This window comes from Enhydrobacter sp. (assembly GCF_030246845.1).
In the GTDB taxonomy this organism is placed as follows: Bacteria; Pseudomonadota; Alphaproteobacteria; order Reyranellales; family Reyranellaceae; genus Reyranella.
The window spans coordinates 4408293-4630031 of the sequence record NZ_CP126889.1; the positions used below are offsets into that span (position 1 = coordinate 4408293).

General features: G+C 66.6%; 227 protein-coding genes, 2 tRNA genes and 2 pseudogenes (2 of these 231 running past the window's edge). 146 read left to right on the forward strand and 85 right to left on the reverse strand.

What is annotated here, in order from left to right; genetic code table 11:
- On the reverse strand, positions 1 to 154 hold the 5' end (the start) of the coding sequence (locus tag OJF58_RS21975; protein ID WP_300779906.1) for a helix-turn-helix domain-containing protein. 1022 nt of this gene lie to the left of the window's left edge; 154 of the gene's 1176 nt are visible here — the first part of the coding sequence; the start codon lies at positions 152 to 154; its stop codon lies beyond the left edge, outside the window.
- Positions 155 to 284: 130 nt separating this feature from the next.
- Between OJF58_RS21975 and OJF58_RS21980 the strand changes: the two genes are divergently transcribed.
- Entirely contained in the window at positions 285 to 1118 is an 834-nt protein-coding gene (locus OJF58_RS21980; protein WP_300779907.1) for a class I SAM-dependent methyltransferase, read from the forward strand.
- 12 nt (positions 1119 to 1130) lie between these two features.
- On the opposite strand, the gene OJF58_RS21985 is transcribed toward OJF58_RS21980, so the two are convergent.
- The 3 genes from OJF58_RS21985 to OJF58_RS21995 are packed head-to-tail and all read right to left on the reverse strand — an operon-like array spanning position 1131 to position 2870.
- Positions 1131 to 1604, reverse strand: a complete 474-nt coding sequence (locus OJF58_RS21985) for an SRPBCC family protein (RefSeq protein WP_300779908.1) — start codon at positions 1602 to 1604, stop codon at positions 1131 to 1133.
- Entirely contained in the window at positions 1601 to 1939 is a 339-nt protein-coding gene (locus OJF58_RS21990; protein WP_300779910.1) for a metalloregulator ArsR/SmtB family transcription factor, read from the reverse strand. The genes OJF58_RS21985 and OJF58_RS21990 overlap by 4 nt, the downstream gene beginning before the upstream one ends.
- A 31-nt stretch (positions 1940 to 1970) precedes the next feature.
- The gene (locus OJF58_RS21995) at positions 1971 to 2870 is read right to left on the reverse strand and encodes an alpha/beta hydrolase (RefSeq protein ID WP_300779911.1); all 900 of its coding nucleotides are present in this window, start codon (positions 2868 to 2870) and stop codon (positions 1971 to 1973) included.
- Positions 2871 to 2902: 32 nt separating this feature from the next.
- On the opposite strand from OJF58_RS21995, the gene OJF58_RS22000 reads away from it, so the two are divergent.
- Both OJF58_RS22000 and OJF58_RS22005 read left to right on the forward strand, forming a co-directional pair.
- Positions 2903 to 3754, forward strand: a complete 852-nt coding sequence (locus OJF58_RS22000) for an enoyl-CoA hydratase (protein ID WP_300779912.1) — start codon at positions 2903 to 2905, stop codon at positions 3752 to 3754.
- A gap of 164 nt (positions 3755 to 3918) precedes the next feature.
- Entirely contained in the window at positions 3919 to 5256 is a 1338-nt protein-coding gene (locus OJF58_RS22005; RefSeq protein WP_300779914.1) for a Rieske 2Fe-2S domain-containing protein, read from the forward strand.
- Positions 5257 to 5285: 29 nt separating this feature from the next.
- Here OJF58_RS22005 and OJF58_RS22010 read toward each other — a convergent pair whose 3' ends face one another.
- Positions 5286 to 6956: a thiamine pyrophosphate-dependent enzyme gene (locus OJF58_RS22010; protein ID WP_300779915.1), complete on the reverse strand. Its 1671-nt coding sequence runs from the start codon at positions 6954 to 6956 to the stop codon at positions 5286 to 5288.
- A gap of 174 nt (positions 6957 to 7130) precedes the next feature.
- On the opposite strand from OJF58_RS22010, the gene OJF58_RS22015 reads away from it, so the two are divergent.
- Positions 7131 to 8291, forward strand: a complete 1161-nt coding sequence (locus tag OJF58_RS22015; protein WP_300779916.1) for a phytanoyl-CoA dioxygenase family protein — start codon at positions 7131 to 7133, stop codon at positions 8289 to 8291.
- Between the two features lie 75 nt (positions 8292 to 8366).
- Here the strand turns inward: OJF58_RS22015 and OJF58_RS22020 are convergent, their stop codons facing one another.
- Positions 8367 to 8915, reverse strand: coding sequence for a YbhB/YbcL family Raf kinase inhibitor-like protein (locus OJF58_RS22020; protein WP_300785358.1), 549 nt, complete (start codon positions 8913 to 8915; stop codon positions 8367 to 8369).
- A gap of 204 nt (positions 8916 to 9119) precedes the next feature.
- Here OJF58_RS22020 and OJF58_RS22025 point away from each other — a divergent pair, with 204 nt between their 5' ends.
- From OJF58_RS22025 to OJF58_RS22045, 5 genes are all read left to right on the forward strand, one after another.
- Complete coding sequence (locus OJF58_RS22025) at positions 9120 to 10148, forward strand: ABC transporter permease (protein WP_300779918.1); 1029 nt, start codon at positions 9120 to 9122, stop codon at positions 10146 to 10148.
- A gap of 46 nt (positions 10149 to 10194) precedes the next feature.
- Positions 10195 to 11268 carry a sugar ABC transporter substrate-binding protein gene (locus OJF58_RS22030; protein WP_300779919.1) on the forward strand — a complete coding sequence of 358 codons (1074 nt, stop codon included), beginning with the start codon at positions 10195 to 10197 and terminating at the stop codon, positions 11266 to 11268.
- 131 nt (positions 11269 to 11399) lie between these two features.
- On the forward strand, positions 11400 to 13547 hold the full coding sequence (locus tag OJF58_RS22035; RefSeq protein WP_300779920.1) for an SMP-30/gluconolactonase/LRE family protein: 2148 nt from the start codon (positions 11400 to 11402) through the stop codon (positions 13545 to 13547).
- A 3-nt stretch (positions 13548 to 13550) separates the two neighbouring features.
- The gene (locus OJF58_RS22040; protein WP_300779921.1) at positions 13551 to 14669 is read left to right on the forward strand and encodes a hypothetical protein; all 1119 of its coding nucleotides are present in this window, start codon (positions 13551 to 13553) and stop codon (positions 14667 to 14669) included.
- Positions 14670 to 14689: 20 nt separating this feature from the next.
- The gene (locus tag OJF58_RS22045) at positions 14690 to 16225 is read left to right on the forward strand and encodes a sugar ABC transporter ATP-binding protein (protein ID WP_300785359.1); all 1536 of its coding nucleotides are present in this window, start codon (positions 14690 to 14692) and stop codon (positions 16223 to 16225) included.
- Between the two features lie 70 nt (positions 16226 to 16295).
- On the opposite strand, the gene OJF58_RS22050 is transcribed toward OJF58_RS22045, so the two are convergent.
- Both OJF58_RS22050 and OJF58_RS22055 read right to left on the reverse strand, forming a co-directional pair.
- A complete protein-coding gene (locus OJF58_RS22050; RefSeq protein WP_300785361.1) occupies positions 16296 to 17588 on the reverse strand; it encodes an adenylosuccinate synthase in 1293 nt (430 codons plus the stop codon).
- 147 nt (positions 17589 to 17735) lie between these two features.
- The gene (locus OJF58_RS22055) at positions 17736 to 18113 is read right to left on the reverse strand and encodes a hypothetical protein (RefSeq protein ID WP_300779922.1); all 378 of its coding nucleotides are present in this window, start codon (positions 18111 to 18113) and stop codon (positions 17736 to 17738) included.
- Between the two features lie 126 nt (positions 18114 to 18239).
- Here OJF58_RS22055 and OJF58_RS22060 point away from each other — a divergent pair, with 126 nt between their 5' ends.
- Both OJF58_RS22060 and gdhA read left to right on the forward strand, forming a co-directional pair.
- Positions 18240 to 19001 (forward strand): phytanoyl-CoA dioxygenase family protein, encoded by a 762-nt coding sequence (locus OJF58_RS22060; RefSeq protein WP_300779923.1) that lies wholly within the window; start codon positions 18240 to 18242, stop codon positions 18999 to 19001.
- Positions 19002 to 19125: 124 nt separating this feature from the next.
- Entirely contained in the window at positions 19126 to 20469 is a 1344-nt protein-coding gene (gdhA, locus tag OJF58_RS22065; protein ID WP_300779924.1) for an NADP-specific glutamate dehydrogenase, read from the forward strand.
- Positions 20470 to 20611: 142 nt separating this feature from the next.
- Here the strand turns inward: gdhA and OJF58_RS22070 are convergent, their stop codons facing one another.
- From OJF58_RS22070 to OJF58_RS22085, 4 genes are all read right to left on the reverse strand, one after another.
- Positions 20612 to 22405, reverse strand: a complete 1794-nt coding sequence (locus tag OJF58_RS22070) for a hypothetical protein (RefSeq protein ID WP_300779925.1) — start codon at positions 22403 to 22405, stop codon at positions 20612 to 20614.
- 155 nt (positions 22406 to 22560) lie between these two features.
- Positions 22561 to 23640 carry an IS630 family transposase gene (locus tag OJF58_RS22075; protein ID WP_300779365.1) on the reverse strand — a complete coding sequence of 360 codons (1080 nt, stop codon included), beginning with the start codon at positions 23638 to 23640 and terminating at the stop codon, positions 22561 to 22563.
- A 68-nt stretch (positions 23641 to 23708) separates the two neighbouring features.
- Positions 23709 to 24497 carry an alpha/beta hydrolase gene (locus OJF58_RS22080; protein ID WP_300779926.1) on the reverse strand — a complete coding sequence of 263 codons (789 nt, stop codon included), beginning with the start codon at positions 24495 to 24497 and terminating at the stop codon, positions 23709 to 23711.
- 72 nt (positions 24498 to 24569) lie between these two features.
- Positions 24570 to 25736 (reverse strand): ATP phosphoribosyltransferase regulatory subunit, encoded by a 1167-nt coding sequence (locus OJF58_RS22085; RefSeq protein ID WP_300779929.1) that lies wholly within the window; start codon positions 25734 to 25736, stop codon positions 24570 to 24572.
- Between the two features lie 107 nt (positions 25737 to 25843).
- Between OJF58_RS22085 and OJF58_RS22090 the strand changes: the two genes are divergently transcribed.
- The 4 genes from OJF58_RS22090 to OJF58_RS22105 are packed head-to-tail and all read left to right on the forward strand — an operon-like array spanning position 25844 to position 30781.
- Entirely contained in the window at positions 25844 to 27436 is a 1593-nt protein-coding gene (locus OJF58_RS22090; RefSeq protein ID WP_300779930.1) for a glycosyltransferase family 39 protein, read from the forward strand.
- Positions 27433 to 28392 carry a glycosyltransferase family 2 protein gene (locus OJF58_RS22095; protein ID WP_300779931.1) on the forward strand — a complete coding sequence of 320 codons (960 nt, stop codon included), beginning with the start codon at positions 27433 to 27435 and terminating at the stop codon, positions 28390 to 28392. Before OJF58_RS22090 ends, OJF58_RS22095 begins: the two co-directional genes overlap by 4 nt.
- Complete coding sequence (locus OJF58_RS22100) at positions 28389 to 29102, forward strand: class I SAM-dependent methyltransferase (protein WP_300779932.1); 714 nt, start codon at positions 28389 to 28391, stop codon at positions 29100 to 29102. The genes OJF58_RS22095 and OJF58_RS22100 overlap by 4 nt, the downstream gene beginning before the upstream one ends.
- On the forward strand, positions 29102 to 30781 hold the full coding sequence (locus OJF58_RS22105) for a hypothetical protein (protein ID WP_300779933.1): 1680 nt from the start codon (positions 29102 to 29104) through the stop codon (positions 30779 to 30781). Before OJF58_RS22100 ends, OJF58_RS22105 begins: the two co-directional genes overlap by 1 nt.
- Here OJF58_RS22105 and OJF58_RS22110 read toward each other — a convergent pair.
- On the reverse strand, positions 30778 to 31857 hold the full coding sequence (locus OJF58_RS22110) for an IS630 family transposase (RefSeq protein WP_300779365.1): 1080 nt from the start codon (positions 31855 to 31857) through the stop codon (positions 30778 to 30780). The two genes, OJF58_RS22105 and OJF58_RS22110, sit on opposite strands and share 4 nt — an antisense overlap.
- Positions 31858 to 31925: 68 nt before the next feature.
- On the reverse strand, positions 31926 to 32105 hold the full coding sequence (locus tag OJF58_RS22115) for a hypothetical protein (RefSeq protein ID WP_300779934.1): 180 nt from the start codon (positions 32103 to 32105) through the stop codon (positions 31926 to 31928).
- 194 nt (positions 32106 to 32299) lie between these two features.
- On the opposite strand from OJF58_RS22115, the gene OJF58_RS22120 reads away from it, so the two are divergent.
- From OJF58_RS22120 to OJF58_RS22135, 4 genes are all read left to right on the forward strand, one after another.
- Entirely contained in the window at positions 32300 to 33466 is a 1167-nt protein-coding gene (locus OJF58_RS22120; RefSeq protein ID WP_300779936.1) for a phosphoserine transaminase, read from the forward strand.
- Between the two features lie 87 nt (positions 33467 to 33553).
- A complete protein-coding gene (gene serA / locus OJF58_RS22125; RefSeq protein ID WP_300779938.1) occupies positions 33554 to 35137 on the forward strand; it encodes a phosphoglycerate dehydrogenase in 1584 nt (527 codons plus the stop codon).
- 105 nt (positions 35138 to 35242) lie between these two features.
- A complete protein-coding gene (locus OJF58_RS22130) occupies positions 35243 to 35485 on the forward strand; it encodes a hypothetical protein (RefSeq protein ID WP_300779940.1) in 243 nt (80 codons plus the stop codon).
- Positions 35486 to 35536: 51 nt separating this feature from the next.
- Positions 35537 to 35800, forward strand: coding sequence for a hypothetical protein (locus OJF58_RS22135; RefSeq protein ID WP_300779941.1), 264 nt, complete (start codon positions 35537 to 35539; stop codon positions 35798 to 35800).
- A 21-nt stretch (positions 35801 to 35821) separates the two neighbouring features.
- Here the strand turns inward: OJF58_RS22135 and OJF58_RS22140 are convergent, their stop codons facing one another.
- Both OJF58_RS22140 and tcuA read right to left on the reverse strand, forming a co-directional pair.
- The gene (locus OJF58_RS22140) at positions 35822 to 36799 is read right to left on the reverse strand and encodes a tripartite tricarboxylate transporter substrate binding protein (protein WP_300779942.1); all 978 of its coding nucleotides are present in this window, start codon (positions 36797 to 36799) and stop codon (positions 35822 to 35824) included.
- A 22-nt stretch (positions 36800 to 36821) separates the two neighbouring features.
- On the reverse strand, positions 36822 to 38312 hold the full coding sequence (gene tcuA / locus OJF58_RS22145; protein WP_300779943.1) for an FAD-dependent tricarballylate dehydrogenase TcuA: 1491 nt from the start codon (positions 38310 to 38312) through the stop codon (positions 36822 to 36824).
- 61 nt (positions 38313 to 38373) lie between these two features.
- Between tcuA and OJF58_RS22150 the strand changes: the two genes are divergently transcribed.
- The 4 genes from OJF58_RS22150 to OJF58_RS22165 all read left to right on the forward strand — a co-directional run bounded on the left by OJF58_RS22150 (position 38374) and on the right by OJF58_RS22165 (position 44022).
- The gene (locus tag OJF58_RS22150; protein ID WP_300779944.1) at positions 38374 to 39012 is read left to right on the forward strand and encodes a hypothetical protein; all 639 of its coding nucleotides are present in this window, start codon (positions 38374 to 38376) and stop codon (positions 39010 to 39012) included.
- A gap of 58 nt (positions 39013 to 39070) precedes the next feature.
- A complete protein-coding gene (locus OJF58_RS22155) occupies positions 39071 to 40255 on the forward strand; it encodes a CaiB/BaiF CoA-transferase family protein (protein ID WP_300779945.1) in 1185 nt (394 codons plus the stop codon).
- Positions 40256 to 40489: 234 nt separating this feature from the next.
- Positions 40490 to 41560, forward strand: a complete 1071-nt coding sequence (gene recA / locus OJF58_RS22160; RefSeq protein WP_300779946.1) for a recombinase RecA — start codon at positions 40490 to 40492, stop codon at positions 41558 to 41560.
- Positions 41561 to 41844: 284 nt separating this feature from the next.
- A complete protein-coding gene (locus tag OJF58_RS22165; protein ID WP_300779947.1) occupies positions 41845 to 44022 on the forward strand; it encodes a PQQ-dependent dehydrogenase, methanol/ethanol family in 2178 nt (725 codons plus the stop codon).
- 6 nt (positions 44023 to 44028) lie between these two features.
- On the opposite strand, the gene OJF58_RS22170 is transcribed toward OJF58_RS22165, so the two are convergent.
- Entirely contained in the window at positions 44029 to 44757 is a 729-nt protein-coding gene (locus tag OJF58_RS22170; RefSeq protein WP_300779949.1) for a YkgJ family cysteine cluster protein, read from the reverse strand.
- 60 nt (positions 44758 to 44817) lie between these two features.
- On the opposite strand from OJF58_RS22170, the gene alaS reads away from it, so the two are divergent.
- Both alaS and OJF58_RS22180 read left to right on the forward strand, forming a co-directional pair.
- Positions 44818 to 47475, forward strand: coding sequence for an alanine--tRNA ligase (gene alaS / locus OJF58_RS22175; protein WP_300779950.1), 2658 nt, complete (start codon positions 44818 to 44820; stop codon positions 47473 to 47475).
- Positions 47472 to 47816, forward strand: coding sequence for a hypothetical protein (locus OJF58_RS22180; RefSeq protein ID WP_300779952.1), 345 nt, complete (start codon positions 47472 to 47474; stop codon positions 47814 to 47816). The genes alaS and OJF58_RS22180 overlap by 4 nt, the downstream gene beginning before the upstream one ends.
- A gap of 41 nt (positions 47817 to 47857) precedes the next feature.
- Here the strand turns inward: OJF58_RS22180 and OJF58_RS22185 are convergent, their stop codons facing one another.
- On the reverse strand, positions 47858 to 48037 hold the full coding sequence (locus OJF58_RS22185) for a hypothetical protein (RefSeq protein ID WP_300779953.1): 180 nt from the start codon (positions 48035 to 48037) through the stop codon (positions 47858 to 47860).
- A gap of 154 nt (positions 48038 to 48191) precedes the next feature.
- Here OJF58_RS22185 and OJF58_RS22190 point away from each other — a divergent pair, with 154 nt between their 5' ends.
- Positions 48192 to 48629 (forward strand): hypothetical protein, encoded by a 438-nt coding sequence (locus tag OJF58_RS22190; protein WP_300779955.1) that lies wholly within the window; start codon positions 48192 to 48194, stop codon positions 48627 to 48629.
- Positions 48630 to 48633: 4 nt separating this feature from the next.
- Here the strand turns inward: OJF58_RS22190 and OJF58_RS22195 are convergent, their stop codons facing one another.
- The gene (locus OJF58_RS22195) at positions 48634 to 48993 is read right to left on the reverse strand and encodes a hypothetical protein (protein ID WP_300779956.1); all 360 of its coding nucleotides are present in this window, start codon (positions 48991 to 48993) and stop codon (positions 48634 to 48636) included.
- Between the two features lie 41 nt (positions 48994 to 49034).
- On the reverse strand, positions 49035 to 52529 hold the full coding sequence (locus tag OJF58_RS22200) for an indolepyruvate ferredoxin oxidoreductase family protein (RefSeq protein WP_300779958.1): 3495 nt from the start codon (positions 52527 to 52529) through the stop codon (positions 49035 to 49037).
- Between the two features lie 222 nt (positions 52530 to 52751).
- Here OJF58_RS22200 and OJF58_RS22205 point away from each other — a divergent pair, with 222 nt between their 5' ends.
- The 11 genes from OJF58_RS22205 (at position 52752) to OJF58_RS22255 (ending at position 63521) form a co-directional block, all read left to right on the forward strand.
- Positions 52752 to 53720 (forward strand): NAD-dependent epimerase/dehydratase family protein, encoded by a 969-nt coding sequence (locus OJF58_RS22205; protein ID WP_300779959.1) that lies wholly within the window; start codon positions 52752 to 52754, stop codon positions 53718 to 53720.
- 89 nt (positions 53721 to 53809) lie between these two features.
- Positions 53810 to 54577 (forward strand): ABC transporter ATP-binding protein, encoded by a 768-nt coding sequence (locus OJF58_RS22210; protein WP_300779960.1) that lies wholly within the window; start codon positions 53810 to 53812, stop codon positions 54575 to 54577.
- Positions 54574 to 55326 carry an ABC transporter ATP-binding protein gene (locus OJF58_RS22215; protein ID WP_300779961.1) on the forward strand — a complete coding sequence of 251 codons (753 nt, stop codon included), beginning with the start codon at positions 54574 to 54576 and terminating at the stop codon, positions 55324 to 55326. Before OJF58_RS22210 ends, OJF58_RS22215 begins: the two co-directional genes overlap by 4 nt.
- The gene (locus OJF58_RS22220) at positions 55323 to 56519 is read left to right on the forward strand and encodes an ABC transporter substrate-binding protein (protein ID WP_300779962.1); all 1197 of its coding nucleotides are present in this window, start codon (positions 55323 to 55325) and stop codon (positions 56517 to 56519) included. Before OJF58_RS22215 ends, OJF58_RS22220 begins: the two co-directional genes overlap by 4 nt.
- An 86-nt stretch (positions 56520 to 56605) precedes the next feature.
- Positions 56606 to 57466, forward strand: a complete 861-nt coding sequence (locus OJF58_RS22225) for a branched-chain amino acid ABC transporter permease (protein WP_300779963.1) — start codon at positions 56606 to 56608, stop codon at positions 57464 to 57466.
- A gap of 2 nt (positions 57467 to 57468) precedes the next feature.
- Complete coding sequence (locus OJF58_RS22230; protein WP_300779964.1) at positions 57469 to 58386, forward strand: branched-chain amino acid ABC transporter permease; 918 nt, start codon at positions 57469 to 57471, stop codon at positions 58384 to 58386.
- Entirely contained in the window at positions 58383 to 58871 is a 489-nt protein-coding gene (locus OJF58_RS22235; RefSeq protein ID WP_300779965.1) for a GAF domain-containing protein, read from the forward strand. The genes OJF58_RS22230 and OJF58_RS22235 overlap by 4 nt, the downstream gene beginning before the upstream one ends.
- Positions 58868 to 59401 (forward strand): AAA family ATPase, encoded by a 534-nt coding sequence (locus tag OJF58_RS22240; RefSeq protein WP_300779968.1) that lies wholly within the window; start codon positions 58868 to 58870, stop codon positions 59399 to 59401. The genes OJF58_RS22235 and OJF58_RS22240 overlap by 4 nt, the downstream gene beginning before the upstream one ends.
- A 54-nt stretch (positions 59402 to 59455) precedes the next feature.
- Positions 59456 to 61225: a M3 family oligoendopeptidase gene (locus OJF58_RS22245; protein WP_300779969.1), complete on the forward strand. Its 1770-nt coding sequence runs from the start codon at positions 59456 to 59458 to the stop codon at positions 61223 to 61225.
- Between the two features lie 2 nt (positions 61226 to 61227).
- A complete protein-coding gene (locus OJF58_RS22250; RefSeq protein WP_300779971.1) occupies positions 61228 to 62562 on the forward strand; it encodes an AarF/ABC1/UbiB kinase family protein in 1335 nt (444 codons plus the stop codon).
- Positions 62559 to 63521 carry an NAD(P)-dependent oxidoreductase gene (locus tag OJF58_RS22255; protein WP_300779972.1) on the forward strand — a complete coding sequence of 321 codons (963 nt, stop codon included), beginning with the start codon at positions 62559 to 62561 and terminating at the stop codon, positions 63519 to 63521. The genes OJF58_RS22250 and OJF58_RS22255 overlap by 4 nt, the downstream gene beginning before the upstream one ends.
- Here OJF58_RS22255 and OJF58_RS22260 read toward each other — a convergent pair.
- Positions 63496 to 65121 (reverse strand): thiamine pyrophosphate-dependent enzyme, encoded by a 1626-nt coding sequence (locus OJF58_RS22260; protein WP_300779974.1) that lies wholly within the window; start codon positions 65119 to 65121, stop codon positions 63496 to 63498. The two genes, OJF58_RS22255 and OJF58_RS22260, sit on opposite strands and share 26 nt — an antisense overlap.
- On the opposite strand from OJF58_RS22260, the gene OJF58_RS22265 reads away from it, so the two are divergent.
- Positions 65115 to 65882 (forward strand): ElyC/SanA/YdcF family protein, encoded by a 768-nt coding sequence (locus OJF58_RS22265; protein WP_300779975.1) that lies wholly within the window; start codon positions 65115 to 65117, stop codon positions 65880 to 65882. The two genes, OJF58_RS22260 and OJF58_RS22265, sit on opposite strands and share 7 nt — an antisense overlap.
- On the opposite strand, the gene OJF58_RS22270 is transcribed toward OJF58_RS22265, so the two are convergent.
- Complete coding sequence (locus OJF58_RS22270) at positions 65857 to 66852, reverse strand: 2-hydroxyacid dehydrogenase (protein ID WP_300779977.1); 996 nt, start codon at positions 66850 to 66852, stop codon at positions 65857 to 65859. The genes OJF58_RS22265 and OJF58_RS22270 overlap by 26 nt on opposite strands.
- Positions 66853 to 67000: 148 nt before the next feature.
- On the opposite strand from OJF58_RS22270, the gene OJF58_RS22275 reads away from it, so the two are divergent.
- The 3 genes from OJF58_RS22275 to OJF58_RS22285 are packed head-to-tail and all read left to right on the forward strand — an operon-like array spanning position 67001 to position 70022.
- Positions 67001 to 68161, forward strand: coding sequence for a Re/Si-specific NAD(P)(+) transhydrogenase subunit alpha (locus OJF58_RS22275; RefSeq protein WP_300779978.1), 1161 nt, complete (start codon positions 67001 to 67003; stop codon positions 68159 to 68161).
- 8 nt (positions 68162 to 68169) lie between these two features.
- The gene (locus OJF58_RS22280) at positions 68170 to 68598 is read left to right on the forward strand and encodes an NAD(P) transhydrogenase subunit alpha (RefSeq protein WP_300779980.1); all 429 of its coding nucleotides are present in this window, start codon (positions 68170 to 68172) and stop codon (positions 68596 to 68598) included.
- Positions 68599 to 68615: 17 nt separating this feature from the next.
- Positions 68616 to 70022 (forward strand): NAD(P)(+) transhydrogenase (Re/Si-specific) subunit beta, encoded by a 1407-nt coding sequence (locus tag OJF58_RS22285; RefSeq protein ID WP_300785362.1) that lies wholly within the window; start codon positions 68616 to 68618, stop codon positions 70020 to 70022.
- Positions 70023 to 70079: 57 nt separating this feature from the next.
- Here OJF58_RS22285 and OJF58_RS22290 read toward each other — a convergent pair whose 3' ends face one another.
- A complete protein-coding gene (locus tag OJF58_RS22290; RefSeq protein WP_300779981.1) occupies positions 70080 to 70529 on the reverse strand; it encodes a hypothetical protein in 450 nt (149 codons plus the stop codon).
- A 186-nt stretch (positions 70530 to 70715) separates the two neighbouring features.
- Between OJF58_RS22290 and OJF58_RS22295 the strand changes: the two genes are divergently transcribed.
- Positions 70716 to 71864: an amidohydrolase family protein gene (locus OJF58_RS22295; protein ID WP_300779983.1), complete on the forward strand. Its 1149-nt coding sequence runs from the start codon at positions 70716 to 70718 to the stop codon at positions 71862 to 71864.
- 66 nt (positions 71865 to 71930) lie between these two features.
- Here the strand turns inward: OJF58_RS22295 and rpsU are convergent, their stop codons facing one another.
- The gene (rpsU, locus tag OJF58_RS22300) at positions 71931 to 72134 is read right to left on the reverse strand and encodes a 30S ribosomal protein S21 (RefSeq protein ID WP_020696578.1); all 204 of its coding nucleotides are present in this window, start codon (positions 72132 to 72134) and stop codon (positions 71931 to 71933) included.
- 126 nt (positions 72135 to 72260) lie between these two features.
- Between rpsU and OJF58_RS22305 the strand changes: the two genes are divergently transcribed.
- Positions 72261 to 72908, forward strand: a complete 648-nt coding sequence (locus tag OJF58_RS22305; protein WP_300779985.1) for a COQ9 family protein — start codon at positions 72261 to 72263, stop codon at positions 72906 to 72908.
- A gap of 3 nt (positions 72909 to 72911) precedes the next feature.
- Here OJF58_RS22305 and OJF58_RS22310 read toward each other — a convergent pair whose 3' ends face one another.
- From OJF58_RS22310 to OJF58_RS22320, 3 genes are read right to left on the reverse strand one after another with little or no spacing between them, the layout of a single operon-like run.
- Complete coding sequence (locus OJF58_RS22310) at positions 72912 to 73982, reverse strand: 5-(carboxyamino)imidazole ribonucleotide synthase (RefSeq protein ID WP_300779986.1); 1071 nt, start codon at positions 73980 to 73982, stop codon at positions 72912 to 72914.
- 49 nt (positions 73983 to 74031) lie between these two features.
- Positions 74032 to 74553 carry a 5-(carboxyamino)imidazole ribonucleotide mutase gene (purE, locus tag OJF58_RS22315; protein WP_300779987.1) on the reverse strand — a complete coding sequence of 174 codons (522 nt, stop codon included), beginning with the start codon at positions 74551 to 74553 and terminating at the stop codon, positions 74032 to 74034.
- Positions 74554 to 74572: 19 nt separating this feature from the next.
- Positions 74573 to 74797, reverse strand: coding sequence for a DUF465 domain-containing protein (locus OJF58_RS22320; protein ID WP_300779989.1), 225 nt, complete (start codon positions 74795 to 74797; stop codon positions 74573 to 74575).
- Positions 74798 to 74887: 90 nt separating this feature from the next.
- On the opposite strand from OJF58_RS22320, the gene OJF58_RS22325 reads away from it, so the two are divergent.
- Positions 74888 to 75472, forward strand: a complete 585-nt coding sequence (locus tag OJF58_RS22325) for a TIGR02444 family protein (protein ID WP_300779991.1) — start codon at positions 74888 to 74890, stop codon at positions 75470 to 75472.
- Here OJF58_RS22325 and OJF58_RS22330 read toward each other — a convergent pair.
- On the reverse strand, positions 75469 to 76035 hold the full coding sequence (locus OJF58_RS22330) for a UbiX family flavin prenyltransferase (RefSeq protein WP_300779993.1): 567 nt from the start codon (positions 76033 to 76035) through the stop codon (positions 75469 to 75471). The two genes, OJF58_RS22325 and OJF58_RS22330, sit on opposite strands and share 4 nt — an antisense overlap.
- A 113-nt stretch (positions 76036 to 76148) precedes the next feature.
- Between OJF58_RS22330 and OJF58_RS22335 the strand changes: the two genes are divergently transcribed.
- A complete protein-coding gene (locus OJF58_RS22335; RefSeq protein ID WP_300779995.1) occupies positions 76149 to 76325 on the forward strand; it encodes a YdcH family protein in 177 nt (58 codons plus the stop codon).
- Positions 76326 to 76365: 40 nt separating this feature from the next.
- On the opposite strand, the gene OJF58_RS22340 is transcribed toward OJF58_RS22335, so the two are convergent.
- From OJF58_RS22340 to OJF58_RS22360, 5 genes are all read right to left on the reverse strand, one after another.
- On the reverse strand, positions 76366 to 77661 hold the full coding sequence (locus OJF58_RS22340; protein ID WP_300779997.1) for a hypothetical protein: 1296 nt from the start codon (positions 77659 to 77661) through the stop codon (positions 76366 to 76368).
- 53 nt (positions 77662 to 77714) lie between these two features.
- Positions 77715 to 79571 carry an acyl-CoA synthetase gene (locus OJF58_RS22345; RefSeq protein WP_300780000.1) on the reverse strand — a complete coding sequence of 619 codons (1857 nt, stop codon included), beginning with the start codon at positions 79569 to 79571 and terminating at the stop codon, positions 77715 to 77717.
- 82 nt (positions 79572 to 79653) lie between these two features.
- A complete protein-coding gene (locus OJF58_RS22350) occupies positions 79654 to 79800 on the reverse strand; it encodes a hypothetical protein (protein ID WP_300780002.1) in 147 nt (48 codons plus the stop codon).
- The gene (locus tag OJF58_RS22355; protein WP_300780004.1) at positions 79797 to 80099 is read right to left on the reverse strand and encodes a metalloregulator ArsR/SmtB family transcription factor; all 303 of its coding nucleotides are present in this window, start codon (positions 80097 to 80099) and stop codon (positions 79797 to 79799) included. The genes OJF58_RS22350 and OJF58_RS22355 overlap by 4 nt, the downstream gene beginning before the upstream one ends.
- Before the next feature lie 26 nt (positions 80100 to 80125).
- Positions 80126 to 80590, reverse strand: a complete 465-nt coding sequence (locus tag OJF58_RS22360) for a VOC family protein (RefSeq protein ID WP_300785364.1) — start codon at positions 80588 to 80590, stop codon at positions 80126 to 80128.
- Between the two features lie 166 nt (positions 80591 to 80756).
- On the opposite strand from OJF58_RS22360, the gene OJF58_RS22365 reads away from it, so the two are divergent.
- From OJF58_RS22365 to OJF58_RS22380, 4 genes and pseudogenes are all read left to right on the forward strand, one after another.
- Positions 80757 to 82664, forward strand: a complete 1908-nt coding sequence (locus tag OJF58_RS22365; protein WP_300780007.1) for a propionyl-CoA synthetase — start codon at positions 80757 to 80759, stop codon at positions 82662 to 82664.
- Between the two features lie 97 nt (positions 82665 to 82761).
- Complete coding sequence (locus OJF58_RS22370) at positions 82762 to 84276, forward strand: 3-hydroxyacyl-CoA dehydrogenase (RefSeq protein WP_300780009.1); 1515 nt, start codon at positions 82762 to 82764, stop codon at positions 84274 to 84276.
- A gap of 479 nt (positions 84277 to 84755) precedes the next feature.
- Positions 84756 to 85053 (forward strand): annotated as a pseudogene (locus OJF58_RS22375) (type II toxin-antitoxin system RelE/ParE family toxin).
- A complete protein-coding gene (locus OJF58_RS22380; RefSeq protein WP_300780010.1) occupies positions 85054 to 85362 on the forward strand; it encodes an addiction module antidote protein in 309 nt (102 codons plus the stop codon).
- Positions 85363 to 85372: 10 nt separating this feature from the next.
- Here the strand turns inward: OJF58_RS22380 and OJF58_RS22385 are convergent, their stop codons facing one another.
- Positions 85373 to 86560 carry an adenylate/guanylate cyclase domain-containing protein gene (locus OJF58_RS22385; protein WP_300780011.1) on the reverse strand — a complete coding sequence of 396 codons (1188 nt, stop codon included), beginning with the start codon at positions 86558 to 86560 and terminating at the stop codon, positions 85373 to 85375.
- Positions 86561 to 86674: 114 nt separating this feature from the next.
- On the opposite strand from OJF58_RS22385, the gene OJF58_RS22390 reads away from it, so the two are divergent.
- The 5 genes from OJF58_RS22390 (at position 86675) to OJF58_RS22410 (ending at position 93020) form a co-directional block, all read left to right on the forward strand.
- Positions 86675 to 87814 carry an acyl-CoA dehydrogenase family protein gene (locus OJF58_RS22390; RefSeq protein WP_300780012.1) on the forward strand — a complete coding sequence of 380 codons (1140 nt, stop codon included), beginning with the start codon at positions 86675 to 86677 and terminating at the stop codon, positions 87812 to 87814.
- Positions 87815 to 87937: 123 nt separating this feature from the next.
- On the forward strand, positions 87938 to 89149 hold the full coding sequence (locus OJF58_RS22395) for an acetyl-CoA C-acetyltransferase (protein WP_300780013.1): 1212 nt from the start codon (positions 87938 to 87940) through the stop codon (positions 89147 to 89149).
- A gap of 103 nt (positions 89150 to 89252) precedes the next feature.
- Positions 89253 to 91499: a 3-hydroxyacyl-CoA dehydrogenase NAD-binding domain-containing protein gene (locus tag OJF58_RS22400; RefSeq protein WP_300780015.1), complete on the forward strand. Its 2247-nt coding sequence runs from the start codon at positions 89253 to 89255 to the stop codon at positions 91497 to 91499.
- A gap of 90 nt (positions 91500 to 91589) precedes the next feature.
- Positions 91590 to 92387 carry a fumarylacetoacetate hydrolase family protein gene (locus tag OJF58_RS22405; protein ID WP_300780016.1) on the forward strand — a complete coding sequence of 266 codons (798 nt, stop codon included), beginning with the start codon at positions 91590 to 91592 and terminating at the stop codon, positions 92385 to 92387.
- Between the two features lie 84 nt (positions 92388 to 92471).
- Positions 92472 to 93020, forward strand: coding sequence for a 2'-5' RNA ligase family protein (locus tag OJF58_RS22410; protein WP_300780018.1), 549 nt, complete (start codon positions 92472 to 92474; stop codon positions 93018 to 93020).
- A 1-nt stretch (position 93021) separates the two neighbouring features.
- On the opposite strand, the gene OJF58_RS22415 is transcribed toward OJF58_RS22410, so the two are convergent.
- Positions 93022 to 94491 carry an amidohydrolase family protein gene (locus OJF58_RS22415; RefSeq protein WP_300780019.1) on the reverse strand — a complete coding sequence of 490 codons (1470 nt, stop codon included), beginning with the start codon at positions 94489 to 94491 and terminating at the stop codon, positions 93022 to 93024.
- Between the two features lie 41 nt (positions 94492 to 94532).
- Between OJF58_RS22415 and OJF58_RS22420 the strand changes: the two genes are divergently transcribed.
- The 4 genes from OJF58_RS22420 to OJF58_RS22435 all read left to right on the forward strand — a co-directional run bounded on the left by OJF58_RS22420 (position 94533) and on the right by OJF58_RS22435 (position 98625).
- A complete protein-coding gene (locus OJF58_RS22420) occupies positions 94533 to 95489 on the forward strand; it encodes a dihydrodipicolinate synthase family protein (protein ID WP_300780020.1) in 957 nt (318 codons plus the stop codon).
- Between the two features lie 7 nt (positions 95490 to 95496).
- Positions 95497 to 96966, forward strand: coding sequence for a dihydropyrimidinase (hydA, locus tag OJF58_RS22425; RefSeq protein ID WP_300780022.1), 1470 nt, complete (start codon positions 95497 to 95499; stop codon positions 96964 to 96966).
- A gap of 71 nt (positions 96967 to 97037) precedes the next feature.
- Positions 97038 to 97988, forward strand: a complete 951-nt coding sequence (locus tag OJF58_RS22430) for an N-carbamoyl-D-amino-acid hydrolase (protein WP_300780023.1) — start codon at positions 97038 to 97040, stop codon at positions 97986 to 97988.
- Positions 97989 to 97998: 10 nt separating this feature from the next.
- On the forward strand, positions 97999 to 98625 hold the full coding sequence (locus tag OJF58_RS22435) for a flavin reductase family protein (RefSeq protein ID WP_300780025.1): 627 nt from the start codon (positions 97999 to 98001) through the stop codon (positions 98623 to 98625).
- A gap of 188 nt (positions 98626 to 98813) precedes the next feature.
- Here OJF58_RS22435 and OJF58_RS22440 read toward each other — a convergent pair whose 3' ends face one another.
- Entirely contained in the window at positions 98814 to 99482 is a 669-nt protein-coding gene (locus tag OJF58_RS22440) for an aspartate/glutamate racemase family protein (protein WP_300780028.1), read from the reverse strand.
- Positions 99483 to 99564: 82 nt separating this feature from the next.
- Here OJF58_RS22440 and OJF58_RS22445 point away from each other — a divergent pair, with 82 nt between their 5' ends.
- From OJF58_RS22445 to OJF58_RS22475, 7 genes are all read left to right on the forward strand, one after another.
- A complete protein-coding gene (locus tag OJF58_RS22445; protein ID WP_300780029.1) occupies positions 99565 to 100422 on the forward strand; it encodes a transporter substrate-binding domain-containing protein in 858 nt (285 codons plus the stop codon).
- 242 nt (positions 100423 to 100664) lie between these two features.
- Positions 100665 to 101399 (forward strand): amino acid ABC transporter ATP-binding protein, encoded by a 735-nt coding sequence (locus OJF58_RS22450; RefSeq protein ID WP_300780030.1) that lies wholly within the window; start codon positions 100665 to 100667, stop codon positions 101397 to 101399.
- A 48-nt stretch (positions 101400 to 101447) separates the two neighbouring features.
- Complete coding sequence (locus OJF58_RS22455; protein WP_300780031.1) at positions 101448 to 102128, forward strand: amino acid ABC transporter permease; 681 nt, start codon at positions 101448 to 101450, stop codon at positions 102126 to 102128.
- Entirely contained in the window at positions 102116 to 102790 is a 675-nt protein-coding gene (locus tag OJF58_RS22460) for an amino acid ABC transporter permease (protein ID WP_300780032.1), read from the forward strand. Before OJF58_RS22455 ends, OJF58_RS22460 begins: the two co-directional genes overlap by 13 nt.
- A gap of 142 nt (positions 102791 to 102932) precedes the next feature.
- Positions 102933 to 103349, forward strand: a complete 417-nt coding sequence (locus tag OJF58_RS22465) for a response regulator (RefSeq protein WP_300780033.1) — start codon at positions 102933 to 102935, stop codon at positions 103347 to 103349.
- Between the two features lie 204 nt (positions 103350 to 103553).
- Positions 103554 to 103766, forward strand: a complete 213-nt coding sequence (locus OJF58_RS22470; RefSeq protein WP_300780034.1) for a cold-shock protein — start codon at positions 103554 to 103556, stop codon at positions 103764 to 103766.
- Positions 103767 to 104089: 323 nt separating this feature from the next.
- Positions 104090 to 105640 (forward strand): AMP-binding protein, encoded by a 1551-nt coding sequence (locus OJF58_RS22475; RefSeq protein WP_300785366.1) that lies wholly within the window; start codon positions 104090 to 104092, stop codon positions 105638 to 105640.
- A 100-nt stretch (positions 105641 to 105740) separates the two neighbouring features.
- Here OJF58_RS22475 and OJF58_RS22480 read toward each other — a convergent pair whose 3' ends face one another.
- Positions 105741 to 107348, reverse strand: a complete 1608-nt coding sequence (locus OJF58_RS22480) for a phosphoenolpyruvate carboxykinase (protein ID WP_300780036.1) — start codon at positions 107346 to 107348, stop codon at positions 105741 to 105743.
- A gap of 316 nt (positions 107349 to 107664) precedes the next feature.
- On the opposite strand from OJF58_RS22480, the gene OJF58_RS22485 reads away from it, so the two are divergent.
- Both OJF58_RS22485 and OJF58_RS22490 read left to right on the forward strand, forming a co-directional pair.
- Positions 107665 to 108114, forward strand: coding sequence for a cupin domain-containing protein (locus OJF58_RS22485; RefSeq protein ID WP_300780038.1), 450 nt, complete (start codon positions 107665 to 107667; stop codon positions 108112 to 108114).
- Between the two features lie 179 nt (positions 108115 to 108293).
- On the forward strand, positions 108294 to 109388 hold the full coding sequence (locus OJF58_RS22490; RefSeq protein ID WP_300780040.1) for an LLM class flavin-dependent oxidoreductase: 1095 nt from the start codon (positions 108294 to 108296) through the stop codon (positions 109386 to 109388).
- A gap of 206 nt (positions 109389 to 109594) precedes the next feature.
- Here the strand turns inward: OJF58_RS22490 and OJF58_RS22495 are convergent, their stop codons facing one another.
- Entirely contained in the window at positions 109595 to 110641 is a 1047-nt protein-coding gene (locus OJF58_RS22495) for an IS630 family transposase (protein ID WP_300780041.1), read from the reverse strand.
- A 93-nt stretch (positions 110642 to 110734) separates the two neighbouring features.
- Between OJF58_RS22495 and OJF58_RS22500 the strand changes: the two genes are divergently transcribed.
- A complete protein-coding gene (locus OJF58_RS22500; protein ID WP_300780042.1) occupies positions 110735 to 111160 on the forward strand; it encodes a YeeE/YedE family protein in 426 nt (141 codons plus the stop codon).
- A 3-nt stretch (positions 111161 to 111163) separates the two neighbouring features.
- Entirely contained in the window at positions 111164 to 111631 is a 468-nt protein-coding gene (locus OJF58_RS22505) for a YeeE/YedE family protein (protein ID WP_300780043.1), read from the forward strand.
- 10 nt (positions 111632 to 111641) lie between these two features.
- Here OJF58_RS22505 and OJF58_RS22510 read toward each other — a convergent pair whose 3' ends face one another.
- Complete coding sequence (locus tag OJF58_RS22510) at positions 111642 to 111968, reverse strand: antibiotic biosynthesis monooxygenase family protein (protein WP_300780044.1); 327 nt, start codon at positions 111966 to 111968, stop codon at positions 111642 to 111644.
- A gap of 200 nt (positions 111969 to 112168) precedes the next feature.
- On the opposite strand from OJF58_RS22510, the gene OJF58_RS22515 reads away from it, so the two are divergent.
- From OJF58_RS22515 to OJF58_RS22535, 4 genes are all read left to right on the forward strand, one after another.
- On the forward strand, positions 112169 to 116575 hold the full coding sequence (locus tag OJF58_RS22515; protein ID WP_366526794.1) for a GAF domain-containing protein: 4407 nt from the start codon (positions 112169 to 112171) through the stop codon (positions 116573 to 116575).
- Positions 116572 to 116961, forward strand: coding sequence for a response regulator (locus OJF58_RS22525; protein ID WP_300780046.1), 390 nt, complete (start codon positions 116572 to 116574; stop codon positions 116959 to 116961). Before OJF58_RS22515 ends, OJF58_RS22525 begins: the two co-directional genes overlap by 4 nt.
- Before the next feature lie 11 nt (positions 116962 to 116972).
- On the forward strand, positions 116973 to 118106 hold the full coding sequence (locus OJF58_RS22530; RefSeq protein ID WP_300780047.1) for an adenylate/guanylate cyclase domain-containing protein: 1134 nt from the start codon (positions 116973 to 116975) through the stop codon (positions 118104 to 118106).
- Between the two features lie 243 nt (positions 118107 to 118349).
- Positions 118350 to 119471, forward strand: coding sequence for an alpha/beta hydrolase (locus tag OJF58_RS22535; protein ID WP_300780048.1), 1122 nt, complete (start codon positions 118350 to 118352; stop codon positions 119469 to 119471).
- Positions 119472 to 119479: 8 nt separating this feature from the next.
- Here OJF58_RS22535 and OJF58_RS22540 read toward each other — a convergent pair whose 3' ends face one another.
- The 3 genes from OJF58_RS22540 to OJF58_RS22550 are packed head-to-tail and all read right to left on the reverse strand — an operon-like array spanning position 119480 to position 122542.
- On the reverse strand, positions 119480 to 120349 hold the full coding sequence (locus tag OJF58_RS22540; protein ID WP_300780049.1) for an HlyD family secretion protein: 870 nt from the start codon (positions 120347 to 120349) through the stop codon (positions 119480 to 119482).
- Positions 120346 to 120552: a DUF1656 domain-containing protein gene (locus OJF58_RS22545; protein WP_300780050.1), complete on the reverse strand. Its 207-nt coding sequence runs from the start codon at positions 120550 to 120552 to the stop codon at positions 120346 to 120348. The genes OJF58_RS22540 and OJF58_RS22545 overlap by 4 nt, the downstream gene beginning before the upstream one ends.
- Positions 120539 to 122542, reverse strand: coding sequence for an FUSC family protein (locus OJF58_RS22550; RefSeq protein ID WP_300780051.1), 2004 nt, complete (start codon positions 122540 to 122542; stop codon positions 120539 to 120541). The genes OJF58_RS22545 and OJF58_RS22550 overlap by 14 nt, the downstream gene beginning before the upstream one ends.
- A 104-nt stretch (positions 122543 to 122646) precedes the next feature.
- Here OJF58_RS22550 and OJF58_RS22555 point away from each other — a divergent pair, with 104 nt between their 5' ends.
- Positions 122647 to 123114, forward strand: a complete 468-nt coding sequence (locus OJF58_RS22555; protein ID WP_300780053.1) for a hypothetical protein — start codon at positions 122647 to 122649, stop codon at positions 123112 to 123114.
- Between the two features lie 6 nt (positions 123115 to 123120).
- On the opposite strand, the gene OJF58_RS22560 is transcribed toward OJF58_RS22555, so the two are convergent.
- The gene (locus OJF58_RS22560) at positions 123121 to 124137 is read right to left on the reverse strand and encodes an MBL fold metallo-hydrolase (RefSeq protein ID WP_300780054.1); all 1017 of its coding nucleotides are present in this window, start codon (positions 124135 to 124137) and stop codon (positions 123121 to 123123) included.
- Between the two features lie 122 nt (positions 124138 to 124259).
- On the opposite strand from OJF58_RS22560, the gene OJF58_RS22565 reads away from it, so the two are divergent.
- Complete coding sequence (locus tag OJF58_RS22565; protein ID WP_300780056.1) at positions 124260 to 125198, forward strand: hypothetical protein; 939 nt, start codon at positions 124260 to 124262, stop codon at positions 125196 to 125198.
- Between the two features lie 12 nt (positions 125199 to 125210).
- On the opposite strand, the gene OJF58_RS22570 is transcribed toward OJF58_RS22565, so the two are convergent.
- Positions 125211 to 125777 (reverse strand): NnrU family protein, encoded by a 567-nt coding sequence (locus OJF58_RS22570; protein ID WP_300780058.1) that lies wholly within the window; start codon positions 125775 to 125777, stop codon positions 125211 to 125213.
- Positions 125778 to 125880: 103 nt separating this feature from the next.
- Here OJF58_RS22570 and OJF58_RS22575 point away from each other — a divergent pair, with 103 nt between their 5' ends.
- On the forward strand, positions 125881 to 126450 hold the full coding sequence (locus OJF58_RS22575) for a hypothetical protein (protein ID WP_300780059.1): 570 nt from the start codon (positions 125881 to 125883) through the stop codon (positions 126448 to 126450).
- A 2-nt stretch (positions 126451 to 126452) separates the two neighbouring features.
- Here the strand turns inward: OJF58_RS22575 and OJF58_RS22580 are convergent, their stop codons facing one another.
- Entirely contained in the window at positions 126453 to 127088 is a 636-nt protein-coding gene (locus tag OJF58_RS22580) for an isochorismatase family protein (RefSeq protein ID WP_300780060.1), read from the reverse strand.
- A gap of 4 nt (positions 127089 to 127092) precedes the next feature.
- The gene (gene bamE / locus OJF58_RS22585) at positions 127093 to 127380 is read right to left on the reverse strand and encodes an outer membrane protein assembly factor BamE (protein ID WP_300780061.1); all 288 of its coding nucleotides are present in this window, start codon (positions 127378 to 127380) and stop codon (positions 127093 to 127095) included.
- A gap of 12 nt (positions 127381 to 127392) precedes the next feature.
- Here bamE and OJF58_RS22590 point away from each other — a divergent pair, with 12 nt between their 5' ends.
- From OJF58_RS22590 to OJF58_RS22600, 3 genes are read left to right on the forward strand one after another with little or no spacing between them, the layout of a single operon-like run.
- On the forward strand, positions 127393 to 128718 hold the full coding sequence (locus OJF58_RS22590; protein ID WP_300780062.1) for a pyridoxal phosphate-dependent aminotransferase: 1326 nt from the start codon (positions 127393 to 127395) through the stop codon (positions 128716 to 128718).
- 33 nt (positions 128719 to 128751) lie between these two features.
- The gene (locus OJF58_RS22595; protein WP_300780063.1) at positions 128752 to 129525 is read left to right on the forward strand and encodes an ABC transporter ATP-binding protein; all 774 of its coding nucleotides are present in this window, start codon (positions 128752 to 128754) and stop codon (positions 129523 to 129525) included.
- Complete coding sequence (locus tag OJF58_RS22600) at positions 129522 to 130319, forward strand: ABC transporter permease (protein WP_300780064.1); 798 nt, start codon at positions 129522 to 129524, stop codon at positions 130317 to 130319. Before OJF58_RS22595 ends, OJF58_RS22600 begins: the two co-directional genes overlap by 4 nt.
- Positions 130320 to 130321: 2 nt before the next feature.
- On the opposite strand, the gene mepA is transcribed toward OJF58_RS22600, so the two are convergent.
- Positions 130322 to 131173 carry a penicillin-insensitive murein endopeptidase gene (gene mepA, locus OJF58_RS22605; protein WP_300785368.1) on the reverse strand — a complete coding sequence of 284 codons (852 nt, stop codon included), beginning with the start codon at positions 131171 to 131173 and terminating at the stop codon, positions 130322 to 130324.
- Between the two features lie 36 nt (positions 131174 to 131209).
- Between mepA and OJF58_RS22610 the strand changes: the two genes are divergently transcribed.
- The 4 genes from OJF58_RS22610 to OJF58_RS22625 all read left to right on the forward strand — a co-directional run bounded on the left by OJF58_RS22610 (position 131210) and on the right by OJF58_RS22625 (position 133974).
- Positions 131210 to 131749: an enoyl-CoA hydratase/isomerase family protein gene (locus tag OJF58_RS22610; RefSeq protein WP_300780066.1), complete on the forward strand. Its 540-nt coding sequence runs from the start codon at positions 131210 to 131212 to the stop codon at positions 131747 to 131749.
- Entirely contained in the window at positions 131724 to 132011 is a 288-nt protein-coding gene (locus OJF58_RS22615) for a hypothetical protein (RefSeq protein WP_300780067.1), read from the forward strand. Before OJF58_RS22610 ends, OJF58_RS22615 begins: the two co-directional genes overlap by 26 nt.
- Before the next feature lie 5 nt (positions 132012 to 132016).
- Complete coding sequence (locus OJF58_RS22620) at positions 132017 to 132862, forward strand: TauD/TfdA family dioxygenase (protein ID WP_300780069.1); 846 nt, start codon at positions 132017 to 132019, stop codon at positions 132860 to 132862.
- A gap of 80 nt (positions 132863 to 132942) precedes the next feature.
- Entirely contained in the window at positions 132943 to 133974 is a 1032-nt protein-coding gene (locus OJF58_RS22625) for a hypothetical protein (RefSeq protein WP_300780071.1), read from the forward strand.
- A gap of 45 nt (positions 133975 to 134019) precedes the next feature.
- Here the strand turns inward: OJF58_RS22625 and OJF58_RS22630 are convergent, their stop codons facing one another.
- From OJF58_RS22630 to OJF58_RS22640, 3 genes are read right to left on the reverse strand one after another with little or no spacing between them, the layout of a single operon-like run.
- On the reverse strand, positions 134020 to 136482 hold the full coding sequence (locus tag OJF58_RS22630) for a penicillin acylase family protein (protein WP_300780072.1): 2463 nt from the start codon (positions 136480 to 136482) through the stop codon (positions 134020 to 134022).
- A gap of 2 nt (positions 136483 to 136484) precedes the next feature.
- Positions 136485 to 137642, reverse strand: coding sequence for a CaiB/BaiF CoA-transferase family protein (locus tag OJF58_RS22635; RefSeq protein WP_300780074.1), 1158 nt, complete (start codon positions 137640 to 137642; stop codon positions 136485 to 136487).
- A gap of 9 nt (positions 137643 to 137651) precedes the next feature.
- Positions 137652 to 138527 (reverse strand): DMT family transporter, encoded by an 876-nt coding sequence (locus OJF58_RS22640; protein ID WP_300780075.1) that lies wholly within the window; start codon positions 138525 to 138527, stop codon positions 137652 to 137654.
- Between the two features lie 27 nt (positions 138528 to 138554).
- On the opposite strand from OJF58_RS22640, the gene OJF58_RS22645 reads away from it, so the two are divergent.
- Positions 138555 to 139562 carry an alpha/beta fold hydrolase gene (locus tag OJF58_RS22645; RefSeq protein ID WP_300780076.1) on the forward strand — a complete coding sequence of 336 codons (1008 nt, stop codon included), beginning with the start codon at positions 138555 to 138557 and terminating at the stop codon, positions 139560 to 139562.
- An 80-nt stretch (positions 139563 to 139642) separates the two neighbouring features.
- Positions 139643 to 140527 (forward strand): alpha/beta fold hydrolase, encoded by an 885-nt coding sequence (locus tag OJF58_RS22650; protein WP_300785370.1) that lies wholly within the window; start codon positions 139643 to 139645, stop codon positions 140525 to 140527.
- Here OJF58_RS22650 and OJF58_RS22655 read toward each other — a convergent pair.
- Positions 140502 to 141422 carry a LysR family transcriptional regulator gene (locus tag OJF58_RS22655; RefSeq protein ID WP_300780077.1) on the reverse strand — a complete coding sequence of 307 codons (921 nt, stop codon included), beginning with the start codon at positions 141420 to 141422 and terminating at the stop codon, positions 140502 to 140504. The genes OJF58_RS22650 and OJF58_RS22655 overlap by 26 nt on opposite strands.
- Positions 141423 to 141523: 101 nt before the next feature.
- On the opposite strand from OJF58_RS22655, the gene OJF58_RS22660 reads away from it, so the two are divergent.
- Positions 141524 to 142357, forward strand: a complete 834-nt coding sequence (locus OJF58_RS22660) for an isocitrate lyase/phosphoenolpyruvate mutase family protein (RefSeq protein ID WP_300780078.1) — start codon at positions 141524 to 141526, stop codon at positions 142355 to 142357.
- Positions 142358 to 142371: 14 nt separating this feature from the next.
- Here OJF58_RS22660 and OJF58_RS22665 read toward each other — a convergent pair whose 3' ends face one another.
- From OJF58_RS22665 to OJF58_RS22675, 3 genes are read right to left on the reverse strand one after another with little or no spacing between them, the layout of a single operon-like run.
- Positions 142372 to 142860, reverse strand: coding sequence for an NUDIX domain-containing protein (locus OJF58_RS22665; RefSeq protein WP_300780079.1), 489 nt, complete (start codon positions 142858 to 142860; stop codon positions 142372 to 142374).
- 10 nt (positions 142861 to 142870) lie between these two features.
- Entirely contained in the window at positions 142871 to 143881 is a 1011-nt protein-coding gene (gene hemB, locus OJF58_RS22670; RefSeq protein ID WP_300780081.1) for a porphobilinogen synthase, read from the reverse strand.
- Positions 143882 to 143900: 19 nt separating this feature from the next.
- Positions 143901 to 144338 (reverse strand): hypothetical protein, encoded by a 438-nt coding sequence (locus tag OJF58_RS22675; RefSeq protein ID WP_300780082.1) that lies wholly within the window; start codon positions 144336 to 144338, stop codon positions 143901 to 143903.
- 66 nt (positions 144339 to 144404) lie between these two features.
- On the opposite strand from OJF58_RS22675, the gene OJF58_RS22680 reads away from it, so the two are divergent.
- From OJF58_RS22680 to OJF58_RS22715, 8 genes are read left to right on the forward strand one after another with little or no spacing between them, the layout of a single operon-like run.
- Positions 144405 to 145544, forward strand: coding sequence for an acyl-CoA dehydrogenase family protein (locus OJF58_RS22680; protein ID WP_300780083.1), 1140 nt, complete (start codon positions 144405 to 144407; stop codon positions 145542 to 145544).
- 8 nt (positions 145545 to 145552) lie between these two features.
- Positions 145553 to 146620, forward strand: coding sequence for an enoyl-CoA hydratase/isomerase family protein (locus OJF58_RS22685; protein WP_300780084.1), 1068 nt, complete (start codon positions 145553 to 145555; stop codon positions 146618 to 146620).
- 18 nt (positions 146621 to 146638) lie between these two features.
- Complete coding sequence (mmsB, locus tag OJF58_RS22690; RefSeq protein WP_300780086.1) at positions 146639 to 147520, forward strand: 3-hydroxyisobutyrate dehydrogenase; 882 nt, start codon at positions 146639 to 146641, stop codon at positions 147518 to 147520.
- Positions 147521 to 147527: 7 nt separating this feature from the next.
- Positions 147528 to 148223 carry a glutathione S-transferase N-terminal domain-containing protein gene (locus OJF58_RS22695; RefSeq protein WP_300780087.1) on the forward strand — a complete coding sequence of 232 codons (696 nt, stop codon included), beginning with the start codon at positions 147528 to 147530 and terminating at the stop codon, positions 148221 to 148223.
- On the forward strand, positions 148220 to 148711 hold the full coding sequence (locus OJF58_RS22700) for a MaoC family dehydratase (RefSeq protein WP_300780089.1): 492 nt from the start codon (positions 148220 to 148222) through the stop codon (positions 148709 to 148711). Before OJF58_RS22695 ends, OJF58_RS22700 begins: the two co-directional genes overlap by 4 nt.
- 12 nt (positions 148712 to 148723) lie before the next feature.
- On the forward strand, positions 148724 to 149008 hold the full coding sequence (locus tag OJF58_RS22705) for a putative quinol monooxygenase (protein WP_300780092.1): 285 nt from the start codon (positions 148724 to 148726) through the stop codon (positions 149006 to 149008).
- A gap of 22 nt (positions 149009 to 149030) precedes the next feature.
- Positions 149031 to 150098, forward strand: a complete 1068-nt coding sequence (gene corA, locus OJF58_RS22710; RefSeq protein ID WP_300780094.1) for a magnesium/cobalt transporter CorA — start codon at positions 149031 to 149033, stop codon at positions 150096 to 150098.
- Positions 150089 to 151090 carry a glutathione S-transferase family protein gene (locus OJF58_RS22715; protein WP_300780096.1) on the forward strand — a complete coding sequence of 334 codons (1002 nt, stop codon included), beginning with the start codon at positions 150089 to 150091 and terminating at the stop codon, positions 151088 to 151090. Before corA ends, OJF58_RS22715 begins: the two co-directional genes overlap by 10 nt.
- On the opposite strand, the gene OJF58_RS22720 is transcribed toward OJF58_RS22715, so the two are convergent.
- The 5 genes from OJF58_RS22720 to OJF58_RS22740 all read right to left on the reverse strand — a co-directional run bounded on the left by OJF58_RS22720 (position 151082) and on the right by OJF58_RS22740 (position 155742).
- Positions 151082 to 151828, reverse strand: coding sequence for a sulfite exporter TauE/SafE family protein (locus OJF58_RS22720; RefSeq protein ID WP_300780098.1), 747 nt, complete (start codon positions 151826 to 151828; stop codon positions 151082 to 151084). The two genes, OJF58_RS22715 and OJF58_RS22720, sit on opposite strands and share 9 nt — an antisense overlap.
- 4 nt (positions 151829 to 151832) lie before the next feature.
- Positions 151833 to 153047, reverse strand: coding sequence for an acyl-CoA dehydrogenase (locus OJF58_RS22725; RefSeq protein ID WP_300785372.1), 1215 nt, complete (start codon positions 153045 to 153047; stop codon positions 151833 to 151835).
- Positions 153048 to 153133: 86 nt separating this feature from the next.
- Positions 153134 to 153934, reverse strand: coding sequence for an ABC transporter ATP-binding protein (locus tag OJF58_RS22730; RefSeq protein ID WP_300780100.1), 801 nt, complete (start codon positions 153932 to 153934; stop codon positions 153134 to 153136).
- Between the two features lie 19 nt (positions 153935 to 153953).
- Positions 153954 to 154940, reverse strand: a complete 987-nt coding sequence (locus OJF58_RS22735) for an ABC transporter substrate-binding protein (RefSeq protein ID WP_300780101.1) — start codon at positions 154938 to 154940, stop codon at positions 153954 to 153956.
- Positions 154941 to 154974: 34 nt separating this feature from the next.
- On the reverse strand, positions 154975 to 155742 hold the full coding sequence (locus OJF58_RS22740) for an ABC transporter permease (protein ID WP_300780104.1): 768 nt from the start codon (positions 155740 to 155742) through the stop codon (positions 154975 to 154977).
- Between the two features lie 108 nt (positions 155743 to 155850).
- Here OJF58_RS22740 and OJF58_RS22745 point away from each other — a divergent pair, with 108 nt between their 5' ends.
- From OJF58_RS22745 to OJF58_RS22780, 8 genes are read left to right on the forward strand one after another with little or no spacing between them, the layout of a single operon-like run.
- Positions 155851 to 156660, forward strand: a complete 810-nt coding sequence (locus OJF58_RS22745) for a sugar phosphate isomerase/epimerase family protein (protein ID WP_300780106.1) — start codon at positions 155851 to 155853, stop codon at positions 156658 to 156660.
- A gap of 4 nt (positions 156661 to 156664) precedes the next feature.
- The gene (locus tag OJF58_RS22750) at positions 156665 to 158074 is read left to right on the forward strand and encodes a mandelate racemase (protein WP_300780107.1); all 1410 of its coding nucleotides are present in this window, start codon (positions 156665 to 156667) and stop codon (positions 158072 to 158074) included.
- Positions 158071 to 159111: an NAD-dependent epimerase/dehydratase family protein gene (locus tag OJF58_RS22755; protein WP_300780110.1), complete on the forward strand. Its 1041-nt coding sequence runs from the start codon at positions 158071 to 158073 to the stop codon at positions 159109 to 159111. Before OJF58_RS22750 ends, OJF58_RS22755 begins: the two co-directional genes overlap by 4 nt.
- Entirely contained in the window at positions 159098 to 159964 is an 867-nt protein-coding gene (locus OJF58_RS22760; RefSeq protein WP_300780112.1) for a GNAT family N-acetyltransferase, read from the forward strand. Before OJF58_RS22755 ends, OJF58_RS22760 begins: the two co-directional genes overlap by 14 nt.
- A 9-nt stretch (positions 159965 to 159973) precedes the next feature.
- Positions 159974 to 161047, forward strand: coding sequence for a dihydrodipicolinate synthase family protein (locus OJF58_RS22765; protein ID WP_300780114.1), 1074 nt, complete (start codon positions 159974 to 159976; stop codon positions 161045 to 161047).
- Between the two features lie 2 nt (positions 161048 to 161049).
- Positions 161050 to 162462 (forward strand): amidase, encoded by a 1413-nt coding sequence (locus OJF58_RS22770; protein ID WP_300780116.1) that lies wholly within the window; start codon positions 161050 to 161052, stop codon positions 162460 to 162462.
- 16 nt (positions 162463 to 162478) lie between these two features.
- Positions 162479 to 163318 carry an amidohydrolase family protein gene (locus OJF58_RS22775; RefSeq protein WP_300780118.1) on the forward strand — a complete coding sequence of 280 codons (840 nt, stop codon included), beginning with the start codon at positions 162479 to 162481 and terminating at the stop codon, positions 163316 to 163318.
- A gap of 49 nt (positions 163319 to 163367) precedes the next feature.
- Positions 163368 to 163748, forward strand: a complete 381-nt coding sequence (locus tag OJF58_RS22780) for a rhodanese-like domain-containing protein (protein ID WP_300780120.1) — start codon at positions 163368 to 163370, stop codon at positions 163746 to 163748.
- A gap of 77 nt (positions 163749 to 163825) precedes the next feature.
- Here the strand turns inward: OJF58_RS22780 and OJF58_RS22785 are convergent, their stop codons facing one another.
- The 6 genes from OJF58_RS22785 to OJF58_RS22810 all read right to left on the reverse strand — a co-directional run bounded on the left by OJF58_RS22785 (position 163826) and on the right by OJF58_RS22810 (position 168031).
- On the reverse strand, positions 163826 to 164797 hold the full coding sequence (locus OJF58_RS22785) for a hypothetical protein (protein ID WP_300780121.1): 972 nt from the start codon (positions 164795 to 164797) through the stop codon (positions 163826 to 163828).
- Entirely contained in the window at positions 164794 to 165831 is a 1038-nt protein-coding gene (locus tag OJF58_RS22790; protein WP_300780122.1) for a hypothetical protein, read from the reverse strand. Before OJF58_RS22790 ends, OJF58_RS22785 begins: the two co-directional genes overlap by 4 nt.
- The gene (locus tag OJF58_RS22795) at positions 165828 to 165998 is read right to left on the reverse strand and encodes a hypothetical protein (RefSeq protein ID WP_300780123.1); all 171 of its coding nucleotides are present in this window, start codon (positions 165996 to 165998) and stop codon (positions 165828 to 165830) included. The genes OJF58_RS22790 and OJF58_RS22795 overlap by 4 nt, the downstream gene beginning before the upstream one ends.
- 66 nt (positions 165999 to 166064) lie before the next feature.
- Positions 166065 to 166346 carry a hypothetical protein gene (locus OJF58_RS22800; RefSeq protein ID WP_300780124.1) on the reverse strand — a complete coding sequence of 94 codons (282 nt, stop codon included), beginning with the start codon at positions 166344 to 166346 and terminating at the stop codon, positions 166065 to 166067.
- Positions 166347 to 166358: 12 nt separating this feature from the next.
- On the reverse strand, positions 166359 to 167234 hold the full coding sequence (locus OJF58_RS22805; protein WP_300780126.1) for an NAD(P)/FAD-dependent oxidoreductase: 876 nt from the start codon (positions 167232 to 167234) through the stop codon (positions 166359 to 166361).
- A 20-nt stretch (positions 167235 to 167254) separates the two neighbouring features.
- A complete protein-coding gene (locus tag OJF58_RS22810) occupies positions 167255 to 168031 on the reverse strand; it encodes an enoyl-CoA hydratase/isomerase family protein (protein ID WP_300780127.1) in 777 nt (258 codons plus the stop codon).
- Positions 168032 to 168118: 87 nt separating this feature from the next.
- Here OJF58_RS22810 and OJF58_RS22815 point away from each other — a divergent pair, with 87 nt between their 5' ends.
- The 17 genes from OJF58_RS22815 (at position 168119) to OJF58_RS22895 (ending at position 184276) form a co-directional block, all read left to right on the forward strand.
- Complete coding sequence (locus OJF58_RS22815; RefSeq protein ID WP_300780129.1) at positions 168119 to 169033, forward strand: branched-chain amino acid ABC transporter permease LivH; 915 nt, start codon at positions 168119 to 168121, stop codon at positions 169031 to 169033.
- Positions 169033 to 170457 (forward strand): high-affinity branched-chain amino acid ABC transporter permease LivM, encoded by a 1425-nt coding sequence (gene livM, locus OJF58_RS22820; RefSeq protein ID WP_300780130.1) that lies wholly within the window; start codon positions 169033 to 169035, stop codon positions 170455 to 170457. Before OJF58_RS22815 ends, livM begins: the two co-directional genes overlap by 1 nt.
- On the forward strand, positions 170454 to 171272 hold the full coding sequence (locus tag OJF58_RS22825; protein WP_300780131.1) for an ABC transporter ATP-binding protein: 819 nt from the start codon (positions 170454 to 170456) through the stop codon (positions 171270 to 171272). The genes livM and OJF58_RS22825 overlap by 4 nt, the downstream gene beginning before the upstream one ends.
- Positions 171265 to 171993, forward strand: a complete 729-nt coding sequence (locus tag OJF58_RS22830; protein ID WP_300780132.1) for an ABC transporter ATP-binding protein — start codon at positions 171265 to 171267, stop codon at positions 171991 to 171993. Before OJF58_RS22825 ends, OJF58_RS22830 begins: the two co-directional genes overlap by 8 nt.
- Positions 171990 to 172352 (forward strand): DUF6867 family protein, encoded by a 363-nt coding sequence (locus tag OJF58_RS22835; RefSeq protein WP_300780133.1) that lies wholly within the window; start codon positions 171990 to 171992, stop codon positions 172350 to 172352. The genes OJF58_RS22830 and OJF58_RS22835 overlap by 4 nt, the downstream gene beginning before the upstream one ends.
- A gap of 50 nt (positions 172353 to 172402) precedes the next feature.
- The gene (locus tag OJF58_RS22840; RefSeq protein ID WP_300780134.1) at positions 172403 to 173515 is read left to right on the forward strand and encodes a branched-chain amino acid ABC transporter substrate-binding protein; all 1113 of its coding nucleotides are present in this window, start codon (positions 172403 to 172405) and stop codon (positions 173513 to 173515) included.
- Positions 173516 to 173678: 163 nt separating this feature from the next.
- The gene (gene rpiB, locus OJF58_RS22845) at positions 173679 to 174128 is read left to right on the forward strand and encodes a ribose 5-phosphate isomerase B (protein ID WP_300780136.1); all 450 of its coding nucleotides are present in this window, start codon (positions 173679 to 173681) and stop codon (positions 174126 to 174128) included.
- On the forward strand, positions 174125 to 175432 hold the full coding sequence (gene glyA, locus OJF58_RS22850; protein WP_300780137.1) for a serine hydroxymethyltransferase: 1308 nt from the start codon (positions 174125 to 174127) through the stop codon (positions 175430 to 175432). The genes rpiB and glyA overlap by 4 nt, the downstream gene beginning before the upstream one ends.
- A gap of 30 nt (positions 175433 to 175462) precedes the next feature.
- Complete coding sequence (gene nrdR / locus OJF58_RS22855) at positions 175463 to 175927, forward strand: transcriptional regulator NrdR (protein ID WP_300780138.1); 465 nt, start codon at positions 175463 to 175465, stop codon at positions 175925 to 175927.
- A 3-nt stretch (positions 175928 to 175930) separates the two neighbouring features.
- Positions 175931 to 177010: a bifunctional diaminohydroxyphosphoribosylaminopyrimidine deaminase/5-amino-6-(5-phosphoribosylamino)uracil reductase RibD gene (ribD, locus tag OJF58_RS22860; protein WP_300780140.1), complete on the forward strand. Its 1080-nt coding sequence runs from the start codon at positions 175931 to 175933 to the stop codon at positions 177008 to 177010.
- Between the two features lie 10 nt (positions 177011 to 177020).
- On the forward strand, positions 177021 to 177623 hold the full coding sequence (locus OJF58_RS22865; protein WP_300780142.1) for a riboflavin synthase: 603 nt from the start codon (positions 177021 to 177023) through the stop codon (positions 177621 to 177623).
- A complete protein-coding gene (ribB, locus tag OJF58_RS22870) occupies positions 177620 to 178771 on the forward strand; it encodes a 3,4-dihydroxy-2-butanone-4-phosphate synthase (protein ID WP_300780143.1) in 1152 nt (383 codons plus the stop codon). The genes OJF58_RS22865 and ribB overlap by 4 nt, the downstream gene beginning before the upstream one ends.
- Before the next feature lie 3 nt (positions 178772 to 178774).
- The gene (ribH, locus tag OJF58_RS22875; RefSeq protein WP_300780145.1) at positions 178775 to 179251 is read left to right on the forward strand and encodes a 6,7-dimethyl-8-ribityllumazine synthase; all 477 of its coding nucleotides are present in this window, start codon (positions 178775 to 178777) and stop codon (positions 179249 to 179251) included.
- The gene (nusB, locus tag OJF58_RS22880; protein WP_300780146.1) at positions 179248 to 179727 is read left to right on the forward strand and encodes a transcription antitermination factor NusB; all 480 of its coding nucleotides are present in this window, start codon (positions 179248 to 179250) and stop codon (positions 179725 to 179727) included. Before ribH ends, nusB begins: the two co-directional genes overlap by 4 nt.
- A gap of 1 nt (position 179728) precedes the next feature.
- Positions 179729 to 180694 carry a thiamine-phosphate kinase gene (gene thiL / locus OJF58_RS22885; protein ID WP_300780147.1) on the forward strand — a complete coding sequence of 322 codons (966 nt, stop codon included), beginning with the start codon at positions 179729 to 179731 and terminating at the stop codon, positions 180692 to 180694.
- 87 nt (positions 180695 to 180781) lie between these two features.
- Positions 180782 to 182014 carry an MFS transporter gene (locus OJF58_RS22890; RefSeq protein ID WP_300780148.1) on the forward strand — a complete coding sequence of 411 codons (1233 nt, stop codon included), beginning with the start codon at positions 180782 to 180784 and terminating at the stop codon, positions 182012 to 182014.
- A 156-nt stretch (positions 182015 to 182170) separates the two neighbouring features.
- Positions 182171 to 184276, forward strand: a complete 2106-nt coding sequence (locus OJF58_RS22895) for a sodium-translocating pyrophosphatase (RefSeq protein ID WP_300780150.1) — start codon at positions 182171 to 182173, stop codon at positions 184274 to 184276.
- Between the two features lie 56 nt (positions 184277 to 184332).
- Here the strand turns inward: OJF58_RS22895 and OJF58_RS22900 are convergent, their stop codons facing one another.
- Positions 184333 to 184815, reverse strand: coding sequence for an outer membrane protein assembly factor BamE (locus tag OJF58_RS22900; protein WP_300780151.1), 483 nt, complete (start codon positions 184813 to 184815; stop codon positions 184333 to 184335).
- A 95-nt stretch (positions 184816 to 184910) separates the two neighbouring features.
- On the opposite strand from OJF58_RS22900, the gene OJF58_RS22905 reads away from it, so the two are divergent.
- From OJF58_RS22905 to OJF58_RS22940, 8 genes are all read left to right on the forward strand, one after another.
- A complete protein-coding gene (locus OJF58_RS22905) occupies positions 184911 to 185405 on the forward strand; it encodes a ubiquinol-cytochrome C chaperone family protein (protein WP_300780153.1) in 495 nt (164 codons plus the stop codon).
- Positions 185406 to 185439: 34 nt separating this feature from the next.
- Complete coding sequence (locus OJF58_RS22910) at positions 185440 to 186000, forward strand: DUF177 domain-containing protein (protein WP_300780154.1); 561 nt, start codon at positions 185440 to 185442, stop codon at positions 185998 to 186000.
- A gap of 114 nt (positions 186001 to 186114) precedes the next feature.
- On the forward strand, positions 186115 to 186309 hold the full coding sequence (rpmF, locus tag OJF58_RS22915; protein WP_300780155.1) for a 50S ribosomal protein L32: 195 nt from the start codon (positions 186115 to 186117) through the stop codon (positions 186307 to 186309).
- Between the two features lie 52 nt (positions 186310 to 186361).
- The gene (plsX, locus tag OJF58_RS22920) at positions 186362 to 187438 is read left to right on the forward strand and encodes a phosphate acyltransferase PlsX (protein WP_300780157.1); all 1077 of its coding nucleotides are present in this window, start codon (positions 186362 to 186364) and stop codon (positions 187436 to 187438) included.
- Entirely contained in the window at positions 187438 to 188406 is a 969-nt protein-coding gene (locus tag OJF58_RS22925; protein ID WP_300785374.1) for a beta-ketoacyl-ACP synthase III, read from the forward strand. The genes plsX and OJF58_RS22925 overlap by 1 nt, the downstream gene beginning before the upstream one ends.
- Before the next feature lie 147 nt (positions 188407 to 188553).
- Entirely contained in the window at positions 188554 to 188877 is a 324-nt protein-coding gene (locus OJF58_RS22930; protein ID WP_300780159.1) for an integration host factor subunit alpha, read from the forward strand.
- Positions 188878 to 188925: 48 nt separating this feature from the next.
- Complete coding sequence (locus tag OJF58_RS22935) at positions 188926 to 189417, forward strand: MerR family transcriptional regulator (RefSeq protein ID WP_300785377.1); 492 nt, start codon at positions 188926 to 188928, stop codon at positions 189415 to 189417.
- A 180-nt stretch (positions 189418 to 189597) separates the two neighbouring features.
- The gene (locus OJF58_RS22940; RefSeq protein WP_300780160.1) at positions 189598 to 189903 is read left to right on the forward strand and encodes a hypothetical protein; all 306 of its coding nucleotides are present in this window, start codon (positions 189598 to 189600) and stop codon (positions 189901 to 189903) included.
- Between the two features lie 48 nt (positions 189904 to 189951).
- Here OJF58_RS22940 and OJF58_RS22945 read toward each other — a convergent pair.
- The 7 genes from OJF58_RS22945 to OJF58_RS22975 all read right to left on the reverse strand — a co-directional run bounded on the left by OJF58_RS22945 (position 189952) and on the right by OJF58_RS22975 (position 196609).
- Positions 189952 to 190028 (reverse strand) — tRNA-Pro (locus tag OJF58_RS22945).
- A gap of 87 nt (positions 190029 to 190115) precedes the next feature.
- Positions 190116 to 190724, reverse strand: a complete 609-nt coding sequence (locus OJF58_RS22950; protein ID WP_300780162.1) for a glutathione S-transferase family protein — start codon at positions 190722 to 190724, stop codon at positions 190116 to 190118.
- Between the two features lie 61 nt (positions 190725 to 190785).
- On the reverse strand, positions 190786 to 192120 hold the full coding sequence (locus OJF58_RS22955; RefSeq protein ID WP_300780164.1) for a Rieske 2Fe-2S domain-containing protein: 1335 nt from the start codon (positions 192118 to 192120) through the stop codon (positions 190786 to 190788).
- Between the two features lie 22 nt (positions 192121 to 192142).
- A complete protein-coding gene (locus OJF58_RS22960) occupies positions 192143 to 193432 on the reverse strand; it encodes an O-acetylhomoserine aminocarboxypropyltransferase (RefSeq protein WP_300780165.1) in 1290 nt (429 codons plus the stop codon).
- Positions 193429 to 194493, reverse strand: a complete 1065-nt coding sequence (locus OJF58_RS22965) for a lactonase family protein (protein WP_300780166.1) — start codon at positions 194491 to 194493, stop codon at positions 193429 to 193431. The genes OJF58_RS22960 and OJF58_RS22965 overlap by 4 nt, the downstream gene beginning before the upstream one ends.
- Before the next feature lie 84 nt (positions 194494 to 194577).
- Entirely contained in the window at positions 194578 to 195957 is a 1380-nt protein-coding gene (locus OJF58_RS22970; RefSeq protein ID WP_300780168.1) for a HAMP domain-containing sensor histidine kinase, read from the reverse strand.
- On the reverse strand, positions 195935 to 196609 hold the full coding sequence (locus OJF58_RS22975; protein ID WP_300780169.1) for a winged helix-turn-helix domain-containing protein: 675 nt from the start codon (positions 196607 to 196609) through the stop codon (positions 195935 to 195937). The genes OJF58_RS22970 and OJF58_RS22975 overlap by 23 nt, the downstream gene beginning before the upstream one ends.
- A 146-nt stretch (positions 196610 to 196755) precedes the next feature.
- Here OJF58_RS22975 and OJF58_RS22980 point away from each other — a divergent pair, with 146 nt between their 5' ends.
- A complete protein-coding gene (locus OJF58_RS22980; protein WP_300780171.1) occupies positions 196756 to 198234 on the forward strand; it encodes a DegQ family serine endoprotease in 1479 nt (492 codons plus the stop codon).
- A gap of 66 nt (positions 198235 to 198300) precedes the next feature.
- On the opposite strand, the gene OJF58_RS22985 is transcribed toward OJF58_RS22980, so the two are convergent.
- Together OJF58_RS22985 and OJF58_RS22990 are read right to left on the reverse strand one after the other, a co-directional pair.
- Complete coding sequence (locus tag OJF58_RS22985) at positions 198301 to 199305, reverse strand: LLM class flavin-dependent oxidoreductase (protein WP_300780173.1); 1005 nt, start codon at positions 199303 to 199305, stop codon at positions 198301 to 198303.
- 34 nt (positions 199306 to 199339) lie between these two features.
- Complete coding sequence (locus OJF58_RS22990; RefSeq protein WP_300780175.1) at positions 199340 to 199828, reverse strand: CoA-binding protein; 489 nt, start codon at positions 199826 to 199828, stop codon at positions 199340 to 199342.
- A gap of 53 nt (positions 199829 to 199881) precedes the next feature.
- Between OJF58_RS22990 and OJF58_RS22995 the strand changes: the two genes are divergently transcribed.
- From OJF58_RS22995 to OJF58_RS23005, 3 genes are all read left to right on the forward strand, one after another.
- The gene (locus tag OJF58_RS22995) at positions 199882 to 200952 is read left to right on the forward strand and encodes an NADH:flavin oxidoreductase/NADH oxidase (RefSeq protein WP_300780176.1); all 1071 of its coding nucleotides are present in this window, start codon (positions 199882 to 199884) and stop codon (positions 200950 to 200952) included.
- Positions 200953 to 201080: 128 nt separating this feature from the next.
- The gene (locus OJF58_RS23000) at positions 201081 to 201629 is read left to right on the forward strand and encodes a peroxiredoxin (protein ID WP_300785378.1); all 549 of its coding nucleotides are present in this window, start codon (positions 201081 to 201083) and stop codon (positions 201627 to 201629) included.
- A gap of 97 nt (positions 201630 to 201726) precedes the next feature.
- Complete coding sequence (locus tag OJF58_RS23005; protein WP_300780178.1) at positions 201727 to 202488, forward strand: class II aldolase/adducin family protein; 762 nt, start codon at positions 201727 to 201729, stop codon at positions 202486 to 202488.
- Here the strand turns inward: OJF58_RS23005 and OJF58_RS23010 are convergent.
- From OJF58_RS23010 to OJF58_RS23030, 5 genes and pseudogenes are all read right to left on the reverse strand, one after another.
- The gene (locus tag OJF58_RS23010; protein ID WP_300780179.1) at positions 202428 to 202856 is read right to left on the reverse strand and encodes an acyl-CoA thioesterase domain-containing protein; all 429 of its coding nucleotides are present in this window, start codon (positions 202854 to 202856) and stop codon (positions 202428 to 202430) included. The genes OJF58_RS23005 and OJF58_RS23010 overlap by 61 nt on opposite strands.
- 96 nt (positions 202857 to 202952) lie before the next feature.
- Positions 202953 to 203729 (reverse strand): MFS transporter, encoded by a 777-nt coding sequence (locus tag OJF58_RS23015; RefSeq protein ID WP_300780181.1) that lies wholly within the window; start codon positions 203727 to 203729, stop codon positions 202953 to 202955.
- A gap of 67 nt (positions 203730 to 203796) precedes the next feature.
- A pseudogene (locus OJF58_RS23020) lies at positions 203797 to 204105 on the reverse strand (MFS transporter); the annotation flags it as partial.
- Between the two features lie 59 nt (positions 204106 to 204164).
- Positions 204165 to 204626, reverse strand: coding sequence for a MarR family transcriptional regulator (locus OJF58_RS23025; protein ID WP_300780183.1), 462 nt, complete (start codon positions 204624 to 204626; stop codon positions 204165 to 204167).
- Positions 204627 to 204742: 116 nt separating this feature from the next.
- A complete protein-coding gene (locus OJF58_RS23030) occupies positions 204743 to 205537 on the reverse strand; it encodes an enoyl-CoA hydratase (protein ID WP_300780185.1) in 795 nt (264 codons plus the stop codon).
- 33 nt (positions 205538 to 205570) lie between these two features.
- On the opposite strand from OJF58_RS23030, the gene OJF58_RS23035 reads away from it, so the two are divergent.
- The 6 genes from OJF58_RS23035 (at position 205571) to OJF58_RS23060 (ending at position 208686) form a co-directional block, all read left to right on the forward strand.
- Positions 205571 to 206011 (forward strand): PaaI family thioesterase, encoded by a 441-nt coding sequence (locus OJF58_RS23035; protein WP_300780187.1) that lies wholly within the window; start codon positions 205571 to 205573, stop codon positions 206009 to 206011.
- Positions 206012 to 206110: 99 nt separating this feature from the next.
- The gene (gene rplM / locus OJF58_RS23040; RefSeq protein ID WP_300780189.1) at positions 206111 to 206575 is read left to right on the forward strand and encodes a 50S ribosomal protein L13; all 465 of its coding nucleotides are present in this window, start codon (positions 206111 to 206113) and stop codon (positions 206573 to 206575) included.
- Position 206576: 1 nt separating this feature from the next.
- Positions 206577 to 207053, forward strand: coding sequence for a 30S ribosomal protein S9 (gene rpsI / locus OJF58_RS23045; RefSeq protein ID WP_300780191.1), 477 nt, complete (start codon positions 206577 to 206579; stop codon positions 207051 to 207053).
- A gap of 78 nt (positions 207054 to 207131) precedes the next feature.
- Positions 207132 to 207668 carry a gamma carbonic anhydrase family protein gene (locus OJF58_RS23050; protein WP_300780193.1) on the forward strand — a complete coding sequence of 179 codons (537 nt, stop codon included), beginning with the start codon at positions 207132 to 207134 and terminating at the stop codon, positions 207666 to 207668.
- Positions 207669 to 207688: 20 nt separating this feature from the next.
- Positions 207689 to 208321, forward strand: a complete 633-nt coding sequence (queE, locus tag OJF58_RS23055; protein WP_300780194.1) for a 7-carboxy-7-deazaguanine synthase — start codon at positions 207689 to 207691, stop codon at positions 208319 to 208321.
- Positions 208321 to 208686, forward strand: a complete 366-nt coding sequence (locus tag OJF58_RS23060) for a 6-carboxytetrahydropterin synthase (protein WP_300780196.1) — start codon at positions 208321 to 208323, stop codon at positions 208684 to 208686. Before queE ends, OJF58_RS23060 begins: the two co-directional genes overlap by 1 nt.
- Positions 208687 to 208765: 79 nt before the next feature.
- Here the strand turns inward: OJF58_RS23060 and phaC are convergent, their stop codons facing one another.
- Entirely contained in the window at positions 208766 to 210592 is a 1827-nt protein-coding gene (gene phaC / locus OJF58_RS23065; protein ID WP_300780197.1) for a class I poly(R)-hydroxyalkanoic acid synthase, read from the reverse strand.
- Between the two features lie 193 nt (positions 210593 to 210785).
- Here phaC and OJF58_RS23070 point away from each other — a divergent pair, with 193 nt between their 5' ends.
- From OJF58_RS23070 to OJF58_RS23110, 9 genes are all read left to right on the forward strand, one after another.
- Entirely contained in the window at positions 210786 to 211343 is a 558-nt protein-coding gene (locus OJF58_RS23070; RefSeq protein WP_300780199.1) for a hypothetical protein, read from the forward strand.
- A gap of 40 nt (positions 211344 to 211383) precedes the next feature.
- Positions 211384 to 212640: an LL-diaminopimelate aminotransferase gene (locus OJF58_RS23075; protein ID WP_300780200.1), complete on the forward strand. Its 1257-nt coding sequence runs from the start codon at positions 211384 to 211386 to the stop codon at positions 212638 to 212640.
- A gap of 25 nt (positions 212641 to 212665) precedes the next feature.
- Positions 212666 to 213958 carry a homoserine dehydrogenase gene (locus OJF58_RS23080; RefSeq protein WP_300780201.1) on the forward strand — a complete coding sequence of 431 codons (1293 nt, stop codon included), beginning with the start codon at positions 212666 to 212668 and terminating at the stop codon, positions 213956 to 213958.
- A gap of 32 nt (positions 213959 to 213990) precedes the next feature.
- Complete coding sequence (glpX, locus tag OJF58_RS23085; RefSeq protein ID WP_300780202.1) at positions 213991 to 214977, forward strand: class II fructose-bisphosphatase; 987 nt, start codon at positions 213991 to 213993, stop codon at positions 214975 to 214977.
- A gap of 6 nt (positions 214978 to 214983) precedes the next feature.
- Positions 214984 to 215541 (forward strand): hypothetical protein, encoded by a 558-nt coding sequence (locus OJF58_RS23090; protein WP_300780204.1) that lies wholly within the window; start codon positions 214984 to 214986, stop codon positions 215539 to 215541.
- Between the two features lie 90 nt (positions 215542 to 215631).
- Positions 215632 to 217452, forward strand: coding sequence for a single-stranded-DNA-specific exonuclease RecJ (gene recJ, locus OJF58_RS23095; RefSeq protein ID WP_300780206.1), 1821 nt, complete (start codon positions 215632 to 215634; stop codon positions 217450 to 217452).
- Between the two features lie 74 nt (positions 217453 to 217526).
- A tRNA-Glu gene (locus OJF58_RS23100) sits at positions 217527 to 217602 on the forward strand.
- Positions 217603 to 217882: 280 nt separating this feature from the next.
- The gene (locus OJF58_RS23105; protein ID WP_300785416.1) at positions 217883 to 218218 is read left to right on the forward strand and encodes a hypothetical protein; all 336 of its coding nucleotides are present in this window, start codon (positions 217883 to 217885) and stop codon (positions 218216 to 218218) included.
- Positions 218113 to 218589 carry an IS5 family transposase gene (locus tag OJF58_RS23110; RefSeq protein WP_300785380.1) on the forward strand — a complete coding sequence of 159 codons (477 nt, stop codon included), beginning with the start codon at positions 218113 to 218115 and terminating at the stop codon, positions 218587 to 218589. Before OJF58_RS23105 ends, OJF58_RS23110 begins: the two co-directional genes overlap by 106 nt.
- A gap of 9 nt (positions 218590 to 218598) precedes the next feature.
- On the opposite strand, the gene OJF58_RS23115 is transcribed toward OJF58_RS23110, so the two are convergent.
- The 4 genes from OJF58_RS23115 to OJF58_RS23130 form a co-directional block, all read right to left on the reverse strand.
- Complete coding sequence (locus OJF58_RS23115; protein WP_300780207.1) at positions 218599 to 219558, reverse strand: methionyl-tRNA formyltransferase; 960 nt, start codon at positions 219556 to 219558, stop codon at positions 218599 to 218601.
- A gap of 54 nt (positions 219559 to 219612) precedes the next feature.
- The gene (locus OJF58_RS23120; protein WP_300780208.1) at positions 219613 to 220281 is read right to left on the reverse strand and encodes a PIG-L deacetylase family protein; all 669 of its coding nucleotides are present in this window, start codon (positions 220279 to 220281) and stop codon (positions 219613 to 219615) included.
- Between the two features lie 360 nt (positions 220282 to 220641).
- Entirely contained in the window at positions 220642 to 221418 is a 777-nt protein-coding gene (locus OJF58_RS23125) for a metallophosphoesterase (RefSeq protein WP_300780209.1), read from the reverse strand.
- Positions 221415 to 221739, reverse strand: partial view of an NAD(P)-dependent oxidoreductase gene (locus OJF58_RS23130; protein WP_300780210.1) — the end only. 578 nt of this gene lie beyond the right edge of the window; 325 of the gene's 903 nt are visible here — the last part of the coding sequence; its start codon lies beyond the right edge, outside the window; it ends in the stop codon at positions 221415 to 221417. Before OJF58_RS23130 ends, OJF58_RS23125 begins: the two co-directional genes overlap by 4 nt.

Genomic DNA, 221739 nt, shown 5'->3' on the forward strand with positions numbered 1-221739 from the left:
GCGGCCGCATGCCGGCGACGGCGGCGAGGGTTTCGAGCGGGACCGGCTCTTCCAGCCGCCCGTTCAGCCACTCGAGCGCCCGCGCGAGACCCTCCGGAACATCCCTGCCGGAAGCCGGCTCTCGATGCGTCGACTGCTTCGGTCGCTCACCCATGTCTGCCTCCCTGTCGGCCGGTCACGGGTCGTCGGCGGATTCTGCACGATGCGGCGGTTGCTGCATAGCGGCGACGGAGTCGCGCCGCCACTCTCCCGGTCGAACGTCGAGGGAAGGAAACGCCATGTCCATGACCATGACCGCTGATGCCCCCACATCCACGCCCGATCTCGGCGCCATCAAGGCGCGTCAGCAGGGTGTGTGGTCGTCCGGGAACTATGCGCTGATCGGCGCCACCCTGCAGATCGTCGGCGAGTCGTTGTGCCAGGCGCTCGACCTGCATGCGGGCCAGCGCGTGCTGGATGTAGCGGCCGGCAACGGCAACGTCACCCTTGCCGCCGCGCGCTGCTGGTGCGACGTCACCTCGACCGACTACGTCCCGGCCCTGCTCGAGCACGGCAAGAAGCGGGCTGCCGCGGACGGCCTCGCGGTGCGCTTCCAGGAGGCCGACGCCGAGGCGTTGCCCTTCCCGGATGCGACGTTCGACGCCGTGGTCTCGACCTACGGGGTGATGTTCACGCCCGATCAGGAGAAGGCGGCCGCCGAGATGCTCCGTGTTTGCCGTCCCGGCGGAAAGATCGGCCTGGCCAACTGGACGCCCGCCGGCTTCATCGGCCAGGTGTTCAAGCTCGTCGGGCAATACGTGCCGCCGCCGGCAGGGGTCAAATCGCCGATCCTGTGGGGCACCCGGGAGCGTCTGGCGGAGCTGTTCGGCGCGGGCGCCCGGTCGATCTCGGCCGAGCCGCGCAACTTCATGTTCCGTTATCGCTCGGCCGAACACTTCATCGACGTGTTCCGGAGCTATTACGGTCCGGTGCTGAAGGCGATGGCATCGCTGGACGATGCCAGGCGCAACGCGCTCTCCGCCGATATCACGGCGCTCATCGGGCGCCTCAATCAGGCGAGCGACGGCACCATGGTCGTGCCGGGCGAGTACCTCGAGGTGGTGATCGCGAGGAAGTGACGCCGGCGAGCGTCACATCGACCTGGCGTAGGCCACGAGCTGATCGAGCACGGTGCCCCAGCCCTGGTGGAAGCCCATCTCCTCGTGCTTCTTGCGGCCGTCCTCGTCGCGATGGATGGCGGTCGCGACATAGTGCGTGCCCTCGCCGCTGGGCTCGATCTCGACGATGGCGGTGAAGAACGGGTTGGCCGAAGGCCGGTAGCCGGGCAGAAGGGCGTCCGTCCAGATCAGCCGCTTCTGCGGCACGACCTCGAGAAAGCAGCCGGCGTTGTCGAACTCCTGCCCCTCGGGGCTGCGCATGACAAAGCGGAAGACGCCGCCGGGCCTGAGATCGATCTCGCAATGGGCCACCGTCCAGGGCTTGGGCGTGAACCAGTGGCGCAGATGCTCGGGCCTCGTCCACGCCTCCCAGACCAGCGCGGGCGGCACGTCGACGACGCGCTCGAGCACGAGGTCGAGCTTGGGATCGACTTTATGGACCGTCATGAACGTCTCTCCTTCAGTTCCAGGAGGTAGGCGTCGAGCTGGTCGAGGCGCTGCTCCCACAGGTTTCGTTGCCGAGCCAGCCAGTCCTCGGCCTGACGCAGTTTCTTCGGCATCAGCCGATAGGTCCGCACGCGCCCGGTCTTGCGGGAGCTCACCAGGCCGCAATTTTCCAGCACCCGCAGATGCTCGACGAACGAGGGCAGCGCCATGTCGAACGGCGCGGCGAGCCTGCTGACCGACTCCGGTCCGCGCGCCAGCCGCTCCAGCACCAGCCGGCGCGTCGGATCGGCGAGGGCCTGGAAGACGGAGTCGATCGCTGGTGCCGAAGCAACCATGCGGCCCTCTTAATGTGCATAGATACTTAGGTCAAGTCCTAAGTATTCGCGCGTAGCCGATGCGCCTGAAGAATCGATCGATCTCCGCCGTGGCGCGGTCGGGCGTCTCGTAGTGCACGAAGTGGCCGGCGTCCTCGGCGACGCTCGCCTCGACATCCTCGAAATAGTCGCCGACCATGTCGATCCAGGCGCTCTTCAGGACCGGATCGTGCCGGCCCCAGAAGACACGCGCGGGCTGCCTGATCTTCGGCGGCTTCGGCGCCGTGCCAGCCATGACGGCGAGCCGTGCGGCGTTCTGGGAGATGTACCAGTTGAAGCCGCCCTGCAGGTTGCCGGGCCGCAGGAAGTTGTCCACCCATCGCTCCAGCACGCCATCGAACGCATCCTCGCGGTGCGACCAGTGTCGCAGGAAGTGCCCGATATAGGCGCGGCAGCTCGCGCGGCTCGCGCCGACCAGCTCGGGCGCGAATGGCATCTGATGGAAGGTCTGGTACCAGATCTCGTTAATCTGCTGTGGATCGCGCCAGCGCGCGCCGATGCCGTGCGTGCCGCAATTGAAGAAGAACAGGCCCGCCACCTTGTCAGGGTGGTTGAGCGCGAGCCGCTGCATCACGTAGCCGCCGACGTCGTGGCCGACGAACCCTGCATGCTGCAGGCCGACCGCCTTCATGAGGGCGGCGATGTCGTCGGCCAGCACGTCGGGACCCGCCCGATCGGAGCGGCCGTCGTCGGGATTGCCGCTTTGGCCGAAGCCTCTGAAATCGGGTGCGATCAGGGTGTAGCGATCGGCCAGGCGCTCGAACAGCGGTTCCCAGGTCGCCCAGAATTCCGGCCAGCCGTGCAGCAGGATCAACGGCGGGCCGGCGCCGGCCTGCGCGACGTGCATCGTGAAACCACGGATCTCGATGAAGGTGTGCTTCACGGCGGGCATGGGTAAGCTCGAGCAGGAATTGGGAGGACATCATGACGAGCCCGGCCATTCGCTACGAAACGCCGACACCCGCGATCGCGCGCATCGTGCTCGACCGGCCCGACACGCGCAACGCCCAGGACACGGCGTTCCTCTATCAGTTGAACGAGGCCTTCGATCGTGCCGCCGCTGACGACCATGTGAAGGTGATCGTGCTGTCGGCCAACGGCCCGCATTTCTCTTCCGGCCATGACCTGCGCGAGGTCGACGGGCACGGCAACATGAGGAAGCACGAGACTGTCGGCACCTGGGGCGGCTTCGGCAAGCCCGGCGCCGAGGCGCAGTACGCACGCGAGCAGGAAATCTATGTCGGCTTCTGCGAGCGCTGGCGCAACATTCCCAAGCCGACCCTCGCCCTGGTGCACGGCAAGGTGATCGCCGGCGGCCTGATGCTGATGTGGCCATGCGATCTCATCGTGGCGGCCGACGACGCCGAATTCCTCGACCATACGGTGGCAATGGGCGTGGGCGGGGCCGAGTTCTTCGCCCATCCGTGGGAGATGGGCGTGCGCAAGGCCAAGGAGTTCTTGTTCACCGCCGACTGGATCAAGGCCGATGAGGCGCATCGGCTGGGCATGGTGAACCATGTCGTACCGCGTGCTGAGCTCGAGACCTTCGGCATGGCGATGGCGGAGCGGATCGCCCAGAAGCCGCTCTTTGCACTGCGACTGGTGAAGCAGGCGGTCAATGCGGCGCAGGATGCGCAGGGCCGCGTGAGCGCCATGCAGACCTCCTTCGCGCTGCATCATCTGGCGCACGCCCACAACATGATCGTGCACGGCAAGCTGGTCGATCCGACCGGCCTGATGCCGTCCATCAAGAAGCACGAGAAGGCGGCGGACTAGAGATCCCTCGGCCTGCGGCCTCGGGGTGATACCCATTTCGCGGTGACGCACAGCGTCGGCCCCACCAACGGTGTCATCCCGAGCGTCTGCGAGGGATCTTTGCCTTGGCGCGCCACGATAGCGCCCGCTATTCTCCGTCGAGCCACAGAGCCTGAGGCGATCACATGACCACGGCGAGCGAAGGCGCGGAACTCACCCAGGTCGGGCCCGGTACGGTGATGGGCCATCTGATGCGGCAGTACTGGCTGCCGGCGCTGATGTCGTCGGAACTCGAGCGCGACGGCCCCCCGACCAGGCTGATGCTGCTCGGCGAGAAGCTGGTCGCCTTCCGCGACAGCGCGGGCCAAGTGGGGGTGATGGACCATCGCTGTCCGCACCGTTGCGCCTCGCTGTTCCTCGGCCGCAACGAGCAGGGTGGCCTGCGCTGCCTCTATCACGGCTGGAAATACGACGTGGCCGGCAACTGCGTCGACATGCCGAGCGTGCCCGAGCATCAGGACTTCAAGCACAAGGTGAAGGCCAAGGCCTATCGCACGATCGAACGCGCCGGCCTCGTCTGGGTCTATATGGGCGGGCGCGCCGAGGCGCCGCCGCTGCCCGGATTCGAGATCCTCGACATGCCGGAGGAGGAGATCAACGTCAGCCTCATCCAGCGCGACTGCAACTGGCTGCAGGCGCTCGAGGGCGAGATCGACACCTCGCATTTCGGCTTCCTGCACGGCGGTCACGTCGATCCCGACGACGTGCCCGAGAGCGATCCCTTCTACTACACCATCACCAACCGCGCGCCGCAGTACCATGTCGCCGACGCGCCATGGGGTACGCAGTATGCCGGCTACCGCGCCGCGGGTCCCGGCCGCACCTACTGGCGTTTCGCCAATTTCCTGTTCCCCTGCTGGTCGCAGGCGCCCAACGGCGAGTTCGACAGTCACATGCATGCGCGCGGCTGGGTGCCGCTCGACGACGGCCACACCATGTTCGTCTTCATCTGGTGGAAGAAGGCGCGGTCGGCGATGAGCCTGCCGCAGCCCGCGTTCAAAGACGGCCGGCCGATCGGCGGCACCGGGCGCGGCGGGCTCAAGTTCCTGCCCAACACCACCGACTGGCTCGGCCGCTGGCGCATGGCGATGAACGAGGGCAATGATTGGGGCATGGACCGCGAGGCGCAGCGCCGCAACACGATCTACAGCGGCATCGACGGCATCCATCTGCAGGACCAGGCGATCACCGAAAGCATGGGACCGGTCACGGACCACGACTTCGAGCATCTCGCGCCGTCGGACCAGATGATCACCCGCACGCGTCGCCGCCTGCTGCTCGCTGCCCGCGCGTTGAGGGACGAGGGCAGGCTGCCGCCCGGCGCGGAGGACGGCAGCCTCTATCGCGGCGCCCGCAGCGGCTACTTCACCAGCGCCGATCAAAGCCCGTGGCGCGACGTCTACGCCTCGACGCTCGCGGCGGCCATGCATCCGCCCGTGCCGTCCGCTCACGCAGCGGAGTAGGAGCGCGCGCAGGTTTGCGCGGCTGGCAATCAGCTCCTGACCATCACCTCGATCAGGGTCGGACCGCTCGCCTTCAGCGACTTCGCGAGCGACGCCTCGAAAGTCTCGGCCGTGTCGACGCGCTCGGCAGCGACGCCGAAGCCCTTGGCCAGCGCGCAGGCGTCGATCGGCGGGTCCTTGAAGTCCATGCCGATCGGCCGGTCGTTGCCGTGGAACAGCTTCAGCCGGTTCTTCAGGATCTGGTAGCCGCCGTTGTTGCAGATGAGGAACGTCACCGGCAGACGGAGGTTCGCGGCGGTCCAGAGCGCCTGGATGGAATACATCGCACTGCCGTCGCCGATCACCGCCACGACCCGGCGCTCGGGCAGGGCGATCTGGACGCCCACCGCGGCGGCGATGCCCCAGCCGATGCCGCCGCTCACATTGCCGAAGAAGCTGTTGCGGTCGCGATAGGGGAAATAGGACGTCAGGGTGCCGGCGCTGGTGATGCCCTCGTCGACCACGACGGCGTTCCCGGGCAGCGTCTCGCCGAGCTTCGCCATCACCCATTCGGCGGCCAGCGGCTGGCCGGAGACGGGCCTGGCCAGCGCCTTCAGCCGCTGAGCGCGTTGGGCGCTCCAGTTCTTCGAGGCGAGGGCCGCGAGGTTCGCCCGGGCCTTCTCCGCCAGCGCCGCGCCGCCCAGCTTCTTCAGAAGCGGCACCAACGCCTTCAAGGTCTCCTTCACATCGGCGCGCAGCGCGATTTCGGCCGGGAAGTTCTTGCCCATCTCCCAGTCGCGCAGGCCCAGCATCGCCACCTTGGTGGTCTCGGGCAGCGGCTCGACCTCGCTCCACACCGACATCTTCAGCACATCGGAGCCGACGCAGAACATCAGGTCGTACTCGGAAAGGATCTGCCGCACGCGCTTCTGGTCGCGGTTGAGGGCGCCGAGATAGGCCGGATGCTCGCTGGGGAAGTGCGCGCCGTAGCCCACGGTCTGCTGCAGCACCGGCGCGCCCAGCGTCTCGGCGAGCGCGGCGGCCTCGGCGAAGGCATCGGAGGAGGCGATCTCCGGACCGGCGAGGAGGACGGGCTTCTTCGCCGACAAGAGGCGCCTGGCCAGATGCTCCAGCGCGGCGTCCGATGGACGCACCGCCGTGTCGACGCGGGTCGACGCGCCGAGATCGATCGCCGCCTCGTTGTTCAGGATGTCGCCGGGCAGCGAGATGAACACGGGTCCAGTCGGCGCGGTCGTGGCCACCTTGGCGGCGCGGCGCAGGATGCGCGGCAGATCCTCGATGCGATTGACCTCCGTCGCCCATTTCACGACCGGCGTCGCGATCGGCACGAGCGGCGCATAGAGCAGAGGCTCGGTGAGGCCGTGGCCCTGCTCCTGCTGGCCCGCCGTCACGATCATCGGCGTGCCCGACATGTAGGACGTGTAGATCGAGCCGATCGCATTGCCGAGGCCCGGCGCCACATGGACGTTGCACGAGACCAGCTTGCCCGAGGCGCGGGCGTAACCGTCGGCCATCGCGATCACGATCGCCTCCTGCAGTGCCAGCACGTAGCCCATCTCCGGCGCCGACGAGAGCGCATGCATGATCGGCAATTCGGTCGTGCCGGGATTGCCGAACATCTTCTCGACACCTTCGTCGCTCAGCACGCGCAGAAAGGCATCGCGACCCGTGATGGTGTTGGTGACGCGGGCGTCGGGCATGGTTTCCTCCCTGGGGTGGGCGAGGGTAGCGCGGTCCCTTCGGGCTGGAAACGACTTGCGACGCCGGCAGGATGGTTATCGCCGCGATGCGAAAGGCGGCATGGGGTGCGACGATTGTCAGCCGTCGCAGGCGGGCGTTATCCTTTTGCGAGGCCATCTTCCAGGGAGGAAGCCATGGACGGATCGAAGCCGGTCGCACTGGCCGATTACGGCGCCGAGGAAGCGGCGATGCAGGACTATCTGCGGGAGGGCGAGCAACGCGCCTTCGCGCTCGGCAATCGTGGCCCGATCCGCTTCACATCGTCGGGCGCTCTCCATTCCGACATTCTCGATGCCTATTGGCGTTGCGGCTTCTACGTCTTCGAGGGGGTGCTGAAGCCCGACGAGCTGGCCGACATCGAGCGCGACGTGAAGGACATCCTCGATCGGCTCCCCGTCGAGAAGGATGCGCCCCTCGACGCCAAGGGTCGGCCGGCGCTGGCGGCGGACTGCACGGCGCCGACGCTCTTCTGGTCCAAGCCGCTCGGCGATCCGTTCGGCGGCACCGATCTCGCCAATGGCCGTCATCCCGTGAAGATGTTCGAGCCCAAGGCGGCCGCCGATGCCCCGAAGGAAGTCGTCTATCTGATCCTGGGCTCGCTGCAGTTCTCGGAGGCGGCACTTCGCCTTTACGGGCATCCGCAGCTTCTCGCCATCGTCGCGGCGATCAACGGTCCGGATTTCACGCCGTTCAGCGATGCGATCTTCATCAAGGAGCCCGGCCGCGGCGCCTCGGTCGCCTGGCACCAGGACGGTGTCACGCACTGGAACAGCCCCGACTGGGACGAGGGCAGCCACGGCTTCAACATGATGGCCCAGCTCTATGGCTGCACGGCGGCCAACGGCGTGTGGGTCGTCCCGGGCTCGCACAAGCTCGGCAAGCTCGACATCAAGGCGCTGGTTGCCTGGGCGGGCAGCGAGCGTCTGCCGGACGCCGTGCCGATGATCTGCAAGCCCGGCGACGTGGCGGTCACCAACCGCCAGACCCTGCACGGCTCGTTCGCCAATACCAGCAAGGATTGGCGCGTGACATTGAACATGGGCTTCCATCGCCGGAAGTCGGTGCTCGGCGTGAAGGGGGGCGGGCTGCACAACAAGGAGGCGGTGTACGACGCCGACCGCATCCGCGAGCGCGCGCGCCTCATCGGCTATGCCATCGATGCGCGGCGCCGGCGCTTCCCGCACGAGACGCCCTTCGTCTACAAGCCGCACGCCGACGAGGGGCTTACCTATCGCTGGGACGCGCAGGCCAAAGCCGACATCAAGGACTACAACCTCCTCGATCTCAGCATCTGACGATTCATGCTCATGCGGACCGCGCGCATCCTGCGCGCTCATGAGCGGGCTGGAAGCTCGCGGTCCCGAAGATGGTCACCGTCCGTAGGTCGCCGTGAAGGTCGCCTTGCCGAGCGTGTGGAAGTGGAGGTTGAAGCCGACGACGGCGGCCGAGGAGTCAGCCGTGACGTCGAGCTTGGGCAGGTCGACGGCGAACAGCGTGAACTGATAGCGGTGCGGCTTGTCGCCCTTGGGCGGGCAGGGGCCGCCATAGCCGGGCGCGCCGAAATCCGTGCGGGTCATCAGCGCGCCGGCCGGCAGCCCGGGCGCACCGGGCTTGCCCGCTCCCTTCGGCAGCGCCTTGGTGTCCGGCGGCATGTTGACGACGACCCAGTGCCAGAAGCCGCTGCCGGTCGGCGCGTCGGGATCGTAGACGGTGAGGGCGAAGCTCTTGGCGCCGGCCGGTGCGCCGCTCCACGAGAGCTCGGGCGAGACGTTGCCGCCGGTGCAGCCGAAGCCGTTGAACACCTGTTCGTTGGGCACCGTGCCGCCCGGCTTGATGGTCGTGCTGGTCAATTTGAAGTCGGCAGCCTGCGCGGTGCCGAAGAGCGCGGCGGCGAGCGTGAGCGCACCAGTGATCACCATCGTCCTCGACATGACGTTCCCCTCGATTGCATTTAATGGTGTGATGACACGCGACGCGACCGGTGGAGCCTAGCGCGTTAGAGATATGCGCGCACGGCCGCTGGCAGAGGCTGGGTCGATGAGTTAACGTTCATACAGCGCAGGAGAAGGCACTTCCGTGACATGGAAGTGCAGCAAGAATGAAATCCGGGAGGTGCATTCGCAATGGCGGTCAGTGCATCTACGAGAGAGGAACGCGGCCCGGTCGGCGCGCTGCTCGCGCAGCTTCTGCGGAAGCCGACGCAGGAGCAGATCGTTTTGCTGATCACGCTGGCTCTGCTGGTCGTCTTCGGCCTGACGCTGCCGGGCTTCGCCGCGGTCAGCAATCTCCTCAATCTCGTGCGCAGCATCTCCATCCTGGGCATCCTCGGCCTCGGCATGGGGCTGATCGTCATCAGCCGCGGCATCGACCTCAGCGAGGTCGCGATCATGGCCGGCTCCTGGTCGGTGGCGCTGATCAACATCCAGCACGGCATGCCGGTCTTCTGGGCGGTCGTGACGGCCTTGCTCATCGCCGTCGTGATCGGGGTCGCCAACGGCGTGATGGTGGCCTTCGTTGAGGCGCCGGCCCTGTTCGTGACGCTGGCGGCCGGCTTCGTGATCTACGGCGCGGCCTTCTGGTATGCCCCGTCGTGGGTCGTCTATGCTCCCAAGCCGGATGATGCGCCCTATCTTCTCTATCTCGGGCACAACCGGCTGTTCGGCATTCCGGTGCCGATCATCGTCTTCGCGCTGGCCGCGATCGGGATGCATCTCTTCCTGTCGCGCACCTCGACCGGCCGTTTCATCTACGGCCAGGGCGACAATCCCGAGGCGGCGCGGCTCACCGGCATCGCGCTACGCCCGCTGATCGTGCTCGAGTATGTCCTGGTGGCACTGCTGGCCTGGCTCGCCGGCCTGGTCTGGATTGGCACGACTGGCAGCATGCAGATGGGGATCGTGCAGGGGACCTATATCTTCGATGTGATCCTGGTGGTGGTGCTGGGCGGCATCAGCCTGGTCGGCGGCCGTGGCGGCGTGTTCAGCGTGGTGGTCGGCTGCGCCCTGATCGGCACGCTGTTCAACGCCTTCACCATCATGGACATCAACAGCGAGGTGCAGAACATCATCAAGGGCCTGGTCCTGCTTGGCGCCATCGTCGTCGACAACTGGCTGCACCCCCGGGACGAGGAGACCGCGCGCCAAGGCGAGTGACAGCAGGACATCCAACGATCAACGGCAACGCAGGGAGGAACGAAGCATGTCGTACAAGTCATTGCGATCGATGGCAGTCGTCGCGTTGGCCGGCCTCACGGCCATCGGCGTGCCGCTTGCCCTCGCCCAGGAGCAGGGCACCAAGACGGCGCGGGAGCTGCGCGCCGCCTTCGACAAGGACGTCAAGGGCAGGACGATCGCCTTCCTGCCGATTGCGCTCGGCGTGCCGCTGCAGGACGAATGGAACCGCGTGCTGAAGACTGAGGCCGAGTGGCGCGGCATCAAGTACGTGGTGCGCGACCCCAACAACAATCCGTCGGCGATGCAGCAGGCGCTGACGGCGCTGGTCAACGACAAGCCCGACGTGCTGATCGTGCAGAACCCCAGCGTGACGCTGCTCATGAAGGAGCTGAAGCGCGCCGAGAAGGAGGGGATCCACGTCATCCAGATCAACATGTCCTCGAACTACAAGTCCGACGCCTTCGTCGGCGCCGACTGGTTCGAGGTCGGCCGCATGATCGCCGACGACGTCGTCAAGCAGTGCGGCACGGGCAGCGGCAAGTCGGGCAAGGTGCAGATCGTCCAGGGCGAGCTGGCCGCCGCCGCAAGTGTCGACCAGATCGCCGGCATCATGGAGGTGTTCAACAAGGACAAGGCGATCAAGGTTGTCTCCAACCAGGCCGCCGCCTGGGACGCCAACAACGCCCTGAACATCACCGCGACGGTGATCCAGCAGAATCCCGATCTCTGCGCCAGCATCGGCTTCTGGGGCATCATGGAGTCGGGCGCCGCCCAGGCGATCCGCAACGCCGGCAAGATCGATCAGGTCAAGGTCTATGCCTCGGGCGAAGGATCGCAGCTCGATTGCGAGCAGGTGAACCGCGGCAACTTCTACAAGTTCCTGAGCTACACCGCGACCCAGCAGGGTCACGAGCTCGTGAATACTGCGCTTTTGCTGATGCAGAGCAAGGAGAAGCCCGGGACCGTGCATCGCGCGCTCTATACGCGGCCGATCTGGCTCGACAAGAGCAACGCGAGCGGTGCCAACTGCTTCGCCCTGCCGCAATCGGGATCGTCCTCGCCGGTGCCGCTGGCGCCGTCGGCCGAGAACAAGAAATAGCCGAAGCGTCAGGAGACGGTGTCATCGCGGGTATCCATTGGTGTCGTCCCGAGCGAAGCGAGGGATGACACCATCTTCTGCGACTGACCTCTTTCGCCCTATGCGATAGCTCTGCTGACTGGAGAGTACCGATGTCGATCGCCAGCATGGAGAACAGCTTCGGAATGCGGCTGCGCGCCAGCCTGTCGCCGCGCCTGCTCCTGTCCGAGCTGCTGATGAAGCAGTGGTTCGAGCCGGTGATCCCGTTCACCGTGATGGTGGTGCTGGTGGCGGCCTTCGCCGCGACCATTCCCAACTACACGAACCTCGAGAACATCCTGTCGCTGATGCGGCTCTATGCCGAGTTCGGCTTCGTTGCGCTCGCGATGGCCTTCAGCCTGATCAGCGGCGGCATCGACTTGAGCGTCGGGGCGATCTTCGCCGTCTGCAACTTCGCCGCGCTCTATTTCCTGTACGTGCTCGAGCTGCCGGCGTGGGCGGCCGTGTCGGCGACGCTGGCGGTCGGCATGCTGATCGGCGCGGTCAACGGCACGCTGGTCGGCTATCTCAAGGCGCGGCCGTTCCTGACGACGCTCGTGACCCTGATCATCCTGCGCGCATCGGTGAACCTCCTGAACGAGCGCTTCGCAACCGTCTTCGCCACCGGCTCGGTCGACAGCGACGCGTGGGACTATCTCGGCATCGGCGACGTGTTCGGCGTGCCGATCAATGCGGCGACGCTGATCGTCGTCCTGCTGATCGGCCATCTGTTCCTCAGCCGCTCGCGCTTCGGCTGGCATCTGACCGCGATCGGCGCCAACCGCAAGGCCGCCCGTCATGCCGGTATCCCGGTCGAGCGCATGCTGCTGCTCACCTACATGCTGTCGGGCATGCTCTGCGCCTTCGGCGGGGTCTTCTATGCCGCCCGCCAGACCAGCACGGACTCGACCACCGGCGTCGGCTGGGAGTTCCAGGCGCTGACGGCGGTCGTGCTGGGTGGCGTGTCGCTCGCCGGCGGCAAGGGCACCGTATGGCGGGCCATGATCGGCGGCGTCATCATCTTCCTGCTGACCAACGGCCTCGTGCGCATGGGAATCCCGGGCTACGTCACGTCCGGTGCCATCGGTGTCATCCTGCTGGCGGCGGTCGGCATCGACGTGAAGTGGGCCAAGAACCGCGGCAAGGCGGTGCAGAAGATCTATGTCAATCCGGCGCGCGTGCCGCTCGCGCCATCGCCATCGATCCTGTCGGGCAGCGGCTCGCCGTGGGCCCAGAACGACCGTCTGATCAAGGCGGAAGCCATCGGCCTCGACCAGGTGGAGGGGCCGGAGGACGTGATCGTCGACCGACAGGACCGGGTCTACGGCTCGACACGCGACGGCAATATCATCCGCTTCTCCGGGCCGAACTTCGAGCGTCGCGAGGTCTTCGCCCATATCGGCGGCCGGCCGCTCGGCATGCAGTTCGACAAGGACGAGAACCTGATCGTCGCCGTCGCCGGCATGGGCGTCTACGGCGTGCGGCCCGACGGGGAAGTCTACAAGGTCACCGACGAGACCAACCGCACCTGGTACAAGCTGAACGACGACAGCCGGCTGCGCATGGCCGACGACCTCGATATCGCGCCCGACGGCAGGACCTATTTCAGCGACTGCACGACGCGCTACGAGATGACGACCAACTCACTCGACATCATGGAGGGACGGCCGAACGGCCGGCTGGTCTGCTACGATCCCGCGACGCGCAGGACCTGGACGGTCCTGAACCACTTCTACTTCCCCAACGGCATCTGTGTCAGCCATGACGGCAGGTCGGTGCTGATCGCCAGCACCTCGCTCTGCAAGGTCTTCCGGCTCTGGCTGCAGGGGCCGGACAAGGACAAGCTCGAGGTGGTGCTCGACCGGATTCCCGGCAATTGCGACAACATCAATCGCGCGTCCGACGGCAACTACTGGCTGGCGCTGGTCGGCATCCGCACACCGGTCTTCGACCTCGCCATGCGCAAGCCGGGATTCCGCCTGCGCATGGTGAAGCAGGTGCCGACCGACGAATGGCTGGCGCCCGGCCTCAATCACGGCTGCGTGGTGAAGTTCACCGAGCAGGGCGAGGTGCTGGAGGCGTTCTGGGATCCGACCGGCATCTCGCACTCGACACTCACCTCGATGCGCGAGCACAAGGGCTGGCTCTATCTCGGCGGGTTGGAGAACAACCGCATCGGCCGTATCCGGCTTGACGGCGCCGATCCGACCTGGACCGGCTATGAGGCCTACTGGGGCAGCAAGCGGCGCGACAGGAGCTGAGCGATGGGCTTCTTCACCTTCTTCCTGCGCGACATGGAGCAGATCCTGTTCCCGAACCGGGAGCAGCATGCCATTCCATCGATGGACGGTGCGCTCGGCCCCAACGATCGCCTCGATGCCTGCACGCCGGTCGGCGAGCCGATCCCCGGCGCCGATTGCGTGGTTGAAGGGCCGGACGGTGCGCTCTACGTCTCCGGCGGCCGGCAGGTGCTGCGGCTTTCGGGCGAAGGCTATGCGGACCGTAGCGTCTTTGCGAGCTTCGAGGCCGATGCCGGCGGTCTCACTTTCCATCCCGACGGCCGGCTGCTGGTCTGTGTCACAGGGCAAGGGCTCGCTGCGATCGATGGCAAGGGCCGTCAGAGCTGGCTCAACCAGGCGGTAGACCAGCCGCTTCACTGCCTGACCAGCGTCGCGGCCGCGGCCGACGGCAGCATCTTCATGACCAACGGCAGCAGCCGGAACCTGCCTCGGGACTGGTGCACCGATCTGATGCAGAAGAACCGTCTGGGCCGCCTGATCGCCTGCGGCCCCGGCTTCGACCGGCCGGACGTGCTGCTCGACCGCCTGCACTACCCGCACGGTCTCGCGGTCGCACCGGACAGCAGCCTCTGGTTCACCGAAAGCTGGAACCATCGGCTGAGCCGCGCCCCGTTGCAGGGGCGCGGCATCGGCGCCGTCTCCGTCGTCAACGGCAACTTGCCGGGCTATCCCGCACGACTTGCTGCGGCCAGGGCCGGCGGCTTCTGGCTCAGCCTCTTCGCCGTGCGCACGCATCTTGTCGAGTTCGTGTTGCGCGAGGACGATTTCCGCGAGGAGATGATGCGCACCGTCGATCCCTCGCTCTGGGTTGCGCCGGCGCTGCACACCACCGGCCATTGCCTGGAGCCGATGCAGTTCGGCTCGATCAAGGCGCTCGGCATCCAGAAGCCGTGGGCGCCGCCGCGCTCCTACGGGCTCCTGGTGCGCATCGACGAGGAGGGTGATGCGGTGTCGAGCCTGCACAGCCGCGTCGGCGGCCATCGCCACGGCATCACCGCCGCCTGCGAGACACCGCAGGGTCTGGTCATCGTCTCCAAGGGCAGCGGGCAGGTGCTGATCGACGGCACGGGAGGCCGCGCATGAACGACGCCGCCACGATGCCCATGCCTTCGGCGTCGCCGGCCGCGGTGCGCGAGCCGGTGCTGCGGATCGCGCACGGCAGCAAGGTCTATGGCGGCGTGCATGCCATCGAGGACATCGACTTCGATCTCTACCCCGGCGAGGTGCATGCGCTGGTGGGCGAGAACGGCGCCGGCAAGTCGACGCTCTGCAAGGCGATCGCCGGCGCCATCAAGCTGACTTCCGGCGAATACTACGTCGACGGCAAGCCGGCTGCGTTCGAGCGGCCGGGTGATGCGCTGGCTGCAGGCATCTGCATGGTCTACCAGGAGACCAGCCTCGTGCCGACCATGACGGCGGCGCAGAACATCGAGCTCGGCAACGAGAAGCTGCTGACGCGCTTTCGGACGCTGAACATCCAGGCCCAGCAGCTCCTGCAGTCGCTCAACTTCCACATCGACCCGGCGACGCCGGTCGCTCTGCTGGGCACCGCCAAGCGGCAGATGGTGGAGATCGCGCGCGCCGTCTACAACAAGGCGCGCATCATCATCTTCGATGAGCCGACGGCGAGCCTCACGCCCGAAGAAATCATCCATTTCTTCAACCTGGTGCGCGACCTGCGCCGCCGCGGCGTCGCCATCATCTACATCTCGCATGCGCTGGAAGAGAGCCTGCAGATCTCCGACCGCATCACCGTGCTGCGCGACGGCAAGCTGGTCGTGACGGCCAGGACCGCCGACATGACGCGCGAAAAGCTGGTCCACCACATGGTCGGCCGCGACATCGCCCAGACGCACTATGCCCGCGCCGCCCGGACGGCCAATGGCGGCAAGCCGCATGTGCGCGGCGAGAAGATGCTCACGGTCGAGAACGTCACCATGGGCATGGTGGTGAAGAACATGTCGTTCTCGGTCTATGCCGGCGAGGTGGTGGGCATCGCGGGCCTGATCGGCTCGGGCCGCACCGAGATCGCCAAGATCATCTTCGGCGCGCTGAAGCGCAACCTGATCAACGGCGGCACGATCAAGCTGCGCGGCAAGCCGGTGCGCTACCGCGTCCCGAAGCAGGCGATAGACGCCGGCATCGCCTACATCACCGAGGATCGCAAGCTCAACGGCTACTTCGAGACCATGGTGGTCGACGACAACGTCTACCTCGGCAAGCTCTCGACGCGCACCGGCTGGCGCTTCCTGCTGTCGAAGCTGATGCGCAACGAGCTGGCGAGCCACTGGGTCGAGCGGCTGAAGATCAGCGCCTTGCAGCGCAAGGCCAAAATCGTCGAGCTCTCCGGCGGCAACCAGCAGAAGGTCGTCGTCGCGAAGTCGCTGGTGCAGGACCCGCAGATCGTGATCTTCGACGAGCCGACGCGCGGCGTCGATGTCGGGACCATTCCCGAGATCCACGCCCAGATCCGCCGGCTGGCGGAGGAGGGCAAGGCGGTGGTGGTGATCTCCTCCTACCTGCCCGAGGTGCTGGCCATCTCCGACCGCATCCTGGTTGCTCGCCTCGGCCGCATCGTCGCCGAATTCGACGCCGCCGACGCGACCGAGGACAGGATCATGTACGCCGCCATCCATTGAATCTTCCGGACCGCGCGCATCCTGCGCGCTCATGATTCGAGCGAGCTGGAAGCTCGCGATCCGGAAGGCCCTAGTCCCGGAAGGGATCCGTCATCAGGATCGTGTCCTCGCGTTGCGGGCTGGTGCTGAGCAGGGCCACCGGGCAGCCGACCAGCTCCTCGATGCGGCGTACGTACTTGATGCAGGTCGCCGGTAGCTCGGCGTAGGCGCGCGCGCCGTGCGTGCTCTGTTCCCAGCCCTCGAAGGTCTCCCAGACCGGCCTGAGCTTGGCCTGCGCGCCCATGGTGAAGGGGAAGCGCTCGATCCGCTGGCCATCGAGCTCGTAGCCGACGCAGACCTTGATCTCCTTCAGCCCGTCCAGCACGTCGAGCTTGGTGAGCGCGATGCCGTCGATGCCGTTCAGCTTCACCGCCTGGCGCACCATCACGGCGTCGAACCAGCCGCAGCGTCGCCGCCGGCCGGTGTTGGTGCCGAACTCGTTGCCGCGATCGCCCAGGAGCTGGCCGATCTCGTTCCTGAGCTCGGTGGGGAAGGGCCCGTCGCCCACGCGCGTGGTGTAGGCCTTGGCGATGCCCAGCACATAGCCCACCGCGCCGTTGCCCATGCCCGAGCCGATCATCGCCTGCGCCGCCACCGTGTTGGAGGAGGTGACGAAGGGATAGGTGCCGTGGTCGATGTCGAGCATGGTGGCCTGCGCGCCCTCGAACAGGATGCGCTTGCCCGCCGCGCGCAGCGTGTCGAGCCGCTCCCAGACATCCTCGGCGAAGGGCAGGATCCTGGGCGCGAGCTCGAGCAGGTCGGACAGAAGCTGCTCGGGATTGACCGTCGGCTTGCCCAGTCCCTGGCGCAGCGCATTGTGGTGCGCCAGCAGCGTGTCGACCTTGTGCTTGAGCTGGTCCGGCTCGGCGAGATCGCCGACGCGGATGGCGCGGCGGCCGACCTTGTCCTCGTAGGCGGGGCCGATGCCGCGCCGCGTCGTGCCGATCTTGATGGTGCCCGGCACGTCCTCGCGCCAGCCGTCGAGGTCGCGATGCAGCGGCAGGATCAGTACGGCATGGTTGGCGATCTTGAGATTTTCCGGCGTCACCGACACGCCCTGGCCCGAGACCTTCTTCAGCTCCTCGAGGAAGTGCCAGGGGTCGACCACGACGCCGTTGCCGATGACGGAAAGCTTGCCCGACCGCACCACGCCCGAGGGCAGCAGGGCGAGCTTGTAGGTCTGGTTGCCGATCACCAGCGTGTGGCCGGCATTGTGGCCGCCCTGGAAGCGCACCACGACTTCGGCGCGCTCGCTGAGCCAGTCCACGATCTTGCCCTTGCCCTCGTCGCCCCACTGGGCGCCGATCACCGCCACGTTGGCCATTGCCCCGTCCGTCCCGATGCCCCGGCCTGCAGACACGAAAACGCCTCCCCGGGCCGGTGCCGGAGAGGCGTGAGGCTGGATAGCACTTTGGCGAAGGGGCGCGAAGAGGAAAAGCAGCCGCCCGGTGCGGCCGATCGGCCGCAGCACCTATTGCTGGATGACCTGGTCCTTGTCGTCCTTGTGCTCGGCGGTCGAGGGATGGCCGCTTTTGGGCTGGGTGATCATCGTCGTGCCGTTCGGGCCGATCAGCATCATGATCGGATTGTCGTCCTTGTCCCTGGCCCTGACGATGAAGGAATTCGGAACCACCTCGACGTCCTTGAAGCCCTCCGACTGAAGCTTGTCGCGGATCTTTTGCGGCAGGCTCTGGGCGGCACCGTCGTCCTTGGTCCGGGTCGACCCCGGACTCGTCGCCCGCGGACTCGTCGACGGGGCGGCCGATTGCGCCCAGGCCGGAGCGGAGACGAGGGCCCCGGTGGCGAGGGTTCCGGCGGCGAGGGCGGCAAGGAGAATGGATCGGAACATGGAGTTCCTCCTTGGGATGGGCACCTTCTGTAGGAACGGCGCGCAGGCCGGCCGCGTTCCGCCGGGTCGTCATTGCGCCCGGCCGACCTATATGATGGTCGTGAGCGGCAGAAGGCCTGTACATCGATGTTCGAGGAAACGCACTGGGAGGAGCTTGGCCGCGACGGCTACACGATCGTGTCCGGCGTGATCGACGCTGGAACCCTGCGCGCCGCCCAGGAGGCCGCGCGGCACCTGAACGCGATCCATCCCGATGGTGGCTGGGAAAGGAGCCGCAACGAACTGTGGCGGGAGGTCCGGCATTGCCACCGGCCCGAGTTCATGGCGATCGCTGCGGCTGCGCTCGACCCCCTGGCGCTCGAGATCCTGGAGTCCGCGCCGCCGCTCGACTTCGTCCAGCTCGCCTCGACGATGCCGGGCTTCGCGACCAAGGGCGGCGTCGGCCGGCATTTCCATCTCGACGGCGGCAAGGACCAGGCGCTCGACGTGTTCAACATCCTGTTCGGTGTGGCGCTGACGGCGGTGACGTCGGACACGATGGGCGGCTTCCACCTGCTGCCGCGCTCGCACGAGAAGTATGCCGCCGAGTTCCGCCGCCATCTGGCCGATCCCGCCGTGCACTGGGGCCAAGTCAAGCTCGACTACCAGCCCGTGCTGCTCACCGGCGCCAAGCTCGTCGTGCCGCGCCTCGAAGCGGGCGACATCATCGTGACCCACAGCTTCGTGGCGCACGGCACGTCGAACAACACCTCCGACGTCCGCCGCGACATGCTCTTCCAACGCCGCGCCGCCGCGCCGCTGTGGGACCCGGCGCGCCAGGCCGACGCACGCGCGACATTCATGCGCGATTCGTGGGCGTTCTTCAGAACGCGTCCCGTCACGAGGTGACACCGCCGTCCGTTCGACAGGCGGCATGCCAAAACCCTGAACAAGAAGCAGTTAATCGACCGCCGCGTTCGGTGTATCTGCGGGGCCCATTTGTCTGCAATTGAGTTCGGGGACGACCAAGAAAATGCTCGATGAGAAGCTTCAGCCGATTTTCGCCGATGTCCTGCGCCGCAATCCGGGCGAAGAGGAGTTCCACCAGGCAGTGCGCGAGGTGCTGGGCAGTCTCGGCGCGGTCGTCGCCAAACATCCGGACTATGCCGAGGATGCGCTGATCGAGCGGATCTGCGAACCGGAACGGCAGATCATCTTCCGCGTGCCGTGGGTCGACGACAAGGGCCAGGTGCAGATCAATCGCGGCTTCCGGGTCCAGTTCAACTCGGCGCTGGGGCCGTTCAAGGGCGGCTTGCGCTTTCATCCCACGGTCTATCTCGGCACCGTGAAGTTCCTGGGCTTCGAGCAGGTCTTCAAGAACGCCCTGACGGGCATGCCGATCGGCGGCGGCAAGGGCGGCTCGGACTTCGATCCCAAGGGACGCTCGGCCGGCGAGATCATGCGCTTCTGCCAGTCCTTCATGACCGAGCTCTACCGCCATCTCGGCGAATATATCGACGTGCCGGCCGGCGACATCGGCGTCGGCCAGCGCGAGATCGGCTACATGTTCGGCCAGTACAAGCGCATCGCCAATCGTTACGAATCGGGCGTGCTGACCGGCAAGGGCCTCACCTGGGGCGGATCGCAGGTGCGCACCGAGGCAACCGGCTATGGTGCGGTCTATTTCGTCGAGCGCATGCTGCGCACGCGTGGCCATGGCTTCGACGGCAAGAAAGTGGTCGTCTCCGGCGCCGGCAACGTCGCGATCTACACGATCGAGAAGGTGATGGAGCTCGGCGGCCGCGTCGTCGCCTGCTCCGATTCCAACGGCTACGTCCACGACGAGGCCGGCATCGACCTCGATCTGCTGAAGGAGATCAAGGAGGTGAAGCGCGGCCGCGTCGCCGACTATGCTGCCGCGCGCGGCGCCGGCGCGACCTACATGCCGCAGGGGCGGATCTGGGACGTCCCGGCCGACGTCGCCATGCCGTCCGCGACCCAGAACGAGCTGAACGGCCAGGATGCCCGCACCCTCGTGAAGAACGGTCTGCTGGCGGTGGGCGAGGGCGCCAACATGCCCTGCACGCCGGACGCGGTGCAGGTGTTCCTCGAGGTCGGCATCCTGTTCGGGCCGGGCAAGGCGACCAATGCCGGCGGCGTCGCGACCAGCGCGCTCGAGATGCAGCAGAACGCCTCGCGCGATTCCTGGAGCTTCGAGGACACGGAGGCGCGTCTCGCCCACATCATGCACGGCATCCACGACCGATGCGCGGAGATGGCCGACACCTACGGCGCCCCCGGCAACTACGTCCTCGGCGCCAACGTCGCCGGCTTCATCCGGGTGGCCGAGGCGATGCGCGCGCTGGGGATCGTGTGAGCCGCAGTCATGCACGCTCCGAGCGCTCAGGGGAGCGCGCAGCGCCAGTTGCGCCCGCCTTGGGCGGCTACTGAAGGGATCATGAGGGGCGAAGGCAAGAGGATCGCGGCACTGCGCTCCTGCGAGTGGGCTGCGAGTGCCGTCAGGGTACGAAGGGCGCCGCCGACATCAGCGGCCCCTTTCTGGGGCCGGCGTTGCGGCTGACAGCGAGCTCTTCGGGCGTTGGCGGAGGTTCGTTGTCGGTCGCTGCGGCGGCGAGCCCACGCCTCAGCAGGATCCAGCTTTCGCTTTCCGACCGAAGAGGGAAGTGCCGCTCGAGATAGGGTCGGTACATAGCCAGCGCCTGTTGCGTCCAGAGGCCGTAGGTCGAGAACTTCGGAATCAGCACGCAGTCGACATCGGCGAAAAGCTTTTCCGGAGACCGCTTGGGGGCGTCCGGTCCCGACCACAGATTGCCGCCGCGCGGCGGTGCGAGGCCAAGCATGAAGGGAAACGGGTCGACCTGGTCGACAACGACGATGCGATCGTGGCGACCGGGCGCCTTGCCGAGCAAAGCCACGGCATCGAGCAGCGTCTCGACATACTCGCTGGACGACAGCTCGTAGCCGGGAGAAGCGACCCGGGCGCGGTTCAACAAATGGTAGTCGGGTCGAGAGCCCGCGAAGGCGGCGAGCAGGCCGGATGGTTCGGCCGGAGCGGCAAGACCGCGCAGGTTCGTGCCGCGAAGCGTCCGCAGGCCCTGGCCCGAGGCCTCGATGTTGTAACTGGCGAGACTTGCCACTGACGTGCCGACCGAAAGGAGCGGGAAGATCAGAAGCGCCAGCAGGAGGCCCATGCTGCCGCCGCGACGGCGCTGCAGATGAAGCTCGCGCAACAGCGCGTAGAACAGGAAAGCGATGACGACCGCCGCCGGCAGGCCGTGAACCTGTGCGTTCTGTGACAGCAGCGCCGCCCCTCCGGCAAGGATGAAGCCGGTCGCCACTGGCAACCGGAGCGGTGCATCCTTTCGCCGCCACATCCAGAGCGCGACCGCGAGGGCGGCAAGATAGGGGGCGTACTCGGCCTTGTATTGGAGGAAGTTGTCGAAATAGTCCGTGGACACGCCCCGCATTTGTCCAGCGCCGGCCGCGGCGAACAGGTCGGCCCAGTAAGCGCGGTTCACGGGAGCTGCGGCCAGCGCGAACGCGCCCAATCCGAGGGCATACCAACCTCGCGGCGCAGCCCGGACGTGCGCGCAGACGAGCCCAGCCACCGGCAGTGCCGCGATCCCCACCAGGAAGTAGGTCATCTTGAGATAGAACATCGCGGTCAGCAGCCCGGCCGCGACCGCGATATCCGTGGCATCGCCCCACCGCCAGGGCCGCGGCGGCAGGAACAGGATGAGGAACAGAACGCTGATGCAGCTCCAGCCATATCGATTGTACGACATGGCAAAGGTGTGCGCGGTGGGCTTGTCGCCGACATTCGCGGGCATCAGGGCGAGCAGGCAAACGAACATCACGAAGATCGCCGCTGGCAGCGGCGGCAGGCGTCGCAAGGCTACGGCCGCTGCTGCCACAAAAAGCGCGACGGCCACCAGGACAGAGCCGGCCAGAAACGCACGTGGCCCGACACCGACAAGGCGGAAGCCGACATCCGTCAGCAGGAAGCTGAGTTGGCCCACCGGTCCGTGGAAGTCGACGTGAGGAATGTGACCAAGATGCAGATGCCAGGCACCCGCGAGATTGAACAGCAAGTCCCAGGTCATCTCCTCCGACAGCACGACCGGTGGAGACAGGAGCGCCCAGATCGCGGCCGCAACGGGCAACGCCGCGAGCATCAGCACCTTCGCCGGCGAGGCGGCGAACAGCAGCCAGGTCGACAGGAAACCGTCTATTGTTGGATTGGCCGCAAGGCACAGAGGCAACGAATCGCGTTCGCCGGCAACCGCCGTCATGCTTTCAGCCTCCGTTCAGATAGGTTGTGTGGCGGTTAAACCGACGATCCGCCTAACACGCGCTCCAGCGGGGACGCTGTGACATTCTTGAGGCACGACGTCCGCTGGACATCGTCGCCGAACTTCGAGGACAGCGAATCGAGCAAGTCTCAATGCTAGTGGATGGAATCTAACACTTGGTGCCCTCGTTTGACGGCGGCGATGATTTTGTTGGGGTCCTTTGTCCAGATGAAGGGCCTTGGGTCTGCATTGTGGAGGCGAAGGAAGCAGTGGATGGCGTCTTTGAGTTCGCGAAGAGATCGGAAGACGCCGCGCTTGAGGCGTTTGTTCGCGAGCTTTGCAAAGAAGCCCTCGACGGCATTGAGCCAGGACGCCGACGTTGGGGTGAAGTGGAAGGCGAACCGCGGATGCTTGTCGAGCCATTGCATCACTTTGGGATGGCTGTGGGTGGCATAGTTATCGATGATGACGTGGATCGTCTTTCTCCTGGGTGTCCTTGCATCGATGGCGTTGAGGAAGCGGATGAACTCTTGATGACGATGGCGCTTCATGCACTGGCCGATAACCTTGCCCTCCAGGACGTCGAGGGCGGCGAACAGAGTGGTGACGCCATGGCGCTTGTAGTCGTGGGTCATGGTGCCGGCGCGCCCCTTCTTCATCGGCAGTCCCGGCTGGGTGCGGTCCAGCGCCTGGATTTGGCTCTTTTCATCGACCGAGAGCACGATGGCGTGGTCGGGCGGATTGACGTACAGCCCGACGATGTCCCTGAGCTTGGCGGCAAACTGCGGATCATTGGACAGCTTGAATTGGCGGACCAGATGCGGCCTCAGGCCATGGGCGCGCCAGATCCGTTGCACCGAGCTGACGCTGATCCCGGCCGCCTCGGCCATCGCCGGGCCGGTCCAATGGCTCGCCCCCGACGGCGGCCCTGCCAGCGTCATGGCGACAACGTGCTCGGCCACCTCGGGATGGAGCGGCGGGATGCGCGACGGGCGTGTCTTGTCGCGCCACAGCCCCGCTGCACCTTCCGCCCCGAACCGTTCCTGCCAGCGCCAGATCACCGTCTTGGCCTTGCCGGTGGCACGCATGATCTCGGCAGTGCCATGCCCGTCGGCGGTCAAAAGAACGATCCTTGCCCGCCAGACGTGCTTTTGCGGGCTGTTGCGGTTGGCCACCACCGCCTCCAGCTCGCCACGGTCCGTGGCATTCAACTGAAAGTTCGTTCGCTCGTGCATTCCTCTGACTCGCATACGCGAGCCCGATCGGGAATCCCCTCGCGAATCGAAATGTTAGATTTGGTCCACTAGGAAGCCGCCGCTCTTTGCCCGACAGCGGCGGTCGCCGCCGCCGGCTCGTTCGCGCGCAGGAAGGTCCGGATGTGGCGCAGCGCGAGCGGGATGCGGTCCTTCGGGTCCTTCCAGGGATAGAGGCTCACCTGCGCGTTGGGTGCGAGCATCGCCGACTCCATCGCCACGGCGAACGGATGCGGCGGGATGTCGTCGGGCAGGACGAGGATCGGCGTGCGGCAGGCGCGCACGAAGTCGCGCGTCACGGTGAACACGAAGTCGGCGCGGTCGCGGTACATGCTGGTGAGAAAGGCGCTCACACCGTCCATCGTGATGTCGGGCCGGCGCGCCGAGAGGGCAGGGCCCCAGCCCTTCATGTTGTTGTCGTAGAACTGGTCGGGCAGCTCGGGGCGGTGGCCGCTCGGCTGCGCCAGCACGGCGGCGGCGACACGGTCGGGGGCGCGCTTCAGCAGGTTCCAGATGAAGGGGCCGCCGATGCAGAAGCCCATCACCAGGAACTGCCGGATGCCGAGATGATCCATCAGGCCGATATGGTCGTCGGTGTAGGCGTCCCACGGCCGGTCGATCTCGAGCGGTCCCGCCGATTGCCCCGGGTTTGCGTTGCGCAGATCGGCAGCGATGCAGCGATAGCGATCGCTGAATTCCTTCATCGGATTGAACGGATGATTGCCGTCGAGGCCGGCGATCGTCGAGTTCAACCCGCCGCCAGGGATGACCAGCAGCGGAAAGCCCGAGCCCACCTCCTTGTAATGGATGCGGACATTGCCTCTCTCGTAGAACGGCATGGCGGACCTCCCCCGGCAGCACGATCCGGCGATGCTAGCCCGGATTTCCCGAACCGTCTCCTGAGAAGCCGGTCAGAGCGGCACGGCCTCGCCGTCGATCAGCGCATGCGTGCAGCGCAGGCGCTTGGCCTCTTTGCGCGGATCGGCGGCGGCGCCGACGGCGCGCACGACGGCATAGCCCCTGGCCTGCCACGGCTCGGCTTCGCGCCACGCAGTGCCCTGCGGCAGGTAGAGCCGCGGCCGCTCCGGCGCGCCGTCGGAGGCAGCGAGCACCGCGTCCATGTAGAGCGTGAAGCCGGTGGACGGCTCGCTCACGCCGTCCTCCGGATAGCCGGCCGAATAGCGCCCGCCGCGCGCAACTTCCTGGCGTTCCTTGCGGGCGAACACGGAGAAGGAGACGCCGGTCTGGTATTCGAGGCCGCGATACTCCACCGGATCGAGCGTGAGCGGCAGCTCCGCATCGGCGGCGCGCACCAGCGCCACGACCTCGGCGAGGCGTCGGGCCTCGGCGGCTCCCGCCGCCGGCAGGTCGAGCTTCTTCAACTGCGCGATGGCCGCTTCGGCGCGCCCCGCCGCGCGCAACAGGCCGACGAAGACGCCCGCCGTCTTGCGGTCGTTGCCGAGCGCCTTGCCCACGGCGGCCTCGTCCTTGCGGTCGAGCGCGCGGCGCAGGCGGCGCAGCGGCTCGCCGTCGATCTTCAATCCGCCGGCCACGGCCGCGACCAGGGTCGGCAGGTTGAGATCGACCGTGAGGTCGCCCACGCCGATCGCGTGCAACGCGTCGACCGCGAGCAGCACCGCCTCGGCATCGGCCTCGGCCGTGTCGACGCCGAACAGCTCGGCGCCGACCTGGGCGAACTGGCGCTCGGGCTTCAGCGCGCTGCCGCGCACGCGGATCACGTTGCCGCCATAGGAGAGGCGCAATGGCCGCTCGAGGTGCTTCAGCCGCGTGACGGCGATGCGCGCCACCTGCAGGGTCATGTCGGGCCGCACGCCCATCATGCGCTGCGAGACGGGGTCCATCAGCCGGAAGGTCTGCGAGGCGAGCGCGGCGCCCGGGCCGCCCAGCAGCGACTCCTCGAACTCGACCACCGGCGGCTTCACGCGCTCATAGCCGAAGGCGGCGAAGCGGGCGATCGCGACGTCGATGGCGTGCGCCTCGCGCGCGGCGTCCGGCGGCAGCAGGTCGGCGAGGCCGGTTGGGAGAAGGCCGCGATGCTCGTTGTCGTTGGCGCTCATGGATGGGCTTGATAGCGCATTGTGCGTGAGAAAGGGAGAGAAGGAGCGACTCGCATCGTCCGCCTTCATGTGCAAAGGTCCGCCGCGGACGCAGAGGAGCGACTTGAATGACGAAGTCATCTGCCGCAGCCCGCGACCTTCCCTCGATGTACGCGCACGCAAGCAGGCTGGATGCCGGCTCGGTCGCGTTGCGGGGCGGGCTTTCCCCCGATCTGCTGCTTGCCGGCCTGCTGCTGGCATTGGCGGCGCTCATGCTGCTGCCGGGCGCGCTCGCCCTGCCGATGGAGCTGTGGGACGAAAGCCGCACCGCCAACAACGCCATGGAGATGGCGAAGCAGGGCGGATGGCTGGTCACGACCTTCGGCTACGTGCCGGATCACTGGAACACCAAGCCGCCCCTGATGATCTGGGCGATGGCGGCGCTGCTGCGCACCGGCATGGACTCGATGCTGGCGATAAGGCTGCCGGCGATCGTGGCCGCGATGGCGAGCGCGCTGCTCGTCTACGTCGCCTGCCGCGCCCTGCTCAGGGACCGGCTGGCCGGGCTCGTCGGCGGGCTGCTGGTCGTGTGCTCCGTGCTGTTTATGGGCGATCATGTCGGCCGCACCGGCGACTACGACGCTTTGTTGTGTCTTCTGAACCTGGGCTTCGTGCTCTGCGCCGGTCTCTATATCGACGGGAAGACGGCAAGACCGGGTATCTGGGTCGCCGCTGCGGCGGCCCTGCTGGTTCTGGCCGTCCTGACCAAAGGTGTCGCCGGCGGCCTCGCCGTGCCGGGGCTGATGGTCTACGCGGTCGTGCGCCGGCGCCTGCTGGCCGTGCTGGCCGACTGGCGTCTCTGGCTGTCGGCGGCCGCCGCCGCCGTCGGTCTCGCGGGTTGGCTGGCGCTGCGCGAGCGGCTCGACCCGGGCTATCTTGCCGCTGTCTGGAACAACGACGTTGCGGGCCGCATGTTGACCACGCTGGACGCGCACGAGGAGCGCCGCACTTACTATGTGCGGCTTCTTCTGCGGCAGTTCGAGCCGGCGATGCTGCTGTCGCCGACGCTCCTGGCGATGCCCTGGGACCCCGATCCGAGACGACGGCGGCTATGCCTCCTGATGGGCCTCGCCGCCCTGTCGTGGCTGGTGGCCCTGAGCGTCGCCCGCACCAAGCTCTACTGGTACGCTGCCCCCATCGTTCCCTTGCTCGCGGTCGCCATCGGGATCTCGACCTCGACCTGGCTCCGCGGCGAGCGCTCGTGGCCGCCATCCGTCGTCCTGCGGCGCGTCGCGGTCGGCCTGCCGATCCTGGCCGCGCTGGCGGCCTCCTTCTGGTACCTGAACCTGCGTCCGCCGTCGGCGGACAGCCAGTATGCGCCCAACCAGGTCTGGTACGGACCGTTCATGGCGCAGGTGCGTGCGCACCACGGTCTCGACGGGGTCGTCATCCTCGACAGCGGCGTGCCCAACAATGGCGGGTTCAGTCGCTACAATCCGATCGCCCGCTTCCTGATCGAGGACGCCGAACGCCGCGGTGAATATATGCGCCTGCAGACCACGACGGAGAACCTGCCGACGGATGTGTCGGTCCTGAGCTGCGATCCGCAAATGCGCCAGTGGCTGGCCCGGCACCGATCCTTCACGCCCGTCCATGCCGACGGTCGTTGCGTGTTCGGACGCCTGACCCAGGCGCAGCGGCTCGAAACGGAGAAGCCATGAGCGGCACGTCGATCGTCGAGACCGGCCGGCCTTCCCTGTCCGTGGTGGCGCCGTGCTTCAACGAGGAAAGCGTCCTGCCGGAGTTCCTGAAGCGGGTCGGCCTGGTCCTGGACGGGCTGGGCGGTTCCAGCGAGATCGTGCTGGTCGACGACGGCTCGCGCGACGACACCTGGCCCATCCTGGCCGCCGCGGCGGCCGAGGACAAACGGATCGTCGCGGTGCGGTTGATGCGCAATCACGGCCATCAGCTCGCCCTGACGGCGGGTCTCTCGATCTGCCGCGGCGAGCGCATCCTGATCATCGACGCCGACCTGCAGGATCCGCCCGAGCTCCTGCCCGAGATGATGGCGCTGATGGACCGGGGCGCGGACGTCGTCTACGGCCAGCGCCGCCAGCGCGAGGGCGAGACGCTTTTCAAACGCGCCAGCGCCGCCACCTTCTATCGTCTGATCGGCCGCATGACCGACGTCGACATCCCGCGCGACGCCGGCGATTTCCGGCTCGTCACACGGCGCGTGCTCGATATCCTGCTGGCGATGCCCGAACGGCACCGCTTCATCCGCGGCATGGTGGCCTGGATCGGCGGCCGCCAGGTGCCGCTCGTCTACGACCGCAAGCCGCGGCTGGCCGGCGACAGCAAGTATCCGCTGGGCAGGATGGTGCGCTTCGCCGTCGACGCCATCACGGCGTTCTCGGTCGTGCCGCTGATGGCGTCGATGACCATCGGCTGGATCATGGCGGCGGTCGGCTTCGCCTTCTTCGTCTATTCGATCGTCGGCTGGCTGCTGGGCGCGACGCTGCCCGGCTGGACGTCGCTGATGGCGGCGCTGGGGCTGCTGGGCGGCATGCAGTTCCTGATGCTGGGCATCATCGGCGCCTATCTCGGCCGGCTGTACGACCAGAGCAAGGGGCGTCCGCTGTTCATGATCCGCGACATCGTGGGCGGCGGGCCGTGAGCGGCGCGGAGTTCGACCGCCACGCCGAAGCGTACGACGGCGGCCTCGACAATCCCGTCAAGCGCATGATGGGCGACTCGGCCGACCAGTTCATCGGCGTGAAGGCGCGCTGGCTTTTGCGCCGCGAGGCGGCGCTGAGGGACGGCACGCTGAGCCTGCTCGACTACGGCTGCGGCGCCGGCGACCTGATGCGGGTGCTGGCCGATCTCGGCGCCCGCGCGCGCTTCACCGGCTGCGACGTGTCGGAAGGCATGCTGGCCGAGGTGGCCAAGCGCTGGCCGTCGCGGCACGGGGCCGCGCCGGCGCTGGCCGCGCAGCAGGGCGCGCGCACGCCGTTCGCGGACGGCCAGTTCGACATCGCTACCATCAGCGCCGTGCTGCATCACGTACCGGTGGCCGAGCGGCCGGCGGTCTACAGCGAGCTCGCCCGGGTGCTGAAGCCCGGCGGACGGCTCTATGTCTTCGAGCACAATCCGCGCAATCCGCTCGTGCGCTATGTGATCGCCCGGACGCCGATCGACGAGAACGCCATCCTTCTCGACGCGCGCGAAGTGCGGTCGGGGCTCCGGCAAAGCGCATCCTACGTTCTCGACACCGACTATCTGATGTTCATGCCGCCGGGCATCGCCTTCCTGCGCGGCGTCGATCGCGCGCTGGCGTGGCTGCCGCTCGGGGCGCAATACGTGGTCGCCGGCCGCAAGAGCGGGTGATGCGCGCGCCGTCCCTCGGCTGGCAGCTTGCGCTCGCCTTCCTGCTCACGCTCGCCTTCCTGGTCGGCCTGATCGGCTGGCTGCAGAACGTCCACATCCTGACCGCCAACGGCATGTACAAGAGCATCGAGGCGGAGCCCTGGATCCACGATTTCGCCCAGGCGCGGCTCGACTATGCCAACTATCTCTACTTCCCGCTCTATGGCGCGCTCTGCAAGCTGCTCGATGCGCTCGGCATCCTGCGCGGCGTGGCGTGGAAGCAGTTCGCCTATCTCAATGCCTTCTGGGCGAGCCTCTGCATCGTCTTCGTCTACGCCTTCTTCCACCGCCTGACCGGCAGCATCTTCGCCACGGTGCTGGCGACGCTGTTCCATCTCGGCACCGGCTTCTTCCTGCTGCTGTCGGTGATCAGCGAGGACATCATGCCGGCCTACACGGTGCTGATGGGCTCGATGCTGCTGGCCGGCCTGTGGTTCGACCGCCCGACCCATGCGCGCGTGGCGGCGGTGGCCATCGTCTTCACGTTCGCCTGGCTGATCGAATGGCGGCTGATCTTCCCGACGCTGTCCGGCCTGCTGCTGGCGCTCGTGATCGCGGACGTTCCGATCCGTCGCCGGCTGGCGCTGATCGCCACGCTGCTGGTGTCGATCGTGGCCGTCACCGGCATCGTCCAGCAGATCTGGGAGGGCCACAACGGCGCCATGGGTCTGTTCGACATCCTGTGGACCGGCAAGGGCGTGGGCACCGGCTGGGGCGGCCTCGTCTGGGCCAAGGTCTGGATGATGCTGTCGGGTGTCGGCAACTACTTCCTGATCACCGGCAGCTATTTCGACCCGGAATCGGCGATACGCGGCGCGCTGGCGCTTTCGCTGTCGACGTTGCTTCAGTTCGCGATCTTCGTCGTCGGCATCGTGATCCTGTGGCCGCAGCGCAAGGACCGGCGGTTGCGGGCGATCGCCGCGGTCTTCCTGGGCACGCTCGCGGCCGGGCAGGTGATGAACTTCTATTCCCAGCCGCAAGACCCGCAGATGCAGGTCAACGTCATGCCCTGGCTGACGGTGATGTGGGCGCTGATCGTCGCCGTCGTGGCGGCGAAGCGCGCGCGGGGGCAGGGGCAGGGGCGGCCATGGGCGATGGGCGTGCTGGCGATCCTCTCGCTCGCGCCGCTGGTCTGGAACGTCGCGTCCCTGTCGCGATGGCGCGGCACCGATGCGGCCTCGGTCGCCGCGCTGGCCGATCTCGAGCGGGCCTTTCCGCCCGACCGCACGGTGTTCCTCTACTGGGGCTTCGAGCCCATCGCCACCTGGCAGTACGCCTTGTGGAGCCACACCTGGGACTGGGACTTCGTGGCGCCGCCCGATCCCGCACCCTCCGACCGGCCGCGTTTCAAGTGGATCGCCGTCAACGCCGGCGCCATCCGGCACGTGCAGTGGACAGGAGCGGAGCACGCGGCGGCGCTCAAGCAGCAGATCGATCTCGCCCTCGAGCTGGGATACCGCGTCGCCGTCTCGAACTTCTGGGACTGGAGCGAGCCGCAATTGGCGCAGCATCTCGGCGGCTTGGCCGCTGCAAACCGGGCGCATGCCATCTACACGATGCTGCACGATACCTACGATGTCCGGCCGGTCTACAAGAACGCGTTGATCGGCCAGTACTACGAGCTGCGCCGGCGCAGCTAGTGGATGGAATCTAACACTTGGTGCCCTCGTTTGACGGCGGCGATGATTTTGTTGGGGTCCTTTGTCCAGATGAAGGGCCTTGGGTCTGCATTGTGGAGGCGAAGGAAGCAGTGGATGGCGTCTTTGAGTTCGCGAAGAGATCGGAAGACGCCGCGCTTGAGGCGTTTGTTCGCGAGCTTTGCAAAGAAGCCCTCGACGGCATTGAGCCAGGACGCCGACGTTGGGGTGAAGTGGAAGGCGAACCGCGGATGCTTGTCGAGCCATTGCATCACTTTGGGATGGCTGTGGGTGGCATAGTTATCGATGATGACGTGGATCGTCTTTCTCCTGGGTGTCCTTGCATCGATGGCGTTGAGGAAGCGGATGAACTCTTGATGACGATGGCGCTTCATGCACTGGCCGATAACCTTGCCCTCCAGGACGTCGAGGGCGGCGAACAGAGTGGTGACGCCATGGCGCTTGTAGTCGTGGGTCATGGTGCCGGCGCGCCCCTTCTTCATCGGCAGTCCCGGCTGGGTGCGGTCCAGCGCCTGGATTTGGCTCTTTTCATCGACCGAGAGCACGATGGCGTGGTCGGGCGGATTGACGTACAGCCCGACGATGTCCCTGAGCTTGGCGGCAAACTGCGGATCATTGGACAGCTTGAATTGGCGGACCAGATGCGGCCTCAGGCCATGGGCGCGCCAGATCCGTTGCACCGAGCTGACGCTGATCCCGGCCGCCTCGGCCATCGCCGGGCCGGTCCAATGGCTCGCCCCCGACGGCGGCCCTGCCAGCGTCATGGCGACAACGTGCTCGGCCACCTCGGGATGGAGCGGCGGGATGCGCGACGGGCGTGTCTTGTCGCGCCACAGCCCCGCTGCACCTTCCGCCCCGAACCGTTCCTGCCAGCGCCAGATCACCGTCTTGGCCTTGCCGGTGGCACGCATGATCTCGGCAGTGCCATGCCCGTCGGCGGTCAAAAGAACGATCCTTGCCCGCCAGACGTGCTTTTGCGGGCTGTTGCGGTTGGCCACCACCGCCTCCAGCTCGCCACGGTCCGTGGCATTCAACTGAAAGTTCGTTCGCTCGTGCATTCCTCTGACTCGCATACGCGAGCCCGATCGGGAATCCCCTCGCGAATCGAAATGTTAGATTTGGTCCACTAGAACGGGAAGGTCGCGGAATGCGGCGGGAGACGGGCATCGGCGATATGCGCCGCGTCCGTCGCTTTCGCGTCCGCGGCCTCCTTCGCCGCCCGCGGATCGTAAGATCCCCTATCGCTCCCTGCGGGATCGATCTTCTTCTTGCCGAAGAGCCCGATGATCCGGCGCCACAACGTCATGTCGCTCCTCCAAAAAAGAAGCGTCAATAAAAAAGGGTCAGCTGCAAAGGGTTGGGCCGCAAGAGGCAGATGGTCATGCCCGTCCGGCGGGAGCGGCAAACGGTACACATTGACGATTTTCCGGCCCGCGACTATAGGGGCGGCGGGCCACGCTCCCCCACCGGAGCGCAGCTCTTCTGCAAGGGAGAGGTCATATGAAGCCGAACACACGTCCGGCGCGCCCCGATTTCTCGTCGGGGCCCTGCGCCAAACGTCCGGGATGGACTCCGGAAGCCCTCAAAGACGCCGCCGTCGGGCGGTCCCATCGCTCCAAGCTCGGCAAGAAGAAGATTGTCGAGGCGATCGATCGCACGCGTGCGCTGCTGGGCATCCCCGCCGACTACAAGGTCGGCATCGTGCCGGCGTCGGACACCGGCGCGGTCGAGATGGCGCTGTGGTCGCTCCTGGGCGCCCGGCCGGTCGACATGCTGGCCTGGGAAAGCTTCGGTGAAGGCTGGGTGACCGATGTCACCAAGCAGCTCAAGCTCAAGGATGCGCGCGTGCTCAAGGCCGGATACGGCCAGATCGTCGACCTCGAGACGGTCGACTGGACGCACGACGTTGTCTTCACCTGGAACGGCACCACCTCGGGCGTGAAGGTGCCGAGCGGCGACTGGATCGCCGACGACCGCGAGGGGCTCGCGATCTGTGACGCCACCTCGGCCGTCTTCGCGATGGACCTGCCGTGGCCCAAGCTCGATGTCGTCACCTGGTCCTGGCAGAAGGTGATGGGCGGGGAGGGAGCGCACGGCATGCTCGTTCTCTCGCCGCGCGCCGTGAAGCGGCTCGAGACCTATTCGCCGGCCTGGCCGCTGCCCAAGATCTTCCGCCTGACCTCGGGCGGCAAGTTCTCCGAGGCGATCTTCAAGGGCGACACCATCAACACGCCGTCGCTGCTCTGCATCGAGGACGCGATCGACGGCTTGCGCTGGGGTGAGAGCGTCGGCGGACTCGAGGGCCTGATGGCGCGATCCAACGCCAACCTGGCGGTGCTCGAGAAGTTCGTCGCCAGCCGCAACTGGCTGGGCTTCCTTGCCGCCGACAAGGCAATCCGCTCCAACACCTCGGTCTGCCTCAGCATCACCGCCTCGTGGTTCACGGCGCTGCCGGCCGACCGGCGGGCCGCGGCGGCCAAGAAGATGGCCGAGCTGCTCGAGACCGAGAAGGCCGCCTACGACGTCGGCTCCTACCGCGACGCACCGCCGGGCCTGCGCATCTGGTGCGGCGCCACGGTCGAGACGAGCGATCTCGAGGCGCTGCTGCCCTGGCTCGACTGGGTCTATGCCGAGATCGAGCGCGAGTTCGGCAAGGCCGCCGCTTAAGAACCCGAGGGAGCGCGCCACTCCAGTGGCGCTCGAGACTCATGAGCGCCACTGGAGTGGCGCGCTCCGACGAAGGAGACACTCGAAATGGCCAAACCCAAAGTCCTCATCTCCGACGAGCTCAGCCCGCGTTCGATCGAGATCTTCTCCGAGCGCGGCTGCGACGTCGATTTCAAGCCGGGGCTGAAGCCCGCCGAGCTGCGGGCGATCGTGGGCAACTATGAAGGCCTCGCCATCCGCTCGGCCACCAAGGTCACGGCGGAGGTGCTGGCCGAGGCCAAGAAGCTCAAAGTCGTGGGGCGGGCCGGCATCGGTGTCGACAATGTCGACATCAAGGCGGCGACCGCCCGCGGCGTGGTGGTGATGAATACGCCGTTCGGCAACGCCATCACGACGGCCGAGCACGCGATCGCCCTGATGTTCGCGGTGGCGCGCCAGGTGCCCGACGCCAACGCCAGCACCCAGGCCGGCAAGTGGGAGAAGAACCGCTTCATGGGCACGGAGCTCAGCTTCAAGACGCTGGGCCTGATCGGCTGCGGCAATATCGGCTCGATCGTGGCGGAACGCGCCCTCGGACTGAAAATGCGCGTGCTCGCCTACGACCCCTTCCTGTCGGACCAGCGCGCGACCGAGCTCGGGGTGGAGAAGGGCACGCTCGACCAGGTGCTGGAACGGGCCGATTTCATCACCGTGCACACGCCGCTCACCGAGCAGACCAAGAACATCCTGAGCCGCGCCAACCTGATGAAGACCAGGAAGGGCGTGCGTATCGTCAACTGCGCGCGCGGCGGCCTGGTCGACGAGCTGGCGGTGCGCGATCTCCTTGTCTCGGGCCATATCGCGGGCGCGGGCTTCGACGTCTTCACCGAGGAGCCGGCCAAGCAGAACGTGCTGTTCGGCGCGCCCAATCTCGTCTGCACGCCACATCTCGGCGCCTCGACGGTGGAGGCGCAGGAGAACGTGGCGTTGCAGGTCGCCGAGCAGATGTCGGACTACCTGCTGACCGGCGCGGTCGTGAACTCGCTCAACATGCCCAATGTCACGGCCGAGGAGGCGCCCAAGCTCGCACCCTATCTGAACCTCGCCGAGAAGCTCGGCTCCTTCGCCGGCCAGCTCACCGACACCGAGATCAAGGCGGTCTCGATCGAGTACGAGGGCCAGGTCGCGGCGCTCAACATCAAGCCGTTGAGCCAGGTGGCGTTGATGGGCGTGCTGCGCCCGCAGCTCGATACGGTGAACATGGTGAACGCGCCTGCCGTCGCGCGCGAGCGCGGCATCGACGTTGCCGAGGTGAAGCACGAGCGCGACAGCGACTACCACTCGCTGATCCGGTTGTCGCTGACCACTGAGAAATACACGCGCTCGGTCACGGGCACACTGTTCGGCGGCCGCCATCCGCGCGTGGTCGAGATCAAGGGCATCGACATCGAAGCGGAGTTCGCCCCGCACATGCTCTACATCACCAACGACGACAAGCCGGGCTTCATCGGCCGGCTGGGCACGATCCTGGGCGAGAACAAGGTCAACATCGCGACCTTCCATCTCGGCCGCGACAAGCCCGGCGGCTCGGCGATCGCGCTCGTGCAGGTCGACCAGCCGATCTCGCCGACGCTGCTCGCCAAGATCGCAGCCGTCGAGGGCGTGGTGCAGGCGAAGGTGCTCGGATTCTAGTATCGGGGACAGGGCTCATTGCATTTGGGTCGGCATGAGAAAACGTCCCTCGATTCGGCCGGGTTATCAAAGCCATGATATCTTGGAATCAATGGAGGAAGTCCGATGCCCCGTATCAGCGAGATCACGGAAGATGGCGGCGATCCGACGCTGAAATCGATCTTCGACAAGCAGCGCGAGATCTTCGGCGATCTGCTCAATCCGACGAAGGTGATGGCGCACTGTCCGCCGATCCTGAAGGCGGCGCAGCAGCTCGGCCAGGCGATCGCGCAGTCGGGACAGCTTCCCAAGGGAATGCTGCCGCTCGTCTATCTGCGTGTGGCGTCCATCAATGGCTGTCCATTTTGAATTGACATCAACTCCGTCAGTTTGACGGAAACCCCGGGCGGCCTGGACAAGGTGGCGGAAGTCCTGACCTGGCGCGAGAGCAAGCTGTTCAGCGCCGCCGAGCGCGCCGCGCTCGACTATGCCGAGCGCATCACCCACACCGACCAGCAGGTCGACGATGCCCTTTTCGCCGAGCTCAGGAAGCATTTCACCGAGCCGCAGATCGTCGAGCTGACGGCGGCGGTGGCGTTCGAGAACTTTCGCAGCAAGTTCAACCCGACCCTCGGCATCGAGGCGCAGGGCTTCTGCGTCGTTCCGAAAAGACCGGCGGCATAGCCGCCGGTCGTTCGCCGAACGTCATTCCATCTCGATCTTGAGCGCTTTCAGCTTCTTGCCCCAGTAGTCGTGTTCCTCGCGCACGAAGGCCGTGAACTCGGGACGACTGCGCGCGGGCGCCAGCTCGAGGCCGTCCTTGGACAAGGCGGCTTCCCACTTCGGATCCGCCATCGCCTCCTTGGCCGCCTTCTCGATCTTGTCGAGCACGGCATCGGCAGTCCTGGCCGGCGCGAACAGGCCATGCCAGCTCGTGACCACCACGTCGATGCCTTGTTCCTTGAGCGTCGGTACCTCGGGCAGGGACTTCACGCGCTTCTCGCCGGTCACCGCGAGGGCCCTGAGATTGCCGGCCTTGATCTGGCTGACGGCCGGCGGCAGGGAAGAGAAATTCATCGTGATCTGTCCGCTGATCACGTCGGCCAGCGCCGGGCCGGTGCCCTTGTAGGGCACATGGGTCAGCTTGATCCCGGCCGCCTCGGCGAACAGCGCGCCGGCGAGATGATTGTTGCCGCCCACCCCCGACGACGAGAAGGTGAGCTTCTCGGGCTCCTTCCTCGCGAGCGTCACGAGCTCGGCCGCCGAATTGGCCGGCACCTTGGGATTGATCGCCAGCACGTACTGGTAGGCGGTGGTCTGGCAGATCGGCGCGAGCGCGGTGATGGTGTCGATCATGCCCTTCTGGATGTGCGGATTGATGATCACGTTCGTGCCGACGGCGTAGAACAGCGTCTGGCCGTCGGGCTTGGCGCTCGCGACCACGCGCACGCCCAGGCTGCCGGCGGCGCCGCCCTTGTTGTCGACGATCGCCTGCTGGCCGATCAGCGGCGACAGGATCTGCGCCAGCTCGCGGGCGTTGATGTCCGCGCCGCCGCCGGCCGCATAGCCCACGACCATCGTGACCGGCCCGGTGGGCCAGCCGGCATCGGCGCGCGCCACCGACGGCAGCAACAACGTGCTGGCGCCGGCGGCCAATGTCCGGCGTCGTGTGAAATGCTGCATGGAGTAACTCCCCGTATCGAGATCAGTTCTTGCCGAAGACGTAGCGTCCGGCCGACTCGCCGGCAAGCTTGCCGAGCACGGCGCCCGACACCAGGCCGGTGCCGCCGGGATAGTTGTGGTAGAAGAGCCCGCCCACCAGTTCGCCTGCCGCGTAGAGGCCGGGGATGGGGTGGCCGTCGATGCTCTCGACCTCGCCTCGGGGCGTGATCTTGAGCCCGCCGAACGTGAAGGTGAGGCCGCAGGTCACGGCATAGGCTTCGAACGGCGGCGTGTCGATCGTGTTGGCCCAGTTGCTCTTCGGCACGGCGAGGCCGCGCGTGCCGCGGCCATCCTTGACCGCGGGGTTGAACGGCACGTCCGTCATGACGGCGGCGTTCCATTCCTCGATCGTCTTCAGGAACTGCTGGGTATCGACGCCTTCGAGCTTCTTCGCCAGCTCCTCGATCGTTTCGGCCCGGACCTTGGTGACGCGCTTGATGCGATACTCGTCGCGCAGCTTGTCGAGTACCTTGGAATCGAAGATCTGCCAGGCGAATTGCTGCGGCTGGGCGAGAATGACCGCGCCGTACTTGGCATAGGTGTAGTTGCGGAAGTCGGCGCCCTCGTCGACGAAGCGCACGCCGTTGGCATTGACCATGATGCCGAGCGGATAGGAGTGCTTCTGGAAATTGTCGCCGACATCGAGGTCGCCGAACTCGGGCGCGTTCATGTCCCAGCCGACGGCGTGGCCGCCTGACCAGTTGCCGTGCGGCTTGGCGCCGATCGCCAACGCCATGTTGATGCCGGCCCCAGTGTTGAAGCGCGTGCCGCGCACCTTGGCGAGGTCCCAGGTGGGGCCGAGATAGCGGGTGCGCATCTCGGCATTGCTCTCGAAGCCGCCGCAGGCCAGCACCACCGCCCTGGCGCCGATCCGGATCTTGCGGCCCTTGTGGCGGGCGACCACGCCGCGCACCACGCCGTCCTCTTCAATCAGCGACACGGCCGGCGTCTCGTAGTGGATGGGGATGCCGGCCTTGACCGCGGCATTGTGCTCGAGATCGACCAGGCCCGGGCCGCCGCCCCAGGCCTCGACCGCCAGGCCACCCCAGAACTTGTACTTGCCGTTCACCTTGAAGGCCTGGCGGCCGTAGGAGGGTTGGAAGCGCACGCCCTTGGAGCGCATCCATTTCAGCGTCTCGAAGCTCCGCCCGATCAGGATATCGGTGAGCTCGGGATCGCAGCGATAGTTCGTCACCCGGCCCATGTCGTCGAGATACTGGTCGGCGCTGTAGCTGCCGAAATCGACGTCGCGCTTCTCGTCCTCGGTGAGATCGTAGAGCTGGACGAGGTCGTCCACTCCGTGGAACACGACGCGCATGGCGCCGGCAGTGTAGGTGCTGTTGCCGCCGCGCTCGGCCTCCGGGGCGGCTTCCAGCATGGCGACCGACGCGCCCGCCTCGCGCGCCGCCAATGCCGCACACGCCGCCGCGTTGCCCGCCCCGACGACCAGAACATCGACCTGAAAATCGTCCACCTGTCTCTCCCTGGCTGGGCGCTGCTCGATCTTGGCATCATATTTGCATTACGATAGCGCAATGGGTGATCGCTTCGACCGTCTAGGGGGCCGGCATGCCAATGTCGAGACCCTGCTGCGCAGGCCAGGTATCGGCCACAACAACGGGCCCACCTTCGACATGTCGTGGGAGGCCTGGGTCTGGCGCCGCGCGTCGGCCAAGGCATGGAAGACTCCCAATCCCGAGGTCGCGAAGATGCGGGTGCGGCGGGCGGAACGGCTCGGCATCACCTATCGGGAATTGACCGCGACGCTGATGGACACCGGCGTCAATCTCGGGGCGGCCGTCCTGCCGCTCTCGCTCGCCGCGCGGGTGCGCCGCGGGCCGAAGGGCGAGATCGTTGTCGATCCGCGCAACTCGGTCGCGGCCCTGGTCGGCAAATTCGGCGGTCGGCTGTTCCTGCTGGGCGATATCGATGCCGTGCCCACACTCGACGCGGCGGAACGGGACGGTTTCCTCGCTCTCGTCAATCGCGCCTTCGACGGCAAGGTCGAGGCGATCGGCTGGGGCCATGACGGCCCGGCCATCCGCACCCTGCTCAAGGCGAACGCCGTGCCCCACCAGGAGGCTTTTCTTGTCGGCGCCGGTATGGGACACCGGGTGCTCGGCGAGACAGCCGGTCTGCCGCTCACAAAGGATATCGATACGTGGTTCTCGTAGGAGCGCGCCACTCCAGTGGCGCTCATGACAAGAGGCGCCCCTGGAGCGGCATGCTCCGATGAGCATGGAACCCCCTCTCAAAGGCGTCCGCGTCGTCGAGCTTACGCATACGATCCTCGGTCCGTCGTGCGGCATGATCCTGGCCGATCTCGGAGCCGAGGTGATCAAGGTCGAGCCGGTGGACGGCGACCGCACCCGCAAGCTGCGCGGCTTCGGCGCCGGCTTCTTCGGCTACTTCAATCGCAACAAGAAGAGCCTGGCGCTCGATGCCGACGCGCCCGAGGGCCGCAAGGTGCTGGAGAAGCTTCTGCAGTCGGCCGATGTGCTGATCGAAAACTTCGCGCCGGGTTCCATGAGCAAGCGCGGGCTCGGGCCCGAGCATCTGGAGAAGATCAATCCGCGCCTCGTCTACTGCGCCCTGAAGGGTTTCCTGCCGGGTCCCTACGAGAAGCGGCCGGCGCTCGACGAGGTCGTGCAGATGATGGGCGGGCTCGCTTACATGACCGGGCCCAGCGGCCGGCCGCTGCGCGCCGGCACGTCCGTGGTCGACATCATGGGTGGCATGTTCGGCGCCTTCGGCACGGTATTGGCGTTGAAGCAGCGCGACCGGACGGGGAAGGGCGGGCTGGTCGAGAGCGCGCTGTTCGAGTCGGTCGTGTTCATGATGGGCCAGCATCTCGCCATCACCGCCATCAACGGTGCCGCGCCGCCGCCCATGCCCGAACGCGTGAGCTCGTGGGCGGTGTACGAGATCTTCAATACGGCCGACGATCAGCAGGTCTTCATCGGCATCACCAGCGATGGCCAGTGGAAGCGCTTTTGCGAGGTCTTCCGGCAGGCCGAGCTCGCGGCCGATTCCCGCCTTGCCAGCAACAACCAGCGCATCGAGGCGCGGCCCTGGCTGGTGCCCAAGGTCGCCGAAATATTCAAGGGCTACACCAAGAACGAGATCGAGAGGCTGGCGCTCGAGGCCGACATCTCCTTCGCGCCGGTGGCGCGGCCGCAGGACCTGTTCGACCATCCGCACCTGCTGGCCAACGGCTCACTGGCGTCGACGACACTGCCGGGCGGCGTCAAGACGCGCCTGCCGCTGCTGCCGTTCCAGATGTTCGGCTGGCGGCCGCCGCTCGTCAGCGATCCGCCCGAGATCGGCCAGCACAACGAGGCGGTGCTGGCGGCGATCGGCTACGACGAGCGAGGCATCGCGGCGCTAAAGTCGGCCGGCATGCTGGGACCGAGATGACGGGCGTTGGCGTGAGGCAAACGATGGAAGCGTTTGCCTTGTCGCCGCTATTCACAAGCGATCCGTTGAGCCTTCGGAACAGAGCTGGAACACATGTCAATAAGTTTAATTCTTTCAGGCCATTAAATCGCCCCTTGATGGCGTGAACAAAATAGGTACATTGACGCTGTTTTCCGGCGGACTTATCCGCATTGCCGCCCCGGATGCGGGCGTGGGACAAGGAGGAGGCAGCCAATGTCGGCAGCGCTGAAACTGGTCGAGAAAGAGGGCATGGAGAACAAGAACAAGGCGCTCGATGCAGCCTTGGCGCAGATCGAACGCGCCTTCGGCAAGGGGTCGATCATGAAGCTCGGCCAGCGCGAGGCGCTGGAGATCGAGGCGGTGTCGACCGGCTCGCTGGGCCTCGATATCGCGCTGGGGATCGGCGGCCTGCCCAAGGGGCGCATCGTCGAGATCTACGGCCCCGAAAGCTCGGGAAAGACGACGCTGGCGCTGCATTGCGTGGCCGAAGCCCAGAAGAAGGGCGGCGCCTGCGCCTTCATCGATGCCGAGCATGCGCTCGACCCGGTCTATGCCAAGAAGCTCGGTGTCGATATCGACAATCTGCTGATTTCCCAGCCCGACGCGGGCGAGCAGGCGCTCGAGATCGCCGACACGCTGGTCCGCTCCGGCGCCATCGACGTGCTGGTGATCGACTCGGTCGCCGCCCTCGTGCCGCGGGCCGAGCTCGAGGGCGAGATGGGCGATGCGCTGCCCGGCCTGCAGGCCCGCCTGATGAGCCAGGCGCTGCGCAAGCTCACGGCCTCGATCTCCAAGTCGAACACGCTGGTGATCTTCATCAACCAGATCCGCATGAAGATCGGCGTGATGTTCGGCAGCCCCGAGACCACGACCGGCGGCAATGCGCTGAAGTTCTACGCCTCGGTCCGCCTCGACATCCGCCGCATCGGCGCGCTCAAGGACAGGGACGAGGTGGTCGGCAACGCCACGCGGGTGAAGGTGGTGAAGAACAAGGTGGCGCCGCCGTTCAAGGTCGTCGAGTTCGACATCATGTACGGCGAAGGCGTGAGCAAGGTCGGCGAGCTGATCGATCTCGGCGAGAAGGCGGGGGTGGTCGAGAAGTCGGGCTCGTGGTTCTCCTACGACGGCCAGCGCATCGGGCAGGGCCGCGAGAACGCCAAGAATTACCTCAAGGAGCATCCCGAGGTCGCCCAGGCGATCGAGCAGAAAGTCCGGGCCAATGCCGGCATCGTCGCCGATGCGCTGATGGACGGCGGCAAGAGCGACGAGGACGAGGACGACTAGGCTTTCTCGACCGGACTTCAAAGCCTCTGTCTCCGGTCGCGGGCGGTGCTGTTCCCCACGCACAGCACCGCCCCTTTCATTCCGGCGGCAACAAAAGAACGGGAAGAACCGCCCGTTCCTTCTGTTGACGGCCCTCCCGGCGCCCGCCAACATTTCATCGCGATCAGCTGCGAGCGCAGTAAGGTTTGGCTGCAGCGTAGCGTCCGAATTCGGTACATCGCGCCAACCGTCCCTGCCTCGTTCGAGGACGCTTTCGGGCGTCACAGACCAGCGGGGAGGTCGTCATGGAACGTCTTGCCGGTCGTGCCGATTTTGTTCGGCAACTTTCAAAATTTTTCTCGATCGTGGCAGCCGCCGTGGCGGCAACGGTCATTGTTGCTGCTGACGTGCCTGGGCAACAGGCCAAGGGATCGGTCGAGCACATAAAGACCGTGACCTCGGCAATCGACGAGAGCGCGATCCGCGCCAATGCGGCAACGTCGAAGGACTGGCCAACGGTCGGCCTGGACTATGCCGAAACGCGCTTCAGCCGGCTCAATCAGATCGATACCGAGAACGTGAAGAATCTCGGCCTGGTGTGGTCCTACAGTCTCGACTCGTCGCGCGGCGTCGAGGCGACGCCGGTCGTCGTCGACGGCGTCATGTACGTCACCGCGCCATGGAGCATCGTCCACGCCATCGACGCCCGCACCGGCAAGAAGATCTGGACCTTCGATCCCGGCGTGTCGCGCGAGATCGGCTACAAGGGTTGCTGCGATGTCGTGAACAGGGGCGTGGCCCTCTACAAGGGCAAGGTCTTCGTCGGCTCCTATGACGGCCGGCTGATCGCGCTCGATGCGGCGACCGGCCAGAAGATCTGGGAGAAGGACACGATCATCGACCATTCCCATTCGTACACCATCACCGGCGCGCCACGCGTGGCCAGGGGCAAGGTGATCATCGGCAACGGCGGGGCCGAGTATGGGGCGCGCGGCTATGTGACAGCCTACGAGGCCGATACGGGCAACCAGGCGTGGCGCTGGTTCGTGGTGCCGGGTGATCCGAGCAAGCCCTACGAGGACGGGTCCATGGCCGCCGCGGCCAAGACCTGGGATCCCGCCGGCAAATACTGGATCAACGGTGGCGGCGGCACGGCGTGGGACAGCATCACCTACGACCCAGACCTCGATACGGTCTATGTCGGCACCGGCAACGGCGCCCCGTGGAACCGCAACCTGCGCAGCCCGGCGGGCGGCGACAATCTCTATCTCGCCTCGATCGTGGCTCTCGATGCCGACACCGGCAAGTACAAGTGGCACTACCAGGAGACGCCAGGCGACAACTGGGACTACACGTCCACGCAGCCCATGATCCTGGCCGACATCACGATCGACGGCGCGCCGCGCAAGGTCATCCTGCACGCGCCGAAGAACGGCTTCTTTTTCGTGATCGACCGCACCAACGGCAAGTTCATCTCGGCGAAGAACTTCGTCGACGTGAACTGGGCGACGGGTTACGACGCGAGCGGGCGGCCGATCGAGGTTCCCGAGGCCCGCTCGGCGGACAAGTCGTTCGATTCGATCCCCGGTCCGTACGGCGCCCACAACTGGCATCCGATGTCGTTCAATCCGATGACCGGCCTCGTCTACCTGCCGGCGCAGAATGTGCCGCTCAATCTCACCGGCGAGCCGAAGTGGACTCACAACGCCAACAAGCCGGGCGAGTTCGGCGGCGGTCTCGGCTGGAACATCGCCTTCGCGCTGAACGCCGCGCCACCCAAGAGCCTGCCGTTCGGCCGGCTGATCGCCTGGGATCCGGTGAAGCAGAAGGAAGCCTGGCGCCAGGAATATGTGTCGCCCTGGAACGGCGGAACCCTGACGACCGCGGGCAATCTCGTCTTTCAGGGCACGGCCGACGGCCGGTTCGTCGCCTACAATGCCACCACCGGCGAAAAGCTCTGGGAGGCGCCGACGGGCACCGGCGTGGTCGCCGGCGCTTCGACGTACCTGATCGACGGCGTGCAGTACGTATCGGTGGCGGTCGGCTGGGGCGGCGTCTACGGCGAGGCGGATCGTGCCACCGAGCTCAACAGCCCGGGCACGGTCTATACCTTCGCCGTGGGCGGCAAGGCATCGCCGCCGGCCTTCACCAAGTACCAGATGGAGAACCTGCTGGCAGGCGTTAAGTACGATCCGGCCGATGTCGGGCCGGGCACGCTGCTCTACGTCTCCAACTGCGCCGCCTGTCACGGCGTGCCGGGCGTGCAGAAGGGCGGCAATATCCGCAATCTGGGCTATGTCGGCTCGGACACCATCCGGAACCTCAAGGAGGTCGTCTTCAACGGTCCCTTCAAGTCGCAGGGCATGCCGGATTTCACCGGCAAGCTGAAGGACGAGGATGTGACGAAGATCATCGCCTTCATCCAGGGCACGGCCGACGCGATCCGACCAAAGGAGGCGCCCGCGCCGGCGGCGAAGAAATAGCCGCCCCTACTTCGAGCCGAGCTGCCGCAGGAAGCGTTGCACCCAGTCCGGCCCGGTCCGCATGACGCGGTCGGCGGATCGCGTCCGGCTCCAGGCCGTGAGCAGGGCGAGCGGAAACCAGGTGTCGGCGTCGTCCTGCAGCTTGCGCGCGGACGAGGAAAATTTCGGCACCGCAAGCGGCGCCACGCCTTCCTGGTTTGGCCCGGCACAAAGTTCCGCAGGCGAGGTGACCAGGTATTCGCGGCAGACCAGTGGCCGCTCGGGATGAATGGAGCAGCTCTCCTCCTCGAGGAAAGGGCAGGGCAGGGCGAGCGCAAAATAGGCGGCTGACAGCTCGCGGTCGGTCTTGCCGGCCCGCTTTTCCGGATCGAGCAGCACGTCGCCGAGGCCAGCCCGCGCGAGCGTGGCCTCGGCTTCGGCGAAGCGGGCTCTGACGGCCGCACGGCGCTCCTCGGGCAAGGCCTCGATGACGGCCAGCAGCCTCTCCCCCTCGGTACGCGAGATCGGCACGAGCTGGCGACAGCAGGCGCCGCAGCCCTTGCGGCAGGAGACGGCCTTGCCCATGTCCCGGGCGCGCTGCTCGGCAGCCTCGACCACGGCGTTCACCAGTCCCTGCAGGGCCGGCACCACGGCCGTCGCCGGCACGGCGCCAGCCGGCACGGTCATCGGGTGGGCAAGCCGGATCTCGCCGACGGAGAGGCGCAAAGTGGCCGAAACTTGGCCCGAATCGACCATAAGACCGCTATCCCCCCGTTATGGACTTGGGCGAGGCGTGCACGCTACAAGGACCGCACTATGGCAAGCGTCAGCGACGTCCGTCGCACATTCCTAGAATACTTCCGCGAGAACGGCCACGAGGTCGTGAGCTCGAGCCCGTTGGTGCCGCGCAACGATCCGACGCTGATGTTCACCAACGCCGGCATGGTGCAGTTCAAGAACGTCTTCACCGGGATGGAGAAGCGGCCCTACGCGCGCGCAACGACGTCGCAGAAGTGCGTGCGCGCCGGCGGCAAGCACAACGATCTCGAGAACGTCGGCTACACCGCGCGCCATCACACCTTCTTCGAGATGCTGGGCAATTTCTCGTTCGGCGACTATTTCAAGGAGCTCGCGATCGAGCTCGCCTGGAACCTGATCACCAGGGAATTCGGCCTGCGGCCGGACCGTCTGCTGGTCACGGTGTTCAGCGAGGACGACGAGGCGGCGCGCTACTGGCGCAAGGTCACCGGCTTTCCCGACAGCAGGATCATCCGCATCCCCACGTCGGACAATTTCTGGGCGATGGGCGACACCGGCCCGTGCGGCCCGTGCTCGGAGATCTTCTACGATCACGGCGAGGGGATCCCCGGCGGTCCGCCGGGCAGCCCGGACGAGGACGGCGACCGGTTCATCGAGATCTGGAACCTGGTCTTCATGCAGTTCGAGCAGCAGACGCCGGAGCTGCGCGTGCCGCTGCCGAAACCCTCGATCGACACCGGCATGGGGCTGGAGCGCATCGCCGCCGTCCTGCAGGGCAAGCACAACAACTACGACATCGATCTTTTCCGCGCCCTGATCGAGGCGGTGGCGCACGAGACCGGCGTCGATCCCGACGGTCCGCAGGGGGCGTCGCACAAGGTCATCGCCGATCACCTGCGCGCGACCTCGTTCCTGATCGCCGACGGGGTGCTGCCGTCGAACGAAGGCCGCGGCTATGTCCTGCGCCGTATCATGCGCCGGGCGATGCGGCATGCCCATATCCTCGGCGCGACGGAGCCGATGGTTTACAAGCTGGTGCCGACCCTGGTGCACGAGATGGGCGACGCCTATCCCGAGCTCGGCCGGGCGCAGGCGCTGATCACCGAGACGCTGAAGCTCGAGGAGACGCGCTTCAAGAAAACGCTCGGCACCGGCCTCAAGCTTTTGGAGGACGAGAGCCGGAATCTGTCGGCCGGCGGCATGCTCAAGGGCGACATCGCCTTCAAGCTCTACGATACCTACGGCTTCCCGCTCGACCTCACGCAGGACGTGCTGCGGGCGCGCGATATCACCGTCGATACGACGGGCTTCGAGAAGGCGATGGACGAGCAGCGCGCCAAGGCGCGGGCGGCGTGGGCCGGATCAGGCGAGGCGGCCTCCGAGGCCATCTGGTTCGACGTGCGCCAGAAGGTCGGCGCCACCGAGTTCCTGGGCTACGACACCGAGCGCGCCGAGGGCAAGGTGACGGCGATCATCGTCGAAGGCAAGGAAGTCCCGTCGCTGAAGGCCGGGCAGACCGGCTGGCTGGTGGTCAACCAGACGCCGTTCTACGCCGAGTCGGGCGGCCAGCTCGGCGATACCGGCCGCTTCGTCGGCCCGGCCGGGGAGGCCGAGATCGCCGACGTGCAGAAGATGGTGGGCGATCTGCACGCCCATCACGCGAAGGTCGCCAAGGGCGAGATCAAGATGGGCGACGAGGTGGTGATGACGGTCGACGCCATCCGCCGTGCCCAGTTGCGCGCTCACCATTCGGCGACCCATCTGCTGCACGAGGCGCTGCGCCGCCATCTCGGCACGCATGTGACGCAGAAGGGCTCGCTGGTGGCGCCGGACCGGCTGCGCTTCGATATCAGCCATACGAAACCCATCTCGCAGGAGGAGCTGCGGCGGATCGAGGACGAGGTGAACGAGCGCATTCGCCTCAATACGCCGGTCGATACGCGTCTGATGACGCCCGAGGAGGCGATCGCGGCCGGTGCCATGGCGCTGTTCGGCGAGAAATACGGCGACGAGGTGCGCGTGCTGTCGATGGGCGGCGTCGACGGCGAGAGGTATTCGATCGAGCTTTGCGGCGGCACCCACGCCCAGCGCACCGGCGACATCGGCCTGTTCCGCATCGTCGGCGAGGGCGCGGTGTCCGCGGGCGTGCGCCGCATCGAAGCCCTGGCTGGCGCGGCCGCGGAGGAATATGTGCGCCATCAGCTCGACCTCCTGAACCAGGCGGCCAGTGCATTGAAGGTCCGGCCGGAGGATCTGCCGGCGCGCCTTGCCGCCCTGATGGACGGCCAGCGCAGGGTCGAGCGGGAACTCTCCGACGCGCGCAAGGCGCTGGCGCTGGCGGGCGGCGGTGGAGGCGCCGGCAGCGCCGCCGACGACGTGCGCCAGGTCGGCAAGGTGAAGATGATCGGTCGCGTCCTGAACGGCGTACCCGGCAAGGATCTCAAGGGCATGGCCGACGAGTTCAAGAAGAAGCTCGGCTCGGGCGTGGTGGCGCTGATCGGCGTCGATGATGGCAAGGCATCCGCGGTCGTGGGCGTCACCGACGACCTGTCGAAGACGCTGAGCGCGGTCGAGCTGGTGAAGGCTGGCGTGGCGGCACTGGGCGGCAAGGGCGGCGGCGGCCGGCCGGACATGGCCCAGGGCGGCGGTCCCGATGCGACGAAGGCGCCGGATGCCCTGAAGGCGATCGAGGCGGCGCTCGGAGGCATGGCATGAGGAGGGAGGCGCTTCTCGGCGTTGCCCTGGCTTTCCTGCTGACGAGCTGCAACCAGCCCGGCGCCGAGGATGCCCGGGCCAGAAACCCGGAAAAATACGACAAGGATCGCTCGCTCTGCGCCGCCCAGGTCGACGAGGACACCAAGGCTCGGCGGCGGGTCGACGCCAGCCGCCGCGATATCTTCCAGGACGAGCGCAATCGCTACGGGCAGGGCGCGCTGCCGCAGGCGATGGACAACTATAGCGACGCCAAATCGACCGACCGGCTCATCGCCAACTGCATGGAGGCCCGTGGCTGGCCCAAGCCGTCCCAGCAATGGTGGCAGCGACTTTGGCGCTGACCGGCATCGGCATCCATTTTGCGATCGGTCCTGGCCCGGCGTCAGCGCTTGCGGTCGAGCTTGCGATCCTTGCCGCCGGACTCCTTGGAGTCCTCTTCGTCGGACGATGGCTCGACAAACGACACGGGGTCGCTGGCCGGGAAGGTGTCCTCCAGGGCCTGGTCGAGCTTGTCGTCGAGCTTACGTTTGGTCTTCGCGGAGGTCGGCTTCTTCGACGGCATCGCGTTCCCCATGGAAGTTGGTGAAGTCAGGCCGCGCCGAAGCAACGTCTGCGTGGCGGGATTGTTGCGCTGCCGCGTCTGCCCTCAATCCGCCGCGAAAGGGCCGGCAAGTGGGCGCTTCGACCTTCTTCGATATCGTGGGAGGAGACGAACCGTGATCCGACCTCTTTCGAGCGCCATCCTGATGCTGGCCGTTGCCGCCTGCGCCACCGTGCCGATGGCCGACCGGCAGGCTGACCAAGAGGGCAAGCGGTTCGATCCGCCGGGTCAGGGCGCGGCGGCGGTCTATGTCTACCGGCCGGGCTGGATGGCGCTGGCCAGGACGGTCGATGTGGGGGTCGCCCCTGGCCGTCACGCCGATCTCGCCGTGAACACCTATGTCCGGCTGGACCGCGCGCCCGGTCGAATCGACCTCGTCTGCAAGACCGACAATGTCGCCGAGCGCCAGGTCGATGTCGCTGCCGGCGAGACGCGGTATGTCGAGGTGGCCATGAACGGCGGCTTCTGGGGCCCGCGCTGCTCGATCGAGGAAGTTTCAGTGCGCGAGGGGCAGGCGGCGGTATTGCGCTCCCGGCGCGTGCCGTTGCAGTGACCGCCTATCGGCCGCTGCCGGCCTGCGCCCGCGTCGCCAGCACATAGGATGTCGCCTTGACCAGGGAGTCCTTGCGCACCGCGTTGGTGATTTGCGCCTCGCCGCTGCGGTCCATGGTGGCCATGAGCTGGATGAGCCTGTCGTTCTGGCCGCTGCAGTTGGCGGACGCGGCCCGCGCGATGGTCTCGGGCGCGGAGTGCCCGTCGTCCAGCGACCTCGCCTGGTTCGACAGGCAGGTATCCCGCATCGCCCGCTGCTGATTGATCGAACGCGAGAGATGGCCATCCTCGTAGGCTGGCGCGCAGGCGGTGAGGGCAAGAGCGGTAACGGCCGAGACCGGCGAAACAAGGCGGAGCAGACGCATGCGCGCCCTTCTAGGCGGTCGGCGTCGTTTTGACCAGCCTGCTACTCGGCCGCCTGCCTGAGCGGCGCCGGCTCGTGCCATCGGGCGAGGAGCTCGGCCTGCTTGCGCTTGGCCTTCTCGAGATGGGCCTGCTTGACGTGGCCGTAGCCCCGGATGTCGTCGGGCACCGAGGCGAGCTCGACGGCAAGCCCATGATTGGCCGGCGTGAGATCGGCAAGCAGCGCCCCCACGAGCCGCTCGTATTCGCCGATAAGTGCGCGTTCCTGCTTGCGCTCGTCGGTTCGGCCAAACGGGTCGAACGCGGTTCCACGCAGGAACTTGAGTTTCGCGAGAAGGCGGAACACCGGCAGCATCCAGGGACCGTATTCCCGCTTCACCAGATGGCCGGTCCGCGGGTCGCGGCGCGCGAAAAGCGGCGGCGCCAGATGGAACTTGAGCCTGTAGTCGCCTTCGAATTGCCGGTCGATCCGTGCGGCAAAAGCCATGTCCGCATGGAGCCGCGCGACTTCGTACTCGTCCTTGTACGCCAGCAGCTTGGCGTAGTTGCGCGCGACCGCCTCGGCGAGGCGGCTATCGTCGGGCGTGATCTCCTGCTCCGCCGTACGCACCCTGGCAACGAGCGACCGGTAGCGTTCGGCGAGCGCGGTATTCTGGAAGGCGGTGAGGAGCCTGGTTCGGGAAGCCACGATCTCGTCGAGCGTCGCCACGGGGCGGCCGAAGGCCACGACATGGTCCGTTGCCGGCGGCGCCACGAGCTTCTCCACGGCGGCGGGATCGGCGGCGGCTCGACGGCCCCAGCGGAAGGCGGCGAGATTCATCGGCACCGCCGTGCCGTTCAGCTCGATAGCCTGTTCCAGCGCTTCGTGGCCGATCGGGATCAGGCCCTTCTGGTAGGCATAGCCCAGCATGAAGAGGTTGGTCGCGATCGAATCGCCCATCAGGCCGGTGGCAAGCCGCGTTGCCTCGAGGAAGTCGCACGCCCCGGCGCCGGCCGCCGCCTCGATCGAGAGGCGCAACGTATGGGATGGGAAGGCCAGATCGGGACGGCGCGTGAATTCTCCCGTGATCGTCTCGTGCATGTTGACAACGAGGCGTGACACGCCGGGCTCGAGTCTCGCGAGCGCATCGGGGCTGGCGCTGACGACGAGGTCGCAGCCCAGGAGCAGATCGGCCCCGCCGGCACCGAGGCGTACGGCATGCAACGCTTCCGGGGAGGCACCGATCCGAACATGGCTCACCACCGCGCCGCCCTTCTGCGCCATGCCGAGCTGGTCGAGCACGGTCGCGCCCTTGCCCTCGATATGCGCCGCCATGCCGATGAGCGCACCGATCGTGACGACCCCGGTGCCGCCGATCCCGGTGATCAGCACACCATAGGGCTCGTCGCCGACCGAAGGCAGCCGGGGCGCGGCCGGGATCGGCGGCTCGGCCGCGACGGACGCCGACTTTTCGATTTGCGCCTTGCCGTGCCGCAGCCGGCCACCCTCGACCGTCACGAAGCTGGGGCAGAAGCCGTTCACGCAGGAGAAGTCCTTGTTGCAGGAGGATTGGTCGATCGCACGCTTGGTGCCGAACTCGGTCTCGACCGGCGTGACCGAGAGGCAGTTCGATTGCACCGAGCAATCGCCGCAGCCCTCGCAGACCGCCTCGTTGATGAAGACGCGCCTGGCCGGATCGGGATAGGTCCCGCGCTTGCGGCGCCGGCGCTTCTCGGCCGCGCAGGTCTGGTCGTAGATCAGCACCGAAACGCCCTTCCATTCGCGCAGCTCGCGCTGGACCTCGTCGAGCTGGTCGCGGTGATGGAAGGTGACGCCGGGCGCCCACTGTGTGCCGGGGGGATATTTGCGTGGCTCGTCGCTTACCAGCGCGATGCGGCGCACGCCTTCGGCATGGACCTGCTGGCTGATGGTCCAGGGATGGACGTCGCCATCGTGTGGCTGGCCACCGGTCATGGCAACGGCATCGTTGTAGAGGATCTTGTAGGTGATGTTGGTCCCGGCGGCGACCGCCTGACGGATCGCAAGGTAGCCCGAGTGGAAATAGGTGCCGTCGCCCAGGTTCTGGAAGACGTGGGGCATGTCCGTGAAATGGCTGGCGCCGACCCAGGAAGCGCCCTCGGCGCCCATGTGGGTGAAAGTCCTGGTGTTGCGCTCCATGCCGATCGCGAGCGTATGGCAGCCAATGCCAGCCATCGCCATCGAGCCGTCCGGCACCCTGGTCGAGCTGTTGTGCGGGCAGCCCGAGCAGAAATAGGGGACCCGGGCCATGCCGGCTTCGTTGCGCAACTCGCGCCCGGCAAGCCGCGTCAAGCGCTCGAAGCGCTGGCGCGTGCGGTCTGCAAAGGCGTCGAGGCCGAGCCGGGCCACGAGGGCAGACGCGATCTCGAACGGCGTCAGCTCGCCGTCCGACTTGAGCAGCGGCTGGCCGCGCTCGTCCCTTTTGCCGACGACGGCAGGGCGGCGATCCGCCGGCGTGTTGAACAGCGCGTCCTTGAGCTGCGGCTCGATCAGCGGCCGCTTCTCCTCGACGACCAGGATCTCGCGCTTGCCCTCGCTGAAGGCGAGGGCGCCCTGCGTCTCCAGTGGCCAGACCAGGCCGACCTTGTAGATTGCAATGCCCAGTCGCTCGGCTTCCGTCTGGTCGATGCCGAGCTCGTCCAACGCCTGGCGCACATCGAGATAGGATTTGCCGACAGTGACGATGCCGAAGCGCGCATCCGGTCGGCCAAGCATCAGCCGGTCGAGGCGGTTGGCCCGCCAGTAGGCCAGCGCCGCCGGCTGCTTCAGCGTGATCAGCCGCTTCTCCTGGCCGAGCCAGTCGTCGGGCCACCGGATGTGCAGGCCGTCCGGCGGCAACGGGAAGTCGGCGGGGGTGCGGATCTCGATCCGGTGCGGATCGACATGCACCGAAGCGGACGAATCCACCGTCTCGCTCACCACCTTGAAGCCGATCCAGAGCCCCGAGTAGCGCGACATCGCAAAGGCGTGCAGACCGAGGTCGAGATACTCCTGCACGCTGGCGGCATGGATCACGGGAATGCCGGCGGCGATGAAGGCGGGTTCGCTCTGGTGGGCGAGCGTCGAGGACTTCGCCATGTGGTCGTCGCCCGCAAGCGCGACCACGCCGCCGTGCCGCGAGGTGCCGGCGTAGTTGGCGTGCTTGAGGGCATCGCCCGACCGGTCGACGCCGGGGCCCTTGCCGTACCAGATGCCGAAGACGCCGTCGTAGCGGGCGCCGGGGTAGAGATGGATCTGCTGCGTGCCCCAGAGGGCGGTCGCGGCAAGATCCTCATTCAGCGCCGGCTGGAATTCGATATGGTTCTTCTTGATGAAGCGCTTGGCCTGCCAGAGCGTCTGGTCGAAGCCGCCGAGCGGGGAACCGCGATAGCCGCTGATGTAGCCTGCCGTATTGAGCCCGGCCGCCGCGTCACGCTGGCGCTGCATCATCGGCAGCCGGACCAAGGCCTGCGTGCCGGTCAGATAGACCCTTCCGCGCTCGAGCGCGTATTTGTCGTCCAGGGTCACCGCAGGGGACAAGGCAACCTCCCTGATCGTCTGTTCTGTCTTGCTCTTCACTTACATGGTGACGGTAGTGACAGATTGTTACGCGTTTCAATCGCCAACGGGAGCAGGGTTGCAAAAAGACGTTTTGCTATTGGGCACCTTTTGAATCGTATCCCCTGTTTCAAGGTTCCGTCCTGTCTTGAAACGTTGTAATCACCCGAGCGCAGTGTTCGTCTGGCTCCAAGCGCATTCTTCATGACCATCCTGATTACCGGCGTCGCCGGCTTCGTCGGCTCGCAAGTGGCGCGGGCGTTGCTGGCGCGGGGCGAACGCGTCGTCGGCATCGACAATTTCAGCCCGTACTATGACCCGGTGCTGAAGTTCGCCCGTGTGAAGCCGTTGCGGGACAACAAGGCGTTCACTTTCCTCGAGCTCGACATCGCCGATCGGGAGCCGCTGCTGGCGCTGGCGAAGCGACACTCCGAGATCGACCGCATCGTCCATCTGGCCGCCCAGCCGGGCGTGCGCCAGTCCGTCACCGATCCCTATGTCTATGTCCAGACCAACGTGGCGGGTCATCTGGTCGTGCTGGAGCTGGCGCGCCGATTCCCCGGCCTGAAGCACTTCGTCTATGCCTCGTCCTCTTCGGTCTACGGTGCCAATTCACGGCTGCCCTTCAGCCCGGCGGACCGGGTCGACCATCCGGTGTCGATCTATGCGGCCACCAAGCGGTCAGGTGAGCTGATGACCGACGCGTATGTGCATCTGCACAAATTCAAGGCGACGGGCTTGAGGTACTTCACGGTCTATGGACCGTGGGGCCGCCCCGACATGTCGCCCTGGGTCTTCGCCAAGGCGATCCAGGAAGGCCGGCCGCTCAAGCTCTATCACCTGGGCTTCGCCAAGCGCGACTTCAGCTATATCGACGACATCGTGGCCGGCACGGTCGCCGTGCTCGACAAGCCGGCCCGCGAGCCCGGCCATCGGCTCTACAATCTCGGCGCCGCCCACAGCGAGGACATCGTCCACATTATCGAGCTGTTCGAGAAGGCGATCGGCCGGAAGGCGGTGACCGAACTCAAGCCCGGCGAACCGGGCGACATGCTGGAAACGGCGGCCGACATCACCGAGACGACGCGGGATTTCGGCTGGACGCCCAAGGTCGCCGTGGAAGAGGGCATCCCGGAATTCGTAAAGTGGTTCAAGGCCTATAACGGTTTGTGAGCGTGACCGTCCGGCTCGCCTTCTACATCTGCTCTTCTGCCGAGCGTCGAGTCGGCCCTTTGGGTCATAGGCCATAGCCCGAGCCTGCGATGATGGTGCTTCTCGAACTCAAGGATCTGCGGCGCGCCTTCTACGGGCTGGAGGTGCTGCGCGGCGTCGATTTCTCGGTCGCGGCCGGCGGCATCACCGGGCTGATCGGCCCCAACGGCGCGGGCAAGACGACGCTGTTCAACGTCGTGTCGGGGCTCGTGCCACCCGATGCCGGGTCGATCCGGTTCGACGGCCGGGAGATTGCCGGCCTGTCGCCCGACAAGGTGAGCCGCGCCGGCCTCGTCCGCACGTTCCAGGTGGCGCGCGGCTTTCCCCGGCTCTCGGTGTTCCAGCACCTGATGCTCTACGGTCGCGATCAGCCCGGCGAAAGCCTGTGGCAGGCGGCGGTCGGCACGCGTGCTGCACGCGAGCGCGAGACGGCGCTGGCCGAGCGCGCCTGGGAGATGGCGCGCTTCCTGCGGCTCGACCGGCTGATCGACAATCCAGCGCTGGCGCTGTCGGGCGGCCAGAAGAAGCTGCTCGAGATCGGCCGAGCCCTGATGGCCGAGCCCAAGCTCGTCCTGCTCGACGAGCCGACCGCCGGGGTCAATCCGACCCTGCGCAACGAGATCGGCGAGCGGTTGCTGGAACTGCCCCGGCGCGGCGTCTCGGTGCTGCTGATCGAGCACGACATGGGGTTCATTGCCGAGCTCTGCGACCCCGTGATCGTGATGGCCGAGGGGCGGGTGCTGGCCCAAGGCAGCTTCGAGGCCGTGCGGGCCGACCCCCAGGTCCGCGAGGCCTATCTCGGTCGGCGGGCGGCATGACCAGCTTGCTCGGCGTCACCGATCTGCGCGGCGGCTACGCGGCGGCCGACGAGATCGTGAAGGGCGCGACCCTGCGCGTCGAGGCAGGGGAGATCGTGGCCCTGATCGGCCCGAACGGCGCCGGCAAGTCGACGCTGCTCAAGCTGATCGCCGGTCTGCTGCGACCGCGCAGCGGCCAGGTTCGGCTGCGCGACCGCGAGATCGCGGGCCTCGATGCGCCGGCCATCAGCCGGCTCGGCCTCGCCTTCGTCCCGCAGGAGCGCAATGTCTTCGGCGCCATGACGGTGGGCGAGAACCTCGAAATGGGCGGCTATCTCGATGCGGCTCACTTGAGACGCCGCCGCGACGAGCTCTACGAGCGCTTTCCGATGCTGGCCGAGAAGCGGCGTGCGGCGGCGCGGACCCTGAGCGGCGGACAGCGCCAGATCCTCGCCATGGCGATCGCCCTCATGAACGCGCCGACCCTGCTGCTGCTGGACGAGCCCACGGCAGGCCTCAGCCCCCGCGCCGCCGAGGATCTGTTCGGCACCATCGTCGGCCTGAACCGCAGCGGGGTCGCGATCCTGATGGTGGAGCAGAACGCGCTGGAGGCGCTGGCCGTCTCGAACCGCGCGTATGTTCTAGTCCAGGGCCGCGCCGAGCGGGAAGGACGGGCCGAAGAACTCGCCTCGGATCCGACGGTCCGCGATCTCTTCCTCGGCGGCAAGGCCCAGCCTATGCTCGGCGATCAAGCTGGGGGACTTTCATGATGCGCATCGCTTTCGGCCGTCGCGCCGCTCTTTTGTCGGGGGCAGCCGCTCTCGCCGCTCCATCGGTCCTGCGCGCCCAGGCCGATCCGGTGAGGATCGCGACCCTGACGCCGCTCACCGGCGCCGGCGGCCCGTATGGACCGGTCATGGCCAAGGTCGCCGCGTCGGTCGTCGAGGAGGTGAATGCGGCGGGCGGCGTGCTCGGCCGCAAGGTCCAGCTTCTGAGCGAGGACGACCAGACCAATCCCGATGCCGGCGTGCGGGCGGCGCGCAAGCTGATCGACGTCGACAAGGTGGCGGCCATCATCGGCACATGGGCATCGTCGGTGACGACCGCCGTCGCCCCGCTTTGCTGGGAGAGCAAGACCTTCCTCTGCACTGTCTCGGGCGCCGACTCGATCACCCGCCTGCCGCATCAGGGCTTCCTGGTGCGCACCCAGCCCAACTCGACGCTGCAGGTCGCCCGCTCGGGCCAGTTCATGCTCTCGCTGGGCGCGAGGAAGATCTACACCATGATGCCCCAGACGCCGTTCACCCAGACGACGTTCGAGCTGATGGGAAAGCTCGTGTCGAAGGCCGGAGGGACGCATCAGGGGCTGGTGTACGACGACAAGAAGACGACCTATCGCACCGAGGTCGATCAGGTGCTGCGCACCAATCCGGACATGATCTTTGCCGCCGGCTACACGCCCGACACCATCGTGCTCCTGAAGGATCTCTATCGCGCAGGCTACAAGGGCAAGATCATCGGCTTCGGCTATTCCATCAACCAGAAGCTCGTCGACCAGATCGGCCAGCCGGAAATCGTCGAGGGTGTCTACACCTATTCGCCGTCGCCGGACGAGGGCAGCACGGCCTACGAGCGCGTGAAGAAGGCGACCGGCCTCGCCAGCCCCGACCCCTATACCTGCCAGGTCTACGACCACGCCAATCTCGTGCTGATGGCGATGCAGCAGGGCAAGGCCGCGACAGGCGTCGCCATCAAGGACAATATCCGCAAGGTGTCGCAGGGCGGCGGCAAGGCGGTCGACAATGCCGTCGACGGCCTGAAGGCGATCGCCGCCGGCCAGAAGGTGGACTACAGCGGTGCGTCGGGCCCGTGCGATTTCGACGACAAGGGCGACATCATCGACTGCAAGTTCCGCTACGAGCAGATCAAGGGTGGCAAGTTCACCCTGGTGAGGATCGCTTGATCGGCACAATCGATGTTCATGTGGACCGCGGGCTTCCAGCCCGCTCGTGACCATGAGCGGGCGGAAAGCCCGCGGTCCGGAAGACAATGAGCCTCCTTCTCCAGGCGCTGGTGAACGGACTGGTGTCGGGCACGCTTCTGGCGGTGCCGGCCATCGGCTTCACGGCGATGTTCGCGGTCCTGCGCTTTCCCAACTTCTCCGTCTCGGGCATCGCGACCCTGGGCGCCTTCGCCGGCTATGTCGCCTATGGCGCCGGCTTGCAGCTCGTCGGCTCGCTGGCGATGGCCTTTGTCGTCGCTGGCGCCGTCGGTCTGTTCTTCGACCGGGTCGCGCATCTTCCGCTGGTGAAACAGGGCGCCCTGCCGGCCGCCATCGCCTCGATCGCCTCGGGTCTCGTGCTGGAGAACGTGGTCCGGCTCGGCTTCGGCAACGATCTGCGCGGCTTCGACCGGCCGATCGCCCGCGACCTCAGGATCGCCGACATCCGCGTGAGCCCGCAGCAGCTCGAGACCATGGGCATAGCGCTGGCCATCATGCTGGCCGTCTTCGCGGCTCTTGCCTTCACGCGCATCGGCAAGGCCATGCGCGCCTCGGCCGACAATCCGGAACTGGCGGCACTGAAGGGCATCCGGCCGCAGCGCGTGGCCATGATCGCGAGCTTTGTCGGCATGGGCCTGGTCGGCATCGGCGGCATGCTCCTGGGGCTCGACAGCTCGATCGATCCCCTGACCGGCACGCGCATCCTGCTGTCGATCTTCGCCGCGGCGGTGCTGGGCGGGCTCGGCAGCCCGACCGGCGCGGTGCTGGGGGCCTTCCTGATCGGCATCGCCGAGGAACTGTCGGTGCTGATCGTTGGCTCGCCGTATCGGACGGCGGTGGGCTTCTTCGCCATCCTGATCGTACTCACCATCCGGCCGCGCGGCCTGCTGGGCGAGCGGGCCTTCTAGCGATGCTGAACTATCTCCTGTTCATCGCCACCATGGGCGGGCTGTACGGCCTGTTGGCGCTCAGCCTCAACCTGATCTGGGGCGGCGCGGGGATGGTGAATCTCGGTCTCGCCGGCTTCTTTGCCGTCGGCGCCTACGCGTCGGCCCTGATCACGACGGCGGGCCATGCACCGATCCTCGCCGGCTGGACGCTCGCTCTGATCGCCGGCGGCCTCGCGGGCGTGATCGTCACACTCTCGACGACGCGGCTGCGGGAGGACTATCTCGCCATCGTGACGCTGGGCTTCGCCGAGGTGGTGCGCCTGGTCGCCGCCAACGAGATCTGGCTGACCCGCGGCACGGATGGCATCTCCGGCATCCCCGGGCCAGGCAAGGCGGCTCTCGGCCAGGACTTCAATGCCGTCTATCTCGCGATCGTGCTCGCTGTGCTGGCCGGGGTGTTCCTCCTCGTGCGGCGCATTGACCGATCGCCCTATGGGCGCGTGCTGCGGGCCATTCGCGAGGACGCTCAGGTGGCGCAGGTGGCAGGCAAGCCGGTGCTGCGCTTCAAGGTCGAAGCCTTTGCGCTCTCGGCCGCCATTGCTGGTCTCGCCGGCGCACTCTATGCCCACTTCACCTCCTACATCGCGCCCGATCTTTTCCTGCCGCTGATCACGATCTATATTTTCCTCGCCGTGGCGGGCGGTGGAACGGGTCGGCCCGCTGGCGCCCTGGTCGGTGCCTATCTCCTGATGCTGCTGCTCGAATCGGCGCGCTTCGTCGTCGAGCTGATTCCTTCCGTCTCCGCCGTGCAGCGCGCGGCCCTCAAGGAACTGCTGATCGCGGTCGCCCTGATCCTGGTCCTGCGTCTGGCGCCGGGAGGTCTTCTGCCGGAGCGCATCGCGCCGGCTCCTCGACTGAGTACACAAGGAAAGCCATGACACCCTTCGATGCCTGTCTTGCCGCCCTGCGGCAGCCCGGTCCACCCGAGAAGCTGTTCGCCGCAGTGGACCGTGCGCTGGCCGAAACGGTCGGCCACAAGCTCTTCACGCTTCTCTATGTGGCGCCCAACGGCCGGCGGGTGAAGCGCCTCTACACCAACATGCCCAAGGACTATCCGGTCGGCGGCTACAAGGAGATCACCGATTCGCCCTGGCACCGCCAGGTGATCCTGGGCCGACGCGCCTGGGTCGGCCACGACGCGAAGGACATCGCCTGGGCTTTCTTCGACCATGAGCTGATCGTCTCGCTGGGCTGTGAGTCGGCGGTGAACGTGCCGGTGGTCTATGCCGGACGCGTGCTGGGCACGCTCAATCTGCTGGATGCGGCGGGCCACTACGAGGAAAGCGACGTGGCTCGCATCGAGCCGTTCGCGGCCCTGCTGATCGGTCCCTTCCTCGACGCCATCGCCGCCGATCCCGGATGAGGCGCTTCATCCTGACCGGCACGCCGGGGGCGGGAAAGACCGCGATCCTGCGCCAGTTGGAGATCGAGGGATTCGGTGTCGTGGAGGAGGCGGCGACCGACGTCATTGCCCTGGAACAGGCACGGGGCGTGGCCGAGCCCTGGCTCACGCCGGATTTCATCGACAAGGTGGTGAATTTGCAGCAGGCGCGAGTCGTCCGAGCCGCGTGCCTGCCCGGGGACATCCAGTTCCACGACCGGTCGCCGGTTTGCACGGCGGCACTCGCCCGGTTTCTCGGCGCCCCGCTCCCGGACGCCTTGTCTCGCGAGCTTCGACGTCTCGAGGAGGAGCGGCCTTACGAGCAGCGGGTGTTCTTCGTCCAGTCCCCCGGCTTTGTGACGCCGACCGAGGCGCGGCGGATCAGCCTGGAGGAGGCGCGCCGTTTCGAGGCGCTGCATGAACGAACCTACGCCGCGCACGGGTTCGAACTGATCCCAATCGCGCCGGGAAGCGTGCTGGATCGGGTAGCCGCGATCCGGCGCGCACTCTAGCCTCGCGCCGGGCGACGTCCCATATCTCCTCATTCGAGCAAGGAGTTGGTATCGATGAATGCTGTGCTGGGCGATCTGCCGACATGGAACCTCGCCGACCTATATTCGAGCCCGGCCGGTCCGGACCTGCAGGCCGACCTGAAGCTCGCGGCCGAGGAGGCGGACGCTTTCGCCAAGGCTTACGAGGGTCGGATCGCCGCGCTCGACGGGGCAACGCTGGGCGCAGCCATCGCGCAGTACGAGGCGCTGCAGGATCGGATGGGCCGCATCGGCTCGTACGCCTCACTCTACTACGCGCAGGACCAGGCCGATCCCGAGCGCGGCCGGTTCGCGCAGGATGTGTCCGAACGCCTGACGGACATCGGGACCAGGCTCGTGTTCTTCCGACTCGAGATCAACAAGCTCGACGACGCCGATCTCGCCGAGAAGCAGAAGGCGCCGGCGCTGGCCAAGTACGGGCCGTGGCTGCGCGATCTGCGGGTGTTTCGCCCGCACCAGCTCTCCGACGAGATGGAAAAGGCGCTGCATGAAAAGCACGTGGTCGGTCGGGCGGCGTGGTCGCGTCTGTTCGACGAGACGATTGCCCGACTGCGCTATCCGTTCCGCGGCGAGATGCTGGGCGAGCCGCAGATCCTCGACAAGCTTTTGGATAAGGACCCGCAGGTGCGCCGCGAGGCGGCCAAGTCGTTCGGCAAGGTGCAGGGCGACAACATTGCGATCTTCTCTCTGGTCACCAACACGCTCGCCAAGGACAAGGAGATCGAGGATCGCTGGCGCAGGTATCCGCGCCCGCAGTCGGCAATGAACCTCACCAACGTGGTCGAGGACGAAGTGGTCGATGCACTGGCCTCCGCCGTGAAGGCGGCCTATCCGCGGCTGGCGCATCGCTACTACCGGCTCAAGGCCCGATGGTTCGGCGTCGACAAGATGCCCTACTGGGACCGCAATGCGCCGCTGCCGGAACACGATGACCGCACGATTCCCTGGAACGAGGCCGAGAAGATCGTGCTCGACGCCTACAACGCCTTCTCGCCGGAGCTCGCCTCGGTCGGCCGCCGATTCTTCGGCACGGGCTGGATCGATGCGCCGGCGCGGCCGGGCAAGTCGCCCGGCGCCTTCGCCCATCCCACCGTGCCGTCGGCGCATCCGTACCTGTTGCTGAACTACCAGGGCAAGGTGCGGGACGTGATGACGCTGGCGCACGAGCTGGGCCATGGCGTGCATCAGGTCCTGTCGGCGCGGCAGGGGGCGCTGATGGCCGATACGCCGCTCACCCTTGCCGAGACGGCCTCGGTGTTCGGCGAGATGCTGACCTTCCAGTCGCTCCTGAAGACCGCTCCCGACAAGAATGCGCGCAAGGCGATGCTGGCTGGCAAGGTCGAGGACATGCTGAACACCGTGGTGCGCCAGATCGCGTTCTACGATTTCGAGTCGCGCCTGCACCTGGAGCGCCGCAAGGGCGAGCTCACGCCCGACGCGATCGGCGAGCTCTGGCTTGCCGTGCAGCGCGAGAGCCTGGGGCCGGCCTTCACCTTCGACGACGAGTACAAATACTACTGGTCCTACATCGGGCACTTCATCCATTCGCCTTTCTATGTCTATGCCTATGCCTTCGGCGATTGCCTGGTGAACTCGCTTTACGCCGCTTACCAGTCGGGACAGGCCGGCTTCGAGGGCAAGTATCTCGACATGCTGAAGGCGGGGGGCGTGAAGCGGCACAAGGAGCTGCTGGCGCCATTCGGCCTCGATGCCACCGATCCTGCCTTCTGGGGCAAGGGACTGGGCGTGATCTCGGGCTTCGTCGACGAGCTCGAAAAGCTCTAGGTATGGCGGACGAGGGCGACAGTCTGGGTGGCCGGCTCGGCCGCTATGCCCGGGTCGGCGCGTCGGTGGGCGGCCTGGCGGCGCGGCTCGCGGGCGAGCGCTATCTCGGCCTCTCCCTCGACCGCGACCGTCATGCCGCCGAGCTCCGGAGCGCGCTGGGCGGCCTCAAGGGTCCGCTGATGAAGGCGGCCCAGCTCCTCGCCACCATTCCCGATGCGCTGCCGCCGGAATATGCGCGCGAGCTGGCGCAGCTCCAGGCCAATGCGCCGGCCATGGGCTGGCCTTTCGTGCGGCGGCGCATGGCGACCGAGCTGGGGCCGGACTGGCCGGCCAGGTTCGCCCGCTTCGACAAGGAAGCGGCCTTCGCCGCCTCGCTCGGCCAGGTGCATCGCGCCGTCCTGCCGGACGGCCGGAACGTCGCCGTGAAGCTGCAGTATCCCGACATGGCCTCGGCGCTGGAGGCCGATCTCAACCAGCTCAAGCTGGTGTTCGCGGTCGGCCAGCGCCTCGATCCGGCGATCCGCACCGACGAGATCCATGCCGAGATCACCAACCGCCTGCGCGAGGAACTCGACTACCGCCGCGAGGCGAGGCACATCGATCTCTACCGGCACATGTTGCGCGATGAGCCGAAGGTGCACGTGCCGGAGGTCGTCGCCGAATATTCGACCGACCGGCTGCTCACCATGAGCTGGCTCTCCGGCGAGCCGCTGCTCGACTGGAAGAAGCATTCCCAGGAGGAACGCGACGCGCTCGCGGTCAACATGTTCCGCGCGTGGTACGTGCCGTTCTATTTCTACGGCGTGATTCACGGCGATCCGCATCTCGGCAACTACACCGTCCGGCCGGACGCCTCGGTCAATCTGATGGATTTCGGCTGCGTGCGCGTCTTTCCGCCACGTTTCGTGCGCGGCTCGATAGAGCTTTATCGCGCCCTGATGACGGATGACGAGGATCGGGCCGTCGCGGCCTACGAGGATTGGGGTTTCGGGGGAGTGTCGCGCGAGATGATCGCCGTGCTCAACCGTTGGGCGGCGTTCCTGTATGGCCCGTTGATGGACGACCGGCCGCGCCGGCTCACGGAAGGGGTGGCGGAAGGCTTCGGTCGCGACATGGCGCAGAACGTGTTCGGCGAGCTGCGCCGAATGGGCGGTGTGCGGCCGCCGCGCGAGTTCGTGTTCATGGACCGTGCGGCGATCGGGCTCGGCGCCGTCTTCATTCACCTGCGTGCCTCGATCAACTGGCATCGGCTGTTCGAGGGCCTGATCGAGGGCTTCGAGCTGGAGACACTGGCCGGCAGGCAGCACCAGGCGCTCGCGGCGGCGGGCCTGGCATGAACATCCTGGTGACCGGATCGTCGGGCTGGCTCGGCCAGCATCTGGTGCCGCGGCTGAAGCGCGGCGGCCACCGTGTGACCGGACTCGACCCGGTGCCGGGCCCGCACACCGACGTGGTCGGTTCGGTCGCCGACCGTGCGGTCGTACGCGCCGCGATCCGGGACAACGCGATCCAGGCCATTGTCCATGCCGGGGCGCTGCACAAGCCGCACGTCGCGATCCACGACAGCTCGCGGTTCATCGCGGTGAACGTGCAGGGCACGTTGAACCTTCTCGAGGAGGCGACGGCATCGGGGTCGACTGTCGATCGCTTCGTCTTCACCTCGACCACCTCGCTCATGATCTCGCGCCAGATTCGCGAGGCCCACAAGCGGGGCATCCACCGCGCTTTCTGGATCGACGAGGAGATGGCGCCGCTCGAGCCACGGAACATCTATGGCATCAGCAAGCTCGCCGCCGAGCATCTTTGCCGGATGGTGCACGACAGCTCGAACCTGCCGGTGATCATTCTGCGCACGGCGCGCTTCTTCCCCGAGGAAGACGACATGGCGCACGAGATCATCCAGTCCGACGCCAACATCAAGGCCAACGAGTTCCTGTACCGGCGGCTTACCGTCGAGGATGCCGCCCGCGCCCATGTGGTTGCGCTCGACCGCGCGCCCCAGATCGGCTTCGACACCTTCATCATCTCGGCGCTGACACCGTTCAGCCCGGACGATTGCGGGCAGCTCATGGATTATGCGCCGCTTGTGGTCCATCGCTACTTCCCGCGCTACCGCGAGATCTACGCACGGCGCGGCTGGACGATGTTCGACTATATCGACCGCGTCTACGATTCGACCAAGGCGATGCGGCGGCTGGGCTTCGTCTGCGCCACGGACTTCGGCGACATCCTGACCCAGCTCGACCGCGAGGACGGCGTGGCGCCGGCCGTCAGCCGCGTACCCTGGGCATCATGATCAGGTCCCAGGGGCTCGGCACGTCGCCGTGCGGGACCCAGACGAGGGCAGGGGCGTCGAGCGCAAAGGCCTTGTGCAGGGCGTGCTCGAGCTGACCGGCATCGGTCGCCTTGAAGGAGGCGACGCCGAAGGCGTCGGCGAGTTTCACGAAGTCGGGATTCTCGAGATCCGAGGCGATCAGTCGGTTGCCATAGCGTTCCTGCTGGATGCGCCTCACGTTGCCGAAAGCGCCGTTGTCGAACACCACGACCACGACGGCGATGTTGTGACGCGCGGCGGTGGCGAGCTCGCCGACCTGGTAGAGGAAGCCGCCGTCGCCCGCGATCGCCAGCACCTTGCGGTGCGGCATGGCGACCTTGGCGCCGAGTGCGGTGCCGAAGCCCCAGCCGAGATTGTCCTGGTAGCCCGGCGACAGGAAGGTGCGCGGCTTCTCGATCGGCAGGGCGACTCGCGAGGCAAAGCCGATTTGCGAGACCTCGTCGACGAAGATGCCGTCCTCAGGCAGGGCATTGCGGATCGCCCTCAGGAAGCTCGCCTGCGGCTCGAGCCGCGACAGGCGATCGGCGAGCCAGGCCCGATGCCGCCCGATCTCCTCTGCACGCGAGGGCCGCTTGCGGTTGTGTCGGGGCAGCGCGTCGATCAGGGCGCGCAGTTGCGTGGCGGCGTCGCCGATCAGCGCCACATCGGGCCTGCGCAGGCGATCGGGCTCGTCCGGGTCGATATCGATGCGCACGACCTTGAGCTTGTCGTCGATGCCCCAGTTGGCGTTCTGGATGAAGAAGCGCGTGCCGACGGCGAGCACGGCGTCCGCCTCCTTCCACAGGCGATGACCGACCGGCATGTCGACCGCCAGCCGATGCGAGCTCGGAATCACGCCGCGGCCGCGGCGGTAGGAGCTGACCGGCGCCTCGAGCATTTCGGCGATGGCGATCACTTCGGCCGACGCATCCTGCGCGCCGCCGCCCAGCACCAGCATCGGCCGCTCGGCTTCGCCCAGGATCCTGGCCGCCGCCTCGACCGCCTCGGGGTCGATGGGATCGATCGGCAGCGGCAGCGGCGCGTCGGGCAAGGTGACCTCTGCGCGCTTCGCCCAGGTATCGAGCGCGCATTCCAGCGCGACCGGGCGCTGACGGCCGGAGGCCGCCTGCCAGACCGCGTGCGAGACAAGGGCGGGCGCCTCCTGCGGGCTCCTGATGCGCGCGGCCCATTTGGTGACATGGCGCATCAGGCCGAGCTGGTCGTGGATCTCGTGCAGATGGCCGTGGCCGCGATCGATGTCGGCCTGCGGGATCTGGCCCACCAGACCGATGACGGGCGCATTCATCCCGTAAGCGGTCAGGAGCGCCGCGCCCGCATTCAGCAGGCCGGGCCCGGGCACGACCGCGAAAGCCTGCGGCTTGCCGGAGGCGAGCGCGGCGCCCAGCGCCATATAGGCGGCCGTCTGCTCGTGTCGCGGATGGATGACACGCAAACGGTCGCCGGCATAATAGAAAGCATCGAACAGGGGATCGTTGTGCAGGCCGGGCAATGCATAGACCGTGTCGAGCCCGTGCCGCAGGAGAGTCTCGACAGTGGCTTCGGCAGTGCTGATGCGTGGCATCCAGCAAATCCTTTCGCGGCACGGCAGATGGCACCCGCTCGTCTAGAGACTTGCCGGGACGGGATCAAGCCACCCTCTGCGCGCGACACCGATCGGGCGACGTGATGCGTCTTGTCCTGTGTGTCGCCGTTGCGATCGCGGCAGTCGCCATCGCGCTGGCGTTGCTGTCGTGGATCGCGCAACGCCGTCTGGAGTCCCTCGGCGAGTCGTTCGTGACGAGCGATCCAGCGCGGTTGCCGGCGGTGGAGGTTGCGCTGGTTCTGGGTGCGGCGCCGATCGGGCCCGAGGGCGGACCGAACCGCTACTTCGAATATCGCCTCGATGCTGCCGCCGCTTTGTGGCGCGCGGGGAAGGTCAGGTATCTGCTTGCGAGCGGCGACCTTCGGTCACCCGACTACGACGAGCCGACCGCCATGCGCGTGGGTCTGATCGCGCGCGGCGTGCCGGGCGAATGCATCTATCGCGACTTCGCCGGGGTGCGAACGCGCGATTCGATCCTGCGGGCGCGGGAGATCTTCGGTCAGAGGCGGCTGGTCGTCGTCTCGCAACCTTTTCATCTCGCGCGGGCGATTTTCCTCGCGCGGCAGGAAGGGATCGAGGCGTGGGGCCTGGCCGCCCGTGATGTCGACCGGCCTTACAGCATCCTCACCACGCTGCGCCGCTACCCATCGGCGCTGCGCGCCTACTACGACGTCTGGCTCGACACGCCGGCGCGCCAGAGCGGCAAGCCGGTCGTCATCGGAGTCGACCCTCCGACCTAGCCGCCATGTCGCGCAGCTCCGGCACCGGCGAGACGACGGGCTTGCCGGCGAAGTGGGCGTCGAGGTTGGCCCGCACCAGGGCGGTCATGCGCTCCTGCGCATGTTCGGTGCCGCCGCCGAAATGCGGTGTCATGACGAGGTTCTCGAGGGTCATGAACTCGTCGCGTACGTGCGGCTCCTCGTCGAACACGTCGAGGGCCGCCCCTTCGATCACGTTGTTGCGCAGCGCCTCGGCCAGCGCCGCCTCGTCGACGGCCCAGCCGCGTGTGATGTTGACGACGTGCCCGCGTGGTCCCAGCGCTTTCAGCACCTCCGCATCGATGATGTGCCTGTTGGAGGCGTCCGAGCGCAGCGCGACCATCAGGATATCGCACCATTCGGCGAGCGCGACGGCGTCGGGAAAATAGGCGTAGTCGACATCGCTTCGCTTGTTGCGGTTGCAGTAGCCGATTTCGACGTCGAAGCCCTTCATGCGCCTGGCGATTTCCATGCCGATTGCGCCGAGGCCCAGGATGCCGAATTTCTTGCCCGTGAGCCCGGAGATGGCGCCGAAGCGGTTGGGAATCCGCTTGGTCCATTCGCCGCGGCGGATCATGCGGTCGGCGCGCGCGATCCGGCGATGCGTGGCGAGCACGAGACCGACGGCCATTTCGGCCACATCGGGCGCGTTGGCGTCGGCGCCGTGCGTGACGATGATGTTGCGCCGCCGCGCCGCCTCGAGGTCGATGCGCTCGTAGCCCGTACCGTAGCAGCAGATTATCGAGAGGCGCGGCAATGCCGTCATCAGCGCATCCGAGGCGCCGACGCTGCCGGTCGTGACCAGCGCCTGCACGTGCGCGGCGGTCGCTGAAGGCACCGATGTCGGATCGGGTCGATCCATGTGGCCAGCGATGTCGTAGCGCTCGGCCAGTGCTCCGAGGGTTCGCCTGGTGAAGGTGAAGCCGGTGAGGAGGGTCGGGCGATCGGCCATGATCGGCGTTCAGCATGACATGCAGCAACATCGGCCGTAAATGCGCGAGTCTCACGCGGCGAAAAAGCGGCTTGGCAAAAATGCATTCGCTGGGCATGTTCGCTGCCCCGAATTCCCATCCGCGCCTCCAACGGACCAACAGCGCTCCATGAAAATCGTCATTCTGAAAGAACGCAGGCCGCACGAGACCCGCGTGGCCGCGACGCCGGAGACCGTCAAGAAGCTGAAGGCGCTGGGAGCCGAGGTCACCGTCGAGGCGGGGGCCGGAAGCGCCGCGGCCTTCACCGACCAGGCCTACACCGATGCCGGCGCAACTATCGTGCCGGACCCTGCAGCCGCGGTGGCGGCGGGCGACATCGTCTTCAAGATCCAGCGGCCCATGTCGGCCTCGGAAGGGCTCGACGAGATCGGACTGCTGCGGGCCGGACAGACGCTGATGTCGCCGATCGGCGCTCTCACGAACCATGAACTGGTGCAGGCGCTGGCCGCCAGGGGCGTGACGGCGTTCGCGCTGGAGTTGATCCCGCGCATCACCCGCGCGCAGTCGATGGACATCCTTTCGTCGCAGGCGAACCTCGCCGGCTACAAGGCCGTCCTTCTGGCGGCGAACAATTTCGGCCGCATCTTTCCGCAGATGATGACGCCCGGCGGCACGCTGGCGCCGGCGCGCGCCTTCATCATGGGCGTGGGCGTCGCGGGGCTCCAGGCGATCGCCACGGCGCGCCGCCTCGGCGCCGTGGTCACGGCGACCGACGTCAGGCCGGCGACCAAGGAGCAGGTGCAGTCGCTCGGCGGCAAGTTCATCGCCGTGGAGGACGAGGAGTTCAAGGCGGCGGAGACGGCGGGCGGCTACGCCAAGGAGATGAGCGCCGACTATCGTGCCAAGCAGGCGGCGCTCGTGGCCGACCACATCAAGGCGCAGGACATCGTCGTCACCACGGCGCTCATCCCGGGACGCAAGGCGCCGGTGCTGGTGACCGAGGACATGGTCAGGACCATGAAGCCCGGCTCGGTGATCGTCGACATGGCGGTGGAGCAGGGCGGCAACTGTCCGCTGTCGGAAGTCGGCAAGGTGGTCGAGAGCCATGGCGTGAAGATCGTCGGTCCGGCCAATCTGCCGGCCGAGCTGCCGACCGATGCCTCGTCGCTGTTCGCCCGCAATCTCCTGAACTTCATCACGCCCATGGTCGACAAGGAGACGAAGGCATTGAAGATCGATCTCGACGACGAGGTCGTGAAGGGCACGCTCGTCACGCGCGACGGACAGATCGTGCATCCCTCCCTCAGCCAGAATCCAGGCCAGAACTAGGAGCAGCCATGGACGACAGCATCGCGGGCGAAGCGGCCAGGATCGCCAGCCAGACGCAGGACCTCGCCACGCATCTCAGGAACCTCGCGCAGCAGATCACGGATCTCGCCGCGCAGACGCCGGCCGGCGCGCCGGAAAGCGGCCACATGCCGTTCGTGGCGCTGCTCACCATCTTCGCGCTCGGCTGCTTCGTCGGCTACTACGTGGTCTGGCGCGTGACGCCGGCGCTGCATTCGCCGCTGATGTCCGTCACCAACGCGGTGTCCTCCGTGATCATCGTCGGCGCGCTGCTGGCCGCCGGGCTGCGCGGCCTGGGGGCGGCCCAGCTCTTCGGCGCCGTTGCCGTGACCCTCGCCGCCGTGAACATCTTCGGCGGCTTCATCGTCACGCACCGCATGCTGTCGATGTTCAAGAAGAAGCAGCCGGTCAGGAAGTAGGCGAGGCAGCGACAGTGATCACCCATGAACTGGCCGCCTACGGCTATCTGATCTCGGCCATCTGCTTCATCATGGCGCTGCGCGGACTCTCCTCGCCCACGAGCGCGCGCGGCGGCAACCTCTACGGCATCGTCGGCATGGTGGTGGCGATCGGCGTCACCGTCGCCTCGCCCGGCGTCGTCTCGCCCTGGCTGATCGTGATCGGCCTCCTGATCGGCGGCACCATCGGCACCGTCGTGGCGATGCGCATCCAGATGACGGCGCTGCCCCAGCTCGTCGCCGCCTTCCATTCGCTGGTCGGCCTCGCGGCGGTGTTCGTGGCCGGCGCCGCGTTCGTCTCGCCGGAGGCCTTCGGCATCGGCACGCCGGGCCATATCTACACCCAGAGCCTGGTCGAGATGGGGCTCGGCACCATCATCGGCGCCATCACCTTCACCGGCTCGATCGTCGCTTTCTCCAAGCTCCAGGGCCTCGTCTCGGGCGCCCCGCTGGTGTTCCGCGGGCAGCATCCGCTCAATGCCCTGATCGGTCTCGTGCTGCTGCTGCTCCTGATCTGGTTCGCCATGGACGGCCATCCGGTGACGTTCATGCTGCTGATCCTGCTGTCGCTGGCGGTCGGCTTCCTGCTGATCCTGCCGATCGGCGGGGCCGACATGCCGGTCGTGGTGTCGATGCTGAATTCCTATTCGGGATGGGCGGCGGCCGGCATTGGCTTCACACTCGGCAACACGGCCCTGATCGTGACCGGCGCGCTGGTGGGCTCCTCGGGCGCGATCCTGAGCTACATCATGTGCAAGGGCATGAACCGCTCGATCTTCAACGTGATCCTGGGCGGCTTCGGCACCGATTCGAGCGCCGCGGGAGCAGCGGCCGCCAAGACCGACAAGCCGGTAAAGGCGGGCTCGGCCGAGGATGCGGCCTTCCTGATGGAGAATGCGAGCTCGGTGATCATCGTGCCGGGTTACGGCATGGCGGTGGCGCAGGCGCAGCACGCGCTGCGCGAGATGGCCGATATCCTGAAGGCGCGCGGCGTCAATGTGCGCTACGCCATCCATCCGGTGGCGGGCCGCATGCCGGGCCACATGAACGTGCTGCTGGCCGAGGCCAACGTGCCCTACGACGAGGTGTTCGAGCTCGACGACATCAACCGCGGCTTCGCCTCGACCGACGTCGCCTTCGTGATCGGCGCCAACGACGTCACCAACCCCGCGGCCAAGACCGATCCCAAGAGCCCGATCTACGGCATGCCCATCCTCGACGTGGAGAAGGCGCAGACGGTGCTGTTCGTGAAGCGCGGCATGTCATCGGGCTATGCCGGTGTGGAGAACGAGCTCTTCTTCCGCGACAACACCATGATGTTGTTCGCCGACGCCAAGGTGATGTGCGAGAACATCGTCAAGGCGCTGGAAGGCTCGGCCCACTGAGGTGCGAAGAAGAAGGCCGCTCCTTTCGAGAGCGGCCTTCGTTTTGGTTTGCGTATCTCAGCGGGTGTGCGGCGAGATCACGTTGCCGCGGGCGTTCAGCCGATCGCCGCAGCTGTCGTATTTGAAGCCGTACTCGTCGGTGATGGCGACGCTGTGCGACCCGGAGGCGCCGCATCCCATCGCCGGAGATTCCATCGGCGCGGCGGCCTGCTGGTTGTAGCCGCGGCCCTGGCCGTAATAGGTGCCGCGGTCGTAATAGCGATTGCCGGCGGCCGTCTGGCCGGCGTTCATCTCCTTGGTCCTCTGCTGCATCATGGTGCTCGATGTCGTGGCGTCGCTCGGCGTGTTGCCGACCGAGGGCTGGGTGCCGACATCGCGGGTCGGGGCGGCGCCGCTGGCGCCTCCCGGACCGCTGTTGGGGCCGGACGGCATCCAGTTGCCCTGGGCCAGGACCGCCGAGCTGGACAGGACGATCGCACAGGCTGTCATCAGCGAGATCTTCGTCATCGGGCTTCTCCTTCGAAAATGCCGACAACAGGAGAACGTCGCGCCGACGACGGCCGTTGCCGGCGCGTCTGCCGGCTTTTTCCCGGTTCGTTGCGCGGACTCTGCACGAGTCCGGGCTTGGGGAGCGCAAAGGGCCGCCGTACCATATCGGGCGACCGGATCGTCCGGCGGGGGAGGACTTGCGTCATGCACCACAACCTCATTTCCGGCGACAATCACATCGACCTTACCTATTGCCCGCCCGATCTCTGGTCGTCACAGGCGCCGGCCAGATGGAAGAAGAATGCGCCGCGCGTCGAGGAGCGCAACGACGGGCAGCACTGGTTCGTCGACGACAAGGACCGCGGCATGTGGAACGGCGTCGGGCCGGGCTTCCTGCCGTACACAAAGGGCTCGTTCGGCCATATCGACGAGATGAAAGAGGCGGGGTTCGAGTGGGACAGCTACCCCGGCGCCCGGCCACGGCCGACCACGCCGGAACTGCGCCTGGCCGATCTCGATCGCGACGGGCTCGACAAGGAGATCATCTACGGCTGCCTGATGGTGAACGATCTGATCGAGGAGGCCGAGCTGCGCGCCTGGGTCGACGCCCGCTACAACGACTGGGCGGCCGACTTCGCCCGACGGTCTGATCCGAACCGCGTGTTCCCGCTCGCCATCATTCCCAACACCGATCCGGCGACCGCGGCCGCCGAGGTGCGACGCTGCGCGCGAATGGGACTCAAGGGCGGCGACCTCGCCTTCAAGCGCATGAGCCTGCCGCTCTACCATCGCGACTGGTACGTGCTGTGGGAGGCGGCGGCCGAATGCCGCTTCCCGATCTCCTTCCACTCGACTGGCTTCAAGGCGCTGCGTGCACCGGATACGCCGGAGATGGAGAAGCAGCTCGCGATCCAGTGGCGGCTCGTGCGCTCGGCGCTGTTCCAGCTCGATACGATGGAGGTGCTGGTGTCGCTGCTGGCGTCGGGCGCTTGCGAGCAGTATCCCGACTTCAACTTCGTGCTGGGCGAATCGGGCGTGACGTGGCTGCCCTACGTGTTCGACCGCCTCGACACCGAGTACAATGACCGTGCGCGCAGTCTCGGCTTCAGGATGAAGCCCAGCGACTATTTTCGCCGCCAGGGCTACGTCACTTACCAGCAGGACAAATATCTCGAGCCGATCGTGCCGCTGATCGGCGAGGACAATATCATCTGGGGCGCCGACTACCCGCACCCCGATTGCATCTGGCCGAACTCGCGCGAGACTCTGGCCAAGAATCTCGCCGGCTTCAGCGAAGGCGTGCAGAAGAAGATCGTCCACGACAACGTCGCGCGGCTCTACGGCCTGAACTGATCTCCATCGAGCAAAACCCCCGGTCATGCCGGGGGTTCGTCTTCGATCTCCACGTGAAGGAACGGGCTAGTAGCCCTCGCGCTCCATGCGCTTGCGCATCAGCTTGCGGGTGCGGCGGATCGCTTCGGCACGCTCGCGGGCGCGGCGCTCGGAGGGCTTCTCGTAGTTGCGGCGGAGCTTCATCTCGCGGAAGATGCCTTCGCGTTGCATCTTCTTTTTCAGGACGCGGAGCGCCTGATCGACGTTATTTTCGCGGACGAGAACCTGCACTGCGATCGCTTCCTTTCAAGTTCGAGGGCCCGGACAAGTTTCAGGGCCCGGGAAATTCGGGAGGGCGGGTAGGTATCACACGCGGCCGGCCTTGGGAAGCCCCGCCGGCAGGCCTATATTCGCCCCATGAGCGAGGCGAAATCCCCTCCGGACGACCCCGATACCGCGCTCCGTGACCGGCTGGCGGATGCGGTCGGCAACGAGGCGGCCTTCGACGGCTGGAGTTGGACCTCGATCCGGGCGGCCACCCGGATGCTCGACCTGCCGGCGGGCGAGGCGGAACGCCTGTTCCCGGGCGGTCCGCTCGACGTGCTGGCCTATGTGAGCGAGCGGGCGGACCGGCGCATGGTCGCGGATCTGGAGACGGAAGGGGTGCTCGACCTCAAGATCCGCGACCGTATCCGCGAGGCCGTCCGTATCCGGCTCGAGCGCCATGTCGGCAACCGCGAGGCCGCGCGGCGCGCGCTGGCGCTGCTGGCGCTTCCCTTCAATGGACCGTTGGCGCTGCGGCTGCTCTACCGCACGATCGACGCCATGTGGTACGCCGCCGGCGACACCAGCACCGACTTCAACTTCTACACCAAGCGGGTGACCCTGGCGGCCGTCTATTCCTCGACCCTGCTCTACTGGCTGAACGACCGCTCGCCCGGCAGCGAGGCCACCTGGGACTTCCTCGAGCGGCGGATCGACAACGTGATGCAGATCGAAAAGCTGAAGGCGCGCGCCCGTTCGTGGCGACCAGGCGATCGGGTCCGGACCGTCGCCCGCCGGTAGGGATCACTTTCTCGGCATAACATAGGTTACGTGGCCCATCTTGCGGCCGGGGCGGGCCTTGCCCTTGCCGTAGAGATGCAGCCGCGCCGTCGGCTCGGCGAGGTAGCGCGCCCAGTCGTTGGCCTCGTCGCCGATCAGGTTGATCATGCGCGAGGACGCGAGAAGGTCGACGGCGCCCAGCGGCAAGCCGCAGACCGTCCGCACGAGCTGCTCGAACTGGCTGGTGGCGCAGGCATCGATCGTCCAGTGACCGGAATTGTGCGGCCGCGGCGCCATCTCGTTGGCAAGCACGCGTCCGTCCCTGGTCACGAACATTTCGAGCGCGACCAGGCCCACCAGGTCGAGGCTTTCGGCCAGCCTCAGGCCATAGTCCTTTGCCTGCTCTTCGACCGCGGATGGGAGGCCCGAGGGGACCGCGGTCGCGCGCAGGATGCCGTCTCGATGCTCGTTGCGGCCGATCGGGAAGCAGCGCGCCTCGCCGTCGAGGCCGCGGGCGACGATGGCGGAAATCTCGCACTCGAAATCGACCAATGCTTCGAGGATGCATTCCCGCCGGCCGAGCTTGTCCCAGGCCGCGAACAGATCCTCGCGGCTATGAACGCGGATCTGGCCCTTGCCGTCGTAGCCTTCGGTCGAGGTCTTGAGGATGCCGGGGAGGGCGGTAGCGCGGGCGATATCGCCTTCGCCCGCGATCTGTTGGTAGTCGGCCGTTCCAAGCCCCGATTTCCGAAAGAACTCCTTCTCGCGCAGCCGATGCTGGGCGAAATGGATGGGCTTGATCCCCGGGCGGACCGGCCTCCGACGTGCGCACTCGGCGACAGTCGCTTCGGGCACGTTCTCGAACTCGTAGGTGACGACGTCGACCGCGTCCGCAAAGCGGGCGAGGGCGGTCGCATCGTCATAGGCGCCCGAAATGTGAGCGGTGGCCACGTCGCCGGCGATCGAATGGGCTTCCGGGGAGTAAACGACCGACCGATAGCCGAGTCGGGCCGCCGCCATGGCCGTCATCCGGCCCAACTGGCCGCCCCCCAGGATGCCGATGGTCGATCCGGGCGGCAGGGCTTTGGTCGCCATCGAACCATGGGCCTCCGAGCCCGGTCTGCTCTCCCCAGAATCTCTCATGTCAGTGCTGTTTCGACGTCTCGTCCGCCGGCTTCTCGGCAACCGTACCGGTCTGCCGGGCGCGCCAGCGCTCGACGGCGGCCATAATCTTGGCGTCGCCAAGACCGATGATGGACGCCGCCAGGATCGCCGCATTGATGGCGCCCGACTTGCCGATGGCGAGCGTGCCAACCGGAATGCCGGCCGGCATCTGGACAATGGAAAGAAGGCTATCCATGCCCTTGAGCGCCGCGCTTTCGACTGGCACGCCCAGCACCGGCAAGGGGGTCATCGAGGCGGTCATGCCGGGAAGATGGGCCGCGCCGCCTGCGCCCGCGATGATCACCTTGAGACCCCGATCCTTGGCCTCGGCGGCGTAGGCGAAGAGACGGCGCGGCGTGCGATGGGCGGAGACGATGCGGGCGTCGCAGGGGACGCCCAGGGCTTCGAGCGTGTCGGCGGCATGCCGCATGGTGGCCCAATCCGACTGGCTGCCCATGATCAGGCCGACCAGGGGACGGCGTTTGGCGGAAGATTTGGCCATTTGGCGTTCGGGGGCGTCTTCAGGCGATGATGTCGGGAATGAGCTGGCTTTCCAACTTCAGAATCTGGTCCTTGAGGCCGAGCTTGCGCTTCTTCAGCCGCTGGAGCTGGAGCTGGTCGAAGGGCGCCTTCTCGATCAGCCGGTCGATCACCTCGTCGAGGTCGCGATGCTCGCTCTTCAGCGCTGCCAGCTTGGCCCTGAGCGCCTCTGTGTCCTGCGGTTCCGAAGGCCTGTCGTCGTTCATGCCTGGCGCACTCGTCCTCGTGGACTAGCCACACGGATGCGCGCCGTGTACCCCTTCGGCCGCCCAAAGGGAAGCATAACCCTACCTCCAATGCCGGATTTTCTGCCTCACCCCTTCTGGAACTTCTCGCTCGAGCTCTATGGCGGCGACGGCGTCGCCGAAGCTTGCCTCGACCTGCAGGAGCGTCGCGGCTGCGACGTCAACATCTTGCTGTTCTGCTGCTGGCTGGGCGCTTCCGGGCGGCCGACCCTGACGGCCGAGCGGCTGCGTACCATCCTCAGGGCAAGCGATGCTTGGCAGGCGGCCATCGTGCGGCCGCTGCGCGAGGTGCGAAAGCTGCTGAAGGATCAGGCCTGGACCGCGGCGTTGCCCGAAACCGTCGATGCAACGCGGCGGCGCGTGGCCGATGCCGAACTCGCCGCCGAGCATGCCGAGCAGCTCAAGCTTGCGAGCCTCCATGCGCCGCCTGCCGACCGGGATCGTCCCCTGGAGAAGCGCCTGCGGTCGGCGGTGGGAAATCTGGGAATCTACGCCCTCTGTCTCGGCGTGACGCCCGACGATAAGGATCGCCGGGCGGTGGCGGCGCTCGTCGCGGCGACCTTTCCCGAGGCGACGCGCGACGAGATCGCGACCGCCGTCGGTCTTCGGGCTGCAGGCGCTCCCATCGGCTCTTAGTGCCAGCGCCTGACCTTGCCGGTGTCGAGATCGAACAGGTCGAGGATGCGGCCGACCGTGTGGTCGATGATGTCGTCGATTGTCTTCGGCCGGTTGTAGAAGGCGGGCACCGGCGGCGCGACGATGGCGCCCATCTCGGCGAGCGTCGTCATGTTGCGCAGATGAATCGCGTGAAGCGGCGTTTCGCGGGCAACCACGACCAATTTGCGGCGTTCCTTGAGCACGACGTCGGCGGCTCGTGTCAGCAGGTTGCTGGTGATGCCGTGGGCGATCTCGCTCAAGCTGCGCATGGAGCAGGGCGCCACGATCATTCCCATGGTCCGGTATGACCCACTCGAAATCGCTGCGGCAAGATCGTCGATCTTGTATGCCACATCCGCGAGCCGCCGCACGTCGCTCACCTTCAGGTCGGTCTCGTGTGCGAGCGTGAGCTCGGCGGTGCGCGTCATGACGAGGTGAGTTTCCACGGGCAACGCCTTCAGCGCCTCGAGCAACCGGACCCCATAAATGACACCGGAAGCGCCAGAAATGCCGACGATCAGGCGAGGCGACGTGTCAGTCATGCTGACCATCCTATCTGAATTTTGCACAGCCGCACGACAGCGGCCGATTTGCCGTGACTCGGGCGTCGGACAGAGGCAGAGTTTTGAGGTCCGTAACCAGCTCGGAGGTGTCTATGAGCGCCGTAGACCATATCGAAGCGCTGAAGGCCAAGCATGCGATGCTGGAGCATGCGATCGATGAAGAGAATGCCCGTCCGCACCCCGATGACGAGGCGATTTGCAGCCTCAAGAAGCGAAAATTGCAGATCAAGGACGAGATTACCCGACTGATCTCAGAGAAATCCCACTAGCCCTCCCTTCCCTATCGAGCAAAGCCGCGCCGAGCGGCGGTCACCGCAGCTTGTGCAGGTTCACGGTCCAGGTGGTCGGACCGAACGTGCCGCGCGAGTAGCCGCTGCATTGCGCAACGTTGTCGGCGCCGCGACGGCAGACGAGCTGGTCTGCAAACCAGTGCGAACCGTCGTTACAGGTCGTGTCGCGATCGTGCAGCCGAAGTGTCTGGCCGTCGAACCGCGCCTGGGCGGCGGTTCGGCAGGCGACGCGACCGCGCCGCCATTCGAGCTGGCCATAGCCGTTCGCATCGAAGCAATAAGAAGAGACGCCCGGTTCGAGCTGCATGCGCTCGTGGCGGAAGGGATCGCTGCGCCAGCAGCCCTCGAGGAAGGAATAGTCCCGCGTCGGGCCGGTCGGCAGGCGCAGACGATTGTCCGACGGTGCGCGCGGCGGCGGCACCGGCTTGGCGGGCGGCGCGATTGCGGCCTGGCTCGGCGGCCTGGGGGGTGCCGGCGGCGCGGGCGGCTTGCAGTCGGCGATCCGCTTCTTGAGCTCGCCCTCGATGGTCGACATCTCGATCTGCAGGGCCTTGGCGCGCGCCTGTTCGTGCGACAGCGAGGCCTTCAGGATCGGCCGCGGGTCGGCCGGAGCGGCCGGGGGCGGCGATGCCGCGGGCGGTTCCCGGGTGGCGAGGGCAAGGGCGGGCGTGGCCGGCAGCAGGTCGCGCAGCATCCAGACGCCGACGAGCAGCAGTGCGAGAAGCGGCAAGGCCAGCAGCATGGTGCGAAACCAGGGAATCGGGGTTGGTCCGACGATCGGCGCCGCCACCGGCAAGGGCTTCGGCGGATCGAGCACGGAGCGTCGCGTGGCGGCGGGTCTCGCGAGGGACGGCGGCAAAAGGCTGCTCGCCGCCTCCTTCTCGTAGCCCCAGCACACCACGACCGGTCGGCCGCCCACGAGAAAGACAAAGGATTCGGCCGGCCGGCGCGCGGCAAGCCGCAGCGACCGCCCAACCGCGCCGGTGTCCTCGCCGCTGCCGGCGCCCGCCAGGCTCTGCCCGAGCCGGTCGATGGCGATCAGGCCGCGATCGACCTGCGACAGGATCTCGCCGCGTTCCTTGGGATCGAGGTCGGCGACATTGCGGACTTCGCCGGCCCAGTTCGCGTACCAGTCGATGCCTTTGCCGTCGGCATGGAGCTGCGGCTCGGCCAGGAGATCGGCGATCTCGTTGCCCAGCCGCCGGCGGACGATACGGCCGAGCTGGATGGCCGAGTTGTGGAGCGGCTCGCCGCGCACGCCCAAGGGCCGCACGCCGCTGCGCGTGGTGACGATAAGCGTACTCTCGCCGGGCATGGAGCGGCAAGCTTAACCGGCCGATTGTGGCGGGGCGATGGTGCGGCCCGGTGTCAGACCGCCTTTGCCCAGTCGCGCAGCACGAACTTCTGCACCTTGCCGGTCGAGGTCATGGGCAGGTCGCGAAACACCACGTGGCGCGGACACTTGTAGTGCGCGAGATGGGCGCGGCAGTGGGCGAGGATCTCGTCGGTCGTGACGGACGCCCCCGGTTTCAGCACGACGAATGCGCAGGGCGTCTCGCCCCACTTGTCGTCGGGTTTGGCCACCACCGCGACGTTGGCGACGGCAGGATGCTTGATGATCACCCCCTCGACCTCGATCGTCGAGATGTTCTCGCCGCCCGAAATGATGATGTCCTTGGAGCGGTCGCGCAGCTCGAGGTAGCCGTCCTCGTGCAGCACGCCGAGATCGCCGGAATGGAACCAGCCGCCCTCGAAGGCCTCTCGCGTGGCCTTGGGATTCTTCAGATAGCCCTTCATGACGAGGTTGCCGCGGAACATGACCTCGCCCATGGTCTGCCCGTCACGCGGCACTTCCGTCATTGTCCTGGGATCCATCACCGTGACGGCGTCCTCCGCGGCATAGCGGACGCCCTGGCGAGCCTTGAGCCGGGCGCGCTCACCGGGATCGAGCGCATCCCACTCGCCATGCCAGGAGCATATGGTCGCCGGGCCGTAGACCTCGGTCAGGCCATAGACGTGCGTGACGCGGAAATTCTCCTTCTCCAGCGCCTCCAGCACGGCGGCCGGCGGTGGCGCGGCCGCCGTCATGAACTCGACGCGGCGTGCGAGCGGCCGGCGCTCCTCCGGGCTGGCGCCGATGATGAACTGCATGATGATCGGCGCACCGCAGAGATGCGTCACGTCGTGGTCGGCCAGCGCATCGAAGATCGTCCTGGCCGACGCGCGGCGCATGCAGACCGACGTTCCGGTCACGAGCGCCAGCGTCCAGGGGAAGCACCAGCCGTTGCAGTGGAACATCGGCAGCGTCCAGAGATAGACGGGGTGCAGCCCCATCGCCCATTGCGTGGCATTGCCGTAAGCCGAAAGGGCGGCGCCGCGGTGGTGGTAGACGACTCCCTTGGGGTTGCCGGTGGTGCCGGAGGTGTAGTTGAGCGAAATCGCGTTCCATTCGTCGCCGGGATAGTCCCAGGCATCGTCGGGATCGCCCGTGGCGATGAATTCCTCGTAGGTGGTGTCGCCGATCTGGGCGCCGTCATCGCATTGAGGGTCGTCGATATCGACCACCAGCGGCTGCGCCTTGGCGATGCCCAGCGCCTCGGTCATCACGCGATGGTACTCGCGGTCGACCAGCAGCACCTTGGTCTCGCTGTGGTCGAGGATGAAGGCGATCATCGCCGCGTCGAGCCGGGTGTTGAGCGAGTTCAACACCGCGCCGGTCATCGGCACGCCGAAATGCGCCTCGTACATCTCGGGGATGTTGGGTGCCATGATGGTCACCGTGTCGCCGACGCCGATGCCCACCTTCTCCAGCGCCGAGGCGAGCCGGCGGCAGCGCGCGTAGGTCTCGGCCCAGGTCTGGCGGCGTGGCCCGTGCACCAGCGCGAGATGATCGGGATAGACCGAGGCGCTGCGCTCCAGGAACTGCAGCGGCGTGAGTGGCGCATGGTTGGCCGGCGTCTTGTCGAGGTCGCGCTCGTAGATATTGGCGCTGAGCAGGTGGGCCTTGTGCGGCGCCGGGCGCGACGTCGGCAGGCGGGCGACCGCGGCCCGGTTCTTCACCGGCCGGCGCAGCACGATGGGCTTGGGCGCCGGCGCAGCCTTCGGCGTGATCTTCGTCGTACCGCGCGCGGCCTTCGCGGCCGGCTTCTTCGTCTTGGCGGTCTTCCGCTTCGTCGGCCGCTTCGCCTTGCTCTTGCCGGTGCTCCTGCCTTTTCCCTTCGCCATGCTCGCTTCCCGTCCCGGAATGACGGCCCGCACTTTCACACAACGCACGTCGTTCGCCAATCGTGCCCGATACGGTCAGCGATTACGACAGATGGGCGCTGTAGGATCCCAGCAGGCTCTGGAACAGCGGATTCGAACGCCACCAGAGACCGATCTCCCGCACGAACACGTTGAAGGCGCGCTGCGGTCCGGCCGCGACACGCAAGGAGACGAGGATGCGCGACGTCATCGCCCGCGTTCGAGATGCGCCTCGAAAGCGGGGAGCTGCTCGGTCCAGACCCGCTCGGTCTGTTCCAGCCAGGCTTTCAGGGTCGCCATGGGGCCGGGCTTCAGGGTGTAGATGCGGATCCGGGCATCGAATTCGGGATGTGCCTCCTCGATCAATCCGCCCGCCTTCAAGGTGCGGAGGTGCCGACTGAGGGCGGAGGGGTTGAGCCCGACTCCCGCCGCAAGCTCACCGGCGCGTCGCGGGCGGTCGCGCAGGAGCTCGATCACCCGCCGCCGATGCGGATCGGCGAGCGCGGCCAACGTCCGGTCCAAGTCGGACGCGGCGCTCAAATCGTGCCTTCGACCTTGAATCCCGTCACCCGCTCCATTTCCTCCCGCGACACGCGGCGCACCGTCTGGCCGAACGTCCACAGGTGCCCCTCGGGATCGCGTGCGCGGTATGTTCTATCGCCGTAGAATTGGTCCGTCGGTTCCTGGACGATCTCTGCGCCGACGGCGCGTGCCCGGGCGCAGTGGGCGTCGATGCCTTCGTTGAGCTGGACATGGACCGACTGGGTGTTCTTGCCGCCCAGCACGGCGGGGCTGGCGACCGAATCGCACCACTGCGACCCGACATAGATCAGACCGTCGCCGAATCGCATCTCGGCGTGACCCACATTGCCATCCTTGTCGGTGACCAGCAGGCTCCGCTCGAAGCCGAAAGCTTTCTCCAACCAGTCGAGCGCCGCCCACGGGTCCCTGTAGTAGACGCCCGATGTCAAGGTCGGGCGGCGGAAGTCGTTCATATGCAGCTCGTTTACGATTTAAGAAATATTTCACTTGAGGAAGAAATATGTCAAGGCGCAAGACGGGAAGGCCGGCGACGATGCGTACCGCTTGCAAAAACGACGCGCCCGATGGGAGTTCCGCCAGCAACTCCCCCCAACTAATGTACTGGCGGGACAGGAGGAAATGATCATGGCCAGCGGCGACAGGTATCGCGCGGTGCATGCGCGCTCGCTGAAGGATCCGGAAGGTTTCTGGGCCGAGCAGGCGGAGACGATCGACTGGACCAAGCGCTGGGACAAGGTGCTCGATTCGTCGCGGGCGCCGTTCTATGGCTGGTACGTGGGCGGTGAGCTCAATGCCTGCCACAATGCGCTCGACCGTCATGTCGAGAACGGCCGCGCCGACCAGACGGCGCTGATCTACGATTCCCCGGTCACCGACACCAAGAGGAGCTTCACCTACCTGGAGCTGCGCGATCACGTGGCCCGGCTCGCCGGCGCCATCGCCGCACAGGGTGTCGGCAAGGGCGATCGTGTGATCATCTACATGCCGATGATTCCCGAGGCGGTGATGGCGATGCTCGCCTGCGCCCGGCTGGGTGCGGTGCATTCCGTGGTGTTCGGCGGCTTCGCCGCCAAGGAGCTGGCCAGCCGCATCGACGATTGCCAGCCCAAGCTCGTGCTCACGGCCTCCTGCGGCGTCGAGCCGGCGCGTATCGTCGCCTACAAGCCCATGCTCGACGAAGCGATCGAGCAGGCGAGGCACAAAGTGTCGAAGGTCATCGTCTTCCAGCGGCCGCAGGGACCGGCGACGCTGGTGAAGGGCCGCGACCTCGACTGGACGGAAACGGTTGCCGCCGCCGCGCCGCACGGCTGCGTGCCGGTGAGGGCCACCGATCCGCTCTACATCCTCTACACATCCGGAACGACCGGCTTCCCCAAGGGCGTGGTGCGCGATACCGGCGGTTACTGCGTGGCGCTCTACTGGTCGATGAAGAACCTCTACGGTGTCGAGCCGGGGGAGGTGTGGTGGTGCGCCTCGGACGTGGGCTGGGTCGTCGGCCACAGCTACATTGTCTACGGCCCGCTGATCTACGGCTCGACCTCGATCCTCTATGAAGGCAAGCCGGTCGGCACGCCCGATGCCGGTGCCTTCTGGCGCGTGATCTCCGAGCACAAGGCGGTGGCGCTGTTCACCGCCCCGACTGCCTTCCGCGCCATCAAGCGCGAGGATCCCGAGGGCAAGCTCCTCAAGAAGTACGACCTCTCGAAGTTCCGCACGCTCTTCCTCGCCGGCGAGCGCGGCGATCCGCCGACCATCGAATGGGCGCAACGGCTGCTCGGCGTGCCGGTGGTCGATCACTGGTGGCAGACCGAGACCGGCTGGGTGATCTGCGGCAACTTCGTCGGGCTCGATCCGATGCCGATCAAGCCGGGATCGTGCTCGGTGCCGGCCCCCGGCTGGCATCTCGAGGTGCTGGACGAGAACGGCCATCCCATGAAGCGCGGCCAGGTGGGCGCGATCGCCGCCAGGCTGCCGCTGCCGCCGGGTACGTTTCCGACGCTGTGGAACGCCGACGAACGCTACAAGCAGGGCTATCTCACCGAGTTCCCGGGCTACTACAAGACCGGCGATGCGGGCTTCATCGACGAGGACGGCTACGTCTCGGTGATGACGCGCGTCGACGACGTGATCAACGTCGCCGGCCACCGGCTGTCGACCGGCCAGATCGAGGAGGTGCTGGGTGCGCACGACGACGTCGCCGAATGCGCGGTGATCGGCGTCGCCGACGAGCTCAAGGGACAGGTGCCGCTGGGCTTCGTGGTGCTGAAGGCCGGCGTCGACCGGCCGGACCGGGAGATCGCGAACGAGATCGTGCAGATGGTGCGAGACCGCATCGGTCCGGTCGCCTTCTTCAAGAGCGCCCTGGTCGTGCAGCGCCTGCCCAAGACGCGCTCGGGCAAGATCCTGCGCGGCACCATCCAGAAGATGGCCGACAACCAGCCGTGGACCATGCCGGCCACCATAGAGGACCCGGTCGTACTGGAGGAGATCAAGGACGGCCTGAAGGCCGCCGGCTATGCGGCGAAGGGATGATCGTCCGGACCGCGCGCATCTTGCGCGCCTCTCATGAGCGAGCCGGAGGCTCGCGGTCCAAAAGAGCTCGAGCGAGTGAAGAAGAAGGAACGAGCGTATGACTCTCGACATCAACCGCCGGGATCTCGCCGTCGGCATCGTGGGCACCGGCGCGATGGGACGCGGGATCGCGCAGGTGACGGCGCAGGGCGGCATCAAGGCGGTCCTGTTCGACGCCGCCGAAGGCGGCGCGGCCAAGGCCAGGGCGGGCATCGTCGACATTCTCAAGGGGCTGGCCGCCAAGGGACGGCTCACGGATGCCGATGTCGCTAGTGCAGAGGGCAACCTCGCCGTCGCGGACAAGCTCGAGGACCTCGAGGGCTGTCACGTCGTCGTCGAGGTGGTGTTCGAGAATCTCGACGTCAAGCGCAAGCTGTTCGGCGAGCTCGAAGCCGTGGTGGCGCCGGAGACCATCCTCGCCTCCAACACCTCGTCGATCCGCATCGCCTCGATTGCGCGTTCCCTGAAACACCGCGAGCGTGTCTGCGGCATGCACTATTTCAATCCCGTGCCGCTCATGAAGCTGGTCGAGGTGATCCGTACCGCCGATACCGCGCCGTGGGTGGTCGACGCTATGGTGGCGCTCGGCAAGCGCCAGACCCGCGTGCCAGTCGTGGTGGGCGACACGCCGGGCTTCCTGGTCAATCTCGGCGGCACGGCGATCGGCACCGAGGGGCTGCGTATCCACCAGGAGGGTCGCGCGACGGTGAGCCAGATCGACGCCGTCATGCGCGACACCTGCGGCTTCCGCATGGGGCCGTTCGAGCTGATGGACCTGACCGGCATCGACGTCAACTTTCCGGCGCGCAACATCATCTACGAGGGCTTCTTCCACGACCGGCGCATGACGCCGAGCCCCTATCACGAGAGCCTTTATGCGGCCGGCAAATTCGGGCGCAAGACCGGCGCGGGCTGGTACGACTACGATGCCAAGGGCGCGAAGGTCGATCCGGGCGCCGACCATGTGCCGTCGGTCGTGCCGGCGACGAGCGTGGTGGTGATGGACAGCCACAACGAGAAGCTCGTCAGCCTCGTCGTGTCCTCGGGCGCAAAGCCGCTGGCCGTGGACGACGGCCGCAGCCCGATCCTGGTGGCGCCCGTCGGCAAGGATTGCACGACGGTCGTCGCCGAGCGCGGCCTCGACCGCCGTCGCACCGTGGCGGTCGATCTGACCGGCGACATCGCCCGGCGCCTGACCATCATGACCGCGCCCGGCGCCGACGATCTGGTGCGCGACGCGGCGGCCGCGATCCTGACCCGCTCCGGCGCCAAGGTGACGCTGATCAAGGATTCGCCGGGCTTCATCGCCCAGCGCATGTGCGCGATGATCGCCAATCTCGGCTGCGAGATGGCGATGATCGGCATCGCCTCGGCGGCCGACGTCGACACCGCCATGACGCTTGGCCTCAACTATCCGCGCGGCCCGCTGGCGCTCGCCGACTGGCTGGGAGTCAGGAACTGCCACGAGACGCTGGTCCAGATCCAGGCCATCACCGGCGACGACCGCTACCGCCCCAGCCAGTGGCTGCGTCGCCGCGCCCTGCTCGGCCTCAGCGCGACGACGCCGGAGTAGCGATTCTTGATGCTATTTGCTCGCTGCGTCACCTTGTGCCTCGATATCGACTGTTCGCCCTTTGACCAGAAGCACAGGCATACCGTCCGCACACGCAGTTCTCGCAACGGAAAAACGCAGTTCCTTTTTTTTAGATCGGTAGAGCGAATGACAACCGTGTCGTCCTTATAGAAAAGCACCACGGTCGGCTCACCGCCGAGAGAGCGGGCATCGGCCAGCTTCCTGAAGAAGACTGGACCAAGCAATTCCTGAAGAACGTGGTCGGATGAATCGGGCTCAATCGTGCAAGCCAACGCTACTGGCCCTGCATGATCCTTGTGTGCATATGCGAGGATTGAGCTTGGGCCTGGAGGTTCGTTCAGCGACCACCCCGGACACCAGCGACCGAACGGTCGCGCTGCCGAGCATGATTGATAAGGCTGAGCAGACCCAGTTGTAAACTGCGGTTTACAGATGCAGGCCGTAAGCCATAGTGGCATATGGCCGAACTCGTCAAGACCACCGCTTTCGGCAACTGGCTGGATCGGCTGCGGGATCGTCGAGCGAAGGCCCGCATCCTCGATCGGATCGAGCGTATGGCGATGGGCCATCGCGGCGATGTGAAGTCGATCGGAGGTGGGCTGTCCGAGATGAGGATTCACCATGGCCCGGGTTACCCGGGTCTATTTTCTGGAACGCGGTCCCTTGCTGATCGTCCTGCTGTGCGGCGGCGACAAGGGTTCGCAGAGCCGCGACATCGAGCGGGCGAAGCTGCTCGCCGCACAATGGAGGGACTGAATGGCGAAGGCGAAGAAGGCAAAGCTCTTCAGCCGCTACGATGCCGCCGACCACCTCAAGGACGAGGAGGACATCGCGGCCTTCCTGGACGTCGTCATGGAGGAAAGCGGTGACGATCCCGCCTATGTCACCCACGCACTGGGCATCGTTGCCCGCGCCCGCAGCATGAGCCAACTTGCGCGCGATACCGGGCTCACGCGCGAGGGGCTCTATAAGGCTCTGTCCGAGGAGGGCAATCCGAGCTTCGCGACCATCGTCAAGATCGCCCGCGCCCTCGGCCTGCGGTTGAGCTTCCGGCCGCAGGCTTGAGAAGCGGATCTTAGCCCACCGTGTACATCCCGCGCCTGCCGGCGATGCCGCGTAGTTCGTGGGCGCCGAGGCTGAGGACCGGGCGGCCGCAGTGGTCGGCGATGCTCTGCGACAGCAGGAGGTCGTGTCCGAGCGCCTTGCCGAGGGTTTCCATGCGGCTCACCTCGTTGACGGCGGGGCCGATTACGGTGAAGTCGAGACGGCGGGCGGTGCCGATGTTGCCGTAGACGACGTCGCCGAAATGGAGGGCGATGCTGAGATCGAGCGTAGGTTCGTTCTCGACGCTGCGACGGGCATTGAGGGCGGCGTTGCGGCGGCGTGCGTCAACCGCGGCGGCGAGCACCGCGCGGCAGGCCTGCTCGGCACCGACGGTCTGCGAGGGGAAGATGGCAAGCAGGCCGTCGCCCAGGAATTTCAAAATCTCGCCGCCATGCTCGATGACGGCGTCGCCGATGCATTCGAGGTGCTGGTTGAGCCAGCCGACGACTTCCTTCGCCGCGGCGCGGTCGGCGAGGGCGCTGAAGCCCCGCAGATCGGCGAGCAGAAGGGCCGCCGAAATAACCTGGCTGTCGCCACGCCGGATCACGCCCTGCAGCACGCGGGCGCCGGTCTGCGGGCCGAGATAGGCGCCCAGCGTTTCGGCGGCGACTTTCGACAGGCCGACGCGGTAGGCGGCAAGGCCCAACGCTGGCAAGATGCGGTCAACGATGTCGATCTCGGCTTCGGCAAAGCCGGCCGGACGATCGCTCGCCAGCGAAAGCACCATGCCCTGCAGCGCGGTGCGGCGCTCGCTGAAAGGCACCAGGCGGAGGGCGTATTCAGTCATGCCTTGCGCGCGCAAGTCGGCGAACAGCTCGAACTGCCGCAGCACTTCCGGATCTTCGAGCTTCCACCGCGCCCGGGGAACGTCCTGGTCGATCAGGTATCGGATCGGGCTGCGCTGGAAGGGGCCGCCGTAGCTGTCGACGACGCCCAGCGCGGCACGGGTCAAACCCTCATCGCGCAGCCATCGGAAATGGATCACCGCCGTCGTGGGATCGATGGTCGGCATGCTCAAGGTCGCCCGGCAAAGCGGAATACCTCGGGCAACGAGCCGCTCGGCCGTGCCTGCAAGGATGGCTCCCAGATCGTCGCTGTTGCAGCCTTCGGCCAGGATCCAGTCGACGAGTCCTGTCACGTCGTCGCGTGCCGGCATCATGACGTTGACCTTTACGTAAACGTAAACTACCTAAGCTTCACTGGCGCCCCCGGCGCCGGAAGCCCAGAGTCCCGGCAAGACGGACATCTGACAACCGAGAAGAGGGAACTGCTCGTGACGGCACTGGCTGCGCATTACACCCCCGAACATCAGCTTTTCCGCGAGACCTGCCGGCGGTTCTTCGAGAAGGAAGTGACGCCCTTCCACATGAAGTGGGAGGAGGAGGGCATGGTGCCGCGCGAGCTGTGGCGCAAGGCGGGTGCTCAAGGCTTGCTCGGCATGACAATGCCCGAAGAGTATGGCGGCGCCGGCGCGGATTTCCTCTACAGCGCCATCCTGATCGAGGAGCAGGGGCGGGCGATCGCCTCGGGACCCGCCTTCTCGCTGCACAACGACATCGTCGTTCCCTACCTGCTCCACTACGGCACCGAGGAGCAGAAGAAGAAATGGATTCCCAAGGCCTGCTCCGGCGATCTGGTGACGGCGATCGCCATGACCGAGCCCGGGACCGGCTCCGACCTGCAGTCGGTCAAGACCAGCGCCGTGATGGACGGCAACCATTGGGTCATCAACGGCTCCAAGACCTTCATCAGCAACGGCCAGCTCGCCGATCTCGTGATCGTGGTCGCCAAGACCGACCCCAAGCTCGGCGCCAAGGGCACGTCGCTGATCGTGGTCGAGACCGACACCCCGGGCTTCAAGCGCGGCCGCAATCTCGAGAAGATCGGCATGAAGGCGCAGGACACGTCGGAGCTCTTCTTCGACAATGTGCGCGTGCCGGCCGATCACCTGCTGGGCGGGCCGGGCATGGGTTTCATCCAGCTCATGCAGCAATTGCCGCAGGAGCGGCTGGTGATCGCCATCCAGGCGATCGCCGCCATCGAGGCGGCCCTGGAGCACACGCTCGCCTACGTGAAGGAACGCAAGGCGTTCGGCAAGCCGATCGTCGATTTCCAGAACACGCGCTTCAAGCTCGCCGAGATCAAGACCAAGGCCCATGTCGCGCGCGTCTTCGTCGACGACTGCGTGGCGCGGCACCTCAAAGGCGAGCTCGATGTTGCGACAGCGGCCATGGCCAAGTACTGGACCACCGATCTGCAGTGCGAGGTGATGGACCAGTGCCTGCAGTTCTTCGGCGGCTATGGCTACATGTGGGAATATCCGATCGCGCGTCTCTACGCCGACAGCCGGGTGCAGAAGATCTACGGCGGCACCAACGAGATCATGAAGGAACTGATCGGAAGGACGCTTTGAATTCCTCTCCCCCGCTAGGGGGAGAGGTTAGGTGAGGGGGGTGAAGGGGATGCACGCCACCCCCTCACCCGCCCTCTCCCCCGATCGGGGGAGAGGAGAAAGAGGGATTCAAGGAGAAGCACCATGACCGATGCATACATCTACGACGCCGTCCGCACCCCCCGCGGCAAGGGCCGCAAGGACGGCTCGCTGCACGAGGTGACGCCGATCCGCCTCGCCACGACCGCGCTCGAGGCGATTCGCGACCGCAACCAGCTCGACACGAAGCTGGTCGACGACGTCGTGCTGGGCTGCGTCATGCCGATCGGCGAGCAGGGGGCGGACATCGCGCGCGTCGCGGCGGTGCGCGCCGGCTTCGACGAGACCGTGCCCGGCGTGCAGATCAACCGCTTCTGCGCCTCGGGCCTCGAGGCCACCAACATGGCCGCGGCCCAGGTGATGTCTGGGCAGAGCCAGGCGGCGATCGGCGGGGGCGTCGAGAGCATGAGCCGCGTGCCGATGGGTTCCGACGGCGGTGCCTGGCCGGTCGATCCGGCGGTGGCGATCCCGATGTACTTCCTGCCGCAGGGGATCTCGGCCGACGTGATCGCGACCAAATACGGCATGAGCCGCGACGACGTCGACGCCTACGCCGTCGAATCGCAGAAGCGCGCCAAGCACGCCTGGGACAGCGGCTACTTCAAGAAGTCGATCGTGCCGGTGAAGGACCAGAACGGAATCGAGCTCCTGAACCACGACGAGCTGATGCGGCCCAACACGACGATGCAGACGCTGGCGGCGCTCGAGCCGAGCTTCAAGGTGCAGGGCGAGGCCATGCCCGGCTTCGATGCCGTGGCGCTGCAGCGTTATCCCGAGATCGAGAAGGTGAACCACGTCCATCACGCCGGCAACTCGTCCGGCATCGTCGACGGTGCGGCCGCCATCCTGATCGGCACGAAGAAGTTCGGCCAGAAGGCCGGCCTGAAGCCGCGCGCCCGGATCCGCTCCTTCGCCTCGATCGGCTCGGAGCCCGCGATCATGCTGACCGGCCCGGCGCCTGCCTCGGAGCGCGCCCTGAAGCGCGCGCGCATGGAGGTGAAGGACATCGACCTCTTCGAGCTCAACGAGGCCTTTGCCGCCGTCGTTCTGCGCTACCTGCAGATCTTCAAGATGCCGCACGACAAGATCAACGTGAACGGCGGCGCGATCGCCATGGGCCATCCGCTGGGGGCCACCGGCGCCATGATCCTGGGGACCCTGCTCGACGAGATGGAACGGCGCGACCTCTCGACCGGCCTCGCCACGCTCTGCGTCGGCGCCGGCATGGGCACGGCCACCATCATCGAGCGGGTCTGATCGGGCTCTTTCGGACCGCGAGCGTCCCGCTCGCTCATGAGCGAGCCAGAGGCTCGCGGTCCAGAAGACGATGACCGCTTCCCGACCAACAAGGATTCGACCAATGATTGACTACAACGTCGACACCGACGGCATCGCCACCATCACGTGGGATATGCCGGGCCGCACGATGAACGTGCTGAACGAAGCCTCCCTGACGGCCTATGCGGAGGCGCTGGAGAAGGCGCTGAAGGACGAGAAGGTGAAAGGCATCATCCTCGCCTCGGGCAAGGCCGACTTCATCGCCGGCGCCGATCTGGACATGCTCCTGAACGTCGACACGTCCGACGCGGCGAAGCTGATGGACCAGTTCGGCCAGCTCCAGAAGATGTTCCGCCGCCAGGAAACCGGCGGCAAGCCGATGGTGGCGGCCATCAACGGCACGGCGCTGGGCGGCGGCTTCGAGATCTGCCTCGCCTGTCACCATCGCATCGCCGCCGCCAACCCCAGAGCCAAGGTCGGCCAGCCGGAGGTGAAGATCGGCCTGCTGCCGGGCGGCGGCGGCACGCAGCGCATTCCGCGCCTGATCGGCGTCATGAACGCCGCGCCGATCCTGCTCGAAGGCAAGGACCTGCCGGTCGAGACAGCCAAGAGCATGGGCCTGATCCACGAGGTCGTGCCGGCGGACCAGCTCCTGGCCAAGGCCAAGGAATGGTTGATGGCCCCGGCCTCGGAGCAGGTCGTGCCGGAATATGCCGGCAAGGGCGCCAAGCCGATCGACGGTCGCGCGGTGCAGCCGTGGGATCGCAAGGGCTTCAAGGTGCCGGGTTTCCCCGGCGGCCAGGTCTGGAGCCCGGTCGGCGTGCAGACCTTCATCGGCGGCAATGCCATGATCGCGGGCAAGACCAACGGCGTCTATCCCGCGCCCAAGGCGATCATGAGCTGCGTCTACGAGGGCCTGCAGGTTCCGTTCGACGCGGCGCTCCGCATCGAGACGCGCTATTTCGTGTCGCTGCTGCGCGATCCCGTCGCCAAGAGCATGATCCGCACGCTGTTCTTCGGCCTGCAGGAAGCGAACAAGCTCGCCCGCCGGCCCAAGGACGTGTCGAAGCAGGAATACAGCAGGATCGGCATTTTGGGCGCCGGCCTGATGGGCGCGGGCATCGCCACCGTGTCGGTGCAGGCGGGCCTCGAGATCGTGCTGGTCGACCGCGATCAGCCTTCGGCCGACAAGGGCAAGGCGCATATCGCCGACGAGCTCGGCAAGCTCGTGAAGCGCGGCCGTCTCGCCCAGGACAAGGCCGACGCGATGCTCGCCAAAGTGACGGCCACGGCCGACTTCGGAGCGCTCAAGGGCTGCCAGCTCGTGGTCGAGGCGGTGTTCGAGAACCGCGAGGTCAAGGCCGAGGCGACGAAGAAGGCCGAAGCGGAGCTCGCCCCCGACGCGATCTTCGCCTCCAACACCTCGACGCTGCCGATCACCGGTCTCGCCGAGGCGTCGGTGCGGCCGAAGAACTTCATCGGCCTGCATTTCTTCTCGCCCGTCGAGAAGATGCCGCTGGTCGAGATCATCGTCGGCAAGAAGACCTCGCCCGAGACCCTGGCGCGCTCGATGGACTTCGTGCAGAAGATCCGCAAGACGCCGATCGTGGTGAACGACAGCCGCGGCTTCTTCACCTCGCGCGTCTGCGGCGCCTTCATCAGCGAGGGCCATCGCCTGCTGAAGGAAGGGGTGCCGGCGGCGATGATCGAGAATTGCGCACGCCTGGCCGGCATGCCGGTCGGGCCGCTGGCGCTGAACGACGAGGTCGCGATCGATCTTTCGTGGAAGATCATGGACCAGACGCGGCGCGATGCCGAGGCCGCCGGCAAGAAGTACGAGCCCTCGGGCACCGAGGACGTGCTCGAGCTGATGGTGAAGAAGCTCGACCGCTTCGGCCGCAAGAACGGCAAGGGCTTCTACGACTATCCGGCCGACGGCAAGAAGCGTCTGTGGCCCGATCTCGCCAAGCACTTCCCGCCCAAGCCGGAACTGCTCTACGGCGAGGGCGAAGCCAAGCGCGCCAAGGAGACCGAGATCAAGAAGCGGCTGCTCTATGTGCAGGCGCTCGACACGGCGCGATGCCTGGAGGCCAAGGTGCTCACGGCGCCGCAGGACGGCGATGTCGGCTCGATCATGGGGCTCGGCTTCGCGCCGCAGACCGGCGGCGCCATCAGCCTGATCGACCAGGTCGGCGTGAAGCAGTTCGTCGCCGAGTGCAACCAGCTTGCGCGGAAATACGGGCCGCAGTTCAAGGTGCCAAAGCTGCTGCGTGACATGGCGGCCAAGGGCGAGAGCTTCTACGGCCGGCCGACCGCACAGGCGGCCTAGCGACAATTTCGCTGCGGTCTCGCCTTCGCTTGCATGAAGGCGGGGCCGCGGCAAATATCCCTGCCGATCCGAAATCGAGAGGGATGTGCCGTGAACCCACAGGAAATCGAAGCGCTGGCCGACCGTATCGCCGAGTTCCGCCGCGCGCGGGTCCCGCTCGACTTCCTCGCCGGCGCGACCGCCGGTCTGTCGGAGGAGGACGCCTACAAGGTCCAGTTCGCGGTGCACGACCGGCTGACCGACAGGGGACAGAACCGGCTTGCCGGCTGGAAGGTGGCTTTCGCCGTGCCGGCGCAATACGAGCCGCTGAAGCTGTCGGGACCGGCCTTCGCCGGCATCTACCAGGACGGCGTTCGCCAGAGCGGCGAGGTGTTCCATCCAGGGTGGCCGATCAAGGCCGGCGTGGAATGCGAGATGGTGGCGCGGATGGCGCGCGACGTGACTGCCGGCAGCACGCCCTACACCGCCGAGAGCATCAGGCCTTACGTCGCCAATCTTTATTGCGGCATGGAAGTGGTGGAGAACCGCTACGGCAACGACGTCGCCAAGCTCGGCGGTCCCGGACGCATCGCCGACGACGTCCTGCAAGCGGCCTGCATCGTCGGCACCGAGATCGAGGACTGGCAGAAGGTCGACTTCGCCAAGGTGCAGGGCCGCTCGGAGTTCGAAGGCAAGGAGATCGGTGCCGGCCCGGGCGCCAACGTGATGGGCGGTGCGCTGGTGTCGCTCGCCTGGCTTGCCAACAAGCTGATCTCCTATGGCAAGCGTCTGATGGCGGGAGACGTCGTCCTGACCGGCTCCGTCCATCCGCCGGTGTTCCTGCCGGGCCCGGGAAGGGCGAAGGCGGAGTTCGTCGGTCTGGGAAGCGCGGAGATCACGGTCAAATAGACGACGCAGCCGCTGGAGTTTTGGAGGATTGATTCTCGGTCAGAAATAGAACAAAACAGGAACATCCAGCAAGAGGAGCACCGAATGAGCGTCGTACGCGCTACCGATCGACTCTTCTTTGCGGCGATTCCGGATCGACCGACTGCCGCGCGGATCGCGGACGTCCGACGGGATCTCTGCGACAGGTATGGGCTCACCGGCAAGTCGGTGGCCATGGAACAACTGCACGTCACCGAATGGCATGTGGGCGATGGTCTCGACGCACCGCCTCTCGATCTGATCGACGAACTGGCGCGTCGGGTCGGCAGCATCGGGATGCCGCCCTTCCAGGTCATGTTCGACCACGCCATGAGCTTCAGCCATGGTCCGTTCGTCTTGTGCGGAAGAGAAGGCGTCGCGGGCCTCGAGATGCTTCATGAGCACCTCAAGGCAGCGTTGTTCGTCGACGGGATGAAGCCGGTGCGTTCGAGGTTCACGCCGCATATGACGCTGCTGCGGGCCAGGCGACTCGTCCAGCCGCTCGAGATCGAGCCGATCACCTGGATGGTGAAGGAGCTCGTTCTCGTGCACAGCCTCCTCGGCAAAGGGATCCATCGATACGTCGCGCGCATTCCCTTGCGCAGACGCGACTAGCTCATGACACCGGCCGCGACTGTGGCAGGCGTTCTTTCGTCGCGTAGACCGGCGGCGACAGGCCGTCCGCGTCGCGGCCGGCCCAGTCGCGCTCGCTCACCGTCTCGAGGCGCTTGCGCTGGCCTTCGATCAGGCCGGCGGTGGCGGCCTCGACGTCGATCGTCAGCACCTTGCTGTCCTTCACCACCTGGATGCCGTCGACATAAACATGGCGGATGGCGCGCTCGCTCGCCGAATAGATCAGGCTGCGCACCGGCTCGTGGCTCGGCTGCATGTAGGGATGGCTCATGTCGACCAGAGAGAAGTCGGCCTTGCAGCCCGGCGCCAGCCGGCCGAGGTCGGGCCGGCGCAGGATTTTCGCGCCGCCGATCGTCGCCGCCTCGAAGGCATGCCGCGTCATGCCCATCTTGTAGTTGCCGGTGAAGACGCGCGCGACGTAGCAGGCGAGCCGGATCTCGTCGATCATGTTGTGCGGAAAGGTGTCGGTGCCGATGCCGACCGTGATGCCGGCATCCATATAGCGGCCGATCGAGTTCATCACCATGGCGCGGCGCGCGAACACCGTCGGGCAGTGCGCCACCGCAGCGCCCGAATCGCGCAGCCGCTCGAAGTCGTTGCCGTGCGGATAGTGGATCTGCGGGTGATCGTTGAGGAAGATGCCGTGCCCGATCACGAGGTCGGGCCCCAGCACACCGATCGAGTCGAGCCATTCTATCGGCGTCTTGCCGTGACGGCGCACGATCTCGTGGAACTCGACGATCGCCTGGCAGGCGTGGGTCTGCATCTGGATGCCGCGTCGGCGCGCCTCCTGCAGGGCTTCCCGGAAGAAGCCCTCGCGGCAGGTGTCGATCTGCGCCGGCCCCGCCATGGCGCCGATGCGTCCGCTGGGATGCCGCATCGCCTCGTCGATCACCTTCATCGAAGCCTCGAAGGCCTTCTGGCCGGCCTTCTCGTCCCAGGCGTAGTCGACCGTATGGCCGTTCTTCGTGAACCACACCGCCTGCCGCATCATCGGGCAGACGACGGCCCGGATGCCGGTCCGGGCGAGATCGTCGACCCAGCCCTCGCGTGCGATGGAAAGATCGGTGAGGGTGGTGACGCCGCTCTTCAGGAGCTCCGACATCGCGACCTGCATCGCCGGGCCGGCATCCTCGGGCGCCAGGCCGAACACGGTGAGATATTCGTAGAGCGAGCTCTGGCCGAGCTTGTCGCTGCCATACTCCTCCGTAAGGCCTTTGTTCGCCGGCTCGGAGAAGGGATGGCTGTGCACGTTGACGAGGCCGGGGAGCGCCATGAATCCCTTGCCGTCGAGAGGGGCATCGACAGGGCCGGCATAGCCCGGCCCGACATGCACGACCTCGTTGCCCCTGAAGACGAGGTCGCCGCCGTCGAGATAGACATGCCGCTGCTCGGCATCGTCCCAGGCGACGATGTGGTCGAGGTTCGCGATGCGAGTGGTTTTCGTGGCCATCGGTCCTTACCCTTCGCGAGCGAGACTGGCATGATCGGCCCATGACCGCAAAACTCACCGAAGCCGCCAGGGGCGTCTACATCATCGCCGCCACGCCGTTCACCGATGACGGCGCGCTCGATCTCCAGAGCGTCGACACGCTGACCGATTTCTATCTGGGCTGCGGCGTCCATGGATTCACGTTGCTTGGCATGATGGGCGAGGCGCACAAGCTCACCGCCGAGGAGTCGATCGACGTGGTGAAGCGCGTGATCGGACGTGCCGGCGGGCGGCAGGTCATCGTCGGCGTGAGCCACGCCGGCATCGAGAACGTGCGTCGCCTCGCGCACGAGGTGATGATCGCCGGCGCGGCCGGTGTCATGGTCGCGCCGCCGCCCGGGCTGAAGGGCGACGACGGGATCTACAACTACTATGCCCAGGTATTCGCCGCGCTGGGATCGGACGTTCCGGTCGTCTACCAGGACTACCCGCAGGCGACCGGCGTCTACCTGCCGGCGCCGGTATTCGAACGCCTGGTCGACGATTTCAGGCAGCTCGTGATGCTGAAGCACGAGGATGCGCCGGGCCTCGCCAAGCTTTCGCGCATCCGCGAGGGCGAGAAGAAGCCGGGCCGGCGGCGGGTCTCGATCCTGGTCGGCAACGGCGGCCTCTATTATCCGCAGGAATTGCGGCGCGGCGCCGATGGCGCCATGACGGGCTTCGCGTGGCCGGAGATGCTGGTCGAGGTCTACGATCTCTTCGCGGCCGGCAAGGCCGAGGAGGCGGAGGATCTGTTCGACATCTACCTGCCGCTGGTGCGGCACGAGGTGCAGCCGGGGATCGGCCTCGGCTTGCGCAAGGAGGTGCTGTTCCGCCGCGGCGCCATCGCGAGTCCGAAGCAACGCGCGCCCGGCTCGTCGCTGACGGCCGCGGACCGTACCGAGCTCGACTCCCTGATTGCACGACTGGAGCGGCGGCTCGTGGCGGCCGGGCGCGGGCGCAAGGCGGCAGCGGAGTAGCACGAGAATGTCCGACTACGACCTGATCGTCCGCAACGCCCGCATCGTCACCGAGGATCGCCAGACGGAGGGGGATATCGCCGTCAAGGACGGCCGCATCGCCGCCATCGAGTCCGACCTCGGGGGAAAGGGCTCTCGCGAGATCGATGCCGGCGGGAAGTTCGTGCTGCCGGGCGGCGTCGACAGCCACGTCCATGTCGAGCAGAGGTCGGGCTTCGGCATTATGTGCGCCGACGATTTCTACTCCGGCACCGTCTCGGCGGCATTTGGCGGCACCACGACCATCATCCCCTTCGCGGCCCAGCATCGCGGCATGTCGCTGCGCAAGGTCGTGCAGGACTACCATGAGGCGGCGACTCCCAAGGCGGTGATCGATTACGCCTTCCACCTGATCGTGTCCGATCCGACGCCACAGGCATTGGGCCAGGAGCTGCCGGCGCTGATCAAGGACGGCTATACGTCGTTCAAGATCTACATGACCTACGATGCGCTGAAGCTCAGCGACTACCAGATCCTCGACATCCTGGCGCTGGCTCGCCGCGAGGGCGCACTGGTGATGGTGCATGCCGAGAACCACGACATGATCCAGTGGTTGGCGCATCATCTGGTCGATCAGGGGCATGTGGCGCCCAAGTTCCACGCCATCGCCCACGCCCGCATCGCCGAGGCGGAGGCGACGAACCGTGCCATCTCGCTGGCGCGGCTGGTCGATGCGCCGATGCTGATCGTGCACATGTCCGAGGCCGAGGCGATCGAGACGCTGCGCCAGGCGCAGAAGAAGGGGCTGAAGATCTTCGGCGAGACCTGCCCGCAGTATATCGGCCTCACGGCCGACGACCTCGACAAGCCCGGCGTCGAGGGCGCGATGTGGTGCTGCAGCCCGCCGCCGCGTGATTCGGCGGCGCAGGAGGCGGTGTGGGCGGCGCTGAAGGACGGCACGCTGCACACCTTCTCGTCCGATCACGCGCCCTACCAGTTCAACGAGAAGGGCAAGATCCCCAAGGGGGACAAGACGACCTTCAAGGAGATGGCCAACGGCGTGCCGGGGCTCGAGATCCGCCTGCCGCTTCTCTTCTCCGAAGGTGTCCAGAAGGGACGCATCAGCCTGCAGCAATTCGTGGCGCTCACATCAACCAACCATGCGCGCCTTTACGGCCTTTATCCGCGCAAGGGCACGATCGCCGTGGGCTCGGACGCCGATTTCGTGATCTGGGATGCCAACAGGGACGTCACGATCCGCTGGCAGGACCTGCACGACAATGTCGGCTACACGCCCTACGAAGGCCGCCAGATCAAGGGCTGGCCGGTCACGGTCGTGAGCCGAGGCCGCGTGATCGTCGAGGACGGCAAGCTCCATGCCGAACGCGGCTCGGGCCAGTTCCTGCCCTGTGCCTCGCCCGATTCGTCGAAGCCGCTCGGCCGGTCGGCGCCGGAGTTGCAGGCGATGTCCCGCTTCGGCGCAAAGCCGTTGTTCTAGCGGACCGCGCGCTTCCAGCCCGCTCACGAGCGCGCAGGATGCGCGCGGTCCCATGATATGAGGTGAAACAAATGTCCCGTCGTCTGAAAGTGTCCGCCGCCCAGCTCGGGCCCATCCATCGCGCCGACAGTCGCAAGAGCGTCGTCAGGCGGCTGGTGGAGATGCTGAAGGAGGCCGATTCGCGCGGCTCGAAGTTCGTGGTGTTCCCCGAGCTCGCCCTCACCACCTTCTTCCCGCGCTGGTGGATGGAGGACCAGGCCGAGGCCGACAGGTATTTCGAGGCGCAGATGCCGAGCCCCGAGACGCTGCCGCTGTTCGAGCTGGCGCGATCCAGGGGCATCGGCTTCTATCTGGGCTATGCCGAGCTGACCGAGGAGGAAGGCAAGACGCGCCGCTTCAACACCTCGATCCTGGTCGGGCCGGACGGGCGCATCGTCGGCAAATACCGCAAGGTTCACCTGCCGGGACATGCCGAGCATCGGCCGGCGGCGCCGTACCAGCATCTCGAGAAGAAGTACTTCGAGGTCGGCGACCTGGGCTTCAATGTCTGGAAGATGTTCAAGGACGATATCATCGTCGGCCAATGTATCTGCAACGACAGACGCTGGCCGGAGACCTTCCGGGTCATGGGCCTGAAGGGCGCCGAGATGGTGGTGCTGGGCTACAACACCCCGACCGACAATGTCTATGCGCCGCACGAGCCGCCATACTTGCGGGTGTTCCACCACAATCTCTCGATCCAGGCCGCCGCCTACCAGAACGGCATCTGGGTGGTGGCCACAGCCAAGGCCGGCAAGGAAGACGGTTTCTGGCTGCATGGCGGGTCGGCGATCGTCGCGCCGACGGGGGAGATCGTGGCCAAGAGCACGACCGAGGAGGACGAGGTGATCTCGTACGATTGCGATATGGGCCTCGGCGAGTATATCCGCAACACCACGTTCAACTTCGCCAAGCACCGGCGGCCCGAGCACTACAAGCTGATCTCGGAGCGCACGGGCGTGAAGGTCGAGCCGGCGAACTGAGGCTCGATCGATGCAGTATGCCGCTTCCGACGTGACGCCCCACGAGCGCTACAAGCTCCTGACCGCGTTCGTGCTGCCGCGCCCGATCGCCTGGGTGACGACCGTCGGCCCGACCGGCGTCGTGAACGCGGCGCCCTTCAGTTTCTTCAATGTCTTCGCCGAGGATCCACCGCTCTGCATGGTGGCGATCAACAAGCGGCCGGACGGGCGCATCAAGGACACCTGGACCAACATCGAGCGGTCCGGCGAGTTCGTGGTCAACCTCACCGACGAGCCGCTGGCGCGCAAGATGCACGACTCGAGCGGCGACTTCCCGCCCGAGATCGGCGAGCCGGCCTATCTGGGGCTGACGCTGGCGCCATCGGTCGATGTCGCCCCGCCGCGGCTCGCCGATGCGCCGTGGTCGATGGAGTGCAAGGTCTGGCAGACGATCAACGTCAAGGACGACCGCCAGCTCGTGATCGGCGAGGGCCTGCGGTTCCATATCCGCGACGAGCTCTGGGATCCCAAGGCGATGCGCGTCTATATGGACAGGTATCACCCCGTCGGCCGCATGTTCGCCGACCGCTACTGCCGCACCGACGACCGCCTGGAGTTCCCCGCGGCGCCTGTCGTGAAGGCCAAGGCGGCGGAGTAAGTATCCTATCGCCTTGGCCCTCGTTGTCGTCCTGAGCATGGCGAAGGACCTCATGGCGTTGGCAACCGGCGATGAGATCCTTCGCTGCGCTCAGAAAGACAGCTACTGCTGCATCAAATCTTTCCACTCCGGATTTGTCGCCCGGACCAGCTCGTTCTTGCGAATACGCTTCGCTCAGGACGACACGACTACCAGTTCAACCGCGTCCGGCCGATCGCCATCGAGACGGCGGCCTGGCTGGGTTCGACGACGGGCAGGCCGACATGGCGCTGCAGGCGGTCGCGGTGGCGGGCCATGCCGGCGCAGCCCATGATCAGCACGTCGGCGCCGTCCTCGTCGCGCAGCTCGGCGGCGACCTCGGCCATGCGGCTGAAGGTGCGGGCCTCGTCGGCGAGCTCGACGACGCCCAAGCCGATGGCGCGGTCGCCCGCCATGCGGTCGGTGAGGCCCATCTGCCCGACGTAGCGCAGGTGACGGGGAATCGACTTGCGCAGGATGGAGATCACACCGAAGCGCTGGCCGAGCGTCAGCGCGGTCAGGATGCCGCATTCGGCGATGCCCAGCACCGGCTTCGAGGTCACCTCCCGCGCGGCATGCAGGCCGGGGTCGGAATAGCAGGCGATCACGAAGGCCGAGCAGTCGTTGTCGCGGCCTCGCACCGCAGCCGCGATCGGCGCCACGACGCTTTCGACATGGGCCTGCGTCTCGATGCCCGGCGGGCCTTCCTTCAGGGTCACGCATTCGATCGCAGGGCCGCCCGTGATGCGCAACGGCTCCATCGCCTTGTCGATGCCGGCGGTGACGGCTTCGGTGGAATTGGGATTGATCACGAGGATGCGGTCGCTGGGCTGGGGCATGCGACAAACATGGCCTCCAAATTGCTATCCAACAATGGCTGTTCTAACGTCCCGGCCTGGGGATTTCAGGAAGGGAGATCGCATGTCGAACCGTGGATGGGCCGCCGCCGTGGCCGTCTTTTTCATGACCGCGGGCGCGCTGGCGCCGGCCAGCGCGCAGGACAAGCTGCCGCCGCTCAGGACCGGCGTCGACGGCACATTCGCGCCGCACGCCTTTCCCAAGCTGGGCGGGGGCATCCAGGGCTTCAATGTCGACCTCTTCACCGAAATCGCCAAGCGGATGCATCGCGACATCACCATCGATTCGGTGAGCTTCTCGACGCTTATCCCCGGCATGGAGGCCGGCCGCTACGACTTCATCGCGGCGCCGACGACGGTCACCAAGGAGCGGGCCGAGAAGATGCTGTTCACGGCGGGCTACATCTGGACGGCCTACCAGTTCGGCATCAAGAAGGGCAGCGCCCCGATCAAGGGCTGGCAGGACCTGAAGGGCAAGGCGGTCGCCGTGAACAAGGGCACGCCCTACGAGACGCTCAGCAAGAAGATGGCCCAGGAGATCGGCTTCGAGGTGCAGGCCTACGACACGCAGCCCGACGCCAGCCAGGCCGTCCTGTCGGGCCGCGCCTACGCCACGCTCGGCGGCAACACCACCATCGTCTACGCCGCCTCGAAGAACCCGATGTTCGTGGCCGACCTCGAGCTCAAGGACACCCGCGCCCACTGGGCCGCGCCCGTGCCGTTGAGCAATCCCAAGCTCCGGGCGCAGCTCCAGGATGCGATCGACTGCATGAAGAAGGACGGTTCGCTGGTGAAGCTTTCCGAGAAGTGGTTCGGCCGCGTGCCGCCACCCGATGCGCTGGAGCGCACGATCACGCCGGGCTACGGCGTGCCGGGCATGCCGCACTACGACCCGACGCCGCATGAACTCCACTGTGGCTGAGCAGGGGAGGCACCCCACCAAAGCGCAGCGGCAGACCCTGCGTGAAGTGGCGCCAGCGCCACTGGCATTCGTCATCAGCGAAGGCAGCTTCTCGGGATGAAACAGGAAGATTGCGCCACTGGAGTGGCGCGCTCCCTCGAGCGCTCATCGGAGTGCGCAACGCCAGTTGCGCTCATGCGACGTGGAAACACGAGAACAACGTCATCGAAGCGACGGCTGTTTCTTGTCGGCGGCGCGCTCCGATGAACATCGTCGTCGCTCATGGCATTCACAAGCATTTCGGCCATCTCCACGTCCTGAAGGGCGTCGATCTGGAGGTGGCCGAACGCGAGCTGGTGTTCGTCATCGGGCCCTCGGGCTCGGGCAAGTCGACGCTGCTGCGCTGCCTCAATCGCCTCGAGGAGCCCAGCGCCGGCAGCATCATGGTGGCGGGAATCGACATGCTCGATCCGCGCACCGACATCAACCATGCCCGCCAGCACATCGGCATGGTGTTCCAGTCCTTCAATCTCTATCCGCACATGACGGCGCTGGGGAACGTGACGCTCGCCCTGCGCAAGGTGGCGGGAAAATCGCGCGCCGAGGCGGACAAGCTGGGGCAGGCGGCGCTGGAGCGCGTGGGCCTCGCCGACCGCGCCAGCCATCGTCCGGCCGAGCTGTCGGGCGGCCAGCAGCAGCGCGTCGCCATCGCCCGCGCCATCGCGCTCGAGCCCAGGGTGATGCTGTTCGACGAGCCTACGAGCGCGCTCGACCCGGAGCTGGTGGGCTCGGTGCTGGCGGTCATGCGTTCGTTGCGCGAATCGGGCATGACCATGATCGTGGTCAGCCACGAGATGGGTTTTGCGCGCGCGGCCGCCGACCGGGTCGTCTTCATGGACCACGGGCTGATCGTGGAGCAGGGGCCGCCGGCGCAGATTTTCGAGACGCCGGCGCACGAGCGCACCAGGGCCTTCATCGGCCAGATCCGGCAGCATTGAGCAGGCGATGGAAGTGATATCCGATACCTGCCGCGCGATTGGCCGGCCATGAGCGCCTGGGATCACTTCCTCAAGACCTTCTTCAATGCGGAGGTCATGGCGAAGTACCTGCCGGACATCCTGCACGGCACGGTGGTCACGATCGAGCTCGCGGCGCTGATCGTCGTCAGCGGGATCGGCGCCGGGCTGCTGCTGGCGCTGATCCGCAGCCTCGCCATCCGGCCGCTCAACTGGCTGATCATCTTCGTGGTCGATCTCTTCCGCTCGCTGCCGCCGCTGGTGATCATCGTCCTGGTCTATTTCGGCCTGCCTTCGGCGGGCATCTCCGCCTCGGCCTTCGTCTCGACCTGGCTGTCGCTGGCGCTGGTGCTGATGGCCTTCGCCGAGGAGATCTTCTGGGCCGGGATCACCTCGGTCGCCAAGGGGCAGTGGGAGGCCGCCCGCTCGACCGGTCTCTCGTTCGGCCAGACCCTGCTGTCCGTGGTGCTGCCGCAAGCCCTGCGGCTCACGGTGGCGCCGCTCACCAACCGCACCATCGCCATCACCAAGGGAACGGCGCTCGGCACGGTCGTCGCCCTGCACGAGATCCTGGGCATGGCGAGCTCGGCGGTATCGAACTCCTACAATCCCTCGCCGCTGATGATGGGCGCCGCCGCCTACCTCGTGCTCTTCCTGCCGGTCGTGGTGCTGGCGCGCTGGATCGAGACCCGGTTCGCATGGAAGAGATAGTCCAGTCCTTCTTCAACGCGGAGATCGCCCGGGCGGCCATGCCGATCGTGCTGGCGGGCCTCCTGAACACGGTGCTGCTGTCGCTGCTGGTCGTGCCGCTCGGCCTGATCGGCGGGTTGATCCTGGCGCTGCTCGGCCAGGCGAAAAGCCCGGCGGCGCGCTGGCCGCTGATGGCCTGGGTGGACTTCTTCCGCGCTTTCCCGCCGCTCGTCCTGCTGATCCTGCTGTTCGCCGGCCTGCCGTTTGCGGGCCTCGAGCTGGGCGGCTTCGCCTGCGTCGCCATCGCCTTCTTCCTGAACACCGGCGCCTACTACGGCGAGATCCTGCGCGCCGGCATCGAATCCATCCCGCGCAGCCAGGTGGAGGCCGCCCGTTCGACCGGCCTGTCGAGCCTGCAGACCATGACCTGGGTCGTCCTGCCCCAGGCGGTGCGCAACGTCCTGCCCGACCTCCTGTCGAACACGCTGGAGGTGGTGAAGCTCACCTCGCTCGGCAGCGTGGTGGCGGTACCCGAACTCCTGTTCCAGGCGCGGCAGGCCCAGAGCGTCACCTTCAATCCAACGCCCATCGTGATGGCGGCGGTGATCTATTTCCTGATCCTGTGGCCCGTCGTGCGACTGCTGAGCCGGCTCGAGAACCGGGCGCTGGCGGTCAGAGGATAGAGGATCGGGCAAATGGACCGATGGGCCGCGTGGCCGAGGGCTCCAATGCACGACCGTGAGTCAAGTCCGCCCTAATTTGATCACAGCTTATGCACCGACCCCTCGACTATGGTGCGGCCCGCAAGGCGAAGCAGGTCCCCCGGTGGTTGCAGGATCGAAAATCCTCGTTGTCGAAGACAATTACCTGCTGGCCGAGGTCGTCTGCGATTTCGTCATCGATTGCGGCATGCAGCCGGTTGGACCGGCATCCGGGCTGGAGACAGGCCTTGTCTATGCCCGGCAGGCGTCGATCGACGGGGCCATTCTCGACGTCAACCTGGACGACCGGTTCTGCTTTCCGATCTGCGCCGTGCTGACCGAGCGAAAGATCCCCTTCGCCTTCCTGACCGGCTACAGCCAGTTGTCGATCGTGCCGCAGGCCTACCGGTCGGCGCCCCTGGTCGCCAAGCCGTTCGATCCCGACGAGTTGCGCGGCGTCATCGAAGGCATGTTGGGCGGCCGGCCGGACGGGCCGCTTGCGCGCGCCACCTCGACAGCGAAATTGCCGGCCTATTCCTGAAGGCGGCGGCGGAATGTCGGCGCTTGAAACGGCGCGCGACGATGTCCATATAGGCGACGTCGATAGACGGACGATTTTTGGCGACGCCCGATGCGGTCGGGAGAGCGCCATCGACTGATCCCGAACACCAGTGCGCATTCGACAGCCGTCCCTGCCGCGAGGCAGGGCGGTCAGCATATCTACGTCGTGAAAGGCTATCTTCCCATGGCTACGGGAACTGTGAAGTGGTTCAACGCCACCAAGGGCTTCGGATTCATCCAGCCGGACAAGGGCGGCGCCGACGCCTTTGTCCATATCAGCGCGGTGGAACGCGCCGGGCTCGATGGTCTGCGTGAAGGCCAGAAGGTCGAGTACGAGCTCGTGCCCGACCGCCGCAGCGGCAAGACCGCGGCCGAAAATCTCAAGGCGATCGACTGACGATCGCTCCTTCCTTGTCGAGGTCGACCGCGGAGGTACCGGCGGCCGAACCAGGGAGGGCACCGCCCCGCGCCTCGACAAGAGGCGGCGGGGCTTTTTCTTGCGTTACGGCCAGCTGCTCTCGGCGTGCATGATATCGCCGAACAGTTCCCAGCTCTGGCCTCTGAAGCGCTGAAGCTGTGCGGCCTGCGTGGTCGAAGCCTGCCGGCCTCCGATATTCTTTCGACGATGAAGCATGCCGTTGTTGGGCGGCGTCGGCGCATGCTTGATTTGCGCAGCACGGCTGGGCCAACGTTGCGTCAACGAGACAGGAGGGAATGCCCATGTATTCGGGCCAGCACGCGGCCACGCGCGCCGGACAGGCGGCCGTCATCATGGCCGCGACCGGCGAGACCATCACCTACGGCGAGCTCGAAGCGCGCAGCAATCGGCTGGCCCACTTGCTGCGCAAGCGTGGCCTGCGACGCCTCGACCACTATTCGATCTACATGGAGAACAATGCCCGCTATGTCGAATGCTGCGCCGCCGGCGAACGGTCGGGCCACTATTACACCTGCGTGAACTCCTACCTCACCGTCGAGGAGCTGGCCTACATCCTGAACAACAGCGAATCGCGGGTGCTGATCACGTCGCAGGCCAAGCGCGAGGTGGCCCTGGCTGCCCTGCCGCTCTGCCCCAGGGTCGAGCTTTGCCTCGTGGTCGACGGCCCCGGCGAGGGCGACCGCATCCTCAACCTCGAGCAGGCGACCGCCGACCTGCCGGCGACGCCGATCGCCGACGAATCGCTGGGCACCGCGATGCTTTATTCATCGGGCACGACCGGCCGGCCCAAGGGCATCGTGCGGCCGCTGCCCGAGCAGCCGCCCGCCCAGCAGCTTCCGATCTTCACCTTCCTGGAGAAGCTCTGGCAGTACCGGCCGGACATGATCTACCTCTCGCCCGCGCCGCTCTACCACTCCGCGCCCCAGGCGGCGGTCAATCTCACCATCCGCATGGGCGGCACGGCCGTCATCATGGAGCGCTTCGACGCCGAGACCTATCTGCAGCTTGTCGAGAAGCACCGCGTCACCCATAGCCAGCTCGTGCCGACCATGTTCTCGCGCATGCTCAAGCTGCCCGAGGCGGCGCGCAAGCGCTACGATTTGTCATCGCTCGAGATCGCCATCCATGCGGCCGCGCCGTGCCCGGTGCAGGTCAAGGAGCAGATGATCGAATGGTGGGGGCCGATCATCCACGAATATTACGGCGCGACCGAAGGGCTGGGCTTCACTGCCTGCAATTCGCAGGAATGGCTGGCCCATCGCGGCACGGTCGGCCGCGTCCTGCTGGGTGAGCTGCATGTGCTCGACGACGACATGAACGAGCTGCCGGCCGGCACACCGGGCACGCTGTGGTTCAAGACCGCGACGCCCTTCGAGTATTTCAACGATCCGGCCAGGACCCGGGAGGCGCGCTCGTCCGACGGCACGATGAGCACGGTGGGCGACGTGGGCTATGTCGACAGCGACGGCTATCTCTATCTCACCGACCGCGCCACCTTCATGATCATCTCCGGCGGGGTGAACATCTACCCGCAGGAATGCGAGAACCTCCTGATCACCCATCCCAAGGTCGCCGACGCCGCCGTGTTCGGCGTGCCCAACGCCGATCTCGGCGAGGAGGTGAAGGCGGTGGTCCAGCTCATGCCCGACATTGCGCCCGGCCCCGCGATCGCCGAGGAGCTGATCGCCTTCTGCGGCCGGCACCTCGCGCGTCAGAAGGTGCCGCGCTCGATCGACTTCGAGCCCGAGCTGCCACGTCTGCCGACCGGCAAGCTCTACAAGCGACTGCTGCGCGACCGCTACTGGGGCAACAAGACCAGCCGGATCGTCTGACCCCTCCGGCCCTTCGGGCCACCTCCCATATGAATGGGGAGGCAAAGACTCTCCTCCCCACGCCGTGGCGAGGTATCGGCGTCTTACGCCGACGGAGGGGTCAGGCCGCGGCGCGGATGGCGGCCTGCTTCACCTTGCCGTCGACATGGCCTTCGAACTGCTCGAAGTTCTTCTCGAAGCGCTGCGCTACGTCGCGCGCGGCGGTCTCGTAGGCCTTCTTGTCCTTCCACGTGTTGCACGGATTGAGGACGTCGCGGGGCACGTCGGGGCAGGCGCTCGGCACCTGCAGGCCGAAGTGCGGATCGGGCGACGACGCGACCGAGGCCAGCGTGCCATCGAGCGCCGCGCGCACCATGGCGCGCGTGTGGCGGATCGACATGCGCTCGCCGACGCCGAAGCCGCCGCCCGACCAGCCGGTGTTGACCAGCCAGCACTTCACGTTCTGGCGCGCCATCTTCTCGCCCAGCATCTTGGCATAGACTGTCGGATGCAGCGGCATGAAGGGGGCGCCGAAGCACGTGGAGAAGGTGGCCTGCGGCTCGGTGACGCCTTTCTCGGTCCCGGCCACGCGCGAGGTGTAGCCAGAGAGGAAATGGTACATCGCCTGCTCGGGGCTGAGCCGCGAGATCGGCGGCAGCACGCCGAACGCATCGGCCGTCAGCATGATGATGTTCTCGGGCGTGCCGGTGATGCCCGAGGCGCTGGCGTTGGGGATGAAGTCGAGCGGATAGCAGGCGCGGGTGTTCTCGGTATGGCGCCCGTCGTCGAGATCGAGCGCGCCGCTGGACGGATCGTGCACGACGTTCTCCAGCACCGTGCCGAAGCGTTCGGTGGTGGCGTAGATCTCGGGTTCGGCCTCGCGCGAGAGCTTGATCACCTTGGCGTAGCAGCCGCCCTCGAAATTGAAGAGGCTGTCCTCGCCCCAGCCATGCTCGTCGTCGCCCAGCAGGGTGCGCGCCGGATCGGCCGAGAGCGTCGTCTTGCCGGTGCCGCTGAGGCCAAAGAAGATCGCGACATCGCCCTTCGGCCCAAAATTGGCCGAGGCGTGCATGGGCAGCACGTTCTTCGTCGGCAGCAGGTAGTTCAGGATGGTGAACACCGACTTCTTGATCTCGCCGGCGTACCAGGTGCCGCAGATGGCGACGACGCGGTCGGTGAAGTTCACGAGCACGGCGCAATCCGACGCCGTGCCGTCGAGCGCCGGCTCGGCCTGGAAGCCGGGCAGGTTCAGGACAGTGAAGTCGGGCTCGAAGTCGGCCAGCTCTTCCGGCGTGGGGCGCAGGAACATGTTGCGCGCGAACAGATTGTGCCAGGCCGTCTCGTTGATCACGCGCACGCCGATGCGGTGCTGGGGATCGGCGCCGGCCCAGCAATCGCGCACGAACAGCTCGCGGCGCTGGGCGTAGGCCGTCATGCGGTTGTAGAGCGCGCGGTAGCGCTCGGGCGACATGGGCTTGTTGGTCTTGCCCCAGTCGATGCGGCCCTTGGTCTCCGAATCCTCGACGAAGAACTTGTCGTTGGGCGAGCGGCCGGTATGCACGCCGGTGCGCACCACCAGCGCGCCGCCGTTGGCGATCGATCCCTCGCGCCGTCGCACCGCCTCCTCGTAGAGCGCAGGCACGGACAGGTTCCAGTGAACGTTGGCCAGGTTTTTCAGGCCCAACGACTTGAGCCCCACTTTGGGGATGACGAAGCCCGTCTGCTGCACTTTCAGCTCCCTGTGTCTCGTTTCATGAAGCGGATTCACATGGTCCGGTGCGGACCGGTCCGATTGCCCGAGCGTTCCTTGCCCTGTCGCGTGGCTCCCTTCGCTAGCGCTGGCGTCGGGATGTGGCAAGAGCGGATGAGGGGCAGTCCGGCGTTCAAGTCAGTCACGTTTCGCGATCCGGCGCGGCACGCCGCGGACCGCCAATGTCGGAGGCCGCTCGGTCGGCGGCAAGGCAACAAGGCGTGATCAATTTGGGGCGGCGCGCTGCGCGTCGATTTGCACTACCATTGTGCAATCGACCGAAAGGGAGGGAATCATGGCATTGCCGCAGGATATTCGCCCGGTGAACAGCGAGCTCGCCGACTCGATCACGCGTTCGGGCGAGATTCCGTGGATCGAGACGAAGCCCGGACAGGCCTGGACCAAGGTTCTATGGGTCGGCCAGGAGTCGGGCCGCTGGGCCGTGCTGCTGAAGTGGAAGAAGGGCTATGTTGCACCGCCGCACAAGCATCTGAGCGCCGCCTTCGCCTTCGTGCTCTCGGGCAAGCTCAAGGTACGCAACAACGTCTACGGGCCGGGCAACTTCCTGCACGAGACGAACGGCATGGTGCACGGCGCGACAGAAGCACTGGAGGACGCCGAGTATCTCTTCTTCTGCGACGGACCGGTGCTGTTCTTCGACAAGGACAACTTCACCGGCTATCGCGGCTGGGAGCAGGTCCTGCAGATGCAGCGGCAGGCCGAGGCAAAACAGGCGGCGGAATAGCTTCAAGGTCATAGGGACCGCGCGCATCTTGCGCGCTCATGAGCGAGCCGGAGGCTCGCGGTCCGGAAGAGCTGTGTCCAGCACAAGCCGATCAGCGAAAGAGCGTCGCCTTGCAGCGATCATGCTTCCGTGAAAGCATTTCCACGGCGAAAGGGTAGAACGCGAGCGCGGAGGGTCCGATGGATGTCGGCATGATGATGATCTTCTCGACCTACGGCTGGCAGGACTGCGCCGACGATCGCGCCTGGAACGAGGACATCCGGCTCGCCCGCATCGCCGCCGATTCGGGCTTCGACTGCCTGTGGTCGGCCGAGCACCATTTCAACGACTATTCCTTCGTGCCCGACAATCTCGCGCTGATGGCGCATCTCACCGCGCTCTGTCCCGACATCGATGTCGGCACGGCGGCGGTGATCCTGCCCTGGCACGATCCGCTGCGCGTGGCCGAGAACGCCGCCGTGGTCGACCTGCTCAGCAAGGGCCGGCTGCGCTTCGGCATGGGGCGCGGGCTGGCGCGGCGCGAGTTCAACGCCTTCCGCGTCAACATGGACGAGTCGCGTGCCCGCTTCGACGAGGCGGCGCCGATGATCGTCGAGGCGCTGCGCACCGGTTTCATCGAGGGCAACGGCAAGTTCTACAAGCAGCCGCGCACGGAGATCCGCCCGCGGCCGAAATACTCCTTCGAGGGCCGCATTTATGCCGTGGCCTCGAGCGAGGATTCCGTCGACTCGGCCGCCAGGCTCGGCGCGCACCAGGTGATGTTCGCCGACCGGCCGTGGGACATGCGCCTGCCGGTGATCGAGCGCGGGCGCGAGCTGCACCGCAAGTATCACGGCACCGAGCCGCCGCACCTCATGCTGACCGAGTTCTGCGTCTGCGGCACGGACCTCGCCAAGACCGAGCAGGAGGCGCGCCAGTACCAGGGCAAGTTCGTGGAGAGCAACTTCTACCACTACGAGTTCCTGGGCGAGCACTTCAAGACGGTGAAGGGCTACGACGCCTACCAGCAGAAGGCCGAGATCGCCCGCAAGGGCGGCTTGGAGGGCGCGGTGGCGGGCTTCATGAAGGCGGCGAGCTGGGGCACGCCCGACAAGATCCTGCGCGGGCTGGAGGAGCGCCGCAAACTGCTGGGCGACTTCGAGCTCAATGTCGCCTTCCGCTTCGGCGGCACGCCCTACGAGGTCTCCGAGCGCGGGCTGAAGCTCTTCGCCAAAGAGGTGCTGCCGGTGCTGAAGTCTTGGGCCGCGAAGGCGACGGCCAAGGCGGCGGAATAGGGGTGATTCGATAGGGATTATCCCCCGGCCCAACGCGTCCGTGTCATCCCGAACGGAGTGAGGGATCTTTGGTTGGCGAGAGGAAAGATCCCTCGCTGCGCTCAGGACGACACCGTTTCTTGCAACCGGCCTTTTTCGCGATAGGTGATAGCCCACCCCCAAGCGGAAGAGGCTAGTACCGAGAATCATAAGTCCGAGAAACGGGACTAGAGAGGCTTGTGATGAACGACGGCCTTGGTCCAGACGAAGGGGACGGCGCGAGCGTTGTAGGCGTCGACAAATGCATCGATGTGGTCCCTGAGCTGTTGGATGTCGGTGAAGGAGGCGCCGGCGAGCGAGTTTCTCTGGAGAATGGAGAACCAGATTTCGATCTGGTTGAGCCAGGAACTGTAGGTCGGCGTGAAGTGAAGACGGACATTGGGATGTCGGGCCAGCCAGCGATCGCGCTTGGGCTTGTGGGTCGACAGATTATCAAGGATGACGTGGATCTGCTTGTCGGGATAGTCGGCGACGATGCTGTTCATGAAATCGAGGAACTCGACGCGGCGACGCCGCTTGTAGTGAGCGGCGGTTACCTGGCCGGTGGCAAGCTCGAGCGCGGCAAACAGCGTCGAGGTGCCGTGGCGCTTGTAGTCGTGGCTGTGCCCGCCAAGGGCTCGCCCGCCAGGCAGCTTCAGATAGCCCTGCGCCCGCTCCAGCGCCTGGATATGCGGCTTCTCGTCGACGGCCAGTACGATGGCATCCTGCGGCGGGTCGAGGTAGAGGCCAACGATCTCGGCGGCCTTGGCGACAAAGTCGGGATCGTCGGTCTGACACCACGACTTGCGCGCGGCCAGGTCGATCTTGTTGGCGCGCAGGAAGCGCCAGATGTATTGGTCCGACACGTCCCCCAGCTCGCGCGACAGCAGCGGAGCCGTCCAGCGGCCGTAACCTGCCGGCGGCGGCTGATCGAGCCGCGCCAGAATGCGCTTGTCGGTATCGGCGTCGTAGCGCGGTGCCGCGCCGGGGCGCGGCAGGTCGCGCAGGCCCGCCAGCCGCTCGCGCGCAAAGCGTGTGCGCCAGCGGCTCACCCGCCCCGGCCAGCTCGCCAGTTCGGTGGCAATCGAGCGTGTCGAGCGGCCCTCCGCCGCCAACAGCACGATACGTGCCCGCTCGACGATCCCGTGCTCGGTCTTCGGAGAGCGGATCATGGCTTCAAGCGCAGACCGTTCCTGGTCCGACAGCACGATCGGCGTCGCTTCCTCGATGTTCATTCCACCCTTGAATCACGACTCCGCCTCCAGCGATAGTCGGTACTAGGTGAGGGGGCGGTCTTCCGGTACGCTCGAAACCGGGAGGGAAGCGCCATGGCTCCATTCGATCCGCTGTCGGCGTTGCTGGGCGGCGTGCTGATCGGCGTCGCGTCGGTGTTGCTGATGGTCTTGAACGGCCGCATCGCCGGCATCAGCGGCATCGTCGGCGGCCTTCTGGCGCCGGGCACCGCCGACAAGGGTTGGCGCATCGCGTTCGTCGTCGGCCTGATCGCGGCGCCGCTTCTGTTCGCCCTGGCCGGCCTCTCGCCGGCCGTGCCCGATATGCCGGCGAGCTGGCTGCTGATCGTCGCTGCCGGCCTGCTGGTGGGCTTCGGCACCAGGCTCGGCAGCGGCTGCACGTCCGGCCACGGCGTCTGCGGGATCGCGCGCTTCTCGCCGCGTTCGCTGGTGGCGACGGCGATCTTCATGGCCGTGGCGGTGGCGACCGTGGCGGTCGTGCGTCACGTCCTCGGAGGCTGAGCCATGAACATCGTCGCCAGCCTCGTCTGCGGCCTGATCTTCGGCGCCGGCCTCCTGATTTCCGGCATGACCCAGCCGGCCAAGGTCCTGGGCTTCCTCGACATCCTGGGCCGCTGGGACCCGACGCTCGCCTTCGTCATGGCGGGCGCGCTCGCGGTCTCCGCGGCGGGCTTCGCGCTCGCCCGGCGGGCCAGCGCGCCGTTCTTCGCCGCACGTCACCAATGGCCAACGCGCAAGGACATCGATCGGCCGCTGGTCGTGGGCTCGGTGCTGTTCGGCCTCGGCTGGGGGCTCGTCGGCCTGTGCCCCGGGCCGGCCGTGGTCAATATCGCAAGCCTCTCGCCGCGCGTGCTTCTGTTCGTGCTAGCGATGGTGGGCGGCATGGCCTTGCAGGGCTGGTGGCGCTCGCGCGCCGAGCGCACGCAGCCGCGCTCCGGGCAGCAGCCCGCGCTCGCTCCCTCCGACGGCTGACGCCGGCTTCCTAACGCTTGCCGTCCACGATCTCGCAGACCTCGTAGAGGTGCGGATCGATGTCGTCGGTCGTGCGGCCGAAGCGATCCCACTCGCGGCGGAACTGCGGCGACTTGTGCGCCGCCTGCAACTGCTCGCGGCTGCTCCACTGGACGTAGTTCACGATCCGCCGCCCGTCGAGGCTGCGATGGAGGCTGATCGACACGAACCCAGGCTGGCTCGCCATGAAGCGGGCGCGCTCGGTCATCACCGACAGCGCCTCCGCCTGCTTGTCCGGCTCCGCCTCGACGATGGTGATCTGGGTGACGGGCTGATTGTCGGTTCGGATCTGTGGCATGGGCGACCTCGCTTGCTGGCAACGGATCGGGCTATTCCGAGTAACCGAGGCGGCGAGTCTATGGTTCCACGATCTGGTCGGCAAATGCGAGCGCGTCCCTGCTAGAACCTATACCTGATCGTAGAGGTAGGAATGCGCAGGGACAGCACTCGCCCGCTGGGTTCGCAGGGTTCGCCTTCCATGCGGGCTTGACCCGGGGTATGGTCCGCGCCGTGGCTGGGCACCTTGGGGGCGGGAATATGCCTGCCGATGCCGCAACCTCTTCACAGAGCGTATCCGACCTCCAGCGGCGCATTGACGAGCTGAGCGCTGAACTGCGTGCGCGCACAGTCGAGCGCGACGAGGCACGGCAGCGTGAGGACGCTGTCGCCGAGATTTTGCAGGTCATCAACGCTTCGCCCGGTACGCTCGAACCGGTGTTCGAAGCCATGCTGGAAAAGGCCATGACCCTGTGCGGTGCGGCCTTCGGCTTCCTCACGACCTACGACGGGCAGCGCTTCACCCCGGCCGCCGCGCGAGGCGTTCCTGCCGCCCTGGCAGAATACTTCGCGGCCGGCATGGACGACCCGCGCAAGGGCGACGCGCACGCCCGTCTGCTGGAAGGAGAAGAGCTGATCCACACCTTGGATCAGATGGATGAAGAGGTCTACCGATCCGGCTCGCCATTGCGCCGCGCCGTGGTCGATCTCGGTGGCGCACGCACGGCCCTTGTCGTCGCCCTGCGCAAGGAAGGCGTTCTGCGCGGGAGCCTGACGGTCTATCGCCAGGAAGTGCGCGCGTTCTCCGACTACGAAGTCGCACTGGTGCAGAGCTTTGCAACGCAGGCGGTGATCGCCATCGAGAATGCAAGGCTGATGAACGAGCTGCGCGAAAGCGAATCGCGTCATGCTCTCGTGAGCGAGGCTGTGGCCGAGGGAATCTACGAGTGGAACGTCGAAACGAACGCCCTTTGGGTGTCACAACGCCTGATCGAGATTTTCGGGTTTCAAGGCCGCGAGCTGAAGGCGGCGAACTGGAACGAACTGGTCCATCCCGAGGACTTCGCGGGCTACAGGAACGCCTTGCGGAACTGCTTCAAGGGAACCACCCGACGGCTGGACTGCGAGTATCGGGTAAGGCACGCGGACGGCGCTTACCGCTGGGTCGAAGATCGCGCCGTGTCCGTCCGGAACGCGGCCGGACGAGCGGTTCGGCTTATCGGCGCAGTGACCGACGTGACGGCCCGCAAGGAAAACGAGCGCGCGCTGCGTGACGCGCTGGAGCGGCAGACAGCGACCGCGGCGGTGCTCCGAATCATCTCGGAATCGCCTGGACGTCTGGAGCCTGTGTTCGAAGCAGTGCTGACCAATGCCGTACGCATTTCCGGAGGAACGTTCGGAATGCTGGCGCTGATGGACGGCGCGGGCTTCGAGGGGGTCGCAACCTATGCCGTGGGTGCGGAATACAGCACAACGCTCTCGCGGATTCACGATCCGCCGCCAGGGACTGGCCTGGATCAGATGCGACGGACCTTGGGGACCGTCGAGGTGCCGGATTGCGCCGCCGAGCCGGCCTACGACACCGTCCGCGGTCTGAATCCCGCCTTCGCAGCCGTACGCACGGCCCTGCATATCCCGATGCTGAAGGATAGGGAATTGCTCGGCGCAATTCTCATCTATCGGAACAAGGTCGAGCCGTTCCAGCCGGACGAAGTCGAGCTCGTCGAAAATTTTGCCAGGCAGGCGGTAATCGCGATCGAGAATGCAAGGCTGCTCACCGAGCAGCGCGAGGCGCTGGAGCAGCAAACCGCGACGGCCGAGGTGCTGCAGGTCATCAACGCCTCGCCCGGCAATCTCGCGCCGGTCTTCGACGCGATGCTGGAAAGGGCGACGCGGCTTTGCGAGGCCGGATTTGGCGTCCTTTGGCTTTACGATGGCAAGCAATTCTCCGTGGTCGCCACGCACGCCATACCGGACGCGCTTGCCGAGTTTGTCCGCGAGCCGGTGCCAGTCGAGACTTCGGCGAGTCTCCAGGAGCTCGTGAGCGGCGGCAGCGTCGTTCACATACCGGATTTGGCCGCAACGGAGCTGTATCGCGCCAACAACCGCGTGCGGAGTGCCTATGTCCGGCTGGGCGGCGCGCGCACTCTCCTGAATGTAGCGCTGCGCAAGGACAACATTCTGCTCGGCGCTTTCGGCGTGTATCGCCCGGAAGTACGGCCCTTCTCGGACAAGCAGATCGCGTTGGTGCAGAACTTTGCCGTCCAGGCGGTGATTGCGATCGAGAACGCGCGGTTGCTCGACGAGCTGCGCCAGCGCCAAGCCGAGCTTGCGCGTTCGGTCGACGAACTCACCGCCACCGGCGACGTGCTGAAAGTCATCAGCCGCTCGTCAGTCGACCTCAAGACGGTGCTCGAGACGCTGGTCGAGCGCGTGGCGCGACTCTGTCAGGCCGACCAGGCCTACATGTTCCGCCGCCAGGATGAGCTGCATCATCTGGTAGCGGCCTACGGCGTGTCGCCGGAGGGCGAGGAATACATTCGCACCCATCCCTTCCTGCCCGAGCGCGGCACGACGAGTGGCCGTGCGGCGTTGGAGCGCCGGCCGGTCCACATCGAGGACGTCTGCAGCGATCCCGAATACACGTACAACGAGGGCCAGCGGATCGCGGGCTTCCGCACCATGCTCGGCATCCCGCTGCTGCGCGAAGACACGCTGGTCGGCGTGTTCGTGCTCGGCCGCACCCGGGTGGCGCCGTATACGTCCAAGGAGATCGAGCTGGTAAGCAGCTTCGCCGACCAGGCAGTCATCGCTATCGAGAACGCGCGGCTGTTCGACGAGCTGCGCGAGCGCACCGACGATCTGCAGGAGTCGCTCGAGTACCAGACCGCCACCAGCGAGCTGCTGGAGGTCATCAGCCGCTCGGCCTCGGACATCCAGCCGGTGTTCGAGACGATGCTGTCGGCGGCAAAGAAACTGTGCGATGTCGAAAATGGCGGCATCGCGATACGCGAGGGCGATGTCTTCCGCTACGCCATTACTCGGCAAAGCGTTCCGGAGATGGATGCCATCCTGCTTGCGCGGACCTTCACGATCGACCGTACCACCCTTATCGGCCGCACCGCCCTCGAGCGGAAGGCCGTTCATATCGCGGATGTCGGACAAGATGCCGAATACGCGATGACCGAGACGGTGACTGTCGGCCGCGTTGGCAGCATGCTCGGCGTGCCGCTGATGCAAAACGAGCAGGTCATCGGCGTGATCGTCATCACGCGACAGAAGGTCGAGCCCTTCACGGATCGGCAGATCGCACTGATCAGGACCTTTGCCGACCAGGCGGTGATCGCCATGGAGAATGCGCGCCTGTTGGGCGAGCTGACGCGGCGCGAGCAGGAGCTCAGCGTCACCTTCGACAACATGGGTGACGGCGTGGCGATGTTTGACGCCGATCTCAGGCTCGCCGCCTGGAACCGCAACTTCCAGCGCATCATCGGGCTTTCCGACGAGGAAGTGGCGGTGCGGCCCTCCTACGCCGAATACCTGCGGCTTCTCGCCGAGCGTGGCGAGTTCGGCACCGAGGACGTCGAGGCCGCGCTCGCAGCCCGCATGGAGAACACCGACAGGGAACTGCGGCTGGAGCGCACGCGGCCCGACGGCACGGTGATAGAGGCGCGGCGGAACGCCGTGCCGGGTGGCGGCTTCGTGCTGATCTACAGCGACGTGACCGAGCGCAAGCGCGCGGAGGAAAGGATCCGGGCCGCCCGCGACGTCGCAGAAGCCGCACTCGGAGACCTCAAGACGGCGCAGTCGAGTCTGATCCACGCGGAGAAGATGGCCTCGCTCGGCCAGCTCACCGCCGGCATCGCGCACGAGATCAAAAACCCGCTGAACTTCGTCAACAACTTCGCTGGCCTCTCCGTCGAGCTGCTGGATGAGCTCAAGGAGACGATGATGCCCATCCGCGAGTCGCTCGACGTCGGTCGACGCACCGAGATCGACGAGACGATCGAGCTCCTGAACACCAATCTCGACAAGATCGCGAGTCACGGCCGGCGCGCCGACGGCATCGTCCGCAGCATGCTGCTGCACTCCCGCGGGGGCAGCGGTGACCGCCAGAGCGTCGACATCAACGCTGTGCTCGAGGAGGCGCTCAACCTCGCCTATCACGGCGCGCGCGCGCAAAACCAGAGCTTCAATGTCACCCTCGACCGCGATCTGCAGCCCGACATTGTACCGATCGAGATCGTGCCCCAGGATGTGACGCGCGTATTCCTGAACCTGATCGGTAACGGCTTCTACGCCGTCGCGCGGCGGGCACACCTGGGTGGCGACGCTTCGTTCCGGCCCACACTCAAGGTGCGCACCAGGGATCTCGGTGTGGCGGTCGAGATCGCCATCCGCGACAACGGTACCGGCATCTCGCCGGAGCACCGGGCGCGGCTGTTCCAGCCCTTCTTCACCACCAAGCCGACCGGCGAGGGTACGGGCCTTGGCCTGTCGATCAGCTACGACATCGTCACCCAGCAGCACGGCGGGACGATCGAGGTCGAGAGCGCACCGGGCATGTTTACGGAGTTCACCGTTCGCTTGCCGCGGCGTGGGCCCACGACCGAGGGAAGACCGGCATGAGCGTCAGCATCCTGATCGTCGACGACGAGCCCGACGTTGCCGAATTGTTCCGCCAGCGCTTCCGCCGCGAGGTGCGCGAGGGCGTCTACGTCCTCCACTTCGCCGACTCCGGCGAGGCTGCGCTCGCCATGCTGGCCGATGGCATCCGGCCCAAGGTCATCGTCATCCTGTCCGACATCAACATGCCCGGCATGGATGGGCTGACGCTGCTGGGCGAAATCAAGAAGCGCTGGGCGGAGCTCGCAGTGATGATGGTGACGGCTTACAGCGATGACGAGCGTCGCCGCACGGCCGGTGAGCGCGGTGCCGCCGCCTTCATCGCCAAGCCCGTCGATTTCGACGTCCTGAAGCGCCAGCTCGCGCAACTGCCGGTTCCGGCGGCGTGACGGAGAGCTCGATGACGGGGCCTGCCAGAATCCTCGCCGTCGACGACGAAGCCGACTTCGAGCTGCTCGTGCGCCAGCAGTTCCGCCGTCAAATCCGCGCACAGGAGTACGCCTTCAGCTTCGCCCATCACGGCGAGGAAGCGCTCGCGGCGCTCGCGGCCGATCCGGCGATCGAGCTGATGCTGCTCGACATCAATATGCCAGTGATGGACGGCCTGACACTCCTGTCGGTGTTGCAGGAACGCCAGTCGCCGGTGCGGGCCGTGATCGTCTCGGCCTACGGTGACATGGCCAATATCCGAACCGCCATGAACCGCGGGGCCTTCGACTTTGTCACCAAGCCGGTCGATCTCAAGGACCTCGATATCACGATCAGGAAGACGCTGGGCGACATCGCGCGCGTACGCGAACTCGACCGCAAGCGGGCCGCGGCCGAGCGGGCTCGCGCCAATCTCGCACGCTATTTCTCGCCTAACCTCGTCGGCTTGCTGGCTGACCGCGACGAGCCGCTGGGGCCGGTGCGGCGCGAGACCGTGGCCGTCCTGTTCGTCGACATCGTGGGCTTCACGCGCATGGCGGAGAAAATGGAGCCGGAAGCTGTGGTTGCTCTGCTGCGCGATTTCCATGAGCGCATGGCTGCCGAGATCTTCGCCTGCGGCGGCACGATCGAGAAGTATATCGGCGACTCGATCTTCGCGGTTTTCGGCCTGCCAACCCCGGCGCCCGATGACGCGGCGCATGCCCTCCGCTGCGCCGGCCGCATGCTGGGCGCGCTGGAGGTATGGAATGCCCAGCGGACCGCACGCGGCGAGCCCGAGCTCGCGGTCGGGATCGGTGTCAACTACGGGCTGGCGGTGCTGGGTGATGTCGGCAGCGACCAAGGCCTGTCCTTCACCGTGATCGGCGACACCGTGAACACCGCGAACCGCCTTCAGGCGCTGACGCGCAGGCTGCAGACACCGCTGGTCGTCGCCGATGCAGTGGTCTCGAGCCTCGATGGAGCGCTGCCGACAGACCTGAAGGTCTTGCTCGGCCAGCTGCGTGACAAAGGGGAGGAGACCCTGCGAGGGCGCAGCGCAAGCGTCCGCATATGGGCTCTGGCTCCGTCTGCCGATCGAATTTCGGCAGTGTCATCGATCGCATAGTTCGGGGATGTGTGCCTGCGGGAAAGTCTTGACCGCAAGCATACTATGAATGACGACGTTGCCACAGGAATTGTGGCGGCGCTGCGCGCAAGCGCAAGGCGACGGCCTGGGAGGGAAGGGCGGATGAGGTTCGACGAATTGGCTGGAACGCCAGGTGCGAGTTGCGTTCGCGGGCGCTCGGCCGACTTGCGGATGGTGATCCAGAGCGGAAACGATATCTATTCAGTTTTGATTGCTGACGAAGTGAGCGTCGCCACCGGCGCATCCCCCGACGCCGCGTTCAGTTTGATCGCCAGTCCCGAGGCATGGGACGAGTTTGCCAAACCGGTGCCGGCGGTGGGCTATCAGAGCATCGTCGCCATGGTGCGCATGGGGCATCTGCGGGTCGAGGGCGATGTGCTGGAGTTCGGGCGGCATCTGCTGTTCCTGGCGCAGCTCTTTGCGTCGTTGAGGACGGTCGACAAGAGCATGAGCGAGCAGGATGCTCGCGGTCCGGAAGAGCCCATGATCGAGCCCGTTGTCGGGCGGTATCTGCGGCTCGATCTCGACGGGCGGCCGCATCGCATCTATTTCGAAGAGGCGGGGCAGGGGATACCGCTGGTCTGCCTGCACACCGCCGGCGCCGACGGGCGGCAGTATCGCGCGCTCCTGAACGATCGCGGGATCACGGCGCGTTTCCGGGTGATCGCTTTCGATCTGCCGTGGCACGGCAAGAGCTCACCGCCGCCCGGCTTCGAGCGCGAGCGCTATCGGCTCACCACCGATCTCTATGTCGATACGGTGATGGCGGTCTGCCGCGCGCTCAAGCTCGAGCAGCCGGTGGTGATGGGCTGCTCGATCGGCGGGCGCGCGGTACTGCACCTGGCGCTGCGCCATGGCAACTACTTCCGGGCGGCGATCGGGCTGCAGTCGGCGACCCATGCCGATCCGGGCGCCGACACGCGGCTGCGCGATCTCGGCATCCTGCACCGGCCCGACGTGCACGGGCAGGAGGCGGCGGCGGGTTCGGTCGCCTGCCTGATCGCGCCGACGTCGCCGGAAGCGGAGAAATGGGAGACGCTCTGGCACTACATGCAGGGTGGCCCCGGCATCTTCCTGGGCGACCTGCACTACTATTTCACCGACGGCGATCTGCGGAACGGGCTGCTGGACGGGCTCGACACCAGGCGCTGCCCGCTTCACCTGCTGACGGGCGAGTACGACATCTCCGCCACGCCCGCGCTCACCGCCGAGCTCGCGAAGCTCGTGAAGGCGACCTCGTTCCGGGTGATGGAGGGGCTCGGCCACTTTCCCATGAGCGAGAACCCGGCGCAGTTCCGCAAGTACCTGCTGCCGGTGCTGGAGCGGATCGCGGATGCGGGGTGAGGGGCCGATCACCGCTCCACGATCTCGACCGTGGCGGTGAGGCCGATGGCGAGGGTGACGTCTTTGGGCACGGAATCGAGCTCGACGCGGACGGGGATGCGCTGGGCGAGGCGGATCCAGGTGAAGATCGGATTGACCGAGGGCAGGCCCGCGGCGTCGGGCTGGGCGTTGGGGATCATGATGCCGTGCGAGATGCCGGCGACATGGCCCTCGATCGGCGTCCGATAGCCCATCAGCGACACCAGCGCGCGATCGCCGATTTTGATGCGGCGGAGCTGGGTCTCCTCGAAGTAGCCCTCGACCCAGTAGCTGTCGGTGTCGACCAGCGACAGCACGCGCTGGCCGGCGGTGGCGTAGTCGCCGGCCTGGACCGTGAGGTTGGTGACGTAGCCATTGACCGGCGAGGCCAGCCGGGTGCGCTGCAGGTTCACCCGGGCACGCTCGAGCGCAGTCTTGGCCTGGTCGAGATTGGCCTCGGCGATGCGGGCCTGCGCGGCGTAGGTCTGCTGCTCCTCGACCGAGATCGAGAGCGCACTGAGCTTCAGCCGCCGCTCGGCCTGCAGGCGCGTATTGTCGAGGTTGGCCTGGGACTGGGCCAGCACGGCCTGTGCGTTATCGAGGGCGAGCTTGTAGTCGGTCTTGTCGATCTGCAGCAGCGGGTCGCCCTTGCGCACGGCCTGGTCGGCCTTGATCGGCAGCTCGACGATCTGGCCCGACACCTCGGGCACGATCCGGATCACATAGGCGCGCACCGTGCCGTCGCGCGTCCAGGGTGTCTCCATATAGGCCTGCCAGGCCAACCGGCCGAGCAGGGCGGCCAGCACGACGGCGAGCACCGTCAGCGCGATCCGGCCCAGGACTGCCGTCGTGCCTCTCACAGCCGGCCCGCGGCGAGGACGATCGCCGACAGGACCATCACATAGACGGCGCTGTTGAACAGGGCGGGGTGCCAGACCCGGCGCGCCAGGTCCCAGCGGTCGGCGAGGCGGCGCAACGGCCATGTCGCGAGCCAGGCCAGCAGGAGCATGGGCGCGATCGGCGCGACGTAGACGCCGAACAGATCGAAGTCAGTGTAGCGCATGAGCGAGCATACCGAGCGGCGAGAGCGACGCCAGCACCTGCCGTGGGGGCATGGCGAAGAAGTTACGATGGCGGTCGATGGCATCGGCAATGACCCGTGCCGCCACCCGGCAGCGCAATTGTTCCGTCGTGGCCTCGCCGCCGCCCGCGGCATGGAACTGCTCGAAGGCGTAAAGCCGGTCGCGCGCCGCTTGCGCATTGCCGGCCGCAAAATCGGCGAGCGCGCGGTCGAGGGTCGCGCGTGCGTCGAGCGTCCGGTGCGGGCGGCGCAGGAAGATGATCGAGTCGCCGACCGACAGGGCGGCGACTAGCCGCGCGCCCTGCTCGGGCGAGGTTTCGGCAGGCAAGGCGGCCAGGCGCTCGGACATCAGGGTGGTCCAGGCGCCGCGATTGGGGCCGCGGCGCGCGACGGCCAGGCGCCGCGTGTCGCGCAAGGCGCGCGCCAGAAGGCGCTCGACACGGTAGGCAGGCGAGAGCGGTGGCACGAGGCGCAGGGCGAGCGCCGCCGTCACGGTGCCGCCCACGATCCCGAGGGCGAGATTCAGGAAGTTGCCGACATCGTAGTGCGGCAGGTTCGAGGGACCGAGCAACGGGATGAAGTTGGCCGCCATGCCGAGGAAGATCGCTCGCCCGCGCGTGCCGGTGGAGAGCGCACCGAGCGGCGTCAGCACCAGCGCCACGACCACGGCGAACGAGGTGAAGTCGGAAAAGGCGGGCAGGACGGCGAAATTCACGACCGCCGCCAGCGCCGCGGCCAGCATGGTGCCGACGGTGAAGCCGATCACGGCGGAGTAGGCTTCCTCGCGCGGCGAGAACAGGATCACGCCAACCGCCGCGAAGGTGACCATCATCGGCCCGGCCGACCAGGCGGTCTCGATCCAGAACAGCTCGGCCGCCGCCAGCGCCACGACGACGCGGAAGGCGTTCACGAAGGCCGGCATGAGATCCGGCACGACGAGGTGCAAGCGGCCGCGCCGGGGGGCTTCGCGGCGGCTGCCCTCGATCAGGCCGAGACTGTCGGCCGCCCGTTGCAGGGCGAGCTGGGCGCGCACGAGGTTGTCGATCATGAAGCGCGTCGCGACGTCCGGCGTCGGCAGTGCCAGCAGCCGCCGCGCCGTCCGGTTGAAGGCGCGGCCGTCCATGGTCAGCATCGACCGCAGTCGGGCGGCGAGCGCGCGATGCCAGTCGCTGCCCATGACCTCGAGATGGTTGGCGATGGCCCGCCACGAGGACAGCGCCGAGAAGAAGCCCTCGATGCCGGCCTGCAGCGCCTGGCGCCGGTAGCGCAGCTCGGCCGATTCGCCGATCGCCTCGTCGACCGCCGCATGCAGGCCGACGACCCGGCCGACCAGATCGCGGCGGCGGGCTCGGGCGGAGGGCGGATCGCCGCCGATGGCGAGCGTCTCGGCGAGCCCGTGTGCGATCGTGTCGAGCGTCGCCGTGAAGGAACGCGCGAGGGTGGCGCGCGCCCGGCCGAAGTCGGTGAGGGTGAGCACGAGGCCTGCACTCACGATGCCGATGCCGATCTCGGTGCCGCGCATCACGGCGAGCTCGAAGGCTTCGCCGGGGGCATTGACGGCATCGGCGAAGACGATCGCCGCCGTGTAGCCCGCGAGCGCGGCGGCATAGCTCGCGAAGTTGCGCAGGATGGTGGCGAGGAAGCCGCAAAGCCCGCACCACAGCGTCAATGCGGCCAGCATCCCGAAGCGGTCCTGCGGGAAAGCGGCTGTCAAAACGACGATGGCGATGGCGCCGATCACCGTGCCGATGGCACGGAAGCGGCCTTTGCGGAGAGAGGCGCCGAGCACCGGCTGGCAGACGATGCCGGCCGAGGTGCCGGCCCAGAAGGCATTCTCGAGTTCGAGCTTGTAGGCGACGAACAGCGCCAGCAGCACCGAAGCCGAGAGCCGCAACCCGAACAGGATGGCAGCGACCACGGGAGACGGTGCGGCGTCGGGCGCCTCGCCGTCCAGTGTCGCTGCTGCGCTCATGCCCGATCGTGCTCTTCCATGCGAAGGCGATCAATCGCTCTGCGTCGAGCAGATCTCGGGGCGAGGCGGTGGACCGGGTCCCGTTTCCCGAGGCATAAGTGGGCATGCCTTCGCTTTCCCGACAGCTCGATCCGGCCGAGCGCCGACGTCTCGACGAGCGCTTCTCCCGGCTGATCTGGGATCAGGTGCGGCCGTGGGCCTACATGGACACCGACGGGCTGGAGTTGCGGCGGTTCGACGGCAGCCCGATTTCCTTCGCGCCGGCCTCGCTCGACGGCGCGCCGCGTCAGACGCTGTGGCACAGCAACTACATCGAGCCTTTCCTGGAGGCGATCTGCCGCGAGGAGACGAGGGATGCGGCGAGCCGTCCGGCGCGCGAGCGCGCCGCCCTGCGCCATGCGCTCGCCGCGGGGATCCTGCGGGTCTACCTTACCATGCAGGAGGTCGACTGGCACATGCACGGCGACGGCGTGGCGGGGCATCACCTCAAGCAGGAGATCGAGGCCGACGTCGCGCGCATGGTGGCCTATCTCGATGGCTGCCTGGCGGGTTCTGCCGCCCGGGCAGCCTGAGGCAGGCTACTTCACCATCGCGAAACGATCGCGCTGGGCGCGGGCGCACTCGCCCATCACGTCGAGGGCGCGCTGGACGGCCGAGGTTCCGATCACGAACGGATTGGAACCGTCGGGCGCGGCGCGCAGGCGCGCGAGCTTGGCCGGCGCCTCGTCGAACGAGGAATGGTTCGAGATCAGGACATCGATCTTCTGTTGCTGCGCCAGCGCCTGCATACGGTCGGTCGAGGCGATATAGGCGTCGAGCCGGGCAAAATCGGCGCCGAAATTGAAGCCGGTGCCGCCCCATTCGAGCACGCGGTGGCGCACGCCGTGCCAGGTGACGTCGAAGACCGGCGAGATAGCGCCGAGCGTGTGACCCGGCGTGACGTAGAGGGTGACCGTGGTGCCATCCAGCGTGATGGCCTCGCCGTCGTGTGCGGCGATATCCCGCCCCTTGACCCGGTGCGGCGGTGCATCCCAGTAGGCCGAGCGGAACTCGAGATTGGTCGCGGTCATGGTCCAGTCGGCGTCGCTCATGACGACCCGCGGACGGTAGCGGCCGACGAGGTAGTTCACGCCGCCATAGTGGTCGCCGTGACCATGGGTGACGACGATGTACTTGATGCGCGCCGGGTCGAGGCCCAACTGGCGCAGACCGCCCTCGATCAGCCGCGCCGCTTCCTTGCCGTTGTTGAGCGCATCGAGAAGGATGATGCCGTCCGACGTGTCGAGCGCCCAGGCGCTCACCCAGGCGTCGCCCAGGAAATAGAGATTGTCGAATGCCTTGCCCGGTGGCGGCGCCGGCTTGGCGATCAGCGCGGCCAGCCTGTGGTCGTCACCCTTGGGGCGGGTGGCGGGCGCCGGCTTGCAGAGAGCGAGGAACGGCTTGAGGTCGGATCCGGCGGCCCGGGTCGCAGCGTCGATGTGGGCCTGCACCGTGGCTAGGGAAGCACCCTGGATCGTGGGCTTTGTCGTGCAGGCAGCCACGGTCATGAGCGCGAGGACGAGGCCGGCGAGGGCCAAAAGCAGGCCACGTGTCATGGCGTTCCTCATGTCGGTCGAGCGCGGGGCGACGCAAGGATGCTCCTATCAACCCCGCTGCCATAGTGGAACCCCCTGTGAGCGTTGCCGTTTTCCCCCGCAGTAGCCCGACGGAGGACACGATGGCCAGTGCCACGACCGAAGTGATCCCTGACGATACGCCGTTGTCCGCCGTGTCATGGGGGGCCGTCATCGCCGGCGGCTTCGTGACCGCCGCCCTCATGCTGTTCCTGGCGGCGCTGGGCACGGGCATCGGGCTGTCGGCCGTTTCGCCGTGGAGCCACCCGGGATTCCGGACCACCCACGCCGCGACCGGGGCCGGTATTTATCTCATGCTCGCCGCCATCATCGCGTCGGCCATCGGTGGCTACATCGCCGGCCGCCTGCGGCGGCGCTGGCTGGGGGTGGACGAGCACGAAGTCTATTTCCGCGATACGGCGCACGGCTTCCTTGCGTGGGCATTCGCGACCGTGCTGGGCGCTTCGGTCCTTGCCACTGCCGCGGCGGCCATCTTGGGCACGGCGCTCGGCGTCGCCTCGACCGGTCGAAACGGCGAGCGCTTCGATACCGCGCCCTATGTCGATCGCCTGCTGCGGCCGCAGCTTACGGCACCCCAGCCGGCTCCCGCACCCGGCACCCCCGGTTCGACCGCCGACAGGACGCAAACCGTGCGCCCGGTCGTGCTCGGCGGGCCAGCGCTCGCGGAGACGCGCGCAATGCTCGGCCGTCTTCTGTTGCAGAGCCTTCCCGAAGGCGGGGCACGGCGGGCCGATGGGCTCGCGACGGAGGACCGGGCCTATATGGGACAGATCGTGACTGTGTACACAGGCCTCGATCAGGGCCAGGCAGAACAGCGGATTTCCGAGGTGGTCGGGCAAATGAGGGTGACGGCCGATGCGGCCCGGCGGGCCGCCCGCAACTTCGCGCTGTGGCTCGCCGCCGCGCTGCTGTTTGGCGCCTTTGCGAGCAGCCTCGCCGCACTGGAAGGCGGTGGCCTGCGGGACGGCCGGCTGCGCTACGGCCCGCGCCTGGCCGTCCATCGCGTGAGATCCCAACCCTAGCGCGGGTTCCTCTCAGACGATCGGCAGGCCGATCACCAGAGGGTGCAGCCAGAACATGACGACGAAGGCGACGGTGCCGATGCCGACCGCGATGCCGTCGCCCACAGTGACGGGCATGGTGCGCGCCCCGGTGTCGCCGCGGTGTTTCACGGCGATACGGTCGTAGACCGCCCAGAGGAGGAAGGCCCCGAACAGGACGAGCGCACCGAGGTCGCCGTTTGCCAGGAGATGCGCCAGCGCCCAGGTCTTGACCGCCACCAGCATGGGATGGCGCAGCGCACCCTTGATCTTGCCGGCCGGACCGTAGGCGGCGGCCAGGGCGACGAACGCGAACCACATCAGAACCGTCGCGACCGGCCGCAGAGCCTCGGGTGGGGTCCAGAGCTGGACGTAGTCGTGGGCACGGTATCGGCCGAAGCCCCAGATGATGAGGGCGAGGCCGACCGCCGCGATCACCGAGTAGAGCCCCTTGTAGCCACCTTCGCCCAGGCGTTCGATCAGCGCGGCGCGCGGCCCGCGCAGCGTCGTGAAGGTGTGGATTCCGAGGAAGACGACAAGACCGACGACCAGCACGGCCATGGGTGGCTCTCCATATCGATACTCAGCCTCGACATAACATGGTCGCAACTTTCGCCTGTGAACAACGTTTATGTTGCAAGTCCGCAAAGGCGGACAAAGGGCCATGTGGTTTTCGAGATGCATTTCCGCCTTGCTGGTGGCGGCTCTTCCGCTGATCGCTGTGGCCCAGCCGCGCGTTCCGGCTGCGGAAACCGATTGTCCCTATGAGGAGCCTGACTCGGTCCAGATAAGCTGGACCTCGCCATGCGAGCAGGGCACGTGGCTGCTCGACACGGAAACAGGTTGCCGGATGTGGGATTGGCATCCCGATCCGAACGACAGGGCGATCTGGAGTGGCGCCTGCCCGCGCGGGCAGAAGCAGGGCTACGGCGTGCTGCAATGGTTCGAGCACGGGCAGCCCATCGACCGTTTCGAGGGAACCTACGTCGACAACCGCCGTGAAGGCTTCGGCCGTTACGACTGGAACGCGACCGACCACTACGAGGGCCTATATGCCGACGGTGTCCCGCAGGGCTTCGGCACGGCCAGCATCGCGGGCGAGTTGTTCTCCGGCGTCTGGCACAAGGGCTGTTTCCGCAAGGCCGACCGCGTGGTCGCCATCAACGTTCCGCGCAAATCGTGCGGTCCCGGCGTCTCGGCGTCGCTCGGCGGGGCGCGCTCGGCCAGCTTTTGAGCTCAACCACTGTTGCGGCGCGCCCAGCTTTCGATGAAGTCGGTACAGAAGGCACGGTCGACAACGTCGACATAGCGCCGACCGATGTCGCGCAGATTGTCGCGATGCGGCTGCTCCTCGATGTCGCCGACGCAATCTTCCGGCACCAGGGTGCGGTAGCGCAGGCTGAAGCTGTCCAGCGCCGTGCCGCGAATGCAGCCCGACGTATTGCAGCCGGTGACGATCACCGTATCGACGCGTTCCTTGGTGAAATAGTTGGCGACGCCGGTCTCGAAGAAGATAGAGGGGCCTTTCTTGGTCACCTGCAGGTCGTACGCCGGATCGTAGATGCGCGGATCGAGCTTCGTGCTGGGATGGCTGTGCAGGAAGGTCTCGCGCACCGCCGTGATCTTCCAGTAAGGCATCTCCCGTTCGTTGAGATATGCAGTATTGCAGACCGCCACCGGCACGCCGTGCCGGCGCGCCACCTCCAGGAGCTTCGCAGTATTCTCGACCGCGCGCATGACGAGCGGCGCGCCACCCAGCGGATACTGCGCGTCGGTGAAGCCGAGCTGGAAGTCGACCACGACGATGCCCGGCTTCTGGCCGGTGCCGACAGGGATTTCGCCATAGCTGCGACGCTGGTAGTCGTCTGTCATGTCGTCAACTCGGATGCGCGACGGTGGCACGGCCGAAAGTATCGACCTTGCCGTTGGTGTAGCAGACATAATAGGGGTCGGACATGCTCCACGGCACGCGGCTCCAGAAATCCTTGAGGACGGTATAGCGAGCGCATTCGCGGCCAGCGGTATTGGTCGTGAGGTCGGGCGGACCAATCACGGCCGAGACCTGCTCCCGCGTCATGCCGGCATGCACCTGATCCATGCTCGAGCCGTGGACGCAGCCGGCAACGAGGAAGGCGGTCAGCAAGGCAGCAGCGGAACGCTTCATCGGTGACTCCAGATGATCGGGACGACGATAAGCCACCCTTGGCCTGCCCGCCAAGAATCGTCGGCAACTGCCAAGGTGGCGAAAATCCGGCCGATGGGCTACGTCCGATGTATGCAAAGTGGTTCTCGTTTCAAGCTGCCCGGACTCGAAGCCGGGCTGAGTGGTTCCATCGCCAAGTTGCCCGAGACGCCGATCACGGAAGTCTCCATGTCGGTCTTTGGCGATCCCGACGTCGTGCCGCTCTGGTTTGGCGAGAGCGACCTCGTCACCCCGAGTTTCATCAGCGACGCTGCAGCCAAGGGCCTGAAGGCGGGCGAGACCTTCTACACCTGGCAGCGCGGGGTGCCCGAGCTGCGCGCGGCGCTGTCGGCCTATACGGAACGGCTCTACGGCATCAAATGTCCGGTCGATCGCATCAGCGTCACGACCGGCGGCATGCAGGCGATCCTGCTGGTATGCCAGCTCCTGCTCGATCCGGGCGACAACATCGTGATCGTCTCGCCCATCTGGCCCAATATCACGTCGGCCGTGAAGCTGGTGCATGGCGAGCCGAAGTACGTGCCGCTGGACAGGACGACGGGCGGCGGCTGGAAGCTCGACCTGCAGCGGCTGTTCGAGACGGCCGACGAGCGCACGCGGGCGATCTTCATCAACTCGCCGGGCAATCCCACCGGATGGACGATGAGCGCCGACGAGCAGCGCGCGGTGCTCGACTTCGCGCGCGAGCGCGGCCTGTGGGTGATGGCCGACGAAGTCTACGCCCGGCTCACCTTTGTCCTGCGCGCCGACGGCCGCCAGGTGGCGCCGTCCTTTCTCGAAATCGCCGGGCCGGACGATCCGCTGATTGTGCTGAACAGCTTTTCCAAGCCCTGGGCGATGACCGGCTGGCGCATCGGCTGGCTCACCCATCCGGCAGCGCTCGGCGACCAGTTCGCCAAGCTGGTGCAGATCAACACCTCTGGCCTGCCGGCCTTCCTGCAGCGCGGCGCGGTGGCGGCGCTCGAGAAGGGTGATGCCTTCGTTGCGGAGATGGTGCGCCGCTGCGAAGCCGGTCGCGAGCTGGCGTTCCAGCGCCTGTCCGGCCTGCCGCGTGTCACTATTGCGCGCCCGGAGGCAGCCTTCTACGCCTTCTTCAGTGTCGACGGGGTCAAGGACACATTCGCCTTCTGCATGAAGCTCGCAAAGGAGTACAAGGTCGGCCTCGCGCCGGGCGAGGCGTTCGGCCCGGGCGGGCAGGGCAACCTTCGCCTTTGCTTCGCGTCGAGCCCGGAGCGTCTCAGCCAGGGCCTCGATCGCATCGAGGCGGCGGTGAAGGCGCTTGCGCCAGGTGCGGCATAGCGGAGCCGAAAGGCTCTTGTTGTTGGATGAAGGATGTCGGCAGCCCCCTCCATCGATGTCCGCCACCTGCGCAAGGTGTATGGCGAGGTCGTCGCCGTCGATGACCTGACCTTCGCCGTGCCGCCGGGCGCGGTGCTGGGACTCCTCGGCGGCAACGGAGCGGGCAAGACCACGACCATCTCCATGCTGCTCGGTCTGCTCGAGCCGACGGCGGGTGAGATCCATGTCCTCGGCGTGGACATGCGCCGCCATCGCTATGCCGCGCTGCCGCGCATGAATTTCTCCTCGCCTTATGTCGACCTGCCGCACCGGCTGACCGTGCGGCAGAACCTTCAGTTCTATGGCCGACTCTATGGTGTCCGAACCCTGCACCGTCGCATCGAGGAGATCGCCGAGCACATGCAGGTTGCGCAGTTCCTCGATCGGCAGACCGGCAAGCTGTCGGCCGGGCAGAAGACGCGCGTGGCGCTTGCCAAGGCGCTGATCAACAAGCCCGATGTCCTTCTGCTCGACGAGCCGACGGCGTCGCTCGACCCCGACACGGCCGACTGGGTGCGCACCTACCTGAAGGACTACCAGGCCGGGACCCGTGCCACGATCCTGCTCGCCTCGCACAACATGTCCGAGGTCGAACGGCTCTGCGACGATGTCGTGCTGCTGCAGGCCGGCCGCATGTTCGACCGCGGCAGCCCGCGCGATCTCATCGCCCGCTTCGGCCGCGAGGACATGGAGGAGGTGTTCCTCGACATGGCGCGCGGGCGCGCCCGCGGCCTCGATTCCCTGCGCAAGGACAAGGCGGTACGATGAGCGGCTCTCTCGACCGGATCTATGCCCTGGTGCTGCGCCATATCCATATCTGGCGCAGCTCGATCATGCGGCTCGTCGACTCGATCTACTGGCCTGCCGTCCAGATGGTCATGTGGGGCTTCATGACCAAGTTCCTGCTGCCGCAATCCTCTTTCGTGGCGCAGGCGGCCGGCGTGCTGCTGTCGGGCCTGCTTCTGTGGGAAGTGGTGGTGCGCGGCAATCTCTCGCTCTCCATCGCCTTCCTCGAGGAAATGTGGTCGCGCAATCTCGGCCACCTGTTCGTGAGCCCGATCCGCTCGTGGGAAATGGCGACCGGCATCATCATCGCGGCGCTCCTGCGCACGTTGCTGGGGTTGATCCCGGTGTCGCTGATGGCCTGGGCCTTCTTCGGCTTCTCGATCTACAGCCTCGGCCTGCCGCTGCTTGCCTTCTTCCTCATCCTGCAGATGTTCTCGTGGTCGATCGGGCTCGCGATGTCGGGGCTCATCATGCGTGTCGGGCAGAGCGCGGAAAGCTTCGCCTGGGCGGCCGTTTTCATCCTGATGCCGATCAGCGGCGTCTACTATCCGATCTCCGTCCTGCCGCATTGGCTGCAGCTCTTCGCCTATATCCTGCCGACGTCGTACGTGTTCGAGGGCATGCGGTCGATCCTGCTGCAGAACACCGTGCAGTGGCATTTGCTCGGCTTCGCCTTCGCCTTGTCGGTGCTGTATCTCGTCGTCGGCTTCCAGATCTTCCTGTGGTTCTTCCGCGCCTCCCGCCGCGCCGGCAGCCTGCTGACACAGGGCGAGTAGCGCTATTTGCCGGTTATCTTGACGGGCAGGTCCTCCGACGGCGCGTTCAGCACCGCGGCGCAGGCGGCCGGCAGCTTGGGCCGATAGGGTTTGTTCGGCGGAACGTCCTCGGCCGGGAAGACGACCGGCGGCTGCTTCAGCCACCAGTCGAGCGCCGCGCCGCAGCCGTCGTCGTGCGCATAGTCGGCCTGCGGCCGGCACTGCGGATTGTCCGGAGGACAACGGAGCCGCACGTGGAAGTGGGCATCGTGCCCGTACCAGGGCACGATCTTGCGCAGCCAGTGCCGGTCTCCGGTCACGGTGTGGCAGAGCCTGGCCTTGATCCAGCGGTTCACGAACAGGCGGTCGAGATGGGGCATCTCGGCCGCGGCCTTGAGGAGCTGCACGTGCTGCGGCCCGAACACCGTGTCGTCGATGCTGATGTCGTCGCGCACCAGCGGTCGCAGGCGCGGATGCTCGCGGTCCGGCGGAGGCAGGCGTGGGCCGGGATCGCGCTCGAACCAGATGTCGGCATCGAGGCCGTTCTGGTGACTGGCGTGTCCGGTCGGCGCCGGACCGCCGCGCGGCTGGCCGATGTCGCCGATCAGGAGCGGCGCCTGGCCGGCGGCGTGCATCCTGGCGCCCAGCTCTTCGATGAAGCGCAGCGTGACCGGCTGGCCCCAGTAGCGGTTGCGTCTGATGCGGATGGCCTCGAAGCCCAGGCCGTCGAAGGGAAGGGGCTGGGCTCCCCGGATGCAGCCCGCCGAGTAGAAGCCGATCGATTGCGTCGGGCCAGCCGCCGGCCTCCTGACGTCGGACCAGTCGAAGGCCGCACAGCCCAAGAGCGCGATCAGCGAAATGGCGAGACGCTTCATCTTGCGCAAGAATAGTCGCTCGCCGAGACTTTGCCCATGGCCGACTACGCCAACATCACCTTGACACGAGACGGCGCCCTGACGCGGCTGACGCTGAACCGGCCGGAGCGGCGCAATGCGCTGACGCAAGAGATGATGGTGGAACTCGAGGACGCCTTCAAAAGCGTAGCAGGCGACGATCGATGTCGCGCGCTGATATTGCGCGGGGCCGGCGGTCATTTCTCGGCCGGCGGCGACCTTTCGGTCATGGCCACGATGCCGCCCCAACCCGCCGACGGCGCCACCGACCCGATGTTCGCGAGCTATCGCCAGTTCGGCGACGCCCTGACCGCGTTGAACGCCGTGCCCCAGCCGACCGTCGCCGTCGTCGAGGGCACCGCCGTCGGCGGTGGCTTCGGCATGGCCTGCTGCTCCGACGTGGTGATCCTGCACGAGAGCGCGAGGTTCGGCCTGCCTGAGCCCAAGGCGGGCTTCATCCCCTCGCAGATCCTGCCCTTCATCGTGCGCCGCATCGGCGAAGGGGCGACACGCGACCTGTGTCACGGCGCGCGTGATCGACGCGGCGGAGGCCTATAGGCTCGGCGTGGGACGTCATCTCTGCAGCACTGCCGCCGACCTTGCGCGCACCCTCAGGGCCGTGATCGACGACATCCTGAAACTCGAGCCGCAGGCGGTGGCGGAGGTGAAGCGCCTCGTGCTGTCGACCGCGACCTCCGACGACCGGTCGGTCCTCGACGACGCGGCGCGCAGCCTGGTCGGGCTGTTGCGGCGGCCGCAGGCGAGCGAGGGCATCGCGGCCTTCATGAGGAAAACCGCACCGTCCTGGACGAAGGGGTGACAGGGATGAGGAACTATCGGCACATCGAGGTCAGGCCGATCGCCGGCGCGCTGGGTGCCGAGATCGCGGGTGTCGACATGGCGCGCGACCTCGATGACGAGGTGGTGGCCGAGGTCCGCCGCGCCTTTCTCGATCACCTGGTGATCTTCCTGCGCGATCAGAAGGTGACGCCGCAGCAACAGGTCGCTTTCGCCCGCCGCTTCGGCGAGCCGATCGAATATCCGCAGCTCAAGGGCCTGCCCGAAGCGCCCATGATCACGCCCGTCGTGAAGCTCGAGCACGAGCGCCACAATTTCGGCGGCATCTGGCATTCCGACACGACGTACCTGCCCGAGCCGCCGATGGGCAGCATGCTGCTGGCCCGCGAGGTGCCGCCCTATGGCGGCGACACCATGTTCGCCAACCAGTACCTCGCCTACGAGGCGCTGTCGGAGGGCCTCAGAAAGACACTCGAGGGGCTGGTCGGCATCAGCTCCTCGACCAAGGCCGACGTCACGCGCACGCGCGAGGATGCCCTCAAGCAGGCGGGCGCCGGGGCAACACCGAAGACGTTGCAGGCCGAGCACCCTCTCGTGCGTACCCATCCCGAGACCGGCCGCAAGGCGCTCTACACGAGCGATGCCCATACCGCCTGCATCAAGGGCTGGACCGAGGCGGAAAGCCTGCCGCTGCTGCGTTTCCTGTGGCAGCACCAGGTCCGCCCCGAGTTCACCTGCCGCTTCCGCTGGGAGGTGGGCTCGCTCGCCTTCTGGGACAATCGCTGCGCGATGCACAACCCGATCAACGACTATCACGGCTTTCGCCGGGTGATGCACCGCATCACGCTGGCTGGCGACAGGCCGCGAGTCTGACGAGGGCTTTGATGCGTCGAGGCTCTCCCAAGCTCCGTCTCCCGGACTTATGATTCCGGGTACGAGCAGAGGAGCGACCCATGGGCGACGATCTGGTGGTTCACATAAGCGTTGTCGGTCACGCCAGCCGGCGATGGCGGGGTGCAAAGACGGCAGCCGAGGCGGAGCGGCTCAACCAGCAGCTTTCCGAGGCGCGCGCGCAAAATATCCGCGCCGTCGTCGAGGCGATCGTCAAGAAGGAATTGCCCGGTATTTCGATCGAGGTCCCCGGCCGAGGGGTCGGCAGCCGCGAACCCTTTCCTACCGCGGGTGAAGACAATGCTGCAGTCGATCGCAGCGTCGTGGTCAGCATTGAGCTCGCCAATGTCAATACCGGCTCGAGGATCGAGCGTCGCCCGATCCGCATCTACACGCCCAGCAAGTTCTGGACGCTGAAGGTGCTCTCGATGACGGGCGCCTCCGGGATCGGGGCGAGGGGAACGTTCATGAGGATCGCCATCAAGAACCCCTTCACCGGCCGGCAACTGACGATGGCAGGCTATCTGTTCGGCGGCGCCTTCAGCCCGAATCCAAAGGACCTGTTCCAGTTCGATAGCGATCCCAAGAAGAACCCGAAGGATTTCGACAAACCCGTGGGCAACGAGGTCACATTCGAGACAGACGAGGCGGAGGACTTCAGCTACTGGGTCGGATCGGAGAACGGCCAATGGGTCCGTGTCGTTCACGACAAGATCGGCCTGGTCCGCAAGAGGGAGCTCACTTTCCTTCAGTTCACGAGATTGGACGACTACCACCCGGGCTCGCTGGTGTTCGAATACGAGAAGGGCTGGTCCTTGCCGGCGGTCAACATTTCGGTCGTAAGCGGCGTATTGAAGGTCGAGGGCGACGTTCCCAGCGACTACGTCGACGACACCACGTTGGTCACCGTTCCAAAGGTGGACGTTCACCCCTACTACGATGGCCTGCTTCTCAGTTTTCCCACCGGGAAAGCGGGCCTGAACGACCTGACCAGCAACGATCGGCAACGGCTGACCGACTTTGCAACGAACAAAGCCCGCAACATCCGGGTGTTTGCCGAGCTGGGCTACAAGGTGACCAATCCACGTCCATAGCGCTCAGGCCTCATTGCGCCTCACGGCGAAGCAGCCGGAGATGAATCAACGATTGACCGGCCTCAGGCGGATGGTGCCGACGGCACTGCGTTCGAGCTCTGCCGGGGTGCCGGCGATATAGACGTAGCTGAAGCTGCGCCAGCCGGCCAGAAAGTTGTGCGACCAGCGGGAGAACATGTTACCCGACTCGCCCAGCGGGATGGCAAAGCGGCTGTTGTCGAGGTCGTTGAAATCGTAGATGCCGCGATAGGTGGCGCCGTGCACCGCCTCGAACGGCCGCGGCCCGCGGAAGGCTGGCGTGGCGCGATTGAGTGTCTGCGCGCCGCCGTCGGCCGGATAGCGCACCGAGGCGAAATCGCGCAGGAGCGGGACGCCGTCGAACAGCGGGTGCTTGTGCGCGGCGTCATGTGCGCGGCCCCACTGCCAGGTCTCGATGGCGTCGCCCTGGCGCCGGGCAATGCCGTTCAGCGCCGCCTCGAGCGATCGCGAGATGATGTCCTCGCAGCTCTCGACCACGGTCGTCGTGGCATCGTCGCACCATTGCGGCCGGTTGCGCAGGATGCGCAGCATCAGCGGCACGTTCGGCGCCGCCATGTCCGCGTAGAGATCGTCGCCCACCTTGTTGGCGAGGAGCTCGCGCTGCAGCTCGAACAGCCAGGCGGTGTAGATCAGGGGTTCGGGCCGATCCGCCAGCATGAAGCGATTCCAGTGGCCCATCAGGTCGTGCACCTTGGCGGCGCGCGCGTTGCGCGGCGGCACCTTCAGCAGCACCGGCAGGATCTCGGCGGCATCGGGCGAAAGATTGTCGGCCTGGATGGCGATCATGCCATAGACCGGATGGCGCTCGACCTCGCGCAGAAGCTGGTTGGCGCGGCGCTGGCGGTAGGGTTCGGCCCAGTCGCGGCTGATGAAGTGACGATAGTCGTCGGGCACGAGGCGGGCATTGGCGTTGACGATGATGCCGCTCGCCGGGTTGTAGGTGCGCGGCAGCTCGTCGAACGGCACGAAGCTCGCCCAGTCGTATTCGCCGGTCCAGCCGGGCGAGGGCATCGAGCCGTCGCCTTTGCGCCGGATCGGCACACGGCCGGGCGCCACGAGACCGATGTTTCCCGACGTGTCGGCATAGACGATGTTCTGCATCGGCGTGATGATCTTGCGCGTGGCGTCCAGGAAGTCGTCCCAGTTCTGCGCGAGGCCAATGCGGAGGAAGCCTTCGATCGAGGTGTCGGCGCCGTCGAGCGCGGTCGCCTGGAGGGCGAGCACGTGGCCCTGGCCGGCGAGCTCGTCGGCGCCGCTCATGAAATCGTTGATCACCACGCCGTGCCGGGTGCTGCGGATGTGCATCTGCACCGGCTGACCCCACAGCACGTTGATCGTCTCGTCGCGGCCACCGAAGGGGCGCGCGCCGTCGGGCGTCAGGTAGCGCTTGGGATCGGTCGGATCGATGCGCTCGACGAACAGGTCCTGGCTGTCGAGGTTGGTCGTGGTGAAGCCCCAGCCGATGCTGGCATTGTGACCGAGGACGATGCCGGGACCGCCGGGTGCGGACACACCGCGGATGTCGAAGCCCGGCCCGACCAGCCGCGCCAGATACCAGAGGCCGGGAAAACCGAAGCCTAGATGCGGATCGTTGGCGAGCAGTGGCTTGCCCGACACGGTGTGGGCGCCCGACAACACCCATTCGTTCGAGGCCTCGCGCTTGCGCGTGGCGAAGTTGTCGGTGCCGCGATAGAGGCGGTCGAGATCGATGCCTTGCAGCGCCTGGTTGACCAGCGACAGCGTGGCGTCGCGGCTGTCGCCGGGCGGCCCCATCAGGAACTTGACGCCGTCCTCGCCGATCTTGCGCAGCTCCATCAGCCGCAGCAGCTCGGCGCGCCAGTTGCCGTCGAGCGTAAGCGCCATCAGCTTCTGCCAGACGATCGAATCGGCCGGCTGCCAGTTGTCGGGCTTGTAGCGGCCGCCGGTCAGCAGGCGCACCAGCGTGAGCTCGAGGCCATACTGCCGGTCGTCGTCGGCCAGCCAGGCATTCACGCCGGCGGCATAGGCATCGAGGATGGCGCGCGCGCTGGGCGACAGCGCGCCGACACTGTCCTGTGCGGCGCGATAGAGGCCGAGGCCCCGCATCGTGCGGTCGGTCTCGACGATGCCTGGTCCAACCAGCGCGGGGGGCAGGATCTCGGACAGCCGGCCCTGACCCAGGCGGCGCATGAACTCCATCTGCCAGAAGCGGTCCTGTGCGTGCACGAAGCCGAGGCCGAAGACGGCGTCCTCGATCGAGCCGGCGATGATGTGGGGCACGGCATTCTTGTCGCGCAGGATTTCGACCGGTGCCTTCAGGCCCTGCACGTCGAAACGGCCGCTGTAGGGCGGCAGCGCGCCGCGCACCTGGAAGAACGTCCCGATGGCGAAGACCAGGAGGGCGACCGCGAGCCCGGCCAGCAGCTTGGCGATGCCGATGCCGAGGCGCGCGGCGAACGACGCCGGTCTGCGGACGGGGGCAGCCCCCACGTCTAGCTGCCGATGAAGGAGAGGATCGCCTCGCGATCAGCGTCGAGGTCCGGTGCCGCGGGCCGCGTCTTCGGATCTTCGAAGGCCGACATCTTGATCGGATTGCCGGCGAGCTTCAGCGTGCCGCCGCTGCCGTCCGGCACCTCGACCAGCATGTTGCGTGCCGCCACCTGCGGATGGGCCAAGGCCTGCTTGATGTTGTTGATGGGGCCGCAGGGAATGTCCGCCTTCGACAGGACGCCGAGCCAGTGCGCGGTGGGCCTGGTCCGCAGCAGGCTCTCGATCTCGCCCTGCAGGCGCGTATGGCTCTTCTGCCTGAGCGCGTTGGTCTTGTACTCGGGATCGGCGGCCATCGCCGGCATCCCGAGCGCGCCGCACAGCTTCACGAACAGGCCGTCGTTGCCGGCCGAGATGATGATGGCGCCGTCGGCGGTCTTGAAGGCCTGGAACGGCACGATCGTCGGATGTCTTGCGCCGAGCGGCCCCGGGACCTCGCCCTCGACCGTGTAGCGCATGACCGCATTCTCCAGGAGCGCGATCTGGCAGTCGAACATGCCGATATCGACCCTGGTCGCCTCGCCGGTCTTCAGGCGATGGACCAGCGCGGCGTTCACGGCGACGGCAGTGTAGAGGCCGGCGCCGATGTCGCCGATCGACATGCCGACCCGGACCGGCTCGCCGCCTTCGGGGCCGGTGATGCTCATGACGCCGCCCATGCCCTGGACCACCATGTCGTAGGCGGGATCGCGCGAGTTCGGTCCGGTGTGGCCGAAGCCCGATGCCGATGCATAGATGAGCTGCGGGTACCTGTCATGCAGCGCGTCCCAGCCGTAGCCCAGCTTCTCCATCGTGCCGGGCCGGAAGTTCTCGACCACCACGTCGGCCTTGGCCAGCAGCTTCTCGAAGATCGCCCTGTCCGACTCGTTCTTGAGATCGAGCGCGATGCTTTGCTTGCCGCGATTGACCGAGGCGAAGTAGGTCGACTTGCCCTTCACGTAGGGGCCGTAGGCGCGCGCATCGTCACCGCCCTTGGGCGATTCGACCTTGATGACGCGCGCACCCATCTCGGCCAGCAGCAGCGTGCAGTACGGGCCGGCAAGGATGCGCGAGAGATCGACGACGGTGATGCCCGACAGCGGGCCTTTGCTCTTCTGGGTCATGCGGGGTTCTTAACCAGTGGCCCGCCGCGAATCCAGCCAGACATTTGCCGCGGCCGCACCGATGACGATCGCGCCGCCGAGGAGGGTGAGATCGCCCGGCCGTTCGCCTTCGATCGCCCAGACCCAGATCGGCCCGAGCACCAGCTCGAGCAGGCCGAGCAGGGCGGCCCGTCCGGCCGGGATGTGCTTGAGACTGGCGAGATAGAGCAGCAGCCCGCCGGCGAGCTGCCCCGGGCCGAGCGCCAGCAGCCAGGCGAAATCCTCGCCCGTCGCCGCCGACGGGTGGGCGAAAGGGAGCGCCACCGCGGCGGAAATGGCGCCGGCCAGCGCCAGCGCAGGCGCCATGCCGATATCGCGGCGATGCCGCACGATCACGTAGTTGGAGCTCATGCACAAAGTCACGATGGCGCTCACCATCATGCCCGGCACGGCGCCCGCCTTCAGCGAACCGGCGACGCTCAGGGCAAGACCAACCACCGCCGCGCCCATTGCCGCAAGCGTGTGACGGTGGATGGGTTCTCCCAGCAACAGCCGGGCGAGAACGGCGGTGACGAAGGGCGTCGCGCCGAAGACAATCAGCACGTTGGCGACAGGCGCGAGCCCCAGGGCCAGGATGAAGGCGATGAAGCTGCCCGCGAGCATCAGCGCGCTCAGGAGGAGTGCCGCTCCGGCACTGCGGATATCGATCAAAACGCGGCGCCATTGCAGCAAGAGCAGGGGCAGGATCGTGGCGAAGAGCAGGACGGAGCGCCAAAACGACACGTCCCACGGCGGCAGCTCGATACGCCGCACGATGACTCCGGCGGTGCTGAAGACCGTTGCAGCGCCGATCGCGCAGAGGACGCCGAGCGTCGCGGAACTCTGCGAAGAAAAGGACGTTTTCATAGTCACAAAGCTGAATACGGACCTGTCGTGCCCCCGTCTATCGAATCCCTGGATCTGCCGCCGTTCAGGCCGCGTTTTCCATGGTGGGGTGCGGATCTGCAGACGCTCTCGGTGTGGTGGCGCTCGCCGCCGTCCGACCTGGCGCCGCATGCGAGCGAACGCGTCTGCTTCCCGATGGCCGACCGCACGGGCGACATTCTCCTCGGCATGCTGGACCAGCCGGTGGAGCCAATCGATGGGCGTCCGCTCGTTCTTTTGATTCACGGCATGACCGGCTGCGAGACCAGCGTCTACATGCTGAGCGCCGCGCGCCATCTCCTCGACTGCGGCTATCGGGTGCTGCGCCTCAATGTCCGGGGCGCCGGCCCGTCCCGGCCGTATTGCGGCGAGATCTATCACGTCGGTCGCACGGCCGACTTTCGCCGCGTTTTGTGGCAGATCCCGGAGGACCTCACCAAGAACGGCATCGTCGCCATCGGCTATTCGCTGGGCGGCGCCATGCTGCTCAAGTATCTGGGCGAGGAGGGCGCCTTCTCGCCGCTGCGCGCCGCCGCCAGCGTCTGCGCCCCGATCGATCTCGTCGGGACGGCCAAACAGATGATGCGGCCGCGCAATCGGCTCTATCACGCCTACATCCTGAACGGCGTGAAGGCCGAGACGCTGGGCGAGGGCGCCCGGCTGTCGCCCGAGGAGCGCGAGATCGTGCGCAGCGCGCGCACGGTCCAGGAGTACGACGACAGGTTCATCGCGCCGCGCTACGGCTATCGCGATGGCCAGGACTACTACGATCTCTGCGCGCCGCTTCGCTACATGCCCGAGATCCGCGTCCCGACCATGGTTCTGGCGGCGTGCGACGATCCCTGGATCCCGATAGCCCACTACAAGGCGTTCGAGTGGGACGACAATCCCTGGCTGCTGCCGGTGTTCACGCCGACCGGCGGTCATGTTGGCTTCCATGGCGATGCCGGCAACCGTCCGTGGTGCGATCTCGCGCTGGAAAAATTCCTCGAGCGGGTCGATAGCATGAGTGCGTGAGCTTCTCCCCGCCGCCTTTCCGACCGCGCTTCCCCTGGTGGGGCGCGGGCCTGCAGACATTGGCGAGCCGGCTGCAGCCGATGCCGGCTCTGCCGGTTTCATGCCGAAGTGAACGGCTGAGCTTTCGCCTGAAGGACGGCGACACCCTGCTTGGCCGTCTCGACCAGCGGCCGACGCCGCGACCGAACACGCCGCTCGTCATCCTGATCCATGGGCTGACCGGCTCGGAGGAGAGCCGCTACATGCTGAGCCAGGCGCGGCTGTTGCTGGAACGCGGTTATCGCGTATTGCGACTCAATCTGCGCGGCGCCGGGCCGTCCCGGGCTTTGTGCAGCGGCCATTACTATGCCGGCCGCAGCGCGGATTTTCGCGAGTTGCTGGCCGCGCTGCCATCCGAGCTGACGGGGCACGGTCTGATGGCGGTCGGCTATTCGCTGGGCGGCGCGATGCTGCTGAAGTATCTCGGCGAAGAAGGGACCGCGGCGCCGCTTGTCGCGGCCGCCAGCGTTTCCGTGCCCATCGATCTGTCGGCGACGTGCCGAAATATGATGCGGCGGCGGAACAGGCTCTACCATCGCCATATCCTCGGCGAGATGAAACGCGAGGCGACTGGCGAAGGCGCCTTGCTGTCGCCGAAGGAGCGCGCGGGCATCCTCGGCGCCCGGACGATCTGGCAGTATGATCAGAATTTCATCGCGCCGCGCCACGGTTTCGACGGGGCCGAGGACTACTACGAACGCTGCAAGCCGGTCCGGTTCATGCCGGGCATCCGCGTGCCGACCCTCGTGCTCGCTTCGCTGGACGACCCCTGGATCCCCGGGGCTCTCTACGGCGGGTACGACTGGCGCGCCAATCCCGCGCTCAAGCCGCTGTTGACCAGGCAGGGCGGTCATGTCGGCTTTCACGGCATTGGCCACCGGCAGCCGTGGAGCGATCTTGCTATCGCCGATTTCTTCGGCTCCTGAAACGGTGCTTTGCCGTCAACAGCGACAACAGCAACCTGGCGGCCGGCGAGAGATAGGCGCGGCGGCGATGGATCGCCGTGATCGGGATGGTCGTGGCCATGGCCGGAACGTCGAGCGTCACCAGCACGCCCCGGCGCAGCTCGTCGCCGACGCTGCTTTCCGGAACCAGCGCCAGGCCGAAGCCGGCCTGCGCCAGGCGCTTCTGCGCGGTGAGACTGTCGATCAGCGTCAGGTCGGCGGCATCGAGGCCGGCCCGGACGAGCTGGCGCGCGAGCACATGACCGGAAGACTCCCGTTCCCCGGCCATGGGCGGAAAGCCGATCCATCGCTCGCGCGAGAGAATGGACGGATTGCGGATGCGGCGGCCGGCGAGGGGATGGTTCGACGCCGCGACCACCAGCATCGCCTCCGATCCGGCGTCCAGGGACACCAGGTCCGGCCGGTCGCTGGCGAAGTAGCGCAATCCCAGCGTGGCCTCGCCGCGGCGCACCAGGTCGGTGACCTCCGCACTCGACGCCGTACGCAGCTCGAGGCGGACATTCTTCGAGCGACGGGCAAAGCGGTGTAGCACGTCGACGATGTGCGTATCGGCAAGCGTGCCCACCAGGACGAGCGAGACCGTGCCCGAAAGGCCGGAGCCGAGACCGCGCACGGCTTCCTGTCCGTCCTGCAGGGCGGCAAGCGCCGCTTCGGCATGCGGCAGGAAAGCCTGGCCGGCGGCTGTCAATCGTGCCCGTCCACGGATGCGTTCGAGCAAAGGTGCCGCCAGCTCCCGCTCGAGCAGCGCGAGCCGGCGGCTGATCGCGGGTTGCGACCGGTGCAGGCGCCGGCCGGCGGCGGTGAAACCGCCGAGCTCGGCGATCGCAACGAAGGTCCTGATTCCCTCGAGATCCATTCGATCAGTATTTCCGATCCTGCCGGTGCAGACTATGCATTTTACAACTGACCTTCGTCGCTCGATCTTCCCCGTATCGAACGATGAATAGGGAGAGGCCGATGCACAGCCAGGCCGAGAAGGCATCGACGTTCCGTGCCCTGCATGAGCGGCCAGGGGCCTTCGTCATCCCCAATCCGTGGGACGTCGGAACGGCCAGGATGCTGGCGGCGGCGGGCTTCGAGGCCCTGGCGACGACCAGCCTGGGGGTGGCCAACGGTCTCGGCCGCGCCGACAGCAAGGTGACCCGCGACGAGGTGATTGCCAACTGCCGCGCCATCGCGGCGGCGACCGACCTTCCGGTCAATGCCGATCTCGAGAACGGCTTCGCTCATGCGCCCGAGGATGCCGCCGTCGCGATCCGCCTCGCCGCGGAAGCCGGAGCGGTCGGCGGGTCGATCGAGGATGCGACCGGCGATGCGAAGGATCCCATCTACGACTTCGATCTCGCCGTCGCGCGCGTGCGCGCCGCCGCCGCGGTCGCGCATTCCCTTCCGGTGCCGTTCCTGCTGACGGCGCGCGCCGAGAACCTGCTGCACGGCCGCAACGACATGGCCGACACGATCCGGCGTTTGCAGGCCTACCAGGAGGCGGGTGCCGACGTGCTCTATGCGCCCGGCCTGCGGACCCTGGTCGAGGTGCGCGAGGTCGTGGCCGCCATCAGGCGTCCCTTCAACGTCGTCACCGGTTGGCTCGATCCCGACATCACTGCGGCCGATCTGGCCGAGGCCGGTGCCAAGCGGATCAGTGTCGGCGGCGCGCTCTCGCGCCTCGCGCTTGCGGCGTTCGCCGGCGCGGCGCGCGCCATGAAGGAGCAGGGCTCGTTCGCCTGGATGCGCGACATGATGGCCATCAGCGATCTGCGCCGGATGTTCGGGACGGGCGCGCCGGCATGAGCGGGGGCCACCACCTACTGGATGGCGATCGGGTCGGCGGGCGGTCCGTCGTGCAACAGGTGCTTCAAATAGCGCCGGAGGTCTTTCGGTTCGAAACGTTCGGACGAGGCGGCGATCTCGTCGAGCGACCACCATCGGTGACCGAGGGTCCAACTCTTCTCGCGCTCGTCGAGGCCGGATGTGTCGATCGTCGTCGTCTCCACCCGTCCCAGGAAGAACCGCTCGCGATGCAGCACCTTGCGCTCGCGCCACTGCATGACGCGTTCGCGCGACCAGACCCAGCGCACGTCGTCGCTGACGACGAGGCCCGTCTCCTCGCGCGCCTCGCGCACCGCGGCCTCTGCATACTCCTCACCGGGATCGACCAGGCCGCCGATCATCACCCAGAACGGGTCATGGAACGGATCGGCGGGATCGTAGACGACGGGATTGTGCACCTTGAAGAGGAACAGCCGATCCTGCGGATCGAGCAGGACCAGGCGCGCCGACGGCCGCTCGATCATGGAAGGGCGATCATCGGGACTTGAGCAGTCGGGCGGCGTCGACCGCACCGTAGGTCAGGATGCCGTCGCAGCCGGCGCGCTTGAAACCGGTCAGCGTCTCGATCAGCACCTTGTCCCAGTCGAGCCAGCCGCGTTCGGCAGCGCCGCGCAACATCGCGTACTCGCCGCTCACCTGGTAGGCGTAGGTCGGCACGCCGAACGCGTCCTTCACGCGGCGCACGATATCGAGATAGGGCAGGCCCGGTTTCACCATCACCATGTCGGCGCCTTCCTCGATGTCGAAGCCCACCTCGCGCAGCGCCTCGTCGGAGTTGGCGTAGTCCATCTGGTAGGTCTTCTTGTCGCCCTTCAGCGTGCCCGAGCTGCCGATGGCGTCGCGGAACGGATTGTAGAAGGCCGAGGCGTACTTGGCGGCATAGGACATGATACGGGTGTGGACATGGCCCTTGTCGTCGAGCGCCTTGCGGATGGCCGCGATCCGGCCGTCCATCATGTCGGACGGAGCCTGGATGTCGGCGCCGGCCTCGGTCTGCACGATCGCCTGCTTCACCAGCGCCTCGAGCGTCTCGTCGTTCTGCACGTAGCCGTCGCGCACGATGCCGTCGTGGCCGTCGCTGTTGAAGGGGTCGAGGGCCACGTCGCAGACCACGCCGATATCCGGCACGGCCTTCTTCACGGCGGCGATGGAGCGGCAGACGAGATTGTCGGGATTGTAGGCCTCGCGACCGTCGGGCGTCTTGACCTTGGGATCGGTCTCGGGAAAGACCGCAACGGCGGGGATGCCGAGATCGCGCGCCTCCTTGGCCGCCTCGACGAAGAGGTCGATGCTGAGGCGATCGACGCCCGGCATGGACTCGACCGGCGTCCGCCGGTTCCAGCCTTCCTGGACGAAGACCGGCCAGATCAGATCGTCGACCGAAAGCCTGGTCTCGGCCACCAGCCGGCGCGACCAGTCCTCCCGCCGGTTGCGGCGCAGCCGGGTGGTGGGAAAGCGGCCGAGGGTCGTGAAGCGGTTTGCCATGGGCCGGTCTTATAGCGGCTCACCGGACAGGTAGGCGACGGCGATAATAGACATTGGGTCGCACCGCCCCGGCCATGTAGGCGCAGAAGCCGGCGGCCAGGACGAGCTCGCCCAGCATATCCACCAGCAGGGGCCAATGCGCCACCGCGCCATAGCTGATGGCGACGCCGCCGCGATAGAGGACCCAGACCAGCAGGCCGCCGGCGATGGCCACCGGCGTGTGGCGCAGGCGCAGCAGGGTCATGACGACGAAGACGAACGACAGCACGGCGGCGAAGCTCACCGCGACCATGTAGCGCGAGCCGATCTCGCGAAAGCGATCGAAGGCGAAGAGCCAGCCGGCGACAGCGACGAGGCAGAGGAGCGCGGCAAGCAGGACGGCGGCGAGAAGGGTGCCGCCCAGCCGCGCCTCCGGGATCGCGGCCAGTTCCTCGGCTGTAAGGTCTCGCCATTTCATGACCGCAGTGTACGTGGCGGCCGGCTTCGTTGACAGGGGGGGACCCCCCGATATGATCCGCCGCGCATGGATTTCACGCTTTCCGAGGATCAGGAAGCCTTCCGCGACACGGCGCGCCAGTTCGCGGCCGAGCGGATGCTGCCCGAGGCCGCGCGCTGGGATGCGGAGAAGATCTTTCCCGAGGCCGTGCTGCGCGAGGCGGCGGCGCTGGGCTTCGGCGGCATCTATGTGAAGGAGGATGTCGGCGGCAGCGGGCTCAGTCGGCTGGATGCCGCCCTGATCATGGAGGAACTGGCCGCGGCCTGCCCCAGCACGGCAGCCTACATCTCGATCCACAACATGGCCGCCTGGATGATCGACGGCTTCGGCGACGACGAGCAGCGCCGGCGCTTCCTGCCCAGGCTCTGCTCGATGGAGCATTTCGCGAGCTACTGCCTCACCGAGCCGGGTGCGGGCTCCGATGCGGCGGCGCTGGCGACGCGCGCCGAGCTCGAGGGCGATCATTACATACTCAATGGCACCAAGGCCTTCATCTCCGGCGGCGGCCGCAGCGACATCTATGTCGTGATGCTGCGCACCGGCGGGCCGGGCGCCGGCGGCGTCTCGACGCTCGTGGTCGAGAACGGCACGCCCGGCCTGTCGTTCGGCAAGCAGGAGCAGAAGCTCGGCTGGAACAGCCAGCCGACCGCGGCGGTGATTTTCGAGAACTGCAAGGTGCCGGTCGCCAACCGGCTGGGGCCGGAGGGGCACGGCTTCAAGATCGCGATGATGGGGCTCGACGGCGGGCGCATCAATATCGGCGCCTGCTCCCTGGGCGGCGCGCGTGCCTGCCTGGAGATGGCGTCGCGCTACGTGGTCGAGCGCAAGCAGTTCGGCAAGCCGCTCGCCGACTTCCAGGCGACGCAATTCAAGCTCGCCGACATGGCGACCGAGCTGGACGCGGCCCGTCTCATGATCTGGCGCGCCGCATCGCTGCTCGACGCCAGGTCGCCGGAGGCGACGCAGGCCGCGGCCATGGGCAAGCGCTTCGCGACCGACGTCGGCTTCCGGGTCGTCAACGAGGCGCTGCAATTGCATGGCGGATACGGCTACTTGAAGGACTTCCCCGTCGAGCGCTATCTGCGCGACCTGCGCGTGCACCAGATCCTCGAGGGCACCAACGAGATCATGCGCGTGATCATTTCGCGGCGTTTGTTGATGGGGTAGCGAGTCGAATGTCTGAAGCGGAAATCCTGTTCGAGGTGAAGGACGGCCTGGGCATCATCACGCTCAACCGGCCGAAGGCGCTGAACTCGCTGTCGCACGGCATGATCCTCGAGATGGAGAAGGTCATTCCGCAGTGGGAGAAGGATTCCGCGGTCAAGGCGGTTGTCGTGCGCGGCGCCGGCGATCGCGCCTTCTGCGCCGGCGGCGACGTGGCCGGCCTCTATCGCGAGATGCGCGACGATCCCTCGGGCACGACGCGGCGCGACTTCTTCCGCGACGAATACATCGTCAACCGGCGCATCTATCGCTACGCCAAGCCCTGGATCTCGCTGATCGACGGCATCGACATGGGCGGCGGCGTCGGCCTGTCGGTGCACGGGTCGCACTCGGTCGCCACCGAGAAGTTCCTGTTCGCCATGCCCGAAACCACCATCGGCCTCTTTCCCGATGTCGGCGGCGGCTATTTCCTGTCGCGGCTTCCCGGAGCGCTGGGCACGTTTCTGGCACTGACCAGTCACCGCCTCAAGGCGGCCGATGGCTTGTGGGCCGGAATCGTGCAGGCCCATGTGCCGAGCGCGAAGCTCGACGATCTGCAGGCGGCGCTGGGCTCAGCCGATCTTTCGGGCCCGGATCCGAACAAGAAGGTCGACAAGGTCATCGCCCGCTTCGCCGAGGATCCCGGCGTGCCTGCGCTGCCGGCCATGATGCAGGACATCGACCGCTGCTTCTCGGCCGAATCGCTTGCCGAGATCGTGGCAAAGCTCAGGAAGCGGAGCGGCGAGTGGGCGGACAAGCAGCTCGCCGCGCTGCTCAAGCTGTCGCCGATCTCCATGGCGATCACGCTGGAGCAGCTCAAGCGGTGCGCCAACCGGTCGTTCGAGGACTCGATGACCATCGAATACCGCATGTCGCAGCGCTGCATGCAGAAGGGGCACGACTTCTTCGAGGGCGTGCGCGCGCTGCTGATCGACAAGGACCAGAAGCCGAAATGGAACCCTTCGACCATCGAAGGCGTGACACCGGCCCTGGTCGAGGAGCATTTCAAGCCGGTGTCGAACGACCTGTTCTTCGACTGACGGGCGAGGGAGGGAAGCATGGCGAAGATCGCTTTCATCGGTCTCGGCAACATGGGCGGTCCCATGGCCGCCAACCTGTGCAAGGCCCAGCACCAGGTGACCGCCTTCGATCTGTCGGACGCCGCCGTAGCCGCCGCGGTCGAGAAGGGCGCCCACAAGGCCAAGAGCGCGGCCGAGGCGGTGAAGGAGGCCGAGATCGTCGTCACCATGCTGCCGGCCGGCAAGCATGTGCGCGAGGTCTACGAGAAGGACGTCCTGCCGAACGCGAGGAAAGGCACGCTGCTGATCGATTGCTCCACCATCGACGTGGAAAGCGCCCGCCATGTCGCGGGCCTGGCACAGAAGGCGGGGCACGAGATGATCGACGCACCGGTGTCGGGCGGCGTTGGCGGCGCGACGGCGGGCACGCTCACCTTCATGGTCGGCGGCCCCGAAGCCTCCTTCGCCAAGGCGCGGCCGATCCTGGAGAAGATGGGCAAGAACATCGTCCATGCCGGTGGCAGCGGCAACGGCCAGGCGGCCAAGATCTGCAACAACATGATCCTCGGCGTATCGATGATCGCGGTCAGCGAAAGCTTCATGCTGGCCAAGCGCCTCGGGCTCGACGCCCAGAAGCTGTTCGAGGTCGCCTCGACGGCTTCCGGCCAGTGCTGGTCGCTCACCAATTACTGCCCGGTGCCGGGACCGGTGCCGGCATCGCCGGCCAACCGCGACTATCAGGCCGGCTTCACGGCAGCGATGATGCTGAAGGATCTGCTGCTCGCGCAGCAGGCGGCCTCCGCCGCCGGCGCGACCACGCCGTTGGGCGCCGAGGCAGCCCAGCTTTTCAGCCTGTTCGTGAACAGCGGCCACGGTGCCCAGGATTTCTCGGGCATCATCCGCATGCTGGACGGCAAGTGAGCCGGCCGTGATCACGCTCTACGACCTGGTCTTCGATCGCGATGTCAGGCCGAGCCCATACTGCTGGCGCACCAAGCTCGCGCTCAAGCACAAGGGACTCGCCTGGCGCGACGAGCCCATGGGCTTCACCGAGAAGCAGAAGATCGCCTTCGCGCAGTCCCAGACCGTGCCGGTGATGCACGACGGCACCGAGGTGGCGAAGGATAGCTGGGCGATCGCATTGCATCTCGACAAGGCCTATCCGGACAAGCCGCTGTTCCCCGACGATCCGGCCAGGGCGCATGCACGGTTCGTCAATGGCTGGGCAGATGCCGCCATCCATAGCCTGATCTTTCCCATGGTCGTGGGCGACATGATGGAGGCGGTGCGGCCGCAGGACAGGGACTACGTCGTCGAATCGCGCGGCAAGCGCATCGGCACCAAAGATTTCGCGGGCTTCCAGCGGAAGGCACGGGAGACGGGCGTGACCGCCTTTCGACAGGCGCTCGAGCCCGCCCGCCGAGTGCTGAGAGAGCAGCCGTTCCTGAGCGGCCGGGCACCCGCCTATGCCGACTACATCCTGTTCGGCAGCTTCCTCTGGCCGCACACTTTCGCCAGGAATCTCGAGCTTCTGGACAGGGACGACGTGATCTGGTCCTGGCGCGAGCGCATGCTCGACCTGTTCGATGGTTTCGGCCGCAAGGCCAGGACGGCAGCGGAATGAGCGAGAATGCCGCCAAGCCCTTCGATCCGGCCGGGCACCGGTTCGGCCCGACGCACTGGTTCGAGGACCTCGAGATCGGGCAGAAGTTCTATATCAACTCCCGCACCCAGACCGAGGCGCTGTTCGCCGCCTTCCAGGCTGCGAGCGGCGACAACCATCCGATCCACTACGACCGCGAGTACTGCAAGGCCCGCGGCCATCGCGAGCTGCTTGCGCACGGGCTGCAGGTTGCCATCCAGGGGGCAGCCGGCGGAGGCATCTTCCCGCATTTCATCGGCGACTCGCTGATCGGATTCCTGGAGCAGTCCTCGCGTTTCCGGAAGCCGGTCTATTGCGGCGACACGCTCTATCCGATGCTGGAGGTGAGCGGCCTCGAGGCCGGCCGCACGACGGGCGTCGTCACCCTGAAGCTCACCATCCACAACCAGGACGGCGCTCTGGTCTGCGACGGCGAACACAAGTACCTTGTGAGGAAACGATCGCAGTAGAGGAAGAGGCCCATGATCGGCGTCATCGCGAAACTCACCATCAAGCCGGGGACCAACGCCGACTTCGAGGCGACCATGAAAGCGCTGCAGGCCAGGGTCCAGGCCGACGAGCCGGGCAACAAGCTCTATGCCCTGCACAAGACCGACGACGCCAACGTCTATGTCATGTTGGAACGGTACGCGGACCAGGCGGCGCTGGACGCGCATCGCGCGGCGCCGCACTTCAAGGAACTGGGCCGCAAGCTCGGCGACTACCTCGCCGGCCGCCCCGACGTTCAGGTGATGCAGGAGGTCTGACCACCTTCGGGAGCGCAATCGCATGGACGGACTCGTTCACCGCCACACGCCGCCCGGCACCGCGCCGGGGCTGCTGACCGGACGGGCGCCCGTCGCCGACGAGGCGCTCGATTTCACCCTGGTCGAGTACACGCCCGAGCGCTGCGAGGTGCTGCACGGGGTCGAGGTCGACGAGTGCCAGTTCCATCTCCGCACGCCCAGCCACACATGGATCGACGTGGCAGGCCGGGCGAGCTCGGAGATGCTGAGCGAGCTCGGCAGGGCCTTCAACCTTCACCCGCTGGCGCTGGAGGACGTGTTCCATGCCAACCAGAGGAGCAAGCTCGACATCTATGACGGTCAGGGCTTCGTCGTGCTCAACGATCCGGCCTACGAGGACGGCGAGATCCGGTTGCGGCAGGTGAGCATCTTCTTCAGCAAGAACTATGTGATCTCGTTCCACGATCACAAGCTCGACATCTTCAAGCCGGTGCGCGACCGCCTGCAGGCGGCAGGCTCCCGCCTGCGCACGCTGGATGTCGACTATCTGGTCTATGCGCTAGTCGACCTGGTCGTCGACCGCAAGTTCCCGTTGATCGAGGCTTTGGCCAACCACCTGGAGCTCTTGGAGGACGAGGCGCTGGGTCATCCGACGGAGACAACGCTGAGCCATATCCATCAGGCCCGGCGCGCGCTGGTCACGTTTCATCGCCTGCAGTGGGCGGAGCGCGAGACCATCCTCGCCATGATGCGCCCGGAAACGCCGGTCATCAGCGCCGACACGCGCACCTACCTGCGCGACTGCTTCGACCACTCCATTGCCGTGCTCGATCTCCTCGAGAGCTACCGCGAGATGTGCAACGGCCTGATGGAGGTCTATCTGATGCAGGCCTCGAACCGCATGTCCGAGGTGATGAAGACACTCGCGGTCATCACCGCATTCTTCATGCCCTTGTCGTTCCTCGCCGGCGTCTACGGCATGAACTTTGACCGCGAGGCCGGCAACATGCCGGAGCTGGGCTGGAGGCACGGCTATCTGTTCTTCTGGGGACTGACGGCCGTCATCGTGCTGGGGCTGCTGCTGTGGATGAGGCGCAAGCGATGGCTGTGACCGACACCTTCCGCCTGTTCGGCTCGGAGCTCTCGCCCTATTCGGTGAAGGTCCGCTCCTATCTGCGCTACAAGGGTATGCCGCACGAATGGATCCCGCGTTCGGCCGCCAACCAGGCCGAGTTCCAGAAGCACGCCAAGCTGCCGCTGATTCCGCTGGTGATCACGCCGGAGGGAGAAGGGCTGCAGGATTCGACTCCGATCATCGAGCATTTCGAGGCAAAGGCTTCGGGGCCGTCGATCGTCCCGGACGATCCGGCGTTGGCCTTCCTGTCGGCACTCATCGAGGAATATGCCGATGAGTGGACCAACAAGTGGATGTTCCACTATCGCTGGAGCTATCCGGCCGACTGCTGGGCGACGGCCGAGCGGATCGCGCTGCAGATGATGGGAGACCAGGGGCCTCTGGCCGTCGCGCAGGCGCGAGCTGCGGTTGCCGAGCGCATGACCGGCCGGTTGGGTTTCGTCGGATCCAATCCGGTGACGCGGCCGCTGATCGAGGCCTCGTTCACGCGGGCGGTGGAGATTCTCGACCGCCATCTCGCGGCACGGCCGTATCTCCTGGGCGGTCGTCCGGCGATGGCCGACTTCGGCCTCTGGGGTCAGTTCTACGAGATGGCGACCGACCCGACACCGGGCGCCCAGATGCGCACCTCAGCCAAGCATGTCATGGCCTGGGTCGAGCGCATGGTGTCGCCCAGGGCAGAGGGTTCCTTCGAGTCCTGGAACGCGCTGTCGAACGGATTGATGCCGCTTCTGAAGCAGGAGGTCGGCGTGCTGTTCCTGCCATGGTCGGCGGCGAATGCGGCGGCGATACAGAAGGGCGAGAAGAGCTTCGAGGTGAAACTCGCCGGCGCCGTCTGGTCCCAGGAGCCGCAGAAATACCATGCGCGGTCGCTGGCCGAGATCCGGCGCAAATATGCCACCGCCAAAGGCGCCGCCGGTCTCGACAAGGTCCTGGGCGAGGCCGATTGCCTGCGTTGGCTAGCCTAAGCCGGAGAGGATCAGCGACGTGCCCGACAGGGCGAGCAGGCCGAGGATGAGCCAGCGGAACTGTCGGTCGTCGATCCGGCCGTAGACCAGCAGGCCGAGCCGGGCGCCGATGAAGGTCGTGGGCAAAGTGATCGCAGTCCAAATCAGGAAGGTCCGGTCGAGAAAGCCGGCCACGGCAGCCGATACCAGTGCCGCTGCAAGGATGGACATGTTGAAAGGCTGATTGACGCCGCGCTGCTCATGCATGTTCCAGCCGCGAAGTTGTGTCCAGAGGGTCGGGGCGGGGCCGCTCATGCTCGCCATGCCGCCCAGCACGCCGCCGATCAGCCCGATGCCGGCGTCGGCCAGCCGTCCCCCGCCATGGACGATGGGTGGCCGTCGCACGAAGGCCATCCAGCAGCAGTAAAGGATCAGAAAGCAGCCGACCGAAAGCTTCAGCGGCTGCAGACGGATATGGCCCAGCAGGGCGGTTCCGAGGGGCACCCCGACGATGCCGGCCGCCAGGAACGGCCAGAGCCTCTTCCAGATCACCCCGCGCCAGATGCGGGGCAGCGACTGGATATGCCCGCTCACCGAGCAGAGCGCGGTCAGCGGCGCCGCCGTCGTCGGCGACATGACATGGAGCCAGAAGCCCAGCGCCATCAGCGAATAGCCGGTGCCGCTCAGGCCGTTGACGAAGCCGGCCGTCAAGGCCCCGGCGACGACGACCGCCGTGTCGCCGGGGGGCGGCAGGTCCACCGGGTCAGCCTGCCGCGGTGAAGGCCTGGATGCCGGTGATGGCGCGCCCGAGGATCAGGGCATGCACGTCGTGCGTGCCCTCATAGGTGTTCACCGCTTCGAGATTCATGGCATGGCGGATCACATGATATTCGTCGGACACGCCGTTGCCGCCGTGCATGTCGCGCGCGACGCGGGCGATGTCGAGCGCCTTGCCGCAGTTGTTGCGCTTGATCAGCGAGATCATCTCGGGCTGCGCATGACCCTTGTCCTTGAGCCGGCCGACGCGCAGGCAGGCCTGCAGGCCGAGCGCGATCTCGGTCTGCATGTCGGCGAGCTTCTTCTGGATGAGCTGGTTGGCGGCGAGCGGCCGGCCGAACTGCTTGCGCTCCAGCGTGTAGTCGCGCGCCTGCTTCCAGCAGAACTCGGCCGCGCCCATGGCGCCCCAGGCGATGCCGTAGCGGGCGTTGTTGAGGCAGCCGAACGGGCCGCCGAGGCCGGAGACGTTGGGCAGCATGTTCTCCGCCGGCACGAATACCTCGTCGAGCATGATGGCGCCCGTCACCGAGGCGCGCAGGCTGAACTTGCCCTCGATCTTCGGCGTCTCGATGCCCTTGAAGTCGCGCTCGAGGATGAAGCCGCGAATCGCGCCGCCGTCGAGCTTGGCCCACACGACCAGCACATCGGCGATCGGCGAGTTGGTGATCCACATCTTGGAGCCCGAGAGCTTGTAGCCGCCCGGCGCCGTCGTGGCGCGTGTCTTCATGCTGCCGGGGTCGGAGCCATGGTCGGGCTCGGTGAGGCCGAAGCAGCCCACCCACTCGCCGGTCGCGAGCCTCGGCAGGTACTTCATCCGCTGCTCTTCGGTTCCGTAGGCGTAGATCGGATGCATGACCAGCGACGACTGCACGCTCATGGCCGAGCGGTAGCCCGAATCGACGCGCTCGACCTCGCGCGCCACCAGGCCGTAGGTCGTGTAGTTGGCGGCGGCGCAGCCGTATTTCTCGGGCAGGGTCGAGCCCAGGAGGCCGAGCGCGCCCATCTCGTTCATGATCTCGCGATGGAACTTTTCGTGCCGGTTGGCCTCCAGCACGCGCGGCATCAGCTTGTCCTGGCAATAGTCGCGCGCGGCGTCGCGGATCGCGATCTCCTCCTCGGTGAGCTGGTCGTCGAGAAAGAAGGGGTCCTCCCAATCGAACGGCTTGGCGTCGGCGGCGATGCCTCGCGCGGCGCTTTTCATCGGCGTGGCGGCGGTGGCCATGATGTCTCCTGTCTCTGTCAGCCGCGTCTTATCAGGCGCCGCCCGCGCCGCCAACCTTTGCCAGGTTAAGTCGACGTGCCCGTTCCTTCGCGGCCGGTGAGGGTGCGGAAGATGTCGAGGCTGAGGCGGCCGAAGGCTTCGGACGCCCGCATCTCGACCGTGCGCGGCCGGGGCAGGTCGATCTCGAGGTCCGCCACGATGCGGCCCGGACGCGGCGACATGACGACGACGCGGTCGGACAGGAACACTGCCTCGGCGATGGAATGCGTGACGAAGAGCACGGTCTTGCGCGCCTCGCGCCCGAGGTCGCGCTCGCCCCAGATCCTGAGCAGCTCGAGGGCCATGTCGTCCCGCGTCATGGCGTCGAGGGCGCCAAACGGCTCGTCCATCAGGAGGAGCGGGGGATCGAGCAGCAGGGCGCGACAGAGCGAGGCGCGCTGCTGCATGCCACCCGACAGCTCGCGCGGCAGCCTGCCGCCGAAGCCGCCGAGCCCCGCCATCTCGAGGAGGCCGAGCGCGCGCGGCTCGAGCGCGGCCGCGTTCTTGCCGGCGAGCTCCGCCGGCAGCAGGACATTGTCGAGGATGGAACGCCATTTGAGCAGGATCGGCTGCTGGAAGACCATGCCGATATCGGCGATCGGCCGGTCGACCTTCCTTCCGGCCACCGTGATCGTGCCCTGCGTGGCTGGCCGAAGGCCGGCGACGATGCGCAGCAAGGTCGACTTGCCGCAGCCGCTGGGCCCCACGAGCGAGACGAACTCGCCGGTGCCCACGGTCAACGAAATGCCGGCGAGCGCCTCGACGGGGCCGCTCGCCGCCTGATAGGTCATGCCGACCCGGTCGAGGTCGATCAGCGCGCTTGCCACGATTGACTGAGCCGGCTGCTTACTTCGGCATGTCCACCTTGGTGTAGAAGTCCCTGGTGTAGACGTCCTTGCAGTCGACCTTCTTGGGCAGGCCCATGTAGGCGTTCACGAGATCGACCGACGCGCACATGCGCTTATCGTCGATCGAGCCGATGCCGTGCTCGGCATATTGCTTGGTCTTCATCAGGTCGAGGCCGATCATCATGTTCTCCGTCAGGAGCTGGACGTCGATCTCGGGCACGCGCTTCTTGAAGATCGCCATGGCGGCCTTGGGATCGGCCATGACGTCGTGCCAGCCCATGTAGGAGGCCTCGAGGAAGTCCTTCAGCGCCTTGGGCCGCTCCTTCATCGTCTTCTCGCTGGCGATGATCGACATGGAGTAGAGGTCGAAGCCGAAGTCGGCCCATTGCATCGTGACAACGCTGCCCTTGCCGGAGGCCTTCTCGTAGAGCGGCAGGCCGGTGACGTAGTCGCCGACGCCATCCACGCGCTTCTCCGCCAGCGCGGCGATCTTTGCCGCCGGCTCGATGTTCACCCAGCTGACCTTGCTGGCGTCGACGCCGTTCAGCTTGGCGAAGGCCGGGAACATCTGGCGCTGACTGTCGCCCGGAGGAGCGCCCAGCGTCTTGCCCTCGAGGTCCTTGGGCTTGGCCAGGGGATGGCTCTTGAGGCTGAAGATGTTGAGCGGCGTCTTGTCGAACACCATGCCGACGGTCTTGATGGTCGTGCCGCGGGCCTTCGAGGCGATCACCACCGCGGCGTCCGCCAAGCCGGCATCGGCGCGGCCGGTATCGACCTTGGCGATCGAGTCGCCCGAGCCCTTGGAGTTCTCGAGCGTCACGTCCAGCCCCTTGGCCTTGTAGTAGCCCTTGTCGAGCGCGACCCAGTAGGCGGCATGGTCGCCGACGGCGAACCAGTTGAGCGCGAAGGTGAACTTCTCCTGCGCCGCGGCCGGCTCCGCGAGCGCAAGGACGGCGGCAAACGCCAGCCACGACGCACGTCTCATGATGATCCTCCCATCCCCAGAACGAATGATTGCTTCAGTCCACGCCTTCTGCCCAGGGCGCCCAGAGGCGGGCGAGCAGGACGACGATGCCATAGAGCACGAGGCCCACCACCGAGATCCAGATCAATGCCGCGAACGCGACGGACGTGTTCATGCTGCTCTGGGTCGTCACGATGACATAGCCGAGGCCCTTCTGCGAGGCGACGAACTCGCCCACGATGGCGCCCACCACCGCCGCCGTCGCCGTGATCTTGAGCGCGCTCAGGATATAGGGCAGGGCGTTGGGGATGCGGATCTTGAGGAAGATCTTCCATTGCGGCGCGTTGAACACCCGGCCGAGGTCGAGCATGTCGGCTTCGACCTGGCTCAGTCCCACGGCGGTGTTGATCACCACGGGGAAGAAGCCGATCAGCGCTCCCATCAGCATGTTGGGAAAGATGCCGTAGCCCATCCAGATCAGGAAGAGAGGGGCCACCGCCACCTTGGGCAGCGTGTTCACGAACACGAGGAAGGGTACGAGCGCGTTGGCCAGCATCGGTGACCAGGCGATGGCTGTGCCCAGCAGCACGCCGACGCCGGCCGCCATCAGGAAGGCGCCAACGATCTCCCAGGTCGTCACCCAGAGATGCTGGCTCCAGGCGACATCGCCGTGCCAGAGCGCGTTCCAGACGGACAAAGGCGAGGGCAGGAGATATTCCCGAATGCCCGAGAAACTGACGGCGATCTGCCAGACAGCCAGGAGGGCAATGAACAGGGCGATGGTCGGCCAGTAGCGGCGACCAAAAGCGTCGAGTTTCGTCATGCGCTGGAAGCGACGAAACCATTCATCGCCTGCCGCCCCCTGATATCATGTTTCCTCCTTTCAGTCAGACTGACGAACGCTTTATCGGCCGTCAAGGTGAGGATCGGTGTGAGGCTTTCCCTGTGCAACGAGGTGATCCGCGAGCTTGCCTTCGACCGGCAATGTGCGCTCGCTGCAGGCTTGGGCTATGCCGGGCTGGAGATCGCGCCGTTCACGCTGGGGGACGATGCCTGGCGGATGTCGGCGGCCAGGCGGTCGGAAATACGCCGCTCCTGCACCGATGCGGGCGTCGCCGTCAGCGGCCTGCACTGGCTGCTGGCAGCGCCAGGGGGCCTCTCCATCACCAGTGCCGGCCAGGGCGTTTGGCGGCGGAGCGTGGACGTGCTGCTGGGGTCGATCGATCTCTGCGCCGAGCTGGGCGGCAGCTATCTCGTGCACGGCTCGCCGGCGCAGCGTCGCGTCGTCGATGTGGGCGATGCCAAGCGGGCGGAGGAGGCCTGGGCCTTGGCCGCCGACCGGGCGCAGAAGTCAGGCGTCGTCTATTGTCTCGAGCCGCTGGCCAGGCCTGAATGCAATTTCGTCAACACGCTCGGCGAGGCCGCCGAGGTCGTGCGCCGGCTCGACCGTCCCGCATTCAGGACGATGGTCGACACGCTGGCTGCGAGCCTCATGGAGCCGGAGCCGGTGGCCGATGCCATACGGCGCTGGATGCCGACGGGCCTGGTGGCCCATATCCAGCTCAACGACCGCAACCGCCGCGGTCCGGGGCAGGGAAACGACAGGTTTGCTCCGGTGATCGCGGCGCTGCGCGATACCGGCTATGACAGATGGGTGGCAATGGAGCCGTTCGTCTACGAACCCGACGGACCGACCTGCGCTGCGCGCATGATCGGCTATGTCGCCGGACTTCTGGAGTAATGGAATGAAGGTGAAGCTGGAGGAGGTCGAGCGTTACGAGCGGCCGATGAAGATGCGGCTGGCCTTCCGCTTCGGCGTCATCACCGTGACGGAAGGCGTGCAGGCCGTGATCCGGGTGCGCATCTCCTTCGCCGATGGGCGGACGAGCCGGGGCGTGGCGGCGGAGGCGCTTGCCGCCAAATGGTTCGAGAAGGATCCGCGCTTCACCGATGCGCAGAATCTCGATCAGCTCCGCCAGTCGTTGGCCATCGCCATCGATCACTACGAGGCGCACGGCCTCGACACGCCGTTCGGCCTGTTCGCGGGCACATATCTCGCGCAGCAGGCGCGGTGCGCCGCGCTTGGCCTCAACCCGTTGGTCGCATCCTATGGCCCGGCCTTGCTCGACCGGGCGATCCTCGATGCCGTCGGCAAGACGACCGGACAATCTTTTGCCGAGATGATCTCGACCAATCTGCCCGGAATCCACGCAACGGAGCTGACGCCCGATATCGACGACCGCGAACTCTCGCCGTTCCTCGCCAAGCTGAAACCGGCACCGTCGATCGACCTCCGCCACACGGTCGGCCTCCTCGATCCCCTGACGGCCGCAGATCGTCGGCCGCAGGAACGGGTAAACGATGGCCTGCCGGAGACGCTGGAAGAGGTCGTCTCGCACTACCGCGGCCACTACTACAAGCTGAAGGTGTCGGGGGACATTGCCGCCGATCTCGATCGTCTCGCGCGTATCGCCGCCGTTCTCGACGGTGGCCTCCCGGACTACCGCGCGACACTCGACGGCAACGAGCAATATGACGACGTGGAAGGCATCGTCGAGCTCTGGCGCAAGGTGGACGAGACACCGGCGCTGGCAAGGCTCGCCCGATCGATGCTCTTCATCGAACAGCCGATCAAGCGCAGCGTCGCCCTCAGCCGGTCCGTGAGGCCGTTGGCGAAGATGAGACCGGTGATCATCGACGAGTCGGACGGCGAGCTCTCGTCCTTCCCGGCGGCCCTGGCGCTGGGCTATGCCGGCGTCTCGAGCAAGAACTGCAAGGGCTTCTACAAATCGATCCTGAATGCCCTGCGGGTAGCGAAGCTCGGCGCCGGGCATTTCATGTCGGCGGAAGATCTCACGACGTTGCCCGGCGTCAGCCTGCAGCAGGACCTCGCTCTTGTGTCGCTTCTCGGCATGACCCACGTCGAGCGCAACGCCCACCACTTCGTCGACGGCATGTCGTTCGCCTCTGAGGCCGAGCAAAGGGCCTTTACGGCCGCTCATCCGGATCTCTACGAGATGAAGGACGGCAAGCCGGCTCGCCTCAGGGCGCCCGGCGGCAAGATCGCGCTGGGTTCTCTCGGCGTCCCGGGATTTGCCGTGGGCGCGAAGATGGACTTCACCGCGATGCGCACGATGGCGGAGGCAACGGCATGAGCACCGATGCGACAGGGCTGCCGACGCGCTTCGACGATATCGAGGCACTGGAAGATTTCATGACCACGCCTTCGGCGGCGCTGACCGGGGAGCTGTCGACTCTCCCGGGCGACATCCTGGTGCTGGGCGTCGGCGGCAAGATGGGGCCGACTTTGGCGCGGCTGGCCAAGCGGGCCGCACCATCGAATCGGGTGATGGGCGTGGCGCGCTTCAGCGAGGCCGGTGTGCGCGAGGCCCTGGTCGAAGCGGGGGTCGAGCCGATCGCGGCCGATCTCCTGGATCGGTCCGCTCTCGAGAGATTACCCAAGGCGCCGAACGTCGTTTTCATGGCCGGCCGCAAGTTCGGCGCGACCGGCGACGTGCCGCTCACCTGGGCGATGAACGTGCAGGTACCGGCGATGGTGGCCGAGGTCTTCAAGGCCTCGCGCATCGTCGCCTTCTCGACCGGCTGCGTTTACCCCTTCGTGCCCATCGACGGCGGCGGCGCGACGGAGGAAGTGCCGCCGGTGCCGCCACCGGGCGATTACGCCAATTCCTGCGTCGGCCGAGAGCGCATGTTCGAGTATTTCTCCGTGAAGTATGGAACTCCCGGCCGGCTTTTCCGGCTGAACTATGCGATCGACATGCGCTACGGCGTGCTGCACGACGTCGGGCGCAAGGTGCGCGACGGCGAGACGATCGATCTTTCGATGGGCCATGTGAACGTGATCTGGCAGGGCGACGCCAACACGGTCGCCCTGCGATGCCTGGCCCATGCGACGGCGCCGACGACACCGATCAACGTCACCGGTCCCGAAACCATCGAGGTGCGCTGGCTGGCGCACGAGTTCGGCAAGCTTCTCGGCAGGACGCCGAAGTTCGCCGGCAAGGAGGCACCGACGGGCTGGCTGAACAATGCGAGCCGCATGGTGCGCGAGTTCGGGCCGCCTACGGTGCCGCTCCAGCGCATGATCGAATGGACGGCCGATTGGCTGGCGCGCGACATGAAGACCCTGAACAAGCCCACTCACTACGAGGTCCGCGATGGCCGGTACTGACGTTCTGGATATCGCGCCGATCGGACCGGAGCAGAGCGAGTCGGTATGGCCGCTCTCGATCGAGGCGGGTTGGAACCAGAATGTCAGGGATTGGCGGTTCATGCTCGAGGCCGGCCGCGGCTTCGGCTGTCGTGGTGCCGATGGCCGCTGGGAGGCGAGCTCGCTGGTCCTGCCGGTCGGGCCGGCGCTTTCCTGGGTCAGCATGGTGCTGGTGACAAGGTCGCGTCGGCGGGTCGGTCTCGGCACCATGCTCCTGAAGCGCTGCATCGAGGAGGTGCGGGCGGCGGGCGCTGTTGCCGGGCTCGACGCGACGGAGCAGGGCAGACCTCTCTATCTGACGCTGGGCTTCCACGATCTCTATGCAATCAGGCGCTGGCATCTCGACGGTACGATCGAGGCGCTCGCGCCGCCCGCCAGCATCACCCTGCGGCCGGTCGAAAGCGTCGACCTGTCGGATCTCGCGCATTACGACCGGCCGCGCAGCGCCATGGAACGGTCGGCGATCATCACCCATCTGGCACGGCGTCGAACGGAGCTCGCCTGGATTGCCGAGGATACCTCGGGAGAGTGTGTTGGCTTCGTGCTGGGGCGCGAGGGTCGCGTCGCCAGCTCGATCGGCCCGGTCGTCGCCGAGAGCGAAGCCATCGCCCTTGCGCTGATCGCCCGGGCGGCCAGCGCCGTTCCCGGCCCCTTCATCCTGGACGTTCCCCAAGTCCATCGCGCGATCGGCGCCTGGCTCGAAGGGCAGGGCGCCGTCTCGCCGCGCGCCTATATGCGCATGACTCTGGGCGAGGCGAAGGGGCCCGACGATCCCGCCTGCCTCTTTGCCCTCGCCGGCCCGGAATTGGGATAGGATGCCGTCATGATTTCGGACAAGGCCCTGCATTGGCAAGATCTGCCGCCTGCTGTTCTGTCCCTCCTGCGCGACGGCACGGTCATTCCCGCGCACCCACTGGCGCTGGGACCCGACCGGCAGTTCGACAGGCAGTCGCAGCGTGCGATCAGCCGGTACTATCTCGATGCCGGCTCCGGCGGTCTCGCGGTCGGCGTCCATTCCACGCAGTTCGCCATCCGCGAGGTGGGTCTCTACCGGCCGGTTCTCGAGCTTGCCATCGACACGGCGCGCGAGTGGGCCGATCGGCCGCTGGTCATGATCGCCGGTGCGATCGGGAAGACGGCGCAGGCGGTGGAGGAAGCGCGCACCGCTCGCGCGCTCGGCTACCACGCGGTGCTGCTGTCCTTGGCGGCCCTGAAGGGCGCGAGCGAGGACGAGCTGATCGAGCATTGCACTGCGGTCGCGCAGGAAATGCCGCTGGTCGGCTTCTATCTGCAGACGGCCGCTGGCGGCATTCCGCTGTCGCGCGCCTTCTGGGCGCGGTTTGCGTCGATCGACAATGTCGTGGCGATCAAGGTCGCGCCGTTCAATCGGTATCGCACGCTCGACGTGGCTTTCGGCGTCGCTCAGGCGCAAGCCGAGGAACGCATCACCCTTTACACCGGCAACGACGACCACATCGTGGCCGATCTCGTCACGCCGCTGGTCGTGCGCACCGGCAATCGGGAAGTGACGCTGCGCTTCAAGGGCGGTCTGCTGGGGCACTGGAGCGTGTGGACGCGCGGCGCCGTGCAGCTCCTCGAACGGCTGAAGCTGTCGGTCTCGAACGGCCTGCTGCCGGCCGAGGTGCTGGCGCTCGATTCCTTCGTGACCGACTGCAACAGCGTCGTGTTCGATGTCGAGCACGATTTCGCCGGCTGCATTCCCGGCTGCCACGAGATCCTGCGACGACAAGGGCTGATGACGTCGATCGAGTGCCTCGATCCCGAGGAGAAGCTGAGCCCGGGCCAGAGCGCCGGCATCGACCGCCTGTACGCCACCTATCCCGAGCTGCACGACGACGCCTTCGTGGCCGCCAATCTCCACCGCTGGCGCGCCTGACGGTGGACGATCTCTTCGCAACGCATGACGCGCTCGCGGTCGCCGGGCTGATCAAGGCGCGCAAGCTCGACACCCGGGAGCTGCTCGATGCGACGCTGCGCTCCCTGCGCACCACCAACACCCGGCTCAACGCCGTCACCGACATCTACGAAGGCGAGCTGCTGGAGCGATCCATCGCTGCGGGCGAGGGACCATTCCAGGGCATTCCCTATCTGGTGAAGCAGCTCATGGCGGAGTGTGCCGGCACGCCGACGACGGCGGGCTCGCGGTTCTTCGCCCACGGACCGATCGCCGCCGCCGACAGCGCGGCCGTGGCGCGCATGCGGCGTGCCGGGCTGGTGATCGTCGGCCGCACCAACACCAGCGAGTTCGGGATCGCGCCGACGACCGAGCCCGCCTTCGGGGGCGCGACGCGCAATCCGTGGCGGCTCGATCTGTCGCCCGGCGGCTCGTCCGGCGGTTCCGCTGCGATGGTTGCGGCGCGCATCCTTCCCATGGCGCATGCGACGGATGGCGGCGGTTCGATCCGCATACCGGCGAGCCTGTGCGGTCTGTTCGGACTGAAGCCATCGCGCGGCCGCGTCAGCCTCGCTCCGATCGGCGAGACGCTGGCCGGCGCCGGGGCGCAGCATTGCGTGTCGGTCTCGGTGCGCGACAGCGCCGCGCTGCTCGATGCGGTGGCAGGCAGCGAGCCTGGCGATCCTTATGGCGCACCGCTGCCGGCTGGAACCTTCCTGGAGGCGGCCTCGCGACCGCCTGGCCGGTTGCGTGTTGCTTTCATGCGCCGGCCGGTCGGCGGCCCGGTGCTCGAACCTGTCCTCGTTCGCGCCATCGAGCGCACCGCCACGCTCCTCGAAGGTCTCGGTCACCAGGTCGAGGAAGCCTCTCCGAGCTACGACATGGAGGCGCTGGGCGAGGCGTTCTGGCGCGTGATGTGCGCCAACACCTGGACCAACATCCAGCTCCGAGCCAACGGTCGCAAACCCGGACCCGACGATCTCGAGCCGGTGACGCGCATCTGCGCCGAGCGCGGACGTGAGGTGACCGCCGATGCGTACATTCGCGCCGTGCAGACCTTCCATCGCACGGGACGGCAGCTCGGCGCCTTCTTCGAGCGATACGACGTGCTGCTGTCCACGACGCTCGCCCTCACGCATCTGCCGCTGGGCGCCGTGCGCACGGACGGGACCGCCGAGCAGTTCGAGCAGGCGGTCGCGCCCATGACGACGTTCACGGCGGTCTGCAATGCAGCGGGCGTCCCGGCCATGTCGATGCCACTGGAATGGACCGACGACGGACTGCCCGTCGGCCTGCACTTCGTCGCACGCTACGGCGCCGAGGAGACGCTGTATTCGCTGGCCGGCCAGCTCGAGCAGGCGCGGCCGTGGCGCGACCGCCGGCCACCTTCGAAATGAAGTCGAGGACGCGCCCATGCTGATCGTCGATGCGCAGGTTCATATCTGGGCGGCCAATTCGCCCGAACGGCCGTGGCCGGCGCGCGCCGAGCCGCATCGCGCACCGCTCGGTAAGGACGAGCTGCTGGCCGAGATGGACAAGGCCGGCGTCGATCGCGTCGTGATCGTGCCGCCCTCCTGGGAAGGCGACCGCAACGATCTCGCGATCGAGGCAGCCTGCAGCCATCCCGATCGCTTCGCCGTGATGGGCCGCTTCGATCCCGACGCGCCGGGTGCTCGCGACCGGATCGCCGATTGGAAGAAGCAGCCCGGCATGCTCGGCATGCGCTTCACCTTCCATACGGACATCCTGCGCCAGCCGCTGCTCGACGGGCGCTTCGACTGGGTCTGGGGCGAGATGGAGAAAGCCGGCCTTCCAGCCATGGTGCTGTTCCATCACGAATACATGCATCTCGCCGACCGGATCGCCGAACGCTATCCAGGCCTGCGGCTCGTCCTCGACCATCTCGGCCTGAAGAGCGGGAAGGCTGTCACCGAGGCGACCAACTTCGCGACGCTCGACAAGGTCCTGGCGCTGGCCAAACGACCGAATGTCGCCGCCAAGGTCTCGGCCATGCCGTGCTACGCCGACGACAAGACCTACCCCTTCGGGTCCGTGCATCCCCACGTCAGGCGCGTGTTCGATGCGTTCGGCCCGCAGCGCACCTTCTGGGGCACCGACTGGTCGCGATTGCCCTGCAGCTACCGCCAGGGCGTCACCATGTTCACCGAGGAGATGCCGTGGCTGAAGGGCGAGGACCTCGACTGGGTGATGGGTCGCGGCGTCTGCGAATGGATCGGCTGGAAGGTGCCTTGAAGGTCGCCGGCCCGTAGAGCAAGCTCGGTCATTCTGTGTGGAGGAAGACATGCCCACGTCGATCAAGGACATGCTCGCAAACGCCAACGCATCGGTGCCGCGGGTCGATCGCGATCAGGCGATGGCCCTGATCAAGGACAGGAACGCGCTGGTGGTCGATGTGCGCGACCTGCCGGAACTCCAGGCGAGCGGCAAGGTCGCGGGCGCGGTCCACGTCTCGCGCGGGATGCTGGAGTTCCGGGCCGATCCCGACTCGCCTTATCACAATCCGGATTTCAGGCGCGACCGGCCCGTCATCGTCTACTGCGCCTCGGGTGGCCGATCGGCGCTCGCCGGAAAGGCCCTGCAGGAACTGGGCTACCACGACGTCCGCAACCTCGGCGCCTTCAAGGACTGGGCTGAGAAGGGCGGCCCGGTCGAGAAGGTGTAGTGTTCAAGGCTCGGACTCTTCCGGACCGCGGGCTTCCAGCCCGCTCATGATGCGGGCTGGAAGCCCGCGGTCCCAAATCAAAGAGCGCGCATGACGGTTTGCGAGCCGCCGCCCCAGATCGGCAGGTAGGTCATCTTGTAGCCGGCGCCGCCGGTGACGATGGGATGGATGGCGTCGGGCGAGCGCGCCACGCCGTCGCCTTCGTCGAATATCCAGCGCTGGATGCGGGCGATGTCCCAGCCGTCGTGGCGGGCGATCTTTTCCGCCATCTCGAGCGGCAGCAGGAAGACTTGCTCGCCGCGCTGGTTCTTGCGGCTCATGCCCGACATCACGATGGCGGCGCGCATGCCGGCCGCGATCGGGGACAGGATCGCCTCGGGAGTGGCCCCTTCGCCGTCGCCGGGCAGCACCTCGGCGGTTCCCGAAACACCCATCACGGTGATGGCATTCGCATCGCGGCCAAGCCCATGGCGGGCGGTGAGCGTGGGGAAGGGGCCGTCGGATCGCTCGGCGAAGCAGAAGCTGTACTTGCCCGGCTGGCCCATGGTCGCCATGTCGCCCGTGTCCGACCGGGCGCCGCCGATGTTGCGGATGCAGAGCTGGAGCGCACGGCCGATGCTAGCGTTGGCGCGGTTGCCGGGACCGAGGCAGTTGGTGCCGGCGTTCATGTCGAGCTGGCGCGCGATCGGGCCGTGGATGCACAGCGCCACGCAGGCGGTGCCGGTCGTGGTGGCGATGCCCAGCAGGTTGAAGTCGGGCTCCAGTGTCGCCTCGGCGGCGGCAAGCACAACCGGCAGCTCGGGTGGCCGGCAGCCGGCGATCACGCACTGATAGGCGACCGCTTCGGGCGTGATCTCGCCGAACAGGGGCGGCATGGCGCCGCGCGATCCGGTGCGGCGGGCGACGCCCGCAACCATGGCCTCGAGACGCCGCTGCGTCGGCGGCACCAGCGGCAGGCCGTCCGACAGCTCGGCCTCGGTCAGGATCTGTTGCGCGGCCTCCCAGGCGGTCGTCTCGCCGACGACCGGCCAGCCGCACCAGTCGCTCATCGGGTGATGCGGACCGACGCGACGGTGGTGCCGCCGAACGACGGGATGAAGGCGGAGTGCTTGCCCGGCCCGCCGGCCACGGTGACGTGGATGTCCTGGGGCGAGCGCGCGATCGCAAACCAGTCGCCATCCGGCTTGTGGCCGGTGCTGATGTAGGTCTCCTGGTTTTCCTTGGAGATCCGTGAGGCGTGCACGCGCGAGCGCTTGAAGAGCTCTTCCTGGATGCTCTCGATCGTGTAGCCGTCACGGGCCAGGGTCGCGGCATGCTCGGGCCCGATAATCACGACGCAAGGACCCTTGCCATAGATCGTGTTGGCGCCGGGCGTCGCCATCCCGCCAGCGAAGGTGGTGAGCAGACCGTCACCGGTCGTGCTGCCGTGATCGTTGAGATTGTGCGGGCCCTCGCCCGACATGACCGTCACCACGCTGTCGGTCGGCGCGAAGCCGCGGCGTACGTGGTAGGGCGTCCAGGGATTCTCCTCCTCGTTCTCGCCGAAGCAGAAGGTGTACTTGGCGGGATTGCCCTGGGTCGAGCGATCCATCTCGCCCGGCTTGGCGCCGGCGACGTTCAGCAGGATGAGGCCGACCGCCCGGCCGATCGTGGCGTTGGCCTGCCAGCCCTGGCCGAAGCAGTTGGAACCGCAGTTGATCCCCAGCTCCTTGCGCGCCGGGCCGCTCACCATGACCATCGGCGCACAGGAATGGGTCGTGGCCAGCGTGCCGTGCAGGTTGTAGTCGGGGTCGAGCAGGCCGCGCAGCGCCGCCGTCACGACCGGGAAATATTCCGGCTTGCAGCCTGCCATCACCGCGTTGGCAGCGAGTGCCTGCAGGGTCGGCACGACCTGGCGGGGCGGGACGGGCGCGAAGGGGCGATTGTCGCCGCGCACCATGTCGACGAACTTTGCCACCTTCGCCTCGGTCGGCGGGTAGAGCGGCATGCCATCGCTCCAGCCCTGCTCGAGGGCAAAGGCGTTGAAGCCGTCGATATCGAGGTCGCCGATATCGATGATCTCCTGGTCGGTTATGTCCTTCATGTGCCGGTGGCCTCGGCCAGTCCCTTGGTTGCCGTCTCGATGCGCTCCGCCAGCTCCTGGGCGTTCAGCCCGCCGATCGGGTGCTTCACGACGATCAGCCGCGGCTCGACCTTGCGGGCCTTGGCCTGGGCCAGCACCAGCGGACGGAAGGTCTCGGTGGCGATCACGTAGGCCGTGACACCGCGCTTCTGAAGTTCAATGCTGTCGTGGAAACTCCACGATGAGCAGCTTCCTCAATCCGCTATGGCGAGAAGGGCGCCCCGGTACTTGGCGGCGACCTCCTCGATCAGATCCTTGGGCGCCGGCTGGCTCGCGCTGTTCTTGGCGACGAAGCTGATGTTGTCGACCGGACGGAAGGCGCCGAGCTTGGCGCGGATGCCGTCCAGCAACTCGCGCGCGTTCGGCTTGGAATTGGAGAAGAGGGCGATCGCGTCGCTCTTCCAGTCGACCGGCTTCAAGGCCATCGATTCGCCGCCTGCGGCGGCCAGGCCAAAAGTGGGATTGTAGATGCGCATCGAGGATCCTCCTCAACTCTTCCTCAAAATGGCCACCACTGCGCGACCGGCGCTCTGCCCGTCGGCGATCGCGTCGGCCAGCAGGCGGCGGGTTCCGGCCCGTACGTCGCCGACGGCGAACACCGTCGCCGCCGAAGTCCTGCCGTCGGCATCGGCCACGATATGCCCCGCCGCGTCGCGTGCAAGGGAATCCGGCACGAATTCCGCAGCGGGAGACTGGCCGACATAGACGAAGACGGCGCTGGCCGGCAGGACCTCGCGTCCCTTGTCGCTTTCGACCGTGACGGACTGCAGGCCGTCACCCTTGCCATCGAGCGCCACGATGCGGCCGTTGATGCGCGGGATGCCGGGGGCGCCGGCGACGGCGCTGGCATCGACGATCGTGAGCTTTCCCGCGAGAGCCGCCAGCTCCTCGGCTTCATAGCGCGCCCAGCCCTCGGCGCCGGCGACCACCACCGGCAGTCCGGCGTAGAGCGGGCCGTCGCAATGGGCGCAGTGCGAGAGGCCCCGGCCTTCGTAGTCGGCTTCGTTCGCCACGCCGAGCTTCCCCTTGTCGAGGCCGGTCGCGATCACGACGGCGCGGGCGGTGCGGCGTTCGCCCTCCGCGGTCTCGACCGTCCAAGGATCCGGGCCTGCGAGCGCGGTGACCTCGCCGAAGCCGATCTCGACGCCGGCGACCGTCGCCTCGTCGGTCAGCCGCGCCGCCATGTCGGGCCCCTCGCAGGTGTCCTCGACCTCCTGCAACTCGCCGAGATTGATGAGCTGGCCGCCGGGCGCCAGCTTGTCGAGACAGAGCGTGCGGAGGCCGGCCCGTGCGGCTTCTGCCGCCGCCGAGAGGCCGGCCGGCCCGGCGCCGATGACGATCAGGTCGTAGTCGGGAATGGTCATTGCCGGCGGACTATAGCCACTCAGCGGCCCTTGAAAACCGGCTTGCGCTTCTCGACGAAGGCGCGCATCGCCTCCTTGGAATCGTCGGTACCCTGCAGCGCCACCGTCATGTTCTGCTCGAAGCGATAGCCGTCGCGCAGCGTCATCTCCTCGATCGTGTTGAGGGCATGCTTGGCGGTCACGCTGGCGATCGGGCTCTTGGCCGCGATCTCGCGCGCCAGCGCCATGGCGGCCTCCATCAGCTTGTCGTCCGGCACGCAGGCTTCGACGACCCCCAGCCGATACATCTCCGCGCCGGAAACGCGAAAGCCCGTCAGCATCATTCGGCGGGCGCGCGAATGGCCGAACAGGCGCATGGCGTGCCGCCCGCCGCCCATCAGGCCGACATCGATCTCGGGCAGGCCGAGCGAGGCGCTTTCGCCGGCGAGCAGGATATCGCAGGAGGCCGCGACGGCGAGGCCGGCGCCCAGCGCCGGTCCGTTGATGGCGGCGATCACCGGCTTGCGGCATTCCATGATCGCGTGAAAGCACTCGCGGGCGAGGCGCATGCCGCGCCAGGCGTCGCCCGGGCCGCGCTGCTGGCCCGCACGGGCCTTGATGTCGACGCCGGCGCAAAAGCACTTCCCCTTGCCGGTGAGCACGGCGACGCGCACCTCGTCCATGTCGGACAGGCGGTCGAAGGCGCGGATCATCTCGTCCTGGAAGGCGGCGTTCTGGGCGTTGACCGGGGGATTGTCCATGGTGACGAGGGCGATGTGGTCCGCGATTTGCACACGGATCATCGTGAGATCGTCCATTTTCATCCTCCCTGTGGGCAATCTCCGCGTTACACTGCCGCCCAACTCAAGGCGTCGTAGAGCGCAGAGGAGGGGGAAGGCAAGCGTATGGCGTATTTTTCGCAGCAGCTCATCAACGCCATCACGCTCGGCGCTGTCTACGGCCTCATCGCCATCGGCTACACGATGGTCTACGGCATCGTCGGCATGATCAATTTCGCCCATGGCGAAATCTTCATGATCGGTGCCTTCATTTCTTTGATCGGCTTCATCATCTGCGGGTTGCTCGGTATCGGCTCGGCTCCGGTCGCGATCCTGCTCGTGCTGCTGGTGGCGATGGCCTTCACGGCTGTCTATGGATGGGCCGTCGAGCGATTGGCCTACCGTCCGTTGCGCGGCTCGTTCCGCCTAGCGCCGCTGATCTCGGCGATCGGCATGTCGATCACCTTGCAGAACTACGTCCAGCTCACGCAGGGCGCGCGACCCAAACCCGGCGGGCAGATCGTGTCCGGCGGCTACAATCTCTTCAGCGCCGACGGTTTCGACGTTCGCGTGACCTGGCTGCAGATCATCATCGTGGTGGTGACGGTGGTGCTGATGGTCGCCTTCACCTGGGTGATCGCGCGTACGCCTTTGGGGCGCCAACAGCGGGCCTGCGAGCAGGACATGAAGATGGCAGCGCTGCTCGGCGTCAACGTCGACCGCACGATCTCGCTGACCTTCGTGGTAGGCGCGGCCCTGGCCGCGGTCGCCGGCATGCTCTTCCTGATGTACTATGGCGTGATCGACTTCTTCATCGGCTTTCTCGCCGGCATCAAGGCCTTCACCGCGGCAGTGCTGGGCGGCATCGGCTCGCTGCCGGGCGCCATGCTGGGCGGCTTGCTGATCGGCCTGATCGAAGTCTTCTGGGCAGGCTACTTCTCGAGCGAGTACAAGGACGTCGCGGTGTTCGGCATCCTCGTCCTGGTGCTGATCTTCCGGCCGAGCGGCTTGCTCGGCAAGCCGGAGATCGAGAAGGTCTGATGACGGCATCCCGCCTGCCTGCCCTGTTGAAGGACGCGGCGCTCACCGCCTTCGTCGCCGCCGCGCTCGGTCTCTTCATCGTCGGTTTCCGTACGGTGGACGTCGGCTCGACCAAGGGGCTCAGCTTCGACTACCAGTTCGTCGATCTCGCCGTCGCCGTCGTCGCGCTCTTCGTCGGTCGCCTCGGCCTCTCGCTCGCGGCCGAAGGCGAACGCTGGCCGGCGCTCGTCCTCGGCGCCGTGCTGGGCGCGATCGGCGCGGCGCCGGTCGAGCTGCCGTCGGCGTTCCTGCACTGGTTCGTGGGGCTGGCGGGCCTGCTGGTGATCGGCCGCACGCTGTGGCCGTCGGCCAGTCGGGCGATCGACCGGGCCAGGCAATCACGGCGCGGCCGGGTGCTCGGCGCGGCGGGCGTGCGGTGGGCCGCATGGATCCTGCTGGCGGCCGCGATCGCGCTGCCCGCCATGCCCTTCGCCGACCAGAAGACGATGGACCTCGGGGTCCTGATCCTCACCTACATCATGCTGGGCTGGGGCCTCAATATCGTGGTCGGGCTGGCCGGCCTCCTCGATCTCGGTTACGTCGCCTTCTACGCTGTCGGAGCTTATTCCTACGCCCTGCTCAGCACGCAGTGGGGGCTGAGCTTCTGGGCCGTGCTGCCGATCGCGGGGGCGATGGCCGCGACTTTCGGCCTGCTGCTGGGCTTTCCGGTTCTGCGCCTGCGCGGCGACTATCTCGCCATCGTGACGCTCGGCTTCGGCGAGATCATCCGCCTGGTGCTGATCAACTGGGTCGATCTCACCAACGGACCGGCCGGCATCGGCGGCATTCCCGGGCCGACATTCTTCGGCGCCGTGTTCGCGGAAACCGCGCCACCCGGGCACAGGACCTTCGCCGAGATGATGGGCGTGCCGTTCGCTGCCACGCAGCGGCTCGTCTTCCTCTACTACATCATTCTGGTGCTGGCGCTGGTGACCAATCTGTTCGCCCTGCGCATGCGCCGGCTGCCTGTCGGGCGCGCCTGGGAAGCGCTGCGCGAGGACGAGACCGCCTGCCGGGCGCTCGGCATCAATCCGACCAACACCAAGCTCACCGCCTTTGCCGTCGGCGCCATGTTCGCGGGCTTTGCCGGGTCGTTCTTTGCCGCCAAGCAGCGCTTCGTCAGCCCGGAAAGCTTCGTCTTCGTCGAGTCGGCGATCATTCTTTCCATCGTCGTGCTGGGCGGCATGGGCAGCCAGATCGGCGTGGTGCTGGCGGCGGTGCTGCTGATCGGCCTGCCGGAGTGGTTCCGCGACCTCGGCACCTATCGCATGCTGGCCTTCGGGCTGGCGATGGTGCTGATCATGGTGTTCCGGCCGCGCGGCCTGATCGCCCACCGCGAGCCCTCCGTGCGCCTGCATGCCCGGCCCGGTGGAGGCGGCGGATGACCACCGTCCTGCCGCTCATCGATGTCGAACGACTCACCATGCGCTTCGGCGGCCTGGTGGCGGTCGACGACGTTTCGTTCAGCGGCCGGCCGCGCGAGATCACGGCGATCATCGGGCCCAACGGTGCCGGCAAGACGACCGTGTTCAACTGCATCACCGGCTTCTACAAGCCGACCGTCGGCCGCCTCACACTGCGAGGCGATCGCGACTATCTCCTGGAGCGCATGCTGGGGCACGAGATCGGCCAGCAGGCGAGAGTGGCCCGCACCTTCCAGAACATCCGGCTGTTCGCCGGCATGACCGTGCTGGAGAACCTGATGATCGCCCAGCACAACAAGCTGATGCGGGCATCGGGCATGAGCGTCTTCGGCGTCCTGGGGCTGAAGCGCTACCGTGTGGCCGAGACGGCCGCGATCGAGATGGCGCGCGGCTGGCTGGAGCGCATCGGGCTGGTGGCGGAAGCGGACCGGCCGGCAGGAGAGCTGCCCTACGGCGCCCAGCGACGCCTCGAGATCGCGCGGGCGATGTGCACCGAGCCGCGGCTGCTTTGTCTCGACGAGCCGGCGGCCGGCCTCAATCCGCGCGAGTCGGCCGCGCTCAACGAGCTGCTCGTCTCGATCCGGGACCGCGACGGCATCGGCGTCCTGCTGATCGAGCACGACATGAGCGTGGTGATGCGGATCTCCGACCATGTCGTCGTGCTCGACTACGGCCGCAAGATCGCGGAGGGCGCGCCGGCCGACGTGCGGCGCGACCCGGCCGTGATCCGTGCCTATCTCGGGACGGCCGACGCCGAGGGCGGTTCCGGTGCCTGAGCTGCCCATCCTGGAGGTGACGGGCGTCACGACCTTCTACGGCGCCATCCAGGCGCTGCACGGCGTCGATCTCCATGTCTCTCGCGGCGAGGTGGTGACGCTGATCGGTGCGAACGGCGCCGGCAAGTCGACGCTGCTGATGACGATCTGCGGCGATCCGCGCGCGCGCTCGGGTTCGATCAGGCTGGACGGCGCGGAGATCCGCCATCTGCCGACGCACGAGATCGTCCGCCGCGGCGTGGCGCAGGTTCCCGAAGGGCGGCGGATCTTTCCGCGCATGAGCGTGTTCGAGAACCTGCAGATGGGGGCGACGATTGCCGATCCAGCGCATTTCCAGCAGGACGTCGACCGCGTCTTCGCCATGTTCCCGCGGCTTGCCGAGCGGCGCGAGCAGCGCGGCGGTACCTTGTCCGGCGGCGAGCAGCAGATGCTGGCGATCGCGCGCGCGCTCATGAGCCGGCCGCGGCTGCTGCTGCTCGACGAGCCGTCGCTCGGGCTCGCGCCGCTGATCGTGCAGCAGATCTTCGACGCCATCGGCCGCATCGCGCGCGAGGAGGGAGTGACGATCTTCCTGGTCGAGCAGAACGCCTATCATGCGCTGCGCCTGGCGGATCGCGGCTATGTGCTGGTCAACGGCCGCGTGAGGCTGAGCGGGCGCGGCAGCGAGCTGCTCGCCAATGCCGATGTGCGCGCCGCCTACCTCGAAGGCGGGCAGGCATGAGCCCGCTCGACACCCTGAGCTTCGACTGGCTCGGCGACACGGTCTTCAACGTGATCCTGTTCAACGTCGTGCTGGTCGGACCGGCATCGTTCGCGGCCGGCCACGCCGTGGCCATCGCCTGGCGGCAGTGGAACCGCATCCTCCTCTACACCGCGCTGCTGTCGGCTGGCCTGCGCTTTCTCGACTATGCGCTGGCGGACGGCGAGTTGTGGTCGCTAGGCGGCTTCGCCCTGGGCTGGGCCGTACAGCTTGCGATCGCCGCCTTTGCCTATCGACTGACTCGAGCGCGCCAGATGGTGCGGCAGTACCCCTGGCTTTGTCGGCGCAAAGGCTTGCTGGGCTGGGAGGAGCGGCACTAAGCTTGCGGCATCACTCCACGTCGTGGAGGGGTCAAACGAGGGAGGTCGGCATGAGGAGGATTTTCGGGGCGCTGGCGGTTGCGGCCGTCGCCCTTGCGGGCGGCCCGGCGTTCGCGCAGATCAAGATCGGCTCGGCGGGGCCGATGACCGGCCAGTATGCCGCCTTCGGCGAGCAATTGAAGCGCGGCGCCGAGATGGCGGTGGAGGAGATCAATGCCGCGGGCGGCGTGAATGGCCAGAAGCTGCAGCTCGAGATCGGCGACGATGCCTGCGACCCCAAGCAGGCGACCGCGGTCGCCAACCAGATGGCGTCCGACAAGGTCGTCTTCGTGGCGGGCCACTTCTGCTCGGGCTCGTCGATTCCGGCGGCGCCCATCTACCATGAGGCCAAGATCCTGCAGATCTCGCCGGCCTCGACCAATCCCAAGCTTACGGACGACGCCTTCGCCAAGGGCAACACGACGGTCTTCCGCACCTGCGGCCGCGACGACGTGCAGGGCAAGACGGTCGGCAACTACATTCTGAAGTATCACAAGGATGCGCGCGTCGCGATCCTCCAGGACAAGTCGCCCTACGGCAAGGGCGTGGCCGACGAGACCAAGAAGACCTTGAACCAGGGCGGCCTTCGCGAGGTCATGTACGAGGCCTACAACGACACTGACAAGGATTTCACGGCGCTCATCAACAAGATGAAGCGGGACCGCATCAACATGATCGTGCTGGGCGGCTACCACACGGCGGCGGCCCTGATCATCAAGCAGTCGAAGGAGCAGGGATTGCCGACCCAGATGATGGGCTTCGATTCTCTCGAGACGGCGGAGTTCTACCAGCTGGGCGGCGCGGCGACGAACGGCGTCCTGATGTCCTTCCCGCCCAGGGCCGAGGACGATCCGAAGAACGCGGCCCTGGTGAAGAAATTCCGCGACGCCAAGTACAATCCCGAAGGCTACACCCTGTTCAGCTATGCCGCCGTGAAGGTGTGGGCCGAGGCCGCCAACAAGGCGAAGACGACGGAAGCGGCGGCGGTCGCGGCGGCGTTGCGCAGCCAGAGCTGGGATTCCGCTGTCGGACCGCTCGCCTTCGACCAGAAGGGCGACATCAAGAATCCGGTCTATGACATCTATGTCTGGAAGGACGGCAAGCGTTACGTGACCGTCAAGTAGGCGCGATCCTGCTCGAAGCCCGAGGCCCGGCCGCTGTGCCGGGCCTTTTTGGTCGTCGAATCAATGTCTTGTAGCGCGGACCTCACGATTTTGGGGGGATCGTGACATCGCTGCGCCGGATATGGTATCGGGGACTCAACAGCTAGAGGGGAATTGACGTCGAATGGCCGGGGCCACCATCGCCGTCGCGTCGGATCATGCCGGCTTCGACCTGAAGGAGATTCTGAAGCGCGACTTGCAGCAAGCGGGTCACGACGTGCTCGACCTCGGGACTCATTCCACCGCGTCGGTCGACTATCCCGACTTCGGTCATGCCATGGCGGAGACCATCGCCTCCGGCCGCGCCGCGCGCGGTGTCCTGGTCTGCGGCAGCGGGATCGGCATCTCGATTGCCGCAAATCGCAACCCGAGCGTGCGCGCTGCCCTCGCGCACGATGTCACTTCGGCGCGCGTGTCGCGTGAGCACAACGACGCCAATGTCGTGGCTTTCGGCCAGCGGCTGATCGGCGTCGAGATCGCCCGCGAGGCGCTGAAAGTATTCCTCGCGACCCCGTTCGCCGGCGGCCGCCATGCCGGCCGCGTCGCCAAGCTTTCGGAGGATCCGTGCAAATGAGCCAGCCCGCTGCGAAGACCCAGGATGCAATCCCGTCGATGTTCACGCAAAGCCTCGCCGAGGCCGATCCGGCCATTGACGAAGTGCTCAAGGGCGAGCTGCATCGGCAGCGCGAGCAGATCGAGCTGATCGCATCGGAGAACATCGTGTCGCGCGCCGTCCTGGAAGCTGCCGGCTCGGTGCTGACGAACAAATATGCCGAAGGCTATCCGGGCCGGCGCTACTACGGCGGTTGCGAGGAGGTCGACAAGGCCGAGCAGCTCGCCATCGACCGCGCCTGCAAGCTTTTCGACTGCTCCTTCGCCAACGTGCAGCCGCACTCGGGGGCGCAGGCCAACCAGGCGGTCTTCATGGCGCTGCTGAAGCCGGGCGACACGTTCCTCGGCATGGCGCTCGACCAGGGCGGCCATCTCACGCACGGCTCGCCCGCCAACCAGTCGGGCAAGTGGTTCAAGGTGCTCTCCTACGGCGTGAAGCCCGACACGCATCTGATCGACTACGAGCAGATGGAGGAGATCGCGCGCCGCGACAAGCCCAAGCTGATCATCGCCGGCGCCTCGGCCTATTCGCGGCAGATCGACTGGGCACGCTTCCGCAGGGTCGCCGACGAAATCGGCGCCTTCTTCATGGTCGATATGGCACACTATGCCGGGCTGGTCGCGGGCGGCGTCTATCCCAGCCCGCTGCCTCACGCCCATGTCGTGACGACGACGACGCACAAGACGCTGCGCGGGCCGCGCGGCGGCCTGATCCTCTCGACCGATGCCGAGATCGGCAGGAAGATCAACTCGGCGGTGTTCCCGGGCCTGCAGGGCGGGCCCCTGATGCACATCATCGCCGCCAAGGCGGTGGCCCTGGGGGAGGCGCTGCGGCCCGACTTCAAGCTGTACGCCCAGCGGACGGTCGACAATGCCCGCGCGCTGGCTTCGGCTCTCACGGAACGCGGCCTCGAGATCGTCTCCGGCGGCACCGACAGTCATGTGATGCTGGTCGACCTGCGCCCGAAGAAAGCAACAGGCGTCACCGCCGAGAAAGTGCTCGACCGCGCCGGCATCACCGTCAACAAGAACAGCATTCCGGGCGACCCCGAGAAGTACACGATCACCTCGGGCGTGCGACTGGGATCGCCAGCCGGCACGACGCGCGGCTTCGGCGTGGCCGAATTCCGTCAGGTTGGCCATTTGATTGCCGACGTACTGGACGGGGTCGCGAAGAACGGCCCCGAGGGCGATGCCCAGGTCGAGGCGCAGGTTCGCGGCAAGGTGCGCGACCTCTGCGCCCGCTTCCCGATCTACCGCGACTGACGACGCGCCGCAGACAAACGAGGGGGAGAGATGCGCTGTCCATTTTGCGGTCACGAGGACACCCAGGTTAAGGACTCGCGACCGACCGACGACAATTCGGCGATCCGCCGCCGGCGGTATTGCCCTTCCTGCGGCTCGCGCTTCACCACCTTCGAACGCGTGCAGTTGCGCGAACTGACCGTGGTCAAGAAGAACGGCCAGCGCGTGGCGTTCGATCGCGACAAGCTCGCGCGCTCGATCTCGGTGGCCTGCCGCAAGCGGCCCGTCGATCCAGAGCGCGTGGAGCGGGTGGTGAACGGCATCGTGCGCCGCCTCGAAAGCTCCGGCGAGAGCGAGATTCCCTCGGCCCAGATCGGCGAGCTGGTGATGGATGCGCTGCGTGCGCTCGATCCGGTCGCCTATGTGCGGTTCGCCTCGGTCTATCGCAACTTCCGCGAGGCCAAGGACTTCGAGGAATTCATTTCGGACCTTGCCGACACCAACCTCAAGGACTGAACCATGATGCGCGCGGCGCTCGCGCTGGCGCGCCGGTCGCTGGGGCGCACCTGGCCCAATCCCGCCGTCGGCTGCGTGATCGTGCGCGACGGCCGCATTGTCGCTCGCGGCCGCACGCGCGAGGGCGGCCGGCCGCACGCCGAGGCCGATGCGCTGGCCAATGCCGTCGAACCGGTCGCTGGCGCCACCGTCTATGTCACGCTCGAGCCCTGCGCGCATCAAGGCAGGACACCGCCCTGTGCCGATGCCCTGGTGTCGGCCGGCGTGGCGCGCGTGGTGTCGGCCACCGAGGACCCCGACCCCAGGGTGAAGGGACGGGGGCATGCGCGCCTCAGGGCTGCCGGCATTGCCGTCGAGGTCGGCGAGGGCGCGGCCGAGGCGGCGGACATCAACGTCGGCTTCTTCCGTCGCGTGCAGGACGGGCGGCCGCTGTTCCACCTGAAGCTCGCGACCTCGCTTGACGGCGCCATCGCGACGTCGAGCGGCGAGAGCAAATGGATCACGGGTCCTGAAGCGCGGGCCGCCGGCCACCGGCTGCGAGCGACTCACGACGCCGTCCTCGTCGGAGCCAAGACGGTCGCAATGGACGATCCCGAGCTCACGTGCCGGCTGCCCGGCCTTGCCGACCGTTCGCCGATACGCATCGTCCTCGATTCACACGCACGTCTGCCGCTCGGATCCAGGCTGGCGACGACGGCCCGCGACCGACCGGTCTGGCTGATTTGCGCCCAAGCCGACCGGGATCGCGAATTGCGGCTGGTCGACCGGGGCGTTAAGGTGATTCGTGTTGCTCCTACCGCGGACGGACGCGTCGACCCCCTTGCGGCGGCACAGGCCTTGGGTAAAGAAGGGCTGACGCGGGTATTGATCGAAGGCGGGGGCCAGGTGGCGGCGGCCTTCCTGAAGGCAGGCCTCGTCGATCGGATCACACACTACCGCGCCGGTATGATCATGGGAGCCGACAGCCGCTCTGCGGTCGGCCCGTTGGGCGTCGGTTCCTTGGATTTCGCGCCCCGGTTCTCGCTGGTTTCCGCCGGAGTCGTGGGTACGGACACGGTGGAAAGCTGGCGACGGGACGCCTAAGTACGGGCCCATGTTCACAGGCATCGTCTCCGATATCGGCGAGATCGTCTCCGTCACGCCGGGCGGCAAGGCGGAGGACCGTCGCTTCGTCGTCCGCACCCGGCACGACCTGAAGCCGGTCGCCATCGGCGCGTCGATCGCCTGTTCCGGCTGCTGCCTGACCGTGGTCGAGAAGGGGGCGGACCACTTCTCGGTCGAGGCGTCCGGCGAGACGCTCGGCAGGACCCATCTCGCGGACTGGCAGCCGGGCACCCGGGTCAATCTCGAGCTGTCGCTGAAGGTCGGCGACGAGCTCGGCGGCCATCTCGTCTATGGCCATGTCGACGGCGTCGGCAAGGTGGTATCGATCGAGCCCGACGGCGGCAGCCTGCGGTTTGTCTTCGAGGCGCCCGGGGAGCTTGGCCGCTTCGTCGCCGCCAAGGGGTCGGTGGCCGTCGACGGCGTGTCGCTGACGGTGAACGAGGTGACCGGCAATCGCTTCGGGGTGAACCTCATTCCCCATACCCAGGCCGTGACGACCCTCGGCCAGGCGAAGGCCGGGCAGCGGGTCAACCTTGAGGTGGATATGCTCGCGCGTTACGTTGCGCGGCTGTTGGAGCACGAAAAGACATGAACGCGCTCGATAAGGATGCCTGGCGCATAACCTTCGGCGAAGTGAAGGCGGCCGCCGAGGACATCATCGAAGAGGCCCGCAAGGGCCGGATGTTCATCCTTGTCGACGACGAGGATCGCGAGAACGAAGGCGATCTCGTCATCCCCGCGCAGTTCGCGACACCCGAGGCGATCAATTTCATGGCCAAGCACGCGCGCGGCCTGATCTGCCTCGCCCTGCCGCGCGAGCGGGTGGAGCAGCTCGGCCTGTCGCTGATGTCGCAGAACAACGGCACGCGCCACCAGACCGCCTTCACGACGTCGATCGAGGCGCGCGAGGGGGTGACGACCGGCATCTCCGCCGCCGATCGGGCGCGTACGGTAGCGGTCGCGATCGATCCGTCGTGCGGTCCGCAGGACATCGTGACGCCGGGGCATGTCTTTCCCCTGGTTGCCCGCGACGGCGGCACGCTCGAACGCACCGGTCATACCGAGGCGGCGGTCGATCTGGCGCGGCTGGCCGGCCTCACGCCCGCCGGCGTGATCTGCGAGATCATGAACGACGACGGCACGATGGCGCGCCGCAACGATCTCATCAGCTTCGCCCAGCGCCACGGGCTGAAGATCGGCACCATCGCCGACCTCATCGCCTATCGCCGACGCTACGATTCGATCGTGAAGCGCATCAGCGACACGATGTTCGACAGCATCTATGGCGGCGATTTCCGCTGCGTCGTCTACCTCAACAAGGTGACGAAGGCGCAGCACATCGCGCTCGTCAAGGGCGATCCGGCCACCGGTGGCCCGGTGATGGTGCGCATGCACGCCGTCAACATCTTCACCGACACGCTCGGCCAGCGCAGCGGCGGGCGCGGTGGGGAGATCGAGGCCTCGATGAAGGCCATCGCCGAGGAGGGGCGCGGCGTGATCGTGCTCATTCGCGAGCCGCTCACGGTCGTGCTGTCCGAGCAGCGCCGTCGGGCCGGCGAGCCGATCGCGCCGGCAGGCGGTGAGCTGCGGGACTACGGCGTCGGCGCCCAGATCCTGATCGATCTCGGCGTGAAGGACATGGTCCTGCTCACCAACTCCAAGAAGAGCATCGTCGGCCTCGAGGGCTTCGGCCTCAGGGTCGTCGGGCAAAGGCCCGTTCCCGGCCGCGCGGCGCGCTGAGCCATGTCGACCCGAACCGAAACGCCGACCGCGCGCCCCGCGATCGACGGCGTCAGGGGTGCCCGCATCCTGATCGTCGAATCGCGCTACTACGCTGAAATCGCCGATGCGCTGTTGGCCGGGGCCGAGCGCGAGATCGCCAAGAACGGCGCGCTCGCGGAGCGAGTGGTGGTGCCTGGCGCGTTCGAGATTCCCGGGGCCATCGCCCTTGCGGCCGATCGCTATGACGGCTTCGTGGCTTTGGGATGCGTCGTACGCGGCGAGACCACGCACTACGACTATGTCTGCGGCGAGAGCGCCCGTGGTCTCATGGATCTGGCGGTCCGGAAAAAGCTCGCCATCGGCTATGGCATCGTGACGGTCGACACGATGGAGCAGGCGCGTGCGCGGGCTTTCACCGACCGCGGCGACAAGGGCGGCGATGCCGCCCATGCCTGCCTTGCCATGGTGGCCCTCGGCCGCCGCTGGCGGAACGCATGAGCGAGCAACAGGGATCGGGGCGTGCGCCGAGCCGTCGCCAGGCGGCACGGCTTGCCGCCGTGCAGGCCTTGTACCAATGGCAGGAAGGACAGGACGCGCCCGGCGACATCATCGAGCAGTTCCTCAAGGTGCGCATCGGGGAGGCAGGGGAAGGCGGCATGCGGCGCGATGCCGACCGGCCCCTCTTCAAGGACGTCGTCGAGGGCGCCGCCGGGCACAAGGAGGAGCTGCAGCAGACCGTCTCCGCCGCGCTCGCCCGCGACTGGACCTGGGGACGCGTCGATCGCCTGGTGCGCGCGATCCTGCTTGCGGGGACCTATGAGCTCGTGCATCGGCACGACGTGCCGCCCAAGGTCGCGATCAACGAGTATGTCGAGATCGCGCATGCCTTCTACGACCAGGGCGAGCCGACCTTCGTGAACTCCGTGCTCGATCGCGTGGCGCGTCAGGTGCGGGCGTCGGAATTGACCGGCTAGCATGGCCGGCCGCCGGCCCGGTCAGTTCGAGCTGATCGCGCGCTATTTCGCTCCCTTGGCCCGCGACTTCATGGGCGCCGGGGATCTCAAGAGCGACAATGCCTTCTTGCCGGCGGACGCACGGCACGATCTCGTGGTCAAGACCGACACGATCGTCGCCGGCGTGCACTTCCTGCCCGGCGAGCGGCCGGAGCGGATCGCCGCCAAGGCGGTGCGCGTCTGTCTTTCCGATCTCGCCGCCGGCGGCGCGACGCCCTATGCCTACCAACTGTCGCTTGCTCTGCCGCCTCGCTGGACGGAGCGCTGGATCGCAGCATTCGTCCGCGGCCTGCAGGCGGACCAGCGCCGCTACGGCATCACGCTTTGCGGCGGCGACACGGTGGCGACGCCCGGTCCGCTCACCATCACCGTCACCGCCTTCGGCCGCGTGCCGCGCGGCCGGGGCCTGAGCCGCGCCGGGGCGAGGGCAGGCGACGAGCTCTGGGTCAGCGGCACGATCGGCGACGCGGCGCTCGGTCTTCTGGCGGCCCGTCACCGGCTGAGGAGCCTCGCTCTCGAGAAGCGGTATCGCCTCCCTCAGCCGCGCACCGTGCTGGGGCGGCGTCTGGTCGGCATTGTCCATGCGACAGCCGACGTTTCCGATGGGCTGCTGGCCGATGCCGGCCATATCGCCGAAGCTTCAAGGCTCGGGCTGGTCGTCGAACGCGAGCGCGTGCCCCTGTCACGCGAGGCGCGCCGTGTCGTCGCGAGCGACCCGTCGCTCTGGGCCGCCGTGCTGGGCGGAGGCGACGACTACGAGCTGGTGATGGCTGTGCCGCCCCGTCGCCGCGCGGCGCTCCTGGCGGCGGCCCGGGCAGCGGGCGTCAAGGTGAGCCCGATCGGTGTTTTCACAGCCGGCGAGGGTGTGCGCCTCACCGTCGCGGGCCGGAGAACGCGGCCACCTCGAATGGGCTATGTCCACTTCTGAGCGAATGGCTGCCCTGCGCGCCGACCACCAGGAAGGACGCCTATTCGCTTGGGATTGCTCGGCGATGCCGACTAAGGTGCGCATCGAATGGACGGCCTGACGAAGATCCAGGGGGCGCAGGCGATCGAAACCGGTCGCCTCTCGCGCCAATCGGTGCGCAACATCGCCCTGCTGGCGATCTGCCAGGCGCTCACCCAAAGCAGCAACACGCTGATGTTCGCGTCCTCGGCGCTCGCCGTGCTGACGATCGTGCCGCCCGACATGCGCGTCTTCGCCAATCTGCCGATCACGATGCAGCATCTGGGTGTCATGCTTTCGGTGTTTCCGGCCTCGATGCTGATGATGCGGCGCGGCCGATGCTTCGGCTTTCGCACCGGCTCTCTGGCCGGAATGGCGGGCGCTTCCTGCGCGGCCGTCGGGCTGGGCATCGGCAGCTTCGTGGTGATGTGCCTGGGCGGCCTGCTGCTCGGTTTCGCCATCGCCAACATGCAGCTCTACCGTTTCGCCGCCGTCGAGCTGGCGCCGCTGCATTTCCGCGCGCAGGCGATCTCGTATGTGACGGCGGGTGGCGTCGTGGCCGGCATCATCGGGCCGACGCTGGCGCGCTGGACGCCCGACCTCTGGCTGCCAACCTTCCAGGCGAGCTTCGTCGCCGTGGTCGTGGTCCATGCGATCGTGTTCGTGGTCCTCGGCTTCATCGGATTCCCTGCGATAAAGGCCGAAGACAGCACGGGGCCGCAGCGGCCGCTGCTCGAGATCGTGACCCAGCCGGCCTACATGGTGGCCGTGGCCGGCGCGATGATCGCCTTCGGCGTGATGTCGTTCGTCATGGCGGCCTCGCCGATCGCCATCGTCCAGTGCGGCCTCGACAAGACCGAAGCCCCGGTCACGATCTTCGCGCATGTAATGGGGATGTTCATCCCGGCCTTCTTCACCGGCCATCTCGTGGCCCGCTTCGGCATCTTCAACGTGATGCTGGCGGGTGCCGCCCTGCTGATCGCCGGCGTCGCCGTCGCCCTGGTCGGGACCACTGCCTGGCATTTCCGCAGCGCGCTCAGCCTGAACGGCGTGGGCTGGAATTTCCTCTTCGTGGGCGCCACGACGCTGCTGACCACGACCTATCGGCCGGCGGAGCGCGGCAAGGCGCAAGCCTTCAACGACTTCATGGTGTTCGGCACCACCACGACGGCGAGCCTCATGGCGAGCGTCGTGCTCGAGCTCAAGGGCTGGGAGGTACTGAACTACTTCGCCTTCGCCCTGGTCTGTGCCGCCCTGGTCGTCATCGGCCTGTTCCGCTTGCGCCACCGCGCCCCGGCGTGAGGCCAAGCCCTTGAGGTGAAGGGGATTTTCCCCTTCGGCGCATGGTTGCGCGGCCGGAGGGGTTCTGTCATTTTCCAGCGCCTCGCCCCGGGGGAGAGACCTTCGCTTCGGGCGGCAACAAGCAGGAAAATGCCGAAAAAACAATAGGTTGCATACATGTCTTCCGTTCTTTGGGCCGTCATCGCGTGCGGCCTGATCGCCGTGCTCTACGGCGTCGTCACCGCATCGCGGGTCATGGCCGCCGATGCCGGCACGCCGCGCATGCAAGAGATCGCGCAAGCGGTCCAGGAGGGCGCCGCCGCGTATCTGCGCCGCCAGTACAGGACCATCGCCATCGTGGGCGTCGTCGTGCTCATTCTCCTGTTCCTGCTGCTCGGAAAGCTGGCCGCGGGCGGCTTCCTGATCGGCGCCGTGCTGTCGGGCGCCACGGGCTTCATCGGCATGAACGTCTCGGTGCGTGCCAATGTGCGCACCGCCGTGGCGGCCCAGAAGAGCCTGGGGCAGGGGCTCGACCTCGCCTTCAAGTCGGGCGCCATCACCGGCATGCTGGTGGCCGGCCTCGCGCTGCTGGGCGTCTCCGGCTACTATTCGCTGCTCAGCAATGCCGGCATTGCACCGGGCAGCCGCGAGATGGTCGATGCGCTTGTCGCCCTGGGCTTCGGCGCTTCGCTGATCTCGATCTTCGCCCGTCTGGGCGGCGGCATCTTCACCAAGGGCGCCGACGTGGGCGGCGACATGGTGGGCAAGGTGGAGGCCGGCATCCCCGAGGATGACCCGCGCAACCCGGCCACGATCGCCGACAACGTGGGCGACAATGTCGGCGATTGCGCCGGCATGGCAGCCGACCTGTTCGAGACCTATGCCGTGACGACGGTCGCCACCATGGTGCTGGCGTCGATCTTCTTCGCCGCGGATCCGGCACTGGTCACGAAGCTGATGGTCTATCCCCTGGCGATCGGGGCCGCCTGCATCATCACCTCGATCATCGGCACGTTCTTCGTCAAGCTGGGGGACGACGCGAAGATCATGTGGGCGATGTACAAGGGAGTGATCGTCGCCGCGGTGCTGTCGATTCCGGCGATGTGGTTCGTCACCAGCCAGATCGTGGGCATGGACACGGTGCTCAAGGTCGGCGACCGGTCGTTCACGGGCATGTCGCTCTTCTGGTGCTCGCTGGTCGGCCTCGCGATCACCGGCCTGATCGTCTGGATCACGGAATACTACACGGGTACCGACTATCGCCCCGTGAAGGCGGTGGCGCAGGCGTCGGTCACCGGCCACGGCACCAACGTCATCGCCGGTCTCGCGATGTCCATGGAGGCGACCGCACTGCCCGCCCTGCTGATCTGCGCGGGCATCGTGATCTGCTACGTGCTGGCCGGTCTCTTCGGCATTGCGGTCGCGACCACCGCCATGCTGGCGCTGGCGGGCATGGTGGTGGCGCTCGATGCCTACGGGCCCGTCACGGACAATGCCGGGGGCATTGCCGAGATGTCGGGACTGCCGAAGGAGGTGCGCAAGAACACCGATGCGCTCGACGCCGTCGGCAACACCACCAAGGCGGTCACCAAGGGCTATGCCATCGCCTCGGCAGGCCTCGGCGCGCTGGTACTGTTCGCGGCCTACACCTCCGACCTCGACTACTTCATGAGCCAGGGCAAGCTCGGCACCACAGCCGTCGAGTTCTCGCTCAAGAACCCGTACGTCGTCGTCGGCCTGCTTATCGGTGGCCTGCTGCCGTATCTGTTCGGCGGTATGTCGATGCTGGCCGTCGGCCGTGCCGCCCAGTCCGTGGTCGAGGAGGTGCGTCGGCAGTTCAAGGAGAAGCCCGGCATCATGAAGGGCACCGACCGGCCCGACTACGGGCGCGCCGTCGACATGCTGACCCGCGCCGCGATCAAGGAGATGATGATCCCGTCGCTGCTGCCCGTTCTCTCGCCGATCGTGGTGTTCCTGGTGATCAGCGCGATCTCGGGCCGTTCGGATGCGTTCGCGGCCGTCGGCGCCATGCTCCTGGGCGTGATCGCCACCGGCATCTTCGTCGCCATCTCCATGACGGCGGGCGGCGGCGCCTGGGACAATGCCAAGAAGTACATCGAGGAGGGTCACTTCGGCGGCAAGGGCTCGGAAGCCCACAAGGCTGCCGTGACCGGCGATACGGTTGGCGATCCGTACAAGGACACCGCAGGGCCGGCGGTGAACCCCATGATCAAGATCACCAACATCGTGGCCTTGCTGCTGCTCGCCGTGCTGGCGCACTGAGCCAGGCGCAAGGAAGGAAACGGGAAAGCCCCGGTCGAAGGACCGGGGCTTTTTCGTCAGATGCCGCCGCCGCTGGTTGGCGCGCCCGGGTTGGACTGCTTGGGCGTCGAGAAGCGGCCGACATTGCCCAGGATCTGCTCCAGGATGGTGAGCTCCTTGCCGGCCGTCGGCGTGATGCGCGAGACCATGGTGATATTCTCGGCGTCGTTGAGGTCGTACTTCTTGATCGCGTCCAGGCGCCCCGATTCGTTGAAGGTGAGCTGCATCACGTGCTGGTCGACGATTTCGGGCTTCAGGAACGCCCAGCTCTCCTGCTTCTGGCTGATGTAGTACCAGACGTTGGGCTTGAAGGTGGACACCGCCGAGGGCGATCCGATCAACCGGACCACGTCGTCGCGGCTTTGCGTGCCGATCTCGAGCTTGTCGACCGAGCCGGGCGTCGGCGCGAAGCCGCGTTGCGCGACGGTGTTGGCGCAACCCCCCGAGGCGAGGGAGCCAAGAGCGACGGCGGCAAGCAGGATCGGGACGGTGCGACGCATGGACGTATTCTTGGGTTCCGGAGAAAGAGGATGCACAAAATGTCGTGGCGAAGGCCCCGGGTCAACCGACGGCCGTCGCGACGAGGGAGAAGTGTGTGTTTCGCCGCAAGAATCCCGACGCGGACTATGCCGCCGCGGTCTATCGTGTCACCGCCGAGCGCGCGCGCGCCCCTGAGCTGTTCGAGGCGTGCGGCATTCCCGATACGCTCGACGGCCGGTTCGATGCGCTGGCCTTGCACGCCGCCTTGACGATCGACCGCTTGCGCCGTGAGCCGGATGGGCAGGCCCTGGCGCAAGCGTTCTTCGATACCATGTTTCGCCATCTCGACCTCACGTTGCGCGAGATCGGCGTGCAGGACCTGGGCGTCGGACGGCGCATCAAGATCATGGCCGAGGGTCTTCATGGCCGGGCGCTGGCCTATCGGGAGGCGCTGGCCGGCGGGCCGACGCCGCTTGCCGAGGTCTTGCGCCGCAACGCCTATGGCGGTAGGCCGCCGGACGATGCTGCTCTCGTCATCCGGTTGGAAGCCTATGTCCGCCGGGAAGTCGACCGGCTCGCTTCGACGGCGCGCAACGATCTCGTGAAGTAGAATTAAGAAAATGCCTCAACAATCTGACAGGAAAGTGAAATCGGAACTGGAAAGGGTCGTCGACCTGGATCGCATGGGACCGGCGGGGACGGCGCTCGACATTGTCGCGAGCGACGGCGAGCGAGCGGCGCTGGTGCGGCGCTTCGGTTTCCTCGGGCTACCCGCCTTCTCGGCCCGCGCCACCGTCGATCGACGGCCAGGAGGCCAGATCGTGGTCGAAGGACGATTGCGCGGCAAGATCGTGCAAGCCTGCATCCTGACCCTCGACCCGGTCACCCAGGATCTCGACGAGACGTTCCGCATCGTCTTCAAGCAGGGCCTGGCGGAGGAGCGCGATCCGGAAAGCGGAGAGGCAGTGCTCAGCGCCCAGACGGACGCTCCCGAGCCGCTGACCGGGAATCTGCTCGATGTCGGCGAAATCGTCGCCGAGCAGCTTTCACTGGCGGCAGACCCCTATCCCCGGCGGGCCGGCGCCAAGCTCGAGGACGTGCTGCCCCGGTCCCGACACGGCGGACGGCCCAGCCGGGCCGAGCAGAAGCGACATCCTTTCGCCGGCCTCGCGGCCCTGCGAGACAAACCGCGCCGCGGCCGGTAAATTGTTGCGGCGTCGTAACGATTTGGCTAGAGAAGTCGGCCCGCCGCGCCTATGGAGCGCGGCCTCGGCGTTTTTAAGGGCTGGCGCCGCCGCCGCTCTGGTCTGGAGATTGTCATGGCCGTTCCCAAGAAGAAGGTTTCCAAATCACGTCGCAACATGCGGCGGGCCCATCACGCCCTGCCGTCGATGGCCTATGTCGAGTGCAAGAATTGCGGTGAGCTGAAGCGGCCGCATATGTTGTGCTCGCATTGCGGCTACTACCGCGAGGACATGCCGGTCCTGGCCGACAGCGCGTCGGCGGAGAAGTAGGTCGCCACGCGCGGCCGACGATGGGCAGGCGGTCGACAGGCGGAGCGGCGCGATGAGCGCGGCCAAGGTTGTTCTGGCACTCGACGGAATGGGAGGAGATCGGGCGCCCGACGTCGTGGTGGAGGGCGCGGATATCGCGCGCGAGCGCCATCCCGGCACGACGTTCCTTCTGTTCGGCGATCCCGCGCGGCTGAAGCCGCTGGTCGACCGGCGCAAAGGACTGGCGAAGGTTCTCGAGATCGTGCCGGCGGAGGATGCCGTCAGCGCCGACGACAAGCCGTCCTTCGCACTTCGGCGTCGCCGCAAGTCGAGCATGTGGCTCGCCGTCCAGGCCGCCGCCGAAGGCCGCGCCGACAGCGTGGTGTCGGCGGGAAACACGGGAGCATTGCTGGCAATCTCCATGTTCGCGATGCGCATGGTGGAAGGAGCCCACCGTCCGGCACTCGCCTCGTTCCTGCCGACCAGCCGCGGCGAGGTGGTGATGCTGGACCTCGGCGCCAATGTCGAGTGCGATGCGGAGAACCTGGCCGAATTCTCGGTCATGGGCAGCGTCTTCGCGCAGGTGCTGCTGGGCCTCGATACGCCGAAGCTCGGGCTCCTGAACGTGGGCTCGGAGGAACTCAAGGGTCATGACGAGGTGCGTCAGGCGGCGAGCTGGCTGAGACGCGACGGCTCGCCGGTCCACTTCCACGGCTTCGTCGAAGGCAACGACATCGGCACGGGGGTCGTGGACGTGGTCGTGACCGACGGCTTCACCGGAAATGTCGCGCTGAAAGCGATCGAGGGCACTGCCAAGCTCTACACCGGCTTCGTGCGCGACGCCTTCCGGACGTCGACATTCGCCAGACTCGGCTACCTGTTCGCGTCGGGCGCCTGGATGAAGCTGCGCAAGAGAGTCGATCCCCGGCGCTACAACGGCGGCGTCTTCCTCGGTCTCGACGGGGTTTGCGTCAAGAGCCACGGTGGCACCGACGGCCTGGGTTTCGCCTATGCCATCGGCGTGGCCAACGACCTGGTGCGTTACGAATACAAGACCAAGCTGATCGAAGGGTTGGCGAAACTGCGGCAGATCACGTCGGCAACCGAATCCCCGACCGAGGCGCTGCAGGCGAGCGGAGGCGCCGAGTGATTCGTTCAGTGGTTCAAGGGTGCGGCGCGTACCTGCCCGAGAAGGTCGTCACCAACGACGAGCTGGCCAAGAAAGTCGATACTTCGGACGAGTGGATCCGCCAGCGCACCGGCATCCGCCAGCGCCACATCGCGGCGGAGGGAGAGTTCACCTCGCATCTCGCGCTGAAGGCCTCCGAGCGTGCATTGGCCCATGCCGGCATCGCGCCGTCCGACCTCGATCTGATCGTGCTCGCGACGGCAACGCCGGACGAGACCTTTCCGGCGACGGCCACGCGTGTGCAATCGGCCCTCGGCATGACCCGCGGCGCTGCGTTCGACGTGCAGGCGGTCTGTGCGGGCTTCGTCTACGGCGTGTCGGTCGCCGACAGCATGCTCAAGAACGGTCTCGCCTCGACAGCGCTGGTGATCGGCGCGGAGACCTTCTCGCGCATCCTCGACTGGACCGACCGCGGCACGTGCGTGCTGTTCGGCGACGGCGCCGGCGCGCTGGTTCTGAAGGCCGAGCAAGGAACGGGCAGTGCCGCCGATCGCGGCGTGCTCGCCAATGCATTGCACTCCGACGGCCGGCAGCACGACATCCTCTATGTCGACGGCGGTCCGTCCTCGACGCGCACGACCGGCCTTCTGCGCATGGAAGGCAAGGAGGTCTTCAAGCATGCCGTCATAAACATGGCGGCGGTCGTGGCCGAAGTGCTGGAGAAAGCGGGCCTCACGCCGACGGACATCGACTGGCTCGTGCCGCACCAGGCCAACAAGCGCATCATCGACGGCACCGGCCGCAAGCTCGGCCTTTCGCCCGACCAGGTGGTGGTGACCGTCGACAAGCATGCCAACACTTCCGCCGCCTCCATCCCGTTGGCTCTCGATACCGCGGTCAAGGATGGACGCATCAAGAGGGGTGATCTCGTGCTGCTGGAGGGTATCGGCGGCGGTCTCGCTTGGGGAGCCTCCTTGGTTCGCTGGTGACCCTCGCCCGCAAGGCGAGGACCAAAACGAAACAGGAACAGCGCAATGAACTTCGCGGCGATTCAATGACATCGCCTATCCTGCTGATATTGACCGCTTTCCGACCTTAGAGTAAGGATTAACGGGGGGAAGGAAGGGTACAGCCGGATGGAAGGCCGGACCATCACACGCGCCGATCTCAGCGAGTCAGTTTTCCAAGAGGTGGGCCTGTCTCGCAATGAATCCAGCGACCTCGTCGAGACGATACTCGCCGAAGTCGTGGAAGCGCTGGCGCGTGGCGAATCAGTGAAGATCTCGTCGTTCGGGAGTTTCACGGTTCGTGACAAGGGTCAGCGTATCGGCCGAAATCCCAAGACGGGGCAGGAGGTTCCGATCCTGCCGCGGCGTGTCCTTGTCTTCCGCGCGTCGAACGTTCTGAAGTCGATGATCAACGGGACGCCCGACGAAACCAGCAAGGGGCCTGTGGGGTAACTGTGGGGATAGGACATGGCCGTGTCAGTTCAGACCGTTGAAAGACGGGTGGAAAAGTCGGCTCAGGCATTTCGCACGATTAGCGAGGTGGCGACTGAGCTCGATGTGCCGCAGCACGTGCTGCGGTTCTGGGAAAGCAAGTTCAGCCAGGTGCGCCCGCTCAAACGGGGCGGCGGCCGCCGCTATTACCGGCCGGAGGATATCGATCTCCTCCGCCGCATCCGGTCGCTGCTGTACGAGGATGGCTACACCATCAAGGGCGTCCAGCGGCTGCTCAAGGAGGGCCGGGGGCGCCTGCCACAGCAGCGCCTCGACGTGGCGGCGGAAAGCGCCCTAGAGAGCCTGCGCATCGTTTCGGCGCGAGCCGAGGCCATGGCCGGGACCGCCCGACCGATGCCGCGCACGGGGCCGCAACCTTCGACGGCGACGCCGCGCGCCGCCACGCTCGACCTGCACAAGCGCCGCGAGATCGAGTCCGTTCTCGAGGATCTCGAGCAGGCGCTGACGCAGTTGCGCAGCACGCTCAAGTCGCAGAACTAGACAGCGTCAAGGAGCGGTAAGGCCCAAATGTGGGCGGTGGGAAGCCGTCGCCCACCAGATCGTGCGGGCATTTCAGGAAATGCCGATAAGCGACTGACTTTCCGTTGGTTTTCTCCCCAAGTCGCGTATGCTGCCGAGCGAGGGGCTTGATTGCGGCAACGTCAAAAGGGGGACGCCGCCGTGTTGGCAGATCGCGACCAGATGCGCGCGGGCGCGCATGGATTCAATAAATTTCCAATGAATGACAACGAGTTGGAGGGCGAAGCTCCACCTTTACGCGAACTTATGTACCTGCGGCGCGCGCTCGATCAGCCGGGCGGCAAGCTGCCGTTGTTCGACCTCGACGGGCAGGAGATCGACGGCGCTCTCGTGCGCCACTGTATGGCCCGAGGCTGGGCTGAGCCGTGGTTCAACAACCCGTTGAAGCCGGACTGGCTGGTCTGCAAACTGACCGAGGCCGGACGGCGGGTCGCCACGGCGTCGTAGCCCTGCGAACCGCCATCGCCGGTGCGCCTGCGCCACGCTGTCGAAGAGTGGTCGGGGCGGCCGGATTTGAACCGACGACCCCCAGTCCCCCAGACTGATGCGCTACCAGACTGCGCTACGCCCCGACCGATGCCGCGTGCCGCGGCAGAGGGGCTTTAGCGCGAATGGCCGCGCCGCCGCAAGCGGGCTCGCCCCGGGTGATCGAGGAGCACCTACTTCGTCGCCCGCGCCGCTTTGTAGGCCGGGCGGCCGAGACAACGATCCAGCCAGCCGCCGACATTCGGGAAAGGCCCAAAGTCGAACTTGATGGGCTTCGCCCAACTGCAGATCGAGGCGAGGTTGAGGTCGGCGACCGTGAAGTTCGAGCCCAGCAGATAGTCCCGTCCCTGCAGCGCGCCGTTCAGCACGCTGAACGGCTTGGGCAGGGCCTTCTGCGCCTCGGCCACGGCCTCGGGCTTGCGCTTGTCGGGTGCGGTCATGAACATGTCGATGAGAATGGTGAGCAACGACTTCTCGACCTCGGTCATGCCCCAGAAGCTCCATTGGTAGCAGAGCGCCTGGTCCTCGAGCGACGCGGGGAAGAAGCCGTCCTTGCCGTACTTCGCCGCGAGGTAGAGGTTGATCGCCATCGATTCGAACAGCTTGAAGTCGCCGTCGACCATGGTCGGTACCTTGCCGTTGGGGTTGATCTTCAGGTACTCCGGCCCTTTCAGGTCTTTCATCTCCATCGCGACATGCTCGAACGGAATGCCGAGTTCATGCACGATCCACAAGGTTCGTGCCGCACGCGAGGCCGCAGGTCCGTAAATCTTGATCGTCACGAAGTTCTCCCAACGCTTCCCGGATTGAACGATAGTGCAGTCGTGTCCGCGGGTCTAACGGCTATTCGCCGAGGCCGTACTGCTTGCCGACATAGCCGTGCGGATGGCCGAAACGTTCGGTCATCACCGCCGCCAGATCCTTCTGCGGCGCGGCAACCCAGCCGCCCGAGCGAACGGCGTAGCGGCTCGCCGATTTCGCGGCCCGCGCCTCCTTGCCATCGCCCAGCGCGCGTGCCGCACCCATCAGCAACTTGCGGAACTCGACGATGCCGAGATCGGTCGGACCGAGATGTTCTTTCGTCCGGTCCTGGATCGGACCCTGGCTGTCCTGGATCGCTGCGTCCTGCTCGGAAACACCGACGATGCCGGTGAAGGTCTGCGTCTTCTGGACGTCGCGATCGATCAGGTAGTCGTTGCGCAGGTTGCGCAAGGGGACGTAGCGCTCGTCCACCTCGGCATGGACGTTGAAGCCGCCGTCGAACCTGGCCCGTTCGGCATTGGTGAACGCCCGGTCGGGATGCCAAGAGTAGGTGTAGATCCAGCACGAGCTGTCGTCGACCGGCACCCAGGCCTGGCCGTAGTTGATCTCGCCCGGAAACGCGGTGGGCGTGTAGGCATGATTGGGCATGAGGAACTGGGAGATACGCCAGTAGAGGTCGGGACCATCGGTCCTGCGGGCGCCGCCGATCACCAGCCCTGCATCGTGGCCCAGGACAGTGAACTTCGGCCGTGGATCGTTCTGCACCCAGCGGATGCGGTCGTCGGGCTTGTTCTGATCGGCGATGGCGGCCTTCGCCATGGCGGCTCGTGCGGCGGCACCGTCCCTGGCCAGCGTTATGTGCAGGAACGAGAAATGCGATGTGTCGAGCGCACCTTCGACGCTCTGCACCCAGTTGCAGTCCTGCCATTTCTTGGAGACGTAGCGATGTCCCGCCGGCACGAGGCCGACCTCGAGCCGGGGCAGCTCGGGCATGTGCTCGCGGGGCCCCATATAGACCCAGATCATGTCGGCCCATTCGCGGGTGGGATAGGCCAGCAGCCGGATCGTCTCCTTGTAGGACGATTCCGGCGGCGAGGTCGGCAGGTCGACGCAGCGGCCCTCGACGTCGAACTTCCAGCCGTGATAGGCGCAGCGCAGGCCGCATTCCTCGTTGCGACCGAAGAAGAGGTTGGCACCGCGGTGCGGGCAGTGCGGCTCGACGATGCCGACGCGGCCCTCGCTGTCGCGGAAGGCCAGCAGATCCTCGCCCAGCAGCTTGATCTTCCGGGGCGGCCCGTCGCGCTCGGGCAGCTCCTCGCAGAGCAGGGCCGGCATCCAGAAGCGGCGCAGCAGGTCGCCCATCGGCGTGCCCAGCCCGCTGCGTGTCAAGAATTCGTTGTCGGCCTGGCTCAGCATGGGACTGCCTTTCGATCGTCGTCTATGCGGCGGCTTTGGCCAGGGCCTGATCGAGATCGGCAATGATGTCGTTCACCGTCTCGATGCCGATCGACAGGCGGATCACGTCGGCGCCGGCGCCGGCGGCGTCCCGCTGCTCGTCGGAAAGCTGGCGGTGCGTCGTCGACGCGGGATGGATGATCAGGCTCTTGGCGTCGCCGATATTGGCGACATGCGAGAACAGCTCGACGCTGTCGACGACCTTCACGCCCACTTCGTAGCCTCCCTTGACGCCGAAGGTGAACACGGATCCCGCGCCGCGCGGCAGGTATTTCTTCGCCAGCGCATGGTACTTGTTCGACGGCAGGCCGGCGTAGTTGACCCACGCCACGGCCGGATGTTTCTCGAGATGTCGGGCGACCTCGAGCGCGTTGCTGCAATGGCGCTCCATGCGCAGGCCGAGGGTCTCGACGCCGAGCATGGTGAGCCAGGAATTGAACGGCGCCTGCGCCGGCCCGAGATCGCGCAGGCCGACGGCGTGGCTGTGGAAGGTGTAGGCCATGTCGCCGAACGTCTCGAAAAAGTTGAGACCGTGATAGGCCGGTTCCGGACCGGCGAGGCTCGGAAACTTGCCGCTTTTGGCCCAGTCGAACCTGCCCGAATCGATCACCGCGCCGCCCATCGACGTGCCGTTTCCGCTCAGGAATTTCGTCGTCGAATGCAGCACCAGCGTCGCTCCGTGGTCGATCGGCTTGCAGAGCCACGGCGTAGCCAGCGTGTTGTCGACGATCAGCGGCACGCCGACGGACTCGGCGATGCGCGCGATCGCCTCGATATCGCTGATGACGCCGCCGGGATTGGCAAGGCTCTCGATGAAGAAGGCCTGCGTCTTTTCCGTGACAGCGCGCTTGAAATTGTCGGGCTGGTCGGCGTCGACGATATGCGCCGTCCAACCGAACTTGGGATAGGTGTTGCGCATCTGCTGGATCGAGCCGCCGTAAAGGCGCGACGATGCGACGACATCGTTGCCCGGCCGCATCAAGGGGAAGAGGGCGAGCACCTGGGCGGCATGGCCGCTCGATGTCACGGTGCAGCCCCGGCCGCCTTCGAGCGTGGCGAGCCGCGTCTCGAGCGCTGAGTTGGTGGGATTGGTGAGCCGCGAATAGATGAAACCGACGGTCTGCAGGTTGAAGAGCGCCGCGGCATGATCGGCGTCCTCGAACACATAGGCCGTGCTCTGGTAGATCGGCTGGGCCCGTGCGCCGGTGGCCGGATCGGGCGCGGCGCCGGCATGTACCGACAGGGTCTCGAAGCCGTAACTCTTGTCACTCATCTCGTTTCTCCACCACTGAAGACGATGCACGCCGGGCTGCCGACATTCACCTTGATCGAGGTCGGTGACAGGTTGCCGTCGCGGCCCACGCGATAGCCGACGATCGTGTGGCTGCCCTGGTTGGCGACATACAGGAACCGCTCGGTCGGATCGAGCGCGAAAAAGCGCGGCACGGTGCCTTTGGTCGGCACCCACTGCCTGGGCGTCAGCGTTCCCGCCGTCCGGTCGATCGCGAACACGCCGATGCTGTCGTGCCCGCGGTTGGAGACGTAGACCGTGCGGCCGCCGCGATCGACGGCGATCTCCGCGCCCGTGCTGTAGCCGGTGAAGTCGGTCGGCGTCGAGCGTACGACCTGCAGCGGCGTGAGCCTGGCGCCGGCCTGGCGATACGTCGTGATGGTCGAGTCGAGCTCGTTGACGACGTAGGCGAAGGGACGCCGCGGGTGGAAGTCGATGTGACGCGGGCCGGCGCCGGGACGGGTGGCGACGCGGCCGGTCTCGACCAGCACGCCGCGCCTGCCGTCGAGGCGATAGGCGACGACGGCATCGCCGCCCTTGCAGGGCAGGAAGAATCGGCGGCCCGACCGGTCCAGCGGATTGTGGTGCGGCCGGATGTTCTTCTGCTCGGTCCGGTGCGGCCCGATCGTGCCGGTCACGGTCGTGAGCGTCGAATAGGGTTCGATTGTGCCGTCCTGCCGGATCGGCAGCACGGCCGTCGAGTCGGTGCCGTAGTTGGCGACCACCAGAAAGCGCCCGGTCCTGTCGAATGCCAGGTGGATGGGATTGTAGCCACCCGTCGACTGACGGTTCAGCAGACGGAGACGGCCGGTGCCCGGCTCTATGGCGAAGGACGTGGCCTCGCTGCGATCGCCGTGCACCGAATAGAGATGCCGGCCCTTCCGATCGACCGCGAGGAACGATGGATTTTCGAGGCCGCCCATGCGCTGGACATGGTGGAAGGTGCCGTCTCGCCGGTCGACCTTGTAGACGTTGATGCCGTTGCCGCGGCCCTTGCGTTCGGGCGTGGTATAACAACCGACATAGGCGAAAAGCGTTTCCATGTTCCGACAGTGTCGCCTCAACCGAACGCGGCGACAATCGCCCCCGCAAGGCATCGGCCCCCGACTCGTCGCGCGGCGAAACGCTCAGGACGAGATCGTGACGCGCAGGCCGGGCCTGGCGTCGCCCAGCCGAATCGTGAGGCCGTGCAAGCTGGCGATCGCCTTGACCAGCGCGAGGCCGAGGCCGCTGCCCGCCGTGGTGCGGCTGCGATCGAGCCGGCAAAAGCGGTCGAACACGCGGGCATGCTCGGCTTCCGGGATGCCGGGGCCGTTGTCGGTGACCTCGACGTCGAAGCCCGCCGTGGCGCGGCGAGCGAGGACGAGGCGGACAGTGCTGCCCGCCGACGTATGATTGAGCGCGTTCTCGATCAGGTTCGAGACCATCTGGGCGAGAAGCTGACGATCGCCGGTGAAGCGGATGCCATCGTCGATCGCGAGCGTCAGCGTGTGCTGGGCATCCTCCGCCGCCGGCAGATAGGCATCGCCGATGCTGCGCAGGAGCTCGGAGAGATCGAGCTCGGAGAAGGCGCTCTTCTGGGCCCCGGCCTCGATCTGGGCGATGCGCAGCAGCGCCGAGAAGGTCTCGAGCAGCGTGTCCGCCTCGGCGATGGCGGCCTCTGTCGCGGCGGCATACTCGACTGTGCTGGTGGCATGCTCGCGGGCGTCCTCCAGCCGCTGGCGCAGCCGTCCCAGCGGCGTGCGCAGATCGTGGGCGATGTCGCCGGTGACCTGCCGCAATCCCTCCATGAGGCCCTGGATGCGGTCCAGCATGGCATTGAGACTGGCCACGAGCTGGTCGATCTCGTCATTGGTGCCGCGCGCGGGAATGCGCGCGCCGAGATCGCCTTCCATGATGGCCCGCGTGGTCCGGCCGATCGAGTCGATGCGGCGCAGGAAGTTCCTGCCGAGCAGCAGTCCGCCGCCGACCGCGAGGATCAGGGTGAGGCCGCCCGCCCAGATGAAGGCGCGCACGATCGCGCTCTGCATGTCGATCAGCCGGCTTGCATCCTGCGCCACGAGCAGGAAGGAGCCGTCGGGCAGGATGAGACCGAAGCCGATGAGCCGGCCGCGCTCGGCGTCGGGCTCCTCGCTGTTGGGATCGTGCCGGAAATCGATCACGCCCTCGACGGGAGGCATGCCGGGCAGGTTGCCGACCACGACCTGGCGGTTCGGCGCCTGCAGCAGATAGTAGATCGGCCCACGGGTGCGGAAGTTCATGCGTCGCGTGATCTGCTCGGCGAGCCCGATGAGGCCGAGCCGGCGGTGGATCTCGGCGAGCTGGAAGGCCTCGGTGCGCAGGACCGCCTGCATGTCGCTCTGCATGGCCGCCGTCGCCGTGACGAACACGGTCGCGAACAGCACGCATGCCGACACCACGAACAGCGCCGCGTAGATCAGGGCGAGGCGAAAGCTCGCCGAGCGCAGGATCCTGCGGAAGGTTCTAGTCGGCGGCGCGGATGACATAGCCTGCCCCTCTCACCGTATGGAGCAAGGGCTTGTCGAAGCCTCTGTCGATCTTGGAACGCAGACGGCTGATGTGCGTTTCCACGATGTTGGTCTTGGGGTCGAAATGGAAGTCCCAGACCTTCTCCAGAAGCATGGTGCGGGTAACGATCTCGCCGGCATGCCGCATCAGATACTCCAGGATCTTGAACTCCTGCGCCAGCAGCTCGATCCGCCGGCCGTCGCGCGTCACCGCCCGCGCCAGAAGGTCGATCTCGAGACCGCCGACCTGCAGCTTCGTCTGCGCCACGAGCGGCGGACGGCGGGCGAGAGCGGCGATGCGCGCCAGCAGCTCGGCGAAGGCGAACGGCTTCACGAGATAGTCGTCGGCGCCGGCCTCGAGGCCGGCGACGCGATCGTCGACGCCGCCCATGGTCGTCAGGAACAGGGCGGGCGTGCGGGTGCCCGCCTCGCGCGCCGCCTTGACCATCGACAGGCCGTCCAGCTTGGGCAGATTGCGGTCGACGACCATCACGTCATAGGGATCGCCGGTCGCCATGTAGAGACCGTCGCGGCCATTGTCGACCTGATCGACCACATGCCCGTGCTGGCGCAGGCCCTTGGCGATGTAGTCGGCCGTCTGCTTGTCGTCTTCGATCAGGAGGATTTTCACGGCGGCCCTTTCGTCACGGAACCATTCTTCTCGCTTTCGGCCGTCGTGCAATCGCGCCGAACTATACAAACTTTCAATGTTGCGGACACGCCGGCGCCACCACCGCCTTCCTATATTCGTTGCGAGCCAGACGAGGAGGTTTCTCGATGTCCAAGACCAAGTCCATCCTTGCCGCCTTGGCGCTGACCACAGCGCTGACGGCACCGGCCGCGATCCTGCCGATCCTGACCGCGCCGCCGGCGCTGGCGGGCGAGGCCACGCCGCGCGACCTTTCCGATCTCGCCGCCAAGGTGACGCCGGCCGTCGTCAACATCCAGGTGACGATGAAGGCCGACAGCGGCGGCGCGATGCAGATGTCGGATCGCTCGGCGCAGCAGCAGATGGAAGAGTTCATGCGCCAGTTCGCCGAACGCTTCGGCCAGGGACCGATGAAGGTCCGGCCGATGCCCAAGGAGCAGGCGCTCGGCACCGGCTTCATCATCGATCCGTCCGGCGTGATCGTGACCAACTACCACGTCGCCGGCCAGGCCGATTCGATCACGGTGACGATGACGGACGGCACCAAGTATCCGGCCAAGCTTCTGGGCGCCGACCAGAAGACCGATATCGCGGTGCTGAAGATCAAGGCCGACAAGCCGCTGCCCTACGTCGAGTTCGGCGACTCGAGCAAGGTGCGCGTCGGGCAGCCGGTGATGGCGGTCGGCAATCCGTTCGGGCTGGGCGGCACGGTGACATCCGGCATCGTGTCGGCGCGCGGCCGCGACATCCACTCGGGCCCGTTCGACGACTACATCCAGACCGACGCCGCCATCAACCGCGGCAATTCGGGCGGTCCGCTGTTCGACATGGACGGCGAGGTGATCGGCATCAACACGGCGATCTTCTCACCCACCGGCGGCAGCGTCGGCTTGGGCTTCGCCATCCCGTCCAGCATCGCCAAGCCGGTGGTGACCCAGCTCCGCGAGCACGGACGGGTCGAGCGCGGCCTGCTCGGCGTCGAGATCCAGCCGGTGACGTCCGAGATCGCCGAAAGCATGTCGCTCGGTTCGACCCATGGCGCGCTGGTCGCGCAGGTCGAGCCGAAGAGTGCGGCGCGCAAGGCCGGCATCGAGTCCGGCGACGTCATCAAGAGCGTCGACGACAAGAAGATCGAGGACGTCCGCGACTTGACCCGCGTGATCGCCGCGCAGCAGCCGGGATCGACGGTCAAGATCGGCCTGGTGCGCGACGGCAAGAACATGACCGTCGAGGCGAAGCTCGGCGACTATTCCTCGCACCAGCAGGCGAAGGCCGATGAAGGCGACAATCACAACGGGTCGAAGGCCGAGCCGCTGTCGTTCGGCTTCTCGCTGGCGCCGATCACGCCGGAGGTTCGCCAGGAACTCGGCCTCAAGGACTCGGTCTCCGGCGCCTTGATTGCCGGCGTCGAGCCCGGCAGCCCGGCGGACGACAAGGGATTGCGGCCGGGCGACATCATTCAGCAGGTCGGTCACGACTCGGTCGACAGCCCGAAGGCCGCGGCCAGCAAGCTCAAGGAGGCGAAGGAGTCGAAGAAGCCCGTGCTGCTGAAGATCTATCGAGGGGGGTCGACCCGGTACGTCGCTGTTTCTCCCCGGGCGGCGTAGCCGGAGCCTCTCGACGAAGCCGGCGGTGGTCTCCATCGCCGGCTTTGCCGTGTCTCGACGCCGCGACTACAGAGCCGGCATGACCTCGCGGGCAAAGAGCTCGACGGAGCGGGTCGATTCCTCGAGCGACAGATCGCCGAACGCCAGACGGCAGAGGCAGTAGTTGATGCCGGCGACGTCGTTGTCGCGCCGCATCCGTTCGCGCACCGTGGAAGGCGCGCCAGCGATGATGTAGCCGCCCGCCAGCGCCTCCTCGAACTCGGCCGGGATGAGCTGCCGCGGCAGGCCCACGCCATGCGCCCGCCACAGATGGATCAGCGCGTCGTACCAGAGGCCGAAGGCGCGCCTGGCCGCGCTCTGCGCCTCGCGGTCGGTGTCGCCGACCACGACGTGACGACTGAGGCCGATGAAAGGCAGGCCCTCGTCACGGCGGCCCAGCGCCTTCCAGGCGGCGCGGAAGCGCGACGCGAACTGCCCGACCCCGTCGGCCCTCATGCCGACCACGGTGTTGCAGCCCTGCCGGGCGAGACGGTCGGCGCTTTCCAGAGAGTTGGCGCCATACCAGAGCGGCGGGTGCGGCTTCTGCACCGGCCGCATCTCGATCGGCACGTCCTCGAAGGCGAAATACTTGCCCTTGTAGGTCAGTCGCTGCTGCGCGAGCCCCTTGAGGACGACCTCGAGTGCCTCGGCGAACCGCTCGGGGCCGGTCGCCGGGTCGATGCCGTAATAGCCGACCTCGTACGGCGAGATGCCGCGGCCGACGCCGAGTTCCAGCCGGCCGCCGCTCAATTGATCGAGCATGCAGATCTCGTCGATCAGCCGCAGCGGGTGATAGAGGTTCACGGTATAGACCAGCGGCCCGAAGCGCAGCGTTTTCGTCCGCTGCGCCACGGCCGCCAGGAAGACGCTGGGCGAGGGCGCCATGCCGAGCGGCGTCGCGTGATGCTCGGCGATGTGGTAGGCGTGAAAGCCGCTCTTCTCGTAGAGTTCGATCAGGCGAAGGCGTTCCTCGAACTGCCGGCCGACATCCTCGCCGGCCCGGTCCATATGGTCGAAGACGCCGAACTTCATTGGACACCGTCCGGACGGTGGCAGGCGAGGGGCCTCATAACGCTCTCTTCTTGCTGCTGATGACGCCGCTTGCGATGCCGTGCCATTCGATGGTGCCCGCCAGGCGCGAATGCTCGATCTTGGGGCAGCGATTCATCACCACCTCGAGACCGGCCGCTTCGGCCCGCCGGGCGGCCGCCTCGTTCACGACGCCGAGCTGCATCCACACGACCTTCGCGCCGTGCGCGATGGCCTCGTCGGTGATCGGGCCGGCGGCCTCGGAGTTGCGAAAGATATCGACCATGTCGGCCTTCACCGGCAGCTCGTCGAGCGAGCCGTAGACTTTCTGGCCCAGAATTTCCTGACCTGCAGCGGCTGGATTGACCGGGATGACCTTGTAGCCGCGATCGAGCAGGTACTTCATGGCGAAATAGGACGGCCGATTCCAGTTGGCCGAAGCGCCCACCATGGCGATGGTCCTGGTATTGCGCAGGATGCGGCGCAGGTAGGCGTCGTCGTAGCGGTCGTGAACGATCGTCGGCATGGGAGGAGTATACATGGCGCAGCCGAAGCTGTTCGAACCGATTTCGATGCGACGTGACGCTCAAGAACCGGGTCGTGGTCGCGCCCATGCACCAGTACTCGGCGGTCAAGGGCTTCGCGACCGACTGGCATCTGATGAATGCCGGCCGCTATGCCGCCGGCGGCGCGGGTCTCGTGATCATGGAATCGACCAAGGTCGAGCGTCGTGGCTGCGGCACGGTGGGCGATCTCGGTTTGTGGGACGACGCCTTCGTTCCCGGCCTCCGACGCTGCGTCGATTTCATCAAGTTGCACAACGCCGTGCCCGGCATCCAGCTCGGCCATTCGGGCCGCAAGGCGCGGCGCTTCCGGCCCTGGGAAGGCGGCGCGCCGCTCGAGCCGTCACCCGAGATAGACGACTGGGAGGCGTGGGAGCTCGTGTCGGCGAGCGCGCTCAGCGCGCCGCCGACCGATCCTCTGCCGCGTGCCCTTGCGCGGGCGGAAATCCCCGAGGTGATCGAGCGCTGGGGCCAGGCGGCGCGGCGGGCCAACGAGGCGGGGTTCGAGGTACTCGATATCCATGGTGCACACGGCTACCTGATCCATCAGTTCCTCTCGCCGTTCTCGAACCTGCGCAACGACCAGTATGGCGGCAGCGAGCAGAACCGCATGCTTTTCTGCATCGAAGTCGTCGAAAGCGTACGCGCTCATTGGCCTGCCTCGAAGCCGTTGTTCCTGCGGCTCTCGGTCGAGGACGATGCCGGCTGGGGGCCCGACCAGAGCGTGGCTCTGGCGCGGATCGTGAAGCCCAAGGGAGTCGATGTGATCGACTGCAGCTCGGGCGGCATGCGCGGTTCGCCGGTGGTGAGTGCGGGCCCCGTCACCTACGGCTATCAGGTGCCCTATGCCGAGCGGCTGCGGAAGGACGTCGGCATCATGAGCATGGCGGTGGGTCTGATCGTCCATGCCGACCAGGCGGAGCAGATCCTGCAGCAGGGTCGGGCCGACCTGATCGCACTCGCCCGCGAGCTTCTCTACAATCCCAATTGGCCGATGGACGCGGCGCAGAAGCTGGGCATCGATCGCAACTTCGCTCGGTGCCCCCGCCGCAGGCCTACTGGCTCGCCAAACGCGCGCAGGCCGTGAAGACTGTCGTGCCGTCCACTTACATGAAAGGGATGAATGCTGGATGAAGGCGCGCTCACCAGGACGTGAGGCAAACCCCGATCGCATCGGCTTATGATCGCCACGGGTTCCATTTGGTGGAGTACAGCATGAAGCGGGTTGTAGCGGTTGCTTTGGCATTGGGTTGCCTTGTTGCAGCACCTGCCGTCGCTGCCTTGAAGCCGGGGGCTGTCGCGCCGGACTTCACCGCGCCAGCGGCGGTCGGCGGACAGGAATTCACCTTCTCGCTGGCAAAAGCCCTGAAGAAGGGGCCAGTCGTGCTCTATTTCTTCCCCAAGGCCTTCACCAAGGGCTGCACGGCCGAGGCGCATGAATTTGCCGCGGCGGCGGACCGGTTCGCGGCCGAAGGCGCCACCCTGATCGGCATGTCGGCCGACGATATCGGCACGCTGCACAAATTTTCCTCGCAGGAATGCTCGGCCAAATTCCCGGTGGCGGCAGACCCTGACCTCAAGGTGATTCGCGCCTACGACGCGGCTCTGGTCCGTGTCGGCTCCGTCGGCATTGCCGACCGGATTTCGTACGTCATCGCCCCGGATGACAGGATCGTCTACGCTTATGCAGATCGCAATCCCGACAAGCACGTCGAGAATACGCTGGCGGCGGTCCGGGAGCTGGAGGCGAAGGCCAGAAAATAGCCCTGCGATTTCCGGATCGCACGGTTGAGGAAAGGCCGGTCGTCGGAAACGTCCACCTGATTTGTCTTTTTGATTGGGAGCGTCGGAGGAGCAGGGAATGGACGGCGTCGTTCACGACCGTGTCGAGACGAGCGAAGCGGAGTGGAAGGCGCGCTGCGAGCTCGCGGCGCTCTACAGGGTGGCCGATCATCTCGGTTGGACCGATCTTATCGACACGCACATGTCGGTGCGGGTGCCGGGCGAGCCCGACTGCTTCCTGATCAACCACTATGAGGAGATGTTCGACGAGATCACCGCCTCAAGCCTCATCAAGATGGATCTCGACGGCAAGATCTACGGCAAGCAGGGCCGTTTCAACGCCGCGGGCTTCACCATCCACAGCGGCGTCTACAAGGCGCGGCCGGACGTCAACTGCGTGATGCACACCCACACGCGTGCGGGCGGCGGCGTCTCGCTCCTGAAGCAGGGCCTGCGGCCGATCAGCCAGGACGCACTGCACGTCTACGACGACATCGTCTATCACCACTACGGCGTGCCGGCGACGGTGGAGGAGTGCGAGGAGCTGGGCAGGAGCTGCCAGAAGGGCGGCCATGTCGTTCTCCACAATCACGGCCTGCTCACGGCGCATGCCACGTTGCCGGGTGCGCTGCGCGGCATGTACATGCTGGAGCGCGCCTGCGAGCTGGAGCTGATCTCCCGCCAGCTCGGCGAGGAGCCGGTGACGATCGACGACTACATCGTCCAGCGGGCGGCCCAGCGCATGAAGCAGGTCCGTTCGGCGCCGGACTACGGCGTCAGCTATTTCGAGGCCCTGAAACGACAGCTCGTCAAGAAGGGCGCCGGCGACTGGGCTCGCTGAGCCGCAACAACGTGTGAGGTAGCTGCCGGCCGCCGGGCCGAACTGCCCGCGTTGCCCTTCGCGCAGACGATCGTGGCGTTCGCGGCGACCACGTCGGCCTGCCGCAGCTCGACATACCAATGCTGCACCGAACGGCCGGTGCGGACCGGGTGGACGGTCGCGTCGAACGGGCCGCGCGCAACGGCTGCGGTGAAGTTGACGGTGATCGAGCAGGGGGCGCCCAACCGATCCGGTCGCTCGAGAACGCCACGCATCAGGATCGCCGCCGTCACCCCGCCGAGCGGTCCGTTGAAGTTCCAGTAGGCGCCGCTCGTCGAGCCGCGCAGGCTGCCGCATGGAGAAGAGGTCAGGGACGTTGCCTGGTCCAATGGATGCATGCGCCTGACTCCTCACACGAACCGTTCCGTTCAACATGAAGCCCTGCCGGCATCCGGTCGACTACCGCGAAGGTAGTCGCGGTTCCGTCAGTCGGCGCAGGTCTGGGGATCGCGAAAACGCACCGCGATCCAGAACGACGCTTGCGCGATCAGCCCGGCGGCGACCAATACGATGGACGAGGTGAGGGCGGGGTTGTCGCCGAAGCTCATGATGGCGGTGCAGACCGCGCCGACACCCATCTGGCTGAAGCCGTACAGGCCGGATGCCGAGCCGATGACGGCAGGATTGACGCTGATCGCCTGGCCGAGCGCGGCAGGCGAGGCGATGCCCGCGCCGACAGCGAAGAAAAACATCGACCCCACGACCAGCAGCACGGAGAGATGGCCGGACAAGGCGGCGACGAGGAAGACGAGGGCCGCCACGACACTGGCGAGATTGGCGCCGACCATGAGCCGATCGATAGCGAACTTGGGAATCAGACGCGCCGCCGCCATGCTGCCGACCCAGATGCCGACGAACTGGATCGCGAGATAGATCCCTACCTCGTAGTCCGGCCGACCGAGCTGGTGGGTGAAGATGAACGGCGACGCGGCGAGGAAACCGTACATGGAGGTCGTGGCGCAGCCTCCGCCCAGCGCATAGCCGAGGAAGGCAGGCGAACGCAGCAGCCGTCCGTAGTTGTGTGCCAGCGCGCCGACATGGGCCGAGCCGGTTGGCCTGTTCGTCTCCGACAGCAGCAGCCAGTTGAACAGAAGGTTGATCGCGCCGAGGCCGGCCAGCAGGAAGAAGATCGAGCGCCAGCCGAAAGCGGTGGCGAGCGCGCCGCCCAGCAGGGGGGCTGCGGCCGGCCCGATGACGACCATGAGGGTTCATCAATGCCAAGCGGCGGGCCGCCTCCTTGGCAAGGGCGGTGTCTCGGACGATCGCGCGGCCGATCACCAGGCCGGAACACCCGCCCAGCGCCTGAAGGAGCCGCAGCACGATCAAGGTCTGGACATCGGGCGCGAACGCCGCCCACAGGCCGGTGCCGGTGTAGACAAGGAGCCCCATGGTCAGCATCGAGCGGCGGCCGAAGCGGTCCGACAGCGGCCCGTAGACGAGCTGCCCGACCGCGAGCCCGAAGATGTAGACGCTCATCGTCATCTGCATCGCGCCGATACCGGCGCCGAGATCGCGTCCGGCCTCGGGGAGCGCTGGCACGAAAATGTGCATGGCGAGCGTGCCGCTGAAGGTGATCATGGCCAGCAGCCAGAGCGGAGCGGCGCGCGAAGGCTTTGCCGCGATGGTGGCAACCACGGTCACGCGGCCACTTCCTGCATCGACCTTTCGAGCGCATCGCAGACATGCGTCAGGACCCGGCGGGCCGTCTCGATGTCCCGATCGCTCAGCCCGGCCAGGGCATCGCGCCGCACCTGCAGGGCCGCGACCTCGACCTTGTCGGCGATCGCGCGTCCGCGCGCGGTCAGAAAAATCGCCTTGGCCCGCCGGTCGGTCGCTTCCGCGCGGCGCCTGATCAGGCCCGCCGCCTCCAGATTGTCGAGCAGCCGAACGACCGACGAGCTGTCGAGCGACAGCGAGGCCGCCAGATCCTTCTGGCGCGGCGGGGTGACAGCGCGTGCAATATGCACGAGCGGCAGCCACGTCGCTTCGGTGAGCTTGAACGGCTGCAGGCGCTGGTCGGCCGCCCGCCGCCATTGGCGGGAAGCACGGGCGAGCAGGGCACCGAACGTGCCGCGAAGGGTGTCGTCGGGGTGCGACATAGTTCCAGGCGTTGGATGTAATGCCATTAGATGGCATGTCATCTAATTATTCGGCATGGCACCCTGGGCGGCAATGTCGAGGCTTCAGCCCCCTCGGATATGGGCGCGGAAAGCGGCTACTTCCCCTTCCACTCGGGCTTCGGCCTCTTGTTCACGAATGCGTCGATGCCGGCCTGCGCATCCTCGCTTTGCAGGGCGCCGGCCATGAACTCGGTGGCGAGCGCATAAGCCTGCTCGATGCTCATTTCCATGTGCCGGTGGAACATCGCCTTGCCCGAGGCGATCTGTTGCGGCGGCTGGTCGGCGATCTGGGTCGCGAGCGCCATCGTTGCCTCGTCGAGCTTGTCGGGCGAAGCGAGGCGGCTCACCAGCCCGTCGCGCAGGGCGGTCGTCGCATCGATGAACTGCCCGGTGAGCAGCATGTCGAGCGCGCGCTTCTTGCCGACGTTGCGGCCCACCGGCACCGAGGGCGTGCCGCAGAAGAGACCGTTGGTGATGCCCGAGGTGGCGAAGGTCGCCTCGCTCGAGGCGACGGCGAGGTCGCAGGCCGCGACCAGTTGACAGCCGGCTGCGGTCGCCATGGCATGGACCTTGGCGATCACCGGCTGCGGCAGGCGCTGGATCGACAGCATCATCGCCGAGCAGCGCGTCAGGAGATCGTGGTGGAAAGTGTAGTCCTTGCGCGCGGCGACCTCGCGCAGGTCGTGGCCGGTCGAGAACGCGCGGCCCTTCGCTTCGAGGATCACGCAACGGATCGCACGATCTTTCGCGAGCCTGTCGAATTCCGCCTGAAGGGCGTCTATAAGCTCGCCCGACAGCGCATTCATGGCGTGCGGACGGTTCAGCGTCAGGATGGCGATGCGGCCGTCGTCGCGGCGCAGCAGGACGGGCTCATTGGGGACGGCGGACATAGTTTCATTCTATGGCGTGGGAAGCGCGGCGTCATGCCGGTGATGACGCCTGCCGAGCTGATGGTGTTCCTCGACAGGGAATTCCCGCAGGCGGCAACTGCGGGGATGGCGATCGAGCATCTCGACGATCGGACGATCCGGGTGCGGCTGCCGACCAGCGAGCGGCATCTGCGGCCGGGCGGAACGGTCTCGGGCCCGACTCTGGTCTGGCTGGCGGATGTCGGCTTCTACCTGCTGATCCTGGCGCAGCTCGGGCCGGTGGCGCTGGCCGTGACGACCAATCTCAATATCAATTTCATGCGCAAGCCGGAGGCGACGTCGCTGATCGGCGAGGGGCGGCTGCTGAAGCTCGGGCGCAGCCTCGCGGTCGGCGACTTCACCATCTGGAACGACGGCAAGAGCGAACCCGCGGCGCATGTCACCATGACCTACTCGATACCGCCAGGATCAATGCCTTGGGCTGCGGTATTATAGTACCGCGCATATAACCTTTTGATTTAGGACAATAAAATCAGAAAATTTGACATTCGACGACATTCTTCCCATAAGCCCCGCCTCACGGAAGAAAGAGCCATGAAAACCCTGAGCCTCAAGACTGCCGACGTGCAGAAGAAGTGGGTGCTGATCGACGCCGATGGGCTGGTGCTCGGCCGGCTCGCCTCGATCATCGCCATGCGCCTGCGCGGCAAGCACAAGCCGACCTTTACACCGCATGTCGATTGCGGCGACAACATCATCGTCATCAACGCCGAGAAGGTGCGCCTCACCGGCCGCAAGGCGGAGCGCGAGTACTTCTACTGGCACACTGGCCATCCCGGTGGCATCAAGGGCGAGACGCTGGGCAAGCGGCTGGAAGGCCGTTTCCCCGAACGCGTCATCGAGAAGGCTGTCGAACGCATGATCACGCGCGGTCCGCTCGGCCGCAGGCAGATGAAGAACCTGCGCGTCTACAAGGGCCCCAACCACGAGCACGAGGCGCAGCAGCCGGAGAAGCTGGATGTGGCCGCGATGAACCGCAAGAATTCGAGGATCGGCTGACATGGCTACCGAACTTTCGTCCTTTGCCGAGCTGAAGAAAGCGCCGATTGCGCCCCCGCCCGCGCCGGTCCGCGAGAAGGAGGTCGACGCCCAGGGGCGTGCCTATGCCACCGGCCGGCGCAAGAACGCGGTCGCCCGCGTCTGGGTGAAGCCGGGCACCGGCCAGATCACGATCAACGGCCGCGACCAGAAGATCTACTTCGCACGGCCTACCCAGCAGATGGTGATCCAGCAGCCGTTCGACGTGTCGCAGCGCACCGGTCAGTTCGACGTCGTGGCCACCGTCTCGGGCGGCGGCCTGTCGGGGCAGGCGGGCGCGGTCCGCCACGGCATCGCCCAGGCGCTGGCCAAGTTCGAGCCGGAGCTGCGCGGCGCCATGAAGAGCAATGGCTTTCTTACCCGCGACAGCCGCGTGGTGGAGCGCAAGAAGTACGGCCGTGCCGGTGCCCGGCGCCGCTTCCAGTTCTCCAAGCGCTAGGCGGCGCCCCGAGAGCCAGTCGGACATGGTCGAGGGGCGCCGGGAGGCGCCCTTCGTTTTTGTGGAGAGACAGCCCGAATGCCCGGTCTCATCGTTCCGTTCAACGGCATCGTTCCCAAGGTCGACAAGAGCGCCTTCATCGCGCCCAATGCGACGCTGGTCGGCGACGTCGCGATCGGCGCCAATTGCGGCATCTGGTTCGGCGCCGTCTTGCGCGCCGACGGGCCCGGGATCAGGATCGGCGACAACTCCAACATCCAGGACGGCGTGGTGATCCATATTGCCGCGCGCGGTGTCGGCACGACGGTCGGCCGCAACGTCACGGTGGGGCATCTGGCCTTGCTGCATGCTTGCGAAATCCAGGACGATTCGTTCATCGGCATGCACTCGACGGTGCTCGATGAAGCGGTCGTCGAGACCGGCGCGATGGTGGCGGCCGGCGCCGTCGTCACGCCGCGCAAGATTGTGCGCAAGGGCGAATTGTGGGCCGGCAATCCGGCGGTGAAGCTGCGCGACATCACCGACAAGGATCTCGAGATCTTCAGGCGCTCGGCGGAGAGCTATGTGAAGTTGGCACAGGCCTATCGTCCGGCCGAGCGAAAGGCGGCGGAGTAGCGTCGCGCGAAAGCGGTCTCATGAGCTACGCGGTCAAGGAGATCTTCAAGACGTTGCAGGGCGAAGGCGCGCAGGCCGGTCGCGCGGCGGTGTTCTGCCGTTTCGCCGGTTGCAATCTCTGGTCGGGTCGCGAGGAGGATCGCGCGACCGCGGCCTGCCGCTTCTGCGACACCGATTTCGTGGGCATGGACGGCACACTCGGCGGCCGCTACGCCGCTGCGGAAGACCTTGCGGCCGTGGTCGAGCGCACCTGGGATGGCCCGCGGGCGCACCGCTTCGTGGTGCTGACGGGCGGCGAGCCCTTGCTCCAGGTCGATGGCGACCTGCTCAAGGCGCTGCACGGACGGGGCTTCGAAATCGCCCTCGAGACCAACGGCACCGTCGATCTGCCGCCTGGGATCGATTGGGTGTGCGTCAGTCCCAAGACGCCCGACGAACTGAAGGTGAGGAAGGGCGACGAGCTGAAGCTCGTCTATCCCCAGACCGACGTGCCGCCCGAAGCCTTCGTCGGCCTCGATTTCCGACGCTTCTCGCTGCAGCCGATGGACGGTCCGGACGTCGCCGAGAATACCCGCCGAGCGATCGCCTATTGCCTCGCCCATCCGCAGTGGCAGCTCAGTACGCAGACCCACAAGCATCTGGGCATCCGCTGATGTGGGAGCTCACCAAGTCCTTCCGCTTCGATGCCGCGCACACGCTCCAGCGCAGCATCGACGCCGAGTCGAGCCGGCGCGTCCATGGCCATTCCTATCGTGCCGAGGTCACGCTGCGCGGCGAACCCGATCCGAAAACCGGCATGGTGGTCGACTTCGGCCTGCTGGAGAAGGCATTGGCGGCGGCGCGGGACGGGCTCGACCATCATATGCTGGACGAGGTGCCTGATCTCGGTCCGGCGACGATGGAGAACCTCGCCGCCTGGATCTGGCGCCGGCTGGCGCCGGTGACCAAGGGGTTGGTGAAGGTCACTGTCTTTCGCGACAGCCAGGACGAGTCCGTCACCTATCGCGAAGGTGACTAAAGATTCCTCCCCGCGCTCGGAACGACACGGCAAAACCCGTGTCATTCCGAGCGCAGCGCGGGATATCTCCTGTCGAACGTCAGTCGATCAACCTTACCTTCACGTACGATCCCGGCGCCTCCTCGAGCGCGGGCAGGTCGCCGTGGCCGGGAATGCGGGCGGGAACCTTAGCACCGGATTTCTCCGAGAGCCATTTGTCCCAGTCGTTCCACCACGAGCCCGGGAACTCCGTGGCGCCGGCCTTCCATTCCTCGAGCGTCGGCGGATTCCGGGGCGTCTCGTTCAGCCAGTGCTGGTATTTCTTGGCGTGCGGCGGATTGACGACGCCGGCAATGTGGCCCGACCCGGCCAGCATGAAGCGCACCGGCCCCGAGAAGAGCTGGGTCGCTTTGTAGACCGATCTGGCGGGCGCGATGTGGTCGTCCTTGCCGGCCTGCAGATAGACAGGGATTGCGACCTTACGCAGGTCGATCGGCACGTTGTCGATGACCAGGCCGCCCGGCTTCGCCAGCAGGTTCTTCTGATACATGTTGCGCAGGTAATAGCTGTGCATGGCCGCCGGCATGCGGGTCGCATCGGCATTCCAGAACAGGAGGTCGAAGGGAAAGGGGTCCTTGCCCATCAGATAGTTGTTCACGACGAACGACCAGATGAGGTCGTTGGCCCGCAGCATGTTGAAGGTGGTCGCCATCTCCGTGCCGTCGAGATACCCCTTTTTGCTCATCATCTGCTCGATGCCGGCGAGCTGGTCCTCGTCGATGAAGACACCGAGCTCGCCCGGTTCGGTGAAGTCGACCTGTGCGGTGAAGAAGGTGCAGGCAGCGATGCGGTTGTCGCCTCGCGCCGCCATGTAGGCGAGTGTTGTCGCCATCAGCGTGCCGCCGATGCAGTAACCGATCGCCGAAACCTTCCTCTCGCCCGTCGCTTTCTCGATCGCCTCGAGCGCGGCGAGCGGGCCTTTCTTCATGTAATCTTCGAAGACGAGATTGGTCAGGGTCTCGTCCGGATTGACCCATGAGATCACGAAGACGGTGTAACCGCGCTCGGTCGCCCACTTGATGAAGGAATTCTCGGGCTTGAGGTCCAGGATGTAGAACTTGTTGATCCAGGGCGGGACGATGAGCAGCGGCATCGCATAGACCTCGTCGGTCCGCGGCGCGTACTGGATGAGCTGCATCACCTCGTTCTGGTAGACGACCTTGCCCGGCGAGGTGGCGACATTCTCTCCGACCTTGAAAGCCTTCATGTCGGTCTGGCGTATGGCGAGCCGCCCCTTGCCGCGCTCGAGATCGGTGAGAAGGTTCTGCAGTCCCTTGAGCAGGTTTTCGCCCTTGCTGTCGATCGTGGCCTTGACAACCTGCGGGTTCGTGAGCGCGAAGTTCGACGGCGACATCGCATCGATGAACTGGCGCGTGTAGAACTCGACCTTCTGCGCGGTCTTGTCGTCGACGCCTTCGACTTCCTTCACGGTGCCCTGCAGCCAGCGCGCCGTCAGAAGGTAGGACTGCTTGATATAGTCGAAGATCATGCCGTCATTCCAGGCGGGATCCTTGAAGCGCTTGTCGCTCCTGGCCGGCTCGACCACGGGCTCGACCTGCTGGCCCATCATGCGCTGCGCGGTCGTTTGCCAAAGCTTCATGTACTGCTGCCAGAGCTCGACCTGGGCCTGCACGAGCTTGTTGGGGTCGGCCAGCATCTTGGCCGTGAAGTCCATGAAAGTATGAGTAAGGTGCAGCGGGTCGGCCGGCTGCGGTCCCTCCGCTGCGTAGCGTTCGGCGAACTCCTTCAAAAGCTTCTGGCTGCGCTCGGCGATATCCTTGAATGCCACCCGCAGCTTTTCGGTCTCCGCCTCGGAGAATCCGGGAGCAGTGCCGGCGGGGCCGGGAGGTGCGGAGGTGTCCGACATGGTTTCCTCTCCTAAGTCATTGCTTTTGCCGCTTTTCTTGCGGGAATGGCGACATCCAGATACTATAGCTTGTGCTGCCTTATCCGGGCTGCCAAGAGCTTCCTTTCCTTTAGGTAGGCTGCGACAACTGACGGGTCAAACTTCTCTCGATCTTGATTAAACAGCGCGGTCAGGGTTCAGGCAGGTGAGGACGATGCAAAAACGACGGAGCAGGATCGCGACGGGCTGCTTTCACGCTCTCCTCGGCGTGTCGGTTCTTGCTCTTCTCTCCGGCTGCGGCTGGTTCGACAGCAGCTCGCCCGCAGATATGGCCAAGGTTCGGCCGGGAGCCGAGCAGAACGTGCCGGTGAGCGCGAGCTTGCCACCGCCGGCGGCCAACCAGCAGTACGATCCGCCGATCGCCCCCGTGGACGACATGCGCGACACGCCCAAGATCGGCTCGATTGTTCCCGAAAGCGGTGGCCAGAAGGCGCAGATCGAGAAGCAGGACAAGGAAGAAGCAGCCCGCGACGCCGAGGAGCGTGAGGCTCGAGAGAAGGCCGAGAAGGCGGCCAAGGAAGCCGAGACGGACGCAGGGGGCAAGCAAGCGAACACGACCGGCGACAAGGCCGGCGAGCCGCCGACCCAGCCGGTCGCGCCGCCGCCGGCGCCGGTCTCGAGCATGCCCGTGCCGCCGCCCTCGACCGACGCTGCGCCCGCCGCTCCGGCGGCTCCGACGCCGCCGACCGGCGCCAAGCCGGCCGGATCCTGACGGACGCGTTCGTCCCCTCTGAGCGCACAAGGAACAATCAATGGACGACCAGGAATTCCACCGCCTCAAGCGTCTACCGCCCTACGTGTTCGCGGAAGTGAACGCCATGAAGGCGCGTGCCCGTGCCGCGGGCCAGGACGTCATCGATCTTGGCATGGGCAATCCGGACCTGCCGACAGCGCCGCACATCGTGGCGAAGCTGGCCGAAGCGGCCGCTAATCCGCGCGCCCATGGCTACTCGGCCTCGCGCGGCATTCCGGGCCTGCGCAAGGCCCAGGCCGCCTATTACCAGCGCCGTTTCAACGTCGATCTCGATCCCGAGGCCGAGGTCATCGTGACGCTGGGATCGAAAGAGGGGTTGGCGAATCTCGCGCAGGCGATCACGTCGCCGGGCGACATCGTGCTGGTGCCCAATCCCAGCTATCCTATCCACCCCTACGGCTTCATCATCGCCGGCGGCTCGGTGCGGCACATTCCGGTACCCGGCAGCACCTCCACGGCGGACTTCCTGTCGGCGCTCGAGCGCGCGGTGCGGCATACCGTGCCCAAGCCCATCGCCTTGGTGCTGAACTATCCCTCCAATCCGACCGCGCAGGTCGTCGATCTCGATTTCTACGCGGCGGTGGTGGATTTCTGCAAAAGGCAGAACATCTGGATCCTGTCGGATCTCGCCTATGCGGAGATCTATTTCGACGGCGTGCCGCCGCCATCCGTGCTGCAGGTGCCGGGCGCGCGCGAAATCGCGGTCGAGTTCACCTCCATGAGCAAGACCTATTCGATGGCCGGCTGGCGTATCGGTTTCGCGGCCGGCAACCGGACGCTGATCCAGGCCCTGACGCGCATCAAGTCGTACCTCGACTATGGTGCTTTCACGCCGGTCCAGGTGGCGGCGACCGCGGCGCTCAACGGGCCGCAGGACTGCATCGTCGAGGCGCGCAATACCTACAAGGAACGCCGGGACGTCGTGATCGACGGACTGAGGACGGCCGGATGGCCGCTGCCGTCGCCCTCGGCCAGCATGTTCGCCTGGGCGCCGATCCCCAAGCCCTTCGAGGAGCTGGGTTCGCTCGCCTTCTCGAAGCTCCTGCTCACGCAAGCCAATGTCGCGGTATCGCCAGGCATCGGTTTCGGCGAGCACGGCGACGGATATGTCCGCATCGCATTGGTCGAGAACAAGCACCGCATCCGACAGGCCGTCCGCAACATCCGGCAGGTACTGGCCGATCCGTCCAAGGCGATCGACCTCTATCTGCGCGGCGTCGGGGACAACATCACGCCCCTGAAGGCTCGCGCCTGATCCTTTCCTCACGTATCAGGCAGTCATGGCCTCTCCTCTCAGAATAGGCGTTGCCGGCCTCGGCACGGTAGGCGCCGGCGTCGTCAAGCTGCTGGCCGAGCATGGCCGGCTGCTCTCCCTGCGCGGCGGCCGTCCGCTGAAGCTGGTGGCCGTCAGCGCACGCAGCAAGACGCGCAAGCGCGGCATCGATGTCTCCCATTTGCGCTGGGAGAGGGACCCGCTGGCGCTTGCCACCGCGCCCGACATCGATGTCGTGGTCGAGCTGATCGGCGGTTCGCGCGGCATCGCCCGGCAGCTCGTGCAGAAGGCGCTGGCATCGGGCAAGCATGTCGTCACCGCCAACAAGGCGCTGCTGGCCATGCATGGCGCCGAGCTCGCCGCGCTTGCCGAAAAGAAGGGAAGGATCCTCGCGTTCGAGGCGGCCGTGGCCGGCGGCATACCGATCATCAAGGCGCTGCGAGAAGGCCTGGTCGGCAACCGGGTGAGCCGCCTGTACGGCATCCTGAACGGCACTTGCAACTATATCCTCACCACCATGCGCGAGACGGGGCGCGACTTCGGCGCCGTGCTGGCCGAGGCGCAGGCGGCAGGCTATGCCGAGGCGGATCCGAGCTTCGACGTCGACGGCATCGACGCCGCGCACAAGCTCGCGGTGTTGACCGGCGCCGCCTTCGGCTGCCGTGTGAACTTCGCGGGCGTCCATGTCGAAGGCATCCGCCGCGTCACCTCCATGGACATCCAGTTCGCCCAGGAGCTGGGCTATCGCATCAAGCTGCTCGGCCTTGCGCGCGAGACGAAATACGGCATCGAGCAGCGCGTCCATCCCTGCATGGTCTCGCTCGAGGCGCCGATCGCCCATATCGAGGGCGTGTTCAACGCCGTGGTCGTCGAAGGCGACTTCGTGGGCACGACCATGTTCCAGGGCCGGGGCGCTGGGGAGGGGCCGACGGCTTCCGCCGTCGTCGCCGATCTGGTCGATGTGGCGCGCGGCCGGGACATGCCGGCCTTCGTCGTGCCGGCCAACCGGCTCGCAGCCAAGAAAGTTTCACCCATGGGGCGCCATATTGGCGCCTATTATATGCGCCTGATGGTGCAGGACCGGCCGGGCGTGATCGCGGCGATCTCGGGCGTGCTTGCCAGGGAGCGCATTTCGGTCGAGTCCATGCTGCAACGTGGCCGGTCGCAGTCGGGCGAGGTGCCGGTCGTGCTGACGACGCACGAGACCGAGGAGGCGGCGATGCAGCGGGCGGCGGCGCGCATCGGCCAGTTGCGGGCGGTGGCGGAGGAGCCCTGCCTGATCAGGATGGAAGCGCTCTGAAACAGGCGCTCCGGGAGACGACGGAGGAAACGATGGCGGACGACACGGGCAAGATGGATCGCAACCTGGCGCTGGAGGCGGTGCGGGTCACGGAAGCGGCAGCGCTGGCGGCCTCCAAGCTGATGGGGCGCGGCGACGAGAAGAAGGCGGACCAGGCGGCCGTCGATGCGATGCGGACCACGCTCAATTCGCTGGCGATCGACGGCACGGTGGTGATCGGCGAGGGCGAGCGCGACGAGGCGCCGATGCTCTATATCGGCGAGAAGGTGGGCTCGGGCGGTCCCAAGATCGACATCGCCCTCGACCCGCTCGAGGGCACGACCATCACGGCCAAGGGGCTGCCCAATGCGCTCGCGGTCATGGCGATGGCCGAGCATGGCGGCTTTCTCAATGCACCCGATGTTTACATGGACAAGATTGCCGTAGGCGGCGGCCTGCCCGACGGCATCGTCGACCTCGACAAGACGCCGGCCGACAACCTCAAGGATCTCGCCAAGGCCAAGAAGGTCGAGGTTTCCGATCTGGTGGTCTGCATCCTCGACCGGCCGCGCCATGCCGAGCTGATCGCCAAGGTGCGCGAGGCAGGCGCGCGCATCATGCTGATCGGCGACGGCGACGTCTCGGGCGTCATCGCCACCTCGACCGGCGATTCGGGCATCAGCATCTACATGGGCTCGGGCGGCGCGCCGGAGGGCGTGCTGGCGGCGGCGGCGCTGCGCTGCATCGGCGGCCAGATCCAGGGCCGGCTGCTGTTCCGCAACGACGACGAGAAGAACCGTGCCCGCAAATGGGGCATCAAGGATCTGAACCGCAAATATTCGATGACCGACATGGCCAAGGGCGACGTTATGTTCGCCGCCACCGGCGTCACCTCGGGCTCGATGCTGAAGGGCGTGCGGCGCTTCGGCAACGGGGCGGAGACGCATTCGATCGTCATGCGCTCCAAGACCGGCACCGTGCGGTGGATCTCCGCCAATCACAATTTCTCGATAAAGACTGGCCTGCCAAGCTGGGCTTAGCCATTCTTGGCGACTGCGGCCCCGGGCGTCACCTGGCCGGGCGCCGCGGCCGGCATGAAAACAGCAGGGAGCGCCTTCGCCGTCGCGTGCTTGTCGTGGCTGGCCGTGCCGGCCGCGGCGCAGGATGCCTGCGGCCTCGTGCCCTGGGCCGTGGCGCGGGATCCCGATCCTTTCTCCGCCTACATTCCGCACATCGACAGCGCCCAGTCCTTGCCCAAGGAGGGCGTCTTCGCGCTGAAGCTGCGGCCGGTCGCCGACGTCATCTATCCGGTCGCGCCGGCGCGCGGCAGCGACAGCGGCAAAGGCGGCATCGTCACGCTGGAGTACATTCCGGCCGGCCGCTACCGCATCGTCCTGTCGGAGGTGGGCTGGGTCGATGCGGTCCAGGACAACAAGCGGCTGCCGATCCTCGCCTCGGATCGCGCCACGAACTGCCCGGGCACGCGCGAAAGCGTGCAGGTCGAGGTCAAGAGCGAGCCGCTCACGCTGCAGATCGGCGGCGTGAAGGCCGACCACGTCAACATCGCCGTGCTGCGCCTCTGGCCGTTCGAGTGGAAGTGGTAGCGCGCGAGGGGGCAGCATTCCGACACTTTGCCCACAGGCGGCGGCCACCGCCGGGTGGCGTGCTCGCGACCGGCGGGTAGAGTGCCGGGCATGTCCTCCGATGTTCGCGCCGCCCGCGCCGCCTTTCTGGGCGTCGAGCGCTCGCTCACCGGCCGACGCTGGGCCGAACGCCTGGCCGACGAACGCATGGCGCTGGCCATGGCGCAGCGGCACGGCCTGCCCGAGGCCATCTGCCGCCTGCTGGCGGCGCGCGCGGTCGATCTCGAGGGCGTGCCCGACTTCCTCGAACCGACCCTGCGCAAGTTCCTGCCCGATCCATCGCATCTCAGGGACATGGACGTCGCCATCGAGCGGGTGGTGAGGGCGATCCAGGCCGGCGAGCGGATCGCGATATTCGGCGATTACGACGTGGACGGCGCGACCTCCTCGGCGCTTCTGCTGCGCTTCTTCCGTAGCGTCGGCGCCGAGGCCTGCCTCTACATTCCCGACCGCCGCAAGGAAGGCTACGGCCCAAACGCCGGGGCGCTGCTCGGGCTCAGGGAGGAGGGGACGGCGCTCGTCGTCACCGTCGATTGCGGGGTGACGGCGCACGAGCCGCTGGCCGAGGCGAAGCACGCCGGCCTCGACGTGATCGTGATCGACCACCATCAGGCCGAGATCGCGCTGCCGCCCGCAGTGGCGGTGGTCGACCCCAACCGCGTCGACGAGGCGAGCCCGCACAAGCAGCTCGCCGCCGTGGGCGTCGCCTTCCTGCTCGCCGTCGGCGTCAACCGCGCCCTGCGCGCCGGCGGCTGGTATGGCGCGGCGCGCCCGGAGCCGGACCTGCGCCAGTGGCTCGATCTCGTGGCGCTGGGCACGGTGGCCGATGTGGTGCCGCTCACCGGCATCAACCGCGCCCTGGTGCGCCAGGGGCTGCGGGTCATGGCCGATCGCGCCAATGCCGGTCTCGCCGCCCTCGCCGACGTGGCGCGCCTGCGCGAGCCGCCGGGGGCCTATCATCTCGGCTTCCTGCTCGGGCCCCGCGTCAACGCCGGCGGCCGCGTCGGCCAGGCCGATCTCGGCGCACGCCTGCTGGCCAGCGACGATCCGCACGAGGTCGGCGCGCTGGCGCTCAGGCTGGACGAGTTCAACGCCGAGCGCCGCGCCATCGAGCGCGCCGTGCTGGACCAGGCGATCCAGCATATCGAGCGCACGTACGGTGCGGAGCGCCAGGGACTTCCGTCCGCCTTGGTGGTGGAAAGCGAGGGCTGGCATGTCGGCGTGATCGGCATCGTGGCGAGCCGGCTGGTCGAGCGCTACGGCCGGCCGGCCTTCGTGATCGGCATGGACGGCGAGATCGGCAAGGGCTCCGGTCGATCGGTGCGCGGCGTCGATCTCGGCGCGGCGGTGATCGCCGCCCGCCAGTCGGGACTGCTGGTCAACGGCGGCGGCCATGCCATGGCGGCGGGCCTCACGGTGGCGCGCGAGAAGGTCGGGGCGCTGGCGGTGTTCCTGGACCAGCGCGTGGCGCCGCAGCTCGGTGCGGCACCCGCCATCCGCGAGCTCGGCATCGATGCGGCGCTCTCGCCGGGCGCGGCGACGCAGGAGCTGGTCACCATGATCGAGCGCGCCGGCCCGTTCGGCGCGGGCAACGCGCTGCCGCGCTTCGCCTTGACCGGCGTGCGCGTCGACTATGCCCAGCCGGTGGGCGACGGCCATGTCCGCTGCACGCTGGTGGGACAGGAGCGGGGGCGCATCGACGCCATCGCCTTCCGTGCCAGCCAGACAGCGCTCGGCCCCGCCTTGCTCGATCGCACGAGGCCCATCCTGCATGTCGCGGGCGCCCTGCGCCTGGACCGCTACAACGGCCGCGAGAGCGTGCGTCTGCAGATCGACGACGCGGCATCGGCTGCCGGAACGGGGCCGGGCTAGGCCTTGTCGGCCTTCTCGATGCCTTGATTTCGGCGGTCGGCCCCGTTACACCCACCCGCTCTTGCCGCCGCCTCGTCCCCATCGTCTAGAGGCCTAGGACATCGCCCTTTCACGGCGGTAACAGGGGTTCGAATCCCCTTGGGGACGCCACTCCCGAACAAAAGAGAGAACTTCGGGCGGCGACTTGACGGTCCGCGGTTCGCGAGTTTCTCCAGAATGGCGGGAGAACCTTCAAGGCGGATCGAGTGATGGTCGACAGTGACGCTGTCGAGCAGGAGCTTCATATAGGCCTGCCGCAGCTCTTGGGGGCCCTGGGATAGGCGGCGTCGCCTTTCGATCGACAAGTCTTGAGCTTTTCCGCTGACAGGTCTGTCCGTCCAGTCTGCAGGTTCTCCTGCAACCGGGCGATGTCGCGGTCCAATTCACTCCTTTGCAGGCGGAGGGCGACAAGGCGCTCGCGCAACTCGGGAGCATCCGGCTCCATAGCGCCGTTTTCGACCAGCGCCAGCAGCCTGGCGACAGAAGCGTCTGCGCGATTGCGCGCGTCCCGAGCCTGTCGGAGCTTATCGCGCCGGGCCTCGCGCCCCGCTTTTCGCGCTGGGCCAAGAGCGGCGTGTGGAAGAGGATGTTCGAGCTTCTGGCGGCCGATGCCGACAACGAATACGCCATGATCGACAGCACCATCGTGCGCGCCCATCAGCACAGTGCCGGCGCCCAAAAAAAGGCGGCGAGGATCAGGCGATCGGGCGCAGCAAAGGCGGATTGAGCACCAAAATCCACGCTCTGGTCGATGCCTTGGGCAATCCGCTCGCCTTCTTTCTGACCTCGGGCCAAGCCCATGACCTGCAGGGTGCAGATACCCTGCTTTCCCACATGCAGGCTGATACTCTGCTGGCCGACAAAGCCTTCGATGCCGACGAACGCGCCATCAAACCTCTGCTGGCTGCTGGCAAGACGATCGTCATTCCGCCAAAGAGCAACCGCAAAGCCCGGCGTCCTTTCGACAAAGAGGTCTACAAGGCCCGCCACCTCATCGAAAACTTCTTCTGCAAGCTCAAACAATTTCGCGCCATTGCCACCCGCTACGACAAGACCGCGCGCAACTTCCTCGACGCTGCCATCATTTGGTTCAATTGAGGACAGGCCCTAGGCAAGGATTGTCCCCGCGACGAGCGGCACACGTGGCGGCTCAAGGATTTCAAGTCGGATAGCTGCGTCCTTTACCGCAACAACAACAGATGGGTTGGTTTCAAGGATCGTCCCGGGACCTTCAGCAGGCGCCAAGTGAAGCGTTTCGACCCTGCCAACAAGGATTTTCTCATCAGCCCAAAGAAAGAAGGCCCCTGGATAGGGTGGGGCCAGTGCACGGACGAATCGGTCTATCTCGACGGCTGTCCGCGAGAAGTCGATCCTGCCGTCTTCGGGTCGCCGGCGTGGCCAGTAGGAAGCCAGGCGTTCATCTTGATCAGTCCATGACAACGTGCGCTCGGCCATCCTCATTCCCAGGCGTGCGCCCAGCTCAAAATGAGCCAGTCGTGCCTTCTCAAAAAGAGTCGTCGCTGTTTCCGTCGGATCGATTGGAATCGGGAGTTGATCGACAATCCCGCCGGCATCAGCCGCTTCCTCGAGCAAGAAGGCGGTGACTCCCGTGCGCTTCAACCCCTTGATGATCGCCCAGGGAATGGGCGCCCGTCCCCGACCTTCAGGAAGCAACGTTTGGTGCATCCCAATGCAGCCGTACAACGCGGTGTGACGTGCCAGACCTCGATGTTTCGACTTCGGGATATCGAGGATCGCCGATGGCGCCAATTCAGACCACCCTACGATCACCAAATAGTCGGGGGCGGACTCGCGAAGGAGGTTCTGTGCCGCTTCGGTCTTGATCGACCGAATGTACTCGATAGGGACTTCGCTCTTGGCCGCGAAAGGCCCCAAGTCGTTGTATCCCACCGTTACGCTCGACTTGACCTGATCCAAACAAGCCAGCAGGGAGCACTTGAGCTTCGTTCCATATTCCGGAAGTCCGAGAATCGCTCGGAACGTCGCTTCACCGAATTCGTGGCCTGTTACGAAGGCAAATGTCGCTGGAGATGACCGAATGAACATCGCAGGCCTCATCTTCGCATGCTGACTTCATGCAGTACGACTTGGCTTTTCAATTCAGACGACGATTCGCACGACCTTGAACGCTTCGGCATACTCGCATCCATTCTGGCTGCCACGGAACCTAGCAAGTGCCATGCAGGCATCGATTGATCGTGACGGAGCGTGATTCAATTGCGACGCGTAAGATGCGAGCGCGGCCTTCTTCTGCGTCATGTGCCTCGTCACGTCGACGAAGAGTTCGGGAACGAATGCGGGCTCAATTCCCGGGGCATTCCAATGCGTTTCCGACAGCGTTTCGTAGGCAAGGATCGCTGTCGGCGCGGCCGGATGCGAGGGCCGACAGGCTACGACACAGGCGTCGAAGATGACCCGGTGATCGACATGGCGATCGGGAAACGGGATCAGCACCATTTCCGGCGCCGCACTGCGAATAAAGCCTTCGATCTGGCCATTCAGCGTGGCGACTGGCGTATCTCTTACCAAAGTTGCCGGGATTGCGAGGAATTGTGAGTTTGCCACGCCCATGATCTCGAATGCCGCCTTGGCCTCCTTTCGGCTGGTTTCGAAGACGTCGCGATCGTAGAGCGGCGGCAAATGGCCTGAGACAACAAGGACCGAGACTTCCGCGCCGAGATCGGCGAAGCGCGCAATAGTTCCTCCGCACCCCAAAGTTTCGTCATCTGGGTGGGGGGCTACGACAACGAGTTTCTTCGGCGTCATCATCAATAGCGATAGTGTCTCAGGCATATGCCAAGATTGCCAGACCTGTCTGCCGCACTGCGCTCATTGACTGGTTGGCAGATGCGCCGGCAATCCGGAATGATGGCTTTCCTCTCGTTGTTACGCCTCTGCGATGCCGCGGATATCGTTCGTCTTGGCCTTCTCGACCTGCGGCACCGATGAAGCTTGGCGCATTCGCCGCCGCTCCATTCAGCCTCCTTTCTTGGAACGGTGGAAAGCGTGTCTTCGCGACGGGATAGTGGCCCGCCGGCCGCCCTATTGGGCGATACGGTCGTGGCCGCGCAGTTTAGTGCCGCCAATGCGGAAGGCGAACAAGTTTCTCGTACGGTCGGGGCGTTCAAATCAGGCGAAGAAGCGAACGAGCCGCTCGATTGTCGCGCTCGGTAGCTTCGCGGCACGCAGCGCGGCAATATGCGCTGCCAAGTCGTAGGCGACGCGCTCGAACGTCGCGCGCACGGTTTGCTCGGTCAGCGTCAACCGGAGGAGGACAGCCTGGCCGGTGCCGTCCCGGGGCTGGCCTACGGCTCCGGCATTGATGACGATAGGATTGCCGCGGCGGGCTTCGAGCTGTTGGTCGAAAGGCACGGCTCCGAGTGGCCGCACACCGTCGAAGAAGCGCGGTCGATGCGTGTGACCGAAGACGCCGACGTTGAGCGATCGTTGGGCCAGAGCCACCCCAGCATTCACATGATCGTCAAGCGAGTTCAGATAGCACCAGTCGCTCTTCCCGTAAGGGTTTGCGTGCGCAGCGATCGCCCGGCCGTCGAGTCGCGCCTCTTCCACCCAGGAGAGTGCGTCCGCCAGCATCGCGGTTCTTGGTGCCTCGAGCGTGAGATTGACCGTATCCTTTAGCCAGTCAGGTAATCCGTCGAAGTAGTCATGACGCCCTTCGACCAGGTCGAAATACATACGGTCGTGGTTGCCGACGAGGAGGGTAGCGCCATCCTTCTCCTGCGCTTCGGCGACAAGGTCGAGGACCTCGCCGACATCATGGCCATACGTGAGCAGGTCGCCAAGAAACACCATCCGATCGTACGGCCCTTTGCGCGCCTGTGCGAGCGCGGCGCGCAGAGCGCGCGCGTTGCCATGTACGTCGCCGACGACTGCGATCGTGGTCATCGCCGGGACCGGTACCAGTCGACGTACGCGCAGAGAGCATCCTTGATTGCGCACGGGGCGTAACCGAGTTGCTCGCGGGCGCGTGTGATGTCGAGCGGTGCAAATCCAAACGCGACGGGGCCGCTGGCCGGCGGTTCGACAATGAGCAGGTCGCGTGAGGCGCCCGTGAGAGTGACGAGGGCCTCCGCGATTTCCAGGGCACTTGACGTCATCCCCGAGCCGACGTTGAAAATTCCGTGCACGTCGCGCAACAGGGCCCGCTCCGTCGCCTCCACGACATCTCCCACGAACACCAGGTCCGAGCGATAGCGCCCGCCATCC

What these genes read in the sequence shown, in the direction of transcription:
- OJF58_RS22365 (WP_300780007.1), top strand. Translation starts at nt 80,757, where the DNA reads ATGGCCAGCGGCGACAGGTATCGCGCGGTGCATGCGCGCTCGCTGAAG.
- OJF58_RS23115 (WP_300780207.1), bottom strand. Translation starts at nt 219,558, where the DNA reads ATGTTCATTCGGTCATCTCCAGCGACATTTGCCTTCGTAACAGGCCAC.
- OJF58_RS22395 (WP_300780013.1), top strand. Translation starts at nt 87,938, where the DNA reads ATGACCGATGCATACATCTACGACGCCGTCCGCACCCCCCGCGGCAAG.
- OJF58_RS22610 (WP_300780066.1), top strand. Translation starts at nt 131,210, where the DNA reads ATGGCCGACTACGCCAACATCACCTTGACACGAGACGGCGCCCTGACG.
- recJ (WP_300780206.1), top strand. Translation starts at nt 215,632, where the DNA reads ATGTCCTCCGATGTTCGCGCCGCCCGCGCCGCCTTTCTGGGCGTCGAG.
- OJF58_RS22295 (WP_300779983.1), top strand. Translation starts at nt 70,716, where the DNA reads ATGCACCACAACCTCATTTCCGGCGACAATCACATCGACCTTACCTAT.
- ribB (WP_300780143.1), top strand. Translation starts at nt 177,620, where the DNA reads ATGAACGCGCTCGATAAGGATGCCTGGCGCATAACCTTCGGCGAAGTG.
- OJF58_RS22930 (WP_300780159.1), top strand. Translation starts at nt 188,554, where the DNA reads ATGGAAGGCCGGACCATCACACGCGCCGATCTCAGCGAGTCAGTTTTC.
- OJF58_RS22410 (WP_300780018.1), top strand. Translation starts at nt 92,472, where the DNA reads ATGAGCGTCGTACGCGCTACCGATCGACTCTTCTTTGCGGCGATTCCG.
- OJF58_RS22985 (WP_300780173.1), bottom strand. Translation starts at nt 199,305, where the DNA reads ATGAAGTTCGGCGTCTTCGACCATATGGACCGGGCCGGCGAGGATGTC.
- livM (WP_300780130.1), top strand. Translation starts at nt 169,033, where the DNA reads ATGACGGCATCCCGCCTGCCTGCCCTGTTGAAGGACGCGGCGCTCACC.
- OJF58_RS22210 (WP_300779960.1), top strand. Translation starts at nt 53,810, where the DNA reads ATGATGGTGCTTCTCGAACTCAAGGATCTGCGGCGCGCCTTCTACGGG.
- bamE (WP_300780061.1), bottom strand. Translation starts at nt 127,380, where the DNA reads ATGAAGCGTTCCGCTGCTGCCTTGCTGACCGCCTTCCTCGTTGCCGGC.
- OJF58_RS22055 (WP_300779922.1), bottom strand. Translation starts at nt 18,113, where the DNA reads ATGTTCCGATCCATTCTCCTTGCCGCCCTCGCCGCCGGAACCCTCGCC.
- OJF58_RS22955 (WP_300780164.1), bottom strand. Translation starts at nt 192,120, where the DNA reads ATGCTGAGCCAGGCCGACAACGAATTCTTGACACGCAGCGGGCTGGGC.
- OJF58_RS22270 (WP_300779977.1), bottom strand. Translation starts at nt 66,852, where the DNA reads ATGGCCGATCGCCCGACCCTCCTCACCGGCTTCACCTTCACCAGGCGA.
- OJF58_RS22595 (WP_300780063.1), top strand. Translation starts at nt 128,752, where the DNA reads ATGTCGGCAGCCCCCTCCATCGATGTCCGCCACCTGCGCAAGGTGTAT.
- OJF58_RS22045 (WP_300785359.1), top strand. Translation starts at nt 14,690, where the DNA reads ATGCCTTCGGCGTCGCCGGCCGCGGTGCGCGAGCCGGTGCTGCGGATC.
- OJF58_RS23075 (WP_300780200.1), top strand. Translation starts at nt 211,384, where the DNA reads ATGGACGACCAGGAATTCCACCGCCTCAAGCGTCTACCGCCCTACGTG.
- corA (WP_300780094.1), top strand. Translation starts at nt 149,031, where the DNA reads ATGGACGGACTCGTTCACCGCCACACGCCGCCCGGCACCGCGCCGGGG.
- OJF58_RS22785 (WP_300780121.1), bottom strand. Translation starts at nt 164,797, where the DNA reads ATGAGCGACTGGTGCGGCTGGCCGGTCGTCGGCGAGACGACCGCCTGG.
- OJF58_RS22385 (WP_300780011.1), bottom strand. Translation starts at nt 86,560, where the DNA reads ATGATGCCGGCACGCGACGACGTGACAGGACTCGTCGACTGGATCCTG.
- OJF58_RS23070 (WP_300780199.1), top strand. Translation starts at nt 210,786, where the DNA reads ATGCAAAAACGACGGAGCAGGATCGCGACGGGCTGCTTTCACGCTCTC.
- OJF58_RS22070 (WP_300779925.1), bottom strand. Translation starts at nt 22,405, where the DNA reads ATGACGGCGGTTGCCGGCGAACGCGATTCGTTGCCTCTGTGCCTTGCG.
- OJF58_RS22815 (WP_300780129.1), top strand. Translation starts at nt 168,119, where the DNA reads ATGGCGTATTTTTCGCAGCAGCTCATCAACGCCATCACGCTCGGCGCT.
- OJF58_RS22620 (WP_300780069.1), top strand. Translation starts at nt 132,017, where the DNA reads ATGAGGAACTATCGGCACATCGAGGTCAGGCCGATCGCCGGCGCGCTG.
- OJF58_RS22075 (WP_300779365.1), bottom strand. Translation starts at nt 23,640, where the DNA reads ATGCACGAGCGAACGAACTTTCAGTTGAATGCCACGGACCGTGGCGAG.
- OJF58_RS22640 (WP_300780075.1), bottom strand. Translation starts at nt 138,527, where the DNA reads ATGAAAACGTCCTTTTCTTCGCAGAGTTCCGCGACGCTCGGCGTCCTC.
- OJF58_RS23120 (WP_300780208.1), bottom strand. Translation starts at nt 220,281, where the DNA reads ATGATGACGCCGAAGAAACTCGTTGTCGTAGCCCCCCACCCAGATGAC.
- OJF58_RS21995 (WP_300779911.1), bottom strand. Translation starts at nt 2,870, where the DNA reads ATGCCCGCCGTGAAGCACACCTTCATCGAGATCCGTGGTTTCACGATG.
- OJF58_RS22130 (WP_300779940.1), top strand. Translation starts at nt 35,243, where the DNA reads ATGCCCCGTATCAGCGAGATCACGGAAGATGGCGGCGATCCGACGCTG.
- OJF58_RS22000 (WP_300779912.1), top strand. Translation starts at nt 2,903, where the DNA reads ATGACGAGCCCGGCCATTCGCTACGAAACGCCGACACCCGCGATCGCG.
- queE (WP_300780194.1), top strand. Translation starts at nt 207,689, where the DNA reads ATGAGCTACGCGGTCAAGGAGATCTTCAAGACGTTGCAGGGCGAAGGC.
- OJF58_RS22205 (WP_300779959.1), top strand. Translation starts at nt 52,752, where the DNA reads ATGACCATCCTGATTACCGGCGTCGCCGGCTTCGTCGGCTCGCAAGTG.
- OJF58_RS22230 (WP_300779964.1), top strand. Translation starts at nt 57,469, where the DNA reads ATGCTGAACTATCTCCTGTTCATCGCCACCATGGGCGGGCTGTACGGC.
- OJF58_RS22350 (WP_300780002.1), bottom strand. Translation starts at nt 79,800, where the DNA reads ATGACGTCGCGCATCCTCGTCTCCTTGCGTGTCGCGGCCGGACCGCAG.
- alaS (WP_300779950.1), top strand. Translation starts at nt 44,818, where the DNA reads ATGGCAAGCGTCAGCGACGTCCGTCGCACATTCCTAGAATACTTCCGC.
- OJF58_RS22005 (WP_300779914.1), top strand. Translation starts at nt 3,919, where the DNA reads ATGACCACGGCGAGCGAAGGCGCGGAACTCACCCAGGTCGGGCCCGGT.
- OJF58_RS22040 (WP_300779921.1), top strand. Translation starts at nt 13,551, where the DNA reads ATGGGCTTCTTCACCTTCTTCCTGCGCGACATGGAGCAGATCCTGTTC.
- OJF58_RS22780 (WP_300780120.1), top strand. Translation starts at nt 163,368, where the DNA reads ATGCCCACGTCGATCAAGGACATGCTCGCAAACGCCAACGCATCGGTG.
- OJF58_RS22025 (WP_300779918.1), top strand. Translation starts at nt 9,120, where the DNA reads ATGGCGGTCAGTGCATCTACGAGAGAGGAACGCGGCCCGGTCGGCGCG.
- OJF58_RS22685 (WP_300780084.1), top strand. Translation starts at nt 145,553, where the DNA reads ATGTCTGAAGCGGAAATCCTGTTCGAGGTGAAGGACGGCCTGGGCATC.
- OJF58_RS22715 (WP_300780096.1), top strand. Translation starts at nt 150,089, where the DNA reads ATGGCTGTGACCGACACCTTCCGCCTGTTCGGCTCGGAGCTCTCGCCC.
- ribD (WP_300780140.1), top strand. Translation starts at nt 175,931, where the DNA reads ATGATGCGCGCGGCGCTCGCGCTGGCGCGCCGGTCGCTGGGGCGCACC.
- OJF58_RS22080 (WP_300779926.1), bottom strand. Translation starts at nt 24,497, where the DNA reads ATGCCGTTCTACGAGAGAGGCAATGTCCGCATCCATTACAAGGAGGTG.
- OJF58_RS22310 (WP_300779986.1), bottom strand. Translation starts at nt 73,982, where the DNA reads ATGGCGACCAAAGCCCTGCCGCCCGGATCGACCATCGGCATCCTGGGG.
- OJF58_RS22260 (WP_300779974.1), bottom strand. Translation starts at nt 65,121, where the DNA reads ATGCCACGCATCAGCACTGCCGAAGCCACTGTCGAGACTCTCCTGCGG.
- OJF58_RS22095 (WP_300779931.1), top strand. Translation starts at nt 27,433, where the DNA reads ATGAGCGGCACGTCGATCGTCGAGACCGGCCGGCCTTCCCTGTCCGTG.
- OJF58_RS22110 (WP_300779365.1), bottom strand. Translation starts at nt 31,857, where the DNA reads ATGCACGAGCGAACGAACTTTCAGTTGAATGCCACGGACCGTGGCGAG.
- OJF58_RS22345 (WP_300780000.1), bottom strand. Translation starts at nt 79,571, where the DNA reads ATGGCGAAGGGAAAAGGCAGGAGCACCGGCAAGAGCAAGGCGAAGCGG.
- OJF58_RS22650 (WP_300785370.1), top strand. Translation starts at nt 139,643, where the DNA reads ATGCCGGCTCTGCCGGTTTCATGCCGAAGTGAACGGCTGAGCTTTCGC.
- OJF58_RS22380 (WP_300780010.1), top strand. Translation starts at nt 85,054, where the DNA reads ATGGCGAAGGCGAAGAAGGCAAAGCTCTTCAGCCGCTACGATGCCGCC.
- OJF58_RS22290 (WP_300779981.1), bottom strand. Translation starts at nt 70,529, where the DNA reads ATGACGAAGATCTCGCTGATGACAGCCTGTGCGATCGTCCTGTCCAGC.
- OJF58_RS22835 (WP_300780133.1), top strand. Translation starts at nt 171,990, where the DNA reads ATGAGCCCGCTCGACACCCTGAGCTTCGACTGGCTCGGCGACACGGTC.
- OJF58_RS22890 (WP_300780148.1), top strand. Translation starts at nt 180,782, where the DNA reads ATGGACGGCCTGACGAAGATCCAGGGGGCGCAGGCGATCGAAACCGGT.
- OJF58_RS22505 (WP_300780043.1), top strand. Translation starts at nt 111,164, where the DNA reads ATGAACATCGTCGCCAGCCTCGTCTGCGGCCTGATCTTCGGCGCCGGC.
- OJF58_RS23125 (WP_300780209.1), bottom strand. Translation starts at nt 221,418, where the DNA reads ATGACCACGATCGCAGTCGTCGGCGACGTACATGGCAACGCGCGCGCT.
- OJF58_RS22115 (WP_300779934.1), bottom strand. Translation starts at nt 32,105, where the DNA reads ATGACGTTGTGGCGCCGGATCATCGGGCTCTTCGGCAAGAAGAAGATC.
- OJF58_RS23000 (WP_300785378.1), top strand. Translation starts at nt 201,081, where the DNA reads ATGAAGCGGGTTGTAGCGGTTGCTTTGGCATTGGGTTGCCTTGTTGCA.
- OJF58_RS22500 (WP_300780042.1), top strand. Translation starts at nt 110,735, where the DNA reads ATGGCTCCATTCGATCCGCTGTCGGCGTTGCTGGGCGGCGTGCTGATC.
- OJF58_RS22325 (WP_300779991.1), top strand. Translation starts at nt 74,888, where the DNA reads ATGCCGGATTTTCTGCCTCACCCCTTCTGGAACTTCTCGCTCGAGCTC.
- OJF58_RS22530 (WP_300780047.1), top strand. Translation starts at nt 116,973, where the DNA reads ATGACGGGGCCTGCCAGAATCCTCGCCGTCGACGACGAAGCCGACTTC.
- OJF58_RS21980 (WP_300779907.1), top strand. Translation starts at nt 285, where the DNA reads ATGACCATGACCGCTGATGCCCCCACATCCACGCCCGATCTCGGCGCC.
- OJF58_RS22485 (WP_300780038.1), top strand. Translation starts at nt 107,665, where the DNA reads ATGGCATTGCCGCAGGATATTCGCCCGGTGAACAGCGAGCTCGCCGAC.
- OJF58_RS22680 (WP_300780083.1), top strand. Translation starts at nt 144,405, where the DNA reads ATGGATTTCACGCTTTCCGAGGATCAGGAAGCCTTCCGCGACACGGCG.
- serA (WP_300779938.1), top strand. Translation starts at nt 33,554, where the DNA reads ATGGCCAAACCCAAAGTCCTCATCTCCGACGAGCTCAGCCCGCGTTCG.
- OJF58_RS22275 (WP_300779978.1), top strand. Translation starts at nt 67,001, where the DNA reads ATGAAAATCGTCATTCTGAAAGAACGCAGGCCGCACGAGACCCGCGTG.
- OJF58_RS22965 (WP_300780166.1), bottom strand. Translation starts at nt 194,493, where the DNA reads ATGGAAACGCTTTTCGCCTATGTCGGTTGTTATACCACGCCCGAACGC.
- OJF58_RS22400 (WP_300780015.1), top strand. Translation starts at nt 89,253, where the DNA reads ATGATTGACTACAACGTCGACACCGACGGCATCGCCACCATCACGTGG.
- OJF58_RS23050 (WP_300780193.1), top strand. Translation starts at nt 207,132, where the DNA reads ATGCCCGGTCTCATCGTTCCGTTCAACGGCATCGTTCCCAAGGTCGAC.
- OJF58_RS22165 (WP_300779947.1), top strand. Translation starts at nt 41,845, where the DNA reads ATGGAACGTCTTGCCGGTCGTGCCGATTTTGTTCGGCAACTTTCAAAA.
- OJF58_RS22180 (WP_300779952.1), top strand. Translation starts at nt 47,472, where the DNA reads ATGAGGAGGGAGGCGCTTCTCGGCGTTGCCCTGGCTTTCCTGCTGACG.
- OJF58_RS22570 (WP_300780058.1), bottom strand. Translation starts at nt 125,777, where the DNA reads ATGGCCGTGCTGGTCGTCGGTCTTGTCGTCTTCCTCGGAATCCACACC.
- OJF58_RS22195 (WP_300779956.1), bottom strand. Translation starts at nt 48,993, where the DNA reads ATGCGTCTGCTCCGCCTTGTTTCGCCGGTCTCGGCCGTTACCGCTCTT.
- rpsI (WP_300780191.1), top strand. Translation starts at nt 206,577, where the DNA reads ATGGCTACCGAACTTTCGTCCTTTGCCGAGCTGAAGAAAGCGCCGATT.
- OJF58_RS22590 (WP_300780062.1), top strand. Translation starts at nt 127,393, where the DNA reads ATGATCGGGACGACGATAAGCCACCCTTGGCCTGCCCGCCAAGAATCG.
- OJF58_RS22415 (WP_300780019.1), bottom strand. Translation starts at nt 94,491, where the DNA reads ATGGCCACGAAAACCACTCGCATCGCGAACCTCGACCACATCGTCGCC.
- purE (WP_300779987.1), bottom strand. Translation starts at nt 74,553, where the DNA reads ATGGCCAAATCTTCCGCCAAACGCCGTCCCCTGGTCGGCCTGATCATG.
- OJF58_RS22170 (WP_300779949.1), bottom strand. Translation starts at nt 44,757, where the DNA reads ATGGTCGATTCGGGCCAAGTTTCGGCCACTTTGCGCCTCTCCGTCGGC.
- OJF58_RS22085 (WP_300779929.1), bottom strand. Translation starts at nt 25,736, where the DNA reads ATGAGCGCCAACGACAACGAGCATCGCGGCCTTCTCCCAACCGGCCTC.
- OJF58_RS22060 (WP_300779923.1), top strand. Translation starts at nt 18,240, where the DNA reads ATGTTCGAGGAAACGCACTGGGAGGAGCTTGGCCGCGACGGCTACACG.
- OJF58_RS22970 (WP_300780168.1), bottom strand. Translation starts at nt 195,957, where the DNA reads ATGTCATCCGCGCCGCCGACTAGAACCTTCCGCAGGATCCTGCGCTCG.
- OJF58_RS22420 (WP_300780020.1), top strand. Translation starts at nt 94,533, where the DNA reads ATGACCGCAAAACTCACCGAAGCCGCCAGGGGCGTCTACATCATCGCC.
- OJF58_RS22545 (WP_300780050.1), bottom strand. Translation starts at nt 120,552, where the DNA reads ATGCGCTACACTGACTTCGATCTGTTCGGCGTCTACGTCGCGCCGATC.
- phaC (WP_300780197.1), bottom strand. Translation starts at nt 210,592, where the DNA reads ATGTCGGACACCTCCGCACCTCCCGGCCCCGCCGGCACTGCTCCCGGA.
- OJF58_RS22215 (WP_300779961.1), top strand. Translation starts at nt 54,574, where the DNA reads ATGACCAGCTTGCTCGGCGTCACCGATCTGCGCGGCGGCTACGCGGCG.
- OJF58_RS22515 (WP_366526794.1), top strand. Translation starts at nt 112,169, where the DNA reads ATGGTCCGCGCCGTGGCTGGGCACCTTGGGGGCGGGAATATGCCTGCC.
- OJF58_RS23080 (WP_300780201.1), top strand. Translation starts at nt 212,666, where the DNA reads ATGGCCTCTCCTCTCAGAATAGGCGTTGCCGGCCTCGGCACGGTAGGC.
- OJF58_RS22760 (WP_300780112.1), top strand. Translation starts at nt 159,098, where the DNA reads ATGGCCGGTACTGACGTTCTGGATATCGCGCCGATCGGACCGGAGCAG.
- OJF58_RS22455 (WP_300780031.1), top strand. Translation starts at nt 101,448, where the DNA reads ATGAGCGCCTGGGATCACTTCCTCAAGACCTTCTTCAATGCGGAGGTC.
- OJF58_RS23015 (WP_300780181.1), bottom strand. Translation starts at nt 203,729, where the DNA reads ATGGTCGTCATCGGGCCGGCCGCAGCCCCCCTGCTGGGCGGCGCGCTC.
- OJF58_RS22625 (WP_300780071.1), top strand. Translation starts at nt 132,943, where the DNA reads ATGGGCGACGATCTGGTGGTTCACATAAGCGTTGTCGGTCACGCCAGC.
- OJF58_RS23005 (WP_300780178.1), top strand. Translation starts at nt 201,727, where the DNA reads ATGGACGGCGTCGTTCACGACCGTGTCGAGACGAGCGAAGCGGAGTGG.
- OJF58_RS22150 (WP_300779944.1), top strand. Translation starts at nt 38,374, where the DNA reads ATGGGTGATCGCTTCGACCGTCTAGGGGGCCGGCATGCCAATGTCGAG.
- OJF58_RS22705 (WP_300780092.1), top strand. Translation starts at nt 148,724, where the DNA reads ATGATCGGCGTCATCGCGAAACTCACCATCAAGCCGGGGACCAACGCC.
- OJF58_RS22010 (WP_300779915.1), bottom strand. Translation starts at nt 6,956, where the DNA reads ATGCCCGACGCCCGCGTCACCAACACCATCACGGGTCGCGATGCCTTT.
- rpmF (WP_300780155.1), top strand. Translation starts at nt 186,115, where the DNA reads ATGGCCGTTCCCAAGAAGAAGGTTTCCAAATCACGTCGCAACATGCGG.
- OJF58_RS22035 (WP_300779920.1), top strand. Translation starts at nt 11,400, where the DNA reads ATGTCGATCGCCAGCATGGAGAACAGCTTCGGAATGCGGCTGCGCGCC.
- OJF58_RS22030 (WP_300779919.1), top strand. Translation starts at nt 10,195, where the DNA reads ATGTCGTACAAGTCATTGCGATCGATGGCAGTCGTCGCGTTGGCCGGC.
- OJF58_RS22750 (WP_300780107.1), top strand. Translation starts at nt 156,665, where the DNA reads ATGAAGGTGAAGCTGGAGGAGGTCGAGCGTTACGAGCGGCCGATGAAG.
- OJF58_RS22220 (WP_300779962.1), top strand. Translation starts at nt 55,323, where the DNA reads ATGATGCGCATCGCTTTCGGCCGTCGCGCCGCTCTTTTGTCGGGGGCA.
- ribH (WP_300780145.1), top strand. Translation starts at nt 178,775, where the DNA reads ATGTCGACCCGAACCGAAACGCCGACCGCGCGCCCCGCGATCGACGGC.
- nrdR (WP_300780138.1), top strand. Translation starts at nt 175,463, where the DNA reads ATGCGCTGTCCATTTTGCGGTCACGAGGACACCCAGGTTAAGGACTCG.
- OJF58_RS22155 (WP_300779945.1), top strand. Translation starts at nt 39,071, where the DNA reads ATGAGCATGGAACCCCCTCTCAAAGGCGTCCGCGTCGTCGAGCTTACG.
- OJF58_RS22755 (WP_300780110.1), top strand. Translation starts at nt 158,071, where the DNA reads ATGAGCACCGATGCGACAGGGCTGCCGACGCGCTTCGACGATATCGAG.
- OJF58_RS22700 (WP_300780089.1), top strand. Translation starts at nt 148,220, where the DNA reads ATGAGCGAGAATGCCGCCAAGCCCTTCGATCCGGCCGGGCACCGGTTC.
- OJF58_RS22600 (WP_300780064.1), top strand. Translation starts at nt 129,522, where the DNA reads ATGAGCGGCTCTCTCGACCGGATCTATGCCCTGGTGCTGCGCCATATC.
- rpiB (WP_300780136.1), top strand. Translation starts at nt 173,679, where the DNA reads ATGGCCGGGGCCACCATCGCCGTCGCGTCGGATCATGCCGGCTTCGAC.
- OJF58_RS22810 (WP_300780127.1), bottom strand. Translation starts at nt 168,031, where the DNA reads ATGGACGATCTCACGATGATCCGTGTGCAAATCGCGGACCACATCGCC.
- OJF58_RS22575 (WP_300780059.1), top strand. Translation starts at nt 125,881, where the DNA reads ATGTGGTTTTCGAGATGCATTTCCGCCTTGCTGGTGGCGGCTCTTCCG.
- OJF58_RS23060 (WP_300780196.1), top strand. Translation starts at nt 208,321, where the DNA reads ATGTGGGAGCTCACCAAGTCCTTCCGCTTCGATGCCGCGCACACGCTC.
- OJF58_RS22050 (WP_300785361.1), bottom strand. Translation starts at nt 17,588, where the DNA reads ATGGCCAACGTGGCGGTGATCGGCGCCCAGTGGGGCGACGAGGGCAAG.
- OJF58_RS22250 (WP_300779971.1), top strand. Translation starts at nt 61,228, where the DNA reads ATGGCGGACGAGGGCGACAGTCTGGGTGGCCGGCTCGGCCGCTATGCC.
- OJF58_RS22675 (WP_300780082.1), bottom strand. Translation starts at nt 144,338, where the DNA reads ATGAAATGGCGAGACCTTACAGCCGAGGAACTGGCCGCGATCCCGGAG.
- OJF58_RS22020 (WP_300785358.1), bottom strand. Translation starts at nt 8,915, where the DNA reads ATGGTGATCACTGGTGCGCTCACGCTCGCCGCCGCGCTCTTCGGCACC.
- nusB (WP_300780146.1), top strand. Translation starts at nt 179,248, where the DNA reads ATGAGCGAGCAACAGGGATCGGGGCGTGCGCCGAGCCGTCGCCAGGCG.
- OJF58_RS22865 (WP_300780142.1), top strand. Translation starts at nt 177,021, where the DNA reads ATGTTCACAGGCATCGTCTCCGATATCGGCGAGATCGTCTCCGTCACG.
- mepA (WP_300785368.1), bottom strand. Translation starts at nt 131,173, where the DNA reads ATGAAGCGTCTCGCCATTTCGCTGATCGCGCTCTTGGGCTGTGCGGCC.
- OJF58_RS21990 (WP_300779910.1), bottom strand. Translation starts at nt 1,939, where the DNA reads ATGGTTGCTTCGGCACCAGCGATCGACTCCGTCTTCCAGGCCCTCGCC.
- OJF58_RS22840 (WP_300780134.1), top strand. Translation starts at nt 172,403, where the DNA reads ATGAGGAGGATTTTCGGGGCGCTGGCGGTTGCGGCCGTCGCCCTTGCG.
- OJF58_RS22240 (WP_300779968.1), top strand. Translation starts at nt 58,868, where the DNA reads ATGAGGCGCTTCATCCTGACCGGCACGCCGGGGGCGGGAAAGACCGCG.
- OJF58_RS22140 (WP_300779942.1), bottom strand. Translation starts at nt 36,799, where the DNA reads ATGCAGCATTTCACACGACGCCGGACATTGGCCGCCGGCGCCAGCACG.
- recA (WP_300779946.1), top strand. Translation starts at nt 40,490, where the DNA reads ATGTCGGCAGCGCTGAAACTGGTCGAGAAAGAGGGCATGGAGAACAAG.
- OJF58_RS22980 (WP_300780171.1), top strand. Translation starts at nt 196,756, where the DNA reads ATGTCCAAGACCAAGTCCATCCTTGCCGCCTTGGCGCTGACCACAGCG.
- mmsB (WP_300780086.1), top strand. Translation starts at nt 146,639, where the DNA reads ATGGCGAAGATCGCTTTCATCGGTCTCGGCAACATGGGCGGTCCCATG.
- thiL (WP_300780147.1), top strand. Translation starts at nt 179,729, where the DNA reads ATGGCCGGCCGCCGGCCCGGTCAGTTCGAGCTGATCGCGCGCTATTTC.
- plsX (WP_300780157.1), top strand. Translation starts at nt 186,362, where the DNA reads ATGAGCGCGGCCAAGGTTGTTCTGGCACTCGACGGAATGGGAGGAGAT.
- OJF58_RS22475 (WP_300785366.1), top strand. Translation starts at nt 104,090, where the DNA reads ATGTATTCGGGCCAGCACGCGGCCACGCGCGCCGGACAGGCGGCCGTC.
- OJF58_RS22280 (WP_300779980.1), top strand. Translation starts at nt 68,170, where the DNA reads ATGGACGACAGCATCGCGGGCGAAGCGGCCAGGATCGCCAGCCAGACG.
- OJF58_RS22805 (WP_300780126.1), bottom strand. Translation starts at nt 167,234, where the DNA reads ATGACCATTCCCGACTACGACCTGATCGTCATCGGCGCCGGGCCGGCC.
- OJF58_RS22635 (WP_300780074.1), bottom strand. Translation starts at nt 137,642, where the DNA reads ATGACCCAGAAGAGCAAAGGCCCGCTGTCGGGCATCACCGTCGTCGAT.
- glyA (WP_300780137.1), top strand. Translation starts at nt 174,125, where the DNA reads ATGAGCCAGCCCGCTGCGAAGACCCAGGATGCAATCCCGTCGATGTTC.
- OJF58_RS22185 (WP_300779953.1), bottom strand. Translation starts at nt 48,037, where the DNA reads ATGCCGTCGAAGAAGCCGACCTCCGCGAAGACCAAACGTAAGCTCGAC.
- OJF58_RS22330 (WP_300779993.1), bottom strand. Translation starts at nt 76,035, where the DNA reads ATGACTGACACGTCGCCTCGCCTGATCGTCGGCATTTCTGGCGCTTCC.
- OJF58_RS22255 (WP_300779972.1), top strand. Translation starts at nt 62,559, where the DNA reads ATGAACATCCTGGTGACCGGATCGTCGGGCTGGCTCGGCCAGCATCTG.
- OJF58_RS23025 (WP_300780183.1), bottom strand. Translation starts at nt 204,626, where the DNA reads ATGTCGCACCCCGACGACACCCTTCGCGGCACGTTCGGTGCCCTGCTC.
- hemB (WP_300780081.1), bottom strand. Translation starts at nt 143,881, where the DNA reads ATGGCAAACCGCTTCACGACCCTCGGCCGCTTTCCCACCACCCGGCTG.
- OJF58_RS22655 (WP_300780077.1), bottom strand. Translation starts at nt 141,422, where the DNA reads ATGGATCTCGAGGGAATCAGGACCTTCGTTGCGATCGCCGAGCTCGGC.
- OJF58_RS22440 (WP_300780028.1), bottom strand. Translation starts at nt 99,482, where the DNA reads ATGCCCCAGCCCAGCGACCGCATCCTCGTGATCAATCCCAATTCCACC.
- OJF58_RS22665 (WP_300780079.1), bottom strand. Translation starts at nt 142,860, where the DNA reads ATGATCGAGCGGCCGTCGGCGCGCCTGGTCCTGCTCGATCCGCAGGAT.
- OJF58_RS21985 (WP_300779908.1), bottom strand. Translation starts at nt 1,604, where the DNA reads ATGACGGTCCATAAAGTCGATCCCAAGCTCGACCTCGTGCTCGAGCGC.
- OJF58_RS22775 (WP_300780118.1), top strand. Translation starts at nt 162,479, where the DNA reads ATGCTGATCGTCGATGCGCAGGTTCATATCTGGGCGGCCAATTCGCCC.
- OJF58_RS22435 (WP_300780025.1), top strand. Translation starts at nt 97,999, where the DNA reads ATGCAGTATGCCGCTTCCGACGTGACGCCCCACGAGCGCTACAAGCTC.
- OJF58_RS22580 (WP_300780060.1), bottom strand. Translation starts at nt 127,088, where the DNA reads ATGACAGACGACTACCAGCGTCGCAGCTATGGCGAAATCCCTGTCGGC.
- OJF58_RS22660 (WP_300780078.1), top strand. Translation starts at nt 141,524, where the DNA reads ATGCACAGCCAGGCCGAGAAGGCATCGACGTTCCGTGCCCTGCATGAG.
- OJF58_RS22800 (WP_300780124.1), bottom strand. Translation starts at nt 166,346, where the DNA reads ATGCGCATCTACAATCCCACTTTTGGCCTGGCCGCCGCAGGCGGCGAA.
- OJF58_RS22490 (WP_300780040.1), top strand. Translation starts at nt 108,294, where the DNA reads ATGGATGTCGGCATGATGATGATCTTCTCGACCTACGGCTGGCAGGAC.
- OJF58_RS22235 (WP_300779965.1), top strand. Translation starts at nt 58,383, where the DNA reads ATGACACCCTTCGATGCCTGTCTTGCCGCCCTGCGGCAGCCCGGTCCA.
- OJF58_RS22560 (WP_300780054.1), bottom strand. Translation starts at nt 124,137, where the DNA reads ATGACACGTGGCCTGCTTTTGGCCCTCGCCGGCCTCGTCCTCGCGCTC.
- OJF58_RS22320 (WP_300779989.1), bottom strand. Translation starts at nt 74,797, where the DNA reads ATGAACGACGACAGGCCTTCGGAACCGCAGGACACAGAGGCGCTCAGG.
- glpX (WP_300780202.1), top strand. Translation starts at nt 213,991, where the DNA reads ATGGCGGACGACACGGGCAAGATGGATCGCAACCTGGCGCTGGAGGCG.
- OJF58_RS22470 (WP_300780034.1), top strand. Translation starts at nt 103,554, where the DNA reads ATGGCTACGGGAACTGTGAAGTGGTTCAACGCCACCAAGGGCTTCGGA.
- OJF58_RS22525 (WP_300780046.1), top strand. Translation starts at nt 116,572, where the DNA reads ATGAGCGTCAGCATCCTGATCGTCGACGACGAGCCCGACGTTGCCGAA.
- OJF58_RS22120 (WP_300779936.1), top strand. Translation starts at nt 32,300, where the DNA reads ATGAAGCCGAACACACGTCCGGCGCGCCCCGATTTCTCGTCGGGGCCC.
- OJF58_RS22335 (WP_300779995.1), top strand. Translation starts at nt 76,149, where the DNA reads ATGAGCGCCGTAGACCATATCGAAGCGCTGAAGGCCAAGCATGCGATG.
- OJF58_RS22555 (WP_300780053.1), top strand. Translation starts at nt 122,647, where the DNA reads ATGCCTTCGCTTTCCCGACAGCTCGATCCGGCCGAGCGCCGACGTCTC.
- OJF58_RS22495 (WP_300780041.1), bottom strand. Translation starts at nt 110,641, where the DNA reads ATGAACATCGAGGAAGCGACGCCGATCGTGCTGTCGGACCAGGAACGG.
- OJF58_RS22340 (WP_300779997.1), bottom strand. Translation starts at nt 77,661, where the DNA reads ATGCCCGGCGAGAGTACGCTTATCGTCACCACGCGCAGCGGCGTGCGG.
- OJF58_RS22460 (WP_300780032.1), top strand. Translation starts at nt 102,116, where the DNA reads ATGGAAGAGATAGTCCAGTCCTTCTTCAACGCGGAGATCGCCCGGGCG.
- OJF58_RS22735 (WP_300780101.1), bottom strand. Translation starts at nt 154,940, where the DNA reads ATGAGACGTGCGTCGTGGCTGGCGTTTGCCGCCGTCCTTGCGCTCGCG.
- OJF58_RS22565 (WP_300780056.1), top strand. Translation starts at nt 124,260, where the DNA reads ATGGCCAGTGCCACGACCGAAGTGATCCCTGACGATACGCCGTTGTCC.
- OJF58_RS22370 (WP_300780009.1), top strand. Translation starts at nt 82,762, where the DNA reads ATGACTCTCGACATCAACCGCCGGGATCTCGCCGTCGGCATCGTGGGC.
- OJF58_RS22015 (WP_300779916.1), top strand. Translation starts at nt 7,131, where the DNA reads ATGGACGGATCGAAGCCGGTCGCACTGGCCGATTACGGCGCCGAGGAA.
- OJF58_RS22550 (WP_300780051.1), bottom strand. Translation starts at nt 122,542, where the DNA reads ATGAGCGCAGCAGCGACACTGGACGGCGAGGCGCCCGACGCCGCACCG.
- OJF58_RS22960 (WP_300780165.1), bottom strand. Translation starts at nt 193,432, where the DNA reads ATGAGTGACAAGAGTTACGGCTTCGAGACCCTGTCGGTACATGCCGGC.
- OJF58_RS22450 (WP_300780030.1), top strand. Translation starts at nt 100,665, where the DNA reads ATGAACATCGTCGTCGCTCATGGCATTCACAAGCATTTCGGCCATCTC.
- OJF58_RS22825 (WP_300780131.1), top strand. Translation starts at nt 170,454, where the DNA reads ATGACCACCGTCCTGCCGCTCATCGATGTCGAACGACTCACCATGCGC.
- OJF58_RS22895 (WP_300780150.1), top strand. Translation starts at nt 182,171, where the DNA reads ATGTCTTCCGTTCTTTGGGCCGTCATCGCGTGCGGCCTGATCGCCGTG.
- OJF58_RS22510 (WP_300780044.1), bottom strand. Translation starts at nt 111,968, where the DNA reads ATGCCACAGATCCGAACCGACAATCAGCCCGTCACCCAGATCACCATC.
- OJF58_RS22090 (WP_300779930.1), top strand. Translation starts at nt 25,844, where the DNA reads ATGACGAAGTCATCTGCCGCAGCCCGCGACCTTCCCTCGATGTACGCG.
- OJF58_RS22225 (WP_300779963.1), top strand. Translation starts at nt 56,606, where the DNA reads ATGAGCCTCCTTCTCCAGGCGCTGGTGAACGGACTGGTGTCGGGCACG.
- OJF58_RS22245 (WP_300779969.1), top strand. Translation starts at nt 59,456, where the DNA reads ATGAATGCTGTGCTGGGCGATCTGCCGACATGGAACCTCGCCGACCTA.
- gdhA (WP_300779924.1), top strand. Translation starts at nt 19,126, where the DNA reads ATGCTCGATGAGAAGCTTCAGCCGATTTTCGCCGATGTCCTGCGCCGC.
- OJF58_RS23030 (WP_300780185.1), bottom strand. Translation starts at nt 205,537, where the DNA reads ATGTCCGCCGTCCCCAATGAGCCCGTCCTGCTGCGCCGCGACGACGGC.
- OJF58_RS23035 (WP_300780187.1), top strand. Translation starts at nt 205,571, where the DNA reads ATGCCGGTGATGACGCCTGCCGAGCTGATGGTGTTCCTCGACAGGGAA.
- OJF58_RS22740 (WP_300780104.1), bottom strand. Translation starts at nt 155,742, where the DNA reads ATGACGAAACTCGACGCTTTTGGTCGCCGCTACTGGCCGACCATCGCC.
- rplM (WP_300780189.1), top strand. Translation starts at nt 206,111, where the DNA reads ATGAAAACCCTGAGCCTCAAGACTGCCGACGTGCAGAAGAAGTGGGTG.
- OJF58_RS22105 (WP_300779933.1), top strand. Translation starts at nt 29,102, where the DNA reads ATGCGCGCGCCGTCCCTCGGCTGGCAGCTTGCGCTCGCCTTCCTGCTC.
- OJF58_RS22445 (WP_300780029.1), top strand. Translation starts at nt 99,565, where the DNA reads ATGTCGAACCGTGGATGGGCCGCCGCCGTGGCCGTCTTTTTCATGACC.
- OJF58_RS22305 (WP_300779985.1), top strand. Translation starts at nt 72,261, where the DNA reads ATGAGCGAGGCGAAATCCCCTCCGGACGACCCCGATACCGCGCTCCGT.
- hydA (WP_300780022.1), top strand. Translation starts at nt 95,497, where the DNA reads ATGTCCGACTACGACCTGATCGTCCGCAACGCCCGCATCGTCACCGAG.
- OJF58_RS22430 (WP_300780023.1), top strand. Translation starts at nt 97,038, where the DNA reads ATGTCCCGTCGTCTGAAAGTGTCCGCCGCCCAGCTCGGGCCCATCCAT.
- OJF58_RS22990 (WP_300780175.1), bottom strand. Translation starts at nt 199,828, where the DNA reads ATGCCGACGATCGTTCACGACCGCTACGACGACGCCTACCTGCGCCGC.
- OJF58_RS22725 (WP_300785372.1), bottom strand. Translation starts at nt 153,047, where the DNA reads ATGAAAAGCGCCGCGCGAGGCATCGCCGCCGACGCCAAGCCGTTCGAT.
- OJF58_RS22765 (WP_300780114.1), top strand. Translation starts at nt 159,974, where the DNA reads ATGATTTCGGACAAGGCCCTGCATTGGCAAGATCTGCCGCCTGCTGTT.
- OJF58_RS22790 (WP_300780122.1), bottom strand. Translation starts at nt 165,831, where the DNA reads ATGAAGGACATAACCGACCAGGAGATCATCGATATCGGCGACCTCGAT.
- OJF58_RS22900 (WP_300780151.1), bottom strand. Translation starts at nt 184,815, where the DNA reads ATGCGTCGCACCGTCCCGATCCTGCTTGCCGCCGTCGCTCTTGGCTCC.